The organism is Aliiglaciecola lipolytica E3 (assembly GCF_000314975.1).
Taxonomy (GTDB): domain Bacteria; phylum Pseudomonadota; class Gammaproteobacteria; order Enterobacterales; family Alteromonadaceae; genus Aliiglaciecola; species Aliiglaciecola lipolytica.
Genome location: NZ_BAEN01000065.1, coordinates 1 through 197,998, shown reverse-complemented (window position 1 = coordinate 197,998; position 197,998 = coordinate 1). Strand labels below are relative to the sequence as shown.

Here is a 197,998-nt window from a genome sequence, read left to right as displayed (position 1 = left end):
CGCCTGTAGCATGATCTTTAGACCATGGCTCTTATTAACCAACACGGGGCTAAAGCACCCGCCTACAAAAATGAGCTCTTCATCATTAACAAAAGCCACCTCAAATTTCAGGCACAAAAAAACCAACTTAAAAGTTGGTTTGATGTTTGGTACCAGAGGGTAAGACTGGATTCTTTAGGAGCGCAGCTCCGCCCAGTCGCACGACCGAACAGGGAGGTTCGGGCTGGGTGAGTTACCATGGATGGGTTCAATTTGGGTTTTGTATGTTTCTAATTCGAAGATGTAAACTCCCACATAGTCCGGCGAGCCTAAACTACCTCAAATTTCAGGCACAAAAAAACCAACTTAAAAGTTGGTTTGATGTTTGGTACCAGAGGCCGGACTTGAACCGGCACAGTATTACTACCGGCGGATTTTGAATCCGCTGCGTCTACCAATTCCGCCACTCTGGCAACGTACGTTTAATCAATCTGATAAAACGTTTGGTATACTCGCTGTGCTAACGAGAGGCAGGCATTATATCTTCGCATTTTCAGCATGCAAGTATTTTATGCAATGAACTGAACAATTGCCTATAAATCACCCACTTTCCAATTACCCATTGAACGATTTAACCCCTGTCACAAAAATTAGGCAAATGTATCAACTGTTAATAGGCTATCTGTAGTCGATTTATTACCGGTAATTTCATTTAGCGCATTTAAGAACTGAGCCCCTTTTACTGCATCACTAAGATGTTGAGCTTGCTCTTTATTACTATCTAAAAATGTTTTCAATTCCTGTTGTTGCTCTTTTGATAACGAACTCAACATTGACGTCACTTGCTCTTGCTGTTCACTGGACATGCTCGAAACTACAGAGTCTAACCCTTGAGGCACTGCACCTTGCGGTGGTGGAGGTGGACGGCGTTGTTGTGTGCCATCCATGTTTATGTTTGCCATATTGATGGCGGTGCTTTGATTGTCAATTTGCATTAGCGGCTCCCAATTAGTTATTTTCTGTTTTGCGCTGCTCGTGCCCTTCCGGTACGGCTACAAGTTCATTCTGCATGGTTTTGCAACTTGCCGTAATGTTATCGCCTCGGGGCGTAGTAAAACTCACTTCATCCCCTTCGCTTTTACCTTCACAGGCTTCGAAAGCTTCTGGGGGTGGCTTGCCACCTCGACCTTCCCTATCTGGTTTTGCCAACGCTAACGGGCTTGTGATTACTGCACTTAAAATCAACATTGTCACCACTGAATTTTGCATTTTTTAATTCCTCAAAGTTAAGGTCTAGATAAAATATGGGGTTTTTAACATGGTTTGATGCTAACAAAGGAATGTGCAGAAAAAGTGCATTAAGTGTGGAATAAAACGCTACTTCGCATTGGGAATCTAGTGCTAAATTGATTCCACGGATATACTGCTAAAATGAAAATGACTAGCAAACTATTTTTGATTTTATTGGGACTCGTTAGCACCATGTTGGTAATTTCGATGAGTCTTGCCCAATGGAGTTTCAAACAAGGTTTTTTAGAGTTTGTTTCAGGTATTGAGCAAAACAGACTGCAGCGAATTGGTGTCGATTTAGTCGAACAATATCAAACGTCAGACAATAGTTGGGCGGATGTACAAGTTCTCGGTTTAGACAATTTCATCAATCACAATAGACGATCAAATAGGCAGCCAAATCTCCCACCTGGAGCAAATAGACATCAACCTCCCGCTGGACGTCCTAAAGGTTCTCCTCCGCCGCCTCATCGTCCAAAACCAAACCTTGGGCAACAAGATAGAGGCGAATTAAAAACCGCAGGTCCCCCCACCGGATTATTTAGTAATAGCGGGGAGTTGATTTCCGGTGAAGACAAATCAGAAAAAATTGATCACTCTTTTAGCTATCCGTTATACCTAGGAAAAAACAAGATTGCAGAGTTACGCAGTTGGCCAACGATTGAAGGCTCATATGAATCAGCGAATTTATTTGCTCAAAAACAAATGTGGGCAAGTTTAATCATTGGCAGTATTTGTCTCATTTTAGCCGGTTTACTTTCATGGCTAGTGTCGCGCAAGTTGTTACAACCAATTAAACAAATTATTCAGGGTGTTGCGCAACTGAGCTCAGGAAACTATTCGGTGACCTTCAATGGAAATCGAAGAGATGAATTAGGCGAGTTAATGGAAAATGTGTCTTATCTAAGCCAAACATTAAATCAAAACCGTTCCGCCAAAAACCGGCTCTTTGCAGACATATCCCATGAACTTAGAACGCCATTAACGGTGCTAACCGGCGAAATCGATTTGCTTAAAGCAGGTGTTCGGCCTTTTGATATGAAGAATCTCGCATCATTACAACAAGAAACCGAACGCCTCAATCACCTAGTCGAAGATTTGTATCAACTTTCTTTGTCTGACATGGGCGCATTAAAATACAACATGTTACACGCCAATATATCAGACACCATTGAGCGCAGTATTCAAAGTGTAGAGCAACATGCGATAGAAAAAGAATTAACGATTAATATGGATATTCAGCCTGATATTATGCTTTCTATGGATAGCAGAAGGATTGAGCAGCTGTGCTTAAATTTACTGATGAATGCCATTGCTTATACTGACAGTCCCGGACAAATCAAGGTTTCCTTGAGGTTGAATAAGCAAGAGATTCTCTTGCAAATTAATGACTCCAAACCGTCAGTAACACCAAATCAGTGTGAAAAATTATTTGAACCATTATTCAGGCTAGATACGTCTCGAACTAACAGAGAATCAGGTGCAGGTTTAGGATTGACTATCTGCAAAAATATTGTCGAAGCGCATCATGGCAAAATTAGTGCTACCCCATCGTCGTTAGGCGGTTTGTGCGTAACAGTCATACTTCCACTTTCAAGAGGTGAGAAATGAGTCTAAAAAAACACGTTTTAATTGTTGAAGATGAGCCTAAGATCGCACAAATACTGGTCGAATTTTTACATTTAGAACAATTTGACACTCACGTTCTTGCTGATGGCAAGCATGTTATCGAGTACGTTAAAAATCACTCTCCAGACTTCATTATTTTGGATGTCATGTTACCTTTCAAAGATGGATATACATTGTGTAAGGAAATCCGGCAATTTTCTACTTTACCGATTTTAATGTTAACCGCCAGAGTAGATGAGATAGATAAATTGATGGGTCTTGGCCTTGGCGCAGATGATTATGTCTGCAAACCTTTTTCGGCTAGAGAAGTGGTAGCACGTGTTCAAACCATTTTAAGGCGATTTGAACAGCAAATAGCGGTTCAAGACAATCTAATAACGTATAAATCAATCAAATTAGATCTGGCTCGTCATCAAACAATCATAAACGACGTTCAAGTTGAACTGACTCCCGTTGAATTCCGATTGTTGTTAGCTTTAGTTAAACGCCCAGGCGTGGTTTTTTCTCGCGATCAATTGATGAGTACGTGTTACGAAGATGAACGCATCGTTAGCTCACGCACAATCGACAGTCACATGAAAAACTTAAGAGCGAAGCTACAATTTGATAACGCTGCGCCGCCACTTCTGCACTCCATTTATGGGCTAGGCTATAAAGTAGAATAACACCGCTAAATTGGACCAAAAACCCACCGTTTTTGCACATTCTCTGCACATTTTTTCACTAAGCTAAGCAAAGCAAAATATTTAGCAGAGTTTTAATCTGATGCAAAAAAATTCCACTATCCTTTTAGTCCTATTCATTTCATCGATGGTCTTGAGTGCATGTGGTGGTAGTAGCCAAACAGACAATGAAACCATCAATGAAGACAATACAACCACTGTGCAATCAACCTTTAACCCTGACAATTTTCATGTTGGTGCACTACTTCAAACACCCACAACTGAAAGCTGCACACTGTCAGGCGGAACAGTTACTACATGTTACCGAGTGACAATTCCCGGTGAGCCAGTCACCAATGAAATCGGCCCGTTTTGTCCTCCAACGATTTATTCAGATGCCAGTGAAGGTGGGATCTGGTTTGACGGTTCTGGTGAAGTTTACGATATTGATGGTGAATTTATCCTGAATCTCGATACCTTATATGGTTCGGATTGGCAGCTATATGATCCTGATACCGGTCTGGTTAACGTAACAGATACCCAAGCTGCTTGTGAAGGTGCAGCTCGTCCTAATGTGGCCGAAGAATACCAAAATCATTGTGTAGAATGCTCTTTAAGCTACTTAGAGAGCGCGGTTGAGCAGACCTATTTAATTCCTGTTGAGCCCGTAGCTTTAGCAAATCCAAACAGCATCGGAGGTGATAATTTAGGTATTACCCTCAATGGCGTGGTACTTGCGCCTCCAGCTCCAGTGAGCGCCATTTTAGCAGCTAACACAATTGCGGCTTTTGACGACTGTGGTGGCCATATCAATCCGTTTGAAGGATATCATTATCACGCTTCAACAGGCTGTACTGAAACTTTACTGCAAAGTGACAATCACGCGAGTTTGCTAGGCTATGCGCTTGATGGCTATGGTATTTATGGCATGCGCAACTTAGCCGGAGAGGAGGATTATGATTTAGATGAATGCCGCGGGCATAGTGACGAATCTCGGGGTTATCATTATCACTCAGCGTCAGCGGGTGAAAACATGTTTATTGGCTGTTTCCATGGCGAACAAGGCTCACTGGTCCACTAAGCAATTTACAAGGATTAAAAATGTATAAAATCATTATGCTTTCACTCGGCTTACTTTCATTAACTAGTATCGCACACCAAGGCCACGTCGATGATACAGCTCTACAAGCCTGTGTAGATAAAACAAAGTCGCAATCATGTGGATATGTATCATCTAGCTTGCAACTACACCTTGGTAGTTGTCAGCAATTTAAGGAACATTTAATTTGTGTCCGAAATAAACCATTTGAAAGTATCACGGATAGAAAGCTGGCCGAATTAAGAGCTGCGGGTGAAATCACTATTTCGGACAGGTTATCAAAACGGCATGCTCCACATGATGGGCATTGAGATTTAGCAGTAAATTACGCTATTTAGCCGCATTCAATGTGTAAATTGATTGTGGCTAAATTCATTACTTATGACCTATACGTACACTTGGTTCGTAAACTAATCTATTAGACTATCTTTTAAAAACTGTGCAAACTTGTCTTTAGGGACAATGGCCCCTGGGTGATTAGTTACTTCTTTGCCAATAATCGCTGCGCGTTCAATGGCACTTTTAATATCCAAGCCAGCAATGCGTGCACCTAAATAAACGCCCGCGAATGCGTCACCTGCAGCGGTCGTATCAAGAACATGAGAATTACGTAATACGTCTACTTCACACTGCCAATCCTTTGAATAACCCAAAATGCTTTTTGCACCATGTTTAATAACCAGTTCGTCAAAACCACAGCTGCGCAGAAATTTAACAATCTGATCCGGCTGACTCAGTTCGAATAACTGAAAGTCTGCAATTCCGGGAAGTAAAATGTTAGCAACTTGAAACCCTTGACCAATTGCATTGATGGCAATCTTTTCGCTTTCCCATAATATAGGACGATAGTTGGGATCAAACGCAATATTAACACCTTGATTTCGCAAACGTCTGAGCATATGCAACAACTGAGCTCGGTCGTGGTCATTTAAGATGGCAAGAGTAATCCCGGAAAAAAATATGAGTTGCGCTTCGCGTAGTTTCTCTTCCACGTTAGCGGAGAGATTGTGCATCAATTGACTTGCTGCAGAGTCGTTACGCCAGTACAAAAATGAACGTTCTCCTTGCTCATCCGTTTGTACCATGTAGGTGCCCATAATACGTTTTTCATCGTATTCTATGAATCGACTTCCTAATTCCTCTTGAGCTAAAATATCTAGGAGCTGCTCACTCACGACGTCTCGCCCAATACAACTCATAAAATTTACGTCGAGTTCTGGAAACGAACGTTTCATATAAACACTGCTGTTAAATATATCGCCGGCAAATCCCTTGCGAAACATGTCGGTACCATGTTGCGTCAATTCCATCATACATTCTCCTATCATGATGATAGGTTTAGAGGTGTTATCACCCAAGGTAATATCTTTTTGCGTCATTTTTAAGCTCACTGTTATTCTTCATTTTTTATTTTGGTTATTGAAATTTTCGAAATCCAAAACTCACTAACCAGAATATTCAATCAAGGTTTACTACAAACTCTACATGCTATTACACGGTAATAGGACTTATTGGTATTACCAAAACTCACTATTCACAGCGTACTTTTAAAAAGTTTAACTTGACATTACACAACTAATTCTGGAATTGAAAACAGGCCACCTAAGTGGCCTCCGCAGGGTACACGGGCGGCAACAAACTAACAAATAAGACCAATTTGTCAACCAATTTTTAGATTAAAATATAACCAAAAGTGTAAATTTGGCATACTTAACACTTACCGGTAATCCGAAATTTATTTACAGTTTGGTTTTAAGTTTCACGCACATCTAAGGAACTTAAGCGGTACTTCGGTGTCGTACAGGCGTTGAAATTGCAGTAAACTGCGGTTAATTTATATGATAAATTACGGTAAATTACTGTTTGCTGTTTACCAATTTGCTGCGGAAATAGGTTAAAAAATGAAGAATCGTCGTATGTTCTGGCATATTGTGGATAAAATTGAGTCTCAAATTGACTCTGGTCGCTACCCTGTAGGGAGTAGACTTCCTCCAGAACGAGAATTAGCTGAAAACTTTGATGTTAGTCGTCCAACAATCAGAGAAGCCATCATTGCGCTTGAAGTGCGTGGAAGAGTAGAAGTTAAAGTGAGCTCAGGCGTCTACGTGCTAGATACAACTTCGAAATACAAATCCATCCCGAATATTAGTGCGTTTGAATTAACCCAAGCAAGAGCATTAGTTGAAGGAGAAGCTGCGGCGCTGGCTGCAATGGCGATTACCGATAAAGAACTGGAAGCTTTGGACCACACATTGCAAGCAATGGAAAAGGGTATAGAGCCAGAAAACGCTGACCGTGAATTTCATACAATTATTGCCACAGCAACGCGCAATACCGCGTTACTTCAATCAATTCAGCATTATTGGAAGTTGCGTGAGACATTGCCGCAGATTATCTCAGAATACAAAAATGTATGTAGCAGCAGTGATAAAGACCGTCTTGAAGAACACAGACGTATTTACAATGCGTTAAAAAAACACGATTCACAAGAAGCTCGTGCTGCCATGCATGGTCACTTTAATCGCTTGATCAACTCATTATTTGAAATTTCAGAAGCAAAAGCGCTAGAAGAAGTTAAAAGAAAATCGAGCGAAACTCGCGATAGATATTCGATAACCCATTTAGTTGGATAATGTTAGCAACGCTAACATTTCCAATTTCGGAGTGTTGAATAACCGTCATACGTTTCCCCTTTGTTCAGCTTTGTTGATACACTTAGTGAAACCCTTTCTTCGTATATAGCATGACCCAAATCAATCAAAACTTTCCAAGAGCAGGCTTTTTTAAACGATTAGCTGCAATGATATATGACATATTAGTCGCGGTAGCAATTGGTATGTGTGCTGGCCTAATTTATTCTGTTGCGGGACTACTATTGTTCGAGAACGGCATAATTCACAATCAAGGCTTTACGCATTTTATGGATTTTTCGGGGCAATCCCAATGGTTCAAAATTATTGGTCAGGTTTGGGTAGGCTTATGGATCTTGTTTTTCTTCCTCTGGTTTTGGAGAAATGGTGGGCAAACGATCGGTATGCGTGCATGGCGATTACGCCTATTTAGTTTAACTGACGAACCTTTGAGTTATCGAAGAGCGCTCATGCGCATAGTATTTTCGTTAGCAGGATTGGGTACTTTGTTGGTACTTTTTGATCGCAAAAATAAGCAGTCTTTACAAGACCGACTAGCGAAAACAGAAATGCTTGTACTAAGCAAAGATGCAAATCATCACCGCGCTTGGAAAACGCTTTAGACACATATTTTTACCGGTCACTTTATTTACCGCAAATTTATAAGTCAACCTTGTTAGCGGTAAATAATTGTTTCAATGCATTTTTAGTGCTCTGACAGCCTCATCCTGTTCACTATGGTGCAACCTCTTTTACTGAGGCCTTTTCTGGTGCATCTCCCGCTCGTTTCGCTTTTCTATTTATTCTTTCAGCTTCAAACAAACATCAATTAATTCATAAATATCAAAAACTTAAACACAATCAAAAATCCTGACCATTCAGTCAAGATGATGGCACTCTTTGTGCTTAGTGAAAGTGGTTCTAGAGAAGATAATAAAATAACAAAGTTAATTAAATCAGGTCGTTACAAAGAATGATACTTACGCTAGGAAACACACAATGAAAAACATTACTAACCGCAAACTAAATCCTTTGGCAATGGGAATTGCTATTGGTCTCGCATCATTTCAACCATTGAGCTTGTATGCACAAGAAGCGGAAGAAGATGTTGGAGAAAGCGTAGAACGAATCTCTGTCACAGGGTCTTTAGGTAGTTTACCCGGTCAAGATGTAGAATCAGTCTTTGGTTTTGGAAAATCTATATTAGAAACCCCCCGCTCTGCCTCGACAATCAGTGACGAGCAATTAGAACGTTTTGCAGTGACAGATATCGATGAACTAGTTGCCTTTTCGCCAGGTACTTATACCCAATCATTTTTTGGTGTCGCCGGGTCACTGGATGTGCGCGGAACGCCTGGTGAAGCATATTTTCGCGGTGTAAAGCGACTTGATAACCCAGGAAACTACCCTACTCCGATTGGTGCTTCTAGTAGTATCGATATCGTAAGAGGTCCAGCATCTCCTATCTACGGCCCAGCAAAAATAGGCGGCTACTTAAACTTCAACCCCAAGTCAGCGCGTGCAAGCGGTGGTCAATATCTAGAAGAAAATACAGGTGCAATGTCATATACATTGGGCAGTTGGGATAAAAGCATTTTAACCGCCGAAATTGGCGGACCTGCACAAATTGGTGACAAAAAGATGGGCTTCTATCTCTATGGTGAGGTAGAAAACTCAGGAAGCTATTACGATAACTCAGGTACTGACCAGACCGTTTTGCAAGCGTCCTTCAATATCGATGTGACTGATAATCTCCGGTTTGAATTTGGAGGCATGCATCATGATTATGATGGCAATCAGGTGGCGGGATGGAACCGCTTAACTCAGGATCTAATCGATACTGGCACCTACATTACCGGTACAGCGAAAAACATAGATACCGACGGTGATGGTTCTATTTCTCATGACGAATATGGCGCAGTTAACCTTGCCGGAGCGGCTTTTTTCTACCCGTTTGCACCAGCATTTACTGATGAGGATGCTTTAGAGTTAATGCAATTAGATAATCCTGGCACCACGACATTAAGTGGAAATCAGGTTTTAGTAGCGGCAGACGACGTTTTAACCAACACCGTTGATACACTGTACTTTGATGTGATTTATTACACCGACAACAATTGGGAAATTAAAAACCAAATGTTTTATGAGACTTATGAGAACCTCAATGAAAACGCCTATGGCTTTTCACAGTTTCATGAAAGCTCGGTATTTGAAAATAAATTGATCTTTGCGACAGATTACGAAAATGACTCGTTATTCGCTCAGTTTCAAGTATCACCTTCAATTCGCCACACTGAATTTTTACATGGCGACGACTTCACCTATGAATATTTCAACCGCCGTGATCTAACCATGCCATCTACTGCATTGGATAGACGTGAGTTAGCTACGCGCATTGATGACAATTACGATAACTATGATGATGGTCATTATACCGATTACGGTATTGCGGCAATGACAGATTTAACCTGGGATTTCGGGTTAAATATTGTTTTAGGTCTTAGATATGACAGCATTGATGTTAAAACGACTAGCCATGGTGACAAACTGCTTTTTGAAACCCCGATTTTAACAGCTGAAGACAACTTTAGTGGAACGTCATGGAATACCAGTATCTCCTACAAGACGAGCTTTGGATTGATCCCATACATCACTGTTGCGGAACAGGCCACTGTGATAGCAGGTCAAGGGGCTGAAATTGGCTACGGACAATTAAGAGATGATGATGGAAATCCATATAACGGCGCATTTGACACCTCTGAATTGAAAGAAGTGGGGGTTAAAGGTTCATTTTTAGAGGATACGCTGTACTTCGCACTTTCAACTTATGTGCAGGAAAGATCTGATTTTAATGCACAAGCCATAGTCACGAACGCGACCACGGAAAACAAAGGTACAGAATTTGAACTTCGTTGGGTAGTTAATGAACAACTGGTTGTAACTGCTGGTTATACCAATATGAAAGTCTACAACCTGACTGCATATAATAATGGTAATGGCGGCTCTTTGTTTGGCTTCCTTGGTGCTGAAGACTTAACTAACTTGACAGATCCTGCCTTAATTTTTGGTGGTAACCCAATTGGTTTAACCTTAATTCCAGAGGGAGCAAGTAAAGAAGATGCGCGTAAACAGGGTATTCCTGAAAACATTTATTCTGCGACAGCCACTTACGACTTCCAAAATGGATTTGCGATTAATGCCAGTGTTATTCATGCTGATAGCACCTATTCAGGTTTCTCTAAGGCGGTTAAATTACCCTCTTACACTTTGGTAAATTCGGGTATTTTCTATGATGCTGAAACTTGGACAGCCAGCCTATCGATCAAAAACCTTACGGACGAAACTTACTATCGGGCAAACTTCCCTGATTTGTTTGGTTCGCAAATCGTATTACCTGAGCTACCAAGACACTATCAAGCGAAATTCAGCTATAAGTTCTAATTTTTAGAGCAGCTTTAATTGAAGCTAGATAGCGTATAAATAACAGGGTAAATATGTTTTTAAAGCATGTTTACCCTTTTTATAGGAGTAGAAAAAATGTTTGCGAATCAACTCAAATTGTTGCGCAACAATGCTATTTTGAGTTTAGTAATATTGTGTTTAGTCGCATGTGAAAATAGTAGCAAAAAGATCCCCGTAGACAGTTCGGACACTAAACCTATTCAAGTAAAAGTTGTCGTGGTAACCATGTTTGAAATTGGTGAAGACGAAGGCGATAAACCCGGTGAATTTCAACTTTGGAAAGCAGGCCAACAACTTAATACTAAATTCGATTTCCCCCAGTCTCATCATGATATATATATGAACACAGACACAGGTGTAATGGGTATTGTAACTGGCATGGGCACCGCAAAAGCCACTGCAGCGATCATGGCTTTAGGCTTAGATCCGCGCTTTGATCTCAGCAAGGCATACTGGCTTGTTGCGGGTATTGCGGGTTTTGATCCAGCTGATGCTTCTATTGGCTCCGCCGCATGGGCGACTTGGTTGGTAGATGGCGACCTTGCACATCAAATAGATGGCCGTGAAATTCCTGAGAATTGGAGCACAGGCTATTTCCCGTTGTTCGCAAACTCGCCTTATCCAGATGCAAAACAATCCGAAACCCACCATAAACCGAATGGCGAAGTCTATAAACTAAATGCCGATTTAACCGAATGGGCCTTTCAGTTAACCAAAGATATTAAACTAACTGACTATCCAGCAATGGCAACACTGCGCGCTAAATACACTCGTTTCGAAAATGCACAGAAACCGCCATTTGTGCTCAAAGGAGATCATCTTGCTGCTTCAACGTTTTGGCATGGAGAACTACTTAACCAATGGGCTAATGATTGGACTTCATTCTGGACAGACGGCGCGGGCAATTTCGTCAGTTCTGGTATGGAAGATACGGGTACCATGCAAGCATTAACGTACCTAGACCGCATTAACAAAGTGGACAAAAACAGGCTGTTGGTTTTACGAACGGGTAGCAATTACTCCATGCAACCAGACGGATTAACAGCGGCGCAGAATTTAGCCATGGAAAGTGGCGAAAACGGCTATGCGGGAATGCAATCAGCACTGGAGTCAGCTTATACCGTGGGTAGTACGGTAGTACACGCCCTGCTTGACGATTGGCAGCAGTATAGTCAAACTTTACCTAGCGCTAAATGATTACCGTTGAGATGAAACAAGCTCACAACACTAAAAATGCTGCTATTACTTCTAATAGAATGCAAATAATAATAAGAGACCTGTGCACATGAACACACTATTAGAGCGCTACTTTAGCCTAACCAAACATAATACCAATTTTAAAACCGAGTGCATCGCAGGTCTAACAACATTTGCAGCCATGTCGTATGTATTGGTCGTTAATCCAAGCATACTATCGGCATCTGGTATGCCCGTTGCGGGATTGATTACGGTAACAGCATTAGCAGCTTGTATCGGTACTTTGTTGATGGCTTTTATGACAAATTACCCGATCGCAATGGCACCAGGCATGGGACTCAATGCGTTCTTTGCATTTACTATTTGTATTACTCGCGAAGTACCATGGGAAGCGGCGCTTGGCATAGTATTTTGGAACGGCATTTTATTCGTTTTACTGTCGTTATTAGGGATCCGTAAAAAAATAGCCGACTCTATTCCAAATGCCTTAAAAATTGGAGTGCAGTGCGGGATCGGTCTGTTTATCGCGTTCATTGGATTAAAAAATGCTGGTTTAATTATCGATAATCCTGCCACGCTTGTGTCATTAGGTGACTTATCTCAACCGGTTACTTTATTGGCGCTGCTTGGCATCGTTGCCACTATTATATTGGTCGCGAGAAAAATAACTGGGGCAATTTTAATATCAGTAGTCGGTTTAGCCATTATTGGCGCGTTCGTCCCTTTTGGTGACGGTACACTTACCCCTACACCAACAGGCATCATAGGTTTACCAGAAAGCATTTCATCCACATTTTTAGCCATGGATATCATGTATCCAATTGAAAACTTTGCACATACATGGGACCTAATATTCGCGCTCCTGTTTGTGAACATGTTCGACACAATTGGTACATTAATAGGAGTTTCTAGAAAAGCGAACCTACTTAACAAGCAAGGTGAATTACCTAAGATGGGCAACGCCATGACTGCTGATGCAACGGCTAGCGTGGTAGGTGCAGCTTTAGGGACATCTCCGGTCACTTCTTACGTAGAATCGGCTTCAGGTGTATCAGCAGGTGGCCGCACTGGACTCACAGCTGTGATAGTTGCGGTGTGTTTTTTATTAGCTCTGTTTTTTACGCCTTTAATGTTAGTTGTGCCTGTCATGGCGACTACACCTGCGCTTGTGATGGTGGGTATTTTTATGATGGAATCGATACGTCAATTGGACTTTGATGATTTGCCATCTCTAGCGACAGCTACGGTCGCCCTACTTGCTATGCCTCTTACTTTTAGTATTAGCGAAGGTATCGCATTAGGCTTTATCACTTATGTAGGTGTTAATTTAGGTATGGGCAAATACAAACAAGTTTCGCTGTTGACCTATATTATGGCGGCAATTTTCGTGTTGCGTTACGTATTCAATTTGAAGTAGACACAGTTAACGCCTAAGCAGATAGCCTGCAATCGCGGCAAACACTAAACTCGGAGTAATTGCTCCGAGTACAGGGGGAAGTTGGAAAACCAAACTAAAAGTACCAAAGGTTTCATTGCTAATGAAAAACGCAAAACCGGCTAGCACTCCCATGATAACCCGCGCCCCCATAGTTACACTACGAAGCGGCCCAAACACAAAAGATAAAGCCAACAACAGCATTACGCCGATAGACACCGGTTGTAAGATTTTGCGCCAGAGGGCTAAGTTGTAACGGTCAGAATCTTGGCTGTTATTATCCAAATATTGTACGTACTCAGTTAAACCTTGAATCGATAACGCTTCAGGCTTAACACTTACCACGCTAAGTTTATCTGGGGTCAGTGTTGACTGCCAGCTACCTTGCTCAATATCTTGACCGCGAATTTTATCATTGCCGATGAAGGTATAATTAACTTTTGTTAATTTCCAAACATCGTCCACAAACTCGGCTTTTTCCGCTGTCGTAATTTGGCGTAGGTTGAGATCAGCATCGAATTCATAAACATTAATATCGAGTAAGTTATTGCGATCTACAACTTCGCCAATACTTACAAAGTTGTCACCGTCTTTAGCCCAGACCAAGCTGTCAGATGAGAATAAACTACCACCGGAAATTGCCTGAGTGCGGATTTCTTTTGCTTTGGATTCCGTGACCGGTGCTACCCATTCGCCGATAGCCATTACGAACAGTACCATCACAAATGCAGTTTTCATTGCCGAAACAGTAATATTCCAACGTGACAATCCAGCCGATTGCATAACCACCAGCTCAGAATTGCTGGCTAATATTCCTAATCCGATAAGGCCGCCCAATAAGGTTGCCATCGGAAAAAACTGTTCAATCTCGCGAGGTAAGCTCAGCAACACATAGATGCCTGCAGCTGTCATATCATAACTGCCCCGACCTACGCTTTTCATCTGTTCAACAAACTTAATTAGCGCACTTAGCCCTACCAAAACAGATAAACTAATTGCTGTGGTGCCAAGTAGCGTTCTGGCAATGTAGAAATCAAGAATCCGAAACATACTTATCCTCTACCCATAGCTGCTCTGACGCGTACACCGATTGGACGACCCTTAATGACTAGCGTCATCCCAATTAATAACACCACAGCGTGTACCCACCATAATCCAAAGGCAGGTGGGATCTTACCATCCTCTAATACCTTTCTTCCCGCCATCAACAACATAAAATAGCCAAGGTAGAGTAATAAGGCTGGGAACATTTTACCAAAGCGCCCTTGTCTAGGATCAACCGAACTCAAAGGAACTGCGATAAGGATCAAAAACGGCAATGACAAAGGAATTGCAATACGCCATTGCAGTTCTGCGATAGCTTCAATGCTGTCATCATCTAACAGATCAAGCGTGGGAATGGCAGTCATTTTACGGCGTTTCTGTTCAGCTTCTCGCTCCGAAATTTCTATTTGATACTGGTCAAACTCAACTACCCTGTAGTCTACTTTGCCATGTTGACCTTCATACTGCACACCCTGTTGCAAAATGAGTTGTTGCGAGCCTTCGGCGTCTAAACTAACTTTGCCATTTTGTGAATAAACCACATGAATCTCATGGGCATCATCTTTGTCGTGTTGCGCAAGAAAAACCTTTTTTAATGAGGCATTGTCTGAATCAATTTCATGCACAAAAATCACGGCTTTGCGATTGGCAGTCTCTTGGAATCGGCCTGCAATTAAGGCCGTTAAACCGCCTTGCGCGCCAGCTTTCTCTTGCAATTGATATTCGCTTTCCACTGATAAAGGTGCGAGCCACAGCGTTAAAGTGGCGGTAATAATTAACATAAATACCGACAACGCTAACATCACACGCGTGATGTACCACTCACTAATACCGCACGCGCGCATTACCGCCATTTCGCTATCAACATACATGCGGCCATGGGCTAACATCACCCCGAGAAACAAACTCAGAGGTAAGATTAACGAAGCCAAATAAGGAGTACTGAGCGCTAAAAATCCCAACACTAAACTAGCTGGAATTTCACCGTCAGAGGCGTCTGCCAATACCCTCACGAAATTTCGAGTAAGGAAAATGGCCATAATGACCAAAAACACGGCCAGTTGTGACTTTATGGTTTCTTTAAGTAAATAGCGAAATATCAGCACTTTTTGTCCAAGGGAAAAGTCGCTTTTTTAGTGGCATGATGCGAAATTTTAAGTAAACTTAGTGTTTTGACAAGTTTAATGTATGAATGACTTTAAATAAAGCCACTCTTGAACTTGAATTTCTTCGACTCTGTCAGTCAATAGCGAAAAGACAGATAACCCCGAAATGAAATATACACTGAATGCTTGTCGTTTATTGAGTAGCATAGCATCAGTTAATTCGAATACAGTGAGGAATAAGCATGGAATTTAGCGTAAAAAGCGGAAGCCCTGAAAAGCAACGCAGCGCTTGTATAGTCGTTGGCGTATTTGAGCCACGTCGTTTAACCTCTGTGGCAGAACAGCTAGACGAAATAAGCGAAGGATATATTAGTAACCTATTACGTCGTGGTGATTTGGAAGGTAAAGCGGGTCAAATGCTGCTACTTCATCATGTACCAAATATTCTGAGCGAACGAGTGTTGTTAGTAGGTTGTGGTAAAGAACGTGAACTAGACGAACGCCAATACAAACAGATTATTGATAAAACCATCAAAACCCTGAATGAAACAGGTTCAATGGAAGCGGTGTGTTTTTTGAGTGAGTTGCACGTAAAAGGCCGAGACGTTTATTGGAAAGTTCGTCAAGCTGTAGAAACCACACAAGATTCTCTTTACACCTTTTTACAACTTAAAAGTAAAAAGGGTGAACCCCGTCGCCCATTGCGTAAAATGGTATTTAACGTACCAACGCGCAGAGAGCTACCTGTAGGTGAACGTGCAGTTGAGCATGGTCTAGCTATTGCAGCAGGTATGAAAACCACCAAAGATGTGGCGAATATGCCCCCCAACATCTGTAATCCCGCATATTTGTTAGAGCAAGCTAAATTACTCGAAAAAGACTATTCGAGTATTAAAATTGAGTCGGTTAATGAAGCGCAAATGGCAGAATTGGAAATGAATTCCTATCTCGCCGTAGGACGCGGATCTGTAAACGAATCAATAATGACGATTATTCATCACAATGGCGGCGCGAAAGATCAAGCTCCTGTGGTTTTAGTAGGCAAAGGGCTCACCTTTGATTCAGGTGGTATTTCAATCAAGCCAGGCGAAGGTATGGATGAGATGAAATACGATATGGGTGGCGCAGCCGGTGTGCTGGGGACCATGCATGCCATTGCCGCATTAAATTTACCACTTAATGTCATTGGTGTATTAGCGGGCTGTGAAAACATGCCAGATGCAAATGCATACCGTCCAGGTGATATTCTCACCACCATGTCTGGTCAAACAGTTGAAGTATTGAATACTGACGCCGAAGGTAGATTAGTCTTATGTGACGCTTTGACCTACGTAGAAAGATTTGATCCAGAGCTAGTTGTTGATATGGCGACCTTAACTGGCGCTTGTATCGTTGCTCTAGGAGCACATGCTAGCGCTGTTTTGAGTAATCATAATCCGTTGGCTCATGAACTGTTGAACGCATCGGAACAAAGTGGCGACAAAGCATGGCGTTTACCATTGTGGGAAGAATATCAATCGCAATTAGAAAGTCCATTCGCTGACATGACAAACCTAGGTGGTCGAGCTGCCGGAACTATAACAGCAGCCTGCTTTTTGTCGCGCTTTACCAAAAAATACAATTGGGCACATATGGACATAGCTGGTACAGCTTGGCGAAGTGGGAAAGACAAAGGTGCAACAGGCAGACCAGTACCAATGATGACACAATTTCTAATGAATCGTGCGGGATTGGAAACTGAAGAGTAATGACCGACGTTACTTTTTATATGCTTGAAGAAGCAGATTCAGACCATCCTGCACATTGGTTAACTGCCTGTGAGTTGGCCGTACAAAGCTACCGAAATAAACGCCGTTGTTTGGTCGTATGTGATGATAAAAAAAGTGCAGAGGCATTTGATGAGCTGCTCTGGCAACAACCGCTAGAGGCCTTCGTTCCGCATAATTTAACTGGAGAAGGCCCCAACGGTGGTGCTCCGGTTGAAATATGCTGGCAAGTTAGCAACTCTGCGAATCGACCCGTTATCATTAACCTCGCCAATAGCATACCTTCTGAAGCGCAGCGATTTAGGCAAATATTCGATTTTGTTCCCGCAGAAGAATCCGCTAAACAACAGGCTCGAGACAGATATAAACAATACCGTGCGCAAGGTTTAACTATGCACAACTTGCCCGCGCGTAGCATTAATGAGAATCACCATGGATAAGACTTTTAGTCCACAGAATATTGAACAAGCCCGATATCAGCATTGGGAAGAAAAAGGCTACTTTAAAGCGAGCGGCACAGGCGACCCTTACTGCATTTTATTACCGCCCCCCAATGTCACAGGTAACTTACACATGGGACATGCGTTTCAACACACGATCATGGATTCATTGATCCGTTATCATCGTATGAAAGGCGATAACACACTTTGGCAATGCGGTACTGATCACGCTGGAATCGCCACCCAAATGGTGGTTGAACGTCAATTAAATGCACAAGGTAAAACGCGCCATGACTTAGGTCGTGATGCATTTATCGATAAAATTTGGGAGTGGAAAGAAGAATCAGGCGGCAATATCACTCAACAAATGCGTCGCTTAGGTACATCACCTGATTGGGACCGTGAAGCCTTCACCATGAACCCCGACTTATCAGAGGCTGTTCAAGAAGTATTCGTTAAACTACATGAAGAAGGACTAATTTATCGAGGCAAACGCTTAGTAAATTGGGATCCTGTTCTGCACACTGCCGTCTCTGATTTAGAAGTGTTAAATGAAGAAGAAGCGGGCTTTATGTGGCACATGCACTACCCGCTAAGTGACGCTAGTGGTGAGCTCATTGTCGCAACGACTCGCCCAGAAACTATGTTGGGCGATACAGCCGTTGCAGTTCACCCAGATGACGAACGTTATCAACATTTAATCGGTAAAACCGTCACCCTACCGTTAACCGGTCGGGAAATTCCGATTATCGCAGATGATTATGTTGATCCTGAGTTTGGTACAGGGTGCGTTAAAATAACACCCGCTCATGATTTTAACGACTATGACATGGGTAAACGCCATGACTTGGAAATGATCAACATCTTCACCGCTGAAGCTAAAATAAATAACTCTGCCCCTGAAAAATACCAAGGATTAGACAGGTTTGACGCGCGTAAGCAAATCGTCGCTGATTTAGAGGCCGAGGGTAAGTTACTTAAAGTAGAAGATCATAAGCTCAAAGTACCCCGAGGCGACCGTACCGGTGCTGTCATTGAACCCTACTTAACTGATCAATGGTATGTTGCCGTTGAGTCTCTCGCAAAACCTGCTATTGAAGCGGTAGAAAGTGGAGAGATTAAATTTGTACCTGAAAACTGGAACAAAACTTATTATCAATGGATGTACAACATTCAAGATTGGTGTATTTCTCGTCAACTTTGGTGGGGACACAGAATCCCAGCTTGGTACGACGAAAACGGAAAAGTTTATGTAGGTCGTAGCGAAGCCCAAGTGCGCGAGAAACATAACTTGGGCACAGATGTAAATTTACGCCAGGATGAAGATGTATTAGACACCTGGTTTTCGTCTGCTCTGTGGCCGTTCGCAACTATGGGTTGGCCAAAAGAAACACCAGAACTAGAAACCTTTGTTCCCAGTTCAGTGTTAGTCACCGGATTTGATATTATTTTCTTCTGGGTCGCCAGAATGATTATGATGACGAAGAAGTTCACCGGCAAGATCCCGTTCAAGGAAATTTACATTACAGGCCTTATTCGCGACGAACAAGGCGACAAAATGTCGAAATCTAAAGGCAACGTGCTTGATCCAATCGATCTGATTGACGGCATTACTCTTGAAGAACTTTTGGAAAAACGTACTGCAGGTATGATGCAGCCGCAAAAAGCAAAGGCGATAACGAAACGCACCACTAAACAGTTCCCGGACGGCATCAACGCATATGGAACTGATGCGCTTCGCTTCACTTTTGCAGCAATGGCCTCCACCAGCCGCGATATCAATTTTGATATGGGCAGAGTAGAAGGCTACCGAAACTTCTGTAACAAGTTGTGGAATGCATCACGTTTTGTGCTGATGAACACTGAAGAGCTAGACACAGGCTCAAATGGTGGCGAATTAGAACTTAGTCTCGCTGACAAATGGATTTGGGCGCGCTTCCAAAAAACATTAGGTGAATTCGAAGCAGCGATTAAAGATTACCGTTTCGATATTGCAGCCCAAGCGGTTTACGAATTCACTTGGAATCAGTTCTGTGATTGGTATTTAGAATTAACTAAACCTGTACTAAATTCTGATTCCAGTAGTGAAGCGCAAAAACGCGGTACCCGCCATACATTGATTAATGTGCTGGAAAGTTTGTTACGCCTAATGCACCCGATTATGCCTTTTATCACTGACGAAATCTGGTTAAGAGTTGCTCCATTGTGTGGTGTTGCGGGTGATAGCATAATGCAAAGGCCATTTCCTAAACTTGATAGTAGCCGCCAAAATCCAACTGTTTTAGCAGATTTGGAATGGGTGAAGAGCTTTATTGTTGGGATCCGTAATATTCGCGGTGAAATGGATATCTCGCCAAATAAACCCCTTGATGTCTTGTTGAAGAATGTTAGTGATAAAGATCAGGCACGTTTAGACTTAAGTCAAAGCTTTCTAGCAAAGATGGCTAAACTGGAAAGCGTTACTCAGCTTGCTGAAGGAGATAAAGGACCAGCATCGGCCACGGCATTAGTGGGTGAAATGGAAATTCTTATCCCCATGGCGGGGCTGATAGATAAAGACGCTGAATTATCACGTATTGCAAAAGCTTTAGACAAAATTGAAAAAGACTTTGCGCGTACTCAAGGTAAACTAAGCAATGAGAAGTTCGTTAGCAATGCGCCAGAAGCGGTTATCAACAAAGAAAAAGCGAAGCTGGAAGACTTTCAAATGCAAATAAATAAACTTAAAGAGCAGCGCGAAACCATTCAAGCCCTGTAAGTTTTTATACTAAAACAGCAATAACCTAATCCCCAGTTCAACTGGGGATTTTTTTGGGTAACGACATTGAATTCCAGACAATAAAAAAGGGAGGCATAGCCTCCCCGAAAATCTCACCTGACCTGACTAACTTCTTGTGGAGAACATTCTCCCCATTAGTGCAGGTACTAACAACAAGGCAAGAAATCCAAAACTACCACCGTGTTCATTAACTATCACAACTTGTGGTTCTTCGTAACTTTGACTTTCAAGTGTTAACAAACTTAAGTCAGCATCGCTATAGCCATCGGAGATAGCGACTAAGCGGTTATCGTAGGTGTCATATAACTCTATCAATAACTCGTAATCTCCAGGTGGAAACCCCGTTTGTAAGTCACTTTCTATAACGTAGCTGTCGTTACTCGAATCTCCATTTATGTAAAACAACGAAGTGGTGTGATATTCCTCAAACACCTCTCCTCTAGCTAAATACAAACGCGCATATACTTCCGCTTCTGTATAAATAGTGTCGGCGTCAAATTCGAGTGTGAAACCAGAATAATAACCATCGGCATCTCTATCAATATCGTAAAAGACGACTGCATCATAAATCCAAAAATCCGGATCTTCTTCGACAATACGTAGGTCACGATCCAAAGGTCGTGTCAGTGGTGCCGCAGCTTGCCTTTTTTGGTGAGCCTGCTCTTTCGTTAGAGACTCAGCTTCCATAGCTTCTTTTTGAACGCTACCTGGCACACCTTTTTTAGTTACTTCTCCTAAAACCTTACCGTGTTGCGACTCCTTAGATGTCACACTAATCGCTTCGTTAACGTCGTTTTCAGCACCCATAGAAGAAAACGAGGTAGATAATAATAATGATAATGCACCCACAATCGTAAAATGCTTCATAGCAGCTCCAATAAACTTTCCTGTTAATCTGAGTACTATTGTGGATCTATGAAGATGAATAAAAGCTGAAGGGAAGCTTAACTCTTACGAAAGGTGAATTTTGTTGCCTAGGGCAACTCTGATAGTTCTCCAGCTAAAGCTGGGACTACACACTATTGATTTCGAAATTTACGCCGGAATACTCCCTCTTCGGCAACGATAGAACAGCTGTAGCGCGGAATTTACTCCAACAAAATCATACTTTTTGTATTGTTTTAGGTTAATTCTTTTAACAAGTGTACATTTAGCAAGGTATTCACGCCATTCTGTAATAAAATTACAATATTAGTTTCATATAAAAAATAAATTAGTTAGAACTTTAAGTTATTAAGGAAAACCATAAAAAACAATAAAAACAATAAGATAACTTAAAATGTTACTAATTTAGAAAGTATGTAACACATCGTTAATTAAACCTATACAGTAAAAGAACAACATTAAACTGAAATTTAATTACAATTTATCTCACTGGTTAGGTAATCAGTGATTAAAAATTTTACTTTCTATCAATTAAATAGGTGTTCTTATGAAAAAATTAGTATTGGCAACGTTGGTTGCACTATCTGTTCCTTTTACTGCTTCTGCAGCAACTTCTTCTGCTGAAAACGTAAAATTTGTTGGTGATTTAGAATATGCTTCATTTTGTAAAGCTGTAATAAACAACGACGTTGAGCTTTTCAAAATTTCTTTAAACCGTTTTGTTGGCGAACTAGGTTCTTCTAGACAGCGTGTTCTTAAGCGTGTTTTAGCTGATAACAACGTAACCTGTTCTGGTCAGTCTTTAGTTGAGTTCTCTGCAAAGCGCAATGCTACGCAAGTAGGTTCATTCATCACTGCACAGGCTGAATAGTGACTGTTGGTAGGCAAGCTGGAATTCAATAATCCAGCTTGCTTAAACTTTTTTATGCGTACTATTTTGTCAACAACCCTGCCATTGCTCTATTAAAATGCCCTAACCAAGTTTTACAATATTGACCTTCCATAGCTCTGTTAATTTCAACTACGGCTTTTTTCTTTGGTTGTTTATTGTGACCAGTGTGAGCGCGATTATGAGTAATAGCATCAAAACTATCTAAAATCGCTAGTAACTTAGCACCGTCACAAATGTCCTGCCCTTTAATACCTAATGGATAACCCGTACCATCTATCCTTTCATGGTGTTGCATAACAATTTTTCGTGCGCCATTCCAGTGATCTAAGTGCTCTAGTATCCTTGAGCTTTTATAAACATGTGAACGAATTAAATTAAATTCATTTTCAGTCAGACTTTCTTTTTTGTGCAAAATTTTAAGTGGCATAAACGCCATTCCGAAATCATGTACGTAACAAGCTACGGCGAGTTGGTCTTCTTCGATAGGATTACCGGCTATTTTATTTATATAAAATGCAAGTTTTGCGATTCTATCTCCCCTGCCTTCCCAATACATTGAGCGACGCTCGATAGGTTTCATAATTTCTCTGAAAAACAAAATATCCATTTGCTTTTCACTACTTAAACCTTTGGGAATACCGGTATTCGCTAAGGTAACCGACCGGGAAGGTGTCGTTTCACCCGCGACTTCCTCAACAACCTCTACATTAGCAAGATCTAAATCAGGGTTAAGTAGTAGTACCGCATCTGCAAGCAATTTTTCATGTAGATCGGCATTATTCGGTGAGATTTGTGATACATGATTAACCAACAAACTGAACAACTCGGGATCGTATTCAGCTGACCCCGTCTTAAAACAACTTTCGACAAATATTTTCACTCTGTCCATTGTCAGTAAAACCAAATCACTCATAGTGCTGGTATATTTAATCTGATTTTTACGCAAGTAGTCCAACAAGTCTTCTACATGTTGAAGCAGCGGCAACATTGGTCGAAAGTTAACTAGACCTAGATCTCCCTTAATCGTATGAACTGAACGGAATAAAGCTCGTTGCAGTTCGTTATCTTCAGGTCGAAGCTCTAATTCAATAAGGGTTTGTTCACTCGCTTCATACAATTCATTAATTTCTTCGAGTAGGTCAGTTAAGATATCGTCATCTAGATCTTCTGGCGTAAAAGTTTGCATCAGTTTGGTTTACCTCAAGCATTTCTCATAGAGCACAATTTACTGTTTGTTATCGACCATAAACACGCATTCTACACAACATATCACCTCTAATTTGCTTATTCACTGATCTGAGCAGTAATAATAGTCGCCACTGTGCGTTAGCTAACATTTGGTATTAACTAGAAACATTGTATACTCAGCGCCCGTTCAAAATTTGAGAGTACACGTGTTAGCTGTCATCCGGATCATATTGATATTTTTATATTTTATTTTGGCAAACTTAGCGATGATTTTGTTGTGCTTAGTGCGTCCTTTTCACCGTAACAATGTACATGTTATTGGTAAAGTATATGGCGTAATGGCATCGATAGTTGGCCTAACGGTTAAAGTTAACGTACCGAAATCCGTGAAGCAGCAAGGTCCATTTGTATTTGTTGCAAACCATCAGAATAGTTATGACTTAATAACGGTATGTAAATCAGCCCAACAGGGTGTTGTCACTGTAGGCAAAAAGAGTTTAGTCTTCATTCCGTTTTTTGGCTGGTTGTATTGGTTATCGGGCAATATATTGATTGACCGAAAAAATAGCGGTCGAGCAAATGACACACTAAAACAAACAATAGAAAAAATTAAAAAGCGCAAAATATCAGTATACTTTTTTCCAGAAGGGACTCGCAGTCGCGGACGCGGGCTACTAAGTTTTAAAACCGGAGCGTTTAGAATCGCTCAGGCGGTAAACGAGCCTGTTGTCATGGTTTGTACCAGTAATTTACATAATAAAGTGAAGCTAAATCGCTGGAACAATGGCACCGTGCTTATCGATTTAAGTGAACCTGTGGAGCTCGACAAAAGTCGAGATGCAAAAGCTTGGGCAACGGAAATTCGACAAAGAATGAATGATAAAATTGCTGAATTGGACAATCGGGTTGCACAATTAGATGAAGTTAAATAGATTAGCAAAATTGAACAACTATAGGGCTAGACAATGAGCAATGCAGAAGAAAAACAAGAATGGTACGAATTTAATCAAGAAACCGTTGAAGCATTGATCGAAGATGGAAGTAATGCCAACGTTCCTCACACTATTGAATATCATTTTGCGCATTCTGATTTTGATATTCTCGAAAAAGCGGCGGTCGACGCATTTAAAGCGGGCTTTGAGGTTGGCGATGCAGAAGAATTAATGTTAGATGACGGCGGAACAGTATTTTGCTTTGATGCTGTAGTGGAAAGAATGTTAGATGTTGATTTAATCAACAAAGATACCGACACTTTGTTAACTATCGCCGATAAGCATAAAATTCATTATGATGGTTGGGGAACTTACTTTATAGAGTAGCTTTGCAATTATAAATGACACTGCAACTGCGAAAAACGTAAGAATAAGGTATACGATGTTTTTGCGGAATAGCCAAGTATAAGGAAATGAATTATGTCCGACGTTAAATTAGTTGTCCTTTATCCACAACCCACAGATACAGAGCAATTCGAAATCGACTATTCCGAGCACATTGCATTGCTTCATGAAAAAATGCGTATCCCTACGGATCTTAAGCCTTATACTGTGACCAAATTTGATTCTGAGGTGCATAATCCATCACCATACTATCAAATGTTTAGTATGCCTTTTCCGTCAGCAGAAGCATTGCAACAGACATTACAGAGCGCCGAAATGCAACAGGTAGCGGATGACGCTATACGTATTTCAACAGGTGGAGCACCTGTCATTTTGACTGGAAGCGACGCGGAATAAGATAGACGCAGCTCTCAGATGTAGCATTGGTTTTAGCCCATGGATTTCTGGAATCTACATGTGTGGCTTTAGCCTGAGGATTTACGTGATTTAGATGTGGGGCCTAAGCCCCACTTTGAATTTAGGTATGCTCCTTTTAAAAGCTCGTTTAAGAGCTAAGCTCGCAGGGATTTCTCACCACGTGCTAAACCACACACTCCTGTTCTAGAAGATTCGATTACTTCAGTTTGAGCCCACATTGCTTGGGCAAAGGCATCGAGCTTTTCACTGGTGCCAGTAACCTGAATCGTGTAGTTTTTAGCGTCTGTATCCACTATCTGCGCACGGAAGATATCCACGGTACGATTCACTTCTGAGCGCACTAGATCGGTTTTAGCAGCTACTTTAATTAGCATCAACTCGCGCTCCACATGAGTCCCATCAGTTAGGTCAGTAACCTTAAGCACATCAATCAGTTTATTCACTTGTTTGGTAATCTGCTCAATGACCTTGTCATCACCGTGAGTCACTATAGTCAAACGCGATAAGCTCGAATCTGTCGTTGGTGCTACACACAATGAATCAACGTTATAACCACGCTGCGAAAACACACCCACGATACGCGAAAGTGAACCAGGCTCGTTTTCCATCAATACAGAGATAATTCTTCTCATCAGGTACGCTCCGTTTTACTTAATCTCATATCATCCATAGCACCGTACTTAATTTGCATGGGATACACATGCTCATTTTGATCTATTGCTATATCCATAAATACTAATCTATCTTTTAATGCAAAACATTTAGCCATAGCATCATCAAGTTCTGAAGGGTGATTTACTTTAATCCCAACATGGCCGTATGCTTCAGCGAGTTTCACAAAATCAGGCATCGAATCCATGTAAGAATGCGAATGACGGCCTTTATAAATCATGTCTTGCCATTGTCTAACCATGCCCAACGCACGATTGTTTAAAGAAATAATCTTTACCGGTAAATTGTATTGCAAACAAGTAGATAGCTCTTGAATATTCATTTGAATACTACCATCCCCTGTCACAACAACAGATATGGCGTCAGGATTTGCCATTTGTACACCCATGGCAGCCGGAAGACCAAAGCCCATGGTGCCTAATCCACCAGAGTTAATCCATCTTCTAGGCTTAGCGAATGGGTAATACAAGGCAGCAAACATTTGGTGTTGCCCAACATCAGAGCTGACATACGCATCGCCATTGGTATGTTTATATAACGCTTCAATCACTTGTTGTGGCTTTATTAATTCATCACTCTTTTGGTAATTTAAACATTGACGTTCACGCCATGAGTTAATTTGTTTCCACCAATCTGCTAATTTTTGTTTTTGACCACTTAAATCTTTTTTACTGATTTGATTCAAAACTTGCTCAACAACTTTGTCGACAGAACCAACTACAGGTACATGTACCGCGACTGTTTTAGATATAGATGCAGGGTCAATATCTACATGAATAATAGTTGCGTGAGGACAAAACTTTTCGACATTGTTAGTCACACGATCATCAAATCTTGCACCGAGCGCAAAAATACAATCAGCATTGTGCATGGTTTTATTTGCTTCGAGAGTCCCATGCATACCTAGCATGCCAACAAACTGCTCATGTACGCTTGAGAAAGCGCCTAGGCCCATCAAAGTTGAAGTAACAGGTGCATTTAGTTTCTCAGCTAACTCTGTTATCAAATCAGAGGCTTCTGACGTAATTGCACCACCACCAACATACAATACTGGACGTTTTGCATTTAGTAGCGTATCGACAGTCTTCTTAATTTGTTTGCTATGCCCTTTTAATGTCGGGTTATAAGAACGCATGGTGACATCTTCAGGATACTCGTATGGATGTTCTTCGAGTACGTTAACCAGATCCTTAGGTAGATCAACGACAACAGGTCCGGGACGACCGGTGTTGGCAATGTAATATGCTTTAGCAATTGCCATAGGAATGTCGATAGCACGTTTTACTAAAAAGCTATGCTTTACAATTGGTCTTGAACAACCAACCATATCCGTTTCCTGAAACGCATCTTCACCAATATGCATTGAAGGCACCTGTCCCGACAATACAACCATAGGAATAGAATCCATATAAGCTGTTGCAATGCCTGTAATGGTGTTAGTTGCACCTGGACCTGACGTAACTAGCACAGTCCCCGTTTTCCCAGTTGATCTTGCATAACCATCAGCCATATGAGCTGCAGCTTGTTCATGGCGGACGAGTACATGCTTGACGTCATCTTGTGCATACAAAGCATCATAAATGTCGAGTACGGCCCCTCCAGGGTAACCGAACACATGTGTAACTCCAGAATCTTTTAGGGCGCGAACTACCATAGCTGCACCTGACATCATTTCCACCAGACATCCTCCTGCGGTTTATTAGTGACTGTTGACTTTTGTAGGGGGGACTATACGTGACAGATTAGGAAGATAAAACAGCAAAAGGGGATAAAGTGAGATATATATCCCAATATAGCAATATTTTAGGATAAACATCCTATTTTTGAGTTATTACAAATCAAAAATAGGATGAATTTACATTTTATTTACAAACTTTTAGGAGTCCATATCCACTTCCAACTCTACATCATCACTCATTGATGCATCGTCGTCATCATTTAGATGAGAAGGTTTGTTGCCGTAGAAACTACCCAATTTGGGCCTACTGATACGTTTTTGGTATTTCAACCAAGCACGTTCAGACACCGTTTCAGGTTCGACTTTACCGAATGCGGAATCAATAAAGTGATGATCATCTTCAGTCTCCGGTGAAATAACACCATCAACCAATGCTGCATATAAAGCACCGTATTGACTTAACGCCTTACTTTCATTAATCGAAAAGTCTCCTGAGCGCGAAAAACCGTACGGGTAATTTTTCACGTCACTGAAGACACGTTTTGTCAAAGAATCTCTTGTAACAATAGCCATGATGGACATCCCAAAACAAATAAATCAATTTTCAGAAACTAATCCCAAATTAGTTCATATAACTTTGCACTAAAACACCATTTAATGCGCCTGTACAAAAGTGATAAATAGAACCAAAATGAGCAACTGTCAATAAAAATTTAATGACAATTTTGTGTCTCTTATTAAATTGTCTCTAATCCGCTACACGTTTGGGTTTGCGGCATAATTTTGAGGCTGAATTTAGTTGCATAAAACACGCCATAAAAAACAATTTTAACGAAATTATTTTTTAGGTATCCATGCCCAAATCATCTCTGCTTCTAATGGGACAATTCCGACGCCGTCAGTAATGGTGACTTTCACACTTACCTCACCTTTATCTTGCTGTTGCATTAAGGTTATTTGCTCATCGGTTAACGAAGCGACAGCTGTAATATCGCCCTGGCTACGTTTCACGTAGTTGAGATTCATATTTTTAATGAGTGGTAGTTTGTTTGCCGGAAGGTTTATTCCAACGATAAAGCCTGTTGCAGACTCTGCGAGCAACGCCATGCTTGCTGCATGTACGGTACCAATATGATTTCGCACTTTGCGACGATTCTTGATTTTAAATGTCACTGTTTTACCGTCTGTATGAACGATATCGACTTTGGCAGTGCCAGCTAATTTAACCAAATGTCGAAACAAACGGGTCATTAAAAAACGACTCAACCAGCTGGGGTATTGGTTTACTTTGTCTACAAACTTTCGCAACGGGCTGTTAACTGGCATAACTCACTTCTCATCTTACTGGTTGGACCAGGCAGTGTGAGGCAAAACCAAGGCAGATTCAAGAACAAAAATGATAGGTTAATGTGTTGTTTCGGAAATACGAAAATAATAATTTGGGCTCACAAGCATGTGAATCCACTTAAAAGATAAATTGATTTTGAGAGATTTGGAGCGGGAAACGAGACTCGAACTCGCGACCCCGACCTTGGCAAGGTCGTGCTCTACCAACTGAGCTATTCCCGCATTTTGGTGGTGGTTGGCATTTCCTATCTGCCTTTTTGTTACCGGTTCATCCTAAACCGGGTGCGCATTGTACAAAAATATTTTAACGAAGCAAGTATTATTTTTAATTAAATTACTAAGCGTTCATATATTAAGCACTTGCTGACGGTAATACACCAATTCTTGAATGGACTCTCTGATATCGTCCAACGCTTGGTGTGTACCTTTTTTATGAAAACCATCCAACACTTCTGGTTTCCAACGTTTAATCAGTTCTTTTAGCGTACTCACATCGATACTACGATAATGAAAATAATTTTCTAAATCGGGCATGTATTTAACTAAAAAGCGACGATCCTGACCGATGGTATTACCGCATAATGGAGAAATACCGGCAGGTACATATTTTTCTAAAAAAGCAATGGTTTGCTTAACCGCGGTATTTTCATCTATATCGCTGGTTCGACAGCGCTCTGTTAAACCTGACTTACCATGCACGTCAATACACCACGCATCCATATTGTCTAAAACATCATTGCTTTGATGAATCGCTAGTACCGGCCCTTCTGCAAGCACATTCAGGTTTTTATCGGTAACAATAGTAGCAATCTCTAAAATAACATCGGTTTCTGGTTCCAGGCCGGTCATTTCTAAGTCTATCCACACCAAATTTTCGTTATCTAATGCCATATTTAAACCTTCTACAGGACACATCTAACCCTAGTTCGACTAGTTTCGTTAACTGCGAATTACGGTTATTTAAATAAATTATTATTAAAATTCTTGCGCTGAAGTTACCATGTATGAGTCTTACGAGCCAACAAAGTAAAAACAAACGTGGCAAAAAAACCAAAATTAACGAAAAAACAGAAGCGTCAAGTTTCGACAAATCGCCAAAAAAGACTTAACACAAACGAGTCTTATCAAAACGATGAGCAACTATCTGATAGCCGCGACGGCACAGTTATCGGTCGTTTCGGAAAACATGCAGATGTGCAGGATGCCTCGGGAGAGGTTACCAAATGCCACATAAGACGCACCATCGGCAGTGTAGTTTGTGGAGACAAAGTGGAATTTCGACCAGGCAAAGATGCCAACGAAGGGGTTAATGGCGTTATCGAACTCGTTCATGACCGAATCTCAGTATTAACTCGTCCAGATTTTTATGACGGTGTAAAACCAATTGCTGCAAATATCGATCAAATCATTATTGTCAGTTCTGTGTTGCCAGCCTTGTCCTTAAATATTATTGACCGCTACTTGGTGGCATCTGAAGACGTGCAAATCAAACCTGTTTTGTTGTTAAATAAGATAGAAATGCTAAATGATGAAGAGCGAAGTTCGGTAGAAGCACAATTGCAAATATACAAAGATATTGGTTATCAAGTATTACTTACCAGTTGTAAAACCGGAGAAGGTATAGCGCAACTCAAGCAAAACTTGTCAGATAAAGTAAGTGTTTTTGTTGGCCAGTCTGGTGTTGGTAAATCTAGCATCGTGAACCAATTACTCCCGGATGCAGACGAAGCTATTGGAGATATTTCTGATAACTCAGGGCTTGGTCAACATACTACTACCGCGGCAAAAATGCTGCATTTTCCGGGTGGCGGGGATTTAATTGATTCTCCAGGAGTTCGAGAGTTCGCTTTGTGGCATTTATCAGTAGAAAAAGTGACGTCAGGATTCATTGAATTTCGAGATTATATAGGCGGCTGCAAATTTCGCGATTGTAAACATTTAGACGATCCCGGCTGCATAATCAGACAAGCAGCGCAAAATGGTGACATATCTATGCAGCGCTATGAGAGCTATCACAAAATACTATCTTCTATGGACGACAATCGGCCCAATCGAGCAATTCCTACCTGATTGTAAGCTTTAGTTTCCAAAACACGTCTACATCCCGCTAAAACGTTGACCTAGAAAGTACCCCATCAAAATGGCATGAGTTAGACCGACTCATTCTCAGACTAATTTTGAAATATGCGATACAATTTATTGGTTTAAATTAAGGAGGCTCCGGTCTTGATCAATTGGTTAAAAATTAAGTTGCAGTACATATTGCCAAAACATCTAGTTTCAAGATTGGTGGGCAAACTTGCCGCCGCTGAAGCAGGTGGACTCACCACTGCACTGATCAAATTTTTTATTAAACAATTTAACGTTGATATGTCGGAAGCTAAATTTTCAGACCCTTCGCACTATCGCACCTTTAATGAGTTCTTCACTAGAGAACTTAAAGACGATGCACGACCGATATGTGAAGATCCTAAAGATTTAGCGATGTCAGTTGATGGTACAGTTAGCCAATTGGGTGATATTGAATTTGATACCGTTTTTCAAGCTAAAGGTCATGACTACAGTTTGACCACATTGCTCGGGGGTAATCCCGATGTTTCCGCACCATTCAAAGATGGTAAGTTCGCCACAATTTATCTTTCACCTAAAGATTATCATCGCATTCATATGCCACTTGACGGTATCTTGACTGACATGATCTATGTCCCAGGGGAATTATTTTCAGTTAACCCACTTACGACTCAAAATGTCCCGGGTTTATTCGCTCGCAATGAACGTGTTGTGTGCGTTTTCGAATCTCAGCATGGCAAATTCGCGATTGTTTTAGTAGGCGCAACGATCGTTGCAAGTATCGAAACGATTTGGGCCGGTACCGTCACGCCACCAGCAGGTAAAAATGTACAGCATTGGCGTTATCCGAAAGATAGTGAAAACACCGTCAGCTTAGCCAAGGGTGAGGAAATGGGACTGTTTAAACTTGGTTCTACCATTGTCGCTTGTTTCGAGCCGGGAATGGTTGAGTTTAACGGGCAGAAAAATGGTGACACAACACGATTAGGTGAAGTTTTCGCCACCTTAAAAGACTAGTCTAGTGCATCCAGTTAAACGAAGCCTATGGTCTTTGCACCTAACGGTAATCTTGTTAGGTGCCACCGCATTAATGTCCAAAATCATACCGTTGTCTGCTACGGATATCACTTTTGGACGTTCCGTAATCGCTTGTATGGTGCTGGCTTTGGTAGTTAAGCTTTCAGGTGCAAGCTTACGACTTAATAACAAAAAAGATTATTTAGTTGCTATTGCCTTAGGCTTGTTGATGTCTTCCCATTGGGTCACTTACTTCGCTGCGATGCAGTATTCATCAGTTTCTGTGGGTATGATTGCGCTGTTCACGTTTCCAGTCATAGCGGTATTACTTGAGCCGTTTTTTGAAGGCATTCGATTAGTTTGGCAGGATGTCGTTAGTGCACTTGTTGTATTTATCGGCATTTTTCTAATTGTGCCAGAAATATCGTTAGAAAATGATGTCACACTTGGCATACTAATAGGCATACTTTCTGCGGTTCTCTACGCCATTAGAAACTTATGTCATCGAAAATACTTTTCACACTATACCGGTGCGCACGCTATGTCATACCAGACTTTAGTGATTCTGGTTAGCTTATTATTTTTCGTATCCGAAGATTTGTTTACTGCCAGCAGTGAAACCTACTTATGGATCATTGTATTGGGGATCTTTTTAACTGCCTTGCCGCACACTCTCATCGCCACTAGTCTTAAACATTTACGCGTAAAAACATTTGCTTTGGTGGCCTGTATGCAACCTTTTTATGGCGTGATTTTGGCAATTATTGTGTTAGATGAAAAGCCTAATTGGCAAACTTTTCTTGGTGGGATACTGGTAATCTCGGCAGCAATCTACGAAACTGTTAATGCCCAAAAACTACATCGCAAATAGTTGTTTTATTCACGCTAGCGATTAACGGATTTTTAGTGTTTATATATGCCCATCGCGGTGCTAGTGCAATGGCACCAGAAAACACAATTTTAGCTTTTGAAACTGCTATTTCCCAAAAGGCAGACGGCATTGAATTTGATGTATTTCAGCATCAAAATGAATTTATTCTTATTCATGACAGGTGGTTACACCGCACCACTAATGGCATTGGCCATATCGAATCCCTTTTGTTAGAACAAATCAGACTCCTCGATGCTGGCTCGGGCCAATCCGTTCCTACGCTCTATGAAGCGCTAAAATGTATTGGACATCAGTGTCAGATAAACATCGAAATGAAAGGGATAAAGGATATTCCGCTTTTGCTCAACTACGTCAACAATGCGTGTCAGCAGTTTTCCATTCCAGCAGACAATATTCTTTATTCGTCATTCGACCACCATTTATTAAAAGCAATCAAATGTATCAAGCCAAACGCTCGAATAGGTGCATTAACCGCTAGTAAACCTATCGACTACGCAGCTTTTGCAGAAGTGTTGGAGGCTGAATATATAAATGCCGATGTGACTTTTGTAGATAAAAACTTTGTCTACGATGCGAAAAGTCGCGGTTTGAAAATGGGTGTTTATACCGTCGATCAGCCGGAAGATTTGTTGAGATTGCAAAGCTGGGGGGTGGATGCAGTATTTTGCAACAATCCACTAAACGCTAAGTTAGCGCTCAGTGAAGGTGTTTAGTAATTCAGTATTAAATGCGCTAGTGAGTTGATTCACAATCGTGACACGCATGGCAACTTTTGCACAAACGAATATTAGCAACATGGGCTGCAACAATGAGAAGTGCACCTAACCCTATCGTAAATGGTTCGTAAGCTTCACCGAACATATCTTTATTCCAATAAATCAAGCCGCCTAAAAGCAAACTGTAAATAGGATATAACTGTCTATGATATCGATAAAAACCTGATAACAGGGCCCAAAACCCAACAATCATGGATAATGTAAGTATGGTTTTCTCAAACCAATCTTGTGCAAAAAAACTGGCGCTTACGTAAGGTACCAAGGGAATAAGAATAGGCAACAGCAAACAATGCAAAGCACAGATACTGGAAGTCCAGATCCCTACTCTATCCATTACTGATTGTTTTTCAGAGCTTGCCATATTGCTTTATAACCCTATAACGTAAATCTTAAAAAAGCTTCGCGATGGTGATTTTCATTCTCACCTAAGGTATTCAAAAATACCCCTGCAAAATTGGAACGTTATAGTATAACATTTCCAATCAAATGCAACTGTTATTAGTTTTTTTTATGACCTTTTTTGCAGAAAATGAAGGGATAAACCTGTAGCCCAGTATTTATTCCAGGAAAGTCACACCGCTCGCGGCTAAAGCCACGACTACAAACAACAAGGTAGCCCGGAATTTATTCCGGGAAAGTCACACCGCTCACGGCTAAAGCCACGACTACAAACAACAAGGTAGCGCGGAATTTATTCTGGGGAAATCATACTGCTCGCGGCTAAAGCCACGACTACAAACAACAAGGTAGCGCGGAATTTATTCTGGGAAAATCACACCGTTCGCGGCCAAAGCCACGAATACGAACCGCAATGTATTGGGGAACTTATTCGGCTAAAAACACATTAGTCGTGGCCAAAGTCAGGGAGCATATTGGGATATTAATCGCCTAATAAATCACGTAATTTTTGCTCGGCAATTTGAGCTGGTGTCAACTCACTATTATCATTACTTGCAGCGACATCACTTTCGGGTTCATCGCCAAACAAAGCAGCCAGTTTAGCTTTCGCTTGTTTTGCCTTATGATCCTGACTTTGCGCAAACTCTTTTCCCGAAACCGAAAAATAGTCACAAAAATTCGCTTTCTCAGTATCACTAACATGTTCAGCGCGAGGTTCATTACACCCTCCGCGCCCGTCATACTCTTTACACATCACACAAACATGCAAATCTGCATTGCAAGCATCACACTCTTCTCTACGCGACATAGGAAAAATAATATTTTCTATTTTGTTGCCACATTTCCAGCAACTTAATACCTTGCTCATTGATGTTGATCGAACATAATCAGATTTCCATCCGGATCTTTGAGAACACAATGTGAAGGACCTGACTGCCCCTGTGTTTTGGTTTCGAGAGAATAGCCACTTTGTTCAATATGTGCCTCTATTGCTCTTACATCTGTGGGGTTAAAAGTGAGGATATTGTCTTCAAACATACCTTCAAATAAACCGATGACAGTTGTGTCTTTTTGCAAAATGAGCCATTTATCTTCGATGCTTCCACACCCCTCATGGGTCTTAAAACCAAGCATTTCATAAAACGACTTCGACTTAGCGATATCCTTGACTGTCAAACTAACTGAAAACTGCCCTAATTCCATATTAACCTCCCCTTTCATTGTTAAGTCTAATCTTTTAGTGTAGCCGCTGTGACTATCGAAAAAGCCATGCCAATCACGAAAACGGTCATAAACATGATTAGTAAATAAAGAAATTCATTTTGCAATAATTCTGAATAGGTTGCTAGTTCGCCTAGTTGGCGCTCAATCACCGCCTGTTCGGCTCCACTTTGACGAATTTGCTGCTCTGAATAAGCTAAATACTGATTTAGAAAATCAGGTTGTAACCAACGAATATATACCCAATTATACAAACCAAAAAATAGCCCACCAATCATGCTTACGCCACTACCTATTTTTAAACCTTGAAAGAACCGCATTGGTTTGCCACCTAAACTTTGTTTGTACTGTTTAGTCGCAAAATAAATGCTGATTGAGCTGAGAATCATGACGCTGTACCCAATTACCTCACTTTTCGCAAAATTTTCTGGTGCTGTCCCCAAGATTAGGTAAGAGATAAAAAAGCCGATTAATAAAACGAGACCATAAATTACGCCGTAACGAATAATATATGTTTTCATAAATCCCCTAGAAAATGCGCGTTAATCTTTCTGGTTTGAACTTTAGTTAGGACAACTATAGTCAGTTATTGGCAGTGAAGAAAGTAGATAACTGGGTGAAAAACGAGTGATTTTTAGGTAGTAACGCGGCCAGCATGTGCGCTCAATAGGTTTCATCGAGCTTTGCTTTTTGTGCAGCCTGCGCTCTATTAACCACGCCCATTTTTTTATAAATATTCTTTAGATGGGATTTTACTGTATTGACCGAAACATGATTTTTATCTGCTATTTGTTGGTTGCTTAACCCTTGCTTTACCCCCTGCAAAATAATAAGTTCCTTGGTGGTTAAAGGCTCTTTTACGGCTTCTATTTCATGCGCATTCTCAGAGTTTAACGAGTGAGTGCTTTTGGTATCTTGATTGTTAAGCCAGCCTAGGCCTGTCGCTATACCAACCAAGACAAAAAACAATGCCACTAAGCCTGTATACAGCTCAATACTGAAACGATAGGAAAATAACTGATATTCGAGGGTTTTAATTAGTATGATCGACAAACTAAGTATGACGCCATAGCGAAGCACTATCGGAGTTTTATTAAAAATATCCTTACACTTTTGCCAGTATCGGCTAGCCATTAGTGGCAACTTTTCTAATTCGACTAAATAACATCACTAACAACATGACGCATGCTCCAGCCAATACCCCTGTTAAACCTTCAATCACGATTGGCGCTATGCTTTGCGCGATACTGCCAACAAATGATTCTATCCAAGCAACAATATCATGCACAATATGATGAATCGTAGGAATGCTATGCACTAATATTCCACCGCCCACTAAAAACATGGCGGCCGTACCTACAATTGCTAATGTTTTCATGAGCATAGGTGCAAACATCAACAACCATCGACCTAATACTCTTTGCACAGCTCTGAAGCTTCCTGATACTGATTTTCGGAGTAAATACAATCCTAAATCATCAAGCTTAACAATGCCTGCAACTAAACCGTAAACTCCCACGGTTATCAATAACGCAAGCCCAGATACAACCGCGAGTTGGGTCATAAAGATTTCGTCTTTTACTGTTCCCAATACAATTACAATAATTTCAGCCGATAAAATAAAATCGGTGCGAATAGCACCTTTAATCTTATCTTTTTCGAGTGCAACTAAATCCACGTTAGGATCTGCTAATGCTTTAATTTTTGCTGCATGTTCAGCATCTCTTTCGACTTTGCTATGGAAGAATTTATGAAATACTTTTTCAAATCCTTCGTAACAAAGATATAAGCCACCGATTACCATTAATACCGTAATTAACATCGGCAGAAACGCGCTGATAGCCAAAGCGGCCGGAACCAAAATAAGCTTATTTAAAAACGAACCTTTGGCCACTGCCCAAACAACCGGTAGTTCTCTATCTGCTTTGACGCCTGAAACTTGCTCCGCATTTAAGGCTAAGTCATCGCCAAGCACACCTGCAGTCTTTTTCGCTGCAACTTTGGAAAGCACAGCAACATCGTCAAGTATAGTGGCGATATCATCAATTAACGCAAGAAGGCTTGTGGCTGCCATTGTAGTTCCTTTTTATGAATTGCAATTACTCAAGTTCGACTGATTTTTGTTGTTCTATTAGGTTTTGATTACCAGCTAAATGCTGAGTTTGCAAAAGTTCACTAATCGTAACCAATTCTACATCCAGTTGTTCTGCTGGCAACAACGCTTTTTGCAAATACTCAATTGTCTGCGGATATGGATGTGCAATACCCACTGCATAACCATACTTTTTAGCTAATCTGATTAAACGTTGAAATTGCGCATCAATTTTTTCGGGGCGATTATCGTTATCTAAGAACACATTGCGCCCAGCACTTAAGACGCCATTTTGTTGAGCTATTTTTAATGCTTTGCTGTAGCGTGTTGTGCGACTATCAACAAAGAAAAGACGATGTTCAATTAAGAATTCCATGGTCACATTCATAGGCAAACTAAGCTGTGTTAATTTACTGCCCATATGATTATTAACCCCAATCGCGTCCGGTACGCTCATTAGCGCTTGAGCTAATGTATGACGTATAGATTCTGGCGACATGTCCGCTGTTAAAGCGCCAGGCCCAAGGCGTTTACCGGCTAATGACTCCATCGGAATATGTAACATTACTTCGCGTTGTTGAGTGGCGGCTTTTTTGGAAAACTTTTGCGACAAGTGCGTTAACGGCAAAATCGAAAATGTTACTTCTTTAGGCAGACTAAAAGCGGCTTCATCTCGTTGAGTGTTTCCCATATCATCGATAATCAGCGCGATTTCTGCGGCACAGACAGGAAGCCCTCCCAAATGGAAAATACTGAAAAGAAGGGTTAGCCTAATTAGCGTTGTTTTTAAGTAATACACAGATTCTTAGTTATTTTTGTTGTATTTATGCAAGTACAGACACTGCGTTGCAACGCACTTTGATATTGTTGCCTAAAGTATATCTGAACTGCCATGAAATTGGATATTTGTTTTTATACCTTGCAGTTTCGTACTACACCTACTTTTTAAACCATTGGCTAGGGTTGACTGGCGTCCCCTTATGACGAATCTCAAAATACAAATTGGGTGTACTTTGACCACCACTTTGTCCTACCAAGGCGATAGTTTCACCACTTTGTACCGTATCCCCTACTTGTTTTAACAGGGCTTGATTATGTCCATATAAGCTCATATAGCCGTCTCCATGACTTAACACAGTCACTAAGCCAAATCCGCGCAACCAGTCGGCATATAAAACCCGTCCATCATGAACAGCGCGCACTGGCGCTCCAGTATTGCCATTAAACAACACCCCTTTCCAACGTATTTGGCCTTGTCGAATGCGACCAAACATATTGCGCATCTTACCCTGTGTAGGCAACATGAGCTTACCTTTTAATTTAGCCAAACCGGTTAGGTCTACAGGTCCTTGCTTAGCGTTTCTTTCGGCTTCTTCAATTGCTTTTAATAAAGCTTGTTCATTAATTTGCAACTGTTCAATTTTGGCCGCTTCTGTGTCAATTTTCTTTTCGATCTTAGTTAATGTGACTTGACGTAAACTCTGTTGCTGTTCTAACTGAACTTGCTGCTGGACTTGTTCTTTTTCCAACACCTGTAATTCTTGTTGCTTAACTAATAAATTTTCATTCACCTCACGCAACTTTGACACCAACGCCCGAAACTCATCAATCTGAACTTTTCGTGCATCCGTAAGGTAACGATAGTAACTGAATGTCCGCTCCATTTTCGACGCATCTTCAAGGTTAAAAAGCATTTTAGCAAAGTCATGCTCCCCCACCATATACATGCTCTTGAGTTGACTCGATAGCGCTTGCTGTTGTTGTTTGACTTGTTTATTAAGATCTTGTTGTTGGCTAATTAATTCAGTTTGCCGAGATTTGTTACTTTGTAATTCGTTGCGGGTGTTTTCTATATTTTTCGCTGTATTAGCAATATTCAACTCTGCTGCCTTTAACTGTTGTTGCAGTTGTTTTGCTTCAGCAAGTTGTTTTTCGATTTGTTTTTGTTTCTGTTTGATCTGCGCTTGAATATCTTTCAACTCTTCGGATTGCTGCGCACTAACAGACAAACAAACTCCGAACACCGCAAAACACAGTGGTCGGAGTAAGGCGGTTAAATACTTCATTTAATTTAAAAACAAATGTAAATGAAATTCCATTACTTGAGGGTCACTATCGGCTTACCTGTCATTTCTTTAGGTTGCTCCATTCCCATCAAATGTAACATAGTTGGAGCAACGTCGCTCAACGTGCCACCTGTTCGAGTATTCGCATCTCTTCCAAAGTAAATAAAGGGTACCAGTTCACTGGTATGCGCCGTATGTGCTTGCCCAGTCTGAGCATTTACCATTTGTTCAGCATTGCCGTGATCTGCCGTAATTAAACATTCTCCGCCGACCTTTTTGAGCGCTTCAACCACTCTGCCTATACAAGCATCTACCGCTTCCACTGCCTTTATGGCCGCTTCGTAATCGCCTGTATGACCCACCATATCACCGTTAGGGTAATTACAAATGATCGCATCAAATTTACCTGACTCGATAGCTTCAACTAACTTATCAGTCAGTAACGCTGAGTTCATTTCAGGCTGCAAATCGTAAGTAGCTACCTTTGGTGAAGGAATAAGAATACGCTCTTCGCCTTCATAAACAGATTCGCGACCGCCACTATAAAAGAAAGTGACATGTGCATATTTCTCTGTTTCAGAAATGCGTAACTGGGTTTTATTGTGCTGTGCCAACCAATCGCCCATTACGTTTGTTAATGGTTCAGGCGGATAGGCAGAAGGTGCATCAATTGAATCAGCGTATTGGGTTAACATAACGAAATTAAGATTTTCTGGGCAATATTCACGTTCAAAACCGTTAAAGTCCTGCTCAACAAAAGCACGGGTGATTTCACGCGCACGATCAGCTCTGAAATTCATAAAAATAAGCGCATCGCCGTCTTCTATTTTAACGGCTTCGCCGATACTGGTTGGCTTAACAAATTCGTCTTTATCGCCACGCTCATAAGATGCTTCTAGCGCTTCAACCGCAGAGTCGTATTGAAATTCGCTTTTTCCTTGGGAAATTAAATCGTAAGCAGCTTGTACGCGATCCCAACGTTCATCACGGTCCATCGCGTAGTAGCGACCAATGATAGATGCCGTTTTACCTACACCTAAATCAGCAAATAATTCATCAGCTTTTTGCAATGGTTCTTTTGCACTTTTCGGAGCCGTATCACGCCCATCAAGAAAGCCATGTAAATACACTTTTTTGGCACCTTTATGGACAGCCATTTTTACCATCGCAAATAAATGATCTTGATGGCTATGTACACCACCTGGTGATAACAAGCCCATAATATGAACGGCTTTATCATTTTTAACTGCGGCTTCTACCGATTTCGCTAGAACAGGGTTACTTTCAAACTCATTGTCTTCAATGGCTTTGCTAATTCGAGTGAAGTCCTGATAAACCACGCGGCCTGCGCCTAAATTAACGTGACCAACTTCAGAGTTTCCCATTTGTCCGGGTGGTAACCCCACATCCAAACCAGAGCCTGAAATAAACGTGTTTGGGTATTCTTGCACCAACTTGTCTAATACTGGCGTATTGGCGTTAGCTATAGCGTTTTTATCGGTATCTTCGCGATGTCCCCATCCATCCAATATTAGCAGTGCTAGCGTCTTTTTCGCATTAGGCATAGGTTGCTCCCGTGTAAATTTTTGACAAAGTAAGTGATAAGAATAAAGTTCATCTACTGTATATTAAATTCAGTTAAATACATTTTAATTAAGCAGATAGAGCACAGTTTATCCTGTGCTCTTCCTCACTTAAAGAGTATTTATGTAGTAACTTATAGCTGATTTGCAGATTCGACTACTCTGGGACTGGCTTCTGGATAGATTTTCTATATACTTTGCACTCTTTTTTCTACGCCAAGGGGCCAAAGTAGTAATGGATCAAATTATCGAGTTTGTAGGAAACCATCCTTTTTTGTCTGCAGGTTGGGTGGCATTGTTTGTATTGATTATATATAGCTATGTTGCTGGCGTATTTTCTCCAGTTAAAGAGCTTAGCACTCACGAAGCAACCATTTTAATGAACCGAGAAGATGCTGTAGTGTTAGATGTTCGTCCCGCAGCAGAATACAACAAAGGGCATATTCTTGGAGCTAAACAGCTAAAAGCAGAACAAATAAGCAAGGCTGACTTCAGCACACTTGAAAAATTCAAAGACAAACCCATTATTGTAGTCTGTGCCATGGGCATGAGCGCGAAAAAAACCGCTACTGCTTTATTAAAAGCTGGTTTTACAAGCGTTTCTGTCTTAAAAGGCGGTATGAATTCTTGGCAGGGTGCAAGTTTACCTGTAACGAAATAATTGAGTTAAGGCTACTATGAGTAAAGTTGAACTTTATACAAAAGGTCATTGCCCTTATTGCCATCGCGCAAAGGCATTGTTAGAAGAAAAAGGAATCGTGTACGAAGAGTTTCGGATAGACCAAAATCCAGAGCTTCGCGACACCATGATTACCAGAGCGAATGGCGGTTACACAGTTCCGCAAATTTTTATTGATGACCTGCATATCGGTGGTTGCGACGACATGTATGCACTTGAGTCTCAAAACAAACTAGACAATCTACTCAGCGCTTAAGCGCAGTAAAAAAGGAAAAATCAACATGGCAGATGAAAATCAAGCTAATCCAGCCGGCGAGCAAGCAGCACAGCAAAATGCACAGTTTGCAATTCAGCGTGTTTACACCAAAGACATTTCTTTTGAGACACCAAACTCTCCAGCCATCTTCAAGAAAGAATGGAAGCCAGAAATCAAATTGGACTTGGACACTAAAACGTCCGAGTTAGAAGCTAACCTGTACGAAGTTGTTTTATCAGTGACGGTAACAGCGAACTTAGGCGAAGAAACTGCGTTCCTTTGTGAAGTTCAACAAGCTGGTATTTTTATGGTTGGTGAAATGCCTGAAGCGAACAAAGCACACACACTTGGTTCATTCTGCCCAAATACGTTATTCCCATATGCAAGAGAAACTATCTCTAATTTGGTTAACAGAGGTACGTTCCCTCCATTAAATCTTGCGCCAGTTAATTTTGATGCCATTTTTGCTGCTTACATGCAAAAGCGTGCACAAGAACAACAAGGCCAAGCGCAAAAGCTTGACGCTTAATCATCTTTGATGACTATGCTCAACAAGCAAAGTGTAACGGTATTAGGAGCGGGGTCTTATGGCACCGCTCTTGCGTTTTGTCTTTCTAGAAATACGGTTAAAACCTATTTATGGGGAAGAGATGTAGCGCAAATGCAAGCGATGCAAAAATCGCGTTGTAATCAGCAGTATTTACCCGACGCCATTTTCCCTGATGCGCTTGAAATAGAAACAGATCTAGCCACCGCACTTCACCAAAGCCAAGATATATTAGTAGTTGTACCAAGCCATGCTTTTGCGCAAACATTAACTGCTATAAAACCCTATATCACAGCACAACATCGATTAATTTGGGCTACCAAAGGATTGGAACCGAAAACGGGTAGGTTACTGCAAGAAGTTGCTGAAGAAATTTTGGGGAGCGATATACCGTTAGCGGTACTTTCTGGTCCCACATTTGCCAAAGAAATGGTTGCAGGTCTACCTACAGCAATTTCACTATCTTCGACGGATGAAATATTAGCAGAACAATTTAGTGCAAAGTTACATTGCTCAAAAAGTTTTAGAGTCTACAAGAATCCCGATTTTATCGGCGTGCAACTTGGCGGCGCGGTTAAAAATGTTATTGCAATCGGTGCAGGTCTATCGGACGGTTTAGGCTTTGGTGCAAACGCAAGAACCGCTTTGATTACTCGTGGACTTGCTGAATTAACCCGCTTAGGATTAAAAATGGGAGCAAAACCCGAAACATTTATGGGCATGGCTGGTTTAGGCGATTTGGTTCTTACTTGTACAGACAATCAATCGCGCAATCGACGCTTTGGCTTAGCCCTAGGTGAAGGCATGTCGGTAGATGATGCCATCAATAGCATAGGTCAGGTTGTAGAGGGTTACCGCAACGCTGAAGAAGTAAAAATCCTCGCCGACAAACTAGCGGTTGAAATGCCCATCACCGAGCAGATCTATCAAGTCCTGTATTTGGGTAAGCCTGCCAAAAATGCAGCTCTATCCCTGCTGGGTAGAGAACCCACCGCCGAAGTCTAATCAATATAGTTACTAATATTAGCTAGCCCCTTCAAAATCCAGTTGGCGCCACGATTCATATACAAAAACAGCTACTGCATTAGATAAGTTCATACTACGACTTTTGGCTAGCATCGGAATCCTCAAACGCTGATCAGCAGGTAGGCTTTGAATCACATCATCTGGTAAACCACGCGTTTCAGGGCCAAATAGTAATGCATCTCCCGCTTTAAAATCAGCTTCCGCAAAATTTTTAGTCCCCTTAGTTGTACAAGCAAACATTCTTTGGGGTTGTTCAGATTGCAGATATGCAGCCAAATTAGCATGTCTTTTTACCTGCGCAAACTCATGATAATCCAGTCCAGCACGCCTTACTTTTTTATCGTCCCAATCAAATCCAAGTGGTTCGATCAAATGTAAGTCGTAACCAGTATTTGCGCACAGACGAATAATGTTACCGGTATTAGGCGGAATTTCAGGTTGGTATAAAACAATACTAAGCATATGAGGTCTAATTGATGAGAAACGATTTCAGACAATTGTAACAAATAATGCCACAATAAAGACAAGCAGTTTAAGAAACAAACCTTAGAATCGCACGTAAAGATCTATCGCGAATATCCTCACTTTCAAACAATACTTCATGCTTGGCGTTTTCAAGCTGCAATAACGTGCAGTTCGCTAAATTCATCGCGACTTTTGTTTGCTTTGCATTATCTACAACATTGTCATCCCCAGCTTGCAGCAAAAGAATCGGTGTAGTAATCGCCGAAGCATTTTTATGGATAATCGACATGGCTTTATCCGCTTGTTTCAGCCAGGCTGTTGTTACCCCGCCCAATTTACATTGCGGGTTATCTTTATATACTTCTCTAAAAATTTTGTATCTTGTCGGGCTATGAGTCAGCTCATTTTGTGCAAATGTTTTTGGGTTATATTTGGATTGCCCCAAGAAGTACCAAGGACTCGAACCAAACATACTGTTTAACAACGTCAGCCCGTCAATTAATAAACAGGTTAGCCACTTTGGTAGCGCAGGACGAATACCAAACATGGGAGCTGACATAACACATTTTTCGAAATCTTCTGGATGAGATAATAAATAAAGGCTGGCTATAGCAGCGCCCATAGAATGGCTTAGTAAAATTGGTTTTTGAATACTGTTAGGGGCAATGACGTTATCGTAAAATATTTTGAAATCAGAAACGTAATCAGAAAAACTCCCGACATATCCTTTTTCTGAATCTTCTAGCAAACGGCCAGATAACCCCTGTCCCCGATGATCATGGATAAAAACACTAAACCCTGCGTGATATAAATTGAATATCAACTCTTTATATTTCAATAAGGTTTCTATGCGACCTGAAGAAATGGCAATACTGCCAATAGGATCGGGGTTCAAAACGTAAGCGTAAGCAATTTGCACGTTTTCCGTGCCAGAAAAATAACCATTAATAACGTTTTTCTGCCAAAAAGGTTCAATGAATTGCTGATTACGCTTCTCAATTAAAGCGTCATCTTCAACGGATAGAAACTCTTCAATCATATCGTACGCTATCATAACTTTCATTCACCCTAACGGATAAAACGTTGTCGGAATATACGTTGATGATATCCCTGCAATCATTAATCTTTGTTGTCTTAGATCGTGACATTTTACGTTTACCCTTTCGTTGGTATGGTAATGGAAACGATCAACCCGCCCTCAGCTGAATTGCTGGCAATCACCGAGCCCTCGTGCAGCTTTATTGCCTGTTTAACAATTGCGAGTCCGAGCCCCACCCCACCAGTATCTCTATTTCGAGACGCCGACAACCGGTAAAACGGCTTAAACATATCTTCAAGATCGGTCTCAGGTACACCAGAGCCATCGTCTTTGATCTTAACTTCCATTGTACTCTCATGGACAGTAAACGACACTTCAACTTTAGTAGAAGAATATTTAATACCATTGCTGATTACATTACCTATTGCGCTTTTCAATAGTTGCGGATAGCAGTTTAAAGTGAGCGGAGGTATCTCATCCAAGAGCAATTTTTTCCCTTTATTTTGAGCTTCGAAAGCGGCATCGTTGAAAAGCCCATTTAAACAACTGCGTAATTCAATGCGTTGTTTATTTTCTACCTCGACGTCAGCTTCAAGTCTCGAAAGCTTTAATACTTGTCCAATCATACCGTCAATTTCGTGCGCTTCTTTTTCAATTCTTAGCAATTGCTTTTCAATCGCTTCAGGTAACGGCTCCTGTTGACTTTGTGCTATCCCGATCGCTAGTTGGAGCCGAGCCAACGGAGAACGAAGTTCATGAGAGATATCTGCTACAAGGCGTTTTTGGCTGCCCATTAAGGTAGCAAGTCTTTGCGTCATCGCATTAAAATCTTTACCCAACTCACCTATTTCATCGCCTCTTTTAGATGCAAAATCCACACTTTGAGTTAAATCTCCCATAGCGACTTTCCGAGTACTTTTTTGCAACTCTCGAATTGGTCGCAATAAAGACCAGACAAATAATGCACATAAGCTACCACTGACTAAAATGACGCTTAACGTTAACGCTACCGGATTGGTTTGAATGAGTTGTCTAATTAACTTAGGAGGGCGTGGTTTTCCAGCAAACAAAAGATAATTGCGGTTGTTAATGTTAACTTTAGCGGGGCCATAAAACATGCCAGTTGATGTGTGGATCATGTATATTTGCGATTCGCCCAGCAACTCTATAAACGGCGCTTCGTAAGGTTTCATTTCACGCGGAAAACCATAGATAAACTTTTGAGTTTGCTGGTCAATGAGCAAAAGTGCATCTTTACTTCTTTGTCCCGCTCGTCCTAATAATCTATCTAAGTCAGCGTTGGGAAATCGTTGTGCGGTTGCTTCAACTCTGGCAGCAACCTGTTGTAGACGTTTTACATATTTCTCTTCAAGCGGTTTAATAGAATAATTAGCACTAGTTTGATTTGCTAACCAGGCTCCTGTTAATCCCAAAAGAATGGCAGCCAACCAAAACCATAAAAATGTTCTTCCAAATAAACTATTAATTGGATTCAGTTTTTTTAACAGCATCACGATTCAACCACGTATAAATACCCGGTCCCTCGTACGGTTTTAATTTTTTCATCTTTACTATGCTGCATCAATTTGCGTCTGATGTTACTGACATGCATATCAATACTACGGTCAAATGCCATTAACTTTCGCCCTAACACTTTTTCACTAATATCATTTTTACTGACAATTTGACCGGCATTGATCATCAACAAATGCAAAATTAAAAATTCCGTTGCGGTAAGATCCAGCGCTTTACCAGAACATTCCACACTCTGCGTATTCGGATTCAAAGCTACGTTTTCAATTTGTAGACGTTGCTGAGAGCTGGACGAAGGTAAATAGTCCATACGCCGGACGATGGCCTTTATGCGTGCTGATAATTCGCGATGATTAAAGGGTTTTGGTAAATAATCATCTGCACCTAACTCTAAACCAAAAATTTTGTCAAAGTCGTCGCCTTTTGCTGTGAGCATAAGAACCGGCGTTAAATGACTTGTACGTAGCCTTTTTAATACTTCAAAACCGTCAATTTCAGGCAACATCACATCTAATAGAATCAAATCATAATGTTTTTGCCCAATAGCTTTTTGTAACCCTGTTTCGCCGTCGTTAGCTAAATCGATGTCATACCCTTGCGGTGCTAAATACTCTACAAGCAAATTGCACAGCTCAATATCGTCATCAATGATAAGTAGTGATTTAGTTTGCATATTACCTCGAAAGCAAGTTCGGCTGCCGTTAAACCTTAAACAGAATTGTAAACTCGTGACTTTTCAAGTGACAGAGCAACATGCCACTATTTACATAAGCTTTACATAGTCAAGACACTTCTTTGCATTGCAATCACTATACTGTTTAGCAAATCAACAACAGCGCAGTAAGAATGACTTCGCTGAATATTTAATCAAAGGGTGATAACCATGAAAAGCAAAATGATTTTCTCAAAAACAATCATTGCCATAGCCGCAATAGCTGCAATCACGGCTTTTGGTATTCAAGCTCATGAACGTTCTGATTTTCCAATGCGTGCAATGTTTAAGAAATTAGATTTATCTGAGCAACAAAAGCAAGACGTACGCACCATCATGCAGCAATCAAAAGAAGATAGAAAGATCTATCAACAGGATTTGCGTGATATAGAACAACAGTTAAAAAGTCTAATTAGATCGACTTCTTGGGAACAAGATAAAGTAACTGCGCTTCTAGAACGCAAACAAATGATTCGATCCGAGACAGATTTAGCTAGTGCAACCAAACGCAATGCAGTATGGAACGCTCTAGACCCGGACCAACAGCAAAAGCTTATTGCTATGTCTGAAAAAGGAAGTGAGCGTAAAGGCAAAAAGGAAAAAGCAGGTGATAAGAAAGACAAACGTCATTCTCCAATGAAAATGTTCAAGCGTTTGGATTTAAGCGAGGAGCAATCTGCAAAAATTAAAGCGTTATTTGAGCAACAAAAAGCATCAATGAAAGCGCAACGTGAAACTATTAAAGGATTCCGTGATCAAACAATGAGCATAGTGAGAAGCGCAGATTTTGATCAATCAGCCTGGACCGCGGTAAATCAAGAAATGTCATCCGCTCATTTACAAATGGCCGCTGATATGGCGTATGTTCGTCACCAAATTTGGAACATTTTAGATGCAGAACAACAAGCTAAAATGGCAAAGATGGACGACAAAAGAAAACATCGCAAAGGCGGTGACAAACAACGCAAAGGTAAAGATAAACGCCATCACGGTGATGACAGGTAACTTCCGTTCTTAATTCACTGAACAAAATGCCTTAATAATCAGGCACCTTCCTTAAATACTCGTCGCTGTCGAACAGCGGCGAGGTTATAAGCAAATCAGCGGTACAACGATTACAAGCTACTGGTAAATTCCAAACAGAACACAATCTTAGTAATGCTTTTACATCCGGATCATGAGGAGCTGGGTTTAATGGGTCCCAGAAAAATATCAAACAATCCAACTTACGTTCAGCAATCAATGCCCCGATTTGTTGATCTCCGCCCAAAGGTCCACTTTTAAAACGGTGAACTTCTAAACTGAGATTTTCTGCAATCAAACCACCGGTGGTGCCAGTGGCGACTAAATTATGTTTTTTCAACGTTTCAATATGGGTTCTGCTCCAATCCACTAATTCAGCTTTCATATGATCATGAGCAACTAAAGCAATTGTCTTTTTTACGAATGCAGTCATTTATTTATTCCCTACTAATCAAATTAGCCTATTAACCTGAACTGGATTGTTATTAGTTCAAACACACATGTTTTATCATATTTTTCAACAAAGTAACCGTTGGGTCTACATAATCCAAAGAAATAAATTCATCTGGCTGATGGGCTTGGTTAATGCTACCAGGACCCAGCACTAAGGTGTCACATCCCAATTGATTTATAAACGGAGCTTCAGTGGCATAATTTGCATTTGTCACTTTAAAGTCAGTGAGCATTTCAGCTAAACCAATAATATCGTGCTCATTTTTACAAGAAAATGCCGGAGCAGTTGGATACATAAGTTGCATGTCTACCCTACCTGGATAGGCTTGTTTAACTGGTAACAAGGCCTCATCAATCAATGCAATTGCTTCTTGATCAGTAAGATTGGGTACACAACGAATATCAAAATTTAATTTACAATGACCGCATATTCTATTCTCGCCATCGCCGCCGTGAATATGTCCCAAATTCATTGTCGCTTGTGGAACGCTAAAGCTTTCATCGCGATACTTTTTAGCCAATTGATCACGCAATTGCATAAGTTGCGCAATGGCCATATGCATAATTTCAATCGCATTCACGCCTTTGTCAGGGTCGCTTGAGTGGCCTGCTTTCCCAGTAATTGACAGACTCTGTGCCATATGGCCTTTATGCTTACCGATCGGTTTTAGTTCAGTTGGTTCGCCAATAATCGCCATATCGGGTTTGATCAATTGTTGCTGCGCAAAAAACCTAGCTCCAGCCATAGAAGTTTCTTCATCTGCAGTTGCCAAAATGTATAAGGGCTTTTGCAATTTGTTTAGCGGGATATCCTTTAGCGCTTCTAAAATAAATGCAAAAAAACCTTTCATGTCGCAGGTTCCCAGACCATAAAGCAGGTTATCTTTTTGCTGCAATTTAAAGGGATCGCTGTTCCAACGTCCTTCGTCAAATGGCACAGTGTCAGAATGACCTGCCAATAAAAGTCCACCTGTTCCCGAGCCCAGTTTTGCCAGCAAATTGAATTTATTACGTGCATCAGGAACTTTTTGAATAGAAATGCTAAAACCTAATTCAGAAAAAAGATTCCCTAAGTAATCGATAAGCTGACGATTGGTCACATCAAGTTGTTCATCTATAGCACTGATTGTTGGTATAGAAATGATTTTTTCATAAACTTCTAAGAAAGTTAAATTTGGCATAAGAACCTATAAATATAATTATTCACTTTTATTGCATATTTATAACATTGATGGCATTCTACGTCCATGCAACAAATAAACACCTTGTACACTGTAATTGTAAACCTTAAAAGGTCAGTAGCAGTGCATATTGCCTGAAAATTGACGAATAGAGAATAATTGAAAACTATGAGACCGAATTACTCCCTGCCTTGCTACGTATGTACGTCTGTTCGACGAATCTAATTTTGATTGCGTAGCACGCTCCTCGCCTTTGATGTAAAAGAAGTTATTAAAGGTTTGGAGCGCTTTTTTTTTATTTCTGAGTTAACATTTTCAAAAATTTATCGGTAGACATCACAATGTTGAAAGCATGTATAATTGGAGCGAGCGGTTATACTGGCGCTGAACTAGCCAGACTCTTAACTTTGCATCCAAATTTCGAATTAGCCGGATTGTTTGTTTCACAAAACAGTCAAGATGCTAATAAACCTTTGAGCCAACTTCATCCTACTTTGAGCGGTTTAGTAGACGCTAAAGTATCTGCAATAAACGACGATCTGTTGATTGAACTTGCCCAATCAATGGATGCAATATTCTTAGCCACACCTCATGAAGCGAGTCATGATTGGATGCCGAAACTCGTCAATGGCAACGCCAAAGTATTTGATTTATCAGGTGCATTTAGAATTAAAGATACCGGTGTTTTTGCTGATTATTACGGCTTTGAACATCAACATAATTCCTTGTTGGAAGAGGCCATTTATGGTCTTGCAGAATGGAATGCTGCGCAGATTCAACAAGCTAATTTGGTGGCTGTACCTGGTTGTTACCCCACAGCTTCGCTATCCGCGCTAAAGCCACTTATCGACAATAACTTAATCAATCCTCAGCACCGGCCAATTATTAATGCCGTTTCGGGGGTAAGTGGAGCAGGTCGTAAAGCGGCATTAACTAATAGTTATTGTGAAGTAAGTCTGCAAGCATACGGCGTATTGGGGCACAGACACCAACCCGAAATTAGTCAGTCACTGGGTAGTGAGGTTATTTTCACGCCACATTTAGGTAATTTTAAACGTGGAATTTTAGCGACCATAACCGTAAAAGTGGCCGATGGAACCAGTCAAAGCCAAATCGATGATGCATATCAACAGGCTTATAAAGATAAGCCCATTGTGCGCTTGCTAAATCACTTTCCAAAATTAGACGATGTGGTGAATACGGCACATTGTGATCTACATTGGAAATATGATGCAAATTCTGGATATTTAGTGATTGGAAGTGCGATAGATAACCTTTTAAAAGGCGCAGCATCTCAAGCTATTCAGTGTGCGAACTTAGCTTTTGGTTACGCATCACACACCAGTTTGATTTATGAGGCAGGAAAATGCAGGTAAAAGTAGTCAAGGTTGGTGGCGCGTTTTTAGATGATCCCAATATTTCTGTAGATTTTTTTTCAGCTCTAAATGCTGCACAAGAACAACAACCAATAGTGTTAGTTCATGGCGGTGGAAGTAGTGTTGAGAAGCTGTTAAAAAATCTGTCATTATCAAGCCATAAAATAAATGGCCTGAGAGTAACGCCTAAATCGCAAATAGGTTATGTTGTTGGTGCGCTAGCCGGTACAGCCAATAAAAATTTATGCGCTTTAGCCAAAACAAGTGGCCTTAATCCTGTGGGAATCAGTTTATTAGATGGCAATATTACGCAGTGCCACCAAATTAGTGAAGAACTAGGTAATGTAGGTTCCGCCGAGCCCGGCGATCCAACATTAGTGACGTCTTTGCTAGCGGCTGGATTTTTACCTATTATTAGCTCGATTGGCAGCGACGAAAAAGGTGAGTTACTTAATGTCAATGCGGATCAAGCCGCAACCGCGATTGCAAAATTGCTAAATGCACAATTAGTGCTTTTGTCAGACGTTGCAGGTGTACTTGATCAACAAAAATCACTTATTAACACGCTGTCAGCAAGTGAAATTGACCACTTAATTGATCAAGGTGTAATCCGCGACGGTATGACCGTAAAAGTACAAGCGGCACTCGATGCCGCCAATCAGATAGGACAATCTGTCACCATTGCCAGTTGGCACAATCTGGAAGTATTAACTCAGGAAAATTCAACTGATAACGCATCTTCAGGAACAACTATATTCCCATCGTCTAAGGAAACAGTATGAAACAGGACCTATTAACTTTTAAAGACTGGAGTTCTGACGAATTAAATGATTTGTTAGCGCTGGCAGCTAAAATTAAAGCTGACCCAGAAAAACACAACCAAATATTGGCTGGAAAATCGATTGTCGCTTTATTTGAAAAGCCTTCCTTACGCACCCGAGTGAGCTTTGATATCGGCATTCATAAATTAGGTGGCCACATGGTCTACCTTGATTCTCAAGCCGGCAAATTAGCGGGTAGAGAAGACGCTAAAGATACTGCTGCAAACTTAGCTTGTTGGGCCGATGCAATTGTCGCACGCGTGTATAGCCATGAAACGTTAGTGGAATTCAGTGAAGCTTCCAAAGTCCCTGTTATTAACGCCTTATGCGATCTTTATCACCCTTGCCAAGCGGTTGCTGACTATCTTACTTTACTAGAAACTTATGGCTCTTTAGACAATCTAACCTTGGCCTATGTCGGTGACGGTAACAATGTGACGCATTCATTGTTGATCGTTGGTGCGTTATTAGGTGTCAATGTCGTTAGTGTGACGCCTGCTGGCTATGAAGTTAATCAAGAAATTTTCCAGTTAAGCGAGCAACTAGCACACAAAACAGGTGCTAAAATCACCCAAAGCAACAGCATTGATGCTGCAAAAGGCGCAAATGTGCTCTACGCTGATACATGGATTTCCATGGGAGATGATACTCCACTGGCAGATATCAAACGGGTTTTCGACCCATATAAAGTTGATGAAGCAATGATGGAGCTTACCGGAGCTGAGTATGTCATGCATTGTCAACCCGCGCACCGCGACTTAGAAATTAGTGGCGACTTGATTGATGGAGATAAATCGTTATTAATGCAACAAGCCGAAAATAGAATGCATGGCCAAAATGCCATATTGGCGAAACTGCTGGGTTAACATAACGAATTACGTAAAAAGTCGAGCGTTAAAAAAATCACACATTATTTAGTTAACGCGAATTTGTCTAGCTAAGCAAATTCGCATACGTTTATTTAGGAATGAATCATGTCAAAATCCGATATTAAAAAAGTTGTTTTAGCCTATTCTGGCGGCCTAGATACTTCTGCCATAATTCCTTGGTTAAAAGAAAATTATGATTGCGAAGTGGTCGCTTTTGCTGCAGATGTCGGACAAGGTGATGAAGAACTTGAAGGTCTTCATGAAAAAGCCATTAAAACCGGTGCCAGCGAATGTTATATCGTTGATTTAAAAGAAGAGTTCGTAGCAGATTATATTTATCCCACAATTAAAACCGGCGCAGTTTATGAAGGTGAATACTTGCTAGGAACATCAATGGCGCGTCCAGTGATTGCCAAAGCGCAAGTTGAAATTGCTCGTAAAGTTGGCGCAGACGCGTTATGTCACGGTTGTACCGGGAAAGGAAATGACCAAGTTCGTTTTGAAAGTACATTTGCCGCGTTAGCACCTGACTTACAAGTTATTGCTCCTTGGCGTGAGTGGAACATGGTTTCGCGTGAAGATTTGTTGGACTATCTAGCTGCTAGGGACATCAAAACCAGTGCTTCAGCCACGAAAATATACAGCCGTGACGCAAATGCTTGGCATATCTCTCACGAAGGTGGTGAGTTAGAAGATCCTTGGTGTGAACCAACGAAAGGTATCTGGACTATGACAGTCGATCCAGAAGATGCACCAGATCAAGCGGAGACAGTCACGCTGAGTTTCGATAAAGGTCTTTTGACCAAAGTAAATGATGTAGCGCTTTCGCCATACAAAGCATTGGTTGAACTTAACACTATCGCCGCAAAACATGGTGTTGGACGTATCGATATTGTAGAAAACCGTCTAGTCGGTATGAAATCTCGCGGTTGTTATGAAACACCGGGAGGAACGGTGATCATGGCTGCATATAAAGCACTTGAGTGCATGGTGTTAGATAAAGCCGCATTAAAACATAGAGAATATCTGGGTTTAGAGTTCTCACACGTAATGTATGACGGTCGCTGGTTTACAGCCCTTTCTGATTCTTTGCTGGCAGGTGCAGATGTGTTTGCGCAGCAAGTCACAGGTGACATTGTAGTAAAACTTTATAAAGGTCGCGCCACGGTTACCCAACGTCGCTCACCTAATAGCCTTTATTCAGAAGATTTTGCGACCTTCGGGAAAGACGATGTTTATGACCAAAAACACGCTGAAGGATTTATCCGTTTATTTAGCTTATCCAGCCGTATTGCGACTTTGAATAACAACGCACGCAACGCGAAGAAAGGAAACTAGTTATGGGTTTATGGGGAGGCCGGTTCCAAGAAGGCAGTAGTAGTATGTTCAAACAGGTCAACGACTCGTTGCCGTTTGATCGTATCTTAGCGAGTCAGGACATTCGCGGTTCCATTGTTTGGTCACGAGCAATTGCTAAAGCGGGCGTGTTAACAGTTGATGAACAGCAGCAAATCGAAACGACGTTAAATGAATTGCTCAGCAAAGCTGAAGCGAATGAGCTGGATTTTGATGCAAGTAGCGAAGAAGATATTCATAGTTTTATTGAAGCTACGTTAATTGAAAAACTCGGTGACCTTGGTAGGAAACTGCACACCGGTCGTAGTCGTAACGATCAGGTCGCTACTGACTTCAGACTTTGGTGCAAAGAGCATCTTCAGAGCTTGAAAGATGACCTGTTAGCCATTAAAAAATCGTTAGTGCTTTCGGCAGATAATAATAGAGATGTTATTTTACCCGGCTATACGCATTTGCAACGCGCTCAACCTGTTCGCTATCCTCATTGGTGTTTAGCGTATGTAGAAATGCTTAAACGCGACATTAGCCGCTTGGATGATTTATTGGCAAGAATGAATCAATGCCCATTAGGCAGCGGAGCTTTAGCAGGAACGGTTTACGCCATCGATAGACAGGAAATCGCCGAACAACTTAACTTTGCCTCCCCTTGTCTAAATAGTTTGGATGCGGTGTCTGATAGAGATTATGTGCTGGAATTATTGTTTTGCGCGAGCACCTCAATGATGCACTTGTCACGTATGGCAGAAGATTTGATTTTCTTCAATTCTGGAGAAGCTGGATTTATCACCTTGGGTGATGCAGTTACTTCAGGCTCGTCACTAATGCCACAAAAGAAAAACCCCGATGCATTAGAATTAATGCGAGGTAAATGCGGTAGAGTCTTTGGTAGTTTACAAGCGTTATTGGTCACTATGAAAGGACTGCCTCTTGCGTACAATAAAGACATGCAAGAAGACAAAGAAGGTGCATTTGACGCGGTAAATCAATGGCATATTTGTTTATGTATCGCAGCTGAAGTAGTTGACACTATCAAACTGGATTCAGCCCGTTGTGCACAAGCCGCCAAGCAAGGTTATGCAAACGCAACAGAATTGGCAGATTATCTTGTGGCAAAAGGTATTCCTTTTAGAACAGCGCACGATATTTCAGGTCAAATCGTACTTGCAGCAATAGAGCAAAACAAGCCTATCGAAAATTTATCATTGAGCGAATTACAAGCTGTCAGCGACGTCATTGAAGATGATGTATTTGCTGTATTAGAACTAGAATATTTGGTCGATAAACGCAATATTCTAGGCGGAACTGGTGCAAAACCCGTTTTCGATGCCCTTGATTATGAACTTAAGAGCTTAAAGGACTAAGGAACTAACATGGTAATGTCCGACATTGATAGCGTTAGGCTGTTTCGAAACTCAGCCCCTTATATTAATTCACATAGGGGAAAAACGTTTGTTTTGATGTTTGGTGGTGAGGCGATTGAAGATGTAAACTTTCCTAACATTATCAATGATATAGCGCTTCTTAATAGCCTGGGTGTTAAGTTAGTTCTAGTGCATGGAGCAAGGCCACAAATCGATCAACGCATTGCATTACGCGGCGTCGAAAAACGTTTTAACAATAATGTTCGCTTAACTGATAAGCAAACCTTGGAATCGGTAAAGGATGCCGCTGGCTCAGTGCGTTCACAAATTGAAGCCTTGTTAACGATGGGACTGGCTAATTCGCCCATGCATGGCTCTCAAATTCGTGTGTGCTCAGGCAATCTCGTCGTTGCGATGCCAATGGGTGTAAGAGAAGGCGTGGATTTCGAACATACTGGCGTGGTGCGCCGTATTGACGTTGTCGGAATTAATGATCACCTGCAAGATGGTTCAATTGTGTTGCTCTCGCCAATGGGCTATTCGTCGACAGGAGAAGTGTTTAATTTGTCCCACGAAGATGTTGCCACGCAAGCCGCAATAAGCTTAAAGGCCGATAAGTTAATTATCTTTTCCGAGCATCAAGGCATTTTAGATAAGACCGGAAAGTTATTACGGAATATTGATTCTACCCATTTATCTGAAATGCTAATTGATGGAGCAAGAGAAGATCAATATGGCATTCTAGATGCCATTAACCAAACTATTGCTGCTGATATCCCACGTTGCCATTGTGTCAGTTTTAAAAAGGACGGGGCACTTTTACAAGAATTGTTTACTCGCGATGGTTCGGGTTCACTGATATCGAAGCGTCATTATGAACAACTTCGTCAAGCTAATATTGAAGATGTGGGTGGTATTCTTCAGCTAATTAATCCGCTTGAAGAAAAAGGTATCTTAGTTAAACGCTCTAGAGAACTTTTAGAAGCAGAAATAGAGAAGTTCACGGTAATTGAACGTGATGGCATGATCATCGCCTGCGCGGCTTTTTATCCATATCCACAAGACAGCACCGGCGAATTAGCTTGTGTTGCCACACACGGGGATTACCGAGGTAAAAACCGTGGTGAACGTTTACTTGAAGCAATTAAACAAAATGCCCATGATCAAGGTCTGAGCAGCGTTTTTATTTTAACCACAGTCACCGCTCACTGGTTTCAGGAGCAAGGGTTTGTTCCCGCCAGCGTTGAGACTTTACCGGAATCGAAAAAACTACTTTATAATTTTCAACGGAATTCGAAAGTATTCGTTTTAGATATCGAGAATTGAATAACCTGCTGTTAGATTAAATAGAGTCTAGTAGCTGCTGAGCTGCCTCTGCATGTTCAAAGTTGCGATTCATTGAGAGCGCTTTTTGCAGCGAGATTTTAGCTTCAGTTACTAGATTTCTTTCTTTTTGCACAATCCCCAAATGATAGTAGGCATTCGCATTAGGCTGACTTTTAACGACTTTCTGTAAAGTGAGTTGCGCACGTAATAAATCACCTTTTGCACGGTATACCCAAGCCAATGTATCCATGAAAACCGGTTCATTGTTAGATAAGTGGACTGCCTTGTTAGCAAATATCAGGGCTTCATCCAAATTACTACCTGTAATAGTCGAAAGCCAAGCTAAATTGTTATATGCCGCAGCCTGTTCTGGATCTAAACTGATAACTCGACGGTAAGCTTGCTCAGCTGCTGCCAAGTTTCCCAACGACTCATACAATGCACCGAGCCGAATATATGGGAAAGGACTAGACGGCAATATCTGCGTAACTTTTTTATAATCTGTAACCGCTTCTTGTGTGTTTTTAAGGGCTGAGTTGACATCTGCCCGATCCATTAATAAAGGCACGAAATCAGCGTTAATTTGTATGCCTTGATTCAATATCTCTAGCGATTTCTTTAATTGATTTGTCTTGGCTAATAGTCGACCTAATGATTGATATGTAGTGGCATCATCGGGACGCAACTCGATTACACGTTCAAAGTGTTGAATAGCTTTTTCCAACTGATTTAAATTTGCATAGGATAAAGCTAATCCGTAATGGGCAATTACCGAATCAGGTGCAACCTGAAAAGCCTGCATAAACTTATCTTTGGCCAAGTGAGAGTTTTTCAATTGCTGTAAATACAACATGCCTAGATCATTCAATATCACCACCGAGTTGGGTTTAGAGGCAATGGCTGCTAAATAATATTTTTCTGCTTGATGGTATTTTTCCTGCGATTCATAAAAACGAGCCATTGAAACTAAAACTTCAACTGAATTTGGCGACACCAGAACAGCTTTATTGAGATATTGAGATGCAGTAGAAATTTGTTTTGACTGAATGTGTAGATTAGCCAAAGCAAGTAAAGGAATTGGATCTGAAGGATTTAGGCTGGATGCTTCTAAAAATAGGTTCTTAGCTTGGTAAAGATCGTTGCCTTGCATCTTCATCATACCTTGTTTAACTAACTCAATGGTTTGTTGAGAAGCAGAATCCACTTCGAAGACAGGCAATAAAGAACGCTCTTCAATGAGCGCAGCATTGATTTTAAAAGAGAAGTTCAATAATAAGACACAACAACAAATCCATTTATGCATAATCTCTATCCAAACTCACTTAAAAGTGACTTCTTGCCCTAAGCATAGAGCAAGAAGTTATTTGTGCAAATCACGATTAACTATGTTGACGCATTCTTAAACCGATTAACACTAGCCCTGCAAATAACAAAGCAGTTGTTGAAGGTTCAGGAATGGCCCCGGGATTATTACTATCACCACCAGGAGTATCATCGTCTATGTCGGTTTCTCCATCTCCAGGTTGCCAGCTAGATGAGATGTATGAAAATCTAGGACCACCGCCAGGCTTGTCAGCTACATCAACTTGGCTGTATAAGGTGATGTTGTTACCAAAAAAGTCGACAAAATCACCGGTTTCAGCAATGGCCTGTGAAGGCACAGAATCCCAATGATTGAAGACATCTACAGCAGCTATGGCAACTTCGTCATTTAATAAATCACCACCATAAAATACGCCATCTGTAGAAGGAATAGTGTAGCCTGAAAACATCGCGCCGGGTACAACACTGCCTAAAATCTGATTGGCATCAACCTGACAACAGTTGTGATCAGTACCTATCATAATGCCTCCTCCCCTTACAGCTAGCTGATTAATTTCATTAATAGTTAATCCGCCTAAAGCTGAATTAGGACCTGGGAAATCAGTAGTTGCATTGTAATTGATACTACGAATGTATAGCGAACCATCAAGCAATAAGTTTGATTTAGTAGCATAGTGATTTTGCACTGCGGCCAAATCCGCCGCATCAAACTTTTGTGAACCGCTAGTTGCATCAAATACGATAACATCGTACGAATTATTATTTAATTCCACCGCGAGAGTGCCAGGCACTTCGCTACTAACATAAGTTGAATTGTACACTCCACCGCCATTGTAATTCGTCAGATAATCCGACATTTCTTGGCGCAATGGATCCGCAGCTTGCGAACCATAAGTAGGGGTTGAATCCCACCATAAAACTGAATATGGTGCAGCCCATGCAGCACTCATCGTAAGTAGAGCAGATAAAAGAATGGTTATTTTTATCGATTTAAACATTAAAATATCCCTTTGTTTAATGACGAATTGAAACCAGATACATCCTGAATACTCTGATATTTATATACATCGGGATTTAATAAGCATTAAAAGTACCAAACGTAAAAATGAGATATATTTCAGAAACATAAAATTTACATCTGTTCAATTTACACACAAAATGTAAAAAACATTGACACTTTCAGGGATAAAAATGAAGAATTGGAAGTTTGAAAAGGCTAATTAAATACGTATTTAATTAGCCTAAGTTGCAAATGTTAGATACTCACGCGCTTATATTCGCGATATTTCGGCACCCAGAAATTGATGTCGATACTAGTACGAAGAGCATCATCCGTCATCTCCAGCGCTAATCCCTGTTGCTGAGCAACTTTCCCCACGGCGAACGCAATTTTCTTACTTAAACTTGCAATTTCAGTTAAAGGAGGCAGTAATGCACCCTCACCGTCGGTAGCCAAAGGCGATGCAAGTGCAAGAGCTTCGCTCGTAGCCATTAACATCTCTTCGCTGATCAATCTGGCTTTTGTCGCTAAAACACCCAAGCCAATACCAGGAAAGATATAACTGTTATTGCATTGAGCGACAGGGAATACCTTACCTAAGTATTCTACCGGTGCGAATGGACTTCCCGTAGCGATAATTACCTGACCGTTAGTCCACTCAATTACTTGCTCAGGCCTTGCTTCAACCTGACGAGAAGGATTACTAAGAGGGAAAATAATCGGTAACTCACAATGAGATTTCATGCAGCGGATGACCTCTTCTGTAAATAAGCCAGGCTGACCTGAAACCCCAATCAGAATGTCCGGTTTAGCATTATTAACTACCTCTAAAAGGCTGGCCCAGTCACCTTGGATTTTCCATTGCATTGATAGTTCTGGAGATTGAACCAACTTTTGCTGGAAATCTCTTAGTCCTAACATGCCATCGGTTAGCAAACCAAAACGATCAATCATAAACACTTGTTTACGCGCTTGCTCTTCACTAATCCCCTCTTGACACATACGGCTAATAATCATTTCCGCGATTCCGCATCCTGCTGAGCCAGAGCCAACAAATACCACTTTTTGCTGACTTAGTTTAACCCCTTTGCTCAAACAAGCCGCTAGTATCGAACCCAGTGTCACTGCTGCGGTTCCTTGAATATCGTCGTTAAAACAACAAACTTGATCACGATAACGTTCAAGCAAGGGCATGGCATTGGGTTGCGCAAAATCTTCAAATTGAATCATCACACCTGGCCAGCGCTTTTGAGCAGCTTGGATAAACATATCCACAAATTCATTGTACTCTTCGCCACCGATTCGCTTGTGACGAGCCCCCATATACATAGGATCATCAAGTAATTTTTGATTATTGGTGCCTATATCTAACATTACCGGCAAGGTATAAGCTGGGCTGATTCCGCCGCAAGCTGTGTAAAGTGACAATTTACCAATCGGTATGCCCATACCACCGATACCTTGATCACCTAAACCTAAAATACGCTCACCATCCGTGACCACAATAACTTTAACTTTACGTTTTGTAGCATTACGTAAAATGTCATCTATTTGCGTACGCTCAGAATAGGAAATAAATAATCCACGAGAACTGCGATAAATGTCAGAGAACTGCTCACAAGCATCGCCTACTGTCGGCGTATATATAATCGGCATCATCTCGTCTATATGCGATTGCACTAATCGATAGAATAGAGTTTCATTGTTATCTTGAATCGCGCGCAAATAAATATGCTTATTGATAGGAGAAGTAAAACTAGAATACTGCATGTAAGCGCGTTCAACCTGCTCTTCGATACTTTCGTAACGAGGAGGTAGCAATCCAGTAAGATTGAAATTTTCGCGCTCTCTTGCCGTGAACGCACTGCCTTTATTTAATAGTGGCGTTTCTAAAAGTGAAGGTCCAGCATGGGGAATGTACAAATATTTAGACGAATTGCTCATTAGACGTAATCTTTTCCGTTTTTCTCTTAAAACATTAGGAGATATTAAAATGCATAAATATAGCTTAACCGTAAAAAGCGTGTACTTTTAACGAAAATGCTACTAATGGCCGCAAGTTTAGCTGATATCTATTTATTCTCAGTATCAAATTGTCTGGTCAGATGTGCAAAAAATATGATTTACTTTACGAAGAATTTGTTGAAGTAGAGTGTTTGCGACAATTAACCTATAGCTATATACGTCTATTGCCACAAAACTCCCTATTCGATTTAAAAAATATCTTCAGGTAGCACCGTTTCGCCTTGATCATTTTCAAAGGGATCGATAACTGTCTCAGATTGAACTGAAGATTTAGGTTCAGTGCCTTTTACAAAGTATTCGAACATAGAAGTATGATCTGTGCGCGATGTCAGTTTGCCTGTGTCTCGATCAATTCTTACCGTGATAATATTGTCAGGCATAGGTTTTATTTCTTGCGGTACATCTTTTAACGCTTCTTGCATAAAACGAATCCAAGCCGGTTGTGCAGCTTTAGCGCCATCTTCCGCGCCAATCATGGCATTTCCGATCCAATTAAATTTTTCAGGGTTTTCATTTATTAAATTCTGATTGCGAGAGGCTCGTCCAAGCATACGGCTCATATCATCAAAGCCAACCCAAGATGTCGCCACGAGATTCGGACCGAAACCACTAAACCAGGTATCACGTGAATCGTTTGTGGTGCCGGTTTTACCTGCCAGATCAGTACGACCAAGAATGTTTCTGGCGCGCCAGCCTGTACCTAACCAATAGGTATTGCGCTGTGCATCGTTACTCCACCGACCGTTTCCACGCACCGCAGTGCGCATCATTTCTCTGACTAAAAAGGTATTCTGCGCAGAAACAACCCTTTCAGCTTTAATAACTTGAGGTTGTTCTTCTTCAATTTCTGGAAATCCATTTAATTCTGCTGCTAACAGTGCTTCGATTTCTTGTTCAGTTAGTGCTTCAGAATTTAGATCTGGGGTTGTTTCTTGATCCGACTCTACTAGGTCAGATTCATCGCAGTTTTCACATACCTGTGGCGGGTTAGCCTGCCACAAAACGACACCATGCTCATCTTCGATACGTTGAATAAAATGTGGTCTGACATAATATCCACCATTAGCGATAACCGACATTGCCGTAGCAACCTCTAGCGGCGTTTGTGAGCCAGAACCCAGTGACATGGTTTCATCTTTTGGAATTTCAGAACGCTCAAAACCAAATTTACTCAGATGATCAGCAGCGTTATCAATACCAATTGCTCGCAATAACCGTACTGACACAACGTTTTTCGATTTACCAAGCGCGACGCGCATGCGGATAGGGCCATCATAAACCGCAGGTGAATTTTGCGGACGCCATGCAGTTCCCGTACTGGCATCCCACTGGTTAATTGGCGCATCATTAATAATGCTGGCTAAAGTATAACCTTGTTCAATAGCTGCGGAATAAATAAAAGGTTTGATATTCGAGCCAACCTGACGTTTAGCCTGTGTCGCACGGTTAAACTGACTTTGATAAAAACTATATCCACCAACGATCGCTTGTACGGCACCGTTGTTCGGATCTAATGCTACAAACGCACCACTTACCGTCGGAAGTTGTGATAATTGCCAGTTTCCGGTCTCTTCGTTTTGTCTTATCCAAATTAACTCGCCGGCTTTTACAATATCAGCAGCCACTTCTGGATCGGCGCCCTGACGATTGTCATCAATATAACGTCTTGCCCAATGCATGCCTTGCCATTCAATTGTTTCATAATTGCCGCTTGCGGTATAAATAACAAAACTCTTTTCTTCCACTTGAGTGACAACTGCTGGGTGTAAAATACCAATAGGCGTGTAGGTAGCTAAGACATCAAGCATTTGCTTTTCGTCCCAAGCTTCTTGCGAAAGCGCTGAAAGCGTTTCATCCGAAATGGCTTGCTCCGAGCTTTGGATATCACGATTTGTTTCTTGAGGATTCTCTGGATCGTCTTCTGCGCCCCATAAAACGCGGATTGGTCCACGATAACCGTGCCGTTCATCATAATCATGTAAATTGCGTATTACCGCTGTTTGTGCAGCAAACTGTAGATCTGAAGGTGCGGTTGCAAAGACTTGATAACCACCTGTTTCAGCTTCTTCTTTGCCATAGATTTCAACCATTTCATTATAAATAAGGTCGGCAAGATATGGTGCATCAAGTTGAATTTCTGCTCCATGACGTTTTGAAATAACTGGCTCATTGACCGCTTGATCAAACTCTTCTCTGCTAATAAATTCTTCATCTAGCATACGCAGCAACACTACTCTGCGTCTTGCTTCAGCACGTTCTGGGCTGGCAATTGGGTTTAACGTTGAAGGGGCTTTAGGTAATCCAGCGATCGTTGCAATTTCTGCCAAACTCAATTCATTTACTGTTTTACCGTAATAAACCTGAGCGGCAGCACCAAAACCAAAGGCGCGATGACCTAACTCAATTTTATTTAGATATAAGGCAAGGATTTCATCTTTACTTAGTAAGCCTTCCATATGCCATGCAATAAATATCTCTTTAATTTTACGAATATAGGTTTTATCTCGAGTTAAGAAAAAGCCCCGAGCTAACTGCATCGTAAGGGTACTTCCACCTTGTCCGCGCTCACCAGTTAAGACTAAATTCACAAAAGCGCGACCTAAGCCGATAGGATCTATACCAGGGTGATCGTAGAATCGACTATCCTCTATTGCGAGTACGGCATTAATTAATGTTTGTGGTACTTCATCTAACTCTAAAGGAATTCGGCGCTTAACTCCAAACTGGGAAATAAGCTTACCGTCTTTAGTATAAATCTTCATTGGGGTTTGTAAGCGCACATCTTTGAGCACTTCAACACTGGGAAGATCGGGTTTGATATAAAAGTACATACCTACAATCGCTATCGTACCAAGCAGAAATGCGGCTATACTCATTATTAATAACAGTTTGATGTACTTCACAAAAATAAAACTACCAGAGCAAAATTGAATAAATGATTTATATTTTATACCTATGTACCGTTATTAGAACCATAAAAAACAAAAAAGTGCGTAATAATGGTAAAACTAAAGCAACTAAGATGGTTCGGAACTAATTGTGTTGAAACAACTTTTTAAGAAAAAAGCCTCACAAATGATAGGTCTCGATATCGGTACACGGTATATTAAGGCCGTTTTGTTTGAACAAGAAGGCAGCCAAATTAAGGTGCAGAGTTTCGCATGTGAGCAGATAAACGGCAATGCCTTTGCTGACAGAGAAATAAAAGATTTCGATGCCGTGAGTAATGCACTGAAAAAAGTGAAGCTTTCTTTAAAGAGTAAAAAGAAAGATGTTGTGGTTGCGATATCTGGCGGTTCTGTTTTAAGTAAAATCGTCTATATGGACCCAGATCAACAAGATTTTGAACTTGAAACCCAAATAGAAATAGAGTCCGATAGCCTAATTCCTTATCCTCTAGAAGAAGTATATTTAGATTTTGAAGAGCTGGGCGAAAGTAAAACTCACGTGGGTAAAGTTGATGTGTTACTTAGTGCAGCGCATAAAGATGTCGTTGATAGTCGCATAACTTTGCTAAGAGAAGTGGAATTTAATCCTAAAGTTGTGGATATTGAAAGTTACGCGTTAGGTAATGCAATTATCGAGTTTGCAGACTATCCAGAAGATAAACCCATATTGTGTTTCAATATTGGCGCTTCGCAATTACAACTTTGTGTAGTTTTGAATGATCGAGTGATTTATAGCAAAGAACACAGCTTTGGAATGAATAGCCTCATTCAAGACTTAAGTATTATTCACACCCTTGAAAAATCTGAAACAGAACAACAATTAGTGAATGGCGATCTACCCGCTACTTGGCGAGAGGATACGTTCCCGATTTTCTTAGCAAACTTAAATCAACATATCAGCCGCGCAGTACAAATGTATATTAGTTCTACCGGTGCAGAACGTCCTGAAGCCATGATATTGTCCGGAGGCGGTGCAAACATAGAAGAAATTGCTGCCGAGCTAGAGGGAGAGTTAGCTATCGACGTTTCCATATTTAATCCATTTAAAGATATGCAGATTTCGGAAAAGGCTGAACAACAAGGTTTTCATAAAGTTGCTCCGCAACTAGCAATTGCGGCCGGATTAGCGTCTAGGAGTTTTAAACCATGTCACATGTAAACCTATTGCCGTGGCGTGAAGAACTGCGTCAAAGGCAGAAAAAAGACTTCTTTACTTTGCTGTTTGCAGTGGCGTTATTTATCATGATCATCGTGTATCTGTTTGGTGTGTTAGTGGACAGCAGAATTGCCAATCAAAATCAACGTAACGCATTTTTACAGGGGCAAATTGCTGTTCTTGATGCAGAAATAGCAAAAATCAAAGATATTAAAGAAAGTAAAAAAGCCATCGAGCAACGTATGGCCCTAATCGAACAACTACAAACTAGCCGTAATGTCGCACCAATAGTATTTGATGAATTAGCGCGATTGGTTCCACCAGGAGTTTCTTTCCGCTCATTCTCTCGCCAAGGTAACACGGTTGAGCTATCCGGTGTCAGTGAATCAAACAATCGTTTGTCTTCCTTCATGCGCAATATAGAAAACTCAAAAATATTTGGTCAAGGTGAATTATCATCAATCGTGGCAGATACAACTGCGCCAGATGCGGTGAGTGAATTTAAATTAACTTTCTCGATAAATTCGTCAGTCGCTCCTGACTTCTCAGCAAAACCTGAGGAGGGCCAACTATGAAATTTGATGTAAATAAACTTAAAGAGATGAATGATCTCGATTTCGAACAGGTTGCAAATTGGCCGTTCGAAGTAAAAACAGTGGTTGCAGTATTCGTAGCGATTTTGGTTGCCGTAGGCGGTTATTACGGGTTAATTTCCTCTAAATTACCGGTATTAGATAGAACTCAAGCTGAAGAAGCTGAACTTAAACAAACCTTTGCGGCAAAATACAGAATTGCGGTTAACTTAAAAGCCTATGAAGATCAGTTAGCACGCATAGAAGCTGACTTTTCGTCGATGCTGAAATCGTTACCAACCAGTAATGAAACGCCTGGATTAATTGACGACATTACATTTGTAGGGACAACCGCCGGATTAAACTTCAAGTTGATAAATTGGCAACAAGAAATTCCTAAAGAATTTTATACTGAGTTACCAATCCAGATGGAAGTGACAGGTGATTACCACGAATTTGGTCAGTTTGTGTCAAACATCGCTGGACTGCCGCGCATTGTGACACTGCATAATTTTGATATCACCCAACAAGGTTCAGAATTAAAATTGCAGCTTCAAGCTAAAACCTATCGCACTGCAGTATCGGAGCAAAGCCGATGAGAAAACTATCTTTACTTTTCGCGGCAATTGCGTTGGCCGGGTGCGAAGCGCAAACGGATGACTTGGTAACATATGTTGTTGAAGTGAAACAAAGTACATCTGTGAACATAGAACCTTATCCTGAATTTAAAACGCAGCCTGCTTTCGAATATAAGGCAGCTGATCTTCGCAGCCCGTTTAAACGTCCTCGAAATGTTGCAGTGCAAACTGTAGAGACGAAACGTGAAAATTGTTTACAACCTGATTTCAATAGAATCAAAGGCGCTCTTGAAGGGTTTGGACTTGATGCATTAACGATTTCTGGCACATTCACTAGCTTGGGAAGAAATTGGGCATTAGTTACCGCAAACGATGGTTCCTTGCACAAAGTCACTACAGGAGACTACATAGGTTTGTTTTTTGGACGTATAACATCAATTCAGAATGGCGACATATCAATTGAAGAAATGTTGCCAGATGGGGCCGGCTGCTGGCAAAAAAATAAAGCAATACTGAGCATGTCTTCACGGGCAGGAGAAAATGATAATGTCTGAACGTTTTATCTTTAATAAAAAGCTGAATAGAGCTAATCGAACTTGCTTTTGGCTGTTTTTAGCAATAGCCGGAATGACATTTGTTTCGCTTAATTCAATGGCCCAACAAGCTCAGCCAGTGTTAGTTGATCCCGACAAGAAAGTCGCAAGTGTATTTCGTTCAGAATTGAACGACATTGATTTTAAGCGTAACTCAACTGGCGGGGCTCGCGTTACGTTAGATTTCAATAATGCTGACTATCAAATGCAACTGTCGCAGCAAAGCCAAAAGCTTGTGCTCTCATTACCCGCGGTAAAACTAGGTGATGAACAGTTATTTACTTTAGATGTTGCCGATTTTGCAACCCAAGTTACTAGCATTGAAACGTTTCAGGAAACAAAAGGCAGTAAAATAGAATTCAACTTGGCCAGTAAAGCAACCTTTACTCACAGGAAAAACAACCAGCAACTAGTCATTGAAATTGAAAAAGATAATGAGCCTGATAACAATAATGCTTCTTCGGTGTTTACCGGTGAGCCAATATCATTAGATTTTCAAGACGTACCTGTACGCCAGGTATTACAAATCATTGCTCAGGTTAATGGCTTCAATTTAGTGACTACAGACACGGTAAGTGGCAATGTCACTATCAGTTTATCTGGCGTGCCTTGGGATCAAGCACTTGAAATGATTTTAAAGATCAAAGGACTCGACAAACGACTGGAAGGCAACATATTACTTATCGCGCCTTCAGAAGAGCTGACAGCACGTGAAACCCAGCAATTGCAGTCGAAACAACAAGTGGCTGATTTAGCACCGCTAAGCTCAGTTAACATTCAAATTAATTATGCAAAAGCAGCCGAAATGGCGGCGATTCTAAAATCTGCTGATGCAAGTATTTTAAGCTCAAGAGGCTCAGTTACCATCGATGAGCGTACAAATACTGTTTTATTGCGTGATACCGCAGACTCAGTAGAAGAAGCGCGTTCGTTAATTAAAGCGCTAGACATTCCAATCAAACAAGTATTGATTGAATCAAGAATGGTTACGGTGCGTGATAATGTCGATGAACAACTTGGAGTGAGATGGGGCCTGAGTGACCGTACCTCAGACGGCGGCATTTCAGGTTCTTTGGAAGGCGCTGATGCCATCGCTGGCGGCACGTTACCGGATTTAGCAGACAGACTTAATGTAAACCTACCTGTTTCTAACCCAGCTGGCCGTATTGGTTTACAAATTGCTCGATTAGTTGACGGCACCATTATTGATTTAGAACTAAGTGCCCTTGAATCAGAAAACAAAGGTGAAATCATCGCCAGTCCAAGAATCACTGTGGCAAATCAACAAGAAGCTTACATCGAGCAAGGTACTGAAATTCCTTATGTACAAGCGACATCAAGCGGTGCAACTTCGGTAGAATTTAAAAAAGCTGTGTTAAGTCTTAAAGTGACACCTCACATCACCCCAGACAACCGCGTGATATTAAATTTAGTGGTAACTCAAGATACTCGTGGCGAAACCGTTTCTACTTCAACCGGTCCTGCGGTAGCCATCGATACCCAAGAAATAAGCACACAAGTATTAGTTGAAAATGGGGAAACAATTGTACTGGGTGGAATTTTCCAACAGACTTCAACAGACGACGTATCTAAAATACCTTTGCTAGGTGACTTACCTGTAGTAGGCGGACTATTTAGAAACTCACAAAAAATAAATGAAAAACGCGAACTGTTAATTTTCGTCACGCCTAAAATCTTAGTCGACTCGCTTTAAGTAAAGTTTTTAGTGTATCTGTACAAAGGGCAATTCATATTGCCCTTTTATTTTGAGTAGACAACCTAAAAAAACCCATCAAAAATCCGCTCATTATTTATGATTAACAGTGAATTCCCTTCACCTTTGGATAATTAACTGGGAATTAGTGAGCACTTAAGATGGGAAATAGCCCCTCTTTTTAGCCCCACATATCAAGCAGAAGCAAATTAAGCACAACAAAACTTGCAAATTTCAGCATATAACTGAGATAATCGCGCTCTCGAAATTTCGACGAGGTCATGTTCAGACCAATTGCATAAACGAATTCAATCTATTCGGTTTATTTAACCAATTGATTAAATGGGACTTTTACGTAATTGGAATAATTCAAATTGGGACGCAAACCCCCAGTTAACTAAAGTTGTGATATAAGCAAAAATGGCAGAAAAGCGTAATATTTTTCTTGTTGGCCCAATGGGAGCTGGCAAAAGTACGATAGGAAGGCATCTCGCCGACGAACTTCATCTTGAATTTTTTGATTCCGATCAGGAAATCGAACGCCGCACTGGTGCAGATATCGCTTGGATATTTGATTTGGAAGGTGAAGATGGTTTTCGACTAAGAGAAGAAACCGTGATCAACGATTTGACTGATAAACAGGGTATTGTCTTAGCCACCGGTGGCGGCTCTGTTGTAAGTAAAAACGTACGGAATCGTCTGTCAGCTCGAGGTATCGTGGTTTATTTGCAGACGACTATCGACAAACAAGTAGCGCGTACTCAGCGAGATAAACGCCGTCCATTGTTGCAAAAAGACGATCCAGAAATGGTGTTACGTGAACTTGCTGATTCCCGTAATCCACTTTATGAAGAAGTAGCTGACTATGTTGTTGACACTGATGATCAAAGTGCAAGAGCAGTCGCTAGCCAAATAATTGATAAAATTGGGCTTTAACTAGACCATTCCATACACGAGGTAGTGCGCTCATGTCCACAATTACAGTTGAGTTGGGTGAGCGTAGTTACCCAATCAATATCGACTCCGGATTATTAACTTCTACAGACTCATTTAAACACCAGATTAAAAGTGGCAAAGCGATTGTGGTCACGAACGAGGTTGTTAAACCTCTTTATCTGCAAACCTTGTTAAGCACGTTAAATGACATAGATGTTAAGGTTATTTGCCTGCCTGATGGCGAACAACATAAAAACCTTACCCAATTCAATGTGGTTATCACCCAACTCTTAGAACAACACGCTGCTCGAGATACCACCTTGATTGCACTAGGTGGTGGCGTGATAGGTGATCTAACAGGGTTTGTTGCAGCAAGTTTTCAACGTGGCATGCCCTTTATTCAAGTCCCCACTACATTACTTTCGCAAGTGGATTCTTCTGTGGGAGGGAAAACCGCGGTTAACCACCCTTTAGGCAAAAACATGATTGGGGCGTTCTATCAACCACAATCAGTAGTAATCGACATTGATACGTTAAAAACCTTACCACCTAGAGAGTTTGCCGCCGGCATGGCGGAAGTGATTAAATATGGCATCATTTACGATGGCGCATTTTTTAATTGGCTAGAAAACAACGCTGAGGCATTAAAAAACTTATCATCTGAACATTTGAAATATGTCATTCAGCGCTGCTGCGAAATTAAAGCAGAGATTGTTTCGAAAGATGAGAAAGAAAATGGTATCCGCGCATTACTAAACCTTGGGCATACTTTTGGCCATGCAATAGAAGCTGAACAAGGCTATGGAAATTGGTTGCACGGTGAGGCTGTTGGCTGTGGCATGGTATTAGCGGCCAAAGTAGCCCGCGCCAAAGAATGGATATCACAAGCCGATTTAGACCGAATGGTTAACCTAATAAAGCTTTTCGACCTGCCTACAGAAGCACCTGAACATATGAATTATGAAATTTTCATGCGACACATGCAGCATGATAAAAAAGTGCTATCTGGCACGATCAGGTTTATTATTCCAGTTAGCATCGGTGAAGCAATAGTAACGAAAGACATAGAGCCTAGTTTATTGCAAAACATATTAAATAAATAAGAGATAGGATTGTGGCGATCAACGAGTTGCATAGTCGGCTGGAATATTTAGTTTCGTACTCGTCGCAGCTCATTTTTATTAGCTGCGAAAGCCTGTCTCAACAGCAATCCTCACTGCAACAGTTTATCGCTAACCAACATGAAAATACTGAGGTTGCCTTTATTAATGGTGAAAGCCAACTGCGGGATTCCGATTATCGAAATGAAATATATCGACAATTGGTTAGTGCCCCACTTTCCCCTAATGACCCATTAGATAAACAACTCATTCAACAAATTCCAAAAGATTCAGGGCCAATATTAATTTGTATTTGCGCTGCTCAGCATATTTCAACTTCTTTATTAAATGAATTATGGCGATTAGTGTTAAAAAACAAAGATTTAAATAAAGGTCATCATCTTAATGTATTGTTATTTGGTAACGCTCAATGGACGCAATCGGCCAAAACCAACTTAGCTCAAGATAATCAACACCTCCCCATATTGTTAAGCAATGAAATTGTTTCATCAAACCAAATTGCAGACAATTTAAGCCAAAGCATCCGTCAAAGACGTGCACGTATCGAGCGACAGTTTAATACGCTAGAGGAAGTAGATTCAGGCTCCATTATTCGCAAACCGATATTTAAACTCGTAGCAGGCCTAGTTTTCATTGGTATATTTTTTATGTTGGTGTTTTGGCAATATCCTGACGAGATAAACCAATTCATAGATCCACAATCAACAAAAGTCGATATTGCCCAAAAAGCGCCAATTGAACAGGAGGCGATAGATGCAGTCAAAAAACAAGATGACAATAATTCAGTAACAGAACATATAGATCAGGCTGAAAAAGCGATTGAAGAAGTGCAGCAAAGCCTTGAACAGAATATTTCAGACCAAGAACCAAACGAAGAGCAAACAGAAAACGGTCAAGAGCTGGTAACAAGTTGGCAAAAAGAAGTCGATAAACAGCAGCAGCGCGATCTGCAACAAGTCACCGAGTCTCCCCCCAAACAAGAGGATGTGAATGAGCAAGACGATGAAAGTAAGCAAGAGGATGGACAAGATAGCACAGACTCAAATACAGATAATGACACAGCGGAGCAACAACTACAGTCACATCCGATATTAAGTTTGCAAGATAATCTGTTCGTTTTACAACTCGCTGCCATGAGTGAAGAGTCTATTGCTCTGCAATTTATCCAACAACATGGATTAGAAGACAGTCACTGGCTGTATACCACTCAACGATTTGGAGGAGACTGGCACGTTGTGATTTTCAAAAAATCCTTTGCCAATATCCAACTAGCGCGGCAGTATATTGCTGCATTACCCGATAGCATAGACAAAACAGTTCCATTTGCTAAATCAGTTAAACAAATAAAGGAAGAGTTGGCAGTATCTCAGCAATAAGTGGATTGTGGTTACACCAAAAAAGCGAACATGAAGAAAAACAAAAATCGGGCGTTTTTAAAATGGGCTGGCGGAAAATACGGCCTTATTGATGAAATTTGTCAACGGCTCCCTGAAGGCAATAAATTAATCGAACCTTTTGTCGGCGCAGGCTCTGTCTTCCTAAATACAGACTTTCCGCAATATATATTAAATGACATCAATCCTGATCTGATAAACCTATATAACATTGTAAAATCGCAATCAGAGTACTTTATTCAAGAAGCAGAAAAGCTATTTTGTGCTGCCAATAATCAACCGTTACGATTTTATGAGCTGCGTAAAGAATTTAATCAATCAAATGATGTTTTTTATAAATCTTTATTATTTTTATATTTAAATCGACATGGATACAACGGGCTATGCAGATACAATTTATCAGGTGGATTTAACGTACCATTTGGTAAATACAAAGCGCCTTATTTTCCTAAAAATGAGTTGTATTATTTTGCTGAAAAATCGCAAAAAGCAATGTTTACCTGCGAATCATTTCAAAATAGTTTTGCACGGGCGAGAAAAGGCAATGTTATCTATAGCGATCCTCCTTACGCACCGATTAGTTTAACTTCTAACTTCACACAATATGCTAAAAATGGGTTCTCGTTAGATGAACAGTTGTTGTTGGCAAAATTGGCGAAGCACAATGCCGATAAAAAATCAGTTAGTGTGTTGATTAGTAATCATGACACGCGGTTTACTCGGGATATTTATTCAGAAGCAGATATAACCAGTTTGATGGTAAGTCGTACTATCAGCCAAAAAGGCGATCAAAGAGTAAAAGTAGGTGAGTTACTCGCGCTTTATTCGTAACATTGGCAAGCAGGTATGGTGCTAACCTAAGGCAATATTGACGATTATCACCAATCCAAGAATTAAACCAATCACAAAGACAATACCAACCAACAAATATGGGACAAAGGATTTTTGCTGAAAGTCATGCTCGTAGTTTTGGTGGGATTGCACACCAAACATACTGGCAGCAACACTTTTAAAAACACCCCATAAACTATTCGATTTAGATTCCGACAATTAACCAGCACTCGAGTGGGAAGTAGGTTGTTTGTCTGTGGTTCTGGATAACAACTCTAATAAATCAAGGTAGTGAAATTGATAACGTGAACGTCCTGAAAACCAACTCATCCAGCTCACATTTTTTTGATTCGCATTAGCGCAACGATTAACTGGATTTGCAGGGTTTGAATCCGCAGTATATTTATCTATATCAATATTTTGACAAAAACTATCCACATTAGAAAATTGTGGTTGTACTACAACAAAGAGAGTAAATGTGATTGCACCAATAGAGATACCGGCTTTTAACTTCCTGTTCATATGGCCACCTTTAATCGTTATTGAAGGTGCATTATACGTCCGTTGATAAAATGAACAACTGTCTTTTACCTGATTTCCATGCGCTTTAACGCACTTAATGACTTTTTGTTGTTAAATTCAACCAAAAAAGCCAACTCGAAAGTTGGCTCTTTAGGCGTTTCAATTCAAACTAAAATTAGAAAGATGTTCCCCAGCTAACAACGAATTTAGTATCGTCATCACCTGATTCGTCATCTGCTTTAGATACGCTTAACGTAAAATCACCTTTTGAAAGGTCAATTTGGAAGTGACCATAGTCAACGTCACCATATACTGCGTCGTCGCTATCAAAGTCGTAATAACCATAAGTTAAACCAAGACCAAATTCGTTTGGAAGGTCAAAACCATAACCTACACTATAATAAAGATCTCCGGTACCAAAAGGTGCATCGTCGTCTGCTTGGCTGTTAATTGTATAAGCCACACCGAAAGAGAATGCGCCATAGCCACCATTGAAATAGACTTCACCAAAATCAGAATCTTCATAACCTGTTGCTGGGTACATATAATAAATATAACCAACGTCATATGTGAAATCGCCTGACTCACCGCCATAACCTAGGTAGAAGTCATTTTCAGTTCCGTCAACGCCCCAATCAATAGAGCCAATCCAAGTACCTGCATAAAAACCACTCTCGCTTGAATAGTCAATACCACCAGAAACTGAGACATCATTGCTGCTTTGAGTAACACCACGCCATAAGTAATTGCTTGTTGCGCCAAAGTTAGCAGAAATGTCTGCTTGTACTAATGAACTAAAACTGGTTGCAGAAAGTACTGCTACAGCCAATGCGGCCAATTTCAATGTTTTCATATGTGTTCTCCGAAATTTATTTATATTTTCAATGTTTTAATTTTAATTATTATTATTATTTTTTTGTCGCTGGCATGATTAAGGCAATTCTAGTGCCGCTTATTTGAACAACCTTATAAAACACGTAAGCCATTGTTTTATATTGCTAATTATAAATTTTGTTGGATAACACCTTAGTAATGTAAAATTGATTGCGTCATGCTAACGCACCATATGAGAACTTCAGCACCATAATAGTGCGAGGCATTGGTGGCACTAACGCTTTTTTCATTACCGGTTTTTCTTTACACTATCGCCCATTCAAATTGGAGACCCTTATGAGCCCATTTTTAATCGCGCCTTCTATTCTTTCAGCAAACTTTGCGTGCCTTGGCAATGAAGTGGATAAGGTTATTGCTGCAGGAGCTGATTTGGTGCACTTCGATGTAATGGATAATCATTATGTTCCCAATCTGACTGTAGGTCCTTTGGTATGTCAGTCATTGGTTAAACATGGTGTTAGCAAACCCATAGATGTGCATTTGATGGTTGAGCCAGTGGATCAAATGATCGAGGATTTTGCAGCCGCTGGTGCAAATCGAATTAGTTTTCATCCAGAAGCCACGCGTCATTTAGACAGAAGTCTACAACTAATTATTGATAGTGGTTGTGAAGCGGGTGTAGTTCTAAATCCTGCCACCCCTCTTCATTGTCTTGATTATATTATCAATAAGCTCGATTTCATTTTGATGATGTCAGTCAATCCAGGATTTGGCGGTCAACAGTTTATTCCACAAACATTAGAAAAGATTCGAAAGGTAAAACAGCGTGTACGTGATTCTGGTAAACCGATTAGAATTCAAATTGACGGTGGTGTAAAAGTCGATAATATTCGCAGCATTGCCGAAGCTGGAGCAGATACCTTTGTAGCGGGTTCGGCTATTTTCAATCAACCTGACTATAAACTCGTCATCGACCAAATGCGTGCAGAATTAAATAAAGTAAATATGGCTTAGGCCTGTTGATAACCTAAAAGAAGAAAGTTTTAAACTATGAGTAAACCAATTGTACTAAGTGGTTGTCAGCCATCAGGACAACTGACGATAGGAAATTACATGGGCGCATTGCGTCAATGGGTAAACATGCAACAGGACCATGACTGCCTATATATGTTGGTAGATTTACATGCCATCACTGTTCGCCAAGATCCTAAGGCATTGTACAACGCCTGTTTAGATGGCTTATCACTATATTTAGCTTGCGGAATCGATCCTAAACAAAGCACCATTTTTATGCAGTCGCATGTACCAGAACATGCGCAATTAGCTTGGGTGTTGAATTGTTACACGCAAATGGGCGAATTAAATCGCATGACACAATTCAAGGACAAGTCTGCTAAAAACATTTCCAATGTAAACGCAGGATTGTTGACCTACCCTACCCTAATGGCGGCCGATATCTTGCTATATCAACCAAACCGAGTGCCTGTGGGGGATGATCAAAAACAACATCTTGAATTGGCACGCGACATTGCTACTCGTTTTAACAACATATACGGCGACATATTTACCATTCCCGAACCTTTCATACCGGAATTTGGCGCACGTATTATGAGTTTGCAAGATCCGGGTAGTAAAATGTCAAAATCTGATAACAATCCCAATAATTTTGTTGGATTGTTAGAAGATACCAAAAAAATCAGTAAGAAAATAAAACGCGCTGTGACCGATTCAGATGAACAAGCCCGTATTTATTTTGATAAACAGGAAAAACCAGGTGTTTCAAACCTCTTATCTTTATTGTCCTGTTCAACAGGAAAAAGTATTGATGAACTTGTGCCTGAATACGAAGATAAAATGTATGGTCATTTAAAAGGTGATGTAGCAGAAGCTGTGGTTTCATTATTAGAGCCCATCCAAGCTAAATTTAGTGAAATTCGTTCAGATCAGACATATTTGAACGAAGTCATGCGTGATGGTGCTGAAAAAGCCAGTGCACGTGCAGCTGTTATGTTGGAGAAAGTCTATCAGGCGATTGGGTTTGTTCCAAAAGTGTAATGGTCTTTTAGCCAATCGATATTCGACAAGTTGTCTTTTGGGACCTTATAGCTAATGCTGTTGTTGATCGACAATTATGATTCGTTCACTCACAACCTTGCACGCTACTTCCGCGAACTTAATCTAGAAGTACAGGTTGTGAGAAACGATCAAATAAGCTGCAATCAAATTGTGCAACTTGCGCCTCGTTATTTGGTATTTTCGCCGGGTCCTTGCACGCCCAATGAAGCAGGTATTACCTTAGAAGCAATTCGCACGTTCGCAGGGAAAATACCTATTCTGGGTGTTTGCCTAGGCCATCAAGCTATTGGGCAAGTTTTAGGTGGAAAAGTGGAAGTAGCAAAGCATATTATGCACGGTAAAACGTCTAATATTCGTCATACAGGTTCGCCTTTTTTTGATGATATAGCAGATCCTTTTATTGCCACTCGTTATCATTCATTAATTCTTGATGCTGATACTTTGCCAAGTGAAATAAATATAACAGCTTGGTGTGAAGACTTTGGTGAACACGAACCTATGGCCATTGAACATCAAGATTTTGCGCTTATGGGAGTACAATTTCACCCAGAATCACTTTTGACTAAAGTAGGACATAAAATCTTGTTCAACTTTGTTAATATAGCAGACAGATGGTGGGCGAGAGCCAATATAACGATATAAACTGTTTAAAATTCTGCACTACACTGCTAATTTACCAAATAAGCTTTTACATAATTTTTACATTTAATTAAGAAGAAACAATGACCGACTTTTTGGCATTAAAAAACGACATTCATTCTCGTTTTGATCACCTATCACTTAGTCTCAAACTGGCGCAACGGCAGATGGGAATGGAGTCAGAATCAATTGCGTTTGAATTGACTGAACAAAGTGATGCCCGCCGAGAGCTGCTCAGAGTAGAAAAGCAAGCAATTCGTGATAAAGAACTTAATAAACGCTCGCACTCAAGTTATGTCGAAAGTATTCAAAATATGGTGCATGATGAAGTGCTTAGCCGTATGGAAGTTCAACTTGCAGATCCAGAGAAACTTTTTTATGAAGTTTTAGGGTTTGATCCAAAACTTGTCGAACTTTTGGATGCGCTATCGGTAAAAGCGTCTTCAATAGCCAAAATTGAACCTTTAGCTGCTAGTATGCCGTGGTTATATGATGAACTAATTAAACTTATTAATACGCCTCAGTATCGAAAAGTAGATGCTAAAGGTAAAGTTGTCGTGGTCGAAAGTCTTAAGGTAGCTTTAAGTTTTCTTGGGATTGATAACCTTAAAATGATCATACCTTCTATTGCGTTCAGACGTTGTTTACCACAAATCACCGACCCCTTTCCAGAAATCAAAGTGCGTTTACAGGAAGCCTCGATTGGAACTGCAATGTCTTGTAAAATGCTCGCAAAAGTGAGTGACCTAAATAGCTACAATGCTTTTTTGATCGGCCTTTTTCACGATTTTGGCAAAATTGTGGTGGTTCGATTGTTCTTCAAAAATTTTGAGCAAGTCCACAGAGAAGCACTAATAGAAGCCCAAAATGAACGAAAGCGGGACGAACACCTAGCACTAGGCGAAATTTCTCCTTCTGAAACCTACTTGTTAAAAGCGCTTAGTACTCACGCATATCATTTAAGCGCAAAGTTCATTGGCTTAATGCCATTTAAGCGACTTGCGTTATCTGAAGCTATCAATGAGTTTGCTGAAAACGTGGCGGTTAACTTTATGTCACCCTACGCCAAAGTGTTGGCTCAAGGCATTGCCTACAACCGCTATCGAATGCTAAAAGCAAACAAGATGATTTCAATGGAAGAAGCCAAAGATTATCTACGTCAATTTTACTTTCCTAAAGGCGCGCTTTCAGAGCTGAAGAAAACAGATTTACGAAATTTCGACATAAGTTTGGATGAAAAATAAACAAACGCATCGCTAGATGATATTTTTTACAATATTAATTAAATTTTTTTTACATATTCATGCAATTTGCTCAACAACGCCGGTTTCTCACTTAGGCACTGTCTTGTAAAACCACTCATTCAGGAAACCCGCAACTTTTTACTACAGTGACTAAGCACCATAGTCAAAAGTCAGCTAACGTTTGGCTTTAATTAAACAACATCTCACCTTGAGAGTAGTAGCATATTATTTTCAAACGACATAAGTTTCTTTAGTCTAAATAGTTATTCACTATTCCTGCAAGATTAGCGGAACGCCTTTAAATTTAAGGCTTTTCGGCGGTTTGCATGCAGACAGAATGAATTAAATCTGACACAATGCGCAGTCCAAATTGGTCGTTCGGCTATAATATTTACATCGCCGACACAGTATTAATTCCCAGTGAAATACACGTCCAGAATTTTAAGTGAGGTAAAAAATGCAAGTAACACGCGCAACGTTTGACGAAGTTATGGTTCCGAATTACAACCCAGCGGCAATTGTACCGGTTAAAGGGTTAGGGTCACGAGTATGGGATCAGGAAGGAAACGAATACATAGACTTTGCCGGTGGTATCGCTGTGAACGTATTAGGCCACTGTCATCCTGACTTAGTAAAAACCTTAAAAGAACAAGGTGAAAAGCTTTGGCATTTAAGTAACGTTTTTACTAATGAGCCAGCTTTACGTCTTGCACAAAAATTGACTCACGCCACATTTGCTGACAAAGCTTACTTCGCGAATTCAGGTGCTGAAGCTAACGAAGCGGCGTTGAAATTAGCCAGACGTTTTGCGTTGGAACATTATGGTGAAGAAAAGAATCAAATTATTGCCTTTAACCAAGGCTTCCACGGCCGTACTTTTTTCACTGTAACAGTGGGTGGCCAAGCCGCTTATTCAGACGGGTTCGGACCAAAGCCAGGTGCAGTTGAACATGTCGATTACAATAACCTAGACGCACTAAAAGAAATAATTTCGGATAAAACCTGTGCGGTAATTATGGAACCTTTACAAGGTGAAGGTGGTGTTATTAGTCCAATGCAAGAGTTTGTTGAAGGCGTGCGTGCATTATGTACAGAACACAATGCACTATTGATCTTTGATGAAGTTCAATCTGGGGTTGGCCGTACCGGACAATTATATGCGTACATGGGATTAAATGTCGTACCCGACATTCTTACTACAGCTAAGTCTTTAGGTGGCGGATTTCCAATTGGAGCTATGTTAACGACTACTGAAATTGCAGCGAGTTTGAAAGTTGGAACCCATGGCAGCACATACGGTGGTAACCCGCTTGCATGTGCGGTTGCAGAAAAAGTTTTAGATATCGTGAATACGCCTGCAATATTGCAAGATGTGTTGCGTAAAGAACAATTGTTCCGTGATGGGCTAAACAAAATCAACCAAAAATATAATGTATTTAGTGAGATTAGAGGACAAGGCTTGCTAATTGGTTGTGCGTTAAATGAACAATACAAAGGTAAAGCGAGAGACTTTTTGGTGGCATCTGCAGCTAACAATATGATGTGTTTAGTGGCAGGCGCTAACGTGGTTCGTTTTGCACCTTCGTTGGTTATTCCTGACGAAGATATCGCAGAAGGTCTTGCTCGCTTTGAACGTGCCATCGAGCATGTTGTAAATAGTTAAGCTTTGACGCGAAAAGTTAAGTGAGCAAGCCATTATGAAAGTGATCCGTCCTATTGCGTTAAAAGATTACGACGCTTTACATGACATCGCAGTTGAGTCAGGCATTGGTTTTACATCATTGCCTGTTAATGAGCCGTTGTTAAGACGCAAAATTGATCAATCTGAGCGAGCATTTAAAGAAGTCGTCGACGAACCCAGCAATCAAAGCTACTTGTTTGTGATGGAAGATACCGAAACTGGCGACGTGGTGGGTACCAGTGGTATCGCCGCGACAGTGGGTTTAGAAGACTCTTTTTACCATTACCATTGTGGCAAAGTAGTGCATGCTTCGCGTGAGTTAAAAATCCATAATACAGTGGATATATTAACCTTGTGTAACGACTACACAGGGGTATCAGAGATATGCACTTTATTCCTCAAAGAAAAGGCGCGTAAAGGCAGTAACGGCAGGTTACTGTCAAAGTTTCGGTTCTTATTCATGCTCGAGCATCAAAGTCGGTTTTCCGAAACCGTAATTGCAGAAATGCGCGGTGTGAGCGATGAAAATGGAACCTCTCCATTTTGGCAATGGCTTGAGGAACATTTCTTCTCAATGGATTTCCCAACAGCCGATTATTTAACCGGCATTGGTGACAAAGTCTTTATTGCGGAACTTATGCCGAAGTACCCAATCTACGTCAGTTTATTGAGTAAAGCGGCCCAAGCCGTTATTGGTCAGGTACATGAAAAAACCCGACCCGCACTGCAGTTGTTGCAACAAGAAGGATTTATCTGTCGCGGATATGTTGATATTTTTGACGGTGGTCCTACGGTTGAAGCGAATATTCAACATATTAGAACTGCACAGGCAAGTCGTAAGCTACCTATCAAAATTGACCAGCAAAAAGCAGCGGACGCCACTTTGTGTTTTGTAATCAACACAAAAGTAAAAGACTTCAGAGCAATTACCACAGAAGTATACGTAGATCAGGAAAACGACGTTGCGTATATCTCTCCAGAAAGCGCAGCCGCACTATTAGTTTCAGAGAACGACCTAATACGCTTTGCGCCAACCAAATTAATTTAATAACCCAGCCATAGGAATTATGTATGACGACACAAGCCCACTATATTGCAGGTGAGTGGCACCTAGGTGAAGGTCACGATATTCAATCTATTGATCCCGCTAAAAACAAAGTTATTTGGCAAGCCAAGTCGGCTTCACCAAAGCAAATTGATGCAGCAGTTAAAGCAGCTCGAAATGCGTTTTTGGCGTGGAGCGATTTAACCTTTGAAAACCGTCTGCAAATTGTAAAAAAATACGCTGAACTATTAGGCGAAAATAAACAAGATTTAGCTCAGACAATTGCTCAGGAAACCGGAAAACCTTTATGGGAAACCGCGACTGAAGTAGGTGCCATGGTCGGTAAAATTGCGATTTCTGAACGTGCTTACCATGACCGAACAGGCACAGTAGAAAATCCTATGCCGGTAGGTAAAGCCTTTATTCGTCACAAGCCTCACGGAGTAGTGGCAGTATTTGGCCCATACAATTTCCCTGGACACTTACCTAACGGACATATAGTGCCAGCGCTTTTAGCTGGCAATACTATTGTGTTTAAACCTAGTGATCTTACCCCATTGGTTGCTGAGAAAATGGTCAAAATTTGGCAACAAGCCGGATTACCAGCAGGGGTTATCAACTTGGTTCAAGGTGAAGTTGAAACAGGTAAAGCCTTAGCTAGTCACACCGGTATCGACGGACTATTTTTCACCGGAAGTTCACGCACGGGGAAAATTTTGCACGAACAGTTTGCTGGTCACCCCGGTAAAATTTTAGCATTAGAAATGGGTGGAAATAATCCACTGATTGTTAAAGACGCTAAAGACATCGATGCAGTAGTTCACGATATTGTGCAATCAGCGTTTGTTACGTCTGGACAGCGTTGTACATGCGCTCGACGTTTATTCATTCAACAAAATGCGCAAGGTGATGCAATACTTGCCAAACTAATCGATGTCACGAAAAACATCAAAGTAGACCAGTATGATGCTGAAGAGCAACCGTTTATGGGCGCTATGATTTCAGCAAATGCCGCAGCCGGCATGGTAAGAGCACAGCAACAACTTGTCGAATTGGGTGCGACGCCGTTAGTTGAATTGAAACACCTGGATACCAATACTGGCTTTGTCACCCCTGGAATTTTAGATGTAACTTCTATGGCTGATAAAATGCCAGACGAAGAGCATTTTGGCCCACTGTTAAAAGTGATTAGATACACTGACTTTGATCAAGCAATCGCGTCTGCCAATAACACGAACTTCGGATTAAGCGCAGGCTTCATTGGTGATAGTGAATCGGATTATCAACACTTTTTCAAACGCATTCGAGCGGGAATTGTTAACTGGAACAGGCCAATCACAGGTGCAAGCAGTGCAGCACCATTTGGCGGAATCGGTGAAAGTGGGAACCATAGAGCCAGTGCGTATTATGCAGCTGATTATTGCGCATTCCCAGTTGCTTCAGTAGAACTGGAACAGGTGACTTTACCGGCTTCATTGAGTCCCGGTTTAACACTTTAAAATAGCACACGGCTTGCTGTCATATCGGCATCAAGCCATTTTTACGAGGTTGAAATAGAAAGCCCTTATGCATACCAATATCGATTCTTTATTTACTAATCTTTGGCAAGATTATTTAAGTATTACGCCATCTGCACAAAAAGTGCATAAGTTACTTGGTCAATATAACGGTCAATCAGAACTAGTAAATGACCACGTTGCATTTCGCACTTTTGATATCGAAAAAATCAATTTAGACAAGCTAGCGGCACACTTTTTGGCGTTAGGCTATGAAGAGAAAGGTCAATATGACTTTGTCGAAAAGAGACTCTCAGCTAAGCACTTTGAACATCCTGACACGACCCAACCAAAGGTTTTTATCAGTGAGTTGCGAGTAAAAGAGTTTCCCGAAACAATTCAAGATATCATTCACCGCCTAGTAGATAGTGTGGCCGAAGATGCAACGCAACAAGACAATTTTTTATATTCGGGTGCTCATTGGAAAGTGTCCAGTAGTGATTATGCAACCTTATTGGCAGAATCAGAATATGCAGCATGGATGGCGGCTTGGGGATTCAGAGCAAATCACTTCACTGTATCTGTGAATCACTTGCAAGAATTAGATTTATTAACTGATGTAAACGACCTTTTGAAGCAAGCAGGCTTTGTGTTGAATACTTCCGGTGGTGAAATCAAAGGTGGACCGGACGTATTTCTTGCGCAATCGTCTACTATGGCAGACCACATTGATGTTGCATTTACTGACACCAATAAGTCTATACCCAGTTGTTTTTATGAATTTGCCCAACGTTATGAGTTACCCACTGGGGAACTGTATCAAGGTTTCGTTGCTGCATCTGCTGATAAGATTTTTGAAAGCACCAACGCCAAGTAATAGTGAGCCTGAACGCTTTAGGGTTTAGATTGCGCCGCAATCGTTCGTTCAGCCAATGCTAATACGTGTTGATATCGCATGGTTTGACAAAGGCCAAAACCTTTTAAGGTTTTGGCCTTTACTTTGGTCAAGTATGGCCCTGTTAAACCTGCCAAAAAGCGTGTAAATAATTCTATCGATATAGATTCAGACAATTTAGTTTCGCAGATTGTCGACAGCGTTTGAAATGCGCTTGCAAGTTGCTCCTCACTGGGTGCTGAAGAATCTATCACCTCCGGTAATTCGATACTGCCAGAAACACACACGCTGCAATGCCCGCACACTTCATGCAAACTATTGTCATCAAAATAATGAGCCAGAGATTGACTTAAGCACCGCTTATCTTGGAAAAACGCCAGTAGATCTGCGATTCGTTTTATCTCCGACTTTTCTCTGCTCTTAAAATAGTCATAAAATGATTCTGTCAATACCTGCTCAGAAACTCTATCCAAGTCTACAGAGAAAACATCTGTATGCCGCTGACTTTGTAACTCAATCCACTGCTGACTATGCAAATAATCCAATGCACTGACTAATCGATGGCGCTGATGAGGATAATTCAAACTCAATGCATGTTGATCAAGAGTTGCCCATATTTTTTTCACAGGGCTGGCCGTAAATATAGCGTCCAAAAACTGTTTTCTTTCACCTTCAAAGTGCGCCAATATCTCCGCTCTATCGATAAGAAAGCGAAAACGGATTTCTGAAAAATAGCCGAACAGTGGCGTGATTATTTGACGTAGTTCTAATTGCACTAGCAAAGTTTTTAGTGGTAGCTGGCGTACATTGGTTTCATTCGATAAAGGAATTAGTTGCGTTTCCCATCGCGGTTCAGGATGTGTATTTTGTTCACAGTTTTGTGCAATGTCCTTTAGTACTTTTTGAATTGCACTTCGCTCGGGCGTATCAGCATACACAAAGTTTTCAAGACGAGTTAGATTAGAAAGATTAGCCAAGGTAATACACTCTGATGTTAACCCATCTCGTCCTGCTCGACCGATTTCCTGACTATATGCTTCGATGGATTTTGGCAATTCATAGTGGATCACAAAGCGAATATTTGATTTATCAACTCCCATCCCAAACGCAATGGTTGCAACTACAATTTGGACCTGATCAGACATAAACTGTTGCTGAGTCGATTGACGATGTTGATCAGATAATCCTGCATGATACGGCACGGCGTTATAGCCTTGTAACTGCAAATAGTCAGCTAACTCTTGAGCTTCTTTTTGTAAAGTTACATACACGATACCTGCACCTTTTAATCGTGCTAGATGTGCCACCAGCAACGCGTTTTTCTGCTCTTGAGGTGCATATTCAACAACCAGATTCAAATTCGGCCGATAAAAGCCAGTCTGAATAATATGTTGGGTTTTGATTGCGAACTTAGCGGCCATATCGTGCTTCACGTTCGGCGTTGCCGTCGCGGTAAGCAAAAGCGCTTGGGGAATATTTAACGCTTTTTGGTAGTCTGGTAACTTTAAATAATCTGGTCTGAAATTGTGTCCCCATTCAGAAATACAATGGGCTTCGTCAACGACCAACAATGACACATTAACCGACTCAATGAACTGCCTAAAACGTTCATTTTTAAAACGTTCAACCGACACCATCAGGATTTTTAGCGCGTCACTTCGCACATCTTTCATGACTTGTTGGTTTTGCTCATAACTAAGCGTTGAATCAATTTTAGCGGCAGGAATATCCCGAGCCAGTAGAAACTCCAGTTGGTCTTGCATTAGCGCAAGTAAAGGTGACACCACCAGCGTTAAATGGGGAAGATGTAATGCGCTAAATTGGTAACATAAGGATTTACCTGAGCCAGTAGGGAATATAGCTAAACAAGACTGTTGATTTAACACTGCTTCAATCACTGGCAATTGTCCGGTTTTGAATTCCTCAAAACCGAAATGCTGCTTCAATGAAGTTTCTAAGTGTTGTTTCAACATCCGACTTCCTGTTTAAATGCATGCCTTCATGTTGATTGACTCAATACGGCCTGCTCTGCTTGTGTTAGGAAGTTGATCGTAGGTTTACTATGCGGAATAAGCAATTTTCGGCCGACAAACTGTACCTAATTAATTTTATTGACCGAAAAAACGTGCAATAAAATAAGCCTCAAAATCAAACCACTTGGGTCTGCTTTTGAGGTACTGAAGTTCTATTTTACTTACTCGTTGCTGTCAGAGTTTTGTTCGTCAGAGGCAGCTCCAGTGTCAACGGGTTTGTTACTTAATTCCACTTCTACCCCATCAACTCTTTGTAAGCCGCGCGGAAGTTTATTACCTCTGCGTCCTCTTTCACCTTGGTAATGCACTAAATCGTTAGCCGTAAGCAGCATGCCACGTTTACCAGCGATAATCTTCACACTTGCGCCATCTGGAACAACAGTGAGCACGGTGACATATTCTTCTCTGGATTTCGATTTAGCGGACGGAATATTGATAATTTTATTACCCTTTCCTTTACCCAAACTAGGCAGGTCTCGAAGAGGGAACATCAACATGCGACCTTCATTCGAGATAGCCATACACCAGTCAGTTTCAATATTGGAAACAGCTTGAGGTTTAATCACTTTTCCGCCTAACGGCAAAGAAATATAGGCCTTCCCTGCTTTGTTTTTACTTACCATATCGGCAAATTTACCCACAAAGCCATAGCCCGCATCCGATGAAATCAAATACTGCTGATCATCTGAACCCATTATGACGTGTTGGAATGTTTCCCCCCCGACAATACTAAATTTACCGGTAAGAGGTTCTCCTTGGCTGCGTGCCGAAGGCAACGTATGAGCATCACAGGCAAAGGTTCGCCCCGAGCTATCTAAAAACACAGCTTGTTGATTACTGCGCCCTTTTGCACTGGCAAGATATACATCACCAGCTTTATAACTTAATCCTTCTACGTCTACATCATGGCCTTTCGCACAACGTGCCCAGCCCTTTTCAGACAATACAACCGTTACGGCTTCTGAAGGAACTAACTCTTTATCTGATAGTGCTTTTGCTTCTTCTCGTTGTATCAGAGGTGAACGGCGATCATCACCATATTTTTCTGCATCGGCGAGAATTTCTTTTTTAATGAGCGTTTTTAAGCGACGATCTGAGCCCAACAACAATTGCAATTCATCACGCTCTTTAGCCAGTTCTTCTTGTTCTGACTTTATCTTAAATTCTTCTAGTTTGGCTAGGTGACGTAGCTTTAACTCTAAAATCGCTTCAGCTTGTTTGTCTGACAGATTAAACGTCTTGATTAACTGTTGCTTAGGTTCGTCTTCATATCGAATAATGCGAATAACTTCATCAATATTTAAAAAGGCTATCAATAAACCTTCTAAAATATGTAATCGTGCCAGTACTTTATCGAGACGATACTGAAGTCGGCGAACTACGGTATCTTTTCTGAATACCAACCACTCATTTAAAATGGTACGAAGATCCTTCACCTTTGGACGGCCATCCAAACCTATCATGTTGATATTAACGCGATAGTTTTTTTCCAGATCTGTAGTAGCAAACAAGTGTTGCATTAACTGTTCAACATCAACTCTATTTGAACGAGGTGTAATGACTAAGCGGGTGGGATTTTCATGGTCTGATTCATCGCGTAAATCGCTAACCATTGGTAGTTTTTTAGCTTGCATTTGCGCCGCTATTTGTTCAAGAATTTTCCCACCTGATGCCTGATGAGGAAGCGCGGTAATAACCACATCGCCACTTTCATCATGATAAACTGCACGCATTTTAATTGAGCCACGGCCCGTTTCGTACAATTTGGCAATATCTTCAGAAGGCGTAATTATTTCTGCTTCTGTTGGATAATCTGGCCCTTGAATGTGCGCCATAATATCGCGCAACTCGGCTTTACTATTATCGAGTAGCAACGCACATGCATTAGCCACTTCTCGTACATTATGTGGCGGAATATCAGTGGCCATTCCCACTGCAATTCCGGTTACGCCGTTGAGTAATATATGCGGTAAGCGAGCAGGCAATACTTTGGGCTCATCCATTGTCCCGTCGAAATTAGGTTGCCAATCAACAGTACCTTGTCCAAGTTCACTCAGTAATACTTCACTAAATTTAGACAGCCGTGACTCTGTGTATCGCATAGCAGCAAATGATTTAGGATCATCTGGCGCTCCCCAGTTTCCTTGTCCATCTACCAAGGGATAACGATAGGAGAACGGCTGAGCCATGAGGACCATTGCCTCATAACAGGCTGAGTCACCATGAGGGTGAAACTTACCTAACACATCACCGACGGTTCGAGCTGATTTTTTATATTTTGCCGACGCGCTTAAACCTAGCTCAGACATTGCGTAAACAATGCGTCTTTGCACGGGCTTAAGGCCATCACCGATATGCGGTAAAGCACGATCCATGATGACGTACATTGAATAATTTAAGTAAGCTTCTTCGGTAAAACGGCTAAGAGCGAGCTGCTCTGAACCGTCTTTATTGATAATTGTATCTTCACTCATAGTATAATTGCGCAGGCCGTTTTTAGTGCAATTTGAATTAAAGCTCCATTCAAAATCGCTATTATTATTCTTTTTTTAAAACCCCAAATGGGTTCACTTTTACTTCAACAATGGTTTCGCAAACCGATTTACTTTTGATAGGTTACCTTATAAATCACATTAGCGAAATCATCTGATATCAGCATACTACCATCAGGCATAGTCAACAAAGCGACAGGTCTTCCCCAAACCGTATCATCAGGATTCAAAAACCCCTCAATGAATGTATGGTACTCGCCTGCTTCAGTGCCGTCGAAGTCGGCTCGCATGACTCTATAACCTGATTTCTTACTTCTGTTCCATGAACCATGTTCAGCTACAAACAATGATTTACTGTATTCTTTAGGGAACTGTTGACCTTGATAAAAATGCACACCTAGTGGCGCAACATGTGCCCCCAGTTTGATTTCCGGTTTAACGTAGTCGTCTGGACTTTTACCTGCTCCAAATTCAGGGTCTTTTATATCACCACCATGAATATACGGATAGCCAAAATGTTGATCCTCGGCACTAACGCGATTGATTTCACAAGGTGGAATATCATCTCCCATCCAGTCTCGGCCATTGTCGCTAAACCACAACTCTTTACTATCTGGGTGCCAATCAAACCCCACAGTATTTCTAACTCCTTTGGCTACCCATTTCATATCGCCATTAGCTAAATCGTATTTCAAAATGCTGGCAAACCTAGGGTCATCATATTTGTCATCGCCTACTGTTTCGCAAATATTACACGGTGCGCCAACCGGCACATAGAGCATACCATCAGGACCAAAATCTATGTATTTCCAACCATGGTGTGTTTCCGTTGGCAGCCCATCAAGTACCACTTCAGGTTCAGGCGCATTATCGTATTCTTTATCAATATTCTTATATTTTAGTACTTGGCTAACCGCTGCAACATATAAGTCGCCATCTTTATAAGCAAGGCCTGTGGGCATTTTTAAATTTTCTGCCACCACAACGACTTTGTCACCGACACCATCTTTGTTGGTGTCAACTACAGCATGCACTTTTCCTTCTCCACGACTTCCAACATAAACAATGCCCGTCTTACCCAACGCCATTTGACGAGCATTTGTTACGTCCTGTGCATACACTTCAATTTTGAATCCATCTGGTAAAGTCAACTTTTCTAGGGGTACGCTAAGCGCCCAAGTTGAATAAAAAGCAGCACTAAACAGTGCGATTCCAGCAGTTACTTTATTCATATCAATTCCTTCAATGCGGGGGAAACTAACAATCACCTACTATACGCTTTTTTATGGGTTTTTCGTCCATATTTTCCAATGCTTCGTTTGATAATATCAACCTGTTGACAAAATAATACCTTGAAATTTGTTTCTTGATTGTCGCTTTAGGTAATTTTGAATTGAAAAACTGAGTGCCACAGGGTCTAATGATATTTCTACTTTTCAAATACTTGGAAAACTTGATTTATCATGTGTCTGCAAAAATGCTTAGCAATGGGCTTACTTCTTTGGTTAATTACATCATCAACCTATGCCCAAACTTCATTGCAGTTAATTAACAATGATGAAACAACGCGGTTATCCGATAAAGTCAAAATTCTATCTGAAAACGATATTCAGCTCACTATCGATGAAGTGCGCGAACTTGAAAGTGAGTTTATGTGGCGCTCTACCACCAACCCCAACTACGGTATTCAGTCCGGTGGTCTGTGGCTTCACACCAAGCTAAATAGGATAAGTGATTTAGAAGAATGGGTGATTGACATAGGTTTTGCGCATATGGAACGCGCAGATTTTTATTTATTTGATGGTAATGATCTCATTGCTTCAGCTAAACAAGGTAAATTATCTAGCGAACAGTTTACTCGTTTTCCTTCTTTCAAAGTTAACCTGCCCTTAGCGACTACCGTCGATTTATTCGTTAGAATCGAATCAAAAAGCATTCAAGTTATTGCACCGTTGGACATTCAACCATACGCAAAATATATGCGAATGGTATTTTGGGATAACCTTATTTGGGGATTATTTTATGGTGGCTTATTTATTTTAGTCATTTATAACCTGGTCCTCTACTTCATGAATAGGCAAACCAGTTTATTGGCTTTCATTGGTTATATTGTCTCGGTTATATTGTGGCAATTCGTATGGGGAGGGCACTCTACATTTTTAATTCCTTATGGGATCACATTATGGCTAACCGGTCACATGGATCTTATTTTTGTGTTAGTCGGCATTGCCTCAGGTGCGTTTACTTATTTATTTTTAGAGGCAAAACGCACCGCTCATAAAATTGCACCCATTATCAAAGTTAATATTGGGCTACTCATTACCATGGGGTTTTGCTCCCTGATAAGTTTATTTCCTGTGGCATGGCAAAACGCCATTGTGTACTTGGTGACTTTGTTTGCTATCGCTAGCTTTTTGTTTGCAGGTTTTGAAAGTTATATAAACAAATTTAAGCCTGCTAGATATTTCATCATTGCCTGGTTTGTACTAATAGTGTGCGCGCTCGTGAGTATGACCAGTCTAACCGGGTTATTACCCACAAATATGTTTACCACATACTGTCTTCATGCTGGCCTGTTTATTCAAGCAGGACTGTTTTCAATCGCGATGATGGATAAACGTCATAATCAACTGGAACGGGAAATTCAACAAGCGACCAACGATTTGCGCAATAATATGGAGTTTATTGAAGAGCAAAATGCGCGCTTGGATATCGCGAGAAAAGACGCCATAAATGCGAGCACTATAAAATCCCAATTTTTGGCTAATATGAGTCATGAGATCCGAACGCCCTTAAATGCCATTTTAGGATTTAGCAAAGAATTAATTCACACTCCATTACCTATCGACAAGCAAGAACACGTGCGCATTATCAATTCCGCTGCTGATACCTTGTTGAATATCGTCAACGATGTGCTTGATGTTTCCAAAATTGAAGCTGGCAAACTACAGGTTAACAACGAACCATTTTCGCCCAATGATGTATTAGAAGAAATGGTTAGTGTGATGGCCAGATCTGCACATAACAAAAAACTAGAGTTTATCTATGACTTATCCCCCATTCCGGAAAAACTGGTGGGTGATGCGCAGCGCATAAAACAGATCCTCACGAACCTACTAGGGAATGCTTTAAAATTCACACCCAGTGGTCACATTGGTCTTAGCGTGTCCGGAAAAACTCTCCAGCACAATATGTTTGAGCTTAACTTTAAAATAGAAGATACCGGGATTGGTATCAGCCAACAGGATCGCAAAAAGCTGTTTAGCGCCTTTACCCAAATTGAAGACTCCACTAGCCGAACCTATCAAGGAACCGGATTAGGGTTAGTTATTTGCCAACAATTGGTACATTTAATGGGAGGAAGTATTACCTTAACCAGCAACCCAGGTAGTGGTAGTTGTTTTAGTGTAACTATCACCACTAACCTGCTGAATGTATCAGATAATTTCGCGCGCAATATAGGTTGGAAACAAAAAAAGGTCTTGCTTTTAGAAACCGATAAACTAGTGACTGAGTCAGCCAAAATGATGTTAGAAAATGTCGGTGCTTCGGTGACATTAGTGGACAGTTATCGGACATTTATTAGTATGATTAAACAACACGATGCGGCATTTATTTGTCTGCCAGAAAGTTATTTAGAAAAACATCGTGAAATATTAAAACATCTCGCTCAAGTCAATGAAGCCAATCTAATTTTACTTTATTCCGGTGAAGGAATTACGTTCGAAGATTCAGTTCAAAGTGAAAAGTCAACCCAACTACGACTACCATTAACCCTCAACAAATTAGCCAGCCTAACGCAAACACCAATAGAGTCACGACATAATCAAGTACAACAAGATTTGCTCGAATTAGACAGTGTGAAAGTGTTAGCCGTTGATGATATGGAAATGAATCTACGTTTGTTAACGACCTGGCTAAAACCGTCCAAATTATCGCTTACCTTAGCCTACAGTGGCGAAGAAGCTGTTAAATTATGTAAGCAGGAAGAGTTCGATATTATCTTAATGGACGTGCAAATGCCGATAATGGATGGACTCCAAGCATCACGATTAATCCGTCAAACACAACTCAACGTGGGCACGCCAATTATTGCTGTAACCGCCCATGCGCTAAAAGAGGAACAAGAAAGGTTGTTAGCATCAGGAATGGATGATTTCTTGGCAAAACCGATAAACTTAGCGGAGCTTATTGTGCTGATAAAACGCTGGTGCGAAACACCTCGCAATATTGCTTTAGAAAACCAATCAATTAACTGGGCATTGGCCTTAAAAACAGCAAATCAAGATGAAGCAGCGGCAAAAGATATGCTTGCATCATTTGTTGCAGAACTGCCCGAATTAATTACTCAGATTGAAACGGCTTGGAACACGACTGACAAGCCCACATTAAAAGCACTTGTGCACAAACTACATGGCGCATGCTGTTACACTGGCGTGCCGATGCTTTTAGACTTGTGCGATGAATTGGAAACCGCAATCAAACTAGACGAGTACAGCATTGTAAAGCTCAGACTTCCCAGCCTAATTGAAGAAGCCCAAAGCGTGATCGTTTGCAGTGAAGCATTCGTGTAGGCCGTACTAGTTATACTTGATTGGCATTCACACTCGAATGGCACGCTCGTAATAATTCGACAAACTCATCACTGGTGCGGTCTAATTCCCCCACCGATATAAAAATATCGTAACCTAAGCCAGCTCGCAGCTTTCCCATTCGATTGCCTAACATTGCCGGGATACCTCTAATTATCTCTCCTTCTGGAGTCTTGAAGGTATCGTTTTCAATTAGCGTATCACTGTAACAACCGCCTGTAGTGCACTGATTATTCTGCAATAACAAAGGACGCTGCTCTAATAGTAAGTTAGCAGCTAAACGCGGTGAAATTGAACGCAAAAGCGGCGCATAATGTTTAATTTTTATGCCAACCATTCCAAGATCAATTTGCTCCAATCCTTGACTGATTCTAGGTACATCTATGCGCTGCACATTAGACCATTCCAAAGACCATTTCCCATGCCTATGCTGATATAAAATATGAGTTTTAGTGAGTTCTACACTATGCAAAGGTTCACGCACTTTAAACCATCCAATTAGCATAGTCACGATAGATGCACTCAGCGCGAACACACCGATTAAATACAATGATTGTGGGAGTAAAACCAATAAAATAACTGCAACCGCAAAGGCAATAAGTCCAATCATAAAAGTAGTTAAGCCATTACGTTTGGCTAATGCTTTTATTTTGATACTGGTTTCATCAGCGTCGGAGTCAGGCCTGACTTCCACACCTTCGTTTTTCAATTGCTCATTGCCAGACATAAAAATATACAACCATCATGATGACGCACCACAGAACAATCAGCCTCAAGCGCTGACAATAATCACATTCAGTAGTAAACAATCGTTTAAAAATATTAGACATTACTTGCTGCCGTTACTATTTGTTACTGACACTTTGATAAGTTTAGACGAATTAAAAGCGGCTATAAATAAACGATCTCGCTTAATTACATCTAAATACAAACTATCAGTCAGCAAGTACGGTTTCAGAATAACCGCTTTTACCTCTGCTAATAGCCAAACGACCGGCGACAATGGGCGTAAATATCAATGATAAAATCACTGAAAAACCTACGCCACCAGCTAAGACTACTGCTAAAGGAGGCCAAAAACTGCCTTCGCTAAATACCAGTAACGGAATAAAGCCTCCCACTGTAGTAAAGGTAGTGGAGAGTATGTGTCGAGAACAACTCATAGTTTCTTTGACAATTTCAGCAACATCGCCATATTTAGCGTTGTGGTTGGCATTAATTGATGCGATCACAACTATCGATCCGTTTATGGCTACCCCAATTAAACCGGCACTTCCCAACAAAGGATTAAAGCCAATGGGTAGTCCTGATAACCACAAACTAAACATACCGAGACCAACGGATAAAATCGCCACTGTGCCAATCAACGTCGCCAGTTTGACACTCCTGAAAGTCAAAATTAACGTCGTCAGCATCAACACCAATAAAACCGGCGCATAAGCCCCTAACAAACCTAGTGCCTCTTGCTGTTCATCTGCATCACCAGCCATATGGATGCGATATCCCTTTGGCAGTTCGAATCCGGATTCAGCAAGTTTTTCCTCAAGCAATTTACTCGCATCCACCGCAGTTGCATTAGGCATCAGATAACCTTCGATAATATTGACTCTTTCACCATTTTTTCGCGTAATTCCGGCGATACTAGAAACTAATTCAAATTTTCCTAACGCTGAAACGGGTACCCACGTTTGTTGATTACTCAATGTCGTATTTAACAGCGGAATGGCATTTAGACTATCAAGATTGTTGCGTTGTGATTCGGGTAATCTAATACGAATCGGGATTTCTTCGGTTCCTTCCAAAACAGAGCCACCGACTTGACCATCCAGCGACGCTTGCAGTTGTGTTGCTATCTCATTTAATGACAGTCCTGCCAATGCAGAAACATTACGAGTAACATCTAAGATTAATTCAGGTTCACCAAGGGTAATTGTTGCTAAACTATTCGTAACACCAGGAATTTGTGACATTGCCAATCTAACTTGCTGCCCTAATTCTTCTATTTTCGCAAGGTCCGGTCCGTAAATCTCGACGCCAATTGGTGCGGCAATTGGCGGCCCTTGACCAAAGGCTTTAACTACCACTCTTGCTTGAGGAAAATCCGTATCTAAGCTCAATTGCAATTTAGATATCAATGCGGCAGCAGATGATACTGACTCGGTCGTCACAACAGCTTGAGCAAAATGCGCTGAGTTATCCCGTTTCATTACTTGATTGTAATAAACTGAAGGGGTTGAGCCTCCTATTAACCACGTTACCTGCTCCACCTCGGCATTTTCACGAATATGTAGATCCATTGCCTTGGCGATCGCCTCGGTTTTATTCAATGAACTCCCTTCAGGTAACCACATTTGGATTTCAAATTGATCTCTATCCGCACTTGGAAAAAACACATTTCCCAATTGGCTGGATAAAATGAACCCTAAAATCGGTAGTGATATGGTAAACACCAGCCATAAAAAAGGACGTTTAATGGCATTGGTAATCGTGTTTTTATACCACTGCGTAAGTACCTCAAACTGAATACCACCACGGTACCAAGCTTGCGTTTGTTGCGCTGAAGTTGGACGTGGCAAATATCTCGCGGCTAATGCGGCAATGACTGTCAACGAAATGAATAACGAGCCAATCAATGCCATGACCACACTGATCGCAATTGAGCCAATAAAGTCTCCTATATTACCGGGTAATAAAAAGATCGGCATGAAGCCCAAAATGGTGGTGAGAGTTGAAGCTAATAGCGGACTAAATAAATGTTGAATGCTTTTCAACAAAGCATCGTAACGACTGTTTTGCGAATCTAACAGATTAGCTCTAATTTCATCAGTGATCACAATAGCATTATCGATCAACAGACCAATCGCGATGATTATGCCAAAAATCGACATTTGATGAATTTGCTCATCAAAGAAATTCAGGGAGAAAAGAGTAAAAGCCGCACTTAATGGCAGAGAAATTCCCACAATCCAAGCGGAACGGAACCCCATAAAAAGGAAAACCACGGCCATGACTACTAAACAACCCATCAGCAAGTTTTGGGTTAAATCGACCAGTCTAGATTCAGTGTATTGATTTTGTTCAAAAATAATCTCTGCTGAAACACTGCCTTGATAAAGGGAGTTAAAATCCTCCAACGCCTGCTTGTTTTGGTTTGTCCACTTATCTACTCGTACGGTAGGTTGCATACGCGCAGCAACAAATACCTTTTGCTGTCCATTTACCAAAGCAATGTCAGAGGGCGGATTTTGCCATCCGCGGTAGACCTTAGCCACATCTTGTACTCGCAAGAATTGTCCTGCTGTAGATACAGACAAAGGAATATTGCGAATTACGTCCAAACTCACTAGTTCTTGAGCAACCTGAATCCGAATATTTTGATTACCAGTACGCACCACCCCAGCAGGTAACTTGGGATCGGCGGCCGCAATCAATTGACTGACTTGCGGTACACTCAATCCGACACTCGATAACTTATGCGGATCAACTTCAACTACAATTTCTTCTTGTAATTCACCATACACTCGAACTAGCTCAGTACCAGGCACGTTTCTCAGACGATCTGCGACTTCGTCACTCATGCGACTCAAAATCGACATGGGGGTTTGGTACCCTTCAGGCGAACCTAGTGCGACAAGCAAAGTGAATGAAGTCGCACCTCTTTTTTCATCTAATGTAGGCTCACTGACACCTGCAGGAAAGAGTTGGCTGGCATCGGCTAAACTATCGCGGATTTTAGAAAATATTTGCTCGTTATTACTATTGTCTACCCACGCTTGAAGCTCGATACTGATGACCGAAATTCCAGCTCGCGAAGTAGAATTAATTTCTTTGATTTCAAACAATTGGCGTAATTCATCTTCAATCACATCACTCACCAACGCTTCTACTCTCTCGGCTGAAGCGCCCGGATAGGAGGTGATAACCAAAACATTTCGAGTATCGATGCGTGGATCTTCAAGACGAGGTAACGATGTGATCGCAGAAATACCGGCAACCAATAAAATCACGATAGTTAATGCCAATAGATGGCCGTTACTGAAAAACTGTGTATACCAGCGGGCTGTCGGGTTAGGTGTTGAATGTTCTCGCATAATTATTGCAATCCCTGATTGGATGCATTTTTACGTAATAGACTAACGGTAGTCGTTGATTCAACGCCATTGACCAATTGGCCTGGGACAAGTCGATGAGCACCGCTAACAATCATCCAATCATTGGCATTTAGTGCACCGCGAACATAACTATGCGTATCGCCCGAATAAAGCACCTCGACCGAACGCGAGACAACACTTTGTTGGCCTTTATCGGGAATAGTAAATAACGTCCAAAGCCCACGGATACCGCTACTGAGTGCTGATTTAGGTACCCAAACTCCCTGTTCATCTACTTGCTTTGAATAGGTTAACGCGACTAAATCCCCGGGCAATAAGTGGCCTTGTTCGCTGCTAACGGTGAAAATAACATCGATGGTTCGAGTGTTAAGCTGACGCGTGTTAGCAATTGACTTAATCACACCGGTCAACATGTTACCATCTGCAAAAAGCGTATGACTTTGACCTTCAGATAGTCCGAAAGCTTGTTCACTCGACAGCGCAATTCTTGCATCAAAGTCTGATGTCTGCTGCACCACCACCACAGGTTGCCCAGCTGTCACCACGGTAGATGTATCAACTGGCCTAGAAATAACCGTTCCGTCGAATGAAGCTCGCAATTGTGACTTTTCAAGCTCAACTAAAAGTGTATTAATCCGTGCTTGGGTTTGTTCGACGACTGCTCTTGCTACTTGCGTATTTTCATTCACTTCATCTAAACGTTGTGCCGACTCTAGCTTTTTGGTCACCAACTCGGTCACTCTTTGCTGAGATTGTTTGGCTAAGCGCAGATCTGATTTTGCTGATTGCAACACCGCTTCTAATTCTTTCATTGAGGCATCAAGGCGTTTTGTGTCAAGTTTCGCAATCAATTGGCCACTAACGATATGACTACCTTCATCAACCAATATTTGTTCGACTTTGCCTGCCAATTCAAAACCAAGATTGGCTAAGTTTGCTGATTCAATTCGTCCATATGCTAATTGTTGTTGTTGATAAGACGTTTGAGGAGAAACTTTAATCACTTCTACTTGATGAATTTTGGCCTGCGATGGCGGTGCCTGCACTTGCCCAGAACCGGCGGTTATCATCAATCCAACTACAGCTAACAGAGGCAATACAATTGCGATAGGAATGAGATACTTTTTCGATGACGTTTTATTCACAGATCGGCCCAGTTAATTATGTTATTTTGTTTAACATGATGATGTATTACCATAGAGACTAATATATAAATACTAGACCGTCCAGTTTAGTAATTGTAATTAGATGTTTTCATCTAACATCCAAACTGAAAAATGAGTAAATAAGTGGCACAACCTGAACCTCAAAAAAGCGCTAACTGCATGAATAATCAAAACAAAGTTGGGCGTCCAAAAAGCGAAGAAAAGCGCGTTAACATTCTTATCGCAGCCAGCAATTTATTTCTTGCTCAAGGGTTTTCTTCAACCTCGATGGATCAAGTCGCTAAACAAGCGGAAGTGTCAAAACAAACCGTCTATTCCCACTTTAGCAATAAGGATGCGTTATTTACTGCGGTAATTACCTATAAATGTTCTCAATACCAATTGGGTGAAGAACATATGCGCGATTTTGAACAAGATCCCTTTGATGCCTTGCAGACATATGGTAATCAGATAATCAATTTATTGCAGGATGAGCAATCTGTGGCTATGCACCGAGTGGTTATTGGTGAAATAACCACAAACCCACATGTGGCCGAGATGTTTTATGAAGCAGGTCCTTTGCATGGAATCAATATTTTGCGTGATTATTTTCAACGCAACATTCACCTACGCCTAGACAAAACAAAGGCCGAGTATTGGTCGTACACTTTATTTAATATGTTAAAAGGCGATTTCTACTTGCGTAGTTTGTTAGGTTTACCTTTTTCTAAATCAGAAACAAAACAGTCTGAATTAGTCACTCGGGTTGTTAGCCAAGTATTACAACTGATAGAGGCTGAGCGTTAGTTTCCGTTGTAAGCCCAACATTCCAATTCCAGCATTGACCCCATGGCTAATCCATCTGCACCGAACGCACTGCGAGAAGGCAGTTTTTCTGGTTTGAAATAAGTCACGTACACTTTATTAAAATCCGCCCATTTATCAATATCTTCAATCATCACCGTACACTTGAACACGTCGTCCATACTCAAACCTATGTGTTGCAATGTTGCGGCGATATTTTTCATCACCTGATGCGACTGATCAGTAATGTTATCTGCCAACTTACCGTCTTTATCGTTGGCTATTTGTCCAGACAAATACACAATATCATTAACTTGAGTGGCAGCAGAAAATGGCATGTTTTCCATTGGCGATGGGAAATACTTGACCTGAGAATAACTGCTAAAAGCACAAAGTGATAACAGAGCGCCCCCAACTAGAGCCTTAATATTTAACATTGCAAACGCTTCCTTTTAGTTATTTATCAGTGACGAAAGACGTGTCTGTGAACGAATGAACGCAGACACGTGAAACAATTAATACTTAACGCTACAGCCATAGGCTCGAGATGAAGCAACAGTGACTTCTTTGCCAGCCATTGCCTCGTCTAATGCTGCCGATACATAGTTCATCGATGATTCAATGACGGCGGGATTGGCCGAATCGTTGTCGTCAATTGCACCAGCATACACGACCTGTCCTTGCGGATTAATGATAAACATATGTGGTGTAGTTTTCGCACCATATGCTTTTCCCATACTGCCGTCTATATCCAAGAGAAACGGACTACTTGCATTCAGATTATGTGCCTTGGCTTCGATTAGGGCTTCATTGGGTTCAAAATATCCTTGTTTTCCTTCAACAGAAGAAATCACAGTTAACCATTTCACTTCATTTTCAGTGTATTTTTTTTGCAAAGCCTGCATATTGCCACTGCCATAATGCTTACGAACATAAGGACAATCCTTATTAAACCATTCAATGACCAACCACTGATCTTGATAATCACTCAGTGAATGCTGCATACCGCTAGCATCGGTTTCAGTGAAATCAGGAGCAGGTTTACCGGGCAATGCGACAGCAATTGCCAAGAATGGGAAACTTAACAGCGCAATAAAAGACATTGCGAAAATGGACTTTTTGTATTTGTAGGTCATAGCATATCCTCCAATTAGTTGGGACGTTACTTATCTAGATTTAATGACTTTCTTCAAACAAATTTTCTATCATGGGTACGGTTAAAATTTGCGGTAGTAATTCCGCATTATTCGTCCCTTTTGCATACCAAGCATAAACAGGGACTGAATTCCTTCCAAACTGAGACAATGACTCTGTAATAGCAGGATCGTGGTGGGTCCAATCAGCTCTGATTAGCAGTACATCATTGCGATCGAACAATTTCAGAACAGATTCATTCTCCAATACTAATTTTTTATTTACTTGGCAGGTGATACACCAAGCTGCCGTATAATCAACGAACACCGCTTTTTCCTGCTGCAGTGCTTCTTCAATTTTGACAGGATCAAACGCGTGCCAACGATCTGTTTTGGCGACGGTTGTGGCACTATTGTTTTCGACTTGAATAGAAACAAACGAATAAATCAACACAAAAAGCGCAATTGCAATAGCAGTCCACTTCCCTAACCTTTTTGTTTTGCTCGCAATCCAAATTGCGAACACGATGCTGAGCATTAATAAACAACCAATTACCCAGCCAGCATCGCCCACTAATTTCCCTAATACCCACAACAACCAAATGACTGTTGCGTACAGTGGGAAAGCTAAAAACTGACGTAACGTTTCCATCCAAGCACCGGGACGCGGCAACCGAGTTAATAACCAAGGCCATAAACACAAGAGTAAAAATGGAGCGGCTAAACCAGCCCCTAATGCTAAAAATAACATTAGCGCTGACATTGCGGGTAATACGGCTGCCGCACCTAAAGCAACTCCCATAAAGGGACCGGTACAAGGTGTAGCAACGAAAACGGCAAGCATACCGGTAACAAAAGCACCGCTTCGATGGCTACCCGCCAAGTTCATAAGTCGATGACCAAAATCAAAAAATCCACTAAATGATAAAGCCATTAACCAAAACAATAGAATGAGGCTCAACACCACCGGAGCCGATTGCAATTGAAACCCCCACCCAATCGCGCTGCCTGAGGCGCGAAGCAATAACAATAATCCGCCTAACGCAGCAAATGTCACTAGTACGCCTGCCGTATATGCTAATCCTTCGTAAACTCGTGTGCTGGACTGTGCTTGCATCAATCCAAATAATTTAATCGACAACACAGGGAACAAACATGGCATTAAATTCAGAATAATTCCACCCGCAAAGGCAGCTAACAATAGAACCCAGATTGATTGCGTCTCTGGGGAGTCAAACGAGTTGTCGTTACCCTGCGATTTAATAATGGGGACATTCGCTAAATGCCATGCTTGGCTTCCATCAGTGATGACAAAATCAGTTTGCTGAACCAACTGTGCTCCAGGCATCAATGCAAAAGTCAATTTAAGCTGTTGCGCATCACGCTGCAATTGTGGTTCGGTAGCACTAATTAAGTCACCGGAAAGCGGAAAAACTCTTGGCGTAGAAGTTTCATCAGCATCAGCCATCAAGGTTAGTGTGATGTGAGTGCCACTAGGTTTAGCATAAGCTAGGCTTTGTACCTTCCATGGACTTTGCGTTGCCGATTGCGGCAAACGACTGACAAAGTGTTGCTGGATTTCTTTGTCATGCGCTTGCCATTGTACGTTTTCAGTTACCGGCCGAGACAAACTCATTTGCCCAAAACCGGGGATACAGTCAATTTTGCACACCAACCACTCTAACGACACAGACAACGAAACTGTGTCTGCGTCGTTATCTGGGGTGACAGGCAACAAATATGCGACATTACCTTCGTAACCTAAATTGGTTAAATGCGCTACCGGCAGCCGTTGCGGAAAGGGCCATTGAATTTGACCGATTTGCGCACCTTGCACAGTTGAGTCAAAGCGTGGGGCAGCGCCTGAGTCTCCGGCATTTCGCCAGTAAACATGCCATTCAGGATCGACTTCGAAATAAAAGCCAATATATTGGGTTTGACCGCTGGCAAAGGTTGTGGGAGCTAACCAGCGTACATTAACGTGATCCCCCTGAGCTGTCTCTTGTCCCCAGCTACTAGGCGAAAATAAAACGAAGACAAATAACCATAAACTAATACGATAACCACGCCTTAGCCCTAGCTTTGTGCGCTTCATATTTTGGAAATTGTATGCATTAAATAACAAGTGCTTAAGCATGGATTGCAACCATATAGAACTGCCCAAAATAGTCTCCCATAACGCTAGGAGGGGAACAAGATAGATAGATCTAAATGCGATAAATCACGTATATTTATAGACTAAGTAAATAATTTTACCGTTATCAGTTAAACTAATTAATCGGGAATCACGGAATTATTCTACGACTAAAACGGTCGTAAAGACTTAAATAGGATTACAAACTGATTAAATCACCCAGTGGAGTTGTAATGACCTTTAAAATCCGATTATGCTTTGTATTAGTGCTTCTTGGCACAGTGAGCACGTTTGTATCTGCCCAATCTAAACAAGATTTATGGCAGCAATCCACTAAAGTAGCTGGGATTGACGCTCGCTTTAAACAATCGATATTAAAAGGCTATGAACTCAACATCGATTCAGTCGCTTTGGATAAGTTGAAGACGAACCAGCTATCCGAGTTTACACTTGCAATCCCTACTCCCGAAGGTGAGTTTCTTCCTTTCAAATTCAAGCAAGTTAAAGTGATGGCTGATGAGCTGGCAGCCAAATTCCCAAGCATTCGATCGTTTTCTGGCTTCAACATCAATAATCCAAAGGACGAAGGACGGTTTGACCTGTCAGATGATGGTTTATCAGGTATGTTCAAAATTGATGGACAATGGGCGATTTTGACCTTTGATAAACTAAATGACAAACAAGACTACGTTAGCTACTGGGTAAAGGACGAAGTTTATCCTAACACTGAAAATAGCCATTTAATTCAACAACAGGACTTTCTTTCGCTACCTTCTAACATTAAAGCTTTATCTAGGAGCTTAGATGCAACTAACAACGAAGCAGCGCGGGCAAATGGCAACGCCGTCACTACTTACCGTATTGCCATCAGTACCAGTGGCGAATACACCACTCAAAACGGTGGGGAAGCTGGCACAATTGCCGAATTAGCTAGATTGATCAATCGCATCAATGAGGTACTACTCACCGATCTGGCAATCCAATTTGAAATCGTGGCGAATAACGACAGAATCATTTATACCGACAGCAGTACCGACCCTTTTACAAATAATGCCAGCGACGATTTAGATGCAAATCAAATTGCAATCGATGACTTAATTGGTGCAGCTAACTATGATATAGGTCACGTGTTAAACACCGATTCAGGTGGTTTAGCAACGATACAAAGTATCTGTGTGGAAAATTTTAAAGCGCGCGGGCAAACGGGTAGTAACAGGCCTTTTGGTGAAAGCTTTTATATTGGATTAGTGATTCACGAATTTGGCCATCAATTGGGTGCTGAACATACATTTAATGCAGCAAACTCTGGCGCTTGTAGTGAAGACCAACGCTCACGGAACTCGGCTGTTGAGCCGGGTAGTGGCTCTACTGTCATGTCTTATGCGGGGATTTGCGGCAGTCAAAATATTGAAGATGATTCAGAAGATTATTTCCATAGCCATTCGGTGGAACAGATACAAACGGTATTGTCTCGCAGAAATTGTGGCAGTGTCGAATCTAATGGCAACGCGATTCCAGTAATTTCAACCTCTCAATACAATCATACGATTCCTGCAAACACCCCCTTTGTACTCAGTGCAGAAGTGACAGATGCTGATAATGATCAGCTTACATTCGTGTGGGACCAAATCAATCCAGGCGGGTTTGATGGCATTACTGAATCTGCCCAAGAAATGGCAGAAGATAACGGCTTTAACCCGCTGTTCCGCTCAAATCCACCTTCAAGTTCAGCAACCCGTTATTTTCCGCAACTCAATCAAGTGCTAAATAATTCGGTGTCGTTTGGTGAGGCATATCCAACCACTGAACGCGAACTCACATTTGAGTTGATGGTGCGAGATGGTAATGGTGGTGTAAACACATTACTAGCCAATCTTGATGTGCAGCCAACCAACGACGCTTTTTCGGTATCACGGCCTGAAACTGACGTGCGCTGGATCGGCGGTCAATCTCATTTAGTACAATGGAATGTCGCGCAAACCAATGTTTCTCCCATTTCATGTGCCAATGTAGATATTTTGTTGGACGCAGATGGTGACCAGGTTTTTGAATCGATCCTCTTAGCCAATACATCCAACGATGGGCAGGAAAACATCATTTCCCCCAGCACAGATACGAGTAATGCACGATTGATGGTTCGTTGTTCTGATAACGTGTTTTATGCGGTAAATCCAGGACGGTTTGAAATTGTGCCAGGGGATGATCCTGTCGCCCCACTAATTACAGGGCAAATTACTCGCTCAGCAAGTGAAGACACCAGTTTTACTCTCGACTTTGACGATCTAATCGTTGATGATCCTGACTCTGCTTATCCATCGAACTTTTCGCTAGATATTCTGCCTGGCGCAAATTATGTAGCGACGGGCACATCAGTCACCCCAAATACGGATTTTTCTGGCACCTTGACATTAAATGTAGTCGTCAATGATGGCGTGAGCGACAGCAATGTATTTGCATTTGTTGTGCAAATTGAAGCGGTGAATGACGCACCTGTCGCTGTTAATGATAGCCTGACGATTGAGCAAGATTCGGGGCAAATTAGCATAGATGCCTTAGATAATGATACCGATGTGGATCAGGACACGCTTATTATTTCAGATGTAACTTATGTGGGATCTGGGCGTGTCAGCATAGAAAATGGTCTTATATTGTACACGCCGGCTAATGGATTTTTTGGCTCTGACAGTATAATTTATCGTATTGAAGACCCAAGTTTCGCTACTGATTCTGGCACCATTAATATCACGGTAACGCAGATTAATACGAATCCAACTCCGCCCCCTACCACCACACCAGATAATTCATCAGGTGGCGGGAGTATTGGTTGGATGTTAAGTCTGTTGGTCCTACTCAGATTAAGCGCATTTAAAGCTGTAGGTAATAAATGAATAATCTAAAAACAAGTTTAGCCGTGTTACTGGCCTTAAGTATAAATGCCTGTGTCACAGAAAAAGTAGAGAGTGTCTCAGACTCTGCCACTTTGGGAGCAAATGATGATTTAACTTCGCCAAATGCATTGCATTCAACTAAACAAGCAGTAATTGATGCAGAAAAAGCAGTTGAAAATCAGAACTTTGAATTACTCGCGTTTACGAACAAAGTGATCAATTTTCCTGGTATAGATATGAATCTGTATCCATTGGATGATTTGCAACAGCAATGTGGGGTTAAATATCTTTCTGGAAGTGGCGACACACTTGAAATTGGCGAAAGCACTGAGGGCCGAAAAGCATTAAAAAATTATGCGACTACTTATAATTTAATTGTATTGAAAGGCTGCCAAACATTTCACAAAAATAATCAGAAATAAGATTATCCACTAGCGATTTTTTGATAGACTCTCGGGCCAGCAGCAGGAAACCAGCTACTCTCGGCATAATCATTTTTCCTGTTATGAAACATAAGGGTATGCGATGAATTTTGAAGGTCAGCACATTCTTTCAGTGAATCAATTCGACCGTGAATCAATACAGGCGATTTTCGACGTTGCTGACAAGATGACGCCCTACGCGCTTCGCCAAAAACGGACAAAAGTCCTCGACGGCGCTATTTTGGGAAACCTATTTTTTGAAGCCAGTACACGTACGCGTGTGAGTTTCGGTACCGCATTTAATCTGCTTGGTGGCGAAGTGCGCGAAACCACCGGCATGAGCAGTTCTGCACTAGCAAAAGGGGAATCATTGTTTGATACCGCTCGTGTATTAAGCGGATACTCAGACATTATAACGATGCGTCATCCACAATCGGGGTCAGTGGCCGAATTTGCCGAAGGAAGTCGAGTTCCGGTAATTAATGGCGGTGATGGTGCCAACGAACATCCAACTCAAGCACTATTAGATTTATATACGATTAGTAAAGAACAGCAATATCACGGCGGGCAAATTGACGGCATTCACATCGCAATGATTGGCGATTTAAAATATGGACGTACCGTGCATTCACTTTCAAAATTATTAAGCTTATTTAACAACGTTCGCTTTACGTTAATCTCTCCCAAAGAGTTGGCGATGCCAGACTCAATATTGGAAGTGCTGCATAAAAATGGTCATACGGTCAAGGTAACAGAGCAGCTTGAAGGCAGTGTAGATGCAGATATTTGTTATCAAACCCGGATTCAAGAAGAGCGCTTTGAATCCCAAGAAGAAGCCAATAAATATCGTGGCAAATTCCGATTAAACCAAAGCATATACACCAAACATTTCCAATCTAAAACTGTCATCATGCACCCACTTCCACGAGACTCTCGTGCTGATGCCAATGAGTTAGACAATGATCTTAATTTACATCCTAATCTAGCGATATTTCGACAAACCGATAACGGTGTATTAGTCAGAATGGCACTTTTCGCGCTAACTTTAGGCGTTGAAAAACTGGTCTCAAAGTACGATTGTGACGTTAACTGGTATAGTTCAAAGAGATAAAAAATTACATGCAAAAATCACAACAACTGTTCGAACAAGCACAAAAGCATATTCCCGGTGGAGTTAACTCTCCTGTAAGAGCATTTAAAGCGGTTGGCGGTACACCACCGTTTATTGTAAAGGCCGACGGACCTTACATTTATGATGCAGATGGCAAACAATACATTGACTATGTGCAATCCTGGGGACCTATGGTACTGGGACACAATAACCCGAAAATCCGCCAAGCGGTTATCGAGGCGGCAGAAAATGGTTTAAGCTTTGGTGCACCAACCGAATCTGAAGTTAGCATGGCAGAATTGGTTAACAAATTAGTGCCGTCAATGGAAATGCTACGTATGGTAAATTCTGGCACAGAAGCAACCATGAGTGCTATTCGTTTAGCGCGTGGCGCAACCGGCAAAAACAAAATTCTAAAGTTTGAAGGCTGTTATCACGGGCATGCGGACTCGCTATTGGTTAAGGCAGGATCTGGCGCATTAACTATGGGTGTTCCAAGTTCACCCGGTGTCCCGGCAGATGTCGCCAAACACACGTTAACGATGGAATTCAACAATATCGACAGTGTCAAAAAAGCATTTGCTGAATTTGGTGACGACATTGCCTGTATTATTGTTGAACCCGTTGCAGGGAATATGAATTGTATTCCGCCCGTTGACGGATTTTTACAAGGATTACGCGACATTTGTGACCAATATCAAAGCATATTAATTTTTGATGAAGTGATGACTGGATTTAGGGTCAGTCGCGGGGGCGCCCAAGAGCTTTATTCAATTACGCCTGATTTAACCTGCCTAGGAAAAGTTATCGGTGGCGGCATGCCCGTAGGTGCATTTGGCGGGAAAGCCGAAATCATGCAGCAATTAGCCCCTACAGGTCCTGTATATCAAGCCGGTACTTTATCAGGAAACCCAATTGCTATGGCTGCGGGATTAGCGTCACTGACACAAATTCAAAAACCTGGATTATATGAGCGCATTTCACTTGCGACAAAAACACTTGCAGAGGGAATTAAAGCCATCGCGTTAGAACACGGAGTTCCAATGACGGTAAACTATGCAGGTAGTATGTTTGGTATTTTCTTTACCGACATAGAGAAAGTTACAAACTATCAACAAGCGATTAATTGTGACACCGAAATGTTTAATCGATTCTTCCATAGTATGTTATCTAAGGGTGTATATCTGGCACCAGCTTCGTATGAAGCAGGGTTTGTATCAGCAATGCATGACCTTGAAATTGTTGAAAAAACGTTGGACATTACGAAACAAGTATTCGCAGAGATTACAGCCTGATAGGCTAACTATATTCGTAGTCTGAAAAGACACTCTTAAAGAAGCTGAAGACGCAAAAATGTTGGAACAATTATTACAACCTGTCTCACTAGTATTAATGATCATAATCGTGTTCTTAATACTGGTGTTATTGCGTCTTCAACGAACTTTGAAAAAGCATCAAAACCAGCGGCCATTTTCTCAAAATAATGATTATGAAATTGAAACACAGGTACAAAGTACCCAGCGTGCTGACGAAGCTGATCAACGATTTTTGAACAAAGCAGACGAAGCTTTGCGGCTCACGCAAACGTTTCAAAAATTCGTGCCTCGCCAATTTGTTGAGCATTTTGCCAAGCATGGTTCAGAAACTTTGGAACTAGGTCGAGCTGACGAAGACGAAGTGGCGATTTTATTTTCTGATATCCGCGGTTTTACCGGTCTTTCCGAAAAGATGACTCCACAAGAATTGATGAAATTTCTTAATTCATATTTCTTGAGAATGAATGATCCAATCCATCAAAATGGTGGCTTTATCGATAAATTTATCGGTGACGCTATTATGGCTTTGTTTGATCATCCAAATGGTAGTAATCAAGATAAAGCTTTGGATGCACTTAACGCTGCTGTCGACTTACGATATGCGTTAAACGTTTATAACCTGCATCGAAGTAATAGCGGATACCCTCCGATCAACATAGGTGTAGGAATACATTTTGGTCCTGTCATCATAGGTACAGTGGGTTCAGATGATAGAATGGACACAACTGTGATTGGCGATAGTGTCAATATTGCTTATCGTTTAGAAACCTTGGCTCCCAAATTAGGTGCCGATATCGTTGTTAGCTCTCAATTACTCGAAACCGCTGATGCTAAGGTAAAATTCAATTACCGTTTTCTTGATTGGGTGCGCGTAAAAGGACGTAAAAATCCCGTTGAAGTATACGAAGTGCTGAATCATCTTCCTGAAGACATACAACAACTAAAATTAGACACTGCGCCCTTCATCGAAGCGGGTGTTAATCATCGTAGGGCACGAGAATGGAAAGATGCACTAGTGTGTTTTGAAAAAGCACGAGCAATAAGCCCTAATGATTCTGTTGTTGCACACCATATTGAACAGATCAATTTGATCAAAAATGCACACCTGTCAGACAATTGGGACGGCGCGTCTAAGCTTTAAAACTTCACTTTAGTAGCGTGGCTTTAGCCTATGAACGCAAACCTCAAAAAATACGGGACTAAAGTCCCGACTACAAACACACCTTTAGCGTGGCTTTAGCCCACGAACACAACCCTCAAAAACTACGGGACTGAAGCCCCGACTACATACGCCTCTTATAAACTATCTCTCTACAACAATGATTTTTCATTCTGTTGCAGGTTTTGGTATATTAGCGCGCAGTAGTAGCAAGGAGTGCCTGTCGTGGTATCGAACAACACCGAAAAACATCCATCCGCAAATCCAATCAATTTCACCACTATTTCGCCAATCGATATCCCTTTTTCGCTGATAAGGGGCTTTAATCGTAAATCAGAAAACTTTAAAAACTTAATGAGTTCATTAAGTCAACGTGATGATATTGAAAGCGTCAACTGGTTCAATGACGGGCCAGAATATGTGAATTTAGATAGTGATGTTTCCTCTTTGTCTTTTTTTGTTTGGAGCAATCAATATCAAGAGATCGATTTAAAGTTTCATATATTTCCAAATGAATTGGCGGTGGTGGAATGCCAATTCACTTTGCCTGAACAAGACAGCATCAAAATCATGGAATCACGGGTTCAGCAATTAGCTGAAGAGGCCATTCGTCAGTCCATTCCTGAACTGCAAGTCGTATTAAAAGACATTTATAGTCATATTAGTAACCCGTTACTAATTAAACCAAGAACTAACTCGACCCACTTATACTGGACGGCACGCTCTTTAAATATCGAAAAACAACAACTTAAGAACCCACAAATTCGACAGTTAATTCATCAGTGGCTGGCAGAAACAGAGTGTCCTAAGGACGCAGAAAAGATCTGTAATTTAATCAATGAAGATATTCTTAGCGATGATGAAAAAGCGGATAAATTAAAAACAGAATCGATGACATGGCTAAATTATGTGGTTGTTGATAAGCGGGCTAACCACGATGCGCGCATTGATACTATGGTTCTGGCACAATATTGTTACACCGCACAAGAAAAGTGTAACTTACGTCTGCATGAAGCCATATCAAGGGCCTACATCGATGGAAACCTGTTAGGCGCTAAAAGCCAATTAGAAGACAGTCGTATCCAATCCAAATTGCATCAAGTCGCCATAAATGAACATAAAAAGTACTTAACACGTCAAAAGCGCAAATATTTAGAAGAAATCTTTGCGTCTTGGGAGTTCGACTTACTCATTAAAAATGGCGACGACATGAAGGAAATTTGTACCAATAAAATCGAAGAAGCAAACGCCAAACAAAGTAAGCTGCACAGTATAAAAACAGACCGAATTTTATTCGCAATCAGCTTGTTTGCCATTTTCGAATTGTTGATATTCCTGTCACAACACAGTCGAGAAGTGATGTCTCGACCAGCGCTGGATTACAACGACGAAAGTTCGTCTTGGATTCTCACTCTAATCGCCAGTTTAGATGCTGATACCATGTTTGGAATCGGTATAGGATTGATGATAGTGCTGGCGTTTATTTACACCTCTGTTGCAAAAAGGAAGTTGTAAAAATGGACAAAAGAATTCTACTGTTAACGATTAGCGTATTTATCATTCTTGTACAGTCGGTCCGAGCCAATCCACAAGAACCATCTGTTCGCGTGCTAACAAATGTATGGGCACCCTACATTAATCCAGAACAAGAGCCATTAGGCCGCGCCGCTAAAGTTTTGGAGACAATCGCCGCATATGCCCAAAAAGATATTAAGTGGCGATATATACCATACCGCGATGCTGCACTTTTGCTGGAAAAGCAAAAAGCTGAGTTGTCTTATCCATATTTCTATACTGAAGAGCGAGCGGAAAAATTCCACTTATCGAAGCCAATTTTTTATCTTACTAGCCGTTTGTATTTTAATCGTCATTTTGTTTCTTCAGAGCAAGCAGACAACCAATACTCATCGCTTAAAATAGCAAAAGTAGCGGGTTATAGTTACGGAGAGAAAATAGATAAAATCGTTGAAAACGCCAAACAGTATGAGACAGAAGAAGATGCTCTGATTGCATTGCTAAATAATGAAGTGCAGATTTTACCCATGACGGAAGGGGTGATGAATAACTTATTGGATACCCGTTATGCAGATCAGAAACAGTTAATAATGCCTGTTAAAAACGTAAATGATGAATCCAGTTTGCACATAATGGCCAGTAAAAATGACGTAGGTGAACAATTGATTGCAGATTTTGATAAGGCCATTTCAATGCGTCAAAATGGCGAGGACATTAAACTACAACCATTGCAAAATCTAAAACAAAAAGTCGATTTAGCCACTTTAGTCACATCTGAAGGCTTTCCAGCAATTTTAGGCGAATCAGAGAACCAATTAGGGAATATAGATTACTTTACCATCCCCATTGGAACCAAAGTAATTGTACTTGAATGGAGTCAAAAAATACTTACTCCATCGTCTTCCGATCGTATTTATAAGAACATGATGGATACTAGTAAAGTTGTCGTCTTAAACGGACCTCACGTGGGTAAAGAGTTGCGGGTTAAGAATATGCATATTCAGTTAGAACCATGATCACAATAGGCATTGGCTGGTTAGGTACGATTTTATATTTATTAAATCACGCGTATCTATCATTAATCACGAACTGGTCTCCACGTGTTTATTACGCTGGCAACTTAATTGCGGCAACCTTACTAATTGTAAACTCAGTACTTGTTGCCTCTTGGCAAGCTGTGGTTATTAACGGATTCTGGGCGGTAATAAGTTTATTGCTGTTAATGCATATTCCATTAAAAAATACGCCTTTATCGTTTCGAATGATGTCGTTAGCGGTAGTTTTTATTTGGTTGGCAGCATTTATAGGTTGTTTTTATGATCTTGAACTGGCTATTCGAATTATGGGTTGGTCTTCCGCCTTAGTGTTTGGCGCAGCGTATTTATTATTTTGCGCACAAAAACTCACACAGAAAACGTATTTATATTTAAATGTATATGCCGCTTTAGCATTAACCCCTCAGCTATGGTTAGACAGAAACTATCCAGTATTAACGTTAGAAATCATTTGGGCATTAATTTCAATTCATGGTGCGTTGCGCCAACCAGATAACGCCCATTTAATAGATTAATCGGTAGCATGGGCTAATCGATAAACGCAAACCCCAAAAATCACGAGGCTAAAGCCTGACCACAAAAATATATACGACCTATGTCTTATTGTTTGCTTAGTTCACCAATGCCATGCTTATGTAAACTCGACGACGGAAATAACACCTTGAAAGAGAAAACTCGCTTAAAATTGATTGGATTAGGCGCATACTTAATCAGTATGTTGGCGTTGCAACAAGTGATCATTATCCCGATTGTTGCCTTACTTTTGATACTAGTCATTTATAAGGCTAAATCTGAGATGCTGAAGTCACATGCAAAATATATTATGAGCGTTTACATAGTCGTTACCTCAGTGGTGCTAATCACTGCTAACCTCTTTCACTCCCAACAGCAAATTTACGCGGCATTGGTAGCTGTCAGTATCGCTTTCTTAATGCTGATGTATGGTGCATTACGAGTAGGCTTCTTTAGAAAACCATTACCAGGCAAATTAGCTATTTCAAACAATTAATTTGCCAATGTTTTGAATAAAATTTTCTAACGATAGCCTTCCACTAATGTTATGAATCTTTATTGGCTTTGATAAAAGTTAGTGAGGGTGCAAAAAATGCGGCGCCGGTTTCTGGTACTGTAAAATCCAATAATCGGTCGTACACACCATTTTCATCACCAAACACCATACTACTTAGCATTTGCGTAAATGGCTTTGGACTATTAGCAAGTGAAATGAAGAATAATCCTTTTACTGTCATATCCCCGTACGGCATGCTTTGGCGCAGAATTTCGATACTCTTGCCGTCGGCACCCTTCACATTTGAACGTTTAACATGAGAAAAAGCGGGTTTATCTTCACTCGCATATTCCACATTCGTTTCTTTCGTGCGGCCAATGATGTCTTCCTGGCTTTTCACTGGTAGTCGTTGCCAACGCTCCATTTGGGTTCGATAGCGTTGTATGTGTATATAACTGCCCCCAGCAAAATCGGGATCACTATCACCAACAACGGCGACTACACGTTTATGCATACCTTTGGGGTTTTCAGTTCCGTCTACAAAACCGATCAAATCTCGCCCATCTAGATAACGAAATCCTTTTACTTCTTCAAACAATTCCACATGACCTTTTAGCAATTCACACACTTCGTTACCAATTGCAAAACAGACATCTGCTCGGTCAGCACGAATTTGAATAAACAAATCACAAGGAGTCGCGGGAGCATGCCTGTCTTCACATTCCATATCTGGGAATGGAGCGAGTTCTAGTGGGATTAAACCAGGGTATAAATCCGTCCAATAGCTATTACCGACGGCGATAATTCCAGACACCATAGCTTCGTAATGTTCCTCATCATAGTGTTCGAATACATTAAGAATATGCGCTAATTTGGCACGGATCACTTGTGCATCATCGTCGATGACATTGAACATTAAATATTGCGCATGCAAGTTCGGTTCTGCGCAAATACCTTTTTGGGGTTGTGTCATATTTTTCTAATTTTTTGTTTCGTGTAAGTGCTTAAATTTATTGCTACTAGTAACCAGCAGCTTGCCCGTCTTTGCGGCTTTCAGATGCACCGAAGTATACGCCACTTTTAGTGTCTCTGAGAATAGCCTGATAACCTCCAAAGCTACCCGAAACATCTCGTAAGACATGACCTTTTTGTACAAGTGCACGTCTGGTTTTGGTGGAAAACCCGCTTTCTAGGCTTACATAACCGCCATCACTCATAATCTCTCCAGTTGGCTGGCTGGAACCGGTATGTAATATCCGCGGCGCGTCTCCGGCCTCTTGTAAATTCATCCCAAAATCAATGAGGTTGATTAGTATCTGCGCATGCATTTGCGGCTGCGTCCCGCCGCCCATAACCCCAAAACTTAACCATGGCTTACCGTTTTTCGTGACAAACGCGGGAATTATTGTATGAAACGGCCTTTTGCCAGGTTCATAAACGTTGAAATGCCCTTCTTTTAACGAAAACAATTCACCACGATCTTGTAATATAAATCCTAAACCAGTGGGTGTCATACCAGAGCCCATGCCACGGTAATTAGATTGAATGAGCGAGACCATATTACCGTCTTTATCTGCTGTCGTGAGGTAGATTGTATCTCCCTCATTGATGCCAGCATCGTAACGTTTTGCTGCCTTGTCTTGGCTCAATAATTTAAGACGTTGCTGCGCGTATTCTTTTGATATAAGCCAGTCAGTTGGAATTTGATTAAAGTCGGAGTCTGCATAATATTTAGCACGGTCTTCAAATGCTAATTTTTTCGCCTCTACAAATGTGTGGATATATTCTGGCGAATCAAATCCCATACCTTCAATATCAAATTGTTCCAGCATATTAAGTATTTGCAGCGCAGCAATACCTTGAGAGTTAGGTGGTAATTCCCATACATCGTAACCACGATAGTTAGTCGATACAGGTTCAACCCAGGTTGATGTGTGACTGGCTAGATCCTCGTAGCTTAAAAAGCCCCCCTGCTCTTTCATATAGGCTGCTATAGTGCGAGCTATATCACCTTTATAGAATGCATCACGTCCACCCGTCGCTATTTTTTCTAAGGTGGCCGCTAAATGTTGATTAACGAAAATCTCACCTTTTTTTGGCGTTGCGCCGTTTGGCATGTAAGTTTCTTTAAAACCATCAAATTTACTTAATGTCGGTACACTGCGATTCATATACCAAGCAATCAACTCACTAACCGGAAAGCCTTTTTTAGCGTATTCAATAGTCGGCGATAAAATACTGGTCATCGGTAGCGAACCAAATTTTGAATGCAACTCAAACCAGCCATCCACAGCGCCCGGCACAGAAACAGGTAAAGGACCGTGTGACGGAATTTTACTCATGCCTTGCTCTTTGAAGTATTCTAGTGAAAGCGATTTTGGTGAGCGACCTGAAGCATTTAGACCATACAATTGTTTAGTTTTAGCATCCCACACAATCGCAAATAAATCGCCACCAATTCCGTTGCCGGTTGGCTCTACTAAACCTAACATAGCGTTCGCAGCGATAGCTGCATCAATTGCGTTGCCACCTTGTTTGAGGATATCTAATCCAACTTGTGTGGCTAAAGGTTGACTAGTTGCAACCATACCATTGGTAGCGATCACTTCAGAACGTGAGGCAAATGGTTCGCCAGTAATGCGATCATAACCAAAGCTGATATGACTGAAAAAAATGCTCAAGCCTAAAACATAATGCAGTAACTTCATGTACTCACCCGTAAATCATATAGAAGTGAAAGAGCATACGCTGTACGTACATTTATTTAAAGAAAAGTGTAATAAACAGCGACCTAAATTAAGCAACGTAATTTTTTGTTTATTGAAATCTGCCAAAACCTTTAGACTAAACCATAAAAAAACCTCGCTAATTAGCGAGGTTTTTAATTCTTAATGATAACGAGAGAGCGATATTATTGATTTTATTGTTCGCTCTCCGTTATCTCCCTGAAAAACTAGTTATTAAGAACGGCCGCCGGTGAAGTCTGGATAAGCTTCCAAACCACACTCACCAAGGTCGACACCTTCAAACTCTTCTTCTTCGCTTACACGAATTCCGATGATAGCTTTCAGTATTAACCAAACTACTAAGCTAGTAACGAATACCCATACGAAGATGGTTAGTGCACCGATGATTTGACCAGAGAAAGAAGAACCTCCGTCAGCAGTCAGTGGATTAGTTACTGGAACAAGAAGAAGACCGAGTAGACCGACTACACCGTGAACAGAGATTGCACCTACTGGATCATCAATTTTCAACTTATCTAGCGCTACGATACTACCAACTACTAACAAACCACCTAATGCACCAAAAAGGGTCGCTTGCAGTGGAGTAGGCGTTGAAGGTTCAGCGGTAATAGCAACCAAACCTGCTAAAGCACCGTTAAGGGCCATAGTAAGGTCAGCTTTACCAAACAATATACGAGCAAGGATTAGCGCTGCGACTAAACCACCAGCAGCGGCTGCGTTAGTATTCATAAAAACAACGGCTACTGCGTTTGCGCTTTCAACTGAAGCGGTTGCAAGTACAGAACCACCGTTAAAGCCAAACCAACCCATCCATAAGATGAACGTACCTAGAGTCGCTAACGGTAAGTTAGCACCTGGAATCGCGTTGATTTTACCATCAGCGGTATATTTACCTTTACGAGCACCAAGAACTAATACGCCTGCAAGTGCTGCTGCAGCACCAGCCATATGTACAATACCAGAACCAGCAAAGTCAGAGAATCCAAGGTCACCTAGTGTATACATACCAAATACAGATGCACCACCCCAAGTCCAAGAACCTTCCATTGGGTAGATGAAACCAGTTAGAACAACAGCAAACGCTAGGAATGCCCATAGCTTCATACGCTCAGCTACTGCACCAGAAACGATAGACATAGCTGTTGCAACAAAGACAACTTGGAAGAAAAAGTCTGAAGAAGGAGCATAAGTAGCCGGCTCAGCTTCACCTGTTGCACCGTCACCAGTAATGCCACTTAGGAACCACGTAAAGTCATCACCACCGTACATGATTGAATAACCACACACCATATACATGATGCAGGCAATTGCGTACAAAGTAACGTTCTTAGTTAAGATTTCAGTGGTATTTTTAGCACGCACCAGACCGGCTTCCAGCATGGTAAAACCAGCAGCCATCCACATGACTAATGCGCCACAAATTAAGAAGTAAAAGGTATCTAATGCATACCCAAGTTCAAATGTTATTTCCATGATTTTCTCCTGCCCTGCTACTTAAATGGCTTCGCCGTCGGTTTCACCTGTACGGATACGTACTGCATGCTCTAAGTCATATACAAATACTTTACCGTCACCAATTTTGCCCGTTTTAGCAGCACCTACGATGGCTTCTACTAAACGTTCAACATGATCGTCTTGAACCGCAATTTCCAACTTAACTTTTGGTAAAAAGTCTACTTGGTACTCTGCACCACGGTACAATTCGGTGTGACCTTTTTGACGTCCAAAGCCTTTAACTTCAGTGACAGTCAAACCATCAATGCCAATCTCAGAAATGGCTTCGCGAACATCATCAAGCTTGAAAGGCTTAACTATCGCAGTTACTAGTTTCATTGTGTTACTCCCGGTGTTTTTAAATTTGTTTTTGTGAAACGCTCTCTTCCTAAAACAAGTCTTATGCCACTAATATAAACACATATTTTTCAATCACTTAGATTAAGAAGTAGAGATTTAACATTCATTTAACGCACTATTATAGTGCAAAACGAGTTTTTTGCACCGTTATGGTAATTGAATTGAGTTTTGAGAAAGCTGGCATCACCATGGAACTAAATTAGTCACGAACAAGTCTATTCTCCGAATCAGTTTCACAATTATAAATACTGGAACACCCCCCTTTGGATTTTGAACGACAACAAACTATTTCCCCACCAGTAGGAAGTAAATCGCTATTAAAAGTCATGTTGATATCTATCTTATTGCATGGACTGATTGGTTGGTGGTTGCTGTCTCAAGATCGTATTCGAATTGCCGAAAAAAGTGAAAATGATCACGCTGCTATAAAAGCTAAATTGATTTTTTTTCCGAAACCGAAATCACCGGAAGATTTGACTGATACAGAACAGCGCGAAGCGCCTCCAAGTATTGATGAAACAAACGAAGAAGTTGAACAAATACAACAACCAATCCTTTCAGAGCAAAAAGAACAAGTAATTGATGAGGTTATCGATAGCGCACCGCAAGAAGAACAATTAACGAAAGAGGAAACCGCTAAGGATCAATTGCCAGCAATTGATTACCCACCAATTGAAAAAACTGAGAATGCCAATCAAAAGCAGTCGAACACACCAATAATGACCTCCAGAGATCTTGCACAAAAACATTTGCAGAATTATTCAGCGCAAGCGAATCAGCGACTGGCCGAGCAAGAGGCTCAACGATATCGTCAGCAAAAGAATTCACCCGACTTGAACTTGCCAGAAATTGACCCGTTTAAAACCGAAGATGAAAAGCTTGTTGAAAGTAACACAATACGAGTTGATTGCAGCTCTACCGTGAACAAAACCCTGTTAACCGTATTACGATTTACGTCTGGTACAACAATGGATTGTAGTAAGCAATCTGACTTAGCTCCGTATATTGATAAACACGTTAAAAAGCCGCTACCAGCAGACAATCTTCGTTAATTATCTCTATTTCAGATTAATTTCCGAACAACCTTTCCCAGAAACTTTTACGCTCCTGTATTTTGGGATTTTTGGTATCACATTTTTCTGGACGTTTGGGTAGTACTTCCAGAATCGCCGGCAAACTCATACTGGTAGGGCATCCTGGCTGAGTGGCTCTGCCACTTTGCGGATTAAAGTGGGCTATCCCTAATCCTCGTGGAAAGCGTCTAACTAAAGATTTAGGCTCTTGCAATAATTGGTAATCCAAAAATAATCGCAGTGCACCGCTTGCGCCCGTTAACCCTGTACTTTTATTATCATCAGTGCCAATCCAACTCGTCACCAATACGTTCTTATCATACCCACTGAACCAGCTATCACGGTAGTCATCGGTGGTACCGGTTTTCCCTGCCATATTGATACTAGGGAATCGTCGTCTAATTTGTTTCGCTGTCCCCTCTAATGTCACTTTATGCAGTGCGTAGTTCATCAGATAAGCTACTTTTTCGTCAATAATCTGGGAAGGTGCTGAAGAAAATGAATACATGAGTTGGTTATCAGAAGACATAATAGCATTAACGGTATGTAACGGGATCTGAACTCCATTATTAGCGATTGCCTGATAAATTTGATTTACTTGAATCGGCGATAAATCTAACGCACCCAACGTCAGTGCAGGATACTGAGTTATTGGTTCTGTCACACCCAAACGTTTTAAAGTGTGGGTAATGTTATCTAAACCTAATTCCATTCCAAGACTAACTGTTGGAACATTCAGAGATTGGGTTAACGCTGTGTACAAGGGAACTTGTCCACGAAATTTTTTATCCGCATTTTGTGGCTCCCAAGTTTCGCCGCCTTCACTGGGTAATTGTATTGGGTCATCGTATAATGGCGTGGCCAAATTATATTGTTCTGGTTGCTCTAGCGCGGTTAAATAAATGGCTGGTTTAATCAACGAACCAATGGAACGCTTCGCATCTAACGCTCTATTGAAACCACTGTAGCTGGTATTTCTATCCCCAACCATTGCACGGATTTCACCGCTATTAATTTCAGTGACCACCATGGCCGCCTGTAGATTTTCTAGATTGCGTTGTTTTTCAATATTAATTAAACCACTAGAAAGTGCCGATTCGGCTTTTCTTTGGGCATTTGAATCAAGTGAAGTAAACAGTTTTACTCCAGAATCACGAATATTCGGGTTATCCAAGATGGTCCGCAATTCACGTCCTACTCTGTCCATAAACGCGGGATGTTTACCTTTAACCAGAGTCGCGCCTGTAGCGACTTGAATAGGTTTATCTAACAATTGCTCAAAGGTTGTTTTGGTAATTTTTCCATCTTCAAATAATAATCTTAATACTAGATTTCGGCGTTCAATGACGCGTTCGGGATAGCGTCTTGGATTGTAGTAAGACGGCCCTTTTATCATACCAACCAAGGTCGTCATTTCTTCCAAGTTCAATTCGTTTAAAGGTCGGTCAAAATAAAAGTAGCTGGCCAAACCAAAACCATGTACCCCTGTATTCCCATTTTGTCCTAAAAACACTTCATTGAGATAGGCTTCCATAATCTGATCTTTGCTATAACGAGCATCAATCAGAATTGACATAATGGCTTCTTTCACCTTGCGTGTTATCGATTTTTCATTGGTTAAATACATATTTTTAACCAACTGTTGCGTTAATGTACTTCCCCCTTGAACTGCACGGCCGGCGGAAATATTGGCGATGAGTGCTCTTAAGATCGAAAGCGGAGCGATGCCATGGTGCTGATAAAAATCTTTATCCTCTACCAGAATCAATGCTTCAACGAGTTCTTTAGGCACTTGCCCTAAAGACACCAACATACGATCTTCTTTGCCTTCACTTATTAAGCGAGTCACTAACCATGGCTCTAAACGAAAGCTATTTATTGGTTGGCGACTATTGAGATTAATGATGCTTGAAACGCGTCCAGCTTTAACAGTAAGTGATAACGCAGTTTCTGCTTGAAATCCGTCTGGAAAATGAAATGCTCGACGATGTACTTCAAAATGATTATTGCTGTACTGATATTCCCCTGTGCGTGACGCATTGGCAACTCGTCGATACCCCAATAAGGTCAACTCTTCGATAATTTCTTTACTCGTAATTTCTTCTTTTAACCTCAACACTAACGGCCGCGCATAAATTTGCGCAGGTACTTGCCATTTATTTCCAGAAAACTGATGCGCAATCACAGCGTCAAGGTACGCCAGATAAGCACCTGTAACGATGATAAGAACGATCGCCAACTTCCAAAAATACTTTCGGAACCAGGGCATGGGATTCAACTTTTGTGCTACAGACATGAATGAAATAGAGGATCTTGGTTAGGTTAGCTTTCAAAAGGCGAGTATATCAGTGCAACCAAAGCGGCTCAAATTTGGATCGAGAATAAAAACGGAAGCTCTTTATTACTAAAAAGCTCCCGCCAGTTATTTTAGTGGGTTTCGTCCGCGGTTTGAGTTTTCTTCGTGAACTCAGGAGATAAGTCGATCTTGAAGTTTTCAACCTTGTTACTTGTCGATACGTTTTCGCTGTTCGATGAACTGCTGTTATATAATAGAATATCTTTAAATCCGCTATTAGAGACAGGATTCGTAGCATCATTATCCATGACAAAGAACATATAATTTACCGTACCAGTGTAAAACTCACCTATAGGTATGACAAAACGTTGCAGTTGTCCGGGTTGACTATACTCAGAAGCGGTTATGCCCCAATTTTCTGTGCCATGAACTTGAAATGTTCTTCCTGGCTCTTCATTATTATCATCATCAAATCCGATGCCATGGATTTCGCCTTCATCCAAACTGATAAAATCGAATTCTAAAACAGTATCCGATTGAATTTCGTAGTTGAACGGCACTTTAATCCAACGATTACCTTGTAAAACGACTCCTTGGTTGTTAGCGCCTAAGCCCACTTGCCCCTCGCCATCTTGGTTATTTCCATAAGCAGAACCATTAACTCCAGTAAAATTAAAAAATGTGAGTGGCTCTGTAACTGTAATGTCGAAATTTTGCGTATCACTGCCGTAGATAGTTGAAACTGTTATTTGTACTGCGTGTGTTCCAAGTTGACTCTCAGTGGGTGTCCAACTCACTAGCGCATCACTACCAACTGTCATTCCTTCAGGACCAAAATCTAGATTGATACTACCTTGCCCTGACCCCGTTGCTTCTACTTTGCCATCGCTATCATAGCTGTAAGGCGCGCCATACACAGCATTGGTGTTAGGTGTTGAAACGATAACCGGAGCATCCACACTAACTAAGCACGCACCGGAATTAACCAAGGGAGCCATTTGCGACAAGCTACAGTCTGAAAACTGATCGCTACCATTAATACTGGGGTTCATTAAATAAATACCCGGCGTGGCCACACAAGCAGATCCAGATTGATTATCGTGGGGTGCACCAAAGTTGTGTCCTAACTCATGGGCCGTCACCAGAGCTGTGTTAGCCCCAAAACGTTGAGTTAGTCCAATAGCAAACTCGTTGCAGATGGCTCCCACATAAGCAATTCCGATTGTACCGCCATCGAGATCTTTTCCTGTAAATAAGTGGCTAGCTCCAGGATTATTGTAGCTATTAGTGACATAGTTACGGTAGGCCACTATCAATTCTTCTGAATCAGTAGAGGTCAAGGGGCCATTGTCAGTAAGTATACGAATCTCATTTACGCTTATTTTAACGCCCACTTGTTCTGAAAAAATGCCGTCAACTATGTTCAATTCAGCCAGCATTTCATCTGCAGGATCAACAGCACTAGTCGTTGCATATTCGACATCTGCGGTCAGCGATAACAACATTTCTTTACTTGCCAATTCACTCGTCATTTCATTCAACTGTTCAATGTAGGCATCAAAACTAAACGCGGAGTGAGAAGCATGATTTTCTAAACCGCAAGTACCGCTGTGGCTCACGTCTGAAACGCTATAAACAACCAAATTACCCGATTGGCTATTGAGCATGTTTAGCTGCCCTACATCGGCATCAATTTGATTTTTTTGAACAACGAAATACATTTCTGAACCATCAAAAAATGCCCCGGTTATAATGCCATTAAGCACACTAAATCTTGCCCAAGAGCCTGCTACATTCTCAAGTACACCTTTGTATAACTCAATATTAGGCTGTAGTGTCGACTTCAACTTTGCTGAGAGCAAGCCGGCATTTTCAGTTAATGTAAAGTTGTACTGCTGGTTTACGGTGATAAGATTCAATTTAGTCTGTAATGGCGCCTTAGCATCTTTAGAAATTTGAGACCTAGCTTCATTTAAGTTTGATATAGAGAGATCATGGAGCGGTTGAGCATTGGCTTTAAGCATACCGACTATTGAAATGACAACCAATAGAAGAGCATTCAAAAGCGACAATGGCTTCATAGAAATTTGCATTATTACTACCTCATTAAAAGAGCGAAATGGGCGAGTGATGGCGTTCACGCAATTTATAGTATCGTCGATTATCTAGGCATCACTAGAATGTTTTTCAAAAAACAAGGTAACTAGATGAAATAATGCACAAAATAGTTTCAAGTTTAGTACACACACTTACATATATTTTTTAACACGGGTAGTAGCCTGAGCAGTTGCGGGATTATCGGGCCAGAAATGCTTCGGATATCGACCTTTCATTTCTTTTTGAATTTGCCCATAACTTCCCTGCCAGAACCCCGCTAAGTCTTGGGTTTTTTGCAAAGCTCTACCGGCAGGCGATAATAAGGTTAAGGTCACTGGGATTTGACCATTGGCGATACGAGGTGAGTCTTGATAACCATACATATGCTGCATTTTCACCTGCATTTCAACTTGGCCATCGGCAGAATATACTAATTTGCATGCCTGCCCGGCAGCATCTTTGATCTTGGTGGGATAAAAATTATTAAGGTGGGTTTGTTGCTCCCAACTTAAACGACTGTTAAATATGTTAGCCCAATCGAGTTTCTGCAACTGATTTAGGCTAACAACCCCATTTAAATATGGAACTAGCCATTCGTTTAATTCTTGCAATAAAGCAGATTCAGAAAAATCGGGCCAACCATCAACTTCAAGTCTAGCAGCCAATCTTAGCCGATATATATGTGTCCAAACCACATCATTCCAGTTAAACAAGGAAAGCCCCTGCTGTTGAATTTGAGCAACGATAATTGATTGACAATGAGCCATGTCAGATGCTTCGATTTGTTTTTCTTGTAATTTAATTTCACCAAAAGTTTTTATCTGTCGAGCAACGACTTTGTTAAGCGATGAAGACCAACTATATTCGTTTTGAGTTAACATATGTGAGTCAAACAACGCATGAACCAAACTTTCTTCAATCGGCTCAGCCAAACGAATAAAAGCATCAGCATGCTCACTTACTGTGAGTTTGGGCACAACAATCCAATCACTTTTCGCTTCTGTATAGATATCGCCAAAATGTGAGTAAGTAGCACCAGTACCATTCACTAACTGATAACTACCATTATCTCGAAGCCGAGCAATGCGATCAGGAAACGCGATACAAAGTAGCTTCCCTAGTACGCTATTCTCAATGTTTAATTTTTTTCCATTGCAATCGCAACCTAAGCGCTTTGCCCATCGCTTTGCCTGTGTCCAAATTGGATGATTTAGCTGAGTTAACAAGTAACCCAGGTGTTGGTGTACTAGGGTTTGCTGTTTTAGCTCTGTAATTGCACGGTATTCAAGCATTGCAACCAATAAACAAGCTAGAGATTGTTGAACATGATCGCTATTTTGACTTACTACCAACATCCTGGCTAAACGCGGATGACATCCATAATTATTTAACGCTTTACCTAAAGTCGTCAGTTTATCGTTCGCGTCAATCGCGCCTAATAATGTTAACCCCCACTTTGCATATTCAAGCTGAGCACGGCTGGGTTTGTCTAATAACGGCAACTCAGTAAGTTCACTACCCCATACTTTCGCTTCTAAATAAAAGCCACTGATGTCGGTTTCTAGTATTTGCGGAGGGCGATGAGAGATCAAACGTTGCTGCGTATCATTTGACCATAATCGATAACAATTGCCCGGTGATAAACGCCCGGCACGACCCGCTCGCTGAGTAGCCGATGCTTTAGAAATTTGTTTGGTGGTAAGTTGTTCAAGGCGTTTTTGCCAATTAAAAGAGGCAACATTTTCCAGACCAGAATCGATCACGACTTTTATACCATCAATGGTTAAGCTGGTTTCAGCAATATTGGTTGCCAACACAATTTTGCGTGTATTTGATTGGGCTGGTTGAATAGCAAGTCGCTGTTGTTGTTTATCCAGTTGTCCAAATAATGTGTGGGTTTTTACGCTGCTATCCAAACGCTGTAAACACAGTTGCTGAGTCGCTAAAATCTGTTTTGCACCGGGTAAAAACACTAAAATATCACCTTCGTGAGCATCTAGTGCCTCTTCAATGACGGCAATGGCTTGGTGAGCGAGGGATAACTTTTTGTGTTGTGGCCTATATTGTATTTCTACGGGATAACTCCGACCAAGACTTTCAAGTTGATGTGCATTTGGCAATAACTTAGAGACCGCTGAAGCATCTAAAGTCGCAGACATTATTAATAGTCGCAGGTCATCACGCAGCGCACTTTGAACATCTAAGCACAAGGCTAACGCAAAATCAGCATGTACGTTACGCTCGTGAAATTCATCAAAAATAATTAGCCCAACGCCACTCAATTCCGGATCTTTTTGCAGCATTCGAGTGAGTAAGCCTTCTGTCACTATCTCCAAACGTGTGTGATCACTTACTTTCGACTCACCACGCATTCGATAACCTACTGTTTGGCCCACGTTCTCACCAAGTTGCTCCGCCAAATACCGTGCAATTGACGTTACGGCAATTTGTCTAGGCTGCAACATCACTAATTTTTGTTGGGCAAATTTACTGTGTTCCAGCAATTTTAACGGCAAATAGGTAGACTTGCCCGCTCCAGGCGGCGCGATTAAAATCACGTCTTTTTCTACAATGTTTTTTTCTAATGCTGGCCAGCAACTTTCTACAGGTAACACGCGGTCAAACCAAAATTCCTCTATAATCAACACATTCTATCGTTGCTGGAGTTTCAATGCGCTACTTTTTAGGGTTTGATTTAGATCCTCAGACAAAAATTGCGATCGATGATTGGCGTAACAAAGCGTTACCTAGATTTGAACAGAATGTCCCTGCTAAAAATTTTCATATTACCAGTGTGTTTTTGGGTCAGGTCACCGAACAGCAATTGGATCAACTTTGTTCAAAGATTGAAAATACGGAATTCAGGCCATTTGAACTGCATTTCGATAATATGGGTTACTGGTCGAAACCTAAAATACTGTGGCTAGGTGCTGACCACGTACCTGACCCCATGTTGCATATCAGTAAGCGCTTAACTGAATTCGCACAACAAGTCGGTTTGAACATTCCTGTACGAGAATATTTTCCACACATTACATTGGTAAGAAAGGCTCAAAATAATCCTCCAGCACCGATACTAACGCCGGATTTCAAAATTCATCTAGATCAACTACATTTGTTCGAATCTGTGAGTGGTAGGACTGGCGTGCAATATCCCATTCGGCAAAGTTGGCCATTAATTCGATCCATACGTCCAAGATAAACTTTTATCTAATTCCAATAAGTGCTTTACCTTTTCACTCATGGCACAGCACAATAGAAGAAATAGATTAAGTTCGACAAAATAAGAGAAGTTTAGACATGCAACAAACCTTTAGATTGGTAATCGATTGCCCAGATCAAGTTGGATTGGTGGCTGCAGTAAGTCAGTTTTTAGCCGATCAGCAAGCCACTATTGTAGAAGCTAGCCATCATACAGACGCTAAACTTGGTCGTTTTTTTATGCGCCATGAGATAAAAACAGATACGTTGAAGCTCACTCTGGATAAGTTCAAAGAAGCCTTTGAACCCATCGCCAAGCAATTTGCTATGCAATGGAAAATATCTGACTCCCTACAAAAACAAAAAGTGGCATTGTTAGCAAGCCACGAATCTCATTGTTTAATTGATATTTTACATCGATGGCATAGCGGCGAACTCGATTGCGAAATTCCATGCATTATCGGAAATCATCCGCAAATGAAACAATTTGCAGACTGGTATCGAGTGCCGTTTCACTGGGTAGATTTTAAAAACCAAGATAAAAAAGTTGCCTTCTCTCAAATCGAAGCACTGTTGGAGGAGTATCAGGCTGATCTCACGGTACTTGCGCGCTTCATGCAAATATTACCTGATAACTTGTGTCAAAAATTGGCCGGCAAAGCGATTAATATACATCATAGTTTTCTACCCTCTTTTGCAGGTGCTAAACCTTATCAACAAGCCTACGATCGTGGTGTAAAACTGATAGGGGCAACGTGTCACTATGTGACTAAAGATTTAGACGAAGGGCCAATTATCGAACAAGAGGTGATTCGCATTAGTCACAGTGATTCTGCAGAAGACATGGTTCGAAAAGGTAAGAACTGTGAAAAAGCAGCATTAGCTAACGGTGTCAGATACCATTTACAAGACAGAGTAATTATCCACAAAAATAAAACGGTTGTATTTGCGTGAGTATAGGGTCTTAGCATGTCTATTTATCTAGTACGCCACGGTGAAACAGATGGCAATCGCAATAGAGTGGTGCAGACACCGGAAACACCGCTATCTGCACAAGGTCATCAACAGTCGAGTGAATTGGCAGATGCCTACCAACACCTGCCAATTTCACGGATTTTATGTAGCGACCATACGCGTACTCAACAAACCGCAGAACCTATTCATCAACGCTTAGGTTGTGAACTGGTACTGTCGGAGCTATTACAGGAACGCAACTTAGGTGATTTAAGAGGAAGCCCTTGGAAGCAAATAAAATTTGACTTTTTAGCACCTGATTATCAACCACAGAATGGCGAAAGCTTTCAGCAATTTGGAGAGCGAGTTGAACGTGCTTGGCAACACATTGTTGAGCACGCAGCAGCCACACCAGACAGTTTAATGGTCATAACTCACGGACTTGTACTCAAGTATATTTTAATCGAAATATTGAATATCGATGAAGCCCGTTTGACGCAATCTGGGATCGAAAATACCTGTGTCACGAAAATGGATAAAAGCGATTTTGAAAATATAGAAATGTTATGCGATATCAGCCATTTACGCCACAAGACTGTCGCCGGAGCTGCGGTTTAAAAACTAGCTTAACTTAGAAAAATGCTGAATAGTTAACGTTAACTTTGTTATCAATTAAGCCGCGGTCAAACATACCACCAAATTCACCTGTTGCTTCCCAATGATGGCTACTCAAGGCAATATCAACCTGATGATCATTGCGAATACCTTTGAAACGACTGCTCACCATATAAATTTTGCTTTGTGGTAAATTAATGTCTAAGCCTTGAGAAGTGGTAAATTCAGGTGCAGACTGCAATATTAATCCCGCGCTAACACTCATTTTATGATTTATCGTAAAACGTGGTAAAAGCGAATAACGTTTCAGACTAATTTTTTGATCGTTAATTCCCCATTGAAGTTTGCCTCTTGCATAACTCACTCCGCCTTCCAGCGCTAAACTTTTATTCAGCGGTTGAACAAAAGAAAGTTCATACTCACGATGACGACACCCGTCAAACTTGATGCGTGATTTATTAAACTCAATCGAAGTGGATTCAGGCATTACCCCTTTTAACCAGTTAACTCCTTTAGAAACAACGTATTCTTCTGCTTGGCAGTAGCTACCAATTAGTGTCATCAATAAACATAAATACTTGAACATGGCGGTTAACTCGTTCGGGTTATTTAACTTGATTAAATAATACCCAACAAATTGCACTTATAAGGTACGTACACCAATAGTAGGTATATTAATAAATACGTTTTGTCGTAGTTATTTTTATATAAACAACAATATTTCAATTGCTTAATAGGAATTAAACGATACACAAATACATTCAAAATATTTTGCAATCAAGTATTTGTTCATCAACTTCAATAGAGTTACACCTGAATTACAATTTAAGGTTTTGCTTTCAGCATGTAATGGTTTCTAGACGCTATTAATCAGCAGATTAACGTTTGCCACTTGTAGTTTCGACACCAAAGATTAGTATAAGCTCGCAATGCCTAGCATAAGGCATACATTCAAACTTATAAAATGACAGAACAATCTCATTAAGAATTGGTAAAAATTAAATGAAAAAATTTGCCCTAACAGTGACAAGCGCAATGTTAATTGCAGCATTGAGTGGCTGTTCTCAGAACGCCCCTACAACTGAAACGAAAGATAAATCGGCCATGGCTGAAAAGGTGCAGCAAGAAACCAACCCGTTACTTGCTGAATATTCAGGTCCATATGGCGGTGTGCCCGCTTTCGACAAAATGGATTTATCGCTACTTGTTCCAGCCCTTGAAAAAGGAATGGAAATCAACCTTGCTGAAGTCGAAGATATTGTCAATAACCCTGAACCTGCAACCTTTGAAAACACCATAGTACCGTTAGAAAAATCTGGTGCTGAATTAGGCCGAGTATTCACTTACTGGGGAATTTGGAGTTCAAATAAAAACAGTCCGGAATTTCGTGAGATACAAGCTGAGATGGTCCCAAAAATCTCAGCCTTTAGTTCGAAAATAAATCAAAATGAAAAACTTTTTGCACGTGTAAAAGCGGTTTATGAAGGTGACGAATTTAAAACGCTGAATTCAGAACAGCAACGTGTTACTTGGTTAACATACAATGGATTCGCTCGTAATGGCGCAACGTTAGAAGGTGAAGCTAAGAAGCGATATGCAGAAATCAACCAAGAGGTGGCAAGTTTACAAACCAAGTTTGCCAACAACGTATTGGCTGATGGAGAAAACTATGTGTTGTATATCACCGAAGAGCAACTTTCGGGTTTACCCGAGTCATTTGTTATTGGTGCAGCTTCTGCCGCAGAACAACGCGGTGAAGAAGGCAAATATGCTATCACCAATACTCGCTCTTCTATGGATCCGTTTTTAACATACTCTGACGAACGTGAACTTCGCCAAAAAGTATGGGAAACCTACTATAGTCGCGGTAACAATGCTGATGAGTTTGATAATAATGAGTTAATTAAACAAATTTTGAAGTTACGGCATGAGCGTGTGCAGTTGCTTGGCTACGATAATTATTCGCAGTGGCGACTTGAAGATCGCATGGCTAAAAACCCTGAAAATGCAATGGAGTTAATGCAGAAAGTATGGCCAGCGGCCATTGCTCGTGTTGAAGAAGAAGTAAAAGATATGCAAGCAGTCGCGGATGCCGAAGGCGCAGACATTACAATAGAGCCTTGGGATTATCGCTATTACGCTGAAAAAGTACGTAAGCAAAAGTACAACTTAGATTCTGATCAAGTTAAGCAATATCTCCAGTTAGATAAGCTTCGCGAAGCGATGTTTTACGTGGCAGGCCGCCTATTTAACTTTGAGTTCACGCCAGTAGAAGAAGGTAAAGTACCGGTATTTCACCCTGATGTGAAAGTGTGGGAAGTGACCGACTTAACAACAGGTGAACACATAGGTTTGTGGTATTTAGATCCGTTCTCTCGAAAAGGTAAACGTTCTGGTGCTTGGGCAACGACCTATCGCAGTTACACTACGTATGATGGCAAGAAAACAGTACTGTCTTCAAACAATTCTAACTTTGTGAAAGGCCCTGAAGGCGAGCCAACGTTAATATCTTGGGATGACGCAGAAACATACTTCCATGAATTTGGTCATGCGTTGCACTTCTTATCAGCAAAAGTGGCTTACCCAACATCACATTCAGGTGTACGTGATTACACTGAGTTCCAATCTCAATTGCTAGAACGTTGGTTAACCACCGACGAAGTAATTAACAACTATTTGGTGCACTACAAAACTGGCGAACCTATTCCTCAAGAATTAGTGGCTAAAATCAAAAAAGCCTCAACCTTCAACGAAGGCTTTAAGACAACGGAATACATGGCGTCTGCAATCATGGATTTGCTGTACCATACAACCGATCCGGCAGTTATCGATCCACAAAAGTTTGAAAAAGCTGAATTGACAAAACTAGGTATGCCTGAAGAAATGGTAATGCGTCACCGCAGTACGCAATTTGGTCACATATTTAGCAGCGAAGGATACGCATCAAGCTATTACGGTTATATGTGGGCTGAAGTACTCACTTCTGATGCGGCAGAAGCTTTTGCTGAAGCGCCGGGTGGTTTTTATGATGAAGAGTTGAGTAAAAAGCTAGTGAAACATTTATTTGCTATTCGCAATGCAATGGATCCAGCTGAAGCGTATCGATTATTCAGAGGCAGAGATGCTAACGTTGAAGCATTAATGCGTGACCGAGGCTTTCCGGTCAAATAAGCGCTAAGATAAAATAAGCGATACACAATATAATGAATAAAATAGCACTTTTTAAGTGCTATTTTTTTAGCTAATCAAAATGCAAATAAGTTAACTATGAGAGTGTTTTTTAGAGGATTTAAAAATACCAACCCAAAGTGCAATTTCTAGTAATAAGCCCAAAGCAATAAATGCAATTGCACCTATTACACTCCCCACAAAATAACACAACAACGCTAAGCAAAATAACGCAGATAATAAGAGATATTTAGCTGTTTTTGTCATACACACCTCTGTTTACATTAAGGACATTTTGTTGAAACTTGATCTTTTTCACAAGGATAGCAGCTCCCTCTAGACTTTCCTTGATATTGCTTGCAGATCAAGCCAGTTTCTTGGTCAATTAGAAACGACGCGTTTTCAGTCTGGTAATAATAATGTTCAAACAATGCCCCTTGATCTTCAAATTGCCACTGCTCAGAAGGCTCTCCTTTAGCGACGAGCAAATCCTCTTGATTGCTAATGTAATCCAGATCATTTGCGAGGGAAAGCTGTCTCGATTGAAATACGATTATTATCAGCATGGCTAAACGGTAAACATTCTTCTGTCTCTGCACTTTAGTAACCCATTATCTTTAGCGCTAAGTATGGCGATATGATGAAGACCAATGTCATGACTTTATAGATGCTTAAGAAATTAAAATACATAGGCGCAAGTTTTGATTTATCTACCGTCAGAAGCTTGCTATGCAGCGACATTATCGCGTTTGGGAAAAACATCAAAACGAATGTCGCCAATAACAAATAAGCAATGTTGATCAACGCTGCCCATCCCAGAAGTTCAGTCAATTGTTGGAGTGTCATAACAGATGCCTTTTCCCAAAATTACATCTGTTAGAATACAGGTTTGTCGCGTTTTCCGCGAGAGATTGGCTCAAAGGGAGTGAAAATAAAGGAGAAAAGCTGTACACCTTTCCCCCTTAAATTGCGGGTTAAAAACGCTGTATAGCCCAGTTTAATGCGATTAAACCAATTGCCAACGAACCAAACTTTAACACCAGTAAACGATAAAGTTGGTAGTGTCTACAAACAAAAAACAGTGGAATGACAATACCCAAAATGGCCAACTGCCCTAATTCCACGCCGAGATTAAATGCCAGTATGGACAACACCTGATGTTGCGCTGACAATCCCAATTCTGATAATACGCTGGCAAAGCCCATACCGTGAATTAAGCCAAAACCAAAGGTTATCCATCCCAACTTAATAATTATCGGTTTTAAATTATTAAGTGCGGTTAATAATACCGAGATGGCTATTCCAAACTCTACCCATCGACTACTTGGTGAAATCCAATTCATTGCTGTAGCAGTAAGGGTAATAGAATGCGCCAAAGTAAAGGCGGTTACGATCCACGCTGCTGACTTAAGTACACCAGATAACTTGGGGCGCGAGTGCCATTTTCCATCGTCACGATAAAGTACACAGCTCATCATCAATACAACTAAAAACAAAATGTGATCTAAACCAATAAATATGTGCACAATACCTTGATATACATAGGTTACAAAAGTATCAAAAGCATGGCTTTGGTTGGCTGCAAATTCTAATCGTTGACTGTCGAGGTCAATGACTCCACTGATTAATTCAGAGGTTGATTGCCCAAATCCTGTCACGTTTACCAAAAGTTTGTGGTCTGCATCTTCGCTAAAAACCGCACTATATTGAATAGCTAGGGGTTGCTGTGAAATATCACCTTTGCACTCAGCTTGAAGATTAGCTACTAAATAACCTTCATCAAAATGCATGTCGGTTTGCAGCGTGGGCGAGATTGAAATGGCGCACGGATTTTGACCAGAGGAAATGATAAATTGCGACAGCAAATATGCTTCAATTTGTGCTTGCCTCTCAGTGACTTCTCGCCATAAAAGTTGTCCATCGAGATTTTTATCTAAACCTACACTTCTTTCCAAATCAAAAAGCCTAACTTGTAATTGTCCATCTAGCTTATTCGATTGAGATTCAGAAACGTTAAGACTTAAATAACCAGTGCTCAACTGATGTCCATGAGCCGCCGGAAGTAAACTGAAACAGACAATGAAACAAATAAATAATATGGTTAATACACGTTTCATTTGCCCGCTCCTTCAGCTTGTTCATATTGGGCGCGAGCTTGTTGTAGCAAACGCAAATCTTCATCCATCTTAGCTTGTTGATAATTTCGCTGAGCCCACTTAAGCGCTAGCGCTGGTTGAGGCTCGATCCATAAGTAAAACCGAGTGATATCTGCAGCATGAAAATTGTCTTTTCGAGCGATTCGTTGTTCTATCCGTTGTTTGGATAAATAGACCCAATCAGTCTTGGTATTACTATGTGCACCTAAATTTTTTTGTGCAATCGCTAAGCGAATAAGTAGCGCGTCATCTTTAAATGCTGATGCCGCAACGATGGGCTGCAATGTATCAATGACATTGCTGAAATTACTTTGCGCAATCTGAATATCTGCCCACAGCACAATATAACTAAGCGGTTTTTCTGTTAAATTGTCACTAGATAACCAGCCCTGTGCTTCCTCATATTGCTGTAGACGCAACGCCATATCTGCGGCTAATTGTTCAAACCATAATTGCGCAGATATATCGGCGTCTTTGCTTTGTTCGTTCACGACGAAATAATCTGCGGAAAATTGACGCTTAAGCAAGCGATATCGTTCAGCTAGATTATCCTGTTGATAACTGGATACTTCTAACGAACAAACTGTAGCAAGCGCTAATGCGCTATTGCCAATTAGTTGTTTACATGCATTTAACGCATCATCATGTTGTTGCTGAATCAAATGAAGATTTGCCTTAAGTAACCAAGCACTAGGATAATCGTACTGTAGTTTTATGGCTTGGTTTAGATCTGCTATTGCTTCCTCAAATTTATGTTCATGCTGTGCTATGCGCGCTTTCAAATAAAAATATTCGCTACTTTCGGCAGAACGCTGAGGCAGACCGTTAAAAGCTTGTGTTGCCATTGAAAAGTGTAAGCTTCCATTGCCTGGATATTGTGCCTGCTGCAAATGAAAACGCACTTTTTGTAAGTTTGAACCTGTTGACGGCATTGCCGAATAGGTGGGCCAGCTCGCCACGACTTCATTTGCACTTGGACTTGATGGCTTTGCATTCACGTAAACGATTTGCGTGAAAAATAACAAACAACCAAGTGCAGTTAAACGTATTATTGAGCTGAAGTGCATAGTTGAGCGACCTATAAATAATTATTTTAAAAGACCTGAAGATTAACGTTTTTCAGGCCAATTACGAATGTGTTAGGTAAAAGTGCCATCCGTGGCAAAGCGTATGGCATTGTGGTTAGACAATGCTTTGGATTGCTCCGTCTGCTATGGATTATCGATTAGATCATCATAAGCATCTGGAGAAGTCACGTCCTGTGTAAACTCTCTACCATTGGTTGGAAGCGGCTCGTCAGTTTCTTGTTGAGCGAACGCTGCTCGGCTATAACTAGCAAAACTGACTACTTGTGCTTCGATGGTAATATTCACCGTCGCGACCATAGATTTTGCTTCGCCGTCTGAGGCTCTGAACTCAAAGCTATCCATCCCTGTAACGGTTGGATTCGGGGTATAGGTAAATTGCCCGTCAGACTCTAGCGTAAGCATGCCCAGCGTAGGTTCGGTTACCAATATATAGCTCAAGCTTTGTCCATCGGCGTCCGTCGCTGTGACCTGATCCATAATGGCAATACCAGCTTGTGTTGTTAAGTCTTCAGAGATTGCTACTGGTGTTGTATTACCTTTGGGAGCGTCATCATCGTCTCCCCAATTACAACCACTCAAAAGCACGCCTGTAGACACAGCTAATAAAGATGTTTTAAGCATATGAATATTCATTATTAGCTCCTTACTCTGAGCCAGGTAATGGCATCGCTAAATAAGGGAACGAAGTCATCATCATGCTGGCATCCAATGGTGCACCGTCGGTAAATGGCACGTTACCAACACTTGCATCTTCTGGAGTACATAACCCTAAGTCAGTATCTTCGCCTGCAACAGGCACCGGATAACACAAGCGCCCCATCACTACACGTAATGCAATATCAACTACATCATCACCTGGTCTGCGACCATTTGGGAACCCTGCTAAATCATCACCGGCTACACCAAACGCAGATTGTTGATCAGCAGATACAGCAGCAATGCCAGTATTTAAACGTAACATTTCAGATGCAGTCACATTAGCTAACTGGTTCACACCTGGGAAACCTGTTAAAAACGCAGTTACTAAGTCCGTTCTTGGGAAATTAGTAGGAGCAAGCGTTTCAATAGACGTACCCAATGTAGTGTTCACGGCATCTTTGAATAAAATATTCAATAATTCTGGTAATGTAGGATGAGTTACATAATCAGCAAATTGACCATCATCTTTCGGATGCGCAGTAGAAAACTTGTCTTTATCTGCTAAACCAATCACTAGCTCATTAACCAAAGGGTTACCTAAGCGAGATACTTGCGTTAGAGCGCCACCGTTAACTTCAGTGTTAGCAAAACTCGCATCTGGATTCAAAATACGTGCTTGCGGTAAACTCGCGGTAGTCCACGCACCTACACTGCCATTACCCGAGCCAGTAATACATGCTTTAGGTACTTCAATGGCAATAGATGTAACGTTTTTATCCATTAAGTCATCATTAGCATCGTCTTGGGTAATTCCCCCTGGAAAACCAGAACCATCGTCAGCACCCGGAGCACTATCACCTTCAACAGGCACATAGTTCACCAAGTCAAAAGTTTTACCTAAGTTAACCACAAATGGGTCTTTACGTTGTCCAACAAATACCTTAGCCATCTGTTCACAATTCGCAATAGACGCACTATAGATAAAGCTGTCAGCGTATTCTGAATAAGTGGCTGCATCGGTAAAGGTTTTGTTACCAATATAGTCTAGCGGTTTAGCAAATGTGTCCGTACCTGCATCAGCATTGGTAACGACACTTGCAGTACCAGTGCTTTGTGCACCAGATACCATAGTAACGGTATAGCTTTCGCTAAAGTTTGCAGCAGTTTGATTTGAGGCGCTGATCGGGCCAATATTTTTAAGTGGTACACCAACAGCCTTTTGCTCACCTTCAGCGCCAACCATTAAAGCAGCACCTTGGTTGTCGTTAGGTAATGAAGACGTGAAACGAAATTGGAACGTTATATCTTCAACGGCATCACCATCGTTATCGATATGGATGCTATAAACAGCATGAGGGTCCATTGCAAAATAGTTAGGTCCGCCATAGGCATCTTGAAGGGGAATGTAATTAGCAATCAAAGTAACATAATCTCCTCGACCATCTTCGTAACTATTAAATGCATAGAAGTCGGTCGAGTCTACTGTTGGAAATCGAGTCACATTTGGTGCTTCTCGGTGACTCGAAGCTAGAACACTGTGGCTGACCATAGCGGTGGCGATAATACTTAAACTGAACGTTTTCAGTTGCTTTTTCATGACATTTTCCTCTTATTTGGTGTCATCGTATTAATTGAAACGGCCCAGCTTCACTTTTGGATGCAAATACTTTAAAGAAATGTTAAATAAAATTTCAGGCATAAAAAAACGGGCGTAAAATGCCCGTCTTTAATACTCTACTTAGTGGCTTTACAAGATTGCCAATTCGGCGATGTAAAGCACCTCGGTAGGTGATCCATTAGGTGAACCACCAACTGGCTCGAGACTCACAGCTAATGCAGCAATATCTATTTGCTCGAAAATTGCATTCTTCGGTAGAGACGTTTTCCCTGTTTGTGCCAATAATCCAAGAGAAATAGGTGCGCTACCGTCTTTGGGAACCATCCACAGTTCGTAATCATTGTTTGCTTTAGCTAGCACGTTTTTGGTGGCTTGGGCTTCAATTTTTTGAGTAAATATTTCAATTAACCACAATGGAGTGTTTTGTTCATCTGTAACAACCGTAAACTGTATACTGTCTTCCACTGGTTGTTGAATAGGTTTAACCAATAACACTGCCAAAATAACCACAGCAGCAGTTGCCAACACAGATAAGCCTTTCCAAAAATTATTCGTTTTCTGAGGTAACGAAACCACGTTATCATCTGCAGATTTAATTTTAGCGTTATCTAAACGCGCTTGAATTTTTTCCCACACTGAATCATCGGGCACAATAGGGTTGAGATGCAGTGCCATATCGTTGAAATAGGACTCCCATTGGTTAACCGTATCGGCCAACTCCGAATGTTCCACCATAAGCTGTCTGAATCTCGCTCGAGCAGAACCATGTAGTGTTCCCAGAACGAACTCGGCTGCGAGCGCGTGTTTGGTTTCTTGTTGGAGATAATTCATAGTCCTAAACACCTTCTAAGTGACTGCATTCCTCTACGGATAAGACTTTTGCTGGACCCCAGTGGACTGTTGATATGCGCTGACACTTCTTGGTGGGTTAATCCGCCAAAGAATGCCAAATGGATAGCTTGTTTTTGTTTGCTCTCCAATTCGTCCATACAAAAATCTAATTGTTTCTTTTCTATCTCGGTTAACTCAACGAAATCGTCGCTGGTTAAAACCTCTTCCTGTTCTAGACCATTTCCTTGTCTGACTTTATTAAAGCGCAGTGCATCAAAACATCGATAACGCACAATACTAATCATCCACGTCAATACTTTGCCTTTTGCAGGTGTATATTCCTGCGCATTGTGCCAAATTCGAATAAATGCCTCTTGCAGAGCATCTTCTGCCAGATCTCGATTTTGCATAATTTTAAGACTAACAGCATAAAGCTGTGCACTCGTCGCTTCGTACAGTTTCTGAAAGGCCGCTCGGTCGCCAACGGCAACCTTTTTAAGCAGACCTAGATGTTGTTCATGGTCCATGGATTTCCTAACGTTTTAAGCATGCTGTAAATCTTTCCTAATATATTAAACGCAGTAAAACTGATTTTGGATGCAAAAACTTTTACAAAAAACCAATAGTTTTTTGAAAAGATCACCTGAATTCAAAAATGATTAGGGTATATTTGTCCGCACTATGAATTAAGTTATAGGATAGCACGTTGAAACGACATATTGGTTTTGCTCTAAATATTCTCGCATTAGGACTATTTTTTCCCGGTATTTTATTGCCGATGTTTTCACTCGATATGGAGATGGCAGCGTCTTTGGCGGGATCGACACTGAGTTCAAATATAGTCGATAAAGAGTTGTCAATTATGGCTACAATTGATGAATTATGGCACGACCAGCGTATTTTAGTTGCGGCGCTTATTTTATTGTTTTCAGTAGGAATCCCTCTTTTAAAAACAACCATGGTCTCTTTAGCCTATTTTCAACCCGGAACAAAATTAGAAAAAACATTTTTAAAGATTGTCGCCAGTATCGGCAAATGGTCAATGGCAGATGTTTTTGTGGTTGCCGTCTTTTTAGCCATTTTATCCACAAATCACGCGGAAACTGCTGACACCCACAATTTTGCAGTGTTTGGATTTAAATTATCTTTAGATATCAGCACTCAAACTTTATCAAACGCTGGGCAAGGATTTTACTATTTTGCAGGTTATTGTCTGCTATCCCTATTAGGGACCCATTTTGCAAGCCAAGGAATGCAGCAAACGAAATTAACATAAAATGAGTTGCCTTCGCTTATTTGTTCAAAATTGCAGCAATCAGGTCAAAAAAATGGTAAAACTGTACTGACAGGTTTAGACCATCGCCTTTTGAATTGAGTTGTGTCATGAATGGCATTGTGTCGCATTAAATAACCGTAAATTTCACATCTATTAAAGAAAGGAGTCATTATGGCTATTGGAATTTTGGAATTTATTGGCGGTATTTTTAAGCCAGCAGCAGATCTAATTGATAATGTTCATACTTCTGATGAAGAACGATTAGTATTGAAAAAACAGCTGGATGAAATAAGAGCCGGTGTGCAACTTAAAATGATTGAGTTGGAACACAAAGTGTTAGAATATGAAACGAAAGTTCTGCAAGCTCAACAAGCCGTCATCGTAGCAGAAGCGCAAGGTAAAAGCTGGATTCAACGTAACTGGCGACCCGTGCTTATGATGGTCATTATTTTTATTGTAGCGAACAATTACATTCTATTTCCCTACCTCAATTTATTTACTAACAAAGTTGCCATGCTCGACCTCCCACCAGAATTATTTACGTTATTAACTGTGGGAGTTGGAGGCTATGTAGTAGGAAGAAGTGGAGAAAAGATAGCACAGTCAATACGCAAACAACCAAGCGTTGAAACCGATGAAAAGAAAACATAAGTCAATGATTATGCTTAAGTAAGCTAAGTTTCAATTTTTGATATTTAGCTCAGCCAATTTCAACTTATATTTCCGACTAACTTTTAGCTCGTCGCCGGTGTCTAATTTTGCAATATACTCACCATTAGAATTGGGCGTTAGCTGCGTAATTTTGCTTAGATTGACTATGGTTGAGCGGTTGATTCGCAAGAAGCTTTCAACCGCTAACTCGGTTTCAAATTGTCTAAGGGTTTTGCGGATAATATGTGTCCCTTCGGCAGTGTGTACGCACATGTAATCGCCAGCCGCTTCAATCCACGAAATACTTTGTAACTTTATTCTCAGCCATTGAGTTCCACATTTTACTGAAATAGTTTGTTTTAAATCCTGCAGACTTATTTGTGGCGAGTGCTCAAGTGTTTGCATAAAACAATCTAGAGACTTACCGGTTCTCGTTGATAACAGTTGGGTAAATTTGAGGTGCATGGCCAGTATTTTTTTAGCCGACACTTCAGTTCGTACCCGGTCTAAACACGCATCAAGCCGATCTTCAGAGTAAGGCTTTAGTAAATAATCACAGGCTTTATTGTCAAACGCTTTGATTGCAAAGTCACTAAATGCAGTCACAAAAACTACGTTTGGTGTGGGAAGTGTGGATTCAATCAATAACTCAAACAACTCCATACCATTGATTCCTGGCATGTTTATATCTAAAAACACGACATCAGGCTGCATTTTTTCAATACAAACTAAGGCTGTTTGACCATCCTCACATTGCTCAATTACCGAAAAATCATCTAAAGCGTGTAGCCGGGTGGCTAAACCTTCCCTCGCCAGTGGTTCATCATCGACTATTATCGCTGAAATCGATTCCATCAGCTTTCCTCAGCAGCTAATCTAATATTTATATTGCTTCCTATAATCATTCAGGTAGCCAGTATTTTTCATTGTCGTATATGCGTATTTATGTGCAAATAACAGATGTAACAAAGTGTTGTAAGAATGAGGAACTGAAGACGTTAGCCGTAGAATTGGCGTAGACAAGAAATAAGTGGAATTTAAAGAAGAAGTTAAGATTAGAAATTCCGCCACAAAGAATATGCAGCGGAATAAAACATTGCATCTATTTACGTTTTAATCGCGCGAGCAGACCAAGTATCCCTAACGCAAAGAATCCAAGCGTAGCTGGTTCTGGCACTTGCGAAATAGTGATTCTTGCCACTTCAAACCCATTTGCTGTAAAGTCGGCTGCCGCTTGATCGATTGTATAACCCGTTGCAGTTGTTCCACCAATAATGGCCAACCCACCTGGTAACACTTCTAAGCCATTGTGAAATGTAACAACGCCGCCCTCATCCTGACGGGCTTCAGCATCTGCGCCTTGTAAAAACGGCGAACCAAATCCACGATTTAATTCTGTCCCCGAATCCCATACAGATGATCCAAGTACTAGAATATCAAGACCAACGAAATTACCATCGCCATTAAATAATGAATAAGCCATAGGATTATCATTACCGATAAATGCATCATTCGTCGGAATTAACATAGATAAAAAACTAAAATAACCACTGCTCATCGCGTCAATTTCTAATCGACTTGAAATTGCCGTTTCTCCAGGTTCGAAGACTGGAGCCATACCAGAAGGAGCTGCTAACACACTTTGTACGCCAGCAGGATTGCTTAACCCAAAATCTGACTCTATACCTGAGGTTACTCCATTTTCAGCTAAGTTTTGTAGAGACGCTGAGGCTGCGCTTCCCATGTCAAATGAATCAAATGTACCATCATGAAAGCCCAGCCAAACCGGTGTTAACGCTAAGCCTCCATCGTCGAATAAGTTACTTACTTGCACTTGAATTGTTGTTGCACTAACTGAATGAGACAAGCCGATGCTTAGCCCAATCGCAATAATTCCTTTGTTTAACGTTTTCATAAATATAGTTTCCAGTATCCAAAGCTGAAGCGCTATTTTGCTTTCGCAAAAAACGCACGATTCGCCTATATCTTTATTTCCATGTATCGTCAACGCATCTAAACCGTTGTAATTGAATTTAAAATTTAACGCTTAATATAAGAAATTGAAGATAACAACTAGCTGAAATTAGCTTAGGAAAAAGTTCTCACGGAAGTATCACAGACTGGTCACAAAACATTAAAAAATAATGAACCGAGTCTGCATATCAACAGACCTTTTAAGTATGAAAAGAAATAGCGAATCGATTTTAACAGAGTGGCTAGTTATCAATAGCCAATTAGGCGATGCAAAAGCACTCGAGCAGTTGCTGCATCTCTGGTACCCCAAGTTATCTCGTTACGCACTTAAATTAATTGGTGAAGACAATTTGGCAAAAGATGCAACTCAAGATGCACTGCTGGATTTATGCAAAGGGATCCACAAAATTGATGACCCAGCGGCATTTCCCAAATGGGTCTATAGAATCATTCAACATAAATGTGCAGATGCGATAAAACAGTTACAAAAAGAACGTACTAAAACTCAAGTGCTTGAAGTGATGCATCAAACTGAACTGTCACATCAAAAAGAAATGACTGACGAGGCTGAACTGGATTTGAGCTGTTTAGACAGTAACGCATACCAACTAGTGTATTTGCACTATTACGAAGAGTTTTCCTTTGCCGAGATTAGTCACATTGTTGAGCTGCCAGTAGGAACACTTAAATCTAGGTTGTTTACAATTCGTCAGAAACTGAAGTTAACTAATAAAGGACAAGATCATGAGTGATATTAATCAAAAAATATTAGACGCGATGCAACAAGAAAATGAGTCTCAGCAAGTGTCAGAAGAGCAGGCAAATACCTTGCAGTTACTTGGCAGAAGCTTTCAAGGAACATTTAAATTCACGGCTATTGCAGTGGTACTACTGCAAATTATTTTCGCTGGTTTAACAATATATTTTGGCTACAACCTGTTTCAAGAGCAACAAATAGCCACAAAGATGCATTGGTTACTTGGCGCATTAATCGCATTTGTCATATTTGCGGCATTAAGACTTTGGCTTTTTATGGAATTAAATCGATTGTCTATACTCAGAGAAGTGAAGCGTGTTGAACTTCAGCTCGCATTGTTGTCGAACAAATTAACTAAACCGAGTTCACAGTAACGCTTCAGGTAAAATGAACTATTTCTGCTATCAGACGTTAATATAGTAGTTGATTAAACAACTCGATATCAGCAATCTATAAAACTGATTATAAATTAATTTTTATCCGTTTATACTGATTAAAAGCTTTACATTAAAACAAGGAGATAGAATGAAAATCGACATTGGTATTAATGAAACAGATCGAAATGAAATCGCTGACGGCTTGAAGAAGCTGCTTGCAGATAGTTACACTTTATATCTGCAAACGCACAACTTTCATTGGAATGTAACCGGCATTCAATTTAGAGAGCTGCACTTAATGTTTGAAGAACATTACACCGAGTTAGCCGTTGCCGTCGATGATATTGCCGAACGAATCCGTACTTTAGGTGTAGTTGCACCCGGAACGTACAAAGAGTTCGTTAAATTAAGCGCAATTAAGGAAGTAGACGGTGTGCCAGCTTCTGAAGAAATGGTCAAAATCTTGATGCAAGGTCATGAACAAGTGGTTAAAACTTGCAGAGTAGTGCTTAAAGTAGCGCAAGACGCTGACGATGAATCATCCGCGGCTTTGGTATCCGACAGAATGCGCGTACATGAGAAAACCGCTTGGATGTTAAGAGCAACTTTAAAATAGATAAGATTAAGTCCTAAGCAGGCGGCCTCGCTTCGCTTAGACACCTAATTATCACTGCCGCTTTCTCAAACGTTATTTCTATACAGGGAAAGCGGCAAAGCTTAAGAGCCTTGCCTTTTCCATTAAGCTCATTCTAATCATTCTGCGCGATACAGATAATTCGGGATTAGAGCGACCGATTCTGGTGCAACGTGCGGGATACTTACATCTGCACTAATATCACCACCAACACTATTGATGATATTATCGAACCGCATAATGAGGCCATTTGATTTTTCTGCCACAAATAGATTGGATCCGTCATACATTATATCTACAGGGTTACCTAGCATTGTATTCGCACCACTAATATTGACAGTAATATCTGCTAATCCAGATGTATTTTTAGCGTTTGCAATAACGTAAAGCTTCCCATCAGTTGCATCTGCAGCACTACCTACATCAGAGACCAGTAATGAATCACTAGCTGGATCATAATCAATGCCATGTATATTAGTAGGTGCAGCAATTGCATTTCCTGACATAGCCGGTGTAATCAATCGATCTTCACCTGAAAGCATTGTTGAACCAGCAGCCAATTTTGCACTGACTTGATCAAAAACGGCGATCGTACCATTTGTTAATGCGACAAACGCTTTGTCTGTTAAGCCATCATAATCAACATCCCAAGGACGAGCACCATTCGAAGGAACTAAAGTTAACAAGGGGCTGACATCTCCTGCTGCACAACTTGAAAAAATCATTATGCCCGGCGTTGTAGCATTGTTTTCTGCAACAAATATCAATCCTTTAGCAGAAGATACATCTAAACCTTTAGGTGCGACTAAGCCTGTATTTACACCTGAAATAATGCGATCCTGTGAAGTCGAAAAAGTCCCCTCTTCTCTTGAAGTCGCCACGCGATTAGCAATGATAATCCCGCCCATTGAAGTATCCGGATCATCGAATGTTGTGTAACTGTCACCGGCTAAATCGAACGTTGTACTTTCTATACTTTGGCCATTATCAAAACTTGTGGTTTGCGCGTTTAGAGCAGCACTGAATCTACCTAACATGCCTGTGGTTGCACCCTCTGTTGCTGGGTTACTGCTAATGGCAACGCCCAACAAACCGTTATTAGCTCCCCATAAATCAGACACATCTGGATGCGACATGTTATTTTCAATTTCAACTAGTGATTCAGGCTTAGTAGCCGCTGTCACAAGAGTAGGTGCGATGTCACCGCTTGGACCCGCAAAAATATTTGAAAACACCAAAACAGCATCATTAGACTTTTCAGCGACACGCAAATCACTGCCACTCAAGACTATGTCTACTGGGTTGCCCAACATACTTGCTGCACCACTGATAGATCTTTCGACACTAACATTGCCATCTGCACTTGAAGCGTTGCCAATAACAAATATTGCTCCGTCGGTAGCTGAAGCCGCATCGCCTACATCACTTAATACCAATTTATCGTTAGAACGATCGTAAACAATCCCATGTATATTTACTGAGATTGTTGTTTGCATTTCATCACTTGGCGTAATGACTCTTGCTGGCATTGCAGCGAAGCCACCAGCGACGTATTCATCATACACGGCAACTGTCCCATCAGTTAATGCCAAGAATAATCTGTCGTTGACCTCATCATATGTCAAATCCCACGGCTTGGCAGAAGTAATCGTTTCCGCTAAAGGAGCTACATCGCCAGCTGCAGCAGCACCAAAAATGCTGACACGCATGCCATTAAAGTCAGCAATCATAATTAAACCCGCACCTTGTGCGACATGAATTCCTTTAGGGTTCATCAAACCAGTAGCTGCACCGCTAATTTCACGGTCGAGCATATTGGAATATACAGCGCCATCTGCACGGTCGGTTATATGGCAAAGCGTACGTATGCTGCCTAAAGAACTATCACCAGCATGAATTAAATTAGCTAAGGGATCTAATGCAACACCTTCGTTGTTTGCTGAATTAATGGTTTTTAGAACGGCTGCATTTTGATCGGTAAGACTTACATCACCCGCATTGTCGGGACCGTTAAATGCAAGGAGAAAGTTGGCACTGGGGAAGGCAGGAGTTCCATCAGCACCGTCTTGGCCATTTTCTCCAGCGGTACCCATTGCCCCTTGAGGGCCAGCCTCACCATCATCACCGTTACAGGCAGCTAAGGCTAAAATTACCGATGCACCTATAATCGTTCTAAGCAATTTCGTGGCATTGTCTGTTAATTTAGTTTTTTTGGTTGTTTGCATGTTCTTTTCTCCATTCACTTGTTTAACCTGAAAGTGAAAGCATTCGAACTGCTCAACCGATGCCTTCTTTTAAAACTAACGCGTGACCTTTGAATTTGGATGCAAAAAAAACGAAATAGTAATGAAGAATAAAAAAAGCCGCTGAAGAGACAACAGCGGCTTTCAATTAAATTATAGATTGATTAAGACTCTAACGCCGCTCTAACACCTGCAGCATAATCTGAATGGACTTTTTCTAATACCTCTAGCCAACGCAACTTAACAGAACTAGAACACGGCCCCATTGCATCTGCATAGTTGCTAAACAAACGTTGTTTTTGTTCGTCGGAAAACATTTCAAATAATGCACGTGGCTGAACATAGTCGACATCGCTCTCCAGTTGGTCGTAGCGAGCGGCATCTCCATCAATTCTTAATGGAGGTTCAGCAACACTTTCATCTGCTACCGGACCGTTATGCTGATTAGGCTCATAATAAGCATCGGGATTTCCAAAATCATTAGTAAAGAAACGCATTGATCCATCTTTATGATAATGGTTTACCTTTGTATTTTTAGCTGCATTTGCGGGTAGTGCTTCATAATGTGTACCCAATCTGTAGCGATGGGCATCCGCATAAGAGAACACTCTGGCTTGCAACATTTTATCTGGACTATAGCCAATTCCGGGTACCACATTTGAAGGGCTATACGCTGCATTTTCCACCATCTGAAAATAATTATCCGGATTTTTGTTCATTTCCAGCTCGCCTACTTCTATCAGTGGAAAATCACCGTGGGGCCAAACCTTGGTTATATCAAAAGGATTGTAAGCTTGCTTACCTGCATCTTCTTCAGACATTACCTGAATGAACATTGTCCACTTGGGAAAATTACCATTTTCAATCGCACTAAATAAATGCTCTTGGTATGCCTCACGGGTTTTCCCAGTGAGCGCTTCCGCTTCAGCATTGGTATAATGCTTGTGTCCTTGGTGGTTTTTAAAATGAAACTTCACCCAAAAGCGTTCTTGGTTAGCATTCCACATGCTAAACGTGTGACTGCCATAACCATTCATATGCATCGGGCTGATTGGAATACCCCGGTCTGACATCAAAATAGTCACCTGATGAACAGATTCTGGTTGCGCAGCCCAAAAATCAAACATCGCTTCTGGAGAACGCAAATTAGTACGCGGGTGACGTTTTTGAGTACGTATAAAATCGGGGAATTTGAATGCATCACGTACAAAAAACACTGGGGTATTGTTACCAACTAAGTCCCAATTACCTTGTTCTGTATAAAACTTAAGACTAAAGCCTCTAACGTCTCGCTCAGTATCTGCAGCACCAGACTCTCCCGCAACCGTAGACCATCGGCTCAATACTTCTGTCGTTTTACCTACTTCTGAAAATAATTTTGCACAAGTGTATTGAGTAATATCATGAGTAACGGTAAAAGTGCCTTGCGCCCCCCACCCTTTCGCGTGTACAGCCCTTTCAGGAATGCGCTCGCGATTTTGGTGCGCGAGCTTTTCTATTAATTGGTAATCATCTAATAGTAGAGGTCCTCTACTACCAGCGGTTTTTGAAGTTCGATTTGAAGCTACAGGCGCGCCAGCTGAAGTGGTAAGAGTCGGTTTTTGTCCCATCAATATTACTCCGTATTAAAAAAGAAAAGTTTAATAACTGATTAGTAATAATAGCTAAGACTAGTATTCCTGCCAGACGAAAAAATCGATTAGCTGTATTCACAAGATAGATTAGTGTTGCATTTCTCAATCTATTATTCAATACGCGTGAATAATTCAAGCTGACTTATTGAATTGCATCTCTTCGGTGTATATCTGCAATTGATTTTTACCACTATTCTTTGCTTTATATAATGCTGCGTCAGCAAAGCTAGCTAACTCTAAAAAATCGCTGCAGCGTTCAATTTCAGCGGCTAACCCTATACTAAAGGTAACATTATCTACCTTTAATTCGGCCAATTTTTCATTCTCTCGAATAGTTTGAAACAGGCGCTTGGCGAGCAAGGTTCCATCTACTTCTTTGCTATTTGGTAAAATAAATAAAAACTCCTCTCCTCCAACCCGACCGACATAATCAGAAGAGCGTAATGCGTCCTTGCATATAGAAGCTACATATTTAAGTACTTTATCACCTTCAGCATGCCCGTAATTATCGTTAACAGACTTAAAATTATCGACATCGAGCATTAGCACACACAAATCTTGTTTATATCGCTTACTAATTGTAAAAATCTGCTCTCCTGATTCTAAAATGCTGCGTCGATTGCGCAATCCGGTCAAATTATCTATTACAGCTAAGCGCTTATTTTTTCTATATAATTTAAAAATAATGACCATAAAAAGTGTCACCAAAAGCGCAAACAAAATCAAACCAAAAACAATCCATTCTTGTCGCTTTTGCAACTGCTGTTGTTGTAGTAATTGGGTCTCAAGCAACGCGTTTTTTTCATCCAAAAATTGATTTACAATTTGCTGTTGGGCAAGGTGAAATTCACTATTTAAGCGAGCGGTTTCGGAAGTAATATCTAGACGCGCCTTGGCTAACAAAGCACGTTCAGATTTGGACATGTATTCAAAGGCCTTTTGATACTCACCATGTTCATTTAACAAACCAGCATAATTATTAAAAGCATCCCACTGTCCGGCCAAGTCTTCTGTAGGCTCAACTAGTAAAGCGGCTTTTTCAGCGTACTCGAGCGCAAGGAGAGATTGATCATTCTCGGCTAAGTTTGCACTATAGTGCACGTATGAATTTGCGATACTAACCGGATTGCCCAGCTGCTCTCGCAATATAACAGACTCGCGAATCCAGTTTAACGCTTGTTCTTTATTGCCGTCTTTGCTGTAAAAGTATGATTTTAAAAGATATGCATACGAAAGTGCTGAAATGTCCTCTAACTCATTAAACACCTCTATACTTTCTTCCAATAGACGAAACGCTTGCTGACGATCGCCAACAATGTTTATCATTTGCGCTTCACTAAGTAACGCAAACGCGGCGAAATTCTTCGCATTCTGTGGATATGTCGTTTTTGCTAACTGATAAAAAGACTGTGCCTGTTCGTAGTTTTTCAATTCATAATTTACGTCGCCAGTGTAGTATAAAGATAAGCCGCCAAGCACCGGCCATTTATGTTCATTGGCGATTTGATTCGCATTGGAAATAGATTGTGTGGCTTGGGAATATCGCTGTAAATAGGCGTCGTTGATCCCCGAATATACGTTCAAAATAGCAATAAGATAAGTAAATCCTGGGGTAATTTTCTCACTTGCCGAAAGTGTATCAACAAGGGTTCTCGCTTCATTAAAATGCGTTTCTGCTTCAGCATATTGGCTAAACGAATATTGACTATAACCTTTTAGTATTTGCCACTTAAGGCCATTGTTATCAACTTGTTGATCAACCTCAAGTGCAGCTAAATCACTTAAAAGAGGAACTAATAAATCCATACGATCAAATTGTAAGTACAAGGATGCTAACGACATCCTCAATTCAATTTTTTCATCTGAGTTTTGCGCATCTGCGATACGGCTTTGAATTTGCGATTGTACTTGAGTAAAAGGCTTATTTGAGTACGCATGTTGAAAAAAGTACTGAGTTTCAGCTCGAGCTACCAAGCTGCATAAGAAGAAAATAGCCAAAACAATTTGAAACTTAAACGCACACAACTTCATAGGGGAGGAACAACCAATTAAATAATCAAATACTCGATATTTAAATAGTTGATTATTCGACCAAATTAATCAACACATAAATCAGCTTATAGACAAAGAATTCCACATTTAGCATCGGATGAGCCTGATTCAATGCCTGAAGTCATGTGAGAACGGCGTTTTATCTACTTCTATGTTGCCAGTCTGGCACCTCAACAAGATTGTTTTGAGTCAGATTGTTAAGCTAGTTTACATCGAATCGATGACTTTATTTAAAGGTGGTTTTAGTTTCATGTGGCAAACTAGAAGTTTACCTTCTGAACTTCCCCTGCAGAACCAGCATATGTTTGGCTACCAATAGCAAAAGCACTTACGTCATGTATGTAATATACGAAATGCGGAAGATCACCATTGGCGAAGGTGCGATCCCCAAACTTTTTGCCATATGCACATAAATCGGCTGTGCCAAAGGCATTCCAACCGGCCGCCAATGAATTTACATTACTCATAGCAACTACAGGCTCTGCGTTTTGCAACAGACTTTCCCATAAATTAATACAAAGTTGCGAACCACTTCCCGTACCTGTTGGCCACTCTGAGGTGGTATCTATCGCTACAGTTGCTCCAGCCACGACCACAGGGTTGGTATCTCTAATCAAATATGTACTGCGAACCAAATCGATCGCTGACTTAAATGCGGCAGCTTCTGCTTTTGTTGTCGCAAGATGAGCATCGTCGGATAAATTAACAAAGCGTGGTAAAGCTGTCACCGCAAGAATACCTAAAATAACAATGACAATAATTAGCTCGATTAGTGTAAAACCCCGTTGATGCGACATACTACTTCCCTTAAAAACCTGCTGTTTTATTTATATAAAAAAATCTAAGCACAAGATAAATTAAAGGAATGTCAAAAACAAGCAAATGTAACTAGCAAACTGAGCAATTTTGATAAAACTGTAGATCTTATTTTACTTTCCATTGGATTATTTGAGGTACGACTTCAATATTCGAACCAACTCATTTACTTCATGATTACGCTCATCATTGGTTAGGTCATTTTTCCCAACATGCTCTCTAATATGGTCTTCTAAAATGACGTTCATCAAACCATTTACTGCTCCTTTTATCGCCGAAACCTGCTGGAGGACCTCTAAACATCCTGAACTTTCGACTAATGATTTTTCTATCGCATTTGTTTGACCGCGTATTTTTTTCACTCTGGTTAGCAGTGCTTGTTTATTCTTTTCGATATGTGCCATCTGTTCTCCCATTGCAATAAATAACTATACTGGGGTACAGTATAAATCTAAATGAATTTTATAAACCTTAGCAGGCTATATGACAGAAAAGATACCTCAAGAGTGGGTACATTCACATCACTTTTCTATCGATACCAAATCATCTGAAAAAAAAGTAAATATTGTTTTTGCAATCACCACGATAACCATGGTCATAGAAATAGTCGCTGGCACTTGGTTTGGGTCAATGGCACTGCTAGCTGATGGTTGGCATATGTTCACACATTCAGCTGCCTTCGCTGTTTCAATATTTGTATATTGGTATGCCCGAAAACACCAAAATGATCCTGCATACTCCTTTGGAACAGGAAAAGTGAACACGTTAGGAGGATTTGCCAGTGCGATAGCCTTAGGCACAGTTGCTTTGATGATGTTGATCGAGTCAATAACTAGGTTATTTTCGCCTCAAGGGATTCAATTTGAAGAGGCTATATTTGTTGCGATTATCGGATTAATCGTAAATATTGTATCGGCATTTTTATTACATGATGATCACCACCACGATATTCATCAGCATGATCACAAACATGAACACGGGTCTCATAATCATAAGCACCATCACGACCACAACCTTAAAGCCGCATATTTCCATGTTCTTGCTGACACATTAACCTCATTGCTCGCAATTGTTGCATTAGTGTTAGGTAAATACTTCAATTGGATATGGGCGGATGCTTTGATGGGAATTATTGGTTCTGTGGTTATTGCCAAATGGGCTTATCATTTAATTGGTCAAAGCAGTTCTATTTTATTAGATAAAACCATTTATCAATTGGATCTAGACAAAATAAAGGTGTTAATCGAACGCCAAGGTACCTGCACTATCACCGACGCGCATTGTTGGAAAGTGTCTGGTCAACATTCCTGTCTAATTTTATCTATTGTAACGACGTCAGCGCGAACCGCGGATGACTTTAAGCAGTTACTTAAAGAGGTTATGACGCCTGATCATGTCACCATTGAAGTAAACAGACTATCAGACTGATGATATGTGAACTGTGAAACATTGCAATTTTACTGTTTTTGTATATCATTCTGGCATCGCTTCGGGGGAGTAGCCTGCCCAAAATATTGGGAAAATCTATCAACATAATTGTGCGAAAGCGGCACGTGGTAGATTTGTATCAAATACGATATCGGCAAGACCTGAGGTGCAAGACTATTCGACTAGCGGGCGGATGGTTTTGTACCTTTGGAATTTTCCCGCTGAGTACCCTTTAATATGGATTCCCTATTTACTTCTACAATGACAGTTGCCCTTGCTGAAATTGGTGACAAAACTCAGCTTTTAGCGTTACTTCTTAGCATCAAATTCCACAACAAAACGGCCATAGTTATTGGCATTTTAGTAGCAACACTAATAAATCACGGCTTATCGGCTTGGTTAGGACTTTATATTGGTAATATCCTTTCGACTGATGTAACTAATTGGATCTTAGGAGGTAGCTTTATTGCCGTTGGCTTATGGTTATTGATACCCGATAAAGACGAAGAAGTTTCCGGACGATTTGACAAATATGGCGCTTTTTTAGCGACTTTTATATTATTTTTTCTAGCAGAAATTGGTGATAAAACCCAAATTGCTACTGTCTTGTTGGCTGCGCAATATCAATCACTTTGGCTAGTTACTGCGGGTACAACGCTAGGCATGTTGATCGCGAATATGCCGATCGTATTTTTTGGAAACCGTGTGATGCAAAAACTCCCCGTAAAAGTTGTGCATCTTGTTGCTGCAGCCCTATTTTGCTTGATTGGCATATCGATTTTATTTTGGTAACAAGTCGATTCGAGCCCAGAAGCATAGGGCCGTAATTGGTCAAAAAATTAGTTACGAACAGTTTTTTTGAGAATCTAAATCAGACGTTCCTCCGTGCACACGGATTGAATCTTCTAATTGACCTGAGTTCTGGAAAATACGCCATTGATCATTCAAAGTGGGGATGATGTCCCTGCTTTGTTTATTGATTACGAATGTCAGCGGAGCATCGTGAATTGAATTAGGAGATTGATAGAAATTAATACCACAAAATTGTTTTAGATTGAGTACTGAGTTGGCATTGTACTCATTCATAACAGCATAGTCACAACGCCCTTTTATCAACATATTGGTAATTGTAATTTGTGAACTTGAATCCACCCTTATCAATTTTTTATCTTTAAACAACTGACTTAATGAAGGATAAATATAGCCTCTACGAGTACAAATTAAATTTTTAGGTAAAGTAGTCAAAGAAAAGGGCTGACTGAATGGGGATATCGAATAAAAAAAACTTCTATGAAGTAACAATTCATCACTCAAAAGAATGTTGTCAGGGTTATCTAACCATGCGGGGCTTGATAGGAAAAAATCTGCTTTTCCATTTAAAACCAAATATTCGTTTCTAGCTCGACTAGAATCTAAATATCGAACGTCCAATGTATTATCTTCCGTAAAACTGTTAAAAAAATCTGCGATTATCCCTCTGTATCCCTTATTTACTTTATCAAAATATAAATAGGGCGGAGAACCCGGGTCGTTAATCGCGAAAATTAATTTAGTTGGACCTTTTGTTTGATTTGCATTTTGGTTGGCATATAGAGTCCCGCAAAAGATTAAACTACCAATCAACCATATTTTGGTGAAATACTTCTGCATTTGTGAAACCCCTAACGACAAAACTCTAGTGTTTAATTTAATGAAAGAAATTACCTGGATTATCTAAGTTAAAAACCAAGAGCACAGCTCTGCATAAGAGATTAGAATGTAAAATTACTCTAATAGTAGTCAAATCATTGAGCTATTTTTACATGCAATTTGCTCACTGATTTTGCCATCTATCAGCGTTCTGCTTTGCTGTAATACAGTTTAACACTAATTAACGGCTACTAATGAAAATAAACAAAAGTCAAAGACGATGCCAATATGCTAGCAATGAAAAAATTCACTCTATTCATAGAGTTGAATACCACTTATGTAACTATAAAGACTTTTTTAACCTCGTCATTCTCCACACATTTAGACAAACCTAACAATACGGTTTGGCAACGTTCAGAATAATTGTTTTTTAGTTCCTCTCAGATTCTGAATAATCTTGGTCGGGTGGTGGCAATCCATATTTTTTAAAATATTGATTGATTTTACCTGTCTTACGGTACTTGAGCATGTTGGTTGCTATCTCATCATAATAACGGAGGGCTTTTGAGGTTTTGGGGATACTTATATAGTGATAATTTAAAAAATGGTCTTCAAAAGACACTTTGTCAAATCGGCCTTCAAATAGCTCAATATTATGTGATTCAGAAGTTACAACAATATCAATTCTGGCCATGTCTAACATACCGATTAATTGCTCTGTCTTTCCTACTAAAATGAGATTTTCAGGATTTAGTTTCGAAAACTCTGGAGAATAAAAAATTCCACGAATAGCGCCTAATCTAACTTTTTCCAAATCCTCGTAAGAAGTTATATCACCTTTAAATTTGTTAGATTTGAAAAAAGACAGCGTCCTTTTCCTAACCCCATAATTAATCGGTTTTAAATGTAGTAAACGCTTTTCAGTCATTGAATGACGCACTAATAAATCAACATTACCGCGTTGTGCTTCCTTCATTGATCTTATCCATGGCGCATATACCCAATCAACATCATGACCAAGTTCCTCAAGAACATCTTCAACCAACTCAGGAATAACGCCAATACACGTTTCACCATCAAAATAGAGTTCCGGTGGGTAATCTCGACAATGAGATACCAATGTATCTGCCATCAAATGTAAAGGTAATGCGGAGACAAAAATCATCACCAACATCCGAAAAACCATTTTCATACAAGCAATTAGTAAATAAACACCACTTCAGTATAGACATACTCATTCTGGAGTCTAAATTTTATTTTAGTTGAACAATTTAATCTCAACGCACTTTACTTTGTACTTAAACCAACTGTAATGTCTATGGCTCACTACACAATCGCGAACAGTATGAACCAGCCGTTCTGTCATAAGTCATCGGGCTTTTTATGATTGTGGCTATCGATGCGGGCTGGCTAAAAAATACACAACAAAAATTAACTCGCCTCGCAACCAGAGAGATTTAATCTACTTCCCTTTACAGCTTGGACTTGCAGTTGTGCATTTTCGCTTTAGTATATAAATCAAGCGTTGGTTTCTGTTACTAAAAGGAACTTTGGATAGACTGATAATTTAAGGGAATTGTGTTCATTAATCCAACCATTACGTTAACCTTTGCGCAAAGCTGTATAGCCCGGATACCGTTAGTCGTGGGCTTTTTTTTACTACTATTTACAGCAAATACTGACGCTGAAAACTACAGGGAAATCGGCCTGCCGGTCGTGGAAGTGTTTGGATCCCAAACCCATCAAGGGTCCAATCAAAACTGGTTTATATTACAAGGCAACGATGGCTATATCTACAACGGTACTGGCTGGGGAATAAATCAGTGGGATGGCGAAAGTTGGCGGATTTATTCATCTCCCCAGCGAACCCTGATCCGCTCAATCAGCCTTTGGAACGATAATCGCCTATACACCGGCAGCATGAATGATATTGGCTATTATGAAGCTGATAAACTGGGCCGCTTAGTATTTACGTCACTAATTGAAGACTGGTCATTTGAGCAAAAGCAGATTGGCGAAACTTGGTATACTGCAGCTAATAGCGACGGCGTGGTGTTTGTGACCAATAAATTGATTTTGTTGTGGAATGGCAAAACGCTTGAAGTTGTGTCTGAAAATGAGGATGGCAACTTTCGAATTTTTAGTTTGGCCAACTCGTTTATCTTTAAGTCTCCTAATAACAATAATTTACAGCAAATAATCATTAATAGCGATGGCACCACGTCGACCGTTGCCACCAGTTTTTCGCTACCCATTGATGCCAAAGTGCAGCAAATCATTGCTGATGAAAATAACAATATGCTTGTTTTTACTGCAAAGCATGGTTTTTTTAGGCAATCAGGCTCATCGTTACAACAAATTTCTCAAGCAAGCCTGTTCAATCAAGACAAAGACGTCTATCACGCCATTCGTGCGTCCGATGGGTATTATTACATTGCCACATTAAACAGCGGCATATTTATACTTGATAAAAATCTAACTCCCCTTAGACAAATGGGTGAAGAGCATGGCTTGGGGAGCAATAAGTTTTATTCTTTGATGGAAGACAGGCAAGGAAATATTTGGGCGTCAGGAGTTCCAGATATTATTAAATTTACCCCACCCCATGTGTATAGTCACTACCTTACGGGTAGCAATTTAGCGAATAAACTCGGTTTATTACAAGGTAAAATCAGCATCATGAGTGACGGCTTGTTTCAACTTCAAGCAAGTCCTTCAGCTCTACTTCCACCCTTTTTTGAGCAGTTACTTGACGATGTTAGTTTAGGTTGGGACTTTGTGCACCACAATGATTATCTGTTTTACGCCAACCGCACAGGCATTAACGCCCGGCCTATTTCCGCCGACGGATCACTGGGTGACATATTGCATTTAATCAGTGGAGAAACTGGCAAAGCATTCGTCGTCACCAAAGACGGTAAAAACTTGTACGCCAGTACAAACAATGGCTTATACAAGGTGCATTTCAGTGACGGTCAGCCCTACGCTAATAAAGTAAATGCTGAAAAAGACGAAATGATTGTTTTAGCTGCACAGGACAATGGCACCATTTGGGCTGGAACACCAACCCAAGAGCTCTATCAATTTATTCCAGAAAACAATGAAGCGACATCGCATTCTGTCACAAAATATGCAGCAGAAAGTGGTTTGCCGGCTGGGAATATATACCCCTTTATCGCCAAGCAGGGATTGCTTATAGGCACCTATGATGGCGTGATGGATTTTGACGAAACCCGTGAGCCTCAATTGCAATTTATCAAAAACCGGCCGTCTATATTTCATACTCTAGGGCAGGATGTGTTTCGAATGGCAGAAGGGCATGGCAACAAACTTTGGTATCGTATTGGCGGCCACACTGGTTACATTTTTGAGGATGAGAATGGCAAATGGAAGGCAGACGAAGCAACCTTCAAGCCTTTTTTGCTTAATGGTTACAAGGGTTTTTTAAGTACTTCAGAAAATATTCTCTGGTTTGCTTCGGCAAAAGGTGAGGTTTACCGAATCGACATACAACGTCTAAGTTCTCCGCCGCCACTGGGAATTCTCAACATCCGAAGCATAACCAATACTGAGTCTAACGAACTTTTGTTTGGCGGCCAAGGTGAGGTCATTCTACCAGTCTTGGATCAACAAAATAATTCATTAAGAATTGAGTATGCCCTTGCAGAAAACAGCGATTTAAAGCGCGCGAAATATCGGCATCGATTAATCGGTTCCGAAAATGAAAATTGGAGCAGATGGAGTACCGAATTGTATAAAGATTTCACTAGCTTAAGCGGTGGAGATTATACTTTCGAAATCGAAGCAAAAGAGGGCTGGCAAAGAGTCAGTCAGAAAGCCTTCAACTTTTCTATTTTACCTCCTTGGTATTTAAGCAAATTAGCACTTTTATGTTATATCAGTCTTTTTGTATTGATGGTGGTATTGAGCGGTTGGTTAACCCAAAAATGGCGCACCAAACAGCTACAACGCAGAAACCTTGAATTACAAACTCAGGTTGATATTAAAACAGCTGAAATCACCAAAAAAGCGGAACAATTGGAAGCCCAACAACAATTGAAAGAACGATTTTTTGCTAATATCTCCCATGAGTTCAGAACCCCTATTACGCTTACTGTTGCCCCTCTTCAGGATATTTTGGATAGTGGTATTGAATTAAATGAAAAAGTTAAATACGGCGTAACTGCGGCTGTAAATAACGCCCGAAAGATGTTATCTCTGATTAGTTTAGTGTTGGATATAAACCGCCTCGACAATAACAAATTTCAACTGCGTATTGCCCAATGGGACATGGCTGAACTGGTTCGACATGTTTGTTTGCGTTTTGCCCCTCTGGCGATAAAAAGCCAGCAAATTTTAGACGTCTCGTGTCCTGCCGATCCGCTACTTGTATATTTTGACAAAGAACAAGTGGATCGCTGTGTGTCTAATTTGATTATGAATGCAATTAAATACAGCGGTGAAGGCTCACTGATTTGTGTGTCTCTTGCTACTAAGGATCAACATGTCAGTTTGTCAGTATCAGACAATGGTGTCGGAATTTCAGAAAAAGAACAGCATCTAGTTTTTGAACGATTTTTCCAGGGAGCGGCGTCTGAATCCGTTTCCGAGCCAGGTACTGGTATAGGATTGTCTTTTGTAAAAGAAATCATGGATTTGCATCACGGAGAAGTTAGCCTCGAATCAGATAGCGGCGAGAGTACAACTTTTACCTTACGGTTCAAACTTGGCCATGAGCATTTTGATAAAGCCGTCATGTTAGATTTAACTCAAATTGCTCCCCAAAGACATGTTTCCGATGTAAAACTTAGCGATAAGTATTTACATGCCCGAACAACGATCGATAAAAAAGACCCAAATGTCACAACATTATTGGTTGTTGATGACAATGACGATCTTAGAGAGTTTATATACAGGACATTGGAACCGACTTATCGCGTTATCACCGCAAAAAACGGCAAGGAAGCATTGACGTTAGCGGTGGCTGAATTACCTGATTTAATCATCTCTGATGTGATGATGCCGATCATGGATGGATTGCAGTTAACGCAAAAGATCAAAGCCGACCCGTTAACTAAAACGATTCCAATTATTCTACTAACTGCAAGAGCGACAAAACGGGAAACCGTGGAAGGGCTCGATACGGGTGCTGATGATTACTTGACCAAACCTTTTGATACGGCTGAACTCATTGCCAGAGTTAATGCGATTCTCGTTTCACGCAAGGCGTTTCGTAAGCAGCTTATAGCTTCGTTTATGCAACCGGATAACAATGGTGATTTTAAGCAAAGGCTGCGTTCTCATGTTATTGCGAACCTGTCAGATCCAAGCTTTTCTATAGCTGATTTGGCGTCACTTATGTCCTGTACTGAGCGCACACTAAGGCGAAACAGCCAGAAAGAGTTATCCATGACTTTGGTGCAATTTATCACTAAAATCAGGATGGAAATAGCTCTACAATTGTTACAAACAAAAAACAATCGTGTCAGCGAAGTTGCCTATGCTGTGGGCTATGAAAGCCTGTCTTACTTTTCAAAAGTGTTCAAAAAATATTTCGGATACCCGCCAACCAATATTTGAAATATTCCCTAACGTTTGTCCAAAAAGTACCACTAAAGGTCCGTTTTTTACAACGGTCTGAATCGGTGTTTACGCTAGATTTGCTATGAATGTAGATTGGATACAGACCATTGCGTCAACATTACCATCTCGAATTTTCAACCAAGTAATTTATAACTAGGGAAAGCATCATGAAACGCAACAACATCATACTCAAAAAATGCCAAAAGACGCTCGTCGCCTCGTCAGTTCTTTTGTGTTTTGCTTCGCAAAATAGCTTCGCTGAGATCATTAAAGGTTCGGATGACGGAAATATGATTTACGGTGATACGTCATACGAGTGTACGCAAAGCGGTGATTGTGATGACATCATTTACGGTTATGGCGGTGTAGATAACTTATATGGCGTCACAGGCGACGATACTATATATGGTGGGGAAGGAAACGACGGGATATTTGGCGGCACGGGTAACGACACGTTATATGGAGAGCTAGGGGACGATCGGATTATTGGAGAAGACGGAGACGATATTCTATATGGTGGGCTTGGAGATGACGTACTCTTCGGAAAGGATGGTGATGACTCCATTAGCGGAAATGAAGGAAATGACAGAATCACTGGTGATGACGGTAGGGATGATATCAATGGCGGTGATGGAAACGATGATATAGATGGTGGTAGCAGTGGAGATACCGTTCATGGCGGTAACGGTGATGATCGTATCATTGGGGGATCGGGTGGCGATTATTTATATGGCGATAACGGTATTGATGCCATTGACCTTGGAGATAGTGGCGACGACTTCATAGATGGTGGAAGCGGCGTAGACACCATTTACGGTGGATTTGGAAACGATGAGATTTATGGTGGCACCAGTGGCGACTACATTGATGGAGGCGGCGATGATGACCTCATTTATGGCGATGGCGGAGCTGACACTATCCTCGGCGGATTAGGAAATGATGAAATTCATGGTGGTAGCAGCGGTGACGATATTGATGGAGGCGCTGGTGATGATCTACTGTATGGTGATAGTGGTGCCGACATCATAGATGGTGGAACGGGGAACGATAAACTTTACGGTGGCACCAATGAAGACACATTATACGGTGGTTTTGGAGATGATGAACTCTATGGTGAAGGAGGTGAAGATCTTCTCGAAGGTGGTGACGGTAATGACAAACTTTACGGTGGTACCAGCATGGACTTTCTATATGGTGGCAACGGAGAAGATGAGCTTTATGGCGACTCCAACATAGACTTCTTATACGGTGGCGACGGTAATGACAAACTCTTTGGTGGAACGAGCGGCGATACACTTTACGGTGACTTAGGTGATGACTTTATAAATGGTGAAGATGACGATGACACCCTTTATGGTGGGCAAGGAAATGACACGATAGAGGGCGGAGAAGGTAACGATTATATCGAGGGAAATCAGGGCAACGATTTCATACAAGGAAATGCTGGCGCTGATACCCTATACGGGAACGATGGCGATGATATTCTGTATGGCAATGGCGGCGTTGACTATCTGGAAGGCGGCAATGGTAATGACACTCTGTATGGCGGTGAAGATACAGATATACTCGCAGGCGGCCGAGGTAACGACATCTTATTGGGACAAAACGGCAATGACTCACTTTACGATGGTATCGGCATTGACTTAATGGAAGGTGGTTCTGGAGCTGACACCATGACGTTTGTCCGGGACGGTGACAACGATTTTGCATCCGGTGGTGAAGGTAATGACACCTATATTATAGACTTTGACAGAGACCGTAGCGGCACCGACACAATGTTTGATGTCTCAGGAAAAGACAGTATTCAGACAAATACTAACAGCAATGTTGTTTTGGCATATTCAGCTAATTACGACAACAATAGTCTTGAACTAGCATATCAATCTAATGGTTCTATTACCTTAATGGAACACTTTTCCGGCCCAGAGAATCGCATAGAGTCGATTGTTAACGCTCAAGGCAATTTGATTGCAGATCTGGATTCAACATACGCAGGCCTAATAAACAAGGGTCAGTTTGAACAGTACAATGTCAACTCAACGCTGACTTTTTCAGAGCAAGTATTTAATACTAAACAAGTAAACATCAACAGTCAGGTCACAAATAGTATGGGATTTGTTAATAGTGCAACCTCTAAACTAGATGTGTATGGCACACTAAACAACCAAGCTGAATTGGTTAATCAAGGCATTACCCGAGTACATAGAGGTGGCACAATAGAAAACACAGGTACTATCAACAATACCTCAACTGGTTCATTGATATTCTCGGCAGATACTTTTTTGAATGGAACTGTTATTAACAACGGGGTCATTGCCGCTAATGGCATAAGCGAATTAACCTTGAGTGGTAACATCTCAGGTAATGGTCTATTTTTTGGAGACACCATACTTAGTGACGCTCAGATCAATCCGGGTAATAGTCCTGGCAGTTTGAGTTTCTCCAACACCACCTGGGACAATGTAGTACTAAATATGGAGATCGGTAAGGATAATTCCGGTAATTTAATTTTTGACGAAATCGATATACTGGGTGATTTGACCTTACTCAGCGACATTTCGATGAACTTTATTTTACTTGATGGCCTGTTTGCTGACGATTTGACGGATATTTCATTTAATTTTCTATCCATTAGCGGTAGCTTGCGAGACCAATTTGGTGATTTTATTAATCCTTCAGGTTGGTTTAGTGTTTTGAATGATGACTGGTCGTTAGATTGGCAGTTTAACGATCAAGGAAGTTGGAGTTTGTCAGCCATGATCGCCGAAGACGATGGCTCAGTCCAAGTTGCTGCTCCCTCAACATTTGCATTGTTTATTTTATCGTTATTTGGCTTTTGGCTAGGCCGCAGAAAAGCCTAAAAACAATATAAATCTAAATAGCGTAGCTTTTTCGAAAGTTACGCTGTTAGCAAGCTCATATTAAACGGCTGCTACTTGCATTAGATTAATAGCCTAACTGTCTCAGTAATCCATAGCAAACCATATTGAGTAAAATGTCTAAGTTGATTGTACACATGCAGCAATCTCAACTCATCTCTAGCCAATCGCTAAGTTAGCAGTAACTTAACGAAACTTGCCAACTAAATAGCGTCCCAAAATATTTATTCAGTAAGAAATCCTAACGGCTAAATTCGAGATACAAAAAAGCCGCTCATTGAGCGGCTTTTTCAACTTTCACTTAAAACAACTTAAACGATAGTTGCTTTAGTTACTACGTCAACCAACGTCCAGTTTTTGGACTTTGACAAAGGACGACATTCAGTAATAGTTACTACGTCACCTTCATTACATTGGTTAGTTTCGTCATGGGCGTGAAGCTTAGTAGAACGTTTTTGGAACTTCCCATAAATTGGGTGTTTTACGAAACGTTCAACAACAACTGTAATGGTTTTATCCATCTTGTTGCTTACCACACGACCGCGAACAGTACGAACTTGTTGTTCAGTCATTAGCTATCAGCCTTTTCAGTCAGAATGGTTTTAACACGCGCGATGTTACGACGCACTTTACGTAGCTGGTCAGTTTTTTCCAACTGTCCAGTGCTGTGCTGCATGCGTAGGTTAAACTGTTCGCGAAGTAGTGTTAACAACTCTGCGTTCAATTCTTCTACGTTTTTGGCTTTCAGTTCAGCTTTCATTACATCACCGTCCGAGTTACAAAGGTTGTCTTAAATGGCAATTTAGCCGCTGCCAATTCAAACGCTTCGCGAGCCAATGATTCTGGAACACCTTCCATTTCATATAACACACGACCTGGTTGAATTTGGCATACCCAGTACTCAACGTTACCTTTACCTTTACCTTGACGCACTTCAAGAGGCTTCTCAGTAATTGGTTTGTCAGGGAAAACTCGAATCCAAATTTTACCTTGACGTTTAACGTGACGAGTCATAGCACGACGGGCTGCTTCAATTTGACGTGCAGTCATACGACCACGGCCAACTGATTTCAATCCGTAAGTACCAAAGCTAACTTTGCCGCCCGCAACTGCCATGCCGCGGTTGCGGCCTTTGTGCATTTTGCGGAATTTCATACGTTTAGGTTGTAACATAATTATTAGCCCTCACGCTTAGCAGAACGGCCTTTCTTCTTAGGTGCTGGAGCAGGTTGCTCTTGCGTAAGAGGCAATCCGCCTAGTACTTCACCTTTGAAGATCCAAACTTTTACGCCAATGATGCCGTAAGTAGTCAAAGCTTCTGAAGTTGCATAGTCGATATCAGCACGGAAAGTGTGTAGTGGTACACGACCTTCACGATACCATTCTGAACGTGCAATTTCTGCTCCGCCCAAACGACCGCTAACTTCTACCTTGATACCTTTAGCGCCAAGACGCATTGCATTCTGTACAGCTCGCTTCATAGCACGACGGAACATTACACGACGCTCTAATTGGCTAGAAATACTGTCAGCAACAAGCTGGCCATCTAGTTCAGGTTTACGCACTTCTGCAATGTTGATCTGTGCTGGCACACCGGCTAGCTTAGATACAAACTTGCGAAGCTTCTCTACATCTTCACCTTTTTTACCGATTACAACACCAGGGCGAGCAGTGTGAATAGTCACACGGATGCTTTTTGCTGGGCGTTCGATAACGATTTTCGATAGAGACGCGTTTTTCAATTCTTTCGTCAGGTATTTACGTACCTGGTGATCATTAAACAGGTTGTCTGCATATTCCGCTGTGTTAGCGTACCAAGTAGACGTCCATGGTTTGCTGATACCCAGGCGTATACCTGTAGGATGTACCTTCTGTCCCATTTCTAATCTCCTAGTCCGCTACTACAACAGTGATATGACTGCTGCGTTTAAAGATACGATCAGCTCGGCCTTTGGCTCGTGGCTTGATACGCTTCATAGTTGGGCCTTCATCAACGAAGATTTTTGCGACAGTCAACTCATCGATGTCTGCGCCTTCATTGTGTTCAGCGTTCGCAATCGCAGACTCTAGTACTTTTTTGACTAGAGCAGCACTTTTCTTCGGACTATAAGTCAGAACTTCAAGTGCCTTTTCAACGTGTAAACCGCGAATTTGATCTGCAACCAAGCGTGCTTTTTGAGCCGAAGAACGGGCAAAACGATGTTTAGCTAAAGCTTCCATAATTTTTCCTCTTATCTCTTCGCTTTCTTATCCGCGACATGGCCGCGGTAAGTACGCGTTGGAGCAAATTCGCCCAACTTATGGCCAACCATTTCGTCAGAGACGAAAACAGGTACGTGCTGGCGACCGTTATGGACCGCAATGGTCAACCCAATCATATCTGGGATGATCATGGAGCGACGAGACCAAGTCTTAATTGGTTTCTTTTCGCCCTTTTCCACTGCAGCCTCTACCTTCTTCAGCAAGTGCAGGTCAATAAATGGACCTTTCTTGAGAGAACGTGGCATGGTGAATCCTCGCTGTTACTTGTTACGACGACGTACGATAAGTTTATCGGTACGCTTGTTACTACGGGTTTTCTTACCCTTAGTTGGTACACCCCAAGGTGAAACTGGATGACGGCCACCAGAGGTACGACCTTCACCACCACCATGTGGGTGATCTACTGGGTTCATGGCTACACCACGAACTGTTGGACGCACACCGCGCCAACGTGTTGCACCAGCTTTACCTAGTGAACGTAGCATATGTTCAGCATTACCAACTTCACCAATGGTGGCGCGGCAATCAGCTAGAACACGACGTACTTCACCAGAACGTAGACGAAGTGTTACATAACCTTCGGCACGCGCTAATATTTGTGCATATTGTCCTGCAGAACGAGCAATTTGAGCACCTTTACCAGGCTTCATCTCAATAGCGTGTACAGTTGTACCTACTGGGATGTTGCGCATTGGCATGGCGTTACCCGCTTTGATTGGCGCATCAGAACCAGACTGAATAGCTTGTCCAGCTAGAGCACCTTTCGGAGCAAGAATATAACGACGCTCACCATCAGCATAAAGCACAAGTGCGATATTTGCTGAACGGTTAGGATCGTATTCCAAACGTTCAATTTTGGCTGGAATGCCATCTTTGTTACGTTTGAAGTCAATTAAACGATAATGCTGTTTGTGACCACCACCAATGTGACGCACGGTAATGCGACCATTGTTGTTACGACCACCAGACTTGCTGTTTTTCTCAAGTAGTGGTGCGTAAGGTGCGCCTTTATGTAGATCAGGATTTGTAACCTGAACTACGTGACGACGACCAGCAGAAGTCGGCTTAGCTTTTAATAATGGCATATCTAATCCCCTTCTTAAGCTTCGCCACCGACGAAGTCGATGTCTTGACCTTCTTTAAGCACTACATATGCTTTTTTCCAGTCGCTACGCTTACCAAAAGACTGACCGTGACGCTTGGTTTTACCCTTTACGTTTAAGGTACGAACGCTGCTTACTTCAACTTCAAACAGTTTTTCAACTGCCGCTTTGATTTCAGCTTTGTTTGCGTCTTTTACGACTTTGAAAACAACAGCGTTGTTGCCTTCAGCAGCCATGGTTGATTTTTCAGAAACATGCGGTGCTAATAGCACCTTAAGTAAACGCTCTTCAGAGATCATGCTAACGACTCCTCTAGCTGTTTAACCGCATCGGCAGTGATTAACACTTTTTCGAATGCAATTAAGCTTACTGGGTCGATGCCTTGAACGTCACGTACGTCAACTTTATATAAGTTACGAGCAGCTAAGAACAAGTTCTCTTCTACTTCAGACGTTACGATTAACACGTCGTTAAGCTCAAGTTCATTAAGCTTAGCAACCAATGTTTTGGTTTTAGGTGCATCAACACCAAATTTTTCTACAACAATCAAACGTTCTTGACGTACCAATTCAGAAAGGATGCTACGAATAGCTCCACGGTACATCTTTTTATTAACTTTTTGACTGTGATCTTGAGGCTTGGCTGCAAATGCACGGCCACCACCAACCCAAATTGGGCTGCGGATTGTACCAGCACGAGCACGACCAGTCCCTTTTTGACGCCAAGGCTTCTTGCCGCCGCCACGAACTTCAGAGCGTGTTTTTTGTGCTTTGGAACCCTGACGGGCACCTGCACCGTAAGCCACTACTACTTGGTGTACTAGCGCTTCGTTAAAATCACGTCCAAAGGTTGCTTCGGAGACTTCAAGAGCGCTGTTCGCGTCTTTCAATACTAATTCCATCACTTCACTCCCAGACGTTACGCTTTAACTGCAGGACGTACGATAACATCGCCGCCTGTAGCACCAGGTACTGCACCTTTAACTAGAAGAAGGTTGTTCTCTGCGTCAACACGTACCACTTCCAAAGATTGAGTAGTCACAGCTGTGTTGCCTAATTGGCCAGCCATTTTCTTCCCTTTGAAAACTTTACCTGGAGATTGGTTTTGACCAATCGAACCAGGAGCACGGTGAGACAAAGAGTTACCGTGAGTCATACGTTGGTGACTAAAGTTCCAACGTTTGATTGCACCAGCAAAACCTTTACCTTTAGAAGTTCCAGCTACGTCAACTTTTTTAGCTTCAGCAAAGATTTCAACAGTAATTTCACTGCCAACTTCAATACCTTCACCTTCATTGCCGTCTAAACGGAACTCCCATAAACCACGGCCAGCTTCCACGCCAGCTTTAGCAAAATGACCTGCTTCAGCTTTGTTAACGCGGTTCGCTTTTTTATCACCAGCAGTTACTTGTAGCGCGCGATACCCATCTGTTTCTTCAGTACGTAACTGAGTCACACGGTTTGGGGTCGCTTCTATAACAGTCACAGGAATTGAAACACCATCTTCAGTGAAGATGCGAGTCATACCTACTTTACGACCGATAAGACCAATCGCCATTGTTAAAACCCTCTCTTGTTAGCCCAGGCTGATTTGAACATCAACACCGGCAGCCAAGTCCAATCTCATCAATGCATCAACTGTTTTATCAGTTGGTTCAATGATATCTACCAAACGCTTGTGCGTACGGATTTCATACTGATCACGTGCATCTTTATTCACGTGAGGAGAAACCAATACGGTATAGCGTTCTTTACGAGTAGGTAGTGGAATAGGACCGCTAACCTGAGCACCTGTACGTTTCGCAGTTTCAACGATTTCAGCCGTAGACTGATCGATCAACTTGTGATCAAACGCTTTCAAACGAATACGAATTCTTTGATTTGGCATCGATTAAGCTCCAATCGAAAGAACAAAAAAAACCATCCACACCAACCTTTTATTAGGTGGGAGGATGCATGTAAACCGATGACCCACAATTGGGGTCTTGTTCATAATATTTCGACATTTTCGCAAACTTACTGCAATTGCGTTGGGCTATTGATAGCGTCGAAATCACTACCCATCAGGGCAAGTGGGCGCGAATTATACATGGATGAGAGATGATTGCAACGTCTAATAGTAAGAAAATCTGCTTTTATGCGGTTTATTTCTAACCAAAGTAAATGAACTTAAAATTGGCAATAAAAAACTGTACCAAGGGACAGGTGTATTTTAGTTACCATCACACTAACCTTTTGATGTTGCGATTGAGATTCAGAATGCGATGTTCTAGCAATTGAAACGCAATTTTAAATCGCTTGGTGATTAATACCAAGCGGTAAATTTTAATTTATCAAAAGGAATTCGCAAATGCGAGAATTGAATGAAATGCAATTAGAAGATGTAAATGGTGGAGTAGCTCCGCTGGTTGTTTTCGGCGGGGTAATGACTGCGGTTGGATACGTTAACAGTTTACCGGGTTTAATGTCGTTTGGTAGAGGGCTTGGTTATGGTTGGTATGATGCAACACATTAGTAATTGGTGCTTTTTATGATTGAATTATCTAAAAACGAATTAGTTGCAGTTTCTGGTGGAATGCCTGACAACGAAGCTCATGGTTATGCTATAGGCTATTCTGTAGGGTACGTATTAGGCGGGAAAGCTGGTTATCAACTCGGAGTTTCGTTATACAACTTGTTCCACTAAGTTAACACTAATTAAAAGGGGGTAAAGCCCCTTTTCTTTAATCTCAATAAAAACAAAGAGGAAATATAATGGACCGTAAATTTATCATGTTCGCCAATGCTATATTATTTTTTATGATTGCAACTAACCTTTGGGCTGCGGTATCTGCCTGGCTTTTTAATGATATAAACATGTCAAGCAACCCGCATCTACAAACTGCGTTACTTTATGTTATCTGTGGCTTTCTTTTTAACCAATATGGAACCGAAAAGAGAATGCAAAAACAACACAAAAGAGACTAAGCTATGGACCCTAAATTAAGAACCTTTATAAACTGGATATTTTATATTGCGATTGGGTTCGCCTTTATTCAAGCAATCGGTGACTGGTATGAAGAGGGAACTGATATACTTGCAAATCCGATTATGCATGGTGCAATGCTGCTATGCATTATGGGTTTTTTATTCAATCAAAATGTAAAACCAAGTAAGCCCGATGAAAAGCAATCTAATTCTTAGGTTTTGTTAATGATTACACTCAGTTATAGTTAGGTAATGAGTAATGACACTGATCGTATTTAATGGCAACAGAACTTGTTATTGAAGAGACACTTCAAAAAATAGATAGATTGTTGGAAGCCCATCCGTCTTTGATGGATGCATATCAACAATTAGAACCAATCATTCTTAGTTTGTTTGAAGCACAACGCATGAGTATCTTTCAGCGTAGACGTCAACATCAAGATTTGGTTGCTCGCTTCAAAACAGGTAAAGAGACTTTACAGATTAAGGTTCCCATAAGCCCGCAATCCATCGCTGGTTATGTGGCCTTAAGTCAAAAGCCTTTACTGATAAGTGATCCTTACAATGCCCAAGAGCTTGCTGAAATACATCCGCGTTTAAAATTTGCTGACAAATTTGATAAAAACAGTTCATTTAAAACTGAAAATATTATTTGTGTTCCCATTCTCAATGCCGGTGTTTTGATGGGTGTCATGCAGATTATCAATAAAAAAGTCGGCTCGTTTGGTGATGCAGACTTACGTTTAGCCAACTCTTTATCAGAAATTCTCGGAAATAAGTTTCGTTATGAATTAGGAGGTACCAGTAATCCATTTGATTATTTAGTCCACCGTAATTTGATGTCTGAAAAAGATCTCAAGCAATTTACTGAAACCAGTAAAGATATACGTCAACTTATTCAACGCATGATTTCAGAAGCACGCATTCCCGAAAACGAATTGGGCAATGCATTGTCTGTGCATTATCAAGTTCCATATATTAGCTATCTTCCCGAAAAATACCACGTGCTACAAAGTGGCAATAAACTCAACCTTTCCTACTTAAAACGCAATTATGTGGTTGTGTTGGCCGACGCGGCAGAAAATGCAATTGTTTTAATGGCTGAACCAAACAATGCTGCGCTTTTAATGGAAATAGAGAGTGCATTGGGGATAGATAGCTACGAAATTTCTGTTGGTCTTCCTAACCAAATTCTACAATATTTGGGCGCGAGTGGCGGTGGCGGCGCACCGGGTGAAATGGATGAAATACTGGACGAAATTGGGACCAGTAGCGAAGAGCTAGACGAAACCAGTGAAGAGATGTCTGATGACGCTCCTGCAGTCGTACGGCTGGTTAGTCGCGTATTGCATGATGCGAAACGTCTGAACGCATCAGATATACATGTCGACCCCGAAAAAAATGGGCCAACTCGAGTTCGAATGCGCATTGATGGTGTATGTCGCGATATTACTCAAGTTCCTGCATCACATCACAGTGCAGTTATTGCCCGAATTAAAATCATGTCAAACTTGAATATTGCCGAAAAACGGGTTCCTCAAGATGGCAAACTGGCATTTAAAATGTCGGGACAATTGGTGGAAGTCCGAGTCGCGACAATTCCTACTGTCGCGGGCGAAGGCGTGGTCATGCGTATCCTTGCGTCTGGTGGTGCACTGCCCATTGAAAAAATGAATATATCGCCTAAAAACATGACGATGCTACGGGAAATGATTAAGAAACCGCACGGTATTTTGCTAGTAGTAGGGCCAACGGGTTCTGGTAAAACAACCACGTTGCACGCATTACTTGGCTACTTAAACACCCCTGATAAAAAAATCTGGACGGCAGAGGATCCGGTAGAAATCACTCAACCCGGCCTACAACAGGTCCAAGTTAGTCCTAAAATAGGCTTTACATTTGCCAACGCGCTTAGAGCATTTTTGCGGGCTGACCCAGATATCATACTTATTGGTGAAATGCGTGATAAAGAAACCGCACATGCAGGTATTGAAGCTTCCCTAACCGGTCACTTAGTACTTTCTACTCTGCATACTAACTCTGCTCCAGAAACGATTACGCGTTTATTAGATTTAGGGTTAGATCCTGTGAACTTTTCAGATGCTTGTGTTGGCATTATGGCGCAACGACTAATTCGTACATTGTGTTCTAATTGCAAAGAAGAATACGAAGCGACAGATACCGATATGGCCTTTATTCGACGTCAATATGGTGAACAGTATTTGGATGAATTAAATCTGCAAGAGCCTGTAAGATTACATCGTGGAAAAGGCTGTGACGATTGTGGAGATACTGGGTATAAAGGCAGAACAGGTGTTCATGAACTTTTGTCTATGACTTCAGATCTTCGCTCTTTAGTCTACAAAGAAGCGTCTGTTTCAGAAATGAAGGCACAATCGATGTTAGATGGTATGCGCACACTGACCCAGGACGGTATTCTCAAAGTATTGAAAGGTGATACGGATATTGCCCAAATTCAGATTATCAGTGGCTCAGATTAAACTTATTTAAGTACTGCGTAATTGGCATTACGCAGCACTTAACAGTTATTCAACTTGCTCATTTGAATTTGGCAAATTAGTAAGCAACCGCTTATTAAAAGCATGAAAATCATTAATTGCAGATACCAAATCCGTTGTGCCTAAATCCTGTACCTCATTGATAATGCCGTTAATTAACGTTTCATATTGATCGCCAGCAGCTAACTTCTGTTGAGACTGTTCAAATACATTTAGCATCTTCTGTAAGTAATCACTTACTCTCTCAATTGGTCTTGAAGATTTCTCCGTAGCGGCCGAGTCATCTTTATAATGTGATACAGATTCGTAGGTTTTAACTACTTCAACTTGTTCTTGGCGGGTTAGCTGTAACGCAAATCCGGTCAGTTCACTTTCATCAAAGCCCAATTCAAGTGCTTGATTAAAAGCCGCCTCAACATCCCCTTCAAAAAACGTTGTTGCTAAATCATTGGCATCAGACACAAGTTGTCCAATAGATTCCAACTCCCCCTCGTCAAGCTCACCAGTTACCGAAAAACTGTAACTATTTTGCGCAACAAAAATGGCCTGCTGACTCTCAATTTGCTTATCTACCACCTGCTCATTAGATGGTTCTTTGCTGGAAGTGTCAGTTTGGCTTACTTCTGTAGTCTCATTTAAATTTTTATCGACACCAGCACGTGGCAGCACATCATTTGATTCGATATTTCTATCTTCATTTTTCTGCGGTTGTGTCTCTTGTTGCTGTAATACTTGTCGATTTAATTCAAATTGCTTTAAATCTTCAAATCGAATTATGACTTCGTCACCGTCTCGTGTACGAATCTGCAACTCGCCATTTTGTCTGCTTGAAGCACTGATTTCTTCTGTTGCCACTGACCTAACAACATCTGAACTAGGGTCGTTTACGGGTTGTTGCTCACCCAGCAATCTATCTTGCAACTTCAGAATTCCCTGTTCAATTAAAGCCGCACTACTATTAATTCCCTGGGAAATCTCGTCATTCAAGAAACCTGATAAATCTTTCTCAGCTAATTTTATTCCTTGTGCCACACCTGAACGTGCCTGCTCAAATAAGTTTGTTAACTCTTCTTCGCCTGCACCATTACGTGCAGCACCAGATATAACACCACCTACAAAGCGCAGTACATTTTTGGCTACTTCTTCGAAATCGAACAAACTTTTATTTGTCTCTTCGGGTGTTTTTAGGTTGGCTCGTTTATCATCTATTTGTAATGTTTGATTAAGCGAATTGTTATATATTCGCAACCCTACAGTGGTCTGCGAGCTCAACTTACTGACGGTAGACTCTGCAGACATAGAAATACCTGCTTCGGCTTGTTTTAAACCCGCTTCCCGTAATTGATTTTTTATTGCGTCATTTGGGTTAATGTGGGATTTATCCCCCATAAACGCTTTAATTTCACCAAAATTCATGTCGAATACCTCACTATCCTCGTTTTATATTATCGGCCATAAATTCAGTTTATTGAGAAATTAAATTAAAAAAGGCCAACAAATAGCGCTAAACCGTTAGTATTGTCATTCCAGTTGCGAATTTGCATTTGCATGCGCGTCGTAAATCCTTAAAATTCGCGACTCTCCTTTTAACTTCAATTGATTGAGCTTTAAATGCGACCAACAGAAATAAATCCCTCACACTATCAGGCTCAACTCGACGAAAAGACTGCACGCTTAGAACAGCAATTTGCCCAATTTAAAGTGCCTCAATTAGAGGTGTTTGATTCTCAACCGCTCAATTATAGGATGCGCGCGGAGTTCCGTGTATGGCACGATGGGGATGATTTGTTTCACATCATGTTTGATAGTGAAACAAAGGAAAAGTACCGCGTTGAGGACTTCCCCCCAGCCAGTAAGTTGATTAATGAAGTCATGGAAGACTTGTTGCAACTATTAAAAGAAAGCGAAGTTGCAAGACGCAAATTATTTCAAATCGATTATTTGAGCACGTTAAGTGGAGAAATCGTCGTTTCACTTTTGTATCACAAAGCGCTCGACGAAGATTGGCATAGACAAATTAAACTAATCTTAGCTAGTCTAAGACAGAAGTACCGCATCGATATTGTTGGACGTGCAAGAAAACAAAAAAGCCTGGTTGATAAGGATTTTGTAATAGAGCAATTACCGATTGGTAAGAGAACATACGAATTTAAGCAGGTAGAAAATAGTTTTACTCAGCCAAATGCTTCAGTTAACCAAAAAATGATTGAATGGGCATTAGATGTTACTGCACAAAGTGAAGGCGACTTATTGGAACTGTATTGCGGTTCAGGCAATTTTAGTATCCCGATGGCACAAAATTTCAAACGGGTGCTAGCAACAGAAATCTCTAAATCATCTGTAGCAGCTGCACAACATAATATTAGCGCCAATCAGACTGAAAACGTTACGATCTTACGAATGTCTAGTGAGGAGTTCGTGCAAGCACAGGCTGGAATTAGACAATTTAAACGGCTCGAAGGCATTGACCTAACGGAATATGACTGTCGTACCGTGCTCGTCGATCCCCCAAGAGCGGGTTTAGATCAAGCGACCGTAGAAATGGTTAGCAAATATGACAACATCGTTTATATTTCCTGTAACCCTGATACGTTACAAAGTAATCTAGATTTACTGATTAAAACCCATAAAGTGCAGCGTTTCGCGTTATTCGACCAATTCCCCTACACCCATCATTTGGAAGCAGGTGTTTATTTGGTTAGCAGAAACAAAGCTAACCAAGCATCAGGTTAATTATTTTTAGCGTACTCCAGTGAACCATTGGTAATGAATCGCAATTGTATTTTTAAACGCACGGCTAATTGTTCACGTTGGGTAGTATCTAAATCCAACGCCTCAGCTCCCGTGCTGAATACTAATTTAACCATGGCTTCTGCTTGCAAGTTCGCCAGCTTTTTATTTAGCCCTGTGGTAGCTACTGTATAATCGGTTAGCTCTTCAGTAAAATGCTGAATTTCACGAAACACTGCGGCACGAAATGCATTAGACGTTCCTGTATGCTCGCGTAGCAATAACCTGAAAATGTTGCTATTAGCAGAAATGAACTCCATAAAAGTGTCGATTGAGGTGCTAATGACACCGCCACCAGAGGCTATTCTAACTCGAGCTTGACGCATTAATTGTCGTAAGGTTAACCCGGCTTCATCAACCAAGGTTAAACCTAACTCATCAATATCTTTAAAGTGTCGGTAAAATGAGGTGGGCGCAATACCGGCTGCTCTAGCGACTTCTCGCAAACTCATGCTTGAAAAACTATGTTGTTCATCTAACAAACCAAAAGCAGCATCGATAATTGCGCGTCGAGTTTTTAATTTTTGTTGTTGTCGACTCTGAGTCACTCATTTTCCTCGTGTTTTTGCTTAACTGTAAGCAATATTTTGCATGAATTACACCGCAGCTCAGCTTTATTTTCAATTTATTTACTTGATTAAGTAACAGGCTCAAGATAAATTAGCGTACAGTTGTAAGCTCAAAAGTATTTTTTAATGAACAAACCTCGTCTGTTATTGACCAACGTATTGGTCTTTTTAGTTACTGGATTAATCGCTGTCGTTGGCGTTCCTGTAGAAGCCTACTTCAATGGCTTTGATTTATTCGAAGTTATCACGTGTATATTTCTAATCTATTTCTCTGGCATGTCTATTACCGCTGGATACCACAGGTTGTGGTCTCACAAAGCTTATGAAGCCAATGCTGTGGTGCGTTTTTTTCTAGCCGTAGGTGGTGCAATGGCGCTACAAAACAGTATATTACATTGGTGTTCTGACCATCGTGTTCATCACAAATTTGTCGACCAAAATGGCAAAGACCCCTACTCCGCTAAACGTGGATTTTTGTTTTCACACATTGGTTGGATGCTCAGAGACTATCAATCTCATCGCTATGATGACTATAAAAATTGCCGAGATTTACAAAGAGATAAGATTGTCATGTGGCAACACAAGTATTATTTACCAATTGTATTGGCCACTAATTTCGGTATTCCTATGTTTTTGGGATTTCTTAATGGTGACGTATTAGGCATGCTGTTACTTGCCGGTGTTTTCAGATTAGTCATAGTTCATCATGTTACTTTCTTTATTAATTCACTCGCGCACATCTGGGGAAAACAACCTTATACGGATCAGAACACCGCGCGTGACAATGGTATTTTAGCATTCTTTACATTTGGCGAAGGCTATCATAACTATCACCATATATTTGAATATGACTATCGAAATGGCATACGTTGGTGGCATTTTGATCCAACTAAGTGGCTAATTCGTGGGCTATCATTTGTGAAATTAGCCAAAAACCTACGACGTTGCCCAGAAGAACGCATTGAAAAAGCACGCTTTGAAATGATGATGAAGCGCACTCAAAAAAGAATTTCAAGTTTACCTAACGCCGATGAAATCTTGGTTAAATTACAACATGAGTATGATGTATTGGTTGCCAAAATGAGTGACTATTATGCAGCTAAGAAAAAGCTGCTAGAAATTAAACAAGCGCGTTTAAAAGAAAGTTACGATAATTTTGAGATTGCTAGCAAATATGAAGAATTAAAACTCAGTATGGTGCTACAAAAGCAAAAGTTTTACGAACTATATCAAATGGCATAATAGGGTTATACCCTGTTTGTAGGCGGGGATTTATCCCCGAGTAAGATCGAATTTATATTGGAATTCATGGGCTAAACTCATGCTACAGGCCAAAAAAAACCTGACAGATGTCAGGTTTTTTTAAAAGCTTCTTAACTTATTGTTGCACTGCAGCCGTTAGTGATTGATCCGTTAAGGCATCACGATGGGCTACGACTTCAATCAACGCGTCTTTTGGATAATATTTAATAGTGGCCATAATGGCGTCACTTTGAACATTCGCTTTATCAGCGATTTCCATTTGAACGTTACGGTAAGTCATGTTGTGACTAATTTTGTCTGCCATACATTGGCTGTTCACTTCAAACGTTTGTTTGTCTACACAATCAAAAGTTTTTAACTGATCGGCTTGAGCATGCGCAACCGTTCCTAATCCAAGGACGGCAAGAAGAGAAAATAATTTACGCATTGTGTTACTCCTTAAAATACATCGGTTTTCCGATGGGTCAAATATAACACAATGTTGACATAAGACCAACAATTTCAAATCATAGTTTTATGACACTAATATTACAAACTGAAATATTTTGAAAAAAAATGAGTTCGATTTAGCAAAAAATTGTAAAGAGTGCCTTGGAGTGTTGCCTTTTGATCCCAACCCAATAATTCAAGGCTCTGTGAATAGTCAAATTGTTATCATAGGCCAGGCACCAGGTTTATCTGCCCACCTGACTACTTTACCTTGGAACGATGCATCTGGAAAAAGATTAAGAACTTGGTTAGGCATGAATGAAAGTAATTTCTATAATCCAGAGAAAGTAGCCATTGTACCGATGGGTTTTTGTTACCCGGGAAAGTCAAAAAGCGGCGACCTTCCCCCCATAAAGCGATGTGCAGAAATTTGGCAACATCGATTGTTAGCTTCAATCTCTCCCAAAATAACATTGCTTATTGGTCAATATGCACAACAATATTATTTACAAGACAAGTTCACTGTTACCGAAAGAATCAAAAACTGGGAATCATATTTGCCCAAATATATTGTGTTGCCGCACCCTTCCCCAAGAAACAATATTTGGTTAAAGAAAAACCCTTGGTTTGAACAAACGGTTTTACCTGAAGTTAGACTCCTTATGCAAAGAATGAACTAAATCCTGATTGCATTCATTTTAATCCGAAGCATGTTATTTGTTCTTTTCCAGAAAGACAATTAGATCGTCAAAAGCCATAGGCTTCGCGTACAAAAAGCCCTGCGCTTCGTCACAGCCTAATTTCAACATATAGCTGGCTTGCTCTCTTTTCTCAATGCCTTCAGCGATAGTTTGCAAACCAAGGCGGTTTCCAAGAGTGACAATAGTTTCTGCAATAAATGCTGATTTATTAGGTTTAATTTCATTGATAAAAGATCTGTCAACTTTCAGACGGTCAAGAGGTAATTGTTGCAAATAACTCATCGAAGAAAAGCCGGTTCCAAAGTCGTCAATCGCAATTTTTACTCCAAAGCTTTTTAGTTCCTTGAGCGCTTCAACCACAATATGTGGCTCATCCATTACAACACTTTCAGTAATTTCCAACTCCAGTTGGCCAGGAATAATTTCATGAGCACCAACAGCAGACTTCACCATTTGGATAAAGTCAGGATCGCGAAATTGTGGCATGGAAATATTAACTGCCATCCTTAAGTTTTCATAACCTTTATCAACCAACACTTTTAGTTGACGACAAGATTGTTCTAAAACCCAAGCACCTATTTCTATTATAAGCCCCGAATACTCTGCCAAGGGAACAAAAACCGCGGGTGAAATGAACCCTTCTTTTTCGGTGGGCCAACGCAATAAAGCTTCCAAGCCAACCACTCGCTCTGTAACTAAATCAACTTGTGGTTGATACCAAACTTCTAATTTACGTGCAGAAAAATCAGCTCTAAGTTGTCGAATCAATCCTAGACGCCACGTCGTTTTTTCTTCCATTTCTGGTTCGTAATAACCAAAATTAGTATTTAGATCCTTTTTAGCCCGATTCAACGCTATATTAGTTTGCTTCAACAAATTGATTCCGGTACTACCGTCATCTGTCAGTTTGCATAATCCCATTGTGATATTAATAGGTAACGTGTGATCACCAGCTTTAAATGGAAAAGCAAATAATGCATTTATGGTAGTGGGGTTTACTACCTCTTCAGACCCAATAAGTCCAAAAACGTCTGCACCGATTCTGCCCATTTTCACCTTGCTACTTAAACTATCTTGCACTCGCTTCGATACAGCTTTTAATAGATTGTTACCTGCATCTTGTCCCAAACCGTCATTTACGTCAGAAAAATGTTTAATATCGAGTAAAGCAACAACGTTGTCACCCATTATCCCTTTAGCACATGTCTCATCTAACATATTGATGAATTCATTACGATTAGGTAATTTGGTCAACCAGTCTCTGAATGCCGCATTGCGTAATTGATGGAATAGATTAACGTTTTCATATCCGACTGAAATACTGGATAAAAACACCTCCAATAATTTACGATCGATGATACTTATCTCATGTTTTAGATTCAGAAAAACCGCGGCATCATATCCAGAACTATTTAAATACAGCACCGAGTAATTATTTTGAAAAACATGTGTTTTTTGTTGTAGACATCGATTGACCGCTTCTACAATTTTGGGGTCGTGCACATTTTCCAAACTTTCGTTGATGTATTTCGCAAACTCTCCAGCAGCGCCTAACACATAAACACTATTGTCTTCCTTATCTAGCACTGCACCAGCTCGAGCGCAAACAACTCCTCCCGCTTCCAGCCCTAATAACGAACTTATTTGCGTAACGATACCTTCGCAATACCCCTTTACAGAATGTTCTTCAAGCAAATTAGCCGACGAATGGATGATTTTTTCTAGGCCTTGCCGGCTTTGATTAATAGTGAGAATTTGTTGGTAGGATCTTAAAGAAGCAATAATGGTGGTGACCAGTTTACTCCTAGTTAGTTCGGTCTTAGTTTTATAGTCATTGATATCATATTCTTTAATGACACTTTCTTCAGGGGCATAACCAGGTTGGCCTGTCCTAAGAACAATTCTAGGTTCCATTAACTTTAGTTCTTCACGCATTTTACGTGCGACAACTAACCCCGCGTCATCGGTTTCCATGACCACATCTAACAGGATAATCGCTAACCGATTTCCAAGTTTTTCAATGATGCTAAGTGCTTGTTTTCCAGAATATGCATGGTGAAAATGAAGTTTCTTGTCGTTTAGATGTAAATCTGACAATGCCAATCTTGTTACTGTGTGGATTTCTTCATCATCATCAACAACTAACACATTCCAACGTCCGAGATTTGTTTCCTTTTCCTGAGACTCATCTTCTGCTAGAAAAATCAATTCGTCATTTTCATAATCCGTTGTAGCCATTCATTTTTCCACTATTCGAACACCAAGATCGGCGAAAAATTTTCAACACATATTAAACATATCTCAATATGCAACAAAGAGGAATAATAATTGTAGCAAAATTCAACAAAACCGCTTGATTAAGAGCTAACTACTCCAATTTTATTAGAATCCATCCCTTTCTAATATTTTCGAGTATAATCGTACTCATGTAATGTCGGTGAGTTTCAAAAAATGAAAATAGAATCCAATAGCCCGCCTCCAAATTTAATTAAACCCGAAAACACAACTCCCAACAAAAAAGTGCAAGAAACGCCTACTTCACCGCAAAAACCGATATCAGAAAATACCAAACAAATTAAAACGAAAATGTTGCAATGGTTTAGTAGAGCTGGCATCGCCACTGGAAAAGGGAGCTCCTTAGAGCAAGATTTGCACAAAAAAGTCAATCGCCATCAATTTGTCAAAGCTCAAAGAAAACTGAAAAATTTAGAACGCATTTTAAGCCTTGCTATGGACTATAGTCAGGAACAAAACGTGCAAGATGAGCTCGATCCCGATTGGTTTTTTAGTTTTAGCGAAATGGCCGAAAACGTTAATTCACCAGCGATGCAAGAACTTTGGGCAAAGATATTCACAGTTGAAATTAGTGCACCAGGTTCGTTTTCACTACGAACATTGCAAATATTAAAAAACCTCACTCATAAAGATGCCAAAATACTTAAGTTAGCTGTAGGCATTGCCAGCCGTAAAAAGGATGAGCATGGTTTGAAGATTATTTTTGGTTATCATCGTAAACCAAGCATATTGTCAATTTTCAAACTAACCAAAAACGAACAAATCAATTTAGCAGTGCATGGATTAGCGTACCCGGATCTATTGTCTTTAATGGACCTAGGACTAATCTACAGTAGTGAAATAGAAACGAGTGAACTCGCAACTCAAAGTAGAATGCAATATCGCTGTGCCAATGAAACCTTTCACCTAGCTCCAAAGAAAAGAGGCTTAAGCCTGCAGTATTATAAATTTACTTCTACCGGTTTTGAGTTAGCACGTTTAATTAATAGCAAAGCAAACACTCACTACATTGAAGATTTGCAAAAATTGTTATCCGCTGAATTTGACATAAACTAGGTGCCAGCAGTTTAAGTTCTTAATTTGATCCCAATCTCAAATTGTATCGATACATAAATGAAATAAATCAGGAGAACAAATGACTAATACCTATACGCCTCCCAAAGTATGGAGCTGGAACCCAGAAAATGGAGGAAAGTTTGCAAGTATTAATAGACCAGTTTCAGGCGCAACCTACGAAAAAGACCTCCCTGTAGGTAAACACCCTTTGCAGCTATACTCTTTAGCTACTCCAAATGGCGTTAAAGTTACTGTTATGCTAGAAGAATTATTAGCGAAGGGTCACACGGGCGCAGAATATGATGCATTTTTAATTCAAATACTCGAAGGTGATCAATTCAGTAGTGGTTTCGTTGCTGCTAACCCAAACTCTAAAATTCCAGCACTAGTAGATCATAGCACTTCAACGCCAACCAGAGTATTCGAATCTGGCTCGATCCTGCTGTATCTTGCCGAAAAATTTAATGACTTTATTCCTACAGATCCTACCAAGAGGACTGAATGCTTATCATGGTTATTTTGGCAAATGGCAAGTGCCCCCATTCTTGGTGGAGGCTTTGGACACTTTTATGCCTATGCTCCGGAAAAGTTTGAATATCCAATAGATCGATACACTATGGAAATTAAACGGCAACTCGATGTTCTCGACAAGCAACTTGCTAAAAACGAATACCTAAGTGGTGATGAGTATACAATTGCAGATATAGCTACTTGGCCTTGGTACGGTGCCCTAGTAAAAGGTTTGGTTTATGAGGCTGCTGAATTTATTGAAGCACACACATACACAAATGTGATTCGCTGGACTGACCAAATTGCGCAAAGACCAGCGGTTAAAAGAGGCAGAATGGTAAACCGCACTTGGGGCGAGCCAGAATCTCAATTGCATGAGCGTCATGATGCAAGTGATTTTGACACCAAAACCCAAGATAAAATTGGTTAAAGTTCCAACCTGGTCATGAATGATTCATGGGCCAAAGCCCATGCTACGCTGTAGGCGGGGATTTATCCCCGCTAAATGCCGTCACCGAATTCGTGTAATCCACATTCGCGTTTTAGTCCGAAGAAGCGCGTATCTTGCTCGCTCATTCCGGCTTCTAGCGCTTTTGAGGTATGCCAATCACCTATCGACACAAAACCTTTTTCCCAAAGCGGGTGATACGGTAAATCATTAGCTTTTAGATACTGGTGCAATGCTTTGTTCGATTGATCAATAATTGGATAAACTTTTGTTTGACCACTTAACCTTTGTAACACGTTTAAATTTTCACGCGTATCAGATTGTGAACGGCGTAATCCAGCAAACCAAGTGCCTGCCTTAAGCTCTTTCAATGCCCGTTGCATTGGCAGAACTTTGTTCATCTTGTTGTACTTTTCGATTCCTTCCAATCCTTGTTCCCATAACAATCCATGGCGGGCTTCTTGCCAGGCTGATGACTCAGGCGCTCGGTAAACGTTTAAGTTTAATTTCAAGCGTTCCGTCAATTCATCAATAAATTGGTATGTTTCTGGAAATAAATAGCCAGTATCGGTTAGCACTACAGGAATATCTGCATATTGCTGAGATAGTAAATGCAGCATGACAGCAGATTGCGCACCGAAACTCGATGATACAATATGTTCTCCTGGCAAATGCTTGAGTGCCCACTCAACTCGTTGTTGAGGCGTCTGCTTTTCAAGCTCTGCATTTAGTTCAGCAAACTGTACTTCGTCCAGATTGTTTATCCAATCTGGGTTATGAGTATTTTCTGCTGAATTTTCAATTAATGCGTTAGGCATAAAAATCCTTGGCTGAATTAACAACCGGTGCTATCACTTTAGTACGAATCAAAAAATCACCGAAAGCTTCATTTTCGTTGCTTTCTTTAGCCCAACGGCCAATTAATTCGTCAAGATGAGTTAATATTTCCTGTTCGCTGATATTTTCTTTATACATTTTAGGAATGCGTGTCCCTTCACGGTCACCACCTAAATGAAAATTGTATTTACCAGGGCCTTTACCTACCAAACCGACTTCTGCAAGCATTGCTCTGCCGCACCCGTTTGGACAGCCTGTTACGCGAAAAATAATGCTACGCTCAGGAATACCATGTTTCTCGAGCAAGCCTTCAATATCAGTCACCGCGCCAGGTAAATAACGTTCTGCTTCCGCCATAGCTAAAGGACAAGTAGGTAATGAAACACACGCCATTGAATCCAGACGTTGATTACTGACCCCATCAGAAATTAACCCATGAGTTTTCGCCAAAGTTTCAATTTGTTGTTTTTGCTCAGGTGGAACGCCCGCAATAACTAAGTTTTGATTAGCCGTCAGCCTAAAGTCACCTTTATGTACCTTGGCAATTTCAGCACAACCTGTTTTTAAGGTTTTTCCTGGATAATCAAGAATGCGACCATTTTCAATGAAAACCGTTAGGTGATATTTACCATCCACGCCTTCAACCCAGCCAAATCGATCGCCGCGCGAAGTGAATTCATAAGGACGGCTTTGTTCAAACTTAATTTCAGCACGCTTTTCGACTTCAGCTTTAAAGTTCTCGACGCCAACACGTTCAAGGGTATATTTGGTTTTTGCGTTTTTGCGATTAACTCGATTACCCCAATCACGCTGAGTACCAACAACAGCCGCTGCAACATCTAAGGTTTTTTCCAGTGGAATAAAGCCAAAGTCGTCAGCTTTGCGCGGATAGGTTGAATGATCACCATGGGTCATTGCCAAACCACCACCAACAAGGACATTAAATCCAATTAGTTTGCCCTCTTGGGCAATAGCAACGAAATTCAAATCATTGGCATGTACATCGATATCGTTATGCGGTGGAATAACCACGGTAGTCTTGAACTTACGTGGCAAATAATTATTCCCTAAAATGGGTTCATCTTCGGTTGTTTCGACTTTTTCACCATCTAACCAAATTTCAGCATAAGCACGTGTTTTAGGCAGCAAATGCTCACTGATTTTTTTAGCCCACTCGTAAGCTTGCTGATGCACCTCTGACTCAACTGGGTTAGATGTGCACAGAACATTTCGGTTTACATCACCCGCAGTGGCGATTGAATCAATCCCAACTTTATTCAGAGTTTGGTGCATAAGCTTAATATGCGGTTTGAGCACTCCATGAAATTGGAAAGTTTGACGCGTAGTTAAACGAATACTGCCGTAAATACTATGATCTTCTGCAAACTTGTCGATAGCTAACCATTGTGTAGGGGAGATAATTCCACCTGGTAAGCGCGCACGCAACATCACGTTGTGTAAAGGTTCAAGCTTTTGCTTAGCTCGCTCAGCACGGATATCTCTATCATCTTGTTGATACATACCGTGGAAGCGGATAAGTTGAAAATTATCTGCAGTAAAGCCGCCGGTCAAATCGTCTTTGAGGTCTTGCGCAATTGTGCCACGTAAAAAGTTACTTTCGCCTTTAATACGCTCGTTTTCTGCCAACTTACCTTCAACTATAAACTTTTTATCGGAAATCATTAGTACACATCCTTCTGATAACGCTTGCCACGACGCATTTCGGTTAAATACGCCTCAGCTTCTTCAGCACTCTTTCCACCGTGTTCTTGAATCACAGTCAACAATGCATCGTGAACATCTTTAGCCATATGCGTTGCATCACCACAAACATAAAAATGTGCACCTTGTTCTAACCATTCATATAATTCAGCACCATTTTCTAATAAACGATGCTGCACATAGACCTTTTGCTCCTGATCACGGGAAAACGCCAATGTCACTTTATCTACCACACCATCTTTCACAAAACGTTGCCATTCTGTTTGATAGAGGAAATCTTGGGTATAGTTCGGATTTCCGAAGAATAACCAATTTTTGCCTTCAGCCTCATCTTCAGCACGTTGTTGCATAAATGCTCTGAACGGTGCGATTCCGGTACCTGGGCCAACCATGATCACTGGCGTGTCTGGATTTTGCGGTAATCTGAAGTTATTGTTGTGCTCAACAAACACTTTTACTTCTTGCCCTTCTTCAAGACGTTTGCCTAAGAAGTGTGAAGCAGAGCCGTTGCGAACATTGCCATTTACATCGTATTCCACCATAGCTACGGTTAAATGAACTTCGTCATCAACTTCAGCTTGACTGGACGCAATGGAATATAACCTTGGCGTAATCGGTCTCAATGCACGTGCCAACTGCTCGGCGGTAATTTTTGCGGGGAAATCGACTACTATATCGACTATTTGCTTATCCGCTAAGTAATCTCTTAACTGCGCTTTGTCTTCAAATAATGCCTGTAACTTTTCATTTGGTGCTGAGTCTAAATAACTCTTCACAAATGTAGGGTAGCTTAAGGTAAGCTCGAATTTCTCAATTAGTGCCGTCTTGATGCTTATGGTTTGATCGCCAACCGTCACTTGTTCATTAGCATCTACTTCCACTAAACTGAGTAATTCATCAACAAGCAATTCGTCATTGCTGAACCAAATGCCCAGTGCATCTCCCGGTTGATACTGAATTCCAGAATCTTCAAGAGAAATCTCCACATGCCGAATATCTTTAACGGAATCACGACCAGTTATTTTCTGGCTTTCCAACAATGTGGCAGTGAAAGGGCTTTTCTTAGTGTACTCTGATTTACCCGTGGCTAAACTCGCAACACCGGCTACCGTTGAAGTCTGCTCAACACGGGTTTGACTTGCGGCAAACTCTTCTTTGAGTTGAATGGCAATCTGATCAAAAAACGCATTAGTGACAGTTTCATAGTCAACATCACAATCTACTCGTGGCGTTAAACGTTTTCCACCTAATGCTTCTAAACGCGCATCAAAATCTTTTGCAGTTTGACAGAAAAACTCATAACTGCTGTCACCTAAGCCCACGACGGCAAAATTCAAATCTGGTAATTTAGGCGCTTTTTTACTGCCTACAAATTCATGCAACTCAATAGCATCATCAGGCGCATCACCTTCACCATGCGTACTCACTACAATTAGCAGATGAGTTTCATTTTTGAGTTGTTTGGCCTTGTAATCTGCCATACTCAACAAGTTCACTTTCAAGCCAGCATGTTGTGCTTTTTCTTTATAATCCTGCGCTACACCTTTTGCATTACCGGTTTGCGAGCCATAAAGAATAGTGAGTTGTTTTTCAGCAACGCTTGCAGACGACGCAGGCGCAACAGCATGGATCCCAGACTGTTGATGTGCTAGACCCGCTAAATACCCACTCATCCAAGTAAGTTGATCGTTGTTCAGCGGTGCGATGGCGCTATTGATTTTTTGCCACTGTGAGTCATTTATCACAGCAGTCGGCACAAGTGCCTGATTGTTCTTTGAAGACATAAAAACGCTAACCCTTTAATTGATATTGTCAGGTTAGCGTCTTTTAATCATAACAGGAAAGACTTAAATAGGATTTTTTATTACTTATTGGACTTAAAAGTCTACTTTAAAATTTAGAAGTGAATTTCTAGCCCAGCAAAGGCACCGCTAAACTCTAAATCAGAATAGATATCATCCAAATCTTCTAGCTCTAGAGAAGTGGCGCGGTAGCCCAGCTGTAGCGTCATATTAACTGCTAAGTTATCGACAAATTCATAGGCTAAGGCAATTTCATAGTCGCTTAAAGAATGGTCATCAATCGCTAAATAACTACCTTCTGCATAGAAACCCAACCCTGTAAGTGGCAACCCAATGTAAAGTTTTGAATACACCATAGGCACAACGCCAGAAAATTCTTCTCTGGCAAAATTAGTGGCATCGGCGGTTTCTCTGACAAAAATTTCGCCATCGACGTATTTTCCGTTGATACCAAAGTCAAAACTGACTAAGTCGTTGTCAAATAATTCGTAGTACAAAATGAAGTCAGTGTTGCTCATATCCACTTCAGTCGTCAGTGGAGTATTCACGCTAAAAATTTCACCGTTAAAGGAGAAGGTGCTGTTTAATGTGACATCGCCACTGTTGTCTAGTGTGGTCTGACGCACCTTGATATTTGGAACCAGTGGAATGGGATGTTCCAATGCCACATAAAAACTAGATTTAGTTTCGGTATCAAAATCAAATGTAGTTAAGTCAGCATCATTTGAAAAGCCACCTTCGGTATCCATATTCCAGCCTTGCGCTCCAACATAGAGGCCAAGTACAGTATCTGCTTGAGCAGGAACTGCTATCACTGATGCGGCTAGAAAAAATGATTTTAATGTGTGTTTCACGCGTTTATCCTTGGTTTAAAAGTTCGGTCAATTCGATTAGAGCAGCATTTGCTCGGGAAATATAGTTCGCCATGACTAACGAGTGATTAGCTAACATACCTAATCCACTTCCGTTTAAGATCATCGGGCTCCAAATAGTTTGCTGGGTTGACTCTAGTTCACGAATTATTTGGCGTAAACTCACAGTCGCATTTTTTTTCTCAAGCACATCTGCAAAGTCTACTTCGACTGCTTTTAAAAAGTGTATTAGTGCCCAAGCCGCACCTCTTGCTTCATAGAAGTTATCATCTGTTTTCCACCAGCTGGTTTTTTCATAACGTTGCGAAGGTTCAGGAGTGGAGTTTCGCGCATTCGAGTCACCCGCCAAATCGGTATTTAAAATTTCTTGACCAACGCTTGCGCTTAATTTTTGCGATAGATTGCCTAAACGCTTTTCGACCTGTTTTAACCAATCTCTTAGATTATCAGCACGGGAGTAAAATTGAGCACTACCCTGACTTCGGTCAGCCAGATCTGTGCGGTACGCATACAAATCTTTCAATGCATCTTGATACATAGACTCAGCCGACGGCAACATCCACCCTAAATGATTCATGTTCAGTGCAGGTTGGGCTTTTATTAATTCTGGGTTTTCCATTGACTGTGACTGCGAACGACTAAAGTCCTTTCGCATAGCTAATGCCAAATCTCTAGACATTTCTAACACACCAAACTCCCAACTAGGCATGTTATCCATAAATACACTTGGAGGCATTACGTCATTTGACAAATAACCACCTGGTTTGTCCATCAAGGATTCGACAACACGAATAAGTGTATGAGTAGTAGTGTATCCAACCACCACGTTTTCCGAGTTGGCTTGCGCGTGAGAATGCGCTTCTGTCCTCACATTAAAAGTGTCTGGTTCAGAGCTCCAATAAATAGCGATTAACCAGCCTATAAAAAATAAGATGACAAATGTTATGGTGATCCATTTCGCACTTAAAAAACGTTGCATAATATGCTTCCTGTATCTTCAATTAGTGACACTTTAAGCCAAACGCACCAAATTTTAATGGTGACTATGTGACTTTTCTTTACCCGGCATAGTAACCTTAGCATCTACCAGAATATTTTTTTGATCCTTTGTGACCAACGTTATAGAAACTATTTGACCTTCTTGTAACGGTTTTTTCAGTCCAAATATCATGACGTGCAGACCGCCTGGCTGGAAAGAAATGGTTTCCCCAGCAGGAACAACAACTTCATTTTGTTGTTTCATGCTCATCATACCGTTTTGCATAACATGTGCATGTAATTCTGCTCTTTGCGCAATCTCAGTATTCGCTGAGACTAAAACCATATTTTGGTCAGTTGTATTTTGGATCTTAAAGTACGCAGATGTATTGGGGACACTAGGAGGCAATAATCTCACTGTTGCATCGGTAATTTTTAGGTTTGCAAAACTACTGAAGCTAATACAAGCCAACACTAAAAAAATCATCCAAGAATTTCGTTTAATAAAAAACATGCGTTGTTCCTATTTTCGGTAAATTGCTCGCAATTATTATTTAATTCACGACGTATTGCCAGAAAACTCAACGCATTTTCAAAGGTTACCTTTTTGATGCCAGTATTTAATTCAATGGTTTAGCTGCGGTTAAATTAGAGCCTTGTGCTGCCCGCTTTTAATATTGAGGATGGCGCTTATCTCTAACTAACCAAACGATAAATGCAATCACTAACAGCATGGGCCAAAACACTGTTAATCCAGCAAATAACATCGCGATTAACGCAATAAAGAGACCTAGTGCAATGGCACCAAAAACGCTAATTGCCACTATAACGCCAACAACTGCCATTACAGCGCCTATTGCTGTTACTCCCACTATCGACTCCATCGGTCCTAAAGTTTGTTGGTCTAAATGAATTGAAAAATCGAACCATTCACTAACAATGATACCGCAACTATAAGTAATCAAAACGGCTATCAATATGGCTAAAATGAGATTCTTCATACGGCTTCTCCCTATAAATATTTTGTTATCTTGTTGGGATTAGCAAAACAGCGAGTAAATAAGCAATACCAACAACCATTGGCATAAAAATAAATGCTGCAATAGCGGCAACTCGTACTACCCATGCATCGACGCTAAAATGTTTAGCAAGTCCCGCGCATACACCGCTAACTTTACCTCTAAGGGTGTCACGATATAGTTGGTTAGTATTAATATAATCTTTCATTTTGATACTCCTAAAAGCGGCCTAACTTGTTCTTCGGCGGCCTGAATAACTCAGGCCTTAAATTAATAGTATTAACGTTTGTTTATGCGACTTTTTTGCGCAAAACAGCCAACTCTTTTTCGATGTTTTCATCTTGTTCAAGCTGCTCAATTTGGGCACTAAGTGAATTACTAGTTGAGACCAAATCATAAGCTTCAACTTGTGACTCTAAATCGTCGATTCGACTTTCGTAGTGTTCAAATCGTGCAATGGCATCGTCAATTTTTTCAACATTTTGTGTTGTTTTTGCTTTAAGACGCACAGACACTGATTGCTGTCTAATATCTAGCGCTTTTTGACGGCTTCTAGCTTCTTTTAGCTTTTCTTGCAGACGTGAAGTATCGTCTTGCAATTTAACGATGGCTTCTTCCACCAGTTCCATCTCTTTTTCCAATGATTTCAAAGACTCTTGCGCTTTGTTCTTTTCAACCAAAGCAGCTCTGGCCAAATCTTCACGGTCCTTTTTAAGTGCCACTGTGGCTTTTGCCTGCCAGTCTTTTATTTGACCTTCTAACTTATCCTGTTTACGCGCTAAGTGTTTCTTATCTGCTAGGCTTCGTGCTGCGACAGAGCGAATTTCAACCAACGTTTCTTCCATCTCTTGAACGATTAAACGGATTACTTTTTGTGGATCTTCCGCTTTATCCAAGATGGCATTAAGATTCGCTTGTACTATGTCTGACATTCTTGAAAACATACCCATTTTTCGTTCCTCCACGGTTTTATGAGTGTTGTATTTTTGAATTACGTTGATAATTCTAAATTCAATTTTACTTTCCAGTACTAAAGCTATTACAAACTACGTGCCAGACTTTAAAAAACAAATAAACCACTGTTATATATAGACTTTTAAAATTTCAAAGGAAAGGATTTCATAAATGGAGTTATCGGGAGATTATATAATTGGTCAATTTCACCACTATGTTGGTCAAATTATTCATTACTAATATGAGGATTATAAAGCAGAAATTAATGCTAACAGGCATAGCAAAATCTAAAGACTAAATACAGGAAATGCCCTAAGCCATAATTGCTTAGAGCTTTTTCAGCACTTCAAGAATTGACTCCATTTGATATTGACGCACATCTGACACCGTTGAATCAGATATATGCCTAAAACTTGTAGACGCGTCTTCATATAAAGTGGCCCCAGTTAAGGTTAACTTAACTAAACTCACACGCGCATCCCTTGGATTCTTTTGCTTTTCAACTAGGTGAATCTTTTCCATGGGATTCAACAACCTGGTAACACCCGAAGCTGTCATCCCCAAGCATTCCGCCAAGGCAATACGACTCATGACTTGTGTGCTTTCACTATATAAAAAGTGCAGCGCCATATATTCACTAAAGCTAATACCATGTAATCCTAAACTGCGATCGAGCTTTTTATTTATTTTAATAGCCGCTAAATTAAGGTTGATTAAAAGCGACATTGCATCAGACATTTTTTTCATATTCCACCTCAACAATAATTGACCAATCAAGTATAAATCAAAAATTAATTAATTAAAATGGATTTAAAAAACGAATTAAAGGCTAATGTGAAAAAGAGATAATCGAAAAGAGAAAATAAGATGTAAATAAGGAGAGAATAAAAAAATGACGGTCTGTACTACAAGTTACGACCGTCATGATATTGAAGATTAGAAGCATTGACCGGTACTGCATGGCCATTCTTCCTACGCTCGACCAGACTAAATACTAATGCTGCTACGAGGTATGCCATTACCGGCGCTAATAATAGAGTTAGCAAATCTATATGGTTCAACATATCTGCTATCCTTATTATTCAGCTTTTTCGTTTTCTTCTTTTTGAATTTCAAAATTGCTATCTAAGTCAGTGATAGTGATATTAGCGACATATTCGCTAGCACCTGAATCTAAGCTAATTGAGTTATTAGCAGTCAATATCGCTTCTTCGACACCGTATGAAATTTCTTCTTTGGTTACTTCAACAGCTTGCGTAATAAGTGAACCAACAAGTTGTTCTACTGACACTTCAACGGCTTGAACTGAAGAAGCTACGAATAAACTTGAAACTAAGATTGTGGCTGTAGTGATTTTCTTAAACATAATATTTTCCTAAGTAGTTGTGTTTGTATGCAGTAACCGATTATTCAGTTACTAGTTAAGTCGCAACCACTATTGCGATAGTTGTGCCAACTACTCAAAAAAATGTTATCTATTTGTATTTTATAGATTTTTTATAAGATTTGATTTAAACCGAAAATAACGATTTGGATTTCAATGAGGCTAAAAATTAACTTTTAGCCTTTTTGACCAAGCTAGTTAGTGATTTTAACCAACTTGTTGAGGTGTGATGCTATTGCGAAATTGCTCTGCTTGAAATTGAGCCTCATCAAGAGTCGCTAATGCGTTTTCAAGCAATTCAATTCCAGCTCCTTTTTGTGTACCGTTTTGACTAAGATAGCGCCTCCAGATACGCGCACCAGGCTGACCTTGAAATAGTCCGAGCATATGCCGAGCTATGTGCCAGATTCGCGTATGAGGTAACTCTAATTGGGCTTTTGCATACTCAATCATGCTTTCAACAACATCATGACGAGTTGGTACCTTGTGATTGTCGCCATAAAAACGCTTATCGACATCCGCCAGAATATAAGGGTTACTATAAACCTCGCGTCCAATCATAACCCCATCGATATACTTTAGGTGTAACGCCACATCGTCTAGCGTCTTCACTCCGCCATTAATGCTAATGTGTAAATCTGGAAATTGTTCTTTGAGATGATAAACACGCTCATACATCAATGGCGGGATATCCCTATTTTCTTTTGGACTCAATCCTTTTAACCAAGCTTTACGAGCATGCACAATAAAAGTATCGCAACCTGCATCCGCTACGGTTGTAATAAAACGAGTCAGATCTTCGTATTCATCCATTTCATCGATGCCAATCCGAGACTTTACGGTTACTGGAATATCAATCTCCGCTTGCATGCTTTTAATACATTGTGCAACTGTCTCTGGTTCGGCCATTAAACAAGCACCAAATCGTCCATTTTGCACTCTATCGGAGGGGCAACCTACATTGATATTAACTTCATCATATCCCCGCTGTTGCGCCAGTACCGCGCAACGCGCCATGTCAGTTGGGTCAGAACCACCTAATTGCAATGCTACTGGATGCTCTTGATGATTAAATGCTAAATAGTCGCCTTTACCAAAAATGATCGCACCGGTTGTAACCATCTCAGTATATAGAAGCGCATGCTGAGAAATCTGCCGTAAAAAATAACGACAATGTTTATCCGTCCAATCCAGCATTGGCGCGACGGAGATGGTGCGGTCTAAAGGAGCGGTAGTAGAATTCACGATAACCCTATGTTTTAAATGATGTGCTTTTAATATTTGACGATATGCATAACGCTAAATTTTCTGTTCAAATTCCTCATGGCCCATCTTTTTATTGAAGCCAATAAAGTTCGAAAAAACTTTTTGAAGAATTGAGTGCTGGCCTATTATAGCATTTCAAAAAGGCTTAGGAAAAACTAAGGAGGCAATTGGGTATTGAGTGAAGTAGAAATATATTTCACACCTCAACTTATACTCGAACATATATAAACGTTTTCGCCTTAATAATTCCGTGTAATTTTTTCCACTAAATGGGAGGATTTTTCAATTATTCTACTCATTCTCCTTGTTATTATTTTCTGTAAAAAAAGCTTGAAAGGTACGCCGGTTATAGGTTGTAGCTGCATCCCCTTAAAATCATTTATTTGGCATATGTATTGCTGTTTTAAAAATGCGAACCAAACGATTGGTTGCCAATTTAGATTTTAGAGGAGATGCAAAGTGAAAACATTTCAAGACAGAAACAATCTTCACGTTGATGTTGAGTCCATCGAGAATTATGTAGACGGTACATTTCGTAAGATAAATCGCACCACGCGCTCATTACACAAACCCATTCCCAATCATCGTAAAACTAGATACCAAGATCGCGAATTAGAAACCATGTCTAAGCGATAGGTCACTTCTAAAAGTTAGATTAGGCAGGGTTTGCAAAATTTCTTTGATTTTTTGAGTAGGTGTAACTTTGCCTAGCGTTGCAAATTTTATAGGAGGAATTCAGTAAATACCTAAGGTTTAAAGGAGACTTTAGCGATGAAATCAAATCAATTTAAAATGCAAGATCCCCGTTATCAGTATCAAATGAGCCACACTGAAAAAGATGATGATCAGCCCGATCCCGGATTAGACGACATACTTAAACCCAATGCCGATCACGGCGAAGATAGTTATGTTGGCAGCGGCCGATTAGAAGGTCGTAAAGCTTTAATAACCGGTGGAGACTCTGGAATCGGACGAGCAGTTGCGATAGCGTTTGCACGCGAAGGGGCTGACGTGGTTTTCAACTATCTGGCAAGTGAAGAAACCGATGCAAATGAAACCTTAGATATCTTGCAGGCTAGCGGAGTAAACGCTATCGGTATAGCTGGCGATATTTCCGATGAAGGTTTTTTTCAAACGTTAGTAAGCCAAACCGTTGAGCGTTTAGGCTCTATCGACATATTAGTTAATAATGCAGGTAAGCAACAATTTGTTGCTGATATTGACGATTTAACCACAGAACAATTCTGTCAGACCTATGCGACCAACGTGTTTGGCATGTTTTGGATCACTAAGGCTAGTGTTAAACACATGCCCCCCGGTGCAAGCATAATCAATACAACTTCGATTCAGAGCTACCAACCTTCTGCTGGTTTACTTGACTATGCATCCACTAAAGGTGCGATTACCAGTTTTACTAAGAGCTTGGCGAAAATGCTTGTAGATAAAGGGATACGCGTGAATGGCGTCGCGCCAGGACCCATTTGGACTCCGTTGCAGCAAAGTGGCGGACAACCAGCCGAGAAATTATCAAGCTTTGGACAAAACGTGCCCTTGGGTAGACCAGGCCAACCGGCTGAATTAGCGCCAGTATATGTTTACTTAGCTTCTCAAGAGTCAAGTTATGTAACAGCTGAAATTATGGGCGTCACTGGCGGACACCATTTGCCTTAATTTTTAATAAATTATTGTGAAATTTATGGGTAGGCCGTGATTTAAAATACGGCCTGACACTGCAATACATTCTCAAAAATCAATTAAACATAGCGAATGCTAACCCTTTGGTTTGGTCGTTTATAAAATCAATCTATTTTATTTTCTAGCAAGTGGTTTGGATTTCTCCAGACCAAACAAAACAAAAAATCCAATTAGCGAAAGTACAATGGCAATTTCATATCGTTGATACGCAACCGCTACCCCTATCGCGCCCGTTAGCCAAATGCCTGCGGCAGTAGCCGTTCCACTTACACTATCGGAGTTTTTTATAATCGAGCCGCCACCTATAAACCCGATTCCAGTGATAATGCCATACATCACTCTGGCTTGTGCTTCAGGGTCGCAATAAACGTCTATGCCAACGAGCATAAAAGCACATGAGGAAATCGTCACCAAGGGGAATGTTCTCAGTCCAGCGCCTCTTGCTCGACTTTCGCGATCAACAGCGATAGGTAATGCAAGAAAAAACGCTATACCTAATTGATACAAGTGAAACCAAATTAGATTGAAATCAATATTGAGATCCATAATCGACATTATCCCCACTTAAAAATTATGTGTTAGCTCGACGCTTCAAACACTCAAACTATATTAATCAACTGCTAGATATAGTGTGATTTATGCAAACACTTAAAATGAAGGGAATAAAAGCACTTCCTGTAATTGAATAATTCTTCTTTAAGCACAGTCAAAATCTACCCCCTGTAATGCATAATTAAAGCAAAAAGTTGTAATATGTAAACACAAAGGCCCGATCGGAAATTTTCACATTTTCGATTTATACTGAACTTGTGCTTCGGCGAGAAAATCGCCGAGCTAGATACCAACGATTTGTTTTAATAGTCACACTAGTTACTTAATTATTTCTTTTCCTTATCATCTAATTGGTTTGCTACCAACATCTCAAGAGCGGCACCTGGGTCTTCTTCACCTGCAATAGAGTTTGCTAAAGGACTCGCCGCTTTTGCTTCAGAGTTTGCAAATACCTGATCTTGGTTGATCTCCGATTTTGTTGGAGATTGATGGTCAGGCTTATTAGAACGTGCTTTCATACCTCGTATAAACTCTTCCACGTAAGGAGCAAACTCTAAAACGACCGCAATAAATAAAACGATGCTTAAGTAAGTAGTCGGTAAAGGGGCTTCTTTTAAGCGAAGTGTAAAATCAGGTGGAAAGCCACTAGGCGTGAATAGCGAAGTGAAATGAGGCCAATGACGGGCAATGATTAAGACTAGTGCTAGCAGAGGTATCATTTCTAAAAAACTGTGCACATGCTGCTCTACGGGTCCCACTCTTCGCTTCGTAACGGCATAGGACACATCCCACATGGCGGTTAACTCGTGGAGCAGAAACATAATGATGCTAATAGCAATAATGAGACTGTTCACTTCACATATCAGGATCAGAATTAAAGGAATGCCAACTTCAGCAAACATTAATAAATGGATTAATGACTCTTTCGCCCCACTTGTTTGAGCAATGTTGCTGCGTCGATGGCAAAACCAATCGACTATTCCTGCCAACAACCAGATAGGCACGACAAAATACATTAAAATTGCCAGCGTTGGATCTGTCATTATCGCTCACCCCAAGCGCTAAGTCTTATGCACAGTTCTTGTTCCATGTTTGTTTTACACATGTCATCAAAATCGTTCTTTTCAATTTGGCCTTTTTTCAGCACAATTTTTGCTCCCATAGGAGGAAAACACAGCAACTTTTTAAAGCGTTCCAATGAAGCGGTGCGGTCACATTGATAACTCATGAAATACACCAATTTAATAGATTATTCAGAAGGTAATTCAATAGGTATGCCATTTTTCATAAACGAGTGATTTTCAAGTGGCAGGTGCAGATATCAACACATGAGGTATATGTTCAACACATTTAACCTAACAACTAGTGCATTTTAAAATAGGAAAAATGTTCGCTTATTTGTAATTTTTACCTATTTCAAAAGCAGCTTAATGACGAATTATTTAGACTTTTAAAAATTCTAAGTTAATTGGTGGAATAAACACGTCGAGTGGTTTTTACAGAATCATATTTAAGGCGTATTTTAACTTTGCACAAGTAGAACAAAGTGGTTGATTCAATCATTCCCTTGTTACTAGATTCGTAATTGCGACGTTGAATTATAAATTTATTGCCCATATGTAAGATTTAAAGAAAAAAGAGAATTCATTTAATGAAAATGTTTTGGTTCAACATAGTGTTAATGTCATGGGTAGCTAGTTTTAGCTTCTCATCACTGGCACTTGAAAATCAGAACAGCTCTCTCAATGTTTCAAGTTCTATTGTTGAACATGTTGAAGGGATAGAGCTTGACTCATTTGATAAAGATCTCGATGCTTGTTTAACACTTGAAGTTCAAGCGCTTTCAAAATTACGCCACTTTCCCGCAGCGAAATTCCAAAACGCTGATTTCACCACTTATAAAGATACACTTTTCATCCGCGGCCCCCCAGCTGCAACCATCTGATTCAAAAAAAACAAATTTTATTTTACTAAATCAGAGGGTTTCCCCATGAGTTTAACTGACGTATTAGTTCTTTATCGTATCGACTGCGCTTTTATTCAATCTAATCTTAGAAAAAGCGATATTGTGAAAAGTGTTAAGAAGGAGCATGCAAATGAAAAAGCTAGCACTTTATAACACTGAATCTGTGGACAAATTAGTTTGGCCTCCAGAAAATAATAGTATTACTTTGCATTCAAATGCATTGTCAATTTTTACTGACTTTAAACAATTCATGCCATTAGTAATAGACTCTTCGGCTAAAGCAGTTGAGCTTGAAGACTTAATGAAAAAATCACATGTGCGAATGAAATTAGTACTTGGTAGTGATCAGAACTTCATTGGCATAGTGGCATTAAATGATTTAAGTGAGCAAAAAATTCTCGCCAAAGTCACCAAAGATCAGCCCAGAGAAGAAATTCCTGTGACTGACTTCATGCGACATAGAAGTACGCTTAAAGCGTTTGCATTCGAAGAGTTATGCTATGCAACGGTTGGTGATGTTGTAGAAACACTACGTGACAATCATCAACAACATTGTCTCGTTATTGATAAGAAAAATCACGAAATCCGAGGACTAATATCAGCAAGTGATGTGGCTAGAATTCTTAGATTACCCGTAGATATTCAGCTTCAACCATCGTTCGTTGACTTGTTCAATGTCGCTGCTGCGTAAAAATGCTACCCCAATCGTTAAACTAGATTGGGGTAGTTTTTAGTGCCAATAGATTTTCTAAAATCACTTGGTGAACGTACTGTTCTTTGTGCCCTTAAACGATAAACCTCATTATTTATCTTAAATGTCACAAGCCTTGCAGTGAAGACAGTGGCCTAAACTGGCCACTGTTTTTTAATAAAAAATCTAGATTATTTTGCATTGGGATTAAGAAAGAACTTTTCTCCCGTTTTCTTCGCCATATATTTTTGAATGACTTCAGGCTGCAAAACTTGATCAAAAGTAAGTTCTTCGGTGAAATCGATGGCAAACGTGGTGTTTATTTCATTCGCAACTTTATGGTGTAGCTTGGTGATTTTTTCTGGAGTTTGTTTACCCAAGAATTGCATTAATAGCCATCCGCCTATTCCCCACGTCATACCGTAAGCGCGATTCAAAATGGTTGGTGAGAAATCAAGCCCTCCGTAGATGTACACTTGTTTGTTATCTGCTGATCCATAAGTGTTAAACCCTTTCGCATCTTTACTACCAACCCGTTCCATTGCGGTAAGGATATGGCTCACCAACTCCCCTCCCCCGATCGCATCAAAAGCCAATGTTGCGCCAGTGGCATCAATTGCTTCATACAAATCTTTTTGAAAACTGTCACTAGTAGAGTTGCAAATATGTTTTGCACCTAATTTTTTCAGTATCTCTACCTGCTCTGGTTTTCTAACAATATTGACTAATGGGATATTCTCAGCAATACAAATCTTATTAAGCATTACCCCTAAACTAGACGCGGCTGCCGTATGAACTAACGCGGAATGACCTTCTGAACGCATAGTTTCAACCATACCCATTGCCGTTAATGGGTTTACAAAAGAAGACGCTGCTGCTCGGGCTGAAGTATCGTCTTGGTGTGCAATACACGCTTGAAATGGCACAACACAATACTGTGAATAGGTGGCTCCACTCAGTATACCCACGGTTTTACCTAATAATGCTTGAGCAGAATCGCTACTTCCTGCTTCAACCACTTTTCCAGCACCTTCATTTCCAATTGGCAACATCTGATCCAAACGTGATTTCACACTGCCAAGCATCGATTGAGGAACGGGAGCTTTGAATTCTTTTGTGCTCACATCATACGTTCCCTGTTGCAGATTCGCAGGTCCAAACATTGGCCACATATCCGACGGGTTTATGGGTGAGGCGTGCATTTCGACTAAAACCTCATGAGGTTTTAAAGTAGGAACGTCACGTTCTTTTAAAGAAATAGTCAGCTCACCTTTAGAACTGATTTGGGTAAATAATTGTTTCGATATTTTCATTTTAGACTCTCGTAATGAATAGAAAAACAGCTGTTAATTGACCAACCTCTAAACGCTAACATTAAGTGCTATGCCATACGAGTCACAATTTATGTTCGAATAATATTAGTCAACGTTATGCAGCATAAACTCGTGATCATAAATTAATAGTTAAACGAAAGAACAATTTACTGAATTAATTAATTCATTTAAAACGTTATTACTTTTGGAGTAACTAAAGCTAATCTGAATAAAAAGCGTATACGTCACGATTTAGCACTAATTTATTAAAAGGACCATTAAAAAATGAACAATAATAGAACGTGGATAAACAACGCTAATAAAGTTTTATCTTATGCGCTAGGAGTGTTGCTGCTTATTAGCTTCGCCATAGCCCCTATTTATAGTACATGGACTGAAGCCGTTGTCGTTGGAATACCTGCTGCACTGATTCCACTGATTATGATACTCAAAAAAGGGCAGGAGGAAATCACTCAACATATTGTTGCCATAAGTTTTATGCTTTTCTCAGCATTACATATTCAACAGATGCAAGGTGCGATTGAAATCCACTTTGGAGTGTTTGTGTTGATGTCTTTTTTAGCCTATTACCAGAACTGGCGCATATTTGTCACCGCAGTAACGGTGGTAGCTGTTCATCATGCTAGTTTTTTCTTTTTACAAAAAGCGGGTGCCCCTTTATTCGTCATGTTAGACAGTGAGTTGTTAGTAACCTTATTATTGGTGCATTTTGCTTATGCAATTGCTCAAGGCGTAATTTTAGCCTGGATGAGTAAAACGAATGCGCGCAATTCGGAAGCAGCTCATGAATTGCTAGTTGGCGTCAACAGTATTTCTTCAAAAGACGGTAAGTTCAATTTAACTTACCGCTCCAATTCGAATCCGAATAACCAGTCTATTATTGCCTTCAATCAACTCATTGATTCTTTTAAAAACATAGTTGATGAAGTTGAATCACTTGGTACAAGCATTGACCAAAATGCGATGTCAACTAAAGTCGCATCTAACGAATTAAAAGAATTCAAGCCAGAGGTCAATAAAGAAATATTTTCAATTTCTGAATCTTCAGAGCAACTTTCTGACTCAGCCACAACCATATCTGAATTAGCTAATGAAACTTACAACCGGGCTAGCGACGCTAGAAAAGACT

The 197,998-nt window shown here is 40.8% G+C and carries 188 protein-coding genes, 2 tRNA genes and 1 pseudogene; 88 read left to right on the top strand and 103 right to left on the bottom strand.

Translation table 11 applies throughout. The features are described 5' to 3' along the window. Positions 1-365 precede the first annotated feature (365 nt). The 3 genes from GLIP_RS17090 to GLIP_RS17080 all read right to left on the bottom strand — a co-directional run bounded on the left by GLIP_RS17090 (position 366) and on the right by GLIP_RS17080 (position 1,248). Positions 366-452 (bottom strand) — tRNA-Leu (locus GLIP_RS17090). A 177-nt stretch (positions 453-629) separates the two neighbouring features. Next, the gene (locus tag GLIP_RS17085; RefSeq protein WP_008845932.1) at positions 630-974 is read right to left on the bottom strand and encodes a hypothetical protein; all 345 of its coding nucleotides are present in this window, start codon (positions 972-974) and stop codon (positions 630-632) included. Between the two features lie 13 nt (positions 975-987). Beyond that, the gene (locus GLIP_RS17080) at positions 988-1,248 is read right to left on the bottom strand and encodes a hypothetical protein (protein ID WP_008845931.1); all 261 of its coding nucleotides are present in this window, start codon (positions 1,246-1,248) and stop codon (positions 988-990) included. A 162-nt stretch (positions 1,249-1,410) separates the two neighbouring features. Between GLIP_RS17080 and GLIP_RS17075 the strand changes: the two genes are divergently transcribed. The 4 genes from GLIP_RS17075 to GLIP_RS21540 all read left to right on the top strand — a co-directional run bounded on the left by GLIP_RS17075 (position 1,411) and on the right by GLIP_RS21540 (position 4,970). Next, positions 1,411-2,880 (top strand): ATP-binding protein, encoded by a 1,470-nt coding sequence (locus GLIP_RS17075; protein WP_008845930.1) that lies wholly within the window; start codon positions 1,411-1,413, stop codon positions 2,878-2,880. Then, the gene (locus tag GLIP_RS17070; protein WP_008845929.1) at positions 2,877-3,563 is read left to right on the top strand and encodes a response regulator; all 687 of its coding nucleotides are present in this window, start codon (positions 2,877-2,879) and stop codon (positions 3,561-3,563) included. The genes GLIP_RS17075 and GLIP_RS17070 overlap by 4 nt, the downstream gene beginning before the upstream one ends. Before the next feature lie 100 nt (positions 3,564-3,663). After that, on the top strand, positions 3,664-4,641 hold the full coding sequence (locus GLIP_RS17065; protein ID WP_040523334.1) for a YHYH protein: 978 nt from the start codon (positions 3,664-3,666) through the stop codon (positions 4,639-4,641). A 20-nt stretch (positions 4,642-4,661) separates the two neighbouring features. Continuing rightward, positions 4,662-4,970 (top strand): hypothetical protein, encoded by a 309-nt coding sequence (locus GLIP_RS21540; protein WP_008845927.1) that lies wholly within the window; start codon positions 4,662-4,664, stop codon positions 4,968-4,970. A gap of 99 nt (positions 4,971-5,069) precedes the next feature. On the opposite strand, the gene GLIP_RS17055 is transcribed toward GLIP_RS21540, so the two are convergent. Continuing rightward, a complete protein-coding gene (locus tag GLIP_RS17055; RefSeq protein ID WP_153886359.1) occupies positions 5,070-6,038 on the bottom strand; it encodes a sugar kinase in 969 nt (322 codons plus the stop codon). 522 nt (positions 6,039-6,560) lie between these two features. On the opposite strand from GLIP_RS17055, the gene GLIP_RS17050 reads away from it, so the two are divergent. From GLIP_RS17050 to GLIP_RS17030, 5 genes are all read left to right on the top strand, one after another. Further along, a complete protein-coding gene (locus GLIP_RS17050) occupies positions 6,561-7,292 on the top strand; it encodes a FadR/GntR family transcriptional regulator (RefSeq protein ID WP_008845925.1) in 732 nt (243 codons plus the stop codon). A 110-nt stretch (positions 7,293-7,402) separates the two neighbouring features. After that, positions 7,403-7,912 (top strand): RDD family protein, encoded by a 510-nt coding sequence (locus GLIP_RS17045; protein ID WP_008845924.1) that lies wholly within the window; start codon positions 7,403-7,405, stop codon positions 7,910-7,912. 376 nt (positions 7,913-8,288) lie between these two features. Next, positions 8,289-10,730, top strand: coding sequence for a TonB-dependent siderophore receptor (locus GLIP_RS17040; RefSeq protein WP_008845923.1), 2,442 nt, complete (start codon positions 8,289-8,291; stop codon positions 10,728-10,730). A gap of 96 nt (positions 10,731-10,826) precedes the next feature. Beyond that, positions 10,827-11,948, top strand: coding sequence for a purine nucleoside permease (locus GLIP_RS17035; protein ID WP_008845922.1), 1,122 nt, complete (start codon positions 10,827-10,829; stop codon positions 11,946-11,948). Between the two features lie 88 nt (positions 11,949-12,036). Continuing rightward, complete coding sequence (locus tag GLIP_RS17030) at positions 12,037-13,365, top strand: NCS2 family permease (RefSeq protein ID WP_008845921.1); 1,329 nt, start codon at positions 12,037-12,039, stop codon at positions 13,363-13,365. Positions 13,366-13,371: 6 nt separating this feature from the next. Here GLIP_RS17030 and lptG read toward each other — a convergent pair whose 3' ends face one another. Together lptG and lptF are read right to left on the bottom strand one after the other, a co-directional pair. Next, positions 13,372-14,433, bottom strand: a complete 1,062-nt coding sequence (gene lptG, locus GLIP_RS17025) for an LPS export ABC transporter permease LptG (RefSeq protein WP_008845920.1) — start codon at positions 14,431-14,433, stop codon at positions 13,372-13,374. Between the two features lie 2 nt (positions 14,434-14,435). Then, a complete protein-coding gene (gene lptF, locus GLIP_RS17020) occupies positions 14,436-15,533 on the bottom strand; it encodes an LPS export ABC transporter permease LptF (protein WP_008845919.1) in 1,098 nt (365 codons plus the stop codon). 242 nt (positions 15,534-15,775) lie between these two features. Here lptF and pepA point away from each other — a divergent pair, with 242 nt between their 5' ends. From pepA to GLIP_RS17005, 3 genes are read left to right on the top strand one after another with little or no spacing between them, the layout of a single operon-like run. After that, entirely contained in the window at positions 15,776-17,281 is a 1,506-nt protein-coding gene (gene pepA, locus GLIP_RS17015) for a leucyl aminopeptidase (protein WP_008845918.1), read from the top strand. Then, entirely contained in the window at positions 17,281-17,739 is a 459-nt protein-coding gene (locus tag GLIP_RS17010) for a DNA polymerase III subunit chi (protein WP_008845917.1), read from the top strand. Before pepA ends, GLIP_RS17010 begins: the two co-directional genes overlap by 1 nt. Next, entirely contained in the window at positions 17,732-20,497 is a 2,766-nt protein-coding gene (locus GLIP_RS17005) for a valine--tRNA ligase (protein WP_008845916.1), read from the top strand. Before GLIP_RS17010 ends, GLIP_RS17005 begins: the two co-directional genes overlap by 8 nt. 126 nt (positions 20,498-20,623) lie before the next feature. Here GLIP_RS17005 and GLIP_RS17000 read toward each other — a convergent pair whose 3' ends face one another. Beyond that, positions 20,624-21,385, bottom strand: coding sequence for a choice-of-anchor H family protein (locus tag GLIP_RS17000; RefSeq protein WP_008845915.1), 762 nt, complete (start codon positions 21,383-21,385; stop codon positions 20,624-20,626). A 565-nt stretch (positions 21,386-21,950) separates the two neighbouring features. Between GLIP_RS17000 and GLIP_RS16995 the strand changes: the two genes are divergently transcribed. Then, positions 21,951-22,274 carry a DUF3718 domain-containing protein gene (locus tag GLIP_RS16995; RefSeq protein WP_008845914.1) on the top strand — a complete coding sequence of 108 codons (324 nt, stop codon included), beginning with the start codon at positions 21,951-21,953 and terminating at the stop codon, positions 22,272-22,274. Between the two features lie 61 nt (positions 22,275-22,335). Here the strand turns inward: GLIP_RS16995 and GLIP_RS16990 are convergent, their stop codons facing one another. Then, a complete protein-coding gene (locus GLIP_RS16990; protein ID WP_008845913.1) occupies positions 22,336-23,481 on the bottom strand; it encodes an HD-GYP domain-containing protein in 1,146 nt (381 codons plus the stop codon). Between the two features lie 208 nt (positions 23,482-23,689). On the opposite strand from GLIP_RS16990, the gene GLIP_RS16985 reads away from it, so the two are divergent. From GLIP_RS16985 to GLIP_RS16975, 3 genes are all read left to right on the top strand, one after another. After that, complete coding sequence (locus tag GLIP_RS16985; RefSeq protein WP_040523331.1) at positions 23,690-24,415, top strand: 1-acylglycerol-3-phosphate O-acyltransferase; 726 nt, start codon at positions 23,690-23,692, stop codon at positions 24,413-24,415. A 33-nt stretch (positions 24,416-24,448) separates the two neighbouring features. Next, positions 24,449-24,802: a ribonuclease E inhibitor RraB gene (rraB, locus tag GLIP_RS16980; protein ID WP_008845911.1), complete on the top strand. Its 354-nt coding sequence runs from the start codon at positions 24,449-24,451 to the stop codon at positions 24,800-24,802. Positions 24,803-24,895: 93 nt separating this feature from the next. After that, positions 24,896-25,216, top strand: coding sequence for an EthD family reductase (locus GLIP_RS16975; protein ID WP_008845910.1), 321 nt, complete (start codon positions 24,896-24,898; stop codon positions 25,214-25,216). A gap of 155 nt (positions 25,217-25,371) precedes the next feature. Here the strand turns inward: GLIP_RS16975 and ilvN are convergent, their stop codons facing one another. The 6 genes from ilvN to orn form a co-directional block, all read right to left on the bottom strand. Next, positions 25,372-25,869, bottom strand: coding sequence for an acetolactate synthase small subunit (gene ilvN / locus GLIP_RS16970; protein ID WP_008845909.1), 498 nt, complete (start codon positions 25,867-25,869; stop codon positions 25,372-25,374). Next, a complete protein-coding gene (locus GLIP_RS16965; protein WP_008845908.1) occupies positions 25,869-27,587 on the bottom strand; it encodes an acetolactate synthase 3 large subunit in 1,719 nt (572 codons plus the stop codon). The genes ilvN and GLIP_RS16965 overlap by 1 nt, the downstream gene beginning before the upstream one ends. Before the next feature lie 198 nt (positions 27,588-27,785). After that, positions 27,786-28,160 (bottom strand): DUF413 domain-containing protein, encoded by a 375-nt coding sequence (gene maoP, locus GLIP_RS16960; RefSeq protein ID WP_008845907.1) that lies wholly within the window; start codon positions 28,158-28,160, stop codon positions 27,786-27,788. Between the two features lie 264 nt (positions 28,161-28,424). After that, entirely contained in the window at positions 28,425-28,913 is a 489-nt protein-coding gene (locus tag GLIP_RS16955) for a DUF4442 domain-containing protein (RefSeq protein WP_008845906.1), read from the bottom strand. 167 nt (positions 28,914-29,080) lie between these two features. Next, positions 29,081-29,156 (bottom strand) — tRNA-Gly (locus tag GLIP_RS16950). 123 nt (positions 29,157-29,279) lie between these two features. After that, positions 29,280-29,825, bottom strand: a complete 546-nt coding sequence (gene orn / locus GLIP_RS16945; protein WP_008845905.1) for an oligoribonuclease — start codon at positions 29,823-29,825, stop codon at positions 29,280-29,282. 147 nt (positions 29,826-29,972) lie between these two features. On the opposite strand from orn, the gene rsgA reads away from it, so the two are divergent. The 4 genes from rsgA (at position 29,973) to GLIP_RS16925 (ending at position 33,626) form a co-directional block, all read left to right on the top strand. Beyond that, the gene (gene rsgA, locus GLIP_RS16940; protein ID WP_008845904.1) at positions 29,973-31,004 is read left to right on the top strand and encodes a small ribosomal subunit biogenesis GTPase RsgA; all 1,032 of its coding nucleotides are present in this window, start codon (positions 29,973-29,975) and stop codon (positions 31,002-31,004) included. Between the two features lie 156 nt (positions 31,005-31,160). Continuing rightward, positions 31,161-32,021, top strand: a complete 861-nt coding sequence (asd, locus tag GLIP_RS16935; protein WP_008845903.1) for an archaetidylserine decarboxylase — start codon at positions 31,161-31,163, stop codon at positions 32,019-32,021. 4 nt (positions 32,022-32,025) lie between these two features. Further along, positions 32,026-32,892 (top strand): DMT family transporter, encoded by an 867-nt coding sequence (locus GLIP_RS16930; protein WP_040523327.1) that lies wholly within the window; start codon positions 32,026-32,028, stop codon positions 32,890-32,892. A 35-nt stretch (positions 32,893-32,927) separates the two neighbouring features. Further along, entirely contained in the window at positions 32,928-33,626 is a 699-nt protein-coding gene (locus GLIP_RS16925) for a glycerophosphodiester phosphodiesterase (RefSeq protein ID WP_008845901.1), read from the top strand. Between the two features lie 19 nt (positions 33,627-33,645). On the opposite strand, the gene GLIP_RS16920 is transcribed toward GLIP_RS16925, so the two are convergent. From GLIP_RS16920 to gpmI, 9 genes are all read right to left on the bottom strand, one after another. Further along, complete coding sequence (locus tag GLIP_RS16920) at positions 33,646-34,050, bottom strand: MerC domain-containing protein (RefSeq protein ID WP_008845900.1); 405 nt, start codon at positions 34,048-34,050, stop codon at positions 33,646-33,648. Positions 34,051-34,569: 519 nt separating this feature from the next. After that, complete coding sequence (locus GLIP_RS16915; protein WP_008845899.1) at positions 34,570-34,956, bottom strand: hypothetical protein; 387 nt, start codon at positions 34,954-34,956, stop codon at positions 34,570-34,572. Further along, positions 34,953-35,291, bottom strand: coding sequence for a VOC family protein (locus GLIP_RS16905; RefSeq protein WP_008845898.1), 339 nt, complete (start codon positions 35,289-35,291; stop codon positions 34,953-34,955). Before GLIP_RS16905 ends, GLIP_RS16915 begins: the two co-directional genes overlap by 4 nt. Positions 35,292-35,317: 26 nt before the next feature. Beyond that, positions 35,318-35,830 carry a DUF4199 domain-containing protein gene (locus tag GLIP_RS16900; protein WP_008845897.1) on the bottom strand — a complete coding sequence of 171 codons (513 nt, stop codon included), beginning with the start codon at positions 35,828-35,830 and terminating at the stop codon, positions 35,318-35,320. 142 nt (positions 35,831-35,972) lie between these two features. Further along, positions 35,973-36,443: a response regulator transcription factor gene (locus GLIP_RS16895; protein ID WP_008845896.1), complete on the bottom strand. Its 471-nt coding sequence runs from the start codon at positions 36,441-36,443 to the stop codon at positions 35,973-35,975. Next, positions 36,436-37,383: a DUF808 domain-containing protein gene (locus GLIP_RS16890; RefSeq protein WP_008845895.1), complete on the bottom strand. Its 948-nt coding sequence runs from the start codon at positions 37,381-37,383 to the stop codon at positions 36,436-36,438. Before GLIP_RS16890 ends, GLIP_RS16895 begins: the two co-directional genes overlap by 8 nt. A 25-nt stretch (positions 37,384-37,408) precedes the next feature. Then, positions 37,409-38,200, bottom strand: coding sequence for a divergent polysaccharide deacetylase family protein (locus GLIP_RS16885; protein WP_008845894.1), 792 nt, complete (start codon positions 38,198-38,200; stop codon positions 37,409-37,411). Positions 38,201-38,339: 139 nt separating this feature from the next. Then, a complete protein-coding gene (locus GLIP_RS16880) occupies positions 38,340-39,410 on the bottom strand; it encodes a murein hydrolase activator EnvC family protein (protein ID WP_008845893.1) in 1,071 nt (356 codons plus the stop codon). 89 nt (positions 39,411-39,499) lie between these two features. Beyond that, on the bottom strand, positions 39,500-41,032 hold the full coding sequence (gpmI, locus tag GLIP_RS16875; RefSeq protein WP_008845892.1) for a 2,3-bisphosphoglycerate-independent phosphoglycerate mutase: 1,533 nt from the start codon (positions 41,030-41,032) through the stop codon (positions 39,500-39,502). A gap of 253 nt (positions 41,033-41,285) precedes the next feature. Between gpmI and GLIP_RS16870 the strand changes: the two genes are divergently transcribed. Genes GLIP_RS16870 through gpsA form a run of 4 tightly spaced genes read left to right on the top strand, consistent with a single transcriptional unit; the run spans position 41,286 to position 43,537 of the window. Continuing rightward, complete coding sequence (locus GLIP_RS16870) at positions 41,286-41,711, top strand: rhodanese-like domain-containing protein (protein ID WP_008845891.1); 426 nt, start codon at positions 41,286-41,288, stop codon at positions 41,709-41,711. Positions 41,712-41,727: 16 nt separating this feature from the next. Further along, on the top strand, positions 41,728-41,985 hold the full coding sequence (gene grxC, locus GLIP_RS16865) for a glutaredoxin 3 (RefSeq protein ID WP_008845890.1): 258 nt from the start codon (positions 41,728-41,730) through the stop codon (positions 41,983-41,985). 25 nt (positions 41,986-42,010) lie between these two features. Beyond that, positions 42,011-42,514 (top strand): protein-export chaperone SecB, encoded by a 504-nt coding sequence (secB, locus tag GLIP_RS16860; protein ID WP_008845889.1) that lies wholly within the window; start codon positions 42,011-42,013, stop codon positions 42,512-42,514. Positions 42,515-42,523: 9 nt separating this feature from the next. Continuing rightward, on the top strand, positions 42,524-43,537 hold the full coding sequence (gene gpsA / locus GLIP_RS16855; protein WP_008845888.1) for an NAD(P)H-dependent glycerol-3-phosphate dehydrogenase: 1,014 nt from the start codon (positions 42,524-42,526) through the stop codon (positions 43,535-43,537). Between the two features lie 18 nt (positions 43,538-43,555). Here gpsA and trmL read toward each other — a convergent pair whose 3' ends face one another. The 4 genes from trmL to GLIP_RS16835 form a co-directional block, all read right to left on the bottom strand. Further along, positions 43,556-44,020, bottom strand: coding sequence for a tRNA (uridine(34)/cytosine(34)/5-carboxymethylaminomethyluridine(34)-2'-O)-methyltransferase TrmL (gene trmL, locus GLIP_RS16850; RefSeq protein ID WP_008845887.1), 465 nt, complete (start codon positions 44,018-44,020; stop codon positions 43,556-43,558). A 70-nt stretch (positions 44,021-44,090) separates the two neighbouring features. Further along, positions 44,091-45,077, bottom strand: coding sequence for an alpha/beta fold hydrolase (locus GLIP_RS16845; protein ID WP_008845886.1), 987 nt, complete (start codon positions 45,075-45,077; stop codon positions 44,091-44,093). A 101-nt stretch (positions 45,078-45,178) separates the two neighbouring features. Further along, positions 45,179-46,573 carry an ATP-binding protein gene (locus GLIP_RS16840; protein ID WP_008845885.1) on the bottom strand — a complete coding sequence of 465 codons (1,395 nt, stop codon included), beginning with the start codon at positions 46,571-46,573 and terminating at the stop codon, positions 45,179-45,181. Further along, positions 46,573-47,268, bottom strand: coding sequence for a response regulator transcription factor (locus GLIP_RS16835; protein ID WP_008845884.1), 696 nt, complete (start codon positions 47,266-47,268; stop codon positions 46,573-46,575). The genes GLIP_RS16840 and GLIP_RS16835 overlap by 1 nt, the downstream gene beginning before the upstream one ends. 210 nt (positions 47,269-47,478) lie before the next feature. Between GLIP_RS16835 and GLIP_RS16830 the strand changes: the two genes are divergently transcribed. Beyond that, positions 47,479-48,312 carry a Spy/CpxP family protein refolding chaperone gene (locus tag GLIP_RS16830; RefSeq protein ID WP_008845883.1) on the top strand — a complete coding sequence of 278 codons (834 nt, stop codon included), beginning with the start codon at positions 47,479-47,481 and terminating at the stop codon, positions 48,310-48,312. A 31-nt stretch (positions 48,313-48,343) separates the two neighbouring features. Here the strand turns inward: GLIP_RS16830 and GLIP_RS16825 are convergent, their stop codons facing one another. Then, a complete protein-coding gene (locus GLIP_RS16825; RefSeq protein ID WP_008845882.1) occupies positions 48,344-48,763 on the bottom strand; it encodes a methylglyoxal synthase in 420 nt (139 codons plus the stop codon). A gap of 52 nt (positions 48,764-48,815) precedes the next feature. Next, entirely contained in the window at positions 48,816-49,964 is a 1,149-nt protein-coding gene (argE, locus tag GLIP_RS16820) for an acetylornithine deacetylase (RefSeq protein ID WP_008845881.1), read from the bottom strand. A gap of 341 nt (positions 49,965-50,305) precedes the next feature. Between argE and argC the strand changes: the two genes are divergently transcribed. From argC to argA, 6 genes are all read left to right on the top strand, one after another. Then, entirely contained in the window at positions 50,306-51,340 is a 1,035-nt protein-coding gene (argC, locus tag GLIP_RS16815) for an N-acetyl-gamma-glutamyl-phosphate reductase (protein ID WP_008845880.1), read from the top strand. Further along, positions 51,331-52,122 carry an acetylglutamate kinase gene (argB, locus tag GLIP_RS16810; protein ID WP_008845879.1) on the top strand — a complete coding sequence of 264 codons (792 nt, stop codon included), beginning with the start codon at positions 51,331-51,333 and terminating at the stop codon, positions 52,120-52,122. Before argC ends, argB begins: the two co-directional genes overlap by 10 nt. After that, positions 52,119-53,027 (top strand): ornithine carbamoyltransferase, encoded by a 909-nt coding sequence (locus tag GLIP_RS16805; RefSeq protein WP_008845878.1) that lies wholly within the window; start codon positions 52,119-52,121, stop codon positions 53,025-53,027. The genes argB and GLIP_RS16805 overlap by 4 nt, the downstream gene beginning before the upstream one ends. Before the next feature lie 108 nt (positions 53,028-53,135). Continuing rightward, a complete protein-coding gene (locus GLIP_RS16800) occupies positions 53,136-54,368 on the top strand; it encodes an argininosuccinate synthase (RefSeq protein ID WP_008845877.1) in 1,233 nt (410 codons plus the stop codon). Between the two features lie 2 nt (positions 54,369-54,370). Then, a complete protein-coding gene (argH, locus tag GLIP_RS16795; RefSeq protein WP_008845876.1) occupies positions 54,371-55,747 on the top strand; it encodes an argininosuccinate lyase in 1,377 nt (458 codons plus the stop codon). Positions 55,748-55,756: 9 nt separating this feature from the next. Next, on the top strand, positions 55,757-57,073 hold the full coding sequence (gene argA / locus GLIP_RS16790; RefSeq protein ID WP_008845875.1) for an amino-acid N-acetyltransferase: 1,317 nt from the start codon (positions 55,757-55,759) through the stop codon (positions 57,071-57,073). Positions 57,074-57,089: 16 nt separating this feature from the next. On the opposite strand, the gene GLIP_RS16785 is transcribed toward argA, so the two are convergent. The 4 genes from GLIP_RS16785 to GLIP_RS16770 form a co-directional block, all read right to left on the bottom strand. Next, positions 57,090-58,376 (bottom strand): tetratricopeptide repeat protein, encoded by a 1,287-nt coding sequence (locus GLIP_RS16785; protein ID WP_008845874.1) that lies wholly within the window; start codon positions 58,374-58,376, stop codon positions 57,090-57,092. Between the two features lie 76 nt (positions 58,377-58,452). After that, positions 58,453-59,394, bottom strand: a complete 942-nt coding sequence (locus tag GLIP_RS16780) for a PEP-CTERM sorting domain-containing protein (protein WP_008845873.1) — start codon at positions 59,392-59,394, stop codon at positions 58,453-58,455. 257 nt (positions 59,395-59,651) lie between these two features. Then, the gene (locus GLIP_RS16775) at positions 59,652-61,340 is read right to left on the bottom strand and encodes an NAD-dependent malic enzyme (protein WP_008845872.1); all 1,689 of its coding nucleotides are present in this window, start codon (positions 61,338-61,340) and stop codon (positions 59,652-59,654) included. Positions 61,341-61,609: 269 nt separating this feature from the next. Then, the gene (locus GLIP_RS16770) at positions 61,610-64,324 is read right to left on the bottom strand and encodes a penicillin-binding protein 1A (protein WP_040523322.1); all 2,715 of its coding nucleotides are present in this window, start codon (positions 64,322-64,324) and stop codon (positions 61,610-61,612) included. A 139-nt stretch (positions 64,325-64,463) separates the two neighbouring features. On the opposite strand from GLIP_RS16770, the gene pilM reads away from it, so the two are divergent. From pilM to GLIP_RS16725, 9 genes are all read left to right on the top strand, one after another. Next, entirely contained in the window at positions 64,464-65,528 is a 1,065-nt protein-coding gene (gene pilM, locus GLIP_RS16765; protein ID WP_008845869.1) for a type IV pilus assembly protein PilM, read from the top strand. After that, positions 65,516-66,100 carry a PilN domain-containing protein gene (locus GLIP_RS16760; protein WP_008845868.1) on the top strand — a complete coding sequence of 195 codons (585 nt, stop codon included), beginning with the start codon at positions 65,516-65,518 and terminating at the stop codon, positions 66,098-66,100. Before pilM ends, GLIP_RS16760 begins: the two co-directional genes overlap by 13 nt. Continuing rightward, the gene (locus GLIP_RS16755) at positions 66,097-66,696 is read left to right on the top strand and encodes a type IV pilus inner membrane component PilO (RefSeq protein WP_008845867.1); all 600 of its coding nucleotides are present in this window, start codon (positions 66,097-66,099) and stop codon (positions 66,694-66,696) included. The genes GLIP_RS16760 and GLIP_RS16755 overlap by 4 nt, the downstream gene beginning before the upstream one ends. Continuing rightward, positions 66,693-67,229 carry a pilus assembly protein PilP gene (locus GLIP_RS16750; protein ID WP_008845866.1) on the top strand — a complete coding sequence of 179 codons (537 nt, stop codon included), beginning with the start codon at positions 66,693-66,695 and terminating at the stop codon, positions 67,227-67,229. Before GLIP_RS16755 ends, GLIP_RS16750 begins: the two co-directional genes overlap by 4 nt. Beyond that, positions 67,222-68,982: a type IV pilus secretin PilQ gene (locus GLIP_RS16745; RefSeq protein WP_008845865.1), complete on the top strand. Its 1,761-nt coding sequence runs from the start codon at positions 67,222-67,224 to the stop codon at positions 68,980-68,982. The genes GLIP_RS16750 and GLIP_RS16745 overlap by 8 nt, the downstream gene beginning before the upstream one ends. Before the next feature lie 420 nt (positions 68,983-69,402). Beyond that, positions 69,403-69,918 (top strand): shikimate kinase AroK, encoded by a 516-nt coding sequence (gene aroK, locus GLIP_RS16740; protein WP_008845864.1) that lies wholly within the window; start codon positions 69,403-69,405, stop codon positions 69,916-69,918. A gap of 32 nt (positions 69,919-69,950) precedes the next feature. Continuing rightward, positions 69,951-71,021 carry a 3-dehydroquinate synthase gene (gene aroB, locus GLIP_RS16735; protein ID WP_008845863.1) on the top strand — a complete coding sequence of 357 codons (1,071 nt, stop codon included), beginning with the start codon at positions 69,951-69,953 and terminating at the stop codon, positions 71,019-71,021. An 11-nt stretch (positions 71,022-71,032) separates the two neighbouring features. After that, positions 71,033-72,415 carry an SPOR domain-containing protein gene (locus tag GLIP_RS16730; RefSeq protein WP_008845862.1) on the top strand — a complete coding sequence of 461 codons (1,383 nt, stop codon included), beginning with the start codon at positions 71,033-71,035 and terminating at the stop codon, positions 72,413-72,415. Positions 72,416-72,445: 30 nt separating this feature from the next. After that, a complete protein-coding gene (locus tag GLIP_RS16725; RefSeq protein ID WP_040523384.1) occupies positions 72,446-73,264 on the top strand; it encodes a Dam family site-specific DNA-(adenine-N6)-methyltransferase in 819 nt (272 codons plus the stop codon). A gap of 21 nt (positions 73,265-73,285) precedes the next feature. Here GLIP_RS16725 and GLIP_RS16720 read toward each other — a convergent pair whose 3' ends face one another. From GLIP_RS16720 to GLIP_RS16710, 3 genes are all read right to left on the bottom strand, one after another. After that, positions 73,286-73,483, bottom strand: a complete 198-nt coding sequence (locus tag GLIP_RS16720; protein ID WP_040523320.1) for a DUF2970 domain-containing protein — start codon at positions 73,481-73,483, stop codon at positions 73,286-73,288. After that, positions 73,484-73,786, bottom strand: coding sequence for a hypothetical protein (locus GLIP_RS16715; protein ID WP_008845859.1), 303 nt, complete (start codon positions 73,784-73,786; stop codon positions 73,484-73,486). A 175-nt stretch (positions 73,787-73,961) separates the two neighbouring features. Then, positions 73,962-74,639 (bottom strand): TorF family putative porin, encoded by a 678-nt coding sequence (locus tag GLIP_RS16710; RefSeq protein WP_008845857.1) that lies wholly within the window; start codon positions 74,637-74,639, stop codon positions 73,962-73,964. A gap of 317 nt (positions 74,640-74,956) precedes the next feature. Between GLIP_RS16710 and rpe the strand changes: the two genes are divergently transcribed. The 8 genes from rpe (at position 74,957) to GLIP_RS16670 (ending at position 83,678) form a co-directional block, all read left to right on the top strand. After that, entirely contained in the window at positions 74,957-75,634 is a 678-nt protein-coding gene (rpe, locus tag GLIP_RS16705; protein ID WP_008845855.1) for a ribulose-phosphate 3-epimerase, read from the top strand. Positions 75,635-75,670: 36 nt separating this feature from the next. Continuing rightward, a complete protein-coding gene (gene trpS, locus GLIP_RS16700) occupies positions 75,671-76,675 on the top strand; it encodes a tryptophan--tRNA ligase (RefSeq protein WP_040523318.1) in 1,005 nt (334 codons plus the stop codon). 54 nt (positions 76,676-76,729) lie between these two features. Then, positions 76,730-77,338, top strand: coding sequence for an anthranilate synthase component II (locus tag GLIP_RS16695; RefSeq protein WP_008845853.1), 609 nt, complete (start codon positions 76,730-76,732; stop codon positions 77,336-77,338). An 80-nt stretch (positions 77,339-77,418) separates the two neighbouring features. After that, a complete protein-coding gene (locus tag GLIP_RS16690) occupies positions 77,419-78,579 on the top strand; it encodes an HDOD domain-containing protein (protein WP_008845852.1) in 1,161 nt (386 codons plus the stop codon). A 457-nt stretch (positions 78,580-79,036) separates the two neighbouring features. Beyond that, a complete protein-coding gene (locus tag GLIP_RS16685) occupies positions 79,037-80,242 on the top strand; it encodes an aspartate aminotransferase family protein (protein WP_008845851.1) in 1,206 nt (401 codons plus the stop codon). Between the two features lie 34 nt (positions 80,243-80,276). Next, entirely contained in the window at positions 80,277-81,308 is a 1,032-nt protein-coding gene (gene astA / locus GLIP_RS16680) for an arginine N-succinyltransferase (protein WP_008845850.1), read from the top strand. A 23-nt stretch (positions 81,309-81,331) separates the two neighbouring features. Then, a complete protein-coding gene (gene astD, locus GLIP_RS16675; RefSeq protein WP_008845849.1) occupies positions 81,332-82,804 on the top strand; it encodes a succinylglutamate-semialdehyde dehydrogenase in 1,473 nt (490 codons plus the stop codon). A 67-nt stretch (positions 82,805-82,871) separates the two neighbouring features. Next, positions 82,872-83,678 (top strand): DUF1338 domain-containing protein, encoded by an 807-nt coding sequence (locus tag GLIP_RS16670; RefSeq protein WP_008845848.1) that lies wholly within the window; start codon positions 82,872-82,874, stop codon positions 83,676-83,678. A 17-nt stretch (positions 83,679-83,695) separates the two neighbouring features. Here GLIP_RS16670 and GLIP_RS16665 read toward each other — a convergent pair whose 3' ends face one another. The 3 genes from GLIP_RS16665 to GLIP_RS16655 form a co-directional block, all read right to left on the bottom strand. Further along, positions 83,696-85,669, bottom strand: a complete 1,974-nt coding sequence (locus GLIP_RS16665) for a RecQ family ATP-dependent DNA helicase (protein ID WP_008845847.1) — start codon at positions 85,667-85,669, stop codon at positions 83,696-83,698. A gap of 221 nt (positions 85,670-85,890) precedes the next feature. Further along, positions 85,891-88,203 (bottom strand): DNA topoisomerase IV subunit A, encoded by a 2,313-nt coding sequence (gene parC / locus GLIP_RS16660; protein ID WP_008845846.1) that lies wholly within the window; start codon positions 88,201-88,203, stop codon positions 85,891-85,893. Positions 88,204-88,331: 128 nt separating this feature from the next. Further along, positions 88,332-89,453: a PQQ-dependent sugar dehydrogenase gene (locus GLIP_RS16655; protein WP_008845845.1), complete on the bottom strand. Its 1,122-nt coding sequence runs from the start codon at positions 89,451-89,453 to the stop codon at positions 88,332-88,334. A gap of 231 nt (positions 89,454-89,684) precedes the next feature. On the opposite strand from GLIP_RS16655, the gene GLIP_RS16650 reads away from it, so the two are divergent. Then, a complete protein-coding gene (locus GLIP_RS16650) occupies positions 89,685-92,795 on the top strand; it encodes a hybrid sensor histidine kinase/response regulator (protein ID WP_008845844.1) in 3,111 nt (1,036 codons plus the stop codon). Between the two features lie 10 nt (positions 92,796-92,805). On the opposite strand, the gene GLIP_RS16645 is transcribed toward GLIP_RS16650, so the two are convergent. The 3 genes from GLIP_RS16645 to GLIP_RS16635 all read right to left on the bottom strand — a co-directional run bounded on the left by GLIP_RS16645 (position 92,806) and on the right by GLIP_RS16635 (position 98,070). Continuing rightward, the gene (locus GLIP_RS16645; protein ID WP_008845843.1) at positions 92,806-93,540 is read right to left on the bottom strand and encodes a DUF2982 domain-containing protein; all 735 of its coding nucleotides are present in this window, start codon (positions 93,538-93,540) and stop codon (positions 92,806-92,808) included. Between the two features lie 208 nt (positions 93,541-93,748). Continuing rightward, positions 93,749-96,904, bottom strand: a complete 3,156-nt coding sequence (locus tag GLIP_RS16640; protein WP_008845842.1) for an efflux RND transporter permease subunit — start codon at positions 96,902-96,904, stop codon at positions 93,749-93,751. A gap of 2 nt (positions 96,905-96,906) precedes the next feature. Next, the gene (locus GLIP_RS16635) at positions 96,907-98,070 is read right to left on the bottom strand and encodes an efflux RND transporter periplasmic adaptor subunit (protein WP_008845841.1); all 1,164 of its coding nucleotides are present in this window, start codon (positions 98,068-98,070) and stop codon (positions 96,907-96,909) included. Between the two features lie 144 nt (positions 98,071-98,214). Between GLIP_RS16635 and GLIP_RS16630 the strand changes: the two genes are divergently transcribed. Next, positions 98,215-98,877, top strand: coding sequence for a TetR/AcrR family transcriptional regulator (locus GLIP_RS16630; protein ID WP_008845840.1), 663 nt, complete (start codon positions 98,215-98,217; stop codon positions 98,875-98,877). On the opposite strand, the gene GLIP_RS16625 is transcribed toward GLIP_RS16630, so the two are convergent. The 3 genes from GLIP_RS16625 to GLIP_RS16615 all read right to left on the bottom strand — a co-directional run bounded on the left by GLIP_RS16625 (position 98,874) and on the right by GLIP_RS16615 (position 102,171). Continuing rightward, positions 98,874-99,311 carry a RidA family protein gene (locus GLIP_RS16625; protein WP_008845839.1) on the bottom strand — a complete coding sequence of 146 codons (438 nt, stop codon included), beginning with the start codon at positions 99,309-99,311 and terminating at the stop codon, positions 98,874-98,876. The genes GLIP_RS16630 and GLIP_RS16625 overlap by 4 nt on opposite strands. 78 nt (positions 99,312-99,389) lie before the next feature. Then, on the bottom strand, positions 99,390-100,010 hold the full coding sequence (locus tag GLIP_RS16620) for a thioredoxin family protein (RefSeq protein ID WP_008845838.1): 621 nt from the start codon (positions 100,008-100,010) through the stop codon (positions 99,390-99,392). Between the two features lie 40 nt (positions 100,011-100,050). Next, positions 100,051-102,171 carry a protein-disulfide reductase DsbD family protein gene (locus GLIP_RS16615; protein WP_226992239.1) on the bottom strand — a complete coding sequence of 707 codons (2,121 nt, stop codon included), beginning with the start codon at positions 102,169-102,171 and terminating at the stop codon, positions 100,051-100,053. 203 nt (positions 102,172-102,374) lie between these two features. On the opposite strand from GLIP_RS16615, the gene GLIP_RS16610 reads away from it, so the two are divergent. From GLIP_RS16610 to GLIP_RS16570, 9 genes are all read left to right on the top strand, one after another. Further along, complete coding sequence (locus GLIP_RS16610) at positions 102,375-105,029, top strand: reprolysin-like metallopeptidase (protein ID WP_008845836.1); 2,655 nt, start codon at positions 102,375-102,377, stop codon at positions 105,027-105,029. Continuing rightward, positions 105,026-105,451: a hypothetical protein gene (locus GLIP_RS21535; RefSeq protein ID WP_008845835.1), complete on the top strand. Its 426-nt coding sequence runs from the start codon at positions 105,026-105,028 to the stop codon at positions 105,449-105,451. Before GLIP_RS16610 ends, GLIP_RS21535 begins: the two co-directional genes overlap by 4 nt. 103 nt (positions 105,452-105,554) lie before the next feature. Further along, entirely contained in the window at positions 105,555-106,562 is a 1,008-nt protein-coding gene (locus tag GLIP_RS16600) for an aspartate carbamoyltransferase (RefSeq protein ID WP_008845834.1), read from the top strand. Positions 106,563-106,570: 8 nt separating this feature from the next. Continuing rightward, a complete protein-coding gene (gene hemL, locus GLIP_RS16595) occupies positions 106,571-107,857 on the top strand; it encodes a glutamate-1-semialdehyde 2,1-aminomutase (protein WP_008845833.1) in 1,287 nt (428 codons plus the stop codon). Between the two features lie 58 nt (positions 107,858-107,915). After that, on the top strand, positions 107,916-109,019 hold the full coding sequence (locus tag GLIP_RS16590) for an adenylate/guanylate cyclase domain-containing protein (RefSeq protein WP_008845832.1): 1,104 nt from the start codon (positions 107,916-107,918) through the stop codon (positions 109,017-109,019). 243 nt (positions 109,020-109,262) lie between these two features. After that, positions 109,263-110,552, top strand: a complete 1,290-nt coding sequence (locus tag GLIP_RS16585; RefSeq protein ID WP_008845831.1) for a hypothetical protein — start codon at positions 109,263-109,265, stop codon at positions 110,550-110,552. Between the two features lie 2 nt (positions 110,553-110,554). After that, positions 110,555-111,568 (top strand): substrate-binding periplasmic protein, encoded by a 1,014-nt coding sequence (locus GLIP_RS16580; RefSeq protein WP_008845830.1) that lies wholly within the window; start codon positions 110,555-110,557, stop codon positions 111,566-111,568. Beyond that, complete coding sequence (locus GLIP_RS16575; protein WP_008845829.1) at positions 111,565-112,122, top strand: CBU_0592 family membrane protein; 558 nt, start codon at positions 111,565-111,567, stop codon at positions 112,120-112,122. Before GLIP_RS16580 ends, GLIP_RS16575 begins: the two co-directional genes overlap by 4 nt. 146 nt (positions 112,123-112,268) lie before the next feature. Beyond that, positions 112,269-112,616: a hypothetical protein gene (locus GLIP_RS16570; protein ID WP_008845828.1), complete on the top strand. Its 348-nt coding sequence runs from the start codon at positions 112,269-112,271 to the stop codon at positions 112,614-112,616. Positions 112,617-112,665: 49 nt separating this feature from the next. Here GLIP_RS16570 and GLIP_RS16565 read toward each other — a convergent pair whose 3' ends face one another. The 4 genes from GLIP_RS16565 to glnK form a co-directional block, all read right to left on the bottom strand. Further along, a complete protein-coding gene (locus GLIP_RS16565; RefSeq protein ID WP_008845827.1) occupies positions 112,666-113,589 on the bottom strand; it encodes a Dyp-type peroxidase in 924 nt (307 codons plus the stop codon). A 46-nt stretch (positions 113,590-113,635) separates the two neighbouring features. Beyond that, entirely contained in the window at positions 113,636-115,324 is a 1,689-nt protein-coding gene (ggt, locus tag GLIP_RS16560; protein WP_008845826.1) for a gamma-glutamyltransferase, read from the bottom strand. Positions 115,325-115,576: 252 nt separating this feature from the next. Beyond that, positions 115,577-116,836, bottom strand: coding sequence for an ammonium transporter (locus tag GLIP_RS16550; RefSeq protein WP_008845824.1), 1,260 nt, complete (start codon positions 116,834-116,836; stop codon positions 115,577-115,579). 21 nt (positions 116,837-116,857) lie between these two features. Further along, positions 116,858-117,196 (bottom strand): P-II family nitrogen regulator, encoded by a 339-nt coding sequence (gene glnK / locus GLIP_RS16545; protein ID WP_008845823.1) that lies wholly within the window; start codon positions 117,194-117,196, stop codon positions 116,858-116,860. A gap of 284 nt (positions 117,197-117,480) precedes the next feature. Here glnK and GLIP_RS16540 point away from each other — a divergent pair, with 284 nt between their 5' ends. Next, positions 117,481-118,269, top strand: coding sequence for a hypothetical protein (locus GLIP_RS16540; protein WP_008845822.1), 789 nt, complete (start codon positions 117,481-117,483; stop codon positions 118,267-118,269). A 16-nt stretch (positions 118,270-118,285) separates the two neighbouring features. On the opposite strand, the gene mrcB is transcribed toward GLIP_RS16540, so the two are convergent. The 3 genes from mrcB to hrpB form a co-directional block, all read right to left on the bottom strand. Beyond that, complete coding sequence (mrcB, locus tag GLIP_RS16535) at positions 118,286-120,586, bottom strand: penicillin-binding protein 1B (RefSeq protein ID WP_008845821.1); 2,301 nt, start codon at positions 120,584-120,586, stop codon at positions 118,286-118,288. Between the two features lie 131 nt (positions 120,587-120,717). Further along, positions 120,718-122,679 (bottom strand): M12 family metallo-peptidase, encoded by a 1,962-nt coding sequence (locus tag GLIP_RS16530; RefSeq protein ID WP_008845820.1) that lies wholly within the window; start codon positions 122,677-122,679, stop codon positions 120,718-120,720. A gap of 156 nt (positions 122,680-122,835) precedes the next feature. Then, positions 122,836-125,331, bottom strand: coding sequence for an ATP-dependent helicase HrpB (gene hrpB / locus GLIP_RS16525; protein ID WP_008845819.1), 2,496 nt, complete (start codon positions 125,329-125,331; stop codon positions 122,836-122,838). A gap of 23 nt (positions 125,332-125,354) precedes the next feature. Between hrpB and thpR the strand changes: the two genes are divergently transcribed. The 3 genes from thpR to GLIP_RS16510 all read left to right on the top strand — a co-directional run bounded on the left by thpR (position 125,355) and on the right by GLIP_RS16510 (position 127,456). Beyond that, complete coding sequence (gene thpR / locus GLIP_RS16520) at positions 125,355-125,885, top strand: RNA 2',3'-cyclic phosphodiesterase (RefSeq protein ID WP_008845818.1); 531 nt, start codon at positions 125,355-125,357, stop codon at positions 125,883-125,885. Between the two features lie 98 nt (positions 125,886-125,983). Next, positions 125,984-126,838 carry a formyltetrahydrofolate deformylase gene (gene purU / locus GLIP_RS16515; RefSeq protein WP_008845817.1) on the top strand — a complete coding sequence of 285 codons (855 nt, stop codon included), beginning with the start codon at positions 125,984-125,986 and terminating at the stop codon, positions 126,836-126,838. Positions 126,839-126,853: 15 nt separating this feature from the next. Further along, positions 126,854-127,456: a histidine phosphatase family protein gene (locus GLIP_RS16510; protein ID WP_008845816.1), complete on the top strand. Its 603-nt coding sequence runs from the start codon at positions 126,854-126,856 to the stop codon at positions 127,454-127,456. Positions 127,457-127,469: 13 nt separating this feature from the next. Here the strand turns inward: GLIP_RS16510 and GLIP_RS16505 are convergent, their stop codons facing one another. Next, positions 127,470-128,039 carry a hypothetical protein gene (locus tag GLIP_RS16505; RefSeq protein WP_008845815.1) on the bottom strand — a complete coding sequence of 190 codons (570 nt, stop codon included), beginning with the start codon at positions 128,037-128,039 and terminating at the stop codon, positions 127,470-127,472. Positions 128,040-128,455: 416 nt separating this feature from the next. On the opposite strand from GLIP_RS16505, the gene GLIP_RS16500 reads away from it, so the two are divergent. Beyond that, positions 128,456-130,624 (top strand): M3 family metallopeptidase, encoded by a 2,169-nt coding sequence (locus tag GLIP_RS16500; RefSeq protein WP_008845814.1) that lies wholly within the window; start codon positions 128,456-128,458, stop codon positions 130,622-130,624. Positions 130,625-130,714: 90 nt separating this feature from the next. On the opposite strand, the gene GLIP_RS22165 is transcribed toward GLIP_RS16500, so the two are convergent. The 9 genes from GLIP_RS22165 to GLIP_RS16460 all read right to left on the bottom strand — a co-directional run bounded on the left by GLIP_RS22165 (position 130,715) and on the right by GLIP_RS16460 (position 137,480). Further along, complete coding sequence (locus GLIP_RS22165) at positions 130,715-130,888, bottom strand: hypothetical protein (protein WP_008845813.1); 174 nt, start codon at positions 130,886-130,888, stop codon at positions 130,715-130,717. 17 nt (positions 130,889-130,905) lie between these two features. After that, the gene (locus GLIP_RS16495) at positions 130,906-131,220 is read right to left on the bottom strand and encodes a hypothetical protein (RefSeq protein WP_040523314.1); all 315 of its coding nucleotides are present in this window, start codon (positions 131,218-131,220) and stop codon (positions 130,906-130,908) included. 1 nt (position 131,221) lies between these two features. After that, positions 131,222-131,467, bottom strand: a complete 246-nt coding sequence (locus GLIP_RS16490; protein WP_040523312.1) for a DUF6868 family protein — start codon at positions 131,465-131,467, stop codon at positions 131,222-131,224. A gap of 128 nt (positions 131,468-131,595) precedes the next feature. Next, positions 131,596-132,738: a HupE/UreJ family protein gene (locus GLIP_RS16485; RefSeq protein WP_008845810.1), complete on the bottom strand. Its 1,143-nt coding sequence runs from the start codon at positions 132,736-132,738 to the stop codon at positions 131,596-131,598. After that, positions 132,735-133,844, bottom strand: a complete 1,110-nt coding sequence (locus GLIP_RS16480) for a tetratricopeptide repeat protein (RefSeq protein ID WP_008845809.1) — start codon at positions 133,842-133,844, stop codon at positions 132,735-132,737. The genes GLIP_RS16485 and GLIP_RS16480 overlap by 4 nt, the downstream gene beginning before the upstream one ends. A gap of 144 nt (positions 133,845-133,988) precedes the next feature. Further along, positions 133,989-134,498 carry an Ig-like domain-containing protein gene (locus GLIP_RS16475; RefSeq protein WP_008845808.1) on the bottom strand — a complete coding sequence of 170 codons (510 nt, stop codon included), beginning with the start codon at positions 134,496-134,498 and terminating at the stop codon, positions 133,989-133,991. A 10-nt stretch (positions 134,499-134,508) separates the two neighbouring features. Next, positions 134,509-136,053: a DUF4331 domain-containing protein gene (locus GLIP_RS16470; protein ID WP_226992241.1), complete on the bottom strand. Its 1,545-nt coding sequence runs from the start codon at positions 136,051-136,053 to the stop codon at positions 134,509-134,511. 198 nt (positions 136,054-136,251) lie between these two features. After that, positions 136,252-136,953: an anti-sigma factor gene (locus GLIP_RS16465; protein ID WP_008845806.1), complete on the bottom strand. Its 702-nt coding sequence runs from the start codon at positions 136,951-136,953 to the stop codon at positions 136,252-136,254. After that, positions 136,950-137,480 carry a sigma-70 family RNA polymerase sigma factor gene (locus tag GLIP_RS16460; protein ID WP_008845805.1) on the bottom strand — a complete coding sequence of 177 codons (531 nt, stop codon included), beginning with the start codon at positions 137,478-137,480 and terminating at the stop codon, positions 136,950-136,952. Before GLIP_RS16460 ends, GLIP_RS16465 begins: the two co-directional genes overlap by 4 nt. Before the next feature lie 179 nt (positions 137,481-137,659). On the opposite strand from GLIP_RS16460, the gene GLIP_RS16455 reads away from it, so the two are divergent. Both GLIP_RS16455 and GLIP_RS16450 read left to right on the top strand, forming a co-directional pair. Then, complete coding sequence (locus GLIP_RS16455; protein ID WP_008845804.1) at positions 137,660-138,229, top strand: paraquat-inducible protein A; 570 nt, start codon at positions 137,660-137,662, stop codon at positions 138,227-138,229. Between the two features lie 171 nt (positions 138,230-138,400). Then, a complete protein-coding gene (locus GLIP_RS16450; protein WP_008845803.1) occupies positions 138,401-138,880 on the top strand; it encodes a 3TM-type holin in 480 nt (159 codons plus the stop codon). A 30-nt stretch (positions 138,881-138,910) separates the two neighbouring features. On the opposite strand, the gene GLIP_RS16445 is transcribed toward GLIP_RS16450, so the two are convergent. Further along, positions 138,911-139,735, bottom strand: a complete 825-nt coding sequence (locus GLIP_RS16445) for a LytR/AlgR family response regulator transcription factor (RefSeq protein WP_008845802.1) — start codon at positions 139,733-139,735, stop codon at positions 138,911-138,913. Between the two features lie 247 nt (positions 139,736-139,982). Continuing rightward, the gene (locus GLIP_RS16440) at positions 139,983-140,795 is read right to left on the bottom strand and encodes a spondin domain-containing protein (RefSeq protein WP_008845801.1); all 813 of its coding nucleotides are present in this window, start codon (positions 140,793-140,795) and stop codon (positions 139,983-139,985) included. Between the two features lie 265 nt (positions 140,796-141,060). On the opposite strand from GLIP_RS16440, the gene GLIP_RS21530 reads away from it, so the two are divergent. From GLIP_RS21530 to GLIP_RS16425, 3 genes are all read left to right on the top strand, one after another. After that, a complete protein-coding gene (locus tag GLIP_RS21530) occupies positions 141,061-141,606 on the top strand; it encodes an RNA polymerase sigma factor (RefSeq protein ID WP_008845800.1) in 546 nt (181 codons plus the stop codon). Further along, entirely contained in the window at positions 141,599-141,985 is a 387-nt protein-coding gene (locus GLIP_RS16430; protein WP_008845799.1) for a DUF6768 family protein, read from the top strand. Before GLIP_RS21530 ends, GLIP_RS16430 begins: the two co-directional genes overlap by 8 nt. A 151-nt stretch (positions 141,986-142,136) precedes the next feature. Next, entirely contained in the window at positions 142,137-142,604 is a 468-nt protein-coding gene (locus GLIP_RS16425) for a Dps family protein (protein ID WP_008845798.1), read from the top strand. A 137-nt stretch (positions 142,605-142,741) separates the two neighbouring features. Here GLIP_RS16425 and GLIP_RS16420 read toward each other — a convergent pair whose 3' ends face one another. From GLIP_RS16420 to GLIP_RS16400, 5 genes are all read right to left on the bottom strand, one after another. Continuing rightward, a complete protein-coding gene (locus GLIP_RS16420; protein ID WP_008845797.1) occupies positions 142,742-144,847 on the bottom strand; it encodes a collagen-like triple helix repeat-containing protein in 2,106 nt (701 codons plus the stop codon). A gap of 182 nt (positions 144,848-145,029) precedes the next feature. Next, positions 145,030-146,475, bottom strand: a complete 1,446-nt coding sequence (locus GLIP_RS16415) for a catalase (protein ID WP_008845795.1) — start codon at positions 146,473-146,475, stop codon at positions 145,030-145,032. A gap of 156 nt (positions 146,476-146,631) precedes the next feature. After that, positions 146,632-148,530, bottom strand: coding sequence for a tetratricopeptide repeat-containing diguanylate cyclase (locus GLIP_RS16410; protein WP_008845794.1), 1,899 nt, complete (start codon positions 148,528-148,530; stop codon positions 146,632-146,634). Positions 148,531-148,811: 281 nt separating this feature from the next. After that, complete coding sequence (locus tag GLIP_RS22445; protein ID WP_008845793.1) at positions 148,812-149,348, bottom strand: prepilin-type N-terminal cleavage/methylation domain-containing protein; 537 nt, start codon at positions 149,346-149,348, stop codon at positions 148,812-148,814. A gap of 147 nt (positions 149,349-149,495) precedes the next feature. Further along, on the bottom strand, positions 149,496-149,771 hold the full coding sequence (locus GLIP_RS16400; RefSeq protein WP_008845792.1) for a metal/formaldehyde-sensitive transcriptional repressor: 276 nt from the start codon (positions 149,769-149,771) through the stop codon (positions 149,496-149,498). 79 nt (positions 149,772-149,850) lie between these two features. Between GLIP_RS16400 and dmeF the strand changes: the two genes are divergently transcribed. Next, complete coding sequence (gene dmeF, locus GLIP_RS16395; RefSeq protein ID WP_008845791.1) at positions 149,851-150,795, top strand: CDF family Co(II)/Ni(II) efflux transporter DmeF; 945 nt, start codon at positions 149,851-149,853, stop codon at positions 150,793-150,795. A gap of 237 nt (positions 150,796-151,032) precedes the next feature. Then, complete coding sequence (locus GLIP_RS16390; protein WP_040523311.1) at positions 151,033-151,587, top strand: TMEM165/GDT1 family protein; 555 nt, start codon at positions 151,033-151,035, stop codon at positions 151,585-151,587. Positions 151,588-151,638: 51 nt separating this feature from the next. Here the strand turns inward: GLIP_RS16390 and GLIP_RS16385 are convergent, their stop codons facing one another. Further along, positions 151,639-152,445, bottom strand: a complete 807-nt coding sequence (locus GLIP_RS16385) for a substrate-binding periplasmic protein (protein WP_008845789.1) — start codon at positions 152,443-152,445, stop codon at positions 151,639-151,641. Between the two features lie 409 nt (positions 152,446-152,854). After that, positions 152,855-153,598 (bottom strand): substrate-binding periplasmic protein, encoded by a 744-nt coding sequence (locus tag GLIP_RS16380; protein ID WP_008845788.1) that lies wholly within the window; start codon positions 153,596-153,598, stop codon positions 152,855-152,857. A 404-nt stretch (positions 153,599-154,002) separates the two neighbouring features. Between GLIP_RS16380 and GLIP_RS16375 the strand changes: the two genes are divergently transcribed. Both GLIP_RS16375 and GLIP_RS21525 read left to right on the top strand, forming a co-directional pair. Next, a complete protein-coding gene (locus tag GLIP_RS16375; protein ID WP_083880131.1) occupies positions 154,003-158,004 on the top strand; it encodes a hybrid sensor histidine kinase/response regulator in 4,002 nt (1,333 codons plus the stop codon). Between the two features lie 170 nt (positions 158,005-158,174). Beyond that, entirely contained in the window at positions 158,175-160,868 is a 2,694-nt protein-coding gene (locus tag GLIP_RS21525) for a calcium-binding protein (RefSeq protein WP_008845786.1), read from the top strand. Between the two features lie 329 nt (positions 160,869-161,197). On the opposite strand, the gene rpsQ is transcribed toward GLIP_RS21525, so the two are convergent. Genes rpsQ through rpsJ form a run of 11 tightly spaced genes read right to left on the bottom strand, consistent with a single transcriptional unit; the run spans position 161,198 to position 166,138 of the window. Next, the gene (rpsQ, locus tag GLIP_RS16365) at positions 161,198-161,458 is read right to left on the bottom strand and encodes a 30S ribosomal protein S17 (protein ID WP_008845785.1); all 261 of its coding nucleotides are present in this window, start codon (positions 161,456-161,458) and stop codon (positions 161,198-161,200) included. Next, positions 161,458-161,646 carry a 50S ribosomal protein L29 gene (rpmC, locus tag GLIP_RS16360; protein WP_008845784.1) on the bottom strand — a complete coding sequence of 63 codons (189 nt, stop codon included), beginning with the start codon at positions 161,644-161,646 and terminating at the stop codon, positions 161,458-161,460. The genes rpsQ and rpmC overlap by 1 nt, the downstream gene beginning before the upstream one ends. Continuing rightward, on the bottom strand, positions 161,646-162,059 hold the full coding sequence (gene rplP, locus GLIP_RS16355; protein WP_008845783.1) for a 50S ribosomal protein L16: 414 nt from the start codon (positions 162,057-162,059) through the stop codon (positions 161,646-161,648). Before rplP ends, rpmC begins: the two co-directional genes overlap by 1 nt. Positions 162,060-162,064: 5 nt before the next feature. Then, positions 162,065-162,766, bottom strand: a complete 702-nt coding sequence (rpsC, locus tag GLIP_RS16350; protein WP_008845782.1) for a 30S ribosomal protein S3 — start codon at positions 162,764-162,766, stop codon at positions 162,065-162,067. A gap of 10 nt (positions 162,767-162,776) precedes the next feature. Further along, the gene (gene rplV, locus GLIP_RS16345; RefSeq protein ID WP_008845781.1) at positions 162,777-163,106 is read right to left on the bottom strand and encodes a 50S ribosomal protein L22; all 330 of its coding nucleotides are present in this window, start codon (positions 163,104-163,106) and stop codon (positions 162,777-162,779) included. Between the two features lie 11 nt (positions 163,107-163,117). Further along, positions 163,118-163,393 carry a 30S ribosomal protein S19 gene (gene rpsS / locus GLIP_RS16340; RefSeq protein WP_014107406.1) on the bottom strand — a complete coding sequence of 92 codons (276 nt, stop codon included), beginning with the start codon at positions 163,391-163,393 and terminating at the stop codon, positions 163,118-163,120. Between the two features lie 15 nt (positions 163,394-163,408). Then, positions 163,409-164,233 (bottom strand): 50S ribosomal protein L2, encoded by an 825-nt coding sequence (gene rplB, locus GLIP_RS16335; protein WP_008845780.1) that lies wholly within the window; start codon positions 164,231-164,233, stop codon positions 163,409-163,411. A 14-nt stretch (positions 164,234-164,247) separates the two neighbouring features. Continuing rightward, a complete protein-coding gene (gene rplW / locus GLIP_RS16330) occupies positions 164,248-164,550 on the bottom strand; it encodes a 50S ribosomal protein L23 (RefSeq protein WP_008845779.1) in 303 nt (100 codons plus the stop codon). Next, complete coding sequence (gene rplD / locus GLIP_RS16325) at positions 164,547-165,152, bottom strand: 50S ribosomal protein L4 (RefSeq protein ID WP_008845778.1); 606 nt, start codon at positions 165,150-165,152, stop codon at positions 164,547-164,549. Before rplD ends, rplW begins: the two co-directional genes overlap by 4 nt. Before the next feature lie 17 nt (positions 165,153-165,169). Next, positions 165,170-165,808 (bottom strand): 50S ribosomal protein L3, encoded by a 639-nt coding sequence (rplC, locus tag GLIP_RS16320; protein ID WP_008845777.1) that lies wholly within the window; start codon positions 165,806-165,808, stop codon positions 165,170-165,172. Positions 165,809-165,826: 18 nt separating this feature from the next. Next, positions 165,827-166,138 (bottom strand): 30S ribosomal protein S10, encoded by a 312-nt coding sequence (gene rpsJ / locus GLIP_RS16315; RefSeq protein ID WP_008845776.1) that lies wholly within the window; start codon positions 166,136-166,138, stop codon positions 165,827-165,829. A gap of 462 nt (positions 166,139-166,600) precedes the next feature. Here rpsJ and GLIP_RS21740 point away from each other — a divergent pair, with 462 nt between their 5' ends. The 5 genes from GLIP_RS21740 (at position 166,601) to GLIP_RS16300 (ending at position 169,718) form a co-directional block, all read left to right on the top strand. Next, a complete protein-coding gene (locus tag GLIP_RS21740; protein ID WP_008845775.1) occupies positions 166,601-166,765 on the top strand; it encodes a class IIb bacteriocin, lactobin A/cerein 7B family in 165 nt (54 codons plus the stop codon). A 15-nt stretch (positions 166,766-166,780) separates the two neighbouring features. Beyond that, positions 166,781-166,936, top strand: a complete 156-nt coding sequence (locus tag GLIP_RS21960) for a hypothetical protein (RefSeq protein WP_008845774.1) — start codon at positions 166,781-166,783, stop codon at positions 166,934-166,936. A gap of 68 nt (positions 166,937-167,004) precedes the next feature. Beyond that, on the top strand, positions 167,005-167,217 hold the full coding sequence (locus tag GLIP_RS16310; RefSeq protein ID WP_008845773.1) for a hypothetical protein: 213 nt from the start codon (positions 167,005-167,007) through the stop codon (positions 167,215-167,217). Positions 167,218-167,220: 3 nt separating this feature from the next. After that, positions 167,221-167,433: a hypothetical protein gene (locus tag GLIP_RS16305; RefSeq protein WP_008845772.1), complete on the top strand. Its 213-nt coding sequence runs from the start codon at positions 167,221-167,223 to the stop codon at positions 167,431-167,433. 134 nt (positions 167,434-167,567) lie between these two features. Beyond that, the gene (locus GLIP_RS16300) at positions 167,568-169,718 is read left to right on the top strand and encodes an ATPase, T2SS/T4P/T4SS family (RefSeq protein ID WP_052155003.1); all 2,151 of its coding nucleotides are present in this window, start codon (positions 167,568-167,570) and stop codon (positions 169,716-169,718) included. Between the two features lie 45 nt (positions 169,719-169,763). On the opposite strand, the gene GLIP_RS16295 is transcribed toward GLIP_RS16300, so the two are convergent. Then, on the bottom strand, positions 169,764-171,152 hold the full coding sequence (locus GLIP_RS16295) for a DUF5610 domain-containing protein (protein WP_008845770.1): 1,389 nt from the start codon (positions 171,150-171,152) through the stop codon (positions 169,764-169,766). A gap of 195 nt (positions 171,153-171,347) precedes the next feature. On the opposite strand from GLIP_RS16295, the gene trmA reads away from it, so the two are divergent. Further along, a complete protein-coding gene (gene trmA / locus GLIP_RS16290; RefSeq protein WP_008845769.1) occupies positions 171,348-172,469 on the top strand; it encodes a tRNA (uridine(54)-C5)-methyltransferase TrmA in 1,122 nt (373 codons plus the stop codon). On the opposite strand, the gene fabR is transcribed toward trmA, so the two are convergent. Next, positions 172,466-173,074 (bottom strand): HTH-type transcriptional repressor FabR, encoded by a 609-nt coding sequence (fabR, locus tag GLIP_RS16285; protein ID WP_008845768.1) that lies wholly within the window; start codon positions 173,072-173,074, stop codon positions 172,466-172,468. The two genes, trmA and fabR, sit on opposite strands and share 4 nt — an antisense overlap. Before the next feature lie 147 nt (positions 173,075-173,221). Between fabR and GLIP_RS16280 the strand changes: the two genes are divergently transcribed. Further along, on the top strand, positions 173,222-174,337 hold the full coding sequence (locus tag GLIP_RS16280; RefSeq protein WP_008845767.1) for an acyl-CoA desaturase: 1,116 nt from the start codon (positions 173,222-173,224) through the stop codon (positions 174,335-174,337). Positions 174,338-174,473: 136 nt separating this feature from the next. On the opposite strand, the gene GLIP_RS16275 is transcribed toward GLIP_RS16280, so the two are convergent. Continuing rightward, positions 174,474-174,785: a hypothetical protein gene (locus tag GLIP_RS16275; RefSeq protein WP_008845766.1), complete on the bottom strand. Its 312-nt coding sequence runs from the start codon at positions 174,783-174,785 to the stop codon at positions 174,474-174,476. 169 nt (positions 174,786-174,954) lie between these two features. On the opposite strand from GLIP_RS16275, the gene GLIP_RS16270 reads away from it, so the two are divergent. After that, on the top strand, positions 174,955-175,467 hold the full coding sequence (locus GLIP_RS16270) for a uracil-DNA glycosylase family protein (RefSeq protein WP_008845765.1): 513 nt from the start codon (positions 174,955-174,957) through the stop codon (positions 175,465-175,467). Between the two features lie 33 nt (positions 175,468-175,500). Here GLIP_RS16270 and GLIP_RS16265 read toward each other — a convergent pair whose 3' ends face one another. Beyond that, entirely contained in the window at positions 175,501-177,726 is a 2,226-nt protein-coding gene (locus GLIP_RS16265; RefSeq protein WP_008845764.1) for a bifunctional diguanylate cyclase/phosphodiesterase, read from the bottom strand. A gap of 213 nt (positions 177,727-177,939) precedes the next feature. On the opposite strand from GLIP_RS16265, the gene GLIP_RS16260 reads away from it, so the two are divergent. Both GLIP_RS16260 and yghU read left to right on the top strand, forming a co-directional pair. Then, complete coding sequence (locus GLIP_RS16260) at positions 177,940-178,839, top strand: TIGR03899 family protein (protein WP_008845763.1); 900 nt, start codon at positions 177,940-177,942, stop codon at positions 178,837-178,839. A gap of 79 nt (positions 178,840-178,918) precedes the next feature. Then, positions 178,919-179,779 (top strand): glutathione-dependent disulfide-bond oxidoreductase, encoded by an 861-nt coding sequence (gene yghU, locus GLIP_RS16255; RefSeq protein WP_008845762.1) that lies wholly within the window; start codon positions 178,919-178,921, stop codon positions 179,777-179,779. 71 nt (positions 179,780-179,850) lie between these two features. Here the strand turns inward: yghU and GLIP_RS16250 are convergent, their stop codons facing one another. From GLIP_RS16250 to dusA, 13 genes are all read right to left on the bottom strand, one after another. Next, positions 179,851-180,615 carry a phosphoadenylyl-sulfate reductase gene (locus GLIP_RS16250; protein ID WP_008845761.1) on the bottom strand — a complete coding sequence of 255 codons (765 nt, stop codon included), beginning with the start codon at positions 180,613-180,615 and terminating at the stop codon, positions 179,851-179,853. Further along, positions 180,608-182,317, bottom strand: coding sequence for an assimilatory sulfite reductase (NADPH) hemoprotein subunit (gene cysI / locus GLIP_RS16245; RefSeq protein WP_008845760.1), 1,710 nt, complete (start codon positions 182,315-182,317; stop codon positions 180,608-180,610). Before cysI ends, GLIP_RS16250 begins: the two co-directional genes overlap by 8 nt. Further along, positions 182,317-184,140: an assimilatory sulfite reductase (NADPH) flavoprotein subunit gene (locus GLIP_RS16240; RefSeq protein WP_008845759.1), complete on the bottom strand. Its 1,824-nt coding sequence runs from the start codon at positions 184,138-184,140 to the stop codon at positions 182,317-182,319. Before GLIP_RS16240 ends, cysI begins: the two co-directional genes overlap by 1 nt. A 113-nt stretch (positions 184,141-184,253) precedes the next feature. Beyond that, the gene (locus GLIP_RS16235; protein ID WP_008845758.1) at positions 184,254-185,012 is read right to left on the bottom strand and encodes a TIGR04219 family outer membrane beta-barrel protein; all 759 of its coding nucleotides are present in this window, start codon (positions 185,010-185,012) and stop codon (positions 184,254-184,256) included. A 4-nt stretch (positions 185,013-185,016) separates the two neighbouring features. Beyond that, the gene (locus GLIP_RS16230) at positions 185,017-186,009 is read right to left on the bottom strand and encodes a DUF2333 family protein (RefSeq protein ID WP_008845757.1); all 993 of its coding nucleotides are present in this window, start codon (positions 186,007-186,009) and stop codon (positions 185,017-185,019) included. A gap of 54 nt (positions 186,010-186,063) precedes the next feature. Further along, complete coding sequence (locus tag GLIP_RS16225; RefSeq protein ID WP_008845756.1) at positions 186,064-186,522, bottom strand: copper chaperone PCu(A)C; 459 nt, start codon at positions 186,520-186,522, stop codon at positions 186,064-186,066. Positions 186,523-186,679: 157 nt separating this feature from the next. Continuing rightward, positions 186,680-187,009 (bottom strand): hypothetical protein, encoded by a 330-nt coding sequence (locus GLIP_RS16220; protein ID WP_008845755.1) that lies wholly within the window; start codon positions 187,007-187,009, stop codon positions 186,680-186,682. Positions 187,010-187,034: 25 nt separating this feature from the next. After that, positions 187,035-187,235: a PspC domain-containing protein gene (locus GLIP_RS16215; protein ID WP_008845754.1), complete on the bottom strand. Its 201-nt coding sequence runs from the start codon at positions 187,233-187,235 to the stop codon at positions 187,035-187,037. An 82-nt stretch (positions 187,236-187,317) separates the two neighbouring features. Then, positions 187,318-187,977, bottom strand: coding sequence for a phage shock protein PspA (gene pspA / locus GLIP_RS16210; protein WP_008845753.1), 660 nt, complete (start codon positions 187,975-187,977; stop codon positions 187,318-187,320). 331 nt (positions 187,978-188,308) lie between these two features. Next, positions 188,309-188,728 carry a MarR family winged helix-turn-helix transcriptional regulator gene (locus tag GLIP_RS16205; RefSeq protein ID WP_008845752.1) on the bottom strand — a complete coding sequence of 140 codons (420 nt, stop codon included), beginning with the start codon at positions 188,726-188,728 and terminating at the stop codon, positions 188,309-188,311. Between the two features lie 158 nt (positions 188,729-188,886). Further along, on the bottom strand, positions 188,887-189,045 hold the full coding sequence (locus GLIP_RS22160) for a protease-associated domain-containing protein (protein WP_193362866.1): 159 nt from the start codon (positions 189,043-189,045) through the stop codon (positions 188,887-188,889). A gap of 14 nt (positions 189,046-189,059) precedes the next feature. Continuing rightward, the gene (locus tag GLIP_RS16200; RefSeq protein WP_008845751.1) at positions 189,060-189,347 is read right to left on the bottom strand and encodes a hypothetical protein; all 288 of its coding nucleotides are present in this window, start codon (positions 189,345-189,347) and stop codon (positions 189,060-189,062) included. Between the two features lie 225 nt (positions 189,348-189,572). Continuing rightward, positions 189,573-190,610 carry a tRNA dihydrouridine(20/20a) synthase DusA gene (gene dusA / locus GLIP_RS16195; RefSeq protein ID WP_008845750.1) on the bottom strand — a complete coding sequence of 346 codons (1,038 nt, stop codon included), beginning with the start codon at positions 190,608-190,610 and terminating at the stop codon, positions 189,573-189,575. 480 nt (positions 190,611-191,090) lie between these two features. Here dusA and GLIP_RS22155 point away from each other — a divergent pair, with 480 nt between their 5' ends. Then, the gene (locus GLIP_RS22155; RefSeq protein WP_193362865.1) at positions 191,091-191,267 is read left to right on the top strand and encodes a hypothetical protein; all 177 of its coding nucleotides are present in this window, start codon (positions 191,091-191,093) and stop codon (positions 191,265-191,267) included. Between the two features lie 135 nt (positions 191,268-191,402). Beyond that, positions 191,403-192,302, top strand: coding sequence for an SDR family oxidoreductase (locus GLIP_RS16190; protein WP_008845749.1), 900 nt, complete (start codon positions 191,403-191,405; stop codon positions 192,300-192,302). 138 nt (positions 192,303-192,440) lie between these two features. Here GLIP_RS16190 and GLIP_RS16185 read toward each other — a convergent pair whose 3' ends face one another. From GLIP_RS16185 to GLIP_RS16175, 3 genes are all read right to left on the bottom strand, one after another. Then, positions 192,441-192,872 carry an MgtC/SapB family protein gene (locus GLIP_RS16185; RefSeq protein WP_008845748.1) on the bottom strand — a complete coding sequence of 144 codons (432 nt, stop codon included), beginning with the start codon at positions 192,870-192,872 and terminating at the stop codon, positions 192,441-192,443. Positions 192,873-193,204: 332 nt separating this feature from the next. Further along, positions 193,205-193,921 carry a hypothetical protein gene (locus GLIP_RS16180; RefSeq protein ID WP_008845747.1) on the bottom strand — a complete coding sequence of 239 codons (717 nt, stop codon included), beginning with the start codon at positions 193,919-193,921 and terminating at the stop codon, positions 193,205-193,207. Next, entirely contained in the window at positions 193,921-194,106 is a 186-nt protein-coding gene (locus GLIP_RS16175; RefSeq protein ID WP_008845746.1) for a hypothetical protein, read from the bottom strand. The genes GLIP_RS16180 and GLIP_RS16175 overlap by 1 nt, the downstream gene beginning before the upstream one ends. A gap of 423 nt (positions 194,107-194,529) precedes the next feature. Here GLIP_RS16175 and GLIP_RS16170 point away from each other — a divergent pair, with 423 nt between their 5' ends. Beyond that, a complete protein-coding gene (locus tag GLIP_RS16170) occupies positions 194,530-194,823 on the top strand; it encodes a hypothetical protein (RefSeq protein ID WP_008845745.1) in 294 nt (97 codons plus the stop codon). Positions 194,824-194,974: 151 nt separating this feature from the next. Further along, entirely contained in the window at positions 194,975-195,535 is a 561-nt protein-coding gene (locus GLIP_RS16165; RefSeq protein WP_008845743.1) for a CBS domain-containing protein, read from the top strand. A 191-nt stretch (positions 195,536-195,726) separates the two neighbouring features. Here GLIP_RS16165 and GLIP_RS16160 read toward each other — a convergent pair whose 3' ends face one another. Further along, positions 195,727-196,848, bottom strand: a complete 1,122-nt coding sequence (locus tag GLIP_RS16160; RefSeq protein WP_008845742.1) for a zinc-binding dehydrogenase — start codon at positions 196,846-196,848, stop codon at positions 195,727-195,729. A 285-nt stretch (positions 196,849-197,133) separates the two neighbouring features. On the opposite strand from GLIP_RS16160, the pseudogene GLIP_RS16155 reads away from it, so the two are divergent. Continuing rightward, a pseudogene (locus GLIP_RS16155) lies at positions 197,134-197,998 on the top strand (methyl-accepting chemotaxis protein); the annotation flags it as partial.

What these genes read in the sequence shown, in the direction of transcription:
- GLIP_RS16425 (WP_008845798.1), top strand. Translation starts at nt 142,137, where the DNA reads ATGAAAATCGACATTGGTATTAATGAAACAGATCGAAATGAAATCGCT.
- GLIP_RS16430 (WP_008845799.1), top strand. Translation starts at nt 141,599, where the DNA reads ATGAGTGATATTAATCAAAAAATATTAGACGCGATGCAACAAGAAAAT.
- rraB (WP_008845911.1), top strand. Translation starts at nt 24,449, where the DNA reads ATGAGCAATGCAGAAGAAAAACAAGAATGGTACGAATTTAATCAAGAA.
- GLIP_RS16220 (WP_008845755.1), bottom strand. Translation starts at nt 187,009, where the DNA reads ATGAAGAATCTCATTTTAGCCATATTGATAGCCGTTTTGATTACTTAT.
- GLIP_RS16645 (WP_008845843.1), bottom strand. Translation starts at nt 93,540, where the DNA reads ATGTCTGGCAATGAGCAATTGAAAAACGAAGGTGTGGAAGTCAGGCCT.
- ggt (WP_008845826.1), bottom strand. Translation starts at nt 115,324, where the DNA reads ATGAAGTTACTGCATTATGTTTTAGGCTTGAGCATTTTTTTCAGTCAT.
- GLIP_RS16990 (WP_008845913.1), bottom strand. Translation starts at nt 23,481, where the DNA reads ATGCAAACTTTTACGCCAGAAGATCTAGATGACGATATCTTAACTGAC.
- GLIP_RS16575 (WP_008845829.1), top strand. Translation starts at nt 111,565, where the DNA reads ATGATCACAATAGGCATTGGCTGGTTAGGTACGATTTTATATTTATTA.
- yghU (WP_008845762.1), top strand. Translation starts at nt 178,919, where the DNA reads ATGACTAATACCTATACGCCTCCCAAAGTATGGAGCTGGAACCCAGAA.
- GLIP_RS16610 (WP_008845836.1), top strand. Translation starts at nt 102,375, where the DNA reads ATGACCTTTAAAATCCGATTATGCTTTGTATTAGTGCTTCTTGGCACA.
- GLIP_RS16715 (WP_008845859.1), bottom strand. Translation starts at nt 73,786, where the DNA reads ATGAACAGGAAGTTAAAAGCCGGTATCTCTATTGGTGCAATCACATTT.
- GLIP_RS16410 (WP_008845794.1), bottom strand. Translation starts at nt 148,530, where the DNA reads ATGAAGTTGTGTGCGTTTAAGTTTCAAATTGTTTTGGCTATTTTCTTC.
- rpsJ (WP_008845776.1), bottom strand. Translation starts at nt 166,138, where the DNA reads ATGCCAAATCAAAGAATTCGTATTCGTTTGAAAGCGTTTGATCACAAG.
- hemL (WP_008845833.1), top strand. Translation starts at nt 106,571, where the DNA reads ATGCAAAAATCACAACAACTGTTCGAACAAGCACAAAAGCATATTCCC.
- GLIP_RS21540 (WP_008845927.1), top strand. Translation starts at nt 4,662, where the DNA reads ATGTATAAAATCATTATGCTTTCACTCGGCTTACTTTCATTAACTAGT.
- GLIP_RS16755 (WP_008845867.1), top strand. Translation starts at nt 66,097, where the DNA reads ATGAAATTTGATGTAAATAAACTTAAAGAGATGAATGATCTCGATTTC.
- rplC (WP_008845777.1), bottom strand. Translation starts at nt 165,808, where the DNA reads ATGGCGATTGGTCTTATCGGTCGTAAAGTAGGTATGACTCGCATCTTC.
- GLIP_RS17055 (WP_153886359.1), bottom strand. Translation starts at nt 6,038, where the DNA reads ATGACGCAAAAAGATATTACCTTGGGTGATAACACCTCTAAACCTATC.
- GLIP_RS16465 (WP_008845806.1), bottom strand. Translation starts at nt 136,953, where the DNA reads ATGAATTATCTCCAACAAGAAACCAAACACGCGCTCGCAGCCGAGTTC.
- GLIP_RS16170 (WP_008845745.1), top strand. Translation starts at nt 194,530, where the DNA reads ATGAAAATGTTTTGGTTCAACATAGTGTTAATGTCATGGGTAGCTAGT.
- GLIP_RS16905 (WP_008845898.1), bottom strand. Translation starts at nt 35,291, where the DNA reads ATGGAATTAGGGCAGTTTTCAGTTAGTTTGACAGTCAAGGATATCGCT.
- gpmI (WP_008845892.1), bottom strand. Translation starts at nt 41,032, where the DNA reads ATGCCTAATGCGAAAAAGACGCTAGCACTGCTAATATTGGATGGATGG.
- trmL (WP_008845887.1), bottom strand. Translation starts at nt 44,020, where the DNA reads ATGCTTAGTATTGTTTTATACCAACCTGAAATTCCGCCTAATACCGGT.
- GLIP_RS16550 (WP_008845824.1), bottom strand. Translation starts at nt 116,836, where the DNA reads ATGGAAATAACATTTGAACTTGGGTATGCATTAGATACCTTTTACTTC.
- secB (WP_008845889.1), top strand. Translation starts at nt 42,011, where the DNA reads ATGGCAGATGAAAATCAAGCTAATCCAGCCGGCGAGCAAGCAGCACAG.
- GLIP_RS16840 (WP_008845885.1), bottom strand. Translation starts at nt 46,573, where the DNA reads ATGCTGTTAAAAAAACTGAATCCAATTAATAGTTTATTTGGAAGAACA.
- thpR (WP_008845818.1), top strand. Translation starts at nt 125,355, where the DNA reads ATGCGCTACTTTTTAGGGTTTGATTTAGATCCTCAGACAAAAATTGCG.
- purU (WP_008845817.1), top strand. Translation starts at nt 125,984, where the DNA reads ATGCAACAAACCTTTAGATTGGTAATCGATTGCCCAGATCAAGTTGGA.
- GLIP_RS16665 (WP_008845847.1), bottom strand. Translation starts at nt 85,669, where the DNA reads ATGTTGAAACAACACTTAGAAACTTCATTGAAGCAGCATTTCGGTTTT.
- GLIP_RS16175 (WP_008845746.1), bottom strand. Translation starts at nt 194,106, where the DNA reads ATGAGTTATCAATGTGACCGCACCGCTTCATTGGAACGCTTTAAAAAG.
- cysI (WP_008845760.1), bottom strand. Translation starts at nt 182,317, where the DNA reads ATGATTTCCGATAAAAAGTTTATAGTTGAAGGTAAGTTGGCAGAAAAC.
- argB (WP_008845879.1), top strand. Translation starts at nt 51,331, where the DNA reads ATGCAGGTAAAAGTAGTCAAGGTTGGTGGCGCGTTTTTAGATGATCCC.
- rpsS (WP_014107406.1), bottom strand. Translation starts at nt 163,393, where the DNA reads ATGCCACGTTCTCTCAAGAAAGGTCCATTTATTGACCTGCACTTGCTG.
- GLIP_RS16580 (WP_008845830.1), top strand. Translation starts at nt 110,555, where the DNA reads ATGGACAAAAGAATTCTACTGTTAACGATTAGCGTATTTATCATTCTT.
- GLIP_RS17030 (WP_008845921.1), top strand. Translation starts at nt 12,037, where the DNA reads ATGAACACACTATTAGAGCGCTACTTTAGCCTAACCAAACATAATACC.
- rplB (WP_008845780.1), bottom strand. Translation starts at nt 164,233, where the DNA reads ATGCCATTATTAAAAGCTAAGCCGACTTCTGCTGGTCGTCGTCACGTA.
- aroK (WP_008845864.1), top strand. Translation starts at nt 69,403, where the DNA reads ATGGCAGAAAAGCGTAATATTTTTCTTGTTGGCCCAATGGGAGCTGGC.
- trmA (WP_008845769.1), top strand. Translation starts at nt 171,348, where the DNA reads ATGCGACCAACAGAAATAAATCCCTCACACTATCAGGCTCAACTCGAC.
- GLIP_RS16450 (WP_008845803.1), top strand. Translation starts at nt 138,401, where the DNA reads ATGGCTATTGGAATTTTGGAATTTATTGGCGGTATTTTTAAGCCAGCA.
- astD (WP_008845849.1), top strand. Translation starts at nt 81,332, where the DNA reads ATGACGACACAAGCCCACTATATTGCAGGTGAGTGGCACCTAGGTGAA.
- GLIP_RS16955 (WP_008845906.1), bottom strand. Translation starts at nt 28,913, where the DNA reads ATGCCAGTTAACAGCCCGTTGCGAAAGTTTGTAGACAAAGTAAACCAA.
- GLIP_RS16920 (WP_008845900.1), bottom strand. Translation starts at nt 34,050, where the DNA reads ATGGCAAGCTCTGAAAAACAATCAGTAATGGATAGAGTAGGGATCTGG.
- GLIP_RS16890 (WP_008845895.1), bottom strand. Translation starts at nt 37,383, where the DNA reads ATGGCAGCCACAAGCCTTCTTGCGTTAATTGATGATATCGCCACTATA.
- GLIP_RS16460 (WP_008845805.1), bottom strand. Translation starts at nt 137,480, where the DNA reads ATGGACCATGAACAACATCTAGGTCTGCTTAAAAAGGTTGCCGTTGGC.
- GLIP_RS16305 (WP_008845772.1), top strand. Translation starts at nt 167,221, where the DNA reads ATGGACCCTAAATTAAGAACCTTTATAAACTGGATATTTTATATTGCG.
- GLIP_RS21535 (WP_008845835.1), top strand. Translation starts at nt 105,026, where the DNA reads ATGAATAATCTAAAAACAAGTTTAGCCGTGTTACTGGCCTTAAGTATA.
- GLIP_RS16415 (WP_008845795.1), bottom strand. Translation starts at nt 146,475, where the DNA reads ATGGGACAAAAACCGACTCTTACCACTTCAGCTGGCGCGCCTGTAGCT.
- GLIP_RS21525 (WP_008845786.1), top strand. Translation starts at nt 158,175, where the DNA reads ATGAAACGCAACAACATCATACTCAAAAAATGCCAAAAGACGCTCGTC.
- GLIP_RS16995 (WP_008845914.1), top strand. Translation starts at nt 21,951, where the DNA reads ATGAAAAAATTAGTATTGGCAACGTTGGTTGCACTATCTGTTCCTTTT.
- maoP (WP_008845907.1), bottom strand. Translation starts at nt 28,160, where the DNA reads ATGGCTATTGTTACAAGAGATTCTTTGACAAAACGTGTCTTCAGTGAC.
- argC (WP_008845880.1), top strand. Translation starts at nt 50,306, where the DNA reads ATGTTGAAAGCATGTATAATTGGAGCGAGCGGTTATACTGGCGCTGAA.
- GLIP_RS21530 (WP_008845800.1), top strand. Translation starts at nt 141,061, where the DNA reads ATGAAAAGAAATAGCGAATCGATTTTAACAGAGTGGCTAGTTATCAAT.
- GLIP_RS16190 (WP_008845749.1), top strand. Translation starts at nt 191,403, where the DNA reads ATGAAATCAAATCAATTTAAAATGCAAGATCCCCGTTATCAGTATCAA.
- GLIP_RS16915 (WP_008845899.1), bottom strand. Translation starts at nt 34,956, where the DNA reads ATGAGCAAGGTATTAAGTTGCTGGAAATGTGGCAACAAAATAGAAAAT.
- GLIP_RS16510 (WP_008845816.1), top strand. Translation starts at nt 126,854, where the DNA reads ATGTCTATTTATCTAGTACGCCACGGTGAAACAGATGGCAATCGCAAT.
- GLIP_RS16390 (WP_040523311.1), top strand. Translation starts at nt 151,033, where the DNA reads ATGGATTCCCTATTTACTTCTACAATGACAGTTGCCCTTGCTGAAATT.
- GLIP_RS16640 (WP_008845842.1), bottom strand. Translation starts at nt 96,904, where the DNA reads ATGCGAGAACATTCAACACCTAACCCGACAGCCCGCTGGTATACACAG.
- grxC (WP_008845890.1), top strand. Translation starts at nt 41,728, where the DNA reads ATGAGTAAAGTTGAACTTTATACAAAAGGTCATTGCCCTTATTGCCAT.
- GLIP_RS17075 (WP_008845930.1), top strand. Translation starts at nt 1,411, where the DNA reads ATGAAAATGACTAGCAAACTATTTTTGATTTTATTGGGACTCGTTAGC.
- GLIP_RS16775 (WP_008845872.1), bottom strand. Translation starts at nt 61,340, where the DNA reads ATGAGCAATTCGTCTAAATATTTGTACATTCCCCATGCTGGACCTTCA.
- GLIP_RS16830 (WP_008845883.1), top strand. Translation starts at nt 47,479, where the DNA reads ATGAAAAGCAAAATGATTTTCTCAAAAACAATCATTGCCATAGCCGCA.
- GLIP_RS16655 (WP_008845845.1), bottom strand. Translation starts at nt 89,453, where the DNA reads ATGAATAAAGTAACTGCTGGAATCGCACTGTTTAGTGCTGCTTTTTAT.
- GLIP_RS16695 (WP_008845853.1), top strand. Translation starts at nt 76,730, where the DNA reads ATGCTGTTGTTGATCGACAATTATGATTCGTTCACTCACAACCTTGCA.
- GLIP_RS22445 (WP_008845793.1), bottom strand. Translation starts at nt 149,348, where the DNA reads ATGTCGCATCAACGGGGTTTTACACTAATCGAGCTAATTATTGTCATT.
- GLIP_RS16230 (WP_008845757.1), bottom strand. Translation starts at nt 186,009, where the DNA reads ATGCAACGTTTTTTAAGTGCGAAATGGATCACCATAACATTTGTCATC.
- GLIP_RS16310 (WP_008845773.1), top strand. Translation starts at nt 167,005, where the DNA reads ATGGACCGTAAATTTATCATGTTCGCCAATGCTATATTATTTTTTATG.
- GLIP_RS16650 (WP_008845844.1), top strand. Translation starts at nt 89,685, where the DNA reads ATGTGTCTGCAAAAATGCTTAGCAATGGGCTTACTTCTTTGGTTAATT.
- pepA (WP_008845918.1), top strand. Translation starts at nt 15,776, where the DNA reads ATGGAATTTAGCGTAAAAAGCGGAAGCCCTGAAAAGCAACGCAGCGCT.
- GLIP_RS17010 (WP_008845917.1), top strand. Translation starts at nt 17,281, where the DNA reads ATGACCGACGTTACTTTTTATATGCTTGAAGAAGCAGATTCAGACCAT.
- GLIP_RS16240 (WP_008845759.1), bottom strand. Translation starts at nt 184,140, where the DNA reads ATGTCTTCAAAGAACAATCAGGCACTTGTGCCGACTGCTGTGATAAAT.
- GLIP_RS16445 (WP_008845802.1), bottom strand. Translation starts at nt 139,735, where the DNA reads ATGGAATCGATTTCAGCGATAATAGTCGATGATGAACCACTGGCGAGG.
- GLIP_RS16300 (WP_052155003.1), top strand. Translation starts at nt 167,568, where the DNA reads ATGGATGCATATCAACAATTAGAACCAATCATTCTTAGTTTGTTTGAA.
- GLIP_RS16835 (WP_008845884.1), bottom strand. Translation starts at nt 47,268, where the DNA reads ATGCAAACTAAATCACTACTTATCATTGATGACGATATTGAGCTGTGC.
- GLIP_RS16165 (WP_008845743.1), top strand. Translation starts at nt 194,975, where the DNA reads ATGAAAAAGCTAGCACTTTATAACACTGAATCTGTGGACAAATTAGTT.
- GLIP_RS16845 (WP_008845886.1), bottom strand. Translation starts at nt 45,077, where the DNA reads ATGATAGCGTACGATATGATTGAAGAGTTTCTATCCGTTGAAGATGAC.
- GLIP_RS16620 (WP_008845838.1), bottom strand. Translation starts at nt 100,010, where the DNA reads ATGACCTACAAATACAAAAAGTCCATTTTCGCAATGTCTTTTATTGCG.
- GLIP_RS16225 (WP_008845756.1), bottom strand. Translation starts at nt 186,522, where the DNA reads ATGTTTTTTATTAAACGAAATTCTTGGATGATTTTTTTAGTGTTGGCT.
- rplW (WP_008845779.1), bottom strand. Translation starts at nt 164,550, where the DNA reads ATGATCTCTGAAGAGCGTTTACTTAAGGTGCTATTAGCACCGCATGTT.
- pspA (WP_008845753.1), bottom strand. Translation starts at nt 187,977, where the DNA reads ATGGGTATGTTTTCAAGAATGTCAGACATAGTACAAGCGAATCTTAAT.
- GLIP_RS16280 (WP_008845767.1), top strand. Translation starts at nt 173,222, where the DNA reads ATGAACAAACCTCGTCTGTTATTGACCAACGTATTGGTCTTTTTAGTT.
- GLIP_RS16475 (WP_008845808.1), bottom strand. Translation starts at nt 134,498, where the DNA reads ATGAATATTCATATGCTTAAAACATCTTTATTAGCTGTGTCTACAGGC.
- GLIP_RS17080 (WP_008845931.1), bottom strand. Translation starts at nt 1,248, where the DNA reads ATGCAAAATTCAGTGGTGACAATGTTGATTTTAAGTGCAGTAATCACA.
- GLIP_RS16690 (WP_008845852.1), top strand. Translation starts at nt 77,419, where the DNA reads ATGACCGACTTTTTGGCATTAAAAAACGACATTCATTCTCGTTTTGAT.
- GLIP_RS17035 (WP_008845922.1), top strand. Translation starts at nt 10,827, where the DNA reads ATGTTTGCGAATCAACTCAAATTGTTGCGCAACAATGCTATTTTGAGT.
- GLIP_RS16975 (WP_008845910.1), top strand. Translation starts at nt 24,896, where the DNA reads ATGTCCGACGTTAAATTAGTTGTCCTTTATCCACAACCCACAGATACA.
- GLIP_RS16725 (WP_040523384.1), top strand. Translation starts at nt 72,446, where the DNA reads ATGAAGAAAAACAAAAATCGGGCGTTTTTAAAATGGGCTGGCGGAAAA.
- GLIP_RS16530 (WP_008845820.1), bottom strand. Translation starts at nt 122,679, where the DNA reads ATGCAAATTTCTATGAAGCCATTGTCGCTTTTGAATGCTCTTCTATTG.
- GLIP_RS16260 (WP_008845763.1), top strand. Translation starts at nt 177,940, where the DNA reads ATGAAAATAGAATCCAATAGCCCGCCTCCAAATTTAATTAAACCCGAA.
- GLIP_RS16250 (WP_008845761.1), bottom strand. Translation starts at nt 180,615, where the DNA reads ATGCCTAACGCATTAATTGAAAATTCAGCAGAAAATACTCATAACCCA.
- GLIP_RS16710 (WP_008845857.1), bottom strand. Translation starts at nt 74,639, where the DNA reads ATGAAAACATTGAAATTGGCCGCATTGGCTGTAGCAGTACTTTCTGCA.
- rplD (WP_008845778.1), bottom strand. Translation starts at nt 165,152, where the DNA reads ATGGAATTAGTATTGAAAGACGCGAACAGCGCTCTTGAAGTCTCCGAA.
- orn (WP_008845905.1), bottom strand. Translation starts at nt 29,825, where the DNA reads ATGGCATTAGATAACGAAAATTTGGTGTGGATAGACTTAGAAATGACC.
- mrcB (WP_008845821.1), bottom strand. Translation starts at nt 120,586, where the DNA reads ATGTCTGTAGCACAAAAGTTGAATCCCATGCCCTGGTTCCGAAAGTAT.
- argA (WP_008845875.1), top strand. Translation starts at nt 55,757, where the DNA reads ATGGTAATGTCCGACATTGATAGCGTTAGGCTGTTTCGAAACTCAGCC.
- GLIP_RS17040 (WP_008845923.1), top strand. Translation starts at nt 8,289, where the DNA reads ATGAAAAACATTACTAACCGCAAACTAAATCCTTTGGCAATGGGAATT.
- GLIP_RS22165 (WP_008845813.1), bottom strand. Translation starts at nt 130,888, where the DNA reads ATGACAAAAACAGCTAAATATCTCTTATTATCTGCGTTATTTTGCTTA.
- trpS (WP_040523318.1), top strand. Translation starts at nt 75,671, where the DNA reads ATGAGTAAACCAATTGTACTAAGTGGTTGTCAGCCATCAGGACAACTG.
- parC (WP_008845846.1), bottom strand. Translation starts at nt 88,203, where the DNA reads ATGAGTGAAGATACAATTATCAATAAAGACGGTTCAGAGCAGCTCGCT.
- gpsA (WP_008845888.1), top strand. Translation starts at nt 42,524, where the DNA reads ATGACTATGCTCAACAAGCAAAGTGTAACGGTATTAGGAGCGGGGTCT.
- GLIP_RS16785 (WP_008845874.1), bottom strand. Translation starts at nt 58,376, where the DNA reads ATGCATAAATGGATTTGTTGTTGTGTCTTATTATTGAACTTCTCTTTT.
- GLIP_RS17065 (WP_040523334.1), top strand. Translation starts at nt 3,664, where the DNA reads ATGCAAAAAAATTCCACTATCCTTTTAGTCCTATTCATTTCATCGATG.
- GLIP_RS16565 (WP_008845827.1), bottom strand. Translation starts at nt 113,589, where the DNA reads ATGACACAACCCCAAAAAGGTATTTGCGCAGAACCGAACTTGCATGCG.
- GLIP_RS16275 (WP_008845766.1), bottom strand. Translation starts at nt 174,785, where the DNA reads ATGCGTAAATTATTTTCTCTTCTTGCCGTCCTTGGATTAGGAACGGTT.
- GLIP_RS17085 (WP_008845932.1), bottom strand. Translation starts at nt 974, where the DNA reads ATGCAAATTGACAATCAAAGCACCGCCATCAATATGGCAAACATAAAC.
- GLIP_RS16160 (WP_008845742.1), bottom strand. Translation starts at nt 196,848, where the DNA reads ATGAAAATATCGAAACAATTATTTACCCAAATCAGTTCTAAAGGTGAG.
- GLIP_RS16420 (WP_008845797.1), bottom strand. Translation starts at nt 144,847, where the DNA reads ATGCAAACAACCAAAAAAACTAAATTAACAGACAATGCCACGAAATTG.
- GLIP_RS17000 (WP_008845915.1), bottom strand. Translation starts at nt 21,385, where the DNA reads ATGAAGCATTTTACGATTGTGGGTGCATTATCATTATTATTATCTACC.
- GLIP_RS17050 (WP_008845925.1), top strand. Translation starts at nt 6,561, where the DNA reads ATGAAGAATCGTCGTATGTTCTGGCATATTGTGGATAAAATTGAGTCT.
- GLIP_RS16625 (WP_008845839.1), bottom strand. Translation starts at nt 99,311, where the DNA reads ATGTTAAATATTAAGGCTCTAGTTGGGGGCGCTCTGTTATCACTTTGT.
- astA (WP_008845850.1), top strand. Translation starts at nt 80,277, where the DNA reads ATGAAAGTGATCCGTCCTATTGCGTTAAAAGATTACGACGCTTTACAT.
- rpsQ (WP_008845785.1), bottom strand. Translation starts at nt 161,458, where the DNA reads ATGACTGAACAACAAGTTCGTACTGTTCGCGGTCGTGTGGTAAGCAAC.
- GLIP_RS16385 (WP_008845789.1), bottom strand. Translation starts at nt 152,445, where the DNA reads ATGCAGAAGTATTTCACCAAAATATGGTTGATTGGTAGTTTAATCTTT.
- GLIP_RS16685 (WP_008845851.1), top strand. Translation starts at nt 79,037, where the DNA reads ATGCAAGTAACACGCGCAACGTTTGACGAAGTTATGGTTCCGAATTAC.
- GLIP_RS16440 (WP_008845801.1), bottom strand. Translation starts at nt 140,795, where the DNA reads ATGAAAACGTTAAACAAAGGAATTATTGCGATTGGGCTAAGCATCGGC.
- lptG (WP_008845920.1), bottom strand. Translation starts at nt 14,433, where the DNA reads ATGTTTCGGATTCTTGATTTCTACATTGCCAGAACGCTACTTGGCACC.
- GLIP_RS16380 (WP_008845788.1), bottom strand. Translation starts at nt 153,598, where the DNA reads ATGTTGGTGATGATTTTTGTCTCCGCATTACCTTTACATTTGATGGCA.
- GLIP_RS17045 (WP_008845924.1), top strand. Translation starts at nt 7,403, where the DNA reads ATGACCCAAATCAATCAAAACTTTCCAAGAGCAGGCTTTTTTAAACGA.
- GLIP_RS16295 (WP_008845770.1), bottom strand. Translation starts at nt 171,152, where the DNA reads ATGAATTTTGGTGAAATTAAAGCGTTTATGGGGGATAAATCCCACATT.
- argH (WP_008845876.1), top strand. Translation starts at nt 54,371, where the DNA reads ATGGGTTTATGGGGAGGCCGGTTCCAAGAAGGCAGTAGTAGTATGTTC.
- GLIP_RS16895 (WP_008845896.1), bottom strand. Translation starts at nt 36,443, where the DNA reads ATGGCTAGCCGATACTGGCAAAAGTGTAAGGATATTTTTAATAAAACT.
- GLIP_RS16265 (WP_008845764.1), bottom strand. Translation starts at nt 177,726, where the DNA reads ATGGCTACAACGGATTATGAAAATGACGAATTGATTTTTCTAGCAGAA.
- rpmC (WP_008845784.1), bottom strand. Translation starts at nt 161,646, where the DNA reads ATGAAAGCTGAACTGAAAGCCAAAAACGTAGAAGAATTGAACGCAGAG.
- argE (WP_008845881.1), bottom strand. Translation starts at nt 49,964, where the DNA reads ATGCCAAATTTAACTTTCTTAGAAGTTTATGAAAAAATCATTTCTATA.
- GLIP_RS16805 (WP_008845878.1), top strand. Translation starts at nt 52,119, where the DNA reads ATGAAACAGGACCTATTAACTTTTAAAGACTGGAGTTCTGACGAATTA.
- GLIP_RS21740 (WP_008845775.1), top strand. Translation starts at nt 166,601, where the DNA reads ATGCGAGAATTGAATGAAATGCAATTAGAAGATGTAAATGGTGGAGTA.
- glnK (WP_008845823.1), bottom strand. Translation starts at nt 117,196, where the DNA reads ATGAAACTAGTAACTGCGATAGTTAAGCCTTTCAAGCTTGATGATGTT.
- GLIP_RS16200 (WP_008845751.1), bottom strand. Translation starts at nt 189,347, where the DNA reads ATGTTTAAGAAAATCACTACAGCCACAATCTTAGTTTCAAGTTTATTC.
- GLIP_RS16470 (WP_226992241.1), bottom strand. Translation starts at nt 136,053, where the DNA reads ATGGTCAGCCACAGTGTTCTAGCTTCGAGTCACCGAGAAGCACCAAAT.
- GLIP_RS16825 (WP_008845882.1), bottom strand. Translation starts at nt 48,763, where the DNA reads ATGACTGCATTCGTAAAAAAGACAATTGCTTTAGTTGCTCATGATCAT.
- GLIP_RS16205 (WP_008845752.1), bottom strand. Translation starts at nt 188,728, where the DNA reads ATGAAAAAAATGTCTGATGCAATGTCGCTTTTAATCAACCTTAATTTA.
- rpsC (WP_008845782.1), bottom strand. Translation starts at nt 162,766, where the DNA reads ATGGGACAGAAGGTACATCCTACAGGTATACGCCTGGGTATCAGCAAA.
- GLIP_RS21960 (WP_008845774.1), top strand. Translation starts at nt 166,781, where the DNA reads ATGATTGAATTATCTAAAAACGAATTAGTTGCAGTTTCTGGTGGAATG.
- rpe (WP_008845855.1), top strand. Translation starts at nt 74,957, where the DNA reads ATGAGCCCATTTTTAATCGCGCCTTCTATTCTTTCAGCAAACTTTGCG.
- GLIP_RS16870 (WP_008845891.1), top strand. Translation starts at nt 41,286, where the DNA reads ATGGATCAAATTATCGAGTTTGTAGGAAACCATCCTTTTTTGTCTGCA.
- aroB (WP_008845863.1), top strand. Translation starts at nt 69,951, where the DNA reads ATGTCCACAATTACAGTTGAGTTGGGTGAGCGTAGTTACCCAATCAAT.
- GLIP_RS17005 (WP_008845916.1), top strand. Translation starts at nt 17,732, where the DNA reads ATGGATAAGACTTTTAGTCCACAGAATATTGAACAAGCCCGATATCAG.
- GLIP_RS16485 (WP_008845810.1), bottom strand. Translation starts at nt 132,738, where the DNA reads ATGAAACGTGTATTAACCATATTATTTATTTGTTTCATTGTCTGTTTC.
- GLIP_RS16745 (WP_008845865.1), top strand. Translation starts at nt 67,222, where the DNA reads ATGTCTGAACGTTTTATCTTTAATAAAAAGCTGAATAGAGCTAATCGA.
- GLIP_RS16480 (WP_008845809.1), bottom strand. Translation starts at nt 133,844, where the DNA reads ATGCACTTCAGCTCAATAATACGTTTAACTGCACTTGGTTGTTTGTTA.
- GLIP_RS16490 (WP_040523312.1), bottom strand. Translation starts at nt 131,467, where the DNA reads ATGACACTCCAACAATTGACTGAACTTCTGGGATGGGCAGCGTTGATC.
- GLIP_RS16750 (WP_008845866.1), top strand. Translation starts at nt 66,693, where the DNA reads ATGAGAAAACTATCTTTACTTTTCGCGGCAATTGCGTTGGCCGGGTGC.
- GLIP_RS16400 (WP_008845792.1), bottom strand. Translation starts at nt 149,771, where the DNA reads ATGGCACATATCGAAAAGAATAAACAAGCACTGCTAACCAGAGTGAAA.
- GLIP_RS16800 (WP_008845877.1), top strand. Translation starts at nt 53,136, where the DNA reads ATGTCAAAATCCGATATTAAAAAAGTTGTTTTAGCCTATTCTGGCGGC.
- GLIP_RS16590 (WP_008845832.1), top strand. Translation starts at nt 107,916, where the DNA reads ATGTTGGAACAATTATTACAACCTGTCTCACTAGTATTAATGATCATA.
- GLIP_RS16600 (WP_008845834.1), top strand. Translation starts at nt 105,555, where the DNA reads ATGAATTTTGAAGGTCAGCACATTCTTTCAGTGAATCAATTCGACCGT.
- GLIP_RS22160 (WP_193362866.1), bottom strand. Translation starts at nt 189,045, where the DNA reads ATGTTGAACCATATAGATTTGCTAACTCTATTATTAGCGCCGGTAATG.
- rplP (WP_008845783.1), bottom strand. Translation starts at nt 162,059, where the DNA reads ATGTTACAACCTAAACGTATGAAATTCCGCAAAATGCACAAAGGCCGC.
- GLIP_RS16780 (WP_008845873.1), bottom strand. Translation starts at nt 59,394, where the DNA reads ATGTTTAAATCGATAAAAATAACCATTCTTTTATCTGCTCTACTTACG.
- dmeF (WP_008845791.1), top strand. Translation starts at nt 149,851, where the DNA reads ATGACAGAAAAGATACCTCAAGAGTGGGTACATTCACATCACTTTTCT.
- GLIP_RS16180 (WP_008845747.1), bottom strand. Translation starts at nt 193,921, where the DNA reads ATGACAGATCCAACGCTGGCAATTTTAATGTATTTTGTCGTGCCTATC.
- GLIP_RS16185 (WP_008845748.1), bottom strand. Translation starts at nt 192,872, where the DNA reads ATGGATCTCAATATTGATTTCAATCTAATTTGGTTTCACTTGTATCAA.
- GLIP_RS16505 (WP_008845815.1), bottom strand. Translation starts at nt 128,039, where the DNA reads ATGTTCAAGTATTTATGTTTATTGATGACACTAATTGGTAGCTACTGC.
- ilvN (WP_008845909.1), bottom strand. Translation starts at nt 25,869, where the DNA reads ATGAGAAGAATTATCTCTGTATTGATGGAAAACGAGCCTGGTTCACTT.
- GLIP_RS16215 (WP_008845754.1), bottom strand. Translation starts at nt 187,235, where the DNA reads ATGAAAGATTATATTAATACTAACCAACTATATCGTGACACCCTTAGA.
- GLIP_RS16760 (WP_008845868.1), top strand. Translation starts at nt 65,516, where the DNA reads ATGTCACATGTAAACCTATTGCCGTGGCGTGAAGAACTGCGTCAAAGG.
- GLIP_RS16670 (WP_008845848.1), top strand. Translation starts at nt 82,872, where the DNA reads ATGCATACCAATATCGATTCTTTATTTACTAATCTTTGGCAAGATTAT.
- GLIP_RS17070 (WP_008845929.1), top strand. Translation starts at nt 2,877, where the DNA reads ATGAGTCTAAAAAAACACGTTTTAATTGTTGAAGATGAGCCTAAGATC.
- GLIP_RS16500 (WP_008845814.1), top strand. Translation starts at nt 128,456, where the DNA reads ATGAAAAAATTTGCCCTAACAGTGACAAGCGCAATGTTAATTGCAGCA.
- rplV (WP_008845781.1), bottom strand. Translation starts at nt 163,106, where the DNA reads ATGGAAGCTTTAGCTAAACATCGTTTTGCCCGTTCTTCGGCTCAAAAA.
- GLIP_RS16900 (WP_008845897.1), bottom strand. Translation starts at nt 35,830, where the DNA reads ATGAAAACATATATTATTCGTTACGGCGTAATTTATGGTCTCGTTTTA.